Origin of the sequence: Arthrobacter sp. Edens01 (assembly GCF_001307035.1) — a bacterium.
GTDB lineage: Bacteria > Actinomycetota > Actinomycetes > Actinomycetales > Micrococcaceae > Arthrobacter_B.
Genome location: NZ_LKIU01000006.1, coordinates 26,813 through 248,387 on the forward strand (window position 1 = coordinate 26,813; position 221,575 = coordinate 248,387).

206 protein-coding genes, 2 tRNA genes, 1 pseudogene and 2 riboswitches are annotated in these 221,575 nt (G+C 65.3%); of the genes and pseudogenes, 116 read left to right on the forward strand and 93 right to left on the reverse strand.

What is annotated here, in order from left to right:
• Positions 1 to 111: 111 nt before the first annotated feature.
• The 9 genes from AO716_RS14660 (at position 112) to AO716_RS14700 (ending at position 8,540) form a co-directional block, all read left to right on the forward strand.
• On the forward strand, positions 112 to 1,005 hold the full coding sequence (locus AO716_RS14660; RefSeq protein ID WP_055242338.1) for an amidohydrolase family protein: 894 nt from the start codon (positions 112 to 114) through the stop codon (positions 1,003 to 1,005).
• Entirely contained in the window at positions 1,002 to 2,186 is a 1,185-nt protein-coding gene (locus AO716_RS14665; protein ID WP_055242340.1) for an acyl-CoA dehydrogenase family protein, read from the forward strand. The genes AO716_RS14660 and AO716_RS14665 overlap by 4 nt, the downstream gene beginning before the upstream one ends.
• 37 nt (positions 2,187 to 2,223) lie before the next feature.
• Entirely contained in the window at positions 2,224 to 2,679 is a 456-nt protein-coding gene (locus tag AO716_RS14670) for a MaoC family dehydratase (protein ID WP_055242342.1), read from the forward strand.
• A gap of 26 nt (positions 2,680 to 2,705) precedes the next feature.
• Positions 2,706 to 4,286: an acyl-CoA synthetase gene (locus tag AO716_RS14675; protein ID WP_055242344.1), complete on the forward strand. Its 1,581-nt coding sequence runs from the start codon at positions 2,706 to 2,708 to the stop codon at positions 4,284 to 4,286.
• 42 nt (positions 4,287 to 4,328) lie between these two features.
• Positions 4,329 to 5,777 carry an AAA family ATPase gene (locus AO716_RS14680; protein ID WP_055242347.1) on the forward strand — a complete coding sequence of 483 codons (1,449 nt, stop codon included), beginning with the start codon at positions 4,329 to 4,331 and terminating at the stop codon, positions 5,775 to 5,777.
• Positions 5,778 to 5,849: 72 nt separating this feature from the next.
• Complete coding sequence (locus AO716_RS14685; protein ID WP_055242349.1) at positions 5,850 to 6,320, forward strand: RNA polymerase sigma factor; 471 nt, start codon at positions 5,850 to 5,852, stop codon at positions 6,318 to 6,320.
• Complete coding sequence (locus tag AO716_RS14690; RefSeq protein ID WP_055242351.1) at positions 6,317 to 6,919, forward strand: methylated-DNA--[protein]-cysteine S-methyltransferase; 603 nt, start codon at positions 6,317 to 6,319, stop codon at positions 6,917 to 6,919. The genes AO716_RS14685 and AO716_RS14690 overlap by 4 nt, the downstream gene beginning before the upstream one ends.
• Positions 6,916 to 7,602 (forward strand): alpha-ketoglutarate-dependent dioxygenase AlkB family protein, encoded by a 687-nt coding sequence (locus AO716_RS14695; RefSeq protein WP_055242352.1) that lies wholly within the window; start codon positions 6,916 to 6,918, stop codon positions 7,600 to 7,602. Before AO716_RS14690 ends, AO716_RS14695 begins: the two co-directional genes overlap by 4 nt.
• Positions 7,599 to 8,540: a DNA-3-methyladenine glycosylase family protein gene (locus AO716_RS14700; RefSeq protein WP_235472116.1), complete on the forward strand. Its 942-nt coding sequence runs from the start codon at positions 7,599 to 7,601 to the stop codon at positions 8,538 to 8,540. The genes AO716_RS14695 and AO716_RS14700 overlap by 4 nt, the downstream gene beginning before the upstream one ends.
• Positions 8,541 to 8,592: 52 nt before the next feature.
• Here the strand turns inward: AO716_RS14700 and AO716_RS14705 are convergent, their stop codons facing one another.
• The gene (locus AO716_RS14705) at positions 8,593 to 8,976 is read right to left on the reverse strand and encodes a DUF1304 domain-containing protein (protein WP_055242355.1); all 384 of its coding nucleotides are present in this window, start codon (positions 8,974 to 8,976) and stop codon (positions 8,593 to 8,595) included.
• Positions 8,977 to 9,240: 264 nt separating this feature from the next.
• Between AO716_RS14705 and pstS the strand changes: the two genes are divergently transcribed.
• From pstS to AO716_RS14720, 3 genes are all read left to right on the forward strand, one after another.
• On the forward strand, positions 9,241 to 10,356 hold the full coding sequence (gene pstS, locus AO716_RS14710; RefSeq protein ID WP_055242357.1) for a phosphate ABC transporter substrate-binding protein PstS: 1,116 nt from the start codon (positions 9,241 to 9,243) through the stop codon (positions 10,354 to 10,356).
• Between the two features lie 168 nt (positions 10,357 to 10,524).
• Positions 10,525 to 10,725: a hypothetical protein gene (locus tag AO716_RS14715; RefSeq protein ID WP_152225282.1), complete on the forward strand. Its 201-nt coding sequence runs from the start codon at positions 10,525 to 10,527 to the stop codon at positions 10,723 to 10,725.
• Between the two features lie 97 nt (positions 10,726 to 10,822).
• Positions 10,823 to 12,319: a mannitol dehydrogenase family protein gene (locus AO716_RS14720; protein ID WP_055242359.1), complete on the forward strand. Its 1,497-nt coding sequence runs from the start codon at positions 10,823 to 10,825 to the stop codon at positions 12,317 to 12,319.
• Here the strand turns inward: AO716_RS14720 and AO716_RS14725 are convergent.
• The 3 genes from AO716_RS14725 to AO716_RS14735 form a co-directional block, all read right to left on the reverse strand.
• Positions 12,316 to 13,719: an APC family permease gene (locus AO716_RS14725; RefSeq protein WP_055242361.1), complete on the reverse strand. Its 1,404-nt coding sequence runs from the start codon at positions 13,717 to 13,719 to the stop codon at positions 12,316 to 12,318. The two genes, AO716_RS14720 and AO716_RS14725, sit on opposite strands and share 4 nt — an antisense overlap.
• A gap of 272 nt (positions 13,720 to 13,991) precedes the next feature.
• Positions 13,992 to 14,068, reverse strand: a tRNA-Met gene (locus AO716_RS14730).
• 55 nt (positions 14,069 to 14,123) lie between these two features.
• Positions 14,124 to 15,008 (reverse strand): sugar-binding transcriptional regulator, encoded by an 885-nt coding sequence (locus AO716_RS14735; RefSeq protein ID WP_235472117.1) that lies wholly within the window; start codon positions 15,006 to 15,008, stop codon positions 14,124 to 14,126.
• A gap of 195 nt (positions 15,009 to 15,203) precedes the next feature.
• Here AO716_RS14735 and AO716_RS14740 point away from each other — a divergent pair, with 195 nt between their 5' ends.
• From AO716_RS14740 to AO716_RS14770, 7 genes are all read left to right on the forward strand, one after another.
• On the forward strand, positions 15,204 to 16,586 hold the full coding sequence (locus AO716_RS14740; RefSeq protein WP_055242364.1) for an ABC transporter substrate-binding protein: 1,383 nt from the start codon (positions 15,204 to 15,206) through the stop codon (positions 16,584 to 16,586).
• Positions 16,583 to 17,527, forward strand: a complete 945-nt coding sequence (locus AO716_RS14745; protein ID WP_055242366.1) for a carbohydrate ABC transporter permease — start codon at positions 16,583 to 16,585, stop codon at positions 17,525 to 17,527. Before AO716_RS14740 ends, AO716_RS14745 begins: the two co-directional genes overlap by 4 nt.
• Positions 17,528 to 17,529: 2 nt before the next feature.
• Positions 17,530 to 18,420: a carbohydrate ABC transporter permease gene (locus AO716_RS14750; RefSeq protein ID WP_055242368.1), complete on the forward strand. Its 891-nt coding sequence runs from the start codon at positions 17,530 to 17,532 to the stop codon at positions 18,418 to 18,420.
• Complete coding sequence (locus AO716_RS14755) at positions 18,417 to 19,430, forward strand: NAD(P)-dependent alcohol dehydrogenase (RefSeq protein ID WP_321164375.1); 1,014 nt, start codon at positions 18,417 to 18,419, stop codon at positions 19,428 to 19,430. Before AO716_RS14750 ends, AO716_RS14755 begins: the two co-directional genes overlap by 4 nt.
• A gap of 71 nt (positions 19,431 to 19,501) precedes the next feature.
• Positions 19,502 to 20,458: a helix-turn-helix domain-containing protein gene (locus tag AO716_RS14760; protein WP_055242370.1), complete on the forward strand. Its 957-nt coding sequence runs from the start codon at positions 19,502 to 19,504 to the stop codon at positions 20,456 to 20,458.
• A gap of 110 nt (positions 20,459 to 20,568) precedes the next feature.
• Positions 20,569 to 21,993, forward strand: coding sequence for an aldehyde dehydrogenase family protein (locus tag AO716_RS14765; protein WP_055242372.1), 1,425 nt, complete (start codon positions 20,569 to 20,571; stop codon positions 21,991 to 21,993).
• 37 nt (positions 21,994 to 22,030) lie between these two features.
• On the forward strand, positions 22,031 to 23,548 hold the full coding sequence (locus AO716_RS14770; RefSeq protein WP_055242374.1) for a GMC family oxidoreductase: 1,518 nt from the start codon (positions 22,031 to 22,033) through the stop codon (positions 23,546 to 23,548).
• A gap of 97 nt (positions 23,549 to 23,645) precedes the next feature.
• On the opposite strand, the gene AO716_RS14775 is transcribed toward AO716_RS14770, so the two are convergent.
• The 5 genes from AO716_RS14775 to AO716_RS14795 all read right to left on the reverse strand — a co-directional run bounded on the left by AO716_RS14775 (position 23,646) and on the right by AO716_RS14795 (position 28,671).
• The gene (locus AO716_RS14775) at positions 23,646 to 24,257 is read right to left on the reverse strand and encodes a TetR/AcrR family transcriptional regulator (RefSeq protein ID WP_055242376.1); all 612 of its coding nucleotides are present in this window, start codon (positions 24,255 to 24,257) and stop codon (positions 23,646 to 23,648) included.
• A 129-nt stretch (positions 24,258 to 24,386) separates the two neighbouring features.
• Positions 24,387 to 25,553, reverse strand: a complete 1,167-nt coding sequence (locus AO716_RS14780; RefSeq protein WP_055242378.1) for an NAD(P)/FAD-dependent oxidoreductase — start codon at positions 25,551 to 25,553, stop codon at positions 24,387 to 24,389.
• Positions 25,550 to 25,741, reverse strand: a complete 192-nt coding sequence (locus tag AO716_RS14785) for a ferredoxin (protein ID WP_055242380.1) — start codon at positions 25,739 to 25,741, stop codon at positions 25,550 to 25,552. Before AO716_RS14785 ends, AO716_RS14780 begins: the two co-directional genes overlap by 4 nt.
• Positions 25,738 to 26,910 (reverse strand): cytochrome P450, encoded by a 1,173-nt coding sequence (locus AO716_RS14790; RefSeq protein WP_055242383.1) that lies wholly within the window; start codon positions 26,908 to 26,910, stop codon positions 25,738 to 25,740. Before AO716_RS14790 ends, AO716_RS14785 begins: the two co-directional genes overlap by 4 nt.
• Positions 26,911 to 26,946: 36 nt before the next feature.
• Positions 26,947 to 28,671: an MFS transporter gene (locus tag AO716_RS14795; RefSeq protein WP_055242385.1), complete on the reverse strand. Its 1,725-nt coding sequence runs from the start codon at positions 28,669 to 28,671 to the stop codon at positions 26,947 to 26,949.
• A gap of 241 nt (positions 28,672 to 28,912) precedes the next feature.
• Between AO716_RS14795 and AO716_RS14800 the strand changes: the two genes are divergently transcribed.
• From AO716_RS14800 to AO716_RS14825, 6 genes are read left to right on the forward strand one after another with little or no spacing between them, the layout of a single operon-like run.
• Positions 28,913 to 29,911: a phosphotriesterase gene (locus AO716_RS14800; protein WP_235472118.1), complete on the forward strand. Its 999-nt coding sequence runs from the start codon at positions 28,913 to 28,915 to the stop codon at positions 29,909 to 29,911.
• 43 nt (positions 29,912 to 29,954) lie between these two features.
• Positions 29,955 to 30,908 (forward strand): phosphotriesterase, encoded by a 954-nt coding sequence (locus AO716_RS14805; protein ID WP_055242387.1) that lies wholly within the window; start codon positions 29,955 to 29,957, stop codon positions 30,906 to 30,908.
• Between the two features lie 57 nt (positions 30,909 to 30,965).
• Entirely contained in the window at positions 30,966 to 32,087 is a 1,122-nt protein-coding gene (locus AO716_RS14810; protein WP_055242389.1) for an FAD-dependent oxidoreductase, read from the forward strand.
• 13 nt (positions 32,088 to 32,100) lie between these two features.
• Entirely contained in the window at positions 32,101 to 33,033 is a 933-nt protein-coding gene (locus AO716_RS14815) for an alpha/beta hydrolase (RefSeq protein ID WP_055242391.1), read from the forward strand.
• Positions 33,030 to 33,953 (forward strand): MBL fold metallo-hydrolase, encoded by a 924-nt coding sequence (locus tag AO716_RS14820; RefSeq protein WP_055242393.1) that lies wholly within the window; start codon positions 33,030 to 33,032, stop codon positions 33,951 to 33,953. The genes AO716_RS14815 and AO716_RS14820 overlap by 4 nt, the downstream gene beginning before the upstream one ends.
• Before the next feature lie 25 nt (positions 33,954 to 33,978).
• Positions 33,979 to 35,697, forward strand: a complete 1,719-nt coding sequence (locus tag AO716_RS14825; protein ID WP_055242394.1) for a CocE/NonD family hydrolase — start codon at positions 33,979 to 33,981, stop codon at positions 35,695 to 35,697.
• A gap of 78 nt (positions 35,698 to 35,775) precedes the next feature.
• On the opposite strand, the gene AO716_RS14830 is transcribed toward AO716_RS14825, so the two are convergent.
• The gene (locus AO716_RS14830; RefSeq protein ID WP_055242396.1) at positions 35,776 to 36,351 is read right to left on the reverse strand and encodes a TetR/AcrR family transcriptional regulator; all 576 of its coding nucleotides are present in this window, start codon (positions 36,349 to 36,351) and stop codon (positions 35,776 to 35,778) included.
• An 85-nt stretch (positions 36,352 to 36,436) separates the two neighbouring features.
• Here AO716_RS14830 and AO716_RS14835 point away from each other — a divergent pair, with 85 nt between their 5' ends.
• The gene (locus tag AO716_RS14835; RefSeq protein WP_235472119.1) at positions 36,437 to 37,600 is read left to right on the forward strand and encodes an MFS transporter; all 1,164 of its coding nucleotides are present in this window, start codon (positions 36,437 to 36,439) and stop codon (positions 37,598 to 37,600) included.
• Between the two features lie 137 nt (positions 37,601 to 37,737).
• Positions 37,738 to 38,970, forward strand: coding sequence for a CynX/NimT family MFS transporter (locus tag AO716_RS14840; protein WP_055242398.1), 1,233 nt, complete (start codon positions 37,738 to 37,740; stop codon positions 38,968 to 38,970).
• Between the two features lie 2 nt (positions 38,971 to 38,972).
• On the opposite strand, the gene AO716_RS14845 is transcribed toward AO716_RS14840, so the two are convergent.
• On the reverse strand, positions 38,973 to 39,785 hold the full coding sequence (locus tag AO716_RS14845) for an SMP-30/gluconolactonase/LRE family protein (RefSeq protein ID WP_055242400.1): 813 nt from the start codon (positions 39,783 to 39,785) through the stop codon (positions 38,973 to 38,975).
• Positions 39,786 to 39,953: 168 nt separating this feature from the next.
• Here AO716_RS14845 and AO716_RS14850 point away from each other — a divergent pair, with 168 nt between their 5' ends.
• Together AO716_RS14850 and AO716_RS14855 are read left to right on the forward strand one after the other, a co-directional pair.
• Complete coding sequence (locus AO716_RS14850) at positions 39,954 to 40,424, forward strand: nucleoside deaminase (protein ID WP_055242402.1); 471 nt, start codon at positions 39,954 to 39,956, stop codon at positions 40,422 to 40,424.
• Between the two features lie 74 nt (positions 40,425 to 40,498).
• Complete coding sequence (locus AO716_RS14855; protein WP_055242404.1) at positions 40,499 to 41,320, forward strand: DUF1295 domain-containing protein; 822 nt, start codon at positions 40,499 to 40,501, stop codon at positions 41,318 to 41,320.
• Between the two features lie 12 nt (positions 41,321 to 41,332).
• On the opposite strand, the gene AO716_RS14860 is transcribed toward AO716_RS14855, so the two are convergent.
• Positions 41,333 to 41,857, reverse strand: coding sequence for a GNAT family N-acetyltransferase (locus AO716_RS14860; protein WP_055242405.1), 525 nt, complete (start codon positions 41,855 to 41,857; stop codon positions 41,333 to 41,335).
• 130 nt (positions 41,858 to 41,987) lie between these two features.
• Here AO716_RS14860 and rlmN point away from each other — a divergent pair, with 130 nt between their 5' ends.
• On the forward strand, positions 41,988 to 43,214 hold the full coding sequence (gene rlmN, locus AO716_RS14865; protein WP_055242957.1) for a 23S rRNA (adenine(2503)-C(2))-methyltransferase RlmN: 1,227 nt from the start codon (positions 41,988 to 41,990) through the stop codon (positions 43,212 to 43,214).
• 148 nt (positions 43,215 to 43,362) lie between these two features.
• Here rlmN and purB read toward each other — a convergent pair whose 3' ends face one another.
• Complete coding sequence (gene purB, locus AO716_RS14870) at positions 43,363 to 44,787, reverse strand: adenylosuccinate lyase (RefSeq protein ID WP_055242407.1); 1,425 nt, start codon at positions 44,785 to 44,787, stop codon at positions 43,363 to 43,365.
• A 115-nt stretch (positions 44,788 to 44,902) separates the two neighbouring features.
• Positions 44,903 to 45,301, reverse strand: a complete 399-nt coding sequence (locus AO716_RS14875) for a phage holin family protein (RefSeq protein WP_055242409.1) — start codon at positions 45,299 to 45,301, stop codon at positions 44,903 to 44,905.
• A 113-nt stretch (positions 45,302 to 45,414) separates the two neighbouring features.
• On the opposite strand from AO716_RS14875, the gene AO716_RS14880 reads away from it, so the two are divergent.
• From AO716_RS14880 to AO716_RS14900, 5 genes are all read left to right on the forward strand, one after another.
• Positions 45,415 to 46,554 carry a histidinol-phosphate transaminase gene (locus AO716_RS14880; RefSeq protein ID WP_055242411.1) on the forward strand — a complete coding sequence of 380 codons (1,140 nt, stop codon included), beginning with the start codon at positions 45,415 to 45,417 and terminating at the stop codon, positions 46,552 to 46,554.
• 145 nt (positions 46,555 to 46,699) lie between these two features.
• Positions 46,700 to 47,923, forward strand: coding sequence for a pyruvate dehydrogenase (acetyl-transferring) E1 component subunit alpha (pdhA, locus tag AO716_RS14885; RefSeq protein ID WP_055242413.1), 1,224 nt, complete (start codon positions 46,700 to 46,702; stop codon positions 47,921 to 47,923).
• Complete coding sequence (locus AO716_RS14890; RefSeq protein WP_055242415.1) at positions 47,920 to 48,894, forward strand: alpha-ketoacid dehydrogenase subunit beta; 975 nt, start codon at positions 47,920 to 47,922, stop codon at positions 48,892 to 48,894. The genes pdhA and AO716_RS14890 overlap by 4 nt, the downstream gene beginning before the upstream one ends.
• Positions 48,895 to 48,952: 58 nt before the next feature.
• The gene (locus AO716_RS14895; protein WP_055242417.1) at positions 48,953 to 50,392 is read left to right on the forward strand and encodes a dihydrolipoamide acetyltransferase family protein; all 1,440 of its coding nucleotides are present in this window, start codon (positions 48,953 to 48,955) and stop codon (positions 50,390 to 50,392) included.
• Between the two features lie 31 nt (positions 50,393 to 50,423).
• Positions 50,424 to 50,630: a hypothetical protein gene (locus AO716_RS14900; RefSeq protein ID WP_152970003.1), complete on the forward strand. Its 207-nt coding sequence runs from the start codon at positions 50,424 to 50,426 to the stop codon at positions 50,628 to 50,630.
• A 12-nt stretch (positions 50,631 to 50,642) separates the two neighbouring features.
• Here the strand turns inward: AO716_RS14900 and AO716_RS14905 are convergent, their stop codons facing one another.
• Positions 50,643 to 51,956, reverse strand: coding sequence for a PLP-dependent aminotransferase family protein (locus AO716_RS14905; protein WP_055242421.1), 1,314 nt, complete (start codon positions 51,954 to 51,956; stop codon positions 50,643 to 50,645).
• A gap of 45 nt (positions 51,957 to 52,001) precedes the next feature.
• A complete protein-coding gene (locus tag AO716_RS14910) occupies positions 52,002 to 52,970 on the reverse strand; it encodes a helix-turn-helix transcriptional regulator (RefSeq protein WP_055242423.1) in 969 nt (322 codons plus the stop codon).
• 518 nt (positions 52,971 to 53,488) lie between these two features.
• On the opposite strand from AO716_RS14910, the gene AO716_RS14915 reads away from it, so the two are divergent.
• From AO716_RS14915 to AO716_RS14925, 3 genes are all read left to right on the forward strand, one after another.
• A complete protein-coding gene (locus AO716_RS14915; RefSeq protein WP_082413634.1) occupies positions 53,489 to 54,448 on the forward strand; it encodes a lantibiotic dehydratase C-terminal domain-containing protein in 960 nt (319 codons plus the stop codon).
• Positions 54,449 to 54,499: 51 nt separating this feature from the next.
• Positions 54,500 to 54,691, forward strand: a complete 192-nt coding sequence (locus AO716_RS14920; protein ID WP_152970004.1) for a hypothetical protein — start codon at positions 54,500 to 54,502, stop codon at positions 54,689 to 54,691.
• Between the two features lie 307 nt (positions 54,692 to 54,998).
• Positions 54,999 to 57,221, forward strand: coding sequence for a catalase (locus AO716_RS14925; RefSeq protein WP_055242429.1), 2,223 nt, complete (start codon positions 54,999 to 55,001; stop codon positions 57,219 to 57,221).
• 88 nt (positions 57,222 to 57,309) lie between these two features.
• Here the strand turns inward: AO716_RS14925 and AO716_RS14930 are convergent, their stop codons facing one another.
• On the reverse strand, positions 57,310 to 57,729 hold the full coding sequence (locus AO716_RS14930) for a hypothetical protein (RefSeq protein ID WP_152970005.1): 420 nt from the start codon (positions 57,727 to 57,729) through the stop codon (positions 57,310 to 57,312).
• A 314-nt stretch (positions 57,730 to 58,043) separates the two neighbouring features.
• On the opposite strand from AO716_RS14930, the gene AO716_RS14935 reads away from it, so the two are divergent.
• The 3 genes from AO716_RS14935 (at position 58,044) to AO716_RS14945 (ending at position 61,247) form a co-directional block, all read left to right on the forward strand.
• Positions 58,044 to 58,781 carry a GAF and ANTAR domain-containing protein gene (locus AO716_RS14935; protein WP_055242432.1) on the forward strand — a complete coding sequence of 246 codons (738 nt, stop codon included), beginning with the start codon at positions 58,044 to 58,046 and terminating at the stop codon, positions 58,779 to 58,781.
• Positions 58,778 to 59,830 carry a Gfo/Idh/MocA family oxidoreductase gene (locus tag AO716_RS14940; protein ID WP_055242434.1) on the forward strand — a complete coding sequence of 351 codons (1,053 nt, stop codon included), beginning with the start codon at positions 58,778 to 58,780 and terminating at the stop codon, positions 59,828 to 59,830. The genes AO716_RS14935 and AO716_RS14940 overlap by 4 nt, the downstream gene beginning before the upstream one ends.
• Before the next feature lie 85 nt (positions 59,831 to 59,915).
• Positions 59,916 to 61,247 (forward strand): MFS transporter, encoded by a 1,332-nt coding sequence (locus tag AO716_RS14945; protein ID WP_055242436.1) that lies wholly within the window; start codon positions 59,916 to 59,918, stop codon positions 61,245 to 61,247.
• Between the two features lie 64 nt (positions 61,248 to 61,311).
• On the opposite strand, the gene ald is transcribed toward AO716_RS14945, so the two are convergent.
• Both ald and AO716_RS14955 read right to left on the reverse strand, forming a co-directional pair.
• Complete coding sequence (gene ald / locus AO716_RS14950; RefSeq protein ID WP_055242437.1) at positions 61,312 to 62,430, reverse strand: alanine dehydrogenase; 1,119 nt, start codon at positions 62,428 to 62,430, stop codon at positions 61,312 to 61,314.
• A gap of 89 nt (positions 62,431 to 62,519) precedes the next feature.
• Positions 62,520 to 62,978: a helix-turn-helix domain-containing protein gene (locus AO716_RS14955; RefSeq protein ID WP_055242439.1), complete on the reverse strand. Its 459-nt coding sequence runs from the start codon at positions 62,976 to 62,978 to the stop codon at positions 62,520 to 62,522.
• A gap of 172 nt (positions 62,979 to 63,150) precedes the next feature.
• Here AO716_RS14955 and AO716_RS14960 point away from each other — a divergent pair, with 172 nt between their 5' ends.
• Positions 63,151 to 64,266, forward strand: a complete 1,116-nt coding sequence (locus tag AO716_RS14960; protein ID WP_055242441.1) for an alcohol dehydrogenase catalytic domain-containing protein — start codon at positions 63,151 to 63,153, stop codon at positions 64,264 to 64,266.
• A gap of 139 nt (positions 64,267 to 64,405) precedes the next feature.
• On the opposite strand, the gene aceB is transcribed toward AO716_RS14960, so the two are convergent.
• Entirely contained in the window at positions 64,406 to 66,004 is a 1,599-nt protein-coding gene (gene aceB, locus AO716_RS14965) for a malate synthase A (protein ID WP_055242443.1), read from the reverse strand.
• A 344-nt stretch (positions 66,005 to 66,348) separates the two neighbouring features.
• Between aceB and AO716_RS14970 the strand changes: the two genes are divergently transcribed.
• The 6 genes from AO716_RS14970 to AO716_RS14995 all read left to right on the forward strand — a co-directional run bounded on the left by AO716_RS14970 (position 66,349) and on the right by AO716_RS14995 (position 69,693).
• Complete coding sequence (locus AO716_RS14970) at positions 66,349 to 66,867, forward strand: Asp23/Gls24 family envelope stress response protein (protein ID WP_055242445.1); 519 nt, start codon at positions 66,349 to 66,351, stop codon at positions 66,865 to 66,867.
• 67 nt (positions 66,868 to 66,934) lie between these two features.
• Positions 66,935 to 67,114: a hypothetical protein gene (locus AO716_RS14975; RefSeq protein ID WP_055242447.1), complete on the forward strand. Its 180-nt coding sequence runs from the start codon at positions 66,935 to 66,937 to the stop codon at positions 67,112 to 67,114.
• A complete protein-coding gene (locus AO716_RS14980) occupies positions 67,111 to 67,515 on the forward strand; it encodes an Asp23/Gls24 family envelope stress response protein (protein WP_055242449.1) in 405 nt (134 codons plus the stop codon). The genes AO716_RS14975 and AO716_RS14980 overlap by 4 nt, the downstream gene beginning before the upstream one ends.
• The gene (locus AO716_RS14985; protein WP_152970006.1) at positions 67,512 to 68,096 is read left to right on the forward strand and encodes a DUF6286 domain-containing protein; all 585 of its coding nucleotides are present in this window, start codon (positions 67,512 to 67,514) and stop codon (positions 68,094 to 68,096) included. The genes AO716_RS14980 and AO716_RS14985 overlap by 4 nt, the downstream gene beginning before the upstream one ends.
• Before the next feature lie 25 nt (positions 68,097 to 68,121).
• Positions 68,122 to 68,739: an alkaline shock response membrane anchor protein AmaP gene (locus AO716_RS14990; protein WP_152970007.1), complete on the forward strand. Its 618-nt coding sequence runs from the start codon at positions 68,122 to 68,124 to the stop codon at positions 68,737 to 68,739.
• Between the two features lie 114 nt (positions 68,740 to 68,853).
• Positions 68,854 to 69,693 carry a hydrolase gene (locus tag AO716_RS14995; protein ID WP_235472120.1) on the forward strand — a complete coding sequence of 280 codons (840 nt, stop codon included), beginning with the start codon at positions 68,854 to 68,856 and terminating at the stop codon, positions 69,691 to 69,693.
• Here the strand turns inward: AO716_RS14995 and cycA are convergent.
• The gene (gene cycA, locus AO716_RS15000) at positions 69,680 to 71,170 is read right to left on the reverse strand and encodes a D-serine/D-alanine/glycine transporter (RefSeq protein ID WP_055242454.1); all 1,491 of its coding nucleotides are present in this window, start codon (positions 71,168 to 71,170) and stop codon (positions 69,680 to 69,682) included. The two genes, AO716_RS14995 and cycA, sit on opposite strands and share 14 nt — an antisense overlap.
• A gap of 274 nt (positions 71,171 to 71,444) precedes the next feature.
• Positions 71,445 to 71,545: riboswitch (glycine riboswitch) on the forward strand.
• A 143-nt stretch (positions 71,546 to 71,688) separates the two neighbouring features.
• Here cycA and gcvP point away from each other — a divergent pair.
• From gcvP to AO716_RS15045, 9 genes are all read left to right on the forward strand, one after another.
• Entirely contained in the window at positions 71,689 to 74,523 is a 2,835-nt protein-coding gene (gcvP, locus tag AO716_RS15005; RefSeq protein ID WP_055242456.1) for an aminomethyl-transferring glycine dehydrogenase, read from the forward strand.
• Between the two features lie 13 nt (positions 74,524 to 74,536).
• A complete protein-coding gene (gene gcvT, locus AO716_RS15010; protein ID WP_055242458.1) occupies positions 74,537 to 75,658 on the forward strand; it encodes a glycine cleavage system aminomethyltransferase GcvT in 1,122 nt (373 codons plus the stop codon).
• 307 nt (positions 75,659 to 75,965) lie between these two features.
• Positions 75,966 to 76,343, forward strand: a complete 378-nt coding sequence (gcvH, locus tag AO716_RS15015) for a glycine cleavage system protein GcvH (protein WP_055242460.1) — start codon at positions 75,966 to 75,968, stop codon at positions 76,341 to 76,343.
• Positions 76,340 to 77,641 (forward strand): serine hydroxymethyltransferase, encoded by a 1,302-nt coding sequence (gene glyA / locus AO716_RS15020; protein WP_055242463.1) that lies wholly within the window; start codon positions 76,340 to 76,342, stop codon positions 77,639 to 77,641. The genes gcvH and glyA overlap by 4 nt, the downstream gene beginning before the upstream one ends.
• Positions 77,642 to 77,665: 24 nt before the next feature.
• Positions 77,666 to 79,087 (forward strand): L-serine ammonia-lyase, encoded by a 1,422-nt coding sequence (locus tag AO716_RS15025; protein WP_055242466.1) that lies wholly within the window; start codon positions 77,666 to 77,668, stop codon positions 79,085 to 79,087.
• A 164-nt stretch (positions 79,088 to 79,251) separates the two neighbouring features.
• A complete protein-coding gene (locus AO716_RS15030; protein ID WP_152970008.1) occupies positions 79,252 to 79,719 on the forward strand; it encodes a DUF4383 domain-containing protein in 468 nt (155 codons plus the stop codon).
• 121 nt (positions 79,720 to 79,840) lie between these two features.
• Positions 79,841 to 80,059: a hypothetical protein gene (locus AO716_RS17615; RefSeq protein ID WP_055242469.1), complete on the forward strand. Its 219-nt coding sequence runs from the start codon at positions 79,841 to 79,843 to the stop codon at positions 80,057 to 80,059.
• Between the two features lie 2 nt (positions 80,060 to 80,061).
• The gene (locus AO716_RS15040) at positions 80,062 to 80,481 is read left to right on the forward strand and encodes a ChaB family protein (protein ID WP_055242472.1); all 420 of its coding nucleotides are present in this window, start codon (positions 80,062 to 80,064) and stop codon (positions 80,479 to 80,481) included.
• A gap of 144 nt (positions 80,482 to 80,625) precedes the next feature.
• Positions 80,626 to 82,194 carry an alanine/glycine:cation symporter family protein gene (locus tag AO716_RS15045; protein WP_055242474.1) on the forward strand — a complete coding sequence of 523 codons (1,569 nt, stop codon included), beginning with the start codon at positions 80,626 to 80,628 and terminating at the stop codon, positions 82,192 to 82,194.
• A gap of 107 nt (positions 82,195 to 82,301) precedes the next feature.
• On the opposite strand, the gene AO716_RS15050 is transcribed toward AO716_RS15045, so the two are convergent.
• Positions 82,302 to 83,072, reverse strand: a complete 771-nt coding sequence (locus tag AO716_RS15050; RefSeq protein WP_235472121.1) for an SDR family oxidoreductase — start codon at positions 83,070 to 83,072, stop codon at positions 82,302 to 82,304.
• A 173-nt stretch (positions 83,073 to 83,245) separates the two neighbouring features.
• Between AO716_RS15050 and AO716_RS15055 the strand changes: the two genes are divergently transcribed.
• Positions 83,246 to 85,069, forward strand: a complete 1,824-nt coding sequence (locus AO716_RS15055; protein ID WP_235472122.1) for an L-lactate permease — start codon at positions 83,246 to 83,248, stop codon at positions 85,067 to 85,069.
• Between the two features lie 22 nt (positions 85,070 to 85,091).
• The gene (locus AO716_RS15060; RefSeq protein ID WP_235472123.1) at positions 85,092 to 86,480 is read left to right on the forward strand and encodes an FAD-binding oxidoreductase; all 1,389 of its coding nucleotides are present in this window, start codon (positions 85,092 to 85,094) and stop codon (positions 86,478 to 86,480) included.
• Between the two features lie 11 nt (positions 86,481 to 86,491).
• Here the strand turns inward: AO716_RS15060 and AO716_RS15065 are convergent, their stop codons facing one another.
• The 6 genes from AO716_RS15065 to AO716_RS15090 form a co-directional block, all read right to left on the reverse strand.
• Positions 86,492 to 87,889: a collagen-like protein gene (locus AO716_RS15065; protein WP_055242476.1), complete on the reverse strand. Its 1,398-nt coding sequence runs from the start codon at positions 87,887 to 87,889 to the stop codon at positions 86,492 to 86,494.
• Between the two features lie 261 nt (positions 87,890 to 88,150).
• Positions 88,151 to 90,643 (reverse strand): MMPL family transporter, encoded by a 2,493-nt coding sequence (locus AO716_RS15070; protein WP_055242478.1) that lies wholly within the window; start codon positions 90,641 to 90,643, stop codon positions 88,151 to 88,153.
• 74 nt (positions 90,644 to 90,717) lie between these two features.
• The gene (locus AO716_RS15075; RefSeq protein ID WP_055242480.1) at positions 90,718 to 91,362 is read right to left on the reverse strand and encodes a TetR/AcrR family transcriptional regulator; all 645 of its coding nucleotides are present in this window, start codon (positions 91,360 to 91,362) and stop codon (positions 90,718 to 90,720) included.
• A gap of 36 nt (positions 91,363 to 91,398) precedes the next feature.
• Positions 91,399 to 91,680 (reverse strand): hypothetical protein, encoded by a 282-nt coding sequence (locus AO716_RS15080; RefSeq protein ID WP_055242482.1) that lies wholly within the window; start codon positions 91,678 to 91,680, stop codon positions 91,399 to 91,401.
• Positions 91,681 to 91,734: 54 nt separating this feature from the next.
• Positions 91,735 to 94,500, reverse strand: coding sequence for a molybdopterin-dependent oxidoreductase (locus AO716_RS15085; RefSeq protein WP_055242484.1), 2,766 nt, complete (start codon positions 94,498 to 94,500; stop codon positions 91,735 to 91,737).
• A gap of 5 nt (positions 94,501 to 94,505) precedes the next feature.
• Positions 94,506 to 95,339 carry an FAD binding domain-containing protein gene (locus AO716_RS15090; RefSeq protein ID WP_055242486.1) on the reverse strand — a complete coding sequence of 278 codons (834 nt, stop codon included), beginning with the start codon at positions 95,337 to 95,339 and terminating at the stop codon, positions 94,506 to 94,508.
• Between the two features lie 417 nt (positions 95,340 to 95,756).
• Here AO716_RS15090 and uraD point away from each other — a divergent pair, with 417 nt between their 5' ends.
• The 4 genes from uraD to AO716_RS15110 all read left to right on the forward strand — a co-directional run bounded on the left by uraD (position 95,757) and on the right by AO716_RS15110 (position 98,457).
• Complete coding sequence (uraD, locus tag AO716_RS15095; RefSeq protein ID WP_055242489.1) at positions 95,757 to 96,272, forward strand: 2-oxo-4-hydroxy-4-carboxy-5-ureidoimidazoline decarboxylase; 516 nt, start codon at positions 95,757 to 95,759, stop codon at positions 96,270 to 96,272.
• A complete protein-coding gene (uraH, locus tag AO716_RS15100) occupies positions 96,269 to 96,604 on the forward strand; it encodes a hydroxyisourate hydrolase (RefSeq protein WP_055242491.1) in 336 nt (111 codons plus the stop codon). The genes uraD and uraH overlap by 4 nt, the downstream gene beginning before the upstream one ends.
• 2 nt (positions 96,605 to 96,606) lie before the next feature.
• Positions 96,607 to 97,521: a factor-independent urate hydroxylase gene (gene pucL / locus AO716_RS15105; RefSeq protein WP_055242493.1), complete on the forward strand. Its 915-nt coding sequence runs from the start codon at positions 96,607 to 96,609 to the stop codon at positions 97,519 to 97,521.
• Positions 97,522 to 97,611: 90 nt separating this feature from the next.
• The gene (locus AO716_RS15110) at positions 97,612 to 98,457 is read left to right on the forward strand and encodes an HpcH/HpaI aldolase/citrate lyase family protein (protein WP_055242495.1); all 846 of its coding nucleotides are present in this window, start codon (positions 97,612 to 97,614) and stop codon (positions 98,455 to 98,457) included.
• Between the two features lie 21 nt (positions 98,458 to 98,478).
• Here AO716_RS15110 and rraA read toward each other — a convergent pair whose 3' ends face one another.
• On the reverse strand, positions 98,479 to 98,946 hold the full coding sequence (gene rraA, locus AO716_RS15115; protein WP_055242496.1) for a ribonuclease E activity regulator RraA: 468 nt from the start codon (positions 98,944 to 98,946) through the stop codon (positions 98,479 to 98,481).
• A 76-nt stretch (positions 98,947 to 99,022) separates the two neighbouring features.
• Positions 99,023 to 99,589 (reverse strand): TetR/AcrR family transcriptional regulator, encoded by a 567-nt coding sequence (locus AO716_RS15120; protein ID WP_055242499.1) that lies wholly within the window; start codon positions 99,587 to 99,589, stop codon positions 99,023 to 99,025.
• A 138-nt stretch (positions 99,590 to 99,727) separates the two neighbouring features.
• Here AO716_RS15120 and AO716_RS15125 point away from each other — a divergent pair, with 138 nt between their 5' ends.
• Positions 99,728 to 101,479: an MFS transporter gene (locus tag AO716_RS15125; protein WP_235472124.1), complete on the forward strand. Its 1,752-nt coding sequence runs from the start codon at positions 99,728 to 99,730 to the stop codon at positions 101,477 to 101,479.
• Positions 101,480 to 101,758: 279 nt separating this feature from the next.
• Here the strand turns inward: AO716_RS15125 and AO716_RS15130 are convergent, their stop codons facing one another.
• Positions 101,759 to 102,199, reverse strand: a complete 441-nt coding sequence (locus tag AO716_RS15130; protein WP_055242501.1) for a universal stress protein — start codon at positions 102,197 to 102,199, stop codon at positions 101,759 to 101,761.
• Between the two features lie 207 nt (positions 102,200 to 102,406).
• Between AO716_RS15130 and AO716_RS15135 the strand changes: the two genes are divergently transcribed.
• Both AO716_RS15135 and AO716_RS15140 read left to right on the forward strand, forming a co-directional pair.
• The gene (locus tag AO716_RS15135) at positions 102,407 to 103,609 is read left to right on the forward strand and encodes a multidrug effflux MFS transporter (protein ID WP_055242502.1); all 1,203 of its coding nucleotides are present in this window, start codon (positions 102,407 to 102,409) and stop codon (positions 103,607 to 103,609) included.
• A gap of 240 nt (positions 103,610 to 103,849) precedes the next feature.
• Positions 103,850 to 104,776, forward strand: a complete 927-nt coding sequence (locus tag AO716_RS15140) for an SDR family oxidoreductase (RefSeq protein ID WP_055242504.1) — start codon at positions 103,850 to 103,852, stop codon at positions 104,774 to 104,776.
• Positions 104,777 to 104,839: 63 nt separating this feature from the next.
• Here AO716_RS15140 and AO716_RS17775 read toward each other — a convergent pair whose 3' ends face one another.
• On the reverse strand, positions 104,840 to 105,871 hold the full coding sequence (locus AO716_RS17775; protein WP_055242506.1) for a hypothetical protein: 1,032 nt from the start codon (positions 105,869 to 105,871) through the stop codon (positions 104,840 to 104,842).
• A 138-nt stretch (positions 105,872 to 106,009) separates the two neighbouring features.
• On the opposite strand from AO716_RS17775, the gene AO716_RS15150 reads away from it, so the two are divergent.
• Complete coding sequence (locus AO716_RS15150; RefSeq protein WP_055242508.1) at positions 106,010 to 106,510, forward strand: DUF456 domain-containing protein; 501 nt, start codon at positions 106,010 to 106,012, stop codon at positions 106,508 to 106,510.
• Here the strand turns inward: AO716_RS15150 and AO716_RS17835 are convergent.
• Positions 106,492 to 106,614, reverse strand: coding sequence for a hypothetical protein (locus tag AO716_RS17835; RefSeq protein WP_268235024.1), 123 nt, complete (start codon positions 106,612 to 106,614; stop codon positions 106,492 to 106,494). The two genes, AO716_RS15150 and AO716_RS17835, sit on opposite strands and share 19 nt — an antisense overlap.
• Positions 106,615 to 106,714: 100 nt before the next feature.
• On the opposite strand from AO716_RS17835, the gene AO716_RS15160 reads away from it, so the two are divergent.
• Complete coding sequence (locus AO716_RS15160; protein WP_055242512.1) at positions 106,715 to 107,290, forward strand: YdeI/OmpD-associated family protein; 576 nt, start codon at positions 106,715 to 106,717, stop codon at positions 107,288 to 107,290.
• A gap of 85 nt (positions 107,291 to 107,375) precedes the next feature.
• Here AO716_RS15160 and AO716_RS15165 read toward each other — a convergent pair whose 3' ends face one another.
• Positions 107,376 to 108,902 (reverse strand): S10 family peptidase, encoded by a 1,527-nt coding sequence (locus AO716_RS15165; RefSeq protein WP_082413637.1) that lies wholly within the window; start codon positions 108,900 to 108,902, stop codon positions 107,376 to 107,378.
• Positions 108,903 to 109,246: 344 nt separating this feature from the next.
• Here AO716_RS15165 and AO716_RS15170 point away from each other — a divergent pair, with 344 nt between their 5' ends.
• Complete coding sequence (locus AO716_RS15170) at positions 109,247 to 110,593, forward strand: MFS transporter (RefSeq protein ID WP_055242514.1); 1,347 nt, start codon at positions 109,247 to 109,249, stop codon at positions 110,591 to 110,593.
• Between the two features lie 91 nt (positions 110,594 to 110,684).
• Here AO716_RS15170 and AO716_RS15175 read toward each other — a convergent pair whose 3' ends face one another.
• From AO716_RS15175 to AO716_RS15200, 6 genes are all read right to left on the reverse strand, one after another.
• Positions 110,685 to 111,125 carry an META domain-containing protein gene (locus AO716_RS15175; protein WP_235472125.1) on the reverse strand — a complete coding sequence of 147 codons (441 nt, stop codon included), beginning with the start codon at positions 111,123 to 111,125 and terminating at the stop codon, positions 110,685 to 110,687.
• 12 nt (positions 111,126 to 111,137) lie between these two features.
• Positions 111,138 to 112,133 (reverse strand): magnesium/cobalt transporter CorA, encoded by a 996-nt coding sequence (gene corA / locus AO716_RS15180; protein WP_055242515.1) that lies wholly within the window; start codon positions 112,131 to 112,133, stop codon positions 111,138 to 111,140.
• A 78-nt stretch (positions 112,134 to 112,211) separates the two neighbouring features.
• Positions 112,212 to 112,856, reverse strand: coding sequence for a M23 family metallopeptidase (locus tag AO716_RS15185; protein ID WP_055242517.1), 645 nt, complete (start codon positions 112,854 to 112,856; stop codon positions 112,212 to 112,214).
• Positions 112,857 to 112,865: 9 nt separating this feature from the next.
• Entirely contained in the window at positions 112,866 to 113,885 is a 1,020-nt protein-coding gene (locus AO716_RS15190; RefSeq protein ID WP_055242518.1) for a zinc-dependent alcohol dehydrogenase family protein, read from the reverse strand.
• 128 nt (positions 113,886 to 114,013) lie between these two features.
• On the reverse strand, positions 114,014 to 114,991 hold the full coding sequence (locus AO716_RS15195) for a sugar phosphate isomerase/epimerase family protein (protein WP_055242521.1): 978 nt from the start codon (positions 114,989 to 114,991) through the stop codon (positions 114,014 to 114,016).
• A 369-nt stretch (positions 114,992 to 115,360) separates the two neighbouring features.
• Positions 115,361 to 116,569, reverse strand: coding sequence for an ROK family transcriptional regulator (locus AO716_RS15200; protein WP_235472126.1), 1,209 nt, complete (start codon positions 116,567 to 116,569; stop codon positions 115,361 to 115,363).
• A gap of 410 nt (positions 116,570 to 116,979) precedes the next feature.
• On the opposite strand from AO716_RS15200, the gene AO716_RS15205 reads away from it, so the two are divergent.
• From AO716_RS15205 to AO716_RS15235, 7 genes are all read left to right on the forward strand, one after another.
• Complete coding sequence (locus tag AO716_RS15205) at positions 116,980 to 118,149, forward strand: inositol-3-phosphate synthase (protein ID WP_055242977.1); 1,170 nt, start codon at positions 116,980 to 116,982, stop codon at positions 118,147 to 118,149.
• Positions 118,146 to 119,027 (forward strand): SCO3242 family prenyltransferase, encoded by an 882-nt coding sequence (locus tag AO716_RS15210; protein WP_055242523.1) that lies wholly within the window; start codon positions 118,146 to 118,148, stop codon positions 119,025 to 119,027. Before AO716_RS15205 ends, AO716_RS15210 begins: the two co-directional genes overlap by 4 nt.
• Positions 119,024 to 120,511, forward strand: coding sequence for an EboA domain-containing protein (locus tag AO716_RS15215; protein ID WP_055242525.1), 1,488 nt, complete (start codon positions 119,024 to 119,026; stop codon positions 120,509 to 120,511). The genes AO716_RS15210 and AO716_RS15215 overlap by 4 nt, the downstream gene beginning before the upstream one ends.
• A gap of 12 nt (positions 120,512 to 120,523) precedes the next feature.
• Positions 120,524 to 121,402, forward strand: a complete 879-nt coding sequence (locus AO716_RS15220; RefSeq protein ID WP_055242527.1) for a TatD family hydrolase — start codon at positions 120,524 to 120,526, stop codon at positions 121,400 to 121,402.
• A complete protein-coding gene (eboE, locus tag AO716_RS15225) occupies positions 121,402 to 122,526 on the forward strand; it encodes a metabolite traffic protein EboE (protein ID WP_055242529.1) in 1,125 nt (374 codons plus the stop codon). The genes AO716_RS15220 and eboE overlap by 1 nt, the downstream gene beginning before the upstream one ends.
• 36 nt (positions 122,527 to 122,562) lie before the next feature.
• Complete coding sequence (locus tag AO716_RS15230; protein ID WP_055242539.1) at positions 122,563 to 123,963, forward strand: alkaline phosphatase family protein; 1,401 nt, start codon at positions 122,563 to 122,565, stop codon at positions 123,961 to 123,963.
• 308 nt (positions 123,964 to 124,271) lie between these two features.
• Positions 124,272 to 126,383 carry a PQQ-dependent sugar dehydrogenase gene (locus tag AO716_RS15235; protein ID WP_055242541.1) on the forward strand — a complete coding sequence of 704 codons (2,112 nt, stop codon included), beginning with the start codon at positions 124,272 to 124,274 and terminating at the stop codon, positions 126,381 to 126,383.
• Positions 126,384 to 126,466: 83 nt separating this feature from the next.
• Here the strand turns inward: AO716_RS15235 and AO716_RS15240 are convergent, their stop codons facing one another.
• The 4 genes from AO716_RS15240 to AO716_RS15255 form a co-directional block, all read right to left on the reverse strand.
• Positions 126,467 to 127,702, reverse strand: a complete 1,236-nt coding sequence (locus AO716_RS15240; RefSeq protein WP_055242543.1) for an ROK family protein — start codon at positions 127,700 to 127,702, stop codon at positions 126,467 to 126,469.
• A 182-nt stretch (positions 127,703 to 127,884) separates the two neighbouring features.
• On the reverse strand, positions 127,885 to 128,964 hold the full coding sequence (locus tag AO716_RS15245; RefSeq protein WP_235472128.1) for a polyprenyl synthetase family protein: 1,080 nt from the start codon (positions 128,962 to 128,964) through the stop codon (positions 127,885 to 127,887).
• 58 nt (positions 128,965 to 129,022) lie between these two features.
• Entirely contained in the window at positions 129,023 to 130,078 is a 1,056-nt protein-coding gene (locus AO716_RS15250; protein WP_055242544.1) for an ABC transporter permease, read from the reverse strand.
• Positions 130,075 to 131,592: a sugar ABC transporter ATP-binding protein gene (locus AO716_RS15255; protein ID WP_055242546.1), complete on the reverse strand. Its 1,518-nt coding sequence runs from the start codon at positions 131,590 to 131,592 to the stop codon at positions 130,075 to 130,077. The genes AO716_RS15250 and AO716_RS15255 overlap by 4 nt, the downstream gene beginning before the upstream one ends.
• A gap of 163 nt (positions 131,593 to 131,755) precedes the next feature.
• Here AO716_RS15255 and AO716_RS15260 point away from each other — a divergent pair, with 163 nt between their 5' ends.
• The 3 genes from AO716_RS15260 to AO716_RS15270 all read left to right on the forward strand — a co-directional run bounded on the left by AO716_RS15260 (position 131,756) and on the right by AO716_RS15270 (position 135,098).
• Positions 131,756 to 132,799: a substrate-binding domain-containing protein gene (locus AO716_RS15260; protein ID WP_055242548.1), complete on the forward strand. Its 1,044-nt coding sequence runs from the start codon at positions 131,756 to 131,758 to the stop codon at positions 132,797 to 132,799.
• A gap of 115 nt (positions 132,800 to 132,914) precedes the next feature.
• Complete coding sequence (locus AO716_RS15265; RefSeq protein ID WP_082413671.1) at positions 132,915 to 134,051, forward strand: Gfo/Idh/MocA family protein; 1,137 nt, start codon at positions 132,915 to 132,917, stop codon at positions 134,049 to 134,051.
• A 45-nt stretch (positions 134,052 to 134,096) separates the two neighbouring features.
• Positions 134,097 to 135,098: a sugar phosphate isomerase/epimerase family protein gene (locus AO716_RS15270; protein ID WP_055242552.1), complete on the forward strand. Its 1,002-nt coding sequence runs from the start codon at positions 134,097 to 134,099 to the stop codon at positions 135,096 to 135,098.
• A 16-nt stretch (positions 135,099 to 135,114) separates the two neighbouring features.
• On the opposite strand, the gene AO716_RS15275 is transcribed toward AO716_RS15270, so the two are convergent.
• Genes AO716_RS15275 through AO716_RS15295 form a run of 5 tightly spaced genes read right to left on the reverse strand, consistent with a single transcriptional unit; the run spans position 135,115 to position 140,193 of the window.
• Entirely contained in the window at positions 135,115 to 135,879 is a 765-nt protein-coding gene (locus AO716_RS15275) for a ThuA domain-containing protein (protein WP_055242554.1), read from the reverse strand.
• Positions 135,879 to 136,988, reverse strand: coding sequence for a Gfo/Idh/MocA family protein (locus AO716_RS15280; RefSeq protein ID WP_055242556.1), 1,110 nt, complete (start codon positions 136,986 to 136,988; stop codon positions 135,879 to 135,881). Before AO716_RS15280 ends, AO716_RS15275 begins: the two co-directional genes overlap by 1 nt.
• A gap of 27 nt (positions 136,989 to 137,015) precedes the next feature.
• A complete protein-coding gene (locus AO716_RS15285) occupies positions 137,016 to 137,915 on the reverse strand; it encodes a carbohydrate ABC transporter permease (RefSeq protein ID WP_055242558.1) in 900 nt (299 codons plus the stop codon).
• On the reverse strand, positions 137,912 to 138,892 hold the full coding sequence (locus AO716_RS15290; RefSeq protein ID WP_082413640.1) for a carbohydrate ABC transporter permease: 981 nt from the start codon (positions 138,890 to 138,892) through the stop codon (positions 137,912 to 137,914). Before AO716_RS15290 ends, AO716_RS15285 begins: the two co-directional genes overlap by 4 nt.
• A 2-nt stretch (positions 138,893 to 138,894) precedes the next feature.
• On the reverse strand, positions 138,895 to 140,193 hold the full coding sequence (locus AO716_RS15295) for an ABC transporter substrate-binding protein (protein ID WP_055242985.1): 1,299 nt from the start codon (positions 140,191 to 140,193) through the stop codon (positions 138,895 to 138,897).
• A 320-nt stretch (positions 140,194 to 140,513) separates the two neighbouring features.
• Here AO716_RS15295 and AO716_RS15300 point away from each other — a divergent pair, with 320 nt between their 5' ends.
• The 3 genes from AO716_RS15300 (at position 140,514) to AO716_RS15310 (ending at position 143,458) form a co-directional block, all read left to right on the forward strand.
• Entirely contained in the window at positions 140,514 to 141,515 is a 1,002-nt protein-coding gene (locus tag AO716_RS15300; protein WP_055242560.1) for an acetamidase/formamidase family protein, read from the forward strand.
• Positions 141,516 to 141,530: 15 nt separating this feature from the next.
• Positions 141,531 to 142,292 carry an SDR family NAD(P)-dependent oxidoreductase gene (locus AO716_RS15305; protein WP_055242562.1) on the forward strand — a complete coding sequence of 254 codons (762 nt, stop codon included), beginning with the start codon at positions 141,531 to 141,533 and terminating at the stop codon, positions 142,290 to 142,292.
• A 212-nt stretch (positions 142,293 to 142,504) separates the two neighbouring features.
• Positions 142,505 to 143,458 carry a hypothetical protein gene (locus AO716_RS15310; RefSeq protein ID WP_055242564.1) on the forward strand — a complete coding sequence of 318 codons (954 nt, stop codon included), beginning with the start codon at positions 142,505 to 142,507 and terminating at the stop codon, positions 143,456 to 143,458.
• A 196-nt stretch (positions 143,459 to 143,654) separates the two neighbouring features.
• On the opposite strand, the gene hpaD is transcribed toward AO716_RS15310, so the two are convergent.
• From hpaD to AO716_RS15330, 4 genes are read right to left on the reverse strand one after another with little or no spacing between them, the layout of a single operon-like run.
• Positions 143,655 to 144,725, reverse strand: coding sequence for a 3,4-dihydroxyphenylacetate 2,3-dioxygenase (gene hpaD / locus AO716_RS15315; protein WP_055242565.1), 1,071 nt, complete (start codon positions 144,723 to 144,725; stop codon positions 143,655 to 143,657).
• A 31-nt stretch (positions 144,726 to 144,756) separates the two neighbouring features.
• Entirely contained in the window at positions 144,757 to 146,274 is a 1,518-nt protein-coding gene (gene hpaE, locus AO716_RS15320; RefSeq protein WP_055242567.1) for a 5-carboxymethyl-2-hydroxymuconate semialdehyde dehydrogenase, read from the reverse strand.
• A gap of 42 nt (positions 146,275 to 146,316) precedes the next feature.
• A complete protein-coding gene (locus AO716_RS15325; RefSeq protein WP_055242569.1) occupies positions 146,317 to 146,991 on the reverse strand; it encodes a GntR family transcriptional regulator in 675 nt (224 codons plus the stop codon).
• Entirely contained in the window at positions 146,988 to 148,466 is a 1,479-nt protein-coding gene (locus AO716_RS15330) for a fumarylacetoacetate hydrolase family protein (RefSeq protein ID WP_055242571.1), read from the reverse strand. The genes AO716_RS15325 and AO716_RS15330 overlap by 4 nt, the downstream gene beginning before the upstream one ends.
• A 194-nt stretch (positions 148,467 to 148,660) precedes the next feature.
• Here AO716_RS15330 and AO716_RS15335 point away from each other — a divergent pair, with 194 nt between their 5' ends.
• Both AO716_RS15335 and AO716_RS17350 read left to right on the forward strand, forming a co-directional pair.
• Complete coding sequence (locus tag AO716_RS15335) at positions 148,661 to 149,236, forward strand: DUF6932 family protein (protein ID WP_055242572.1); 576 nt, start codon at positions 148,661 to 148,663, stop codon at positions 149,234 to 149,236.
• Entirely contained in the window at positions 149,229 to 150,155 is a 927-nt protein-coding gene (locus AO716_RS17350) for a hypothetical protein (RefSeq protein ID WP_152970009.1), read from the forward strand. Before AO716_RS15335 ends, AO716_RS17350 begins: the two co-directional genes overlap by 8 nt.
• Before the next feature lie 44 nt (positions 150,156 to 150,199).
• Here AO716_RS17350 and AO716_RS15340 read toward each other — a convergent pair whose 3' ends face one another.
• The 6 genes from AO716_RS15340 to AO716_RS15365 all read right to left on the reverse strand — a co-directional run bounded on the left by AO716_RS15340 (position 150,200) and on the right by AO716_RS15365 (position 156,239).
• Positions 150,200 to 151,816 carry a hypothetical protein gene (locus tag AO716_RS15340; protein ID WP_055242574.1) on the reverse strand — a complete coding sequence of 539 codons (1,617 nt, stop codon included), beginning with the start codon at positions 151,814 to 151,816 and terminating at the stop codon, positions 150,200 to 150,202.
• Between the two features lie 285 nt (positions 151,817 to 152,101).
• Positions 152,102 to 153,646 carry a DUF6297 family protein gene (locus AO716_RS15345; RefSeq protein ID WP_055242576.1) on the reverse strand — a complete coding sequence of 515 codons (1,545 nt, stop codon included), beginning with the start codon at positions 153,644 to 153,646 and terminating at the stop codon, positions 152,102 to 152,104.
• 3 nt (positions 153,647 to 153,649) lie between these two features.
• Entirely contained in the window at positions 153,650 to 154,336 is a 687-nt protein-coding gene (locus AO716_RS15350) for an ABC transporter ATP-binding protein (protein ID WP_055242578.1), read from the reverse strand.
• Positions 154,337 to 154,365: 29 nt separating this feature from the next.
• On the reverse strand, positions 154,366 to 154,950 hold the full coding sequence (locus tag AO716_RS17620; RefSeq protein ID WP_055242580.1) for a hypothetical protein: 585 nt from the start codon (positions 154,948 to 154,950) through the stop codon (positions 154,366 to 154,368).
• A gap of 30 nt (positions 154,951 to 154,980) precedes the next feature.
• A complete protein-coding gene (locus AO716_RS15360) occupies positions 154,981 to 155,598 on the reverse strand; it encodes an RES family NAD+ phosphorylase (protein ID WP_160317936.1) in 618 nt (205 codons plus the stop codon).
• Positions 155,595 to 156,239 (reverse strand): hypothetical protein, encoded by a 645-nt coding sequence (locus AO716_RS15365; protein WP_055242584.1) that lies wholly within the window; start codon positions 156,237 to 156,239, stop codon positions 155,595 to 155,597. Before AO716_RS15365 ends, AO716_RS15360 begins: the two co-directional genes overlap by 4 nt.
• Before the next feature lie 157 nt (positions 156,240 to 156,396).
• Here AO716_RS15365 and AO716_RS17360 point away from each other — a divergent pair, with 157 nt between their 5' ends.
• On the forward strand, positions 156,397 to 156,690 hold the full coding sequence (locus tag AO716_RS17360) for a hypothetical protein (RefSeq protein ID WP_152970010.1): 294 nt from the start codon (positions 156,397 to 156,399) through the stop codon (positions 156,688 to 156,690).
• Between the two features lie 42 nt (positions 156,691 to 156,732).
• Here the strand turns inward: AO716_RS17360 and AO716_RS15375 are convergent, their stop codons facing one another.
• From AO716_RS15375 to AO716_RS15385, 3 genes are all read right to left on the reverse strand, one after another.
• Positions 156,733 to 158,250, reverse strand: a complete 1,518-nt coding sequence (locus AO716_RS15375; RefSeq protein ID WP_055242588.1) for an SLC13 family permease — start codon at positions 158,248 to 158,250, stop codon at positions 156,733 to 156,735.
• Positions 158,251 to 158,505: 255 nt separating this feature from the next.
• Complete coding sequence (locus AO716_RS15380; protein ID WP_055242590.1) at positions 158,506 to 159,639, reverse strand: Vms1/Ankzf1 family peptidyl-tRNA hydrolase; 1,134 nt, start codon at positions 159,637 to 159,639, stop codon at positions 158,506 to 158,508.
• A 186-nt stretch (positions 159,640 to 159,825) separates the two neighbouring features.
• Positions 159,826 to 160,536 (reverse strand): TetR/AcrR family transcriptional regulator C-terminal domain-containing protein, encoded by a 711-nt coding sequence (locus AO716_RS15385; protein WP_235472130.1) that lies wholly within the window; start codon positions 160,534 to 160,536, stop codon positions 159,826 to 159,828.
• Positions 160,537 to 160,636: 100 nt separating this feature from the next.
• Between AO716_RS15385 and AO716_RS15390 the strand changes: the two genes are divergently transcribed.
• Both AO716_RS15390 and AO716_RS15395 read left to right on the forward strand, forming a co-directional pair.
• A complete protein-coding gene (locus tag AO716_RS15390) occupies positions 160,637 to 161,353 on the forward strand; it encodes a DUF4386 domain-containing protein (RefSeq protein ID WP_082413644.1) in 717 nt (238 codons plus the stop codon).
• A 36-nt stretch (positions 161,354 to 161,389) separates the two neighbouring features.
• On the forward strand, positions 161,390 to 161,617 hold the full coding sequence (locus AO716_RS15395) for a hypothetical protein (protein ID WP_055242592.1): 228 nt from the start codon (positions 161,390 to 161,392) through the stop codon (positions 161,615 to 161,617).
• Positions 161,618 to 161,638: 21 nt separating this feature from the next.
• On the opposite strand, the gene AO716_RS15400 is transcribed toward AO716_RS15395, so the two are convergent.
• Together AO716_RS15400 and AO716_RS15405 are read right to left on the reverse strand one after the other, a co-directional pair.
• Positions 161,639 to 162,889, reverse strand: coding sequence for a polymer-forming cytoskeletal protein (locus AO716_RS15400; protein ID WP_055242594.1), 1,251 nt, complete (start codon positions 162,887 to 162,889; stop codon positions 161,639 to 161,641).
• Between the two features lie 167 nt (positions 162,890 to 163,056).
• Positions 163,057 to 163,833, reverse strand: coding sequence for a carboxymuconolactone decarboxylase family protein (locus tag AO716_RS15405; RefSeq protein WP_235472131.1), 777 nt, complete (start codon positions 163,831 to 163,833; stop codon positions 163,057 to 163,059).
• 120 nt (positions 163,834 to 163,953) lie between these two features.
• On the opposite strand from AO716_RS15405, the gene AO716_RS15410 reads away from it, so the two are divergent.
• Positions 163,954 to 164,658 (forward strand): NADPH-dependent F420 reductase, encoded by a 705-nt coding sequence (locus tag AO716_RS15410; RefSeq protein WP_082413645.1) that lies wholly within the window; start codon positions 163,954 to 163,956, stop codon positions 164,656 to 164,658.
• A gap of 64 nt (positions 164,659 to 164,722) precedes the next feature.
• Here the strand turns inward: AO716_RS15410 and AO716_RS15415 are convergent, their stop codons facing one another.
• Positions 164,723 to 166,207, reverse strand: coding sequence for a DUF4041 domain-containing protein (locus AO716_RS15415; RefSeq protein WP_321164376.1), 1,485 nt, complete (start codon positions 166,205 to 166,207; stop codon positions 164,723 to 164,725).
• Between AO716_RS15415 and AO716_RS15420 the strand changes: the two genes are divergently transcribed.
• Positions 166,194 to 167,099, forward strand: coding sequence for an NADPH-dependent F420 reductase (locus tag AO716_RS15420; RefSeq protein ID WP_082413646.1), 906 nt, complete (start codon positions 166,194 to 166,196; stop codon positions 167,097 to 167,099). The genes AO716_RS15415 and AO716_RS15420 overlap by 14 nt on opposite strands.
• Before the next feature lie 7 nt (positions 167,100 to 167,106).
• On the opposite strand, the gene AO716_RS15425 is transcribed toward AO716_RS15420, so the two are convergent.
• Both AO716_RS15425 and AO716_RS15430 read right to left on the reverse strand, forming a co-directional pair.
• Positions 167,107 to 167,577, reverse strand: coding sequence for an HAAS signaling domain-containing protein (locus AO716_RS15425; RefSeq protein WP_055242601.1), 471 nt, complete (start codon positions 167,575 to 167,577; stop codon positions 167,107 to 167,109).
• Complete coding sequence (locus tag AO716_RS15430) at positions 167,574 to 167,915, reverse strand: PadR family transcriptional regulator (RefSeq protein ID WP_055242603.1); 342 nt, start codon at positions 167,913 to 167,915, stop codon at positions 167,574 to 167,576. The genes AO716_RS15425 and AO716_RS15430 overlap by 4 nt, the downstream gene beginning before the upstream one ends.
• 172 nt (positions 167,916 to 168,087) lie before the next feature.
• Here AO716_RS15430 and AO716_RS15435 point away from each other — a divergent pair, with 172 nt between their 5' ends.
• The gene (locus tag AO716_RS15435) at positions 168,088 to 168,942 is read left to right on the forward strand and encodes an aldo/keto reductase (RefSeq protein ID WP_055242605.1); all 855 of its coding nucleotides are present in this window, start codon (positions 168,088 to 168,090) and stop codon (positions 168,940 to 168,942) included.
• A gap of 13 nt (positions 168,943 to 168,955) precedes the next feature.
• Here AO716_RS15435 and AO716_RS15440 read toward each other — a convergent pair whose 3' ends face one another.
• Positions 168,956 to 169,327 (reverse strand): winged helix-turn-helix transcriptional regulator, encoded by a 372-nt coding sequence (locus AO716_RS15440; protein WP_235472132.1) that lies wholly within the window; start codon positions 169,325 to 169,327, stop codon positions 168,956 to 168,958.
• A 64-nt stretch (positions 169,328 to 169,391) separates the two neighbouring features.
• Here AO716_RS15440 and AO716_RS15445 point away from each other — a divergent pair, with 64 nt between their 5' ends.
• Positions 169,392 to 171,707, forward strand: coding sequence for an LLM class flavin-dependent oxidoreductase (locus AO716_RS15445; protein WP_082413674.1), 2,316 nt, complete (start codon positions 169,392 to 169,394; stop codon positions 171,705 to 171,707).
• A 109-nt stretch (positions 171,708 to 171,816) separates the two neighbouring features.
• On the forward strand, positions 171,817 to 172,893 hold the full coding sequence (locus AO716_RS15450; RefSeq protein WP_055242609.1) for an alkene reductase: 1,077 nt from the start codon (positions 171,817 to 171,819) through the stop codon (positions 172,891 to 172,893).
• 53 nt (positions 172,894 to 172,946) lie between these two features.
• On the opposite strand, the gene AO716_RS17915 is transcribed toward AO716_RS15450, so the two are convergent.
• The 11 genes and pseudogenes from AO716_RS17915 to AO716_RS15500 form a co-directional block, all read right to left on the reverse strand.
• Positions 172,947 to 173,492 (reverse strand): DUF2254 family protein, encoded by a 546-nt coding sequence (locus AO716_RS17915; protein ID WP_414826589.1) that lies wholly within the window; start codon positions 173,490 to 173,492, stop codon positions 172,947 to 172,949.
• Positions 173,420 to 174,271, reverse strand: a pseudogene (locus AO716_RS15455) (DUF2254 family protein); the annotation flags it as partial. The pseudogene AO716_RS15455 and the gene AO716_RS17915, both read right to left, overlap by 73 nt.
• Positions 174,272 to 174,407: 136 nt before the next feature.
• Positions 174,408 to 174,758 (reverse strand): nuclear transport factor 2 family protein, encoded by a 351-nt coding sequence (locus tag AO716_RS15460; protein WP_055242611.1) that lies wholly within the window; start codon positions 174,756 to 174,758, stop codon positions 174,408 to 174,410.
• 229 nt (positions 174,759 to 174,987) lie between these two features.
• Entirely contained in the window at positions 174,988 to 175,332 is a 345-nt protein-coding gene (locus tag AO716_RS15465) for a hypothetical protein (RefSeq protein WP_055242613.1), read from the reverse strand.
• Between the two features lie 5 nt (positions 175,333 to 175,337).
• Positions 175,338 to 178,262, reverse strand: coding sequence for an aminotransferase (locus AO716_RS15470; protein WP_055242615.1), 2,925 nt, complete (start codon positions 178,260 to 178,262; stop codon positions 175,338 to 175,340).
• Positions 178,263 to 178,554: 292 nt separating this feature from the next.
• Positions 178,555 to 180,498, reverse strand: coding sequence for a heavy metal translocating P-type ATPase (locus AO716_RS15475; RefSeq protein ID WP_055242617.1), 1,944 nt, complete (start codon positions 180,496 to 180,498; stop codon positions 178,555 to 178,557).
• A 161-nt stretch (positions 180,499 to 180,659) separates the two neighbouring features.
• Positions 180,660 to 181,373, reverse strand: a complete 714-nt coding sequence (locus AO716_RS15480) for an IclR family transcriptional regulator (protein WP_055242619.1) — start codon at positions 181,371 to 181,373, stop codon at positions 180,660 to 180,662.
• Positions 181,374 to 181,388: 15 nt separating this feature from the next.
• Positions 181,389 to 182,249 (reverse strand): metal ABC transporter permease, encoded by an 861-nt coding sequence (locus tag AO716_RS15485; protein ID WP_235472147.1) that lies wholly within the window; start codon positions 182,247 to 182,249, stop codon positions 181,389 to 181,391.
• Positions 182,249 to 183,037, reverse strand: a complete 789-nt coding sequence (locus tag AO716_RS15490; RefSeq protein WP_055242620.1) for a metal ABC transporter ATP-binding protein — start codon at positions 183,035 to 183,037, stop codon at positions 182,249 to 182,251. Before AO716_RS15490 ends, AO716_RS15485 begins: the two co-directional genes overlap by 1 nt.
• Positions 183,037 to 183,972 carry a metal ABC transporter substrate-binding protein gene (locus AO716_RS15495; RefSeq protein WP_055242996.1) on the reverse strand — a complete coding sequence of 312 codons (936 nt, stop codon included), beginning with the start codon at positions 183,970 to 183,972 and terminating at the stop codon, positions 183,037 to 183,039. The genes AO716_RS15490 and AO716_RS15495 overlap by 1 nt, the downstream gene beginning before the upstream one ends.
• 98 nt (positions 183,973 to 184,070) lie before the next feature.
• The gene (locus AO716_RS15500) at positions 184,071 to 184,295 is read right to left on the reverse strand and encodes a hypothetical protein (RefSeq protein WP_055242622.1); all 225 of its coding nucleotides are present in this window, start codon (positions 184,293 to 184,295) and stop codon (positions 184,071 to 184,073) included.
• Between the two features lie 163 nt (positions 184,296 to 184,458).
• Between AO716_RS15500 and AO716_RS15505 the strand changes: the two genes are divergently transcribed.
• Positions 184,459 to 184,977: a mycothiol transferase gene (locus AO716_RS15505; RefSeq protein ID WP_055242998.1), complete on the forward strand. Its 519-nt coding sequence runs from the start codon at positions 184,459 to 184,461 to the stop codon at positions 184,975 to 184,977.
• A gap of 5 nt (positions 184,978 to 184,982) precedes the next feature.
• Positions 184,983 to 185,279, forward strand: coding sequence for a hypothetical protein (locus AO716_RS15510; protein ID WP_235472133.1), 297 nt, complete (start codon positions 184,983 to 184,985; stop codon positions 185,277 to 185,279).
• 631 nt (positions 185,280 to 185,910) lie between these two features.
• On the opposite strand, the gene AO716_RS15515 is transcribed toward AO716_RS15510, so the two are convergent.
• Positions 185,911 to 186,318: a four-helix bundle copper-binding protein gene (locus tag AO716_RS15515; protein WP_055242626.1), complete on the reverse strand. Its 408-nt coding sequence runs from the start codon at positions 186,316 to 186,318 to the stop codon at positions 185,911 to 185,913.
• A 219-nt stretch (positions 186,319 to 186,537) separates the two neighbouring features.
• Here AO716_RS15515 and AO716_RS15520 point away from each other — a divergent pair.
• The 3 genes from AO716_RS15520 to AO716_RS15530 all read left to right on the forward strand — a co-directional run bounded on the left by AO716_RS15520 (position 186,538) and on the right by AO716_RS15530 (position 187,676).
• A tRNA-Ala gene (locus AO716_RS15520) sits at positions 186,538 to 186,610 on the forward strand.
• A 144-nt stretch (positions 186,611 to 186,754) separates the two neighbouring features.
• Positions 186,755 to 187,129, forward strand: coding sequence for a nuclear transport factor 2 family protein (locus AO716_RS15525; RefSeq protein ID WP_055242628.1), 375 nt, complete (start codon positions 186,755 to 186,757; stop codon positions 187,127 to 187,129).
• Between the two features lie 31 nt (positions 187,130 to 187,160).
• Complete coding sequence (locus AO716_RS15530) at positions 187,161 to 187,676, forward strand: GNAT family N-acetyltransferase (protein ID WP_055242631.1); 516 nt, start codon at positions 187,161 to 187,163, stop codon at positions 187,674 to 187,676.
• Between the two features lie 74 nt (positions 187,677 to 187,750).
• On the opposite strand, the gene AO716_RS15535 is transcribed toward AO716_RS15530, so the two are convergent.
• Entirely contained in the window at positions 187,751 to 188,335 is a 585-nt protein-coding gene (locus tag AO716_RS15535) for a hypothetical protein (RefSeq protein ID WP_152970012.1), read from the reverse strand.
• Entirely contained in the window at positions 188,332 to 188,919 is a 588-nt protein-coding gene (locus AO716_RS15540) for a hypothetical protein (protein WP_152970013.1), read from the reverse strand. Before AO716_RS15540 ends, AO716_RS15535 begins: the two co-directional genes overlap by 4 nt.
• 292 nt (positions 188,920 to 189,211) lie before the next feature.
• Between AO716_RS15540 and AO716_RS15545 the strand changes: the two genes are divergently transcribed.
• From AO716_RS15545 to AO716_RS15565, 5 genes are all read left to right on the forward strand, one after another.
• Positions 189,212 to 191,581 (forward strand): transglycosylase domain-containing protein, encoded by a 2,370-nt coding sequence (locus AO716_RS15545; RefSeq protein ID WP_082413647.1) that lies wholly within the window; start codon positions 189,212 to 189,214, stop codon positions 191,579 to 191,581.
• A 135-nt stretch (positions 191,582 to 191,716) separates the two neighbouring features.
• On the forward strand, positions 191,717 to 192,679 hold the full coding sequence (locus tag AO716_RS15550) for an ATP-binding cassette domain-containing protein (RefSeq protein ID WP_055242638.1): 963 nt from the start codon (positions 191,717 to 191,719) through the stop codon (positions 192,677 to 192,679).
• Positions 192,676 to 193,557 carry an ABC transporter permease gene (locus AO716_RS15555; RefSeq protein ID WP_055242639.1) on the forward strand — a complete coding sequence of 294 codons (882 nt, stop codon included), beginning with the start codon at positions 192,676 to 192,678 and terminating at the stop codon, positions 193,555 to 193,557. The genes AO716_RS15550 and AO716_RS15555 overlap by 4 nt, the downstream gene beginning before the upstream one ends.
• Before the next feature lie 140 nt (positions 193,558 to 193,697).
• Entirely contained in the window at positions 193,698 to 194,882 is a 1,185-nt protein-coding gene (locus tag AO716_RS15560) for an IS30 family transposase (RefSeq protein WP_195840719.1), read from the forward strand.
• Between the two features lie 166 nt (positions 194,883 to 195,048).
• Positions 195,049 to 196,842, forward strand: a complete 1,794-nt coding sequence (locus AO716_RS15565; protein WP_055242644.1) for an NAD(P)/FAD-dependent oxidoreductase — start codon at positions 195,049 to 195,051, stop codon at positions 196,840 to 196,842.
• Between the two features lie 2 nt (positions 196,843 to 196,844).
• On the opposite strand, the gene AO716_RS15570 is transcribed toward AO716_RS15565, so the two are convergent.
• A complete protein-coding gene (locus tag AO716_RS15570) occupies positions 196,845 to 197,072 on the reverse strand; it encodes a hexameric tyrosine-coordinated heme protein (protein WP_055242646.1) in 228 nt (75 codons plus the stop codon).
• A 150-nt stretch (positions 197,073 to 197,222) separates the two neighbouring features.
• Between AO716_RS15570 and AO716_RS15575 the strand changes: the two genes are divergently transcribed.
• Positions 197,223 to 197,843, forward strand: coding sequence for a flavin reductase family protein (locus tag AO716_RS15575; protein ID WP_055242648.1), 621 nt, complete (start codon positions 197,223 to 197,225; stop codon positions 197,841 to 197,843).
• A gap of 281 nt (positions 197,844 to 198,124) precedes the next feature.
• The gene (locus AO716_RS15580; protein WP_235472134.1) at positions 198,125 to 199,906 is read left to right on the forward strand and encodes a BCCT family transporter; all 1,782 of its coding nucleotides are present in this window, start codon (positions 198,125 to 198,127) and stop codon (positions 199,904 to 199,906) included.
• 75 nt (positions 199,907 to 199,981) lie between these two features.
• Here AO716_RS15580 and AO716_RS15585 read toward each other — a convergent pair whose 3' ends face one another.
• The 3 genes from AO716_RS15585 to AO716_RS15595 are packed head-to-tail and all read right to left on the reverse strand — an operon-like array spanning position 199,982 to position 203,310.
• Positions 199,982 to 200,911: a ribokinase gene (locus AO716_RS15585; protein ID WP_055242650.1), complete on the reverse strand. Its 930-nt coding sequence runs from the start codon at positions 200,909 to 200,911 to the stop codon at positions 199,982 to 199,984.
• A gap of 30 nt (positions 200,912 to 200,941) precedes the next feature.
• Complete coding sequence (locus AO716_RS15590; RefSeq protein WP_082413675.1) at positions 200,942 to 202,324, reverse strand: MFS transporter; 1,383 nt, start codon at positions 202,322 to 202,324, stop codon at positions 200,942 to 200,944.
• Positions 202,325 to 202,362: 38 nt separating this feature from the next.
• Positions 202,363 to 203,310, reverse strand: a complete 948-nt coding sequence (locus AO716_RS15595) for a nucleoside hydrolase (RefSeq protein ID WP_055242654.1) — start codon at positions 203,308 to 203,310, stop codon at positions 202,363 to 202,365.
• Positions 203,311 to 203,664: 354 nt separating this feature from the next.
• Positions 203,665 to 203,732: riboswitch (guanidine-III (ykkC-III) riboswitch) on the forward strand.
• Positions 203,733 to 203,742: 10 nt separating this feature from the next.
• On the opposite strand from AO716_RS15595, the gene AO716_RS15600 reads away from it, so the two are divergent.
• Both AO716_RS15600 and AO716_RS15605 read left to right on the forward strand, forming a co-directional pair.
• Positions 203,743 to 204,057 (forward strand): DMT family transporter, encoded by a 315-nt coding sequence (locus tag AO716_RS15600; protein ID WP_082413648.1) that lies wholly within the window; start codon positions 203,743 to 203,745, stop codon positions 204,055 to 204,057.
• Between the two features lie 2 nt (positions 204,058 to 204,059).
• Positions 204,060 to 204,419, forward strand: a complete 360-nt coding sequence (locus AO716_RS15605) for a DMT family transporter (RefSeq protein WP_055242658.1) — start codon at positions 204,060 to 204,062, stop codon at positions 204,417 to 204,419.
• Here the strand turns inward: AO716_RS15605 and AO716_RS15610 are convergent.
• Positions 204,405 to 204,686 (reverse strand): hypothetical protein, encoded by a 282-nt coding sequence (locus AO716_RS15610; RefSeq protein WP_055242660.1) that lies wholly within the window; start codon positions 204,684 to 204,686, stop codon positions 204,405 to 204,407. The two genes, AO716_RS15605 and AO716_RS15610, sit on opposite strands and share 15 nt — an antisense overlap.
• 583 nt (positions 204,687 to 205,269) lie before the next feature.
• Positions 205,270 to 206,796, reverse strand: a complete 1,527-nt coding sequence (locus tag AO716_RS15615) for an acetyl-CoA hydrolase/transferase family protein (RefSeq protein WP_055242662.1) — start codon at positions 206,794 to 206,796, stop codon at positions 205,270 to 205,272.
• A gap of 211 nt (positions 206,797 to 207,007) precedes the next feature.
• Here AO716_RS15615 and AO716_RS15620 point away from each other — a divergent pair, with 211 nt between their 5' ends.
• Positions 207,008 to 208,042 carry a M14 family zinc carboxypeptidase gene (locus AO716_RS15620; protein ID WP_055242664.1) on the forward strand — a complete coding sequence of 345 codons (1,035 nt, stop codon included), beginning with the start codon at positions 207,008 to 207,010 and terminating at the stop codon, positions 208,040 to 208,042.
• A gap of 201 nt (positions 208,043 to 208,243) precedes the next feature.
• Positions 208,244 to 209,734, forward strand: coding sequence for an amino acid permease (locus AO716_RS15625; protein WP_055242666.1), 1,491 nt, complete (start codon positions 208,244 to 208,246; stop codon positions 209,732 to 209,734).
• Here AO716_RS15625 and AO716_RS15630 read toward each other — a convergent pair.
• Positions 209,731 to 210,618 (reverse strand): MurR/RpiR family transcriptional regulator, encoded by an 888-nt coding sequence (locus tag AO716_RS15630; RefSeq protein WP_055242668.1) that lies wholly within the window; start codon positions 210,616 to 210,618, stop codon positions 209,731 to 209,733. The genes AO716_RS15625 and AO716_RS15630 overlap by 4 nt on opposite strands.
• A 124-nt stretch (positions 210,619 to 210,742) precedes the next feature.
• On the opposite strand from AO716_RS15630, the gene AO716_RS15640 reads away from it, so the two are divergent.
• From AO716_RS15640 to AO716_RS15655, 4 genes are read left to right on the forward strand one after another with little or no spacing between them, the layout of a single operon-like run.
• Positions 210,743 to 212,170 (forward strand): APC family permease, encoded by a 1,428-nt coding sequence (locus AO716_RS15640; protein ID WP_082413649.1) that lies wholly within the window; start codon positions 210,743 to 210,745, stop codon positions 212,168 to 212,170.
• A complete protein-coding gene (locus AO716_RS15645) occupies positions 212,163 to 213,485 on the forward strand; it encodes a glutamine synthetase family protein (protein WP_055242673.1) in 1,323 nt (440 codons plus the stop codon). The genes AO716_RS15640 and AO716_RS15645 overlap by 8 nt, the downstream gene beginning before the upstream one ends.
• On the forward strand, positions 213,475 to 214,617 hold the full coding sequence (locus AO716_RS15650) for an amidohydrolase family protein (protein ID WP_235472135.1): 1,143 nt from the start codon (positions 213,475 to 213,477) through the stop codon (positions 214,615 to 214,617). The genes AO716_RS15645 and AO716_RS15650 overlap by 11 nt, the downstream gene beginning before the upstream one ends.
• Positions 214,614 to 215,846, forward strand: a complete 1,233-nt coding sequence (locus tag AO716_RS15655) for a M20 metallopeptidase family protein (RefSeq protein ID WP_055242677.1) — start codon at positions 214,614 to 214,616, stop codon at positions 215,844 to 215,846. Before AO716_RS15650 ends, AO716_RS15655 begins: the two co-directional genes overlap by 4 nt.
• A gap of 98 nt (positions 215,847 to 215,944) precedes the next feature.
• Here the strand turns inward: AO716_RS15655 and AO716_RS15660 are convergent, their stop codons facing one another.
• On the reverse strand, positions 215,945 to 217,252 hold the full coding sequence (locus tag AO716_RS15660; protein ID WP_235472136.1) for an MFS transporter: 1,308 nt from the start codon (positions 217,250 to 217,252) through the stop codon (positions 215,945 to 215,947).
• A 125-nt stretch (positions 217,253 to 217,377) separates the two neighbouring features.
• On the opposite strand from AO716_RS15660, the gene AO716_RS15665 reads away from it, so the two are divergent.
• Entirely contained in the window at positions 217,378 to 217,818 is a 441-nt protein-coding gene (locus AO716_RS15665; protein WP_152970014.1) for a hypothetical protein, read from the forward strand.
• A gap of 83 nt (positions 217,819 to 217,901) precedes the next feature.
• Positions 217,902 to 218,213 carry a hypothetical protein gene (locus tag AO716_RS15670; protein WP_055242681.1) on the forward strand — a complete coding sequence of 104 codons (312 nt, stop codon included), beginning with the start codon at positions 217,902 to 217,904 and terminating at the stop codon, positions 218,211 to 218,213.
• Positions 218,214 to 218,215: 2 nt separating this feature from the next.
• On the opposite strand, the gene AO716_RS15675 is transcribed toward AO716_RS15670, so the two are convergent.
• The gene (locus AO716_RS15675) at positions 218,216 to 218,707 is read right to left on the reverse strand and encodes a hypothetical protein (protein ID WP_055242683.1); all 492 of its coding nucleotides are present in this window, start codon (positions 218,705 to 218,707) and stop codon (positions 218,216 to 218,218) included.
• Positions 218,708 to 218,914: 207 nt separating this feature from the next.
• Here AO716_RS15675 and AO716_RS15680 point away from each other — a divergent pair, with 207 nt between their 5' ends.
• Together AO716_RS15680 and AO716_RS15685 are read left to right on the forward strand one after the other, a co-directional pair.
• Positions 218,915 to 219,160, forward strand: coding sequence for a PLDc N-terminal domain-containing protein (locus tag AO716_RS15680; RefSeq protein ID WP_055242685.1), 246 nt, complete (start codon positions 218,915 to 218,917; stop codon positions 219,158 to 219,160).
• 100 nt (positions 219,161 to 219,260) lie between these two features.
• Positions 219,261 to 220,529 carry an Nramp family divalent metal transporter gene (locus AO716_RS15685; protein WP_055242687.1) on the forward strand — a complete coding sequence of 423 codons (1,269 nt, stop codon included), beginning with the start codon at positions 219,261 to 219,263 and terminating at the stop codon, positions 220,527 to 220,529.
• A gap of 22 nt (positions 220,530 to 220,551) precedes the next feature.
• On the opposite strand, the gene AO716_RS15690 is transcribed toward AO716_RS15685, so the two are convergent.
• Both AO716_RS15690 and AO716_RS15695 read right to left on the reverse strand, forming a co-directional pair.
• Complete coding sequence (locus AO716_RS15690) at positions 220,552 to 220,782, reverse strand: hypothetical protein (RefSeq protein WP_055242689.1); 231 nt, start codon at positions 220,780 to 220,782, stop codon at positions 220,552 to 220,554.
• A complete protein-coding gene (locus AO716_RS15695; RefSeq protein ID WP_055242691.1) occupies positions 220,779 to 221,375 on the reverse strand; it encodes an ArsR/SmtB family transcription factor in 597 nt (198 codons plus the stop codon). The genes AO716_RS15690 and AO716_RS15695 overlap by 4 nt, the downstream gene beginning before the upstream one ends.
• Positions 221,376 to 221,575 lie beyond the last annotated feature (200 nt).

The following is a 221,575-nucleotide window of genomic DNA, read 5'->3' on the forward strand; positions in this document are numbered from 1 at the left end:
CGAGGAGCTCGCCGCAGCTTTCCCGTTCGCCGGGAAGCAGCAGAGCGTGGGAGAGAAGTTCCCGCCCCTGCCCGAAGAACTCCAGCCCCAGACCGCCGGAGCCAAATAGTCATGGCACCCACCCGCTACGAGCTGGGCCTGGACGTTGCCTCCCTGACCGCGATCGACATGCATGTGCATATCGAAATCGACGGTCACGGCCACGTTTCGCTGCCCCAGGAACTGATGGACGCCTCGAGCAAGTACTTCAAGGCCGAGGAGCGGACGCCGTCGCTGGATGCGATCGCGGCGACCTACCGTGAGCTGAACATGGCCGCCGTGGTTTTCACGGTGGACGCCCGGACCCGGTTGAAGCACGAACCGAACAGCATCGAGGACATCGCGGAGGGCGCGGCCCGGAACAATGACGTGCTGATCCCGTTTGGATCTGTCGATCCCCTCACCGGCGCTGATGCCATCGACCGGGCGAAGGAGCTGGCCGAGGACTACGGGGTCCGTGGGTTTAAGTTCCACCCCAGCCTGCAGGGCTTCAATCCCTCGGACGAGCGCTATTACCCGCTGTGGGAGGCGTTGGAGCAGCTTGGCCTGCCGGCGGTCTTCCATACCGGCCAGAACGGTATGGGTGCCGGCACTCCCGGCGGATCCGGAATCAAGCTCGGGTACTCCAACCCGCTGCTGCTGGATGAAGTCGCCGCGGATTTCCCCGCATTCCAGATCATCATGGCGCACCCGTCCGTGCCGTGGCAGGACGAAGCCAACTCGATCGCCACCCATAAATCGAATGTTTTTATTGACCTGTCCGGCTGGTCACCCAAGTACTTCCCGGAGTCACTGGTTAAGCTGTCCAACTCCGTCCTGCAGGACAAGGTGCTCTTCGGCACCGACTACCCCTTGATCACTCCGCAGAAGTGGATGAGTGCGTTCGCGGACCTGCCGCTGAAGGACGAGGTGCGTCCCAAGATCATGAAGGAAAACGCCGTCCGCCTGCTGGGCCTGGGCTCATGAGCGCCGCAGAAACCCTGTACTCCGCCGACCGCTACGGCTACTCCGATCTGCTGAGCGGCGCCGAGCGGGAGGTCCTTGGCAAGCTGCGGGCCGTGCTGGACGCAGAGGTGGCACCCCTGCTGGCGGATTACTGGGAAGCCGGTGAGTTCCCGTACCAAATCCGGCAGCCCCTGGTGGACCTGAACCTGATGGCGCCCGACGGCGTCGCGGACAGCCAGGGGCGCACGTCCGGCCTGTACGGCGGATTTCGGAACTTTGAGCTGGCCCGAACGGATGCCTCTGTGGCGACGTTCTACAACGCGCAGTCCGGGCTGTTCCGGTCGACCGTGCTGCATGGCGGCAGCGCCGAGCAGGCAGCCGAACTGGATCCGCTGATCCGTTCCTTCGAGTTCACGGGCGTTTTCGCGCTGACTGAACCGGAGCACGGATCGGATATTGCCGGCGGCCTGGCGACCTCTGCCAGACGCGATGGGGACAGCTGGATCATCGACGGCGCCAAGCGCTGGATCGGCGGCGCCGCCACGGCGGACGTGCTCGCCGTCTTCGCCCGGGACGAAGCGGACGGCCAGGTAAAGGCGTTCCTCGTGCCGCGTGAGGCGGAGGGCGTGACCCTGACGAAGATCCTGCGCAAGACCTCCCTGCGGATGATGCAGAACGCCGACATTGAACTTCGCTCGGTCCGTGTCCCGGACTCGGCACGGCTCGCGAACATCAACTCGTTCAAGGACGTTGCGGCACTGATGCGGCGGCTGCGCTCCGACGTTGCCTGGATAGCCGCCGGCATGCAGGCGGGGGCCTATGAGGCTGCCGTCCGCTACACCCTGGAACGGGAACAGTTTGGCCGGCCGCTGGCGTCCTTCCAGCTCACGCAGCAGAAGCTCGCCACCATGCTGGCCAACCTGACGGCGTCCCTCGGGATGGTTGTCCGGCTGACCCAGCGCCAGGAAGAGGGCATCTTCCGCGACGAGGATTCCGCGCTGGCCAAGATGTTCACCTGTACTTCCCTCCGGGAGACCGTGGCCCTGGCACGCGAAGTCGTCGGAGGCAACGGGATCACGCTGGACACCGGCGTCGCCCGTTTCCATGCCGACGCCGAGGCCGTCTACTCCTACGAAGGCACCCACGACATCAACGCCCTGATAGTTGGGCGCTCGATCGCCGGCACCGGCGCCTTCCGCTAACCAATTCAGATCAACTGCAGACCTAAGGAAAAAGAACATGAGCGCTACCGTTGTCACCCTTGAAGAACTTCCCTCGCTGGTCGGCAAAGACCTCGGCTACACGGATTATGTCGAGATCACCCAGGACCAGATCAATACCTTTGCCGATGCCACTGATGACCACCAGTGGATCCACACCGATCCGGAAAAGGCCAAGGACGGTCCTTTCGGTGCGCCGATTGCCCACGGGTTCCTGACGCTGTCCCTGATCATTCCGCTGTGGAGCGCGCTCTTTGACGTGGACGGTGTGAAGACCAAGGTCAACTACGGCCTGGACCGGGTCCGCTTTACCAATCCGGTTAAGGTTGGCTCCAAGGTCCGGCTGCACTCGGTGATTGCCGAGGTCACCGAGGTCAAGGGCGGTGTGCAGATCAAGACGTCCAACACGATCGAGATCGAAGGCGAAGAGCGTCCCGCCGTCGTCGCCGAATTCCTGGCCCGCTTCTACGCCTAGCCTTCCCCGGAACGAGGAGCGAGCAGATGCGAAACGAGGGACTGGGATCCTGGATCCACCGCCGGCGGGTGAAATCCGCAGGGATGCCCGCGGTGGCCGGAGCCGGGATCGAGCTGACCTACGACCAGCTGGCCGAGCGGATAGAGCGCCTTGCAACTGCCCTGGCAGCCCGCGGCGTTACCCGCGGAAGCCGGGTCGCTTATCTGGGCAACAACCACCCGGCGTTCCTTGAGACGCTTTTTGCCGCTACTTCGCTGGGTGCTGTGTTCGTACCTCTCAACACCCGGCTCGCCCCGCCGGAAGTCAGGTTCGCCCTGCAGGACTCGGGCAGTACCGTACTGATCCACGCCGAGGAGCTGGACGGACTTGCCGTCCTCGGCTGTACCGAAAGTCCGGTGCAGCACCGGCTGATGGTCGCCGCGGAGCTAGGGCAGAAGGCCGGGGTGCACCAGGCAGAGACGGCTGCTCCAGCCGGAGGTCCGGCGGCTGAGCCGTACGAGGAGGTGTTGCAGGGCGCCGCCGGCGAATCAAGGGACGAACCGGTTTCGCTCGAGGATCCGGCGATCATCCTCTACACGTCCGGCACCACCGGGAATCCCAAGGGTGCACTGCTGACCCACGGGAACATGACGTGGAACAGCATCAACGTACTGGTCGACTATGACGTGAGCTCCGAGACGGCGGCCCTGATGATCGCTCCGATGTTCCACGTCGCCTCACTGGGGATGGGTGCGCTGCCGGTCCTGCTCAAGGGAGGAAAGCTGGTCCTCCACAGCAGGTTCGAGCCCGGAGCTACCCTCGCCGCCATTGAGGAACACCGGATCACCTCACTCTCCGGGGTGCCCACCACGTACCAGATGCTGGCAGAACACCCGGCCTGGGAATCGACGGACCTTTCCAGCCTCCGGATGCTCACCTGCGGCGGGTCACCTGTTCCAGCACGTGTGCTCGATGCGTACGAAGAGCGCGGGCTGTCCTTCTCCGGCGGCTATGGAATGACAGAGACGTCCCCAGGGGCAACTGCCCTGCCGGCGAGGTATTCAAGGGCCAAGGCGGGCTCCGCCGGACTGCCGCACTTCTTCACCAATGTCCGGATAGCCGGCAGCGGGGGAACGCAGGCAGCACCGGGGGAAGTGGGAGAGATCCAGATCCGCGGAGGGAACGTCATCCGCGAATACTGGAACCGTCCGGACGCCACCCTGACGGCGTTTTCCGACGGCGACTGGTTCAACTCCGGGGACATGGGCTACTTCGACCAGGACGGATTCCTCTACATCTCCGACCGGATCAAGGACATGATCATTTCCGGCGGGGAAAACATCTACCCGGCCCAGGTGGAACAGCTGATCATGGAGCTGCGGGAAGTCTCTGCCGTTGCCGTAATCGGAGTTCCGGACGAACGCTGGGGCGAGGTTCCGCATGCCGTAGTGGTTCGCGCAGAAGATGCCGAGCTCGATGAGGCGGCGGTGCTGGCGCACCTTGAGGGAAAGCTTGCCCGCTACAAGGTCCCGAAATCAGTTGAATTCCGGGATGCCCTGCCCACAACTGCCAGCGGGAAGATCCGCAAGGCAGACCTGCGGCAGGCGGCGCTGGGGACAGCCGGCTAAATATCCCGGAACCCGGCCGGTTCGCTGATAGTCTCGGCGCGCATGGAGAAGAATCTTGCGGAGTTCCTGGCCAGCTTCAGCACCGCCGTCGAGCTGGCCCAGCAGCAGGGTTCCCGGTCCTCGGACCGGGAACCGCTGCGGGAAGTCATCAGCCGCCATCTGGGGATGCCCGCCCACGACGTACCTATCGTGGCTGAGGTCATCCCGTTCCACCGTTTCGCCGACGTGGACATTGCGCTTGAGAAGCTCGCGGCCGCGGACCCGGACAGCACCCTAATTGGTCTGGGCGGAGGTCAGCAGCGCCAGCACCTGGGACTCGCCGACGTCGTTCAGGAGGAAGGCTACGGCTTTATCCCGGTGGGCCAGCCGGACTTCATCAATATTGCCGTCGGCCCGGAAGCTAGCCGTGAGGCCGTGGCCTGGGGAATCCTGCTCTTCCGCCACCGCGGCGTCCCCGTGGCGGTGATGCAGCGAAACGGAGACCAGCAGACCGGCAGCCCTGACGTGCAGCTGGCGGTAATGGCAGCCGAACGGCCTGCTGCTGCGGCTGTCCTCGCGGCGGTCCAGGAGGACCTCCGCGCTAACAGCATCCTGCGCGGACAGGTCATTTCGCTCGGTTTTGACCCCTACGGCCGTGGCGGTGCGGGCGTCACCTTCCTTCAGCGCCCGTCCCTTCCGCGGGACGAGGTGATCCTGCCCGACGGCGTGCTGGACCGCGTCCGCAGCCACGTCCTCGGCATCGCCGGACACCGCAGCCGGCTGCAGGCAGCCGGCCAGCACCTCAAACGCGGAGTCCTGCTCTATGGACCGCCCGGGACGGGGAAAACGCACACAGTCCGGCACCTGCTCAGCGAAAGCCCGGGAACGACGGCGGTACTGCTGACCGGTGCGGCCCTCGGTGCCATTGCGCAGGCAGCGAGCCTGGCCCGGGCAATGGCCCCGTCCCTGGTGGTGCTGGAGGACATCGACCTGGTGGCCGAAGACCGAAGTATGGGTCACGGACCCCAGCCGCTGCTGTTCTCCGTCCTCGATGCCCTGGACGGACTGGACGCCGACGCCGACATAGCCTTCATCATGACCACCAACCGCGTGGACGTCCTTGAGCGCGCCCTGGCCCAGCGGCCAGGCAGGGTGGACCTCGCCGTCGAAATCCCGCTGCCGGACTCCGCCGACCGCGTGAAGCTGATGCAGCTTTACTCCCCGCGGGGGGTCTTCTCTGCCGAGGCGCTCGCATCGGTGGCCGAGGACGCGAAGGGGGCAACGGCGTCGTTCGCCCGGGAGCTGGTGCGCCGGGCGATCCTGGCTGCAGCCGAGGCCGGTGAGGAACCGGCGGATGCGCATCTGCTGGCGGCCGCACAGGACCTTTCCGGACAGCGGGAAGCGATGACCCGCTCATTGCTGGGCGGAGCCGATCCGTCGGCCGGCTTCAGCGCGAACGGTGACGGGCCGCAGCCGGGAGCCGCGCCGGGGCCGTCTTTTGGATGGAGCTGAGCCTAAACCTGCTGCTGAAGCTCAGCGCCCGGCTCACAAAACGCCCCGGCCGCGCGTCTACAGTATGTGGAAGTGAAACCGTTCGAAGCGATCGTCAGGGAACACGGCGCAGTTGTGCTGCGTGTCTGCCGCGCCGTGCTGGGCCCTGACGACGCCGACGACGCGTGGTCGGACACGTTCCTGGCGGCACTGCGGGCCTACCCGTCGCTGGACCCGGACGCGAACGTGCAGGCCTGGCTGGTCACGATCGCAAAGCGCAAGGCAATCGACGTCCACCGCTCAGCAGCCCGGCGGCCGGTGCCGGTGCCGGACCTGCCCGAGCCCGCACGTGCAGAAGCCCCGCCAGGAGAGCATGACGGCCTGTGGGCGGCACTGCAGACGCTGCCGCAGCGCCAGCGCGAAGCCCTGGCGTATCACCACCTCGCCGGAATGCCCTTTGCGCAGGTGGCGGTGCTGCTGGAGAGCACTGAGACTGCTATCCGCCGGGCTGCGTCAGATGGCATGAAGAAACTTCGAACCCTGGACGCGGAGGACCTGCGATGACCACTGAAACCCTTGAAGCGGCGCTGGGCGCCGGTGAAGACGCAGCGCTCGCGGACCTGCACTCCCGGCTGGCCGCTGCTGCCGCCAAAGAAAACCTGCTGGATGTTGCCTACACCGTGACCGGATCGCCGGTGGGGGAGCTGCTGCTGGCTGCAACCCCTGAGGGGCTGGTCCGCGTGGCGTTCGGAGTCGAAGGGCACGACGCCGTGCTGGCCCGGCTGGCGGAGACGATCAGTCCGCGCATCCTTGAAGCGCCGGAACGCCTGGCCGATCCGGTCCGCCAGCTCCGGGAGTACTTCGCCGGAACCCGGAAGCGGTTCGACCTGCCGCTGGACCTTCGGCTGGCAACCGGTTTCCGGCGAACCGTCGTCGAGCACCTGAGGGATGTTGGCTACGGATCCACGGTCAGCTATGCGGGACTCGCTGCACTGTCGGGCAGCCCCGGGGCGGTCCGGGCCGCGGGCACGGCCTGTGCGCGAAACCCCCTGCCAGTGGTTGTGCCCTGCCACCGTGTGGTGCGTTCCGACGGGAAGATCGGCAACTACCTTGGCGGCAGCGGCGCCAAGGCAACGCTCCTGGAGATGGAGGCCGCGGCATGACCGGACAGCTCTTTCCCCGGGAGAGGTCAACGCCGTCAGCCGGGGCCGTGCACGTACCCGGCTGGCTGGATACCGGCCGCCAGCAGGAAATCGTTGAGGCCTGCAGGCGGTGGGCCGTCGGCCCGGTCCCCATGCGCTCTGCCGTGCTGCCCGGCGGGCACAGGATGTCCGTGCAGACAGTGTGCCTGGGCTGGCACTGGCAGCCGTACAAGTACACCCGCACCGCCGATGACGCCGGCGGCGGACGGGTGGCCGAGGTTCCGGAGTGGATGGTGGAACTGGGACGGGATGCCATCCGTGCCGCGTACTTCTCCCAGGGGGAAGCCGGCTACGCACCGGAGATCATCCAACCCGGCGAATACACACCGGACACGGCACTGATTAACTTCTATGCCCACGGAGCCCACATGGGCATGCACCAGGACAAGGATGAACGCTCCAGTGCGCCGGTGGTGTCCTTCAGCATCGGGGACACCTGTATATTCCGATTCGGGAATACACAAACGCGCACCAAGCCCTACACCGACCTGGAGCTGGCGACAGGGGATTTGTTTGTCTTTGGGGGACCGTCCCGCTTCGCTTACCACGGCGTTCCCCGGACCCTTGCGGGCACGGCGGACCCTGCGTCAGGGCTGGACTCCGGGCGGATAAACATCACGCTGCGCATGACCGGGCTCGAGTGACCGGGCTGTCCGTGGACAGGACCCACCGCGTTTCCGTGGCTGCTCCGTTCCCGTGGCTCCCGCTGGCGCGAAGCCTGGCCGCGCACGCGGTTCCGGGTCTGGAAACGCTGCAGCTGGACTCCTCCGGCGCCCGGCTGTCCCGGTTGCTGCCCGCTCCCGGCGGTCCCGTGCTGGCGAAAATCGGGTTTGGCCCTCCGGACAGTGTGGTCGTTGAACTAACCGGCGGGACCGGAGCGGACGACGCCGAGGTGCTGGCCCGGGTGCGGAGCTGGCTGGACCTCGATGCGCCGGCCGCCGCCGTCGACCGTTTCCTCTCCGGCTTTCCGCTGCTGGAACCACTGGTGCGTGCCCGCCCGGGACTCCGGATCCCCGGCTCCGTGAACGGCTTCGAGACGGCGGTCCTCACTGTTCTGGGACAGCAGGTTTCACTCGCCGCCGCCCGGACCTTCGGGGCCCGGCTGGTCGCTGCCTTCGGCATTCCCGGCCCCGGCGGATTTTTCCTTTTCCCGCCCGCGCAAACCCTTGCCGAGGTGGGGGCAGGGGACCTGCAGGCGGCCGTGCGGATTACCGGCTCACGGGCACGCACCATCACAGCCCTGGCCGCCGCGGTAGCTGAGGGCCTGGAGATCCGGCCCGGGCCCGGCTTCGATGCAGGGACCCGGGATGCGCTGCTGGCGCTGCCCGGCATTGGGCCGTGGACGGTGGACTATTTGGCGGTCCGGGCGGTCGGAGACCGGAACGCCTTTGTTCCCGGTGACCTGGTGCTGAGGCGGGCCCTCGGCGTCGGGACAGCACGGGAAGCCGCAGCCCTCGCCGATCCCTGGCAGCCATGGCGGGCCTACGCCCTGTTCCACCTGTGGACGGCAGCAGCCTACGACGCCGCCCCGCCCGCCCGTAGCGCCCGCCGAGAGGCCAGTTGCGGCTCTTTTCACGGCTGAAACGAGCCGTAACTGGCCTCTCGGAGGGGAGGGGGCAGGATGAAAGGGAGTTTCAGGAGCCCATAAGTGTCAGCACCAATGCCAGCAGGGCCGGGATTCCCCTGATCATTGCAATCCGTGCCATCGGCCACCTGCTGGCCAGCAGCGCCACAGCGGCGAGGACCATGCACGCTGTCGAAAAGCTGATCAGTGTTAGCCCGGCGACGGGATTGCCCAGGCCGAGCAGGAGCACGCCAAGCACAGCCCCCACGCCCAGGAACAGGTTGTAGAACCCGAGGATGTAGGCCAGCGGCTGGGTGGTGTCCGCGTCCTGCGGAGCTGTGATTCCGTACACTCCCATGGTTTCCGGGACGGTCCAGCGAAGGGATTCCAGCCCGAAGAAGTAGAAGTGGATGGCGGCGGAAACCAGGGTGAAGATTGCGGCAGCGACCAGCACGGAACCCCCTTTGGGGCGGGGACCGGACGTCCGGTGCCTGTTCGCCAGGCCGGTCCGCTGCGGTCCGCGGTCCGGCCAATCCTTCCACTCCGCCCACTGGCGGCCAAGGGTTGGGTACGCTCCCAGTTGGCGGTGGGGACTAATCGGCGGCTAGCCTTGAACTGGCGACGGGATTCGCTGTGCCCACAGGCACTGCCGCCCGGGCGCCCGAGGCCGTTAACGCCGGTTTGCCCCCAAGATCAGCCCCTAAAGGAGCACCCAAACGTGCGCACTTCCCGTCCCCTCCGTGCAGTGGCAGTCGCCGCCGCCGCAGCACTGGCGCTGACCGCCTGCGGTTCCGACTATCCCTTGGGCGACGAGCAGCGGGAAGCGGCGGAAAACAGCAATTCAACCCTCTCCGGCATCATCTCCGGGTCCGGTTCCACGGCGCAGGGGCCGGCCATGGATGCCTGGATTGGCGGATTCCGGGTGTTGCACCCCAAGGTCCAGGTCCAGTACTCCCCGGACGGCTCCGGTGCCGGCCGCAACGCCCTGCTGGCCGGGGCAGTGCAGTTTGCGGGCTCTGATGCCTATCTGCAGGATGAGGAACTGGCTGAGGCGCGGGAGGTCTGCGGTCCCGGCGGAGCACTGGACATTCCCTCCTACATCTCGCCGATCGCCGTCGCATTCAACCTGCCGGGCATCGACTCGCTGAACATGGACGCCGCTACCATTGCCCGCATTTTCCGCGGCGAGATCGACTTCTGGAACGACCCGGCCATTGCCGCACAGAACCCCGGTGTGGAGCTTCCGGAAATACGCATCACCGCAGTCAGCCGCGCAGACGATTCCGGCACCACTGAGAACTTCACCGAGTACCTCCACGAGGCGGCCCCGGAAGCCTGGCCGAACGATCCTTCCGGCTCCTGGCCCGGCGGCCTGGGCGGGGAAAACGCACAGGGCAGCGCCGGCGTGATCAGCACCGTCACCCGCACCGAAGGCTCCGTTGCCTACTCGGACGATTCCGTGGTTGACGACTCCCTCGGAACGGTCAACCTCAAGGTGGGGGAAGAGTACGTTCCAATCAGTGCCGACGCCGCCTCAATCGCCGTCGAACAGTCCACCCGCGTACCCGGACGCAGCGCCAATGACATTGCCCTGCACCTGGACCGCACCACCACCGCACCCGGCGCCTATCCGCTGGTCCTGATCTCCTACCAGATCTTCTGCAGCGGCTACGAAGACGCCAACACCGTAGAGCTGGTGAAGGCGTTCGGAGAGTACGTGATCAGCGATGAGGGCCAGCAGGCATCGGCCGACGCCGCCAAGAGCGCGCCGATTCCGAAGAGCCTTGCTGAAGACGCCCGCGCCGCGGTCGAGAGCATCACCACGCTGCCCTAGGCGCCCGCCTGTTAATCCCTCCCGGGCGCCGCTGCCGGTCTGGCCTGCGGTTTTTCAGTGACGGCCAAAACTGCCTGCAGCTGTGCCGCCGCGGTCTTCACGGCACCCCTTGCGCCCTTCCGGGACCGGTGGCACCGTGGACTCACCGCGACGGAAAGGGGGCAAACCATGCAACCCATCAGGATCGAAAGATGGTGGCCGTATCTCGACACCACCGCCAAGCAGTGGCTGCGGGAGAACCTGCGGCAGGACGGGATTCCGCCCAAGGTCCAGGACCGGATTGCCGAAGCGGGAGGCCCCGTCATAGACCCCATTCTGGGTGTTCAGGACTGGGACTTCATCGAAACACAGTCTGAGCTGGTGGATTAGCCCCGCGCTCCGGCCATGTTTGCTCATTTGAGTGGAACTGTGATGCTCACATGATAAATTGAGCCGCACCTATCCGCTCGTCCCACAGGTGTGACCCATGAGCAAACTGAAAACCGAGTCCCTGGCCGGCCTTGCCGGGTCCGTTGCCGTTCCGTCCTATGACCGCTCTGCCGTGCGCACCGGAATCGTCCACTTTGGAGTGGGCGGATTCCACCGCGCACACCAGGCCATGTACCTGGACCGGCTAATGAATGAGGGCAAGGCCCTGGACTGGGGCATCTGCGGGGTGGGGGTCCTGCCGGGAGATGCCGCAATGAAGTCGGTCATGGATGCCCAGGACTGCCTCTACACGCTGGTGCTCAAAAACCCCGACGGAACCCGTGAAGGCCGGGTTATCGGGTCCATCACTGAGTACCTGCTGGCTCCGGAAGCCCCCGAGGCCGTCATCGAGAAAATGGCGGCGGAGGACACCCGGATTGTGTCCCTGACCATCACTGAGGGCGGTTACAACTTCCATCACGTCACCGGGGAGTTCGATGCTGCCAATCCGGCCGTGGCAGCTGACCTGGAGCCCGGGGCGGTCCCGGCCACGGTCTTTGGGCTGGTGACTGAGGCACTGCTGCGGCGCAGGGAACGGGGCCTGGCGCCCTTCACGGTGATGTCCTGCGACAACATCCAGGGCAACGGAGACGTTGCCCGCCGGATGTTCACTGCATTCGCCGACCTCCGGGATCCGGAGCTGGGGGAATGGATGCGCGCGAACGTGGCGTTCCCCAATTCGATGGTGGACCGGATCACGCCCGTCACCACGGATGCCGACCGGGACATGGTTGCCGCGGACTTCGGCATTGAAGACGCCTGGCCAGTGGTCAGCGAGGACTTCGAGCAGTGGGTCCTGGAAGACGACTTTCCGCTGGGCCGCCCGCCCTTTGAGGACGCCGGCGTGCAGGTGGTGGACGACGTCGAGCCCTACGAGCTGATGAAACTGCGCCTGCTCAACGCCAGCCACCAGGGCCAGTGCTACTTCGGGTACCTCGCCGGTTACCGGTATGCCCACGAGGTCTGCCAGGACCCGCTCTTCGCCCGTTTCCTGATGGACTATATGGACCGCGAGGCCACTCCCACGCTCAAGCCGCTCCCCGGCGTCGACCTTGATGCCTACAAGCAGAAACTGATCGAGCGCTTCTCCAACGAACACGTGCGGGACACCCTGGCCCGGCTGTGTGCCGAAAGCTCGGACCGGATCCCCAAATGGCTGCTGCCGGTGATCCGGGAAAACCTGGATTCCGGCGGCGACATCCACCGCTCGGCAGCCATTGTGGCCAGCTGGGCCCGCTATGCCGAGGGAACGGACGAGCAGGGAGCAGCGATCGACGTCGTGGACCGGCTGCGCGAACGGCTGATGGCTGCCGCGGCGCGCAACGGCGAAGATCCGCTGGCGTTCATTTCCCAGCCCGAGCTGTTTGGCGACCTGGCCTCAAACGAGCGCTTCGTGCAGGCCTATACGCAGGCCCTGGAGTTCCTGCACGACGCCGGTGCCCGCGCCACGGTCGAACAACTCGTCCATGGGCACGGGAACCGGGAGGGCAGCTAGCGCCGGGAGGCGTCCGCAGGTTCCGTTGCGTCAGCCGGAGCCGGGCGGGTGCTGGCCGGCAGGGCAGCGGCCACCACGAACACGAGGACCAGGGCCGCGCCCCAGATGATGGCAGCGAGGTTGCCGCCCACCAGGAACGGGAAGTTCCAGAGGGAGAGTGCCAGCACACCGAGCAGGCCGATCCCCCCGGCCACAGCCGCGGCCCGCACCATTCCGGGAGCGGACACTCCGCCGCCGCGGGTACCGAAGCCTACGATCGCGAAGCTGGTCAGGGTCATCATGACGATCACGCCGATGGCCCCTGCGCCGGAGTACCAGGTGTAGATCTCCAGTACCGGATCCAGCTGGGCGACGGCGGAGACCACTACGACGGCGGCGGTCACGCCGGTAACCCAGAAGGAGGCACGCGAGGGTGCCCCGTGGGCGGGGTGGACAGCGGCCAGGCCGGCGGGCAGCACCCCGCGCTGGCCCAGGGTGAAGAGGTAACGCGAGACGATGTTGTGGAAGGCCAGCATGCAGGCGAACATGCTGGTCACCACCAGGACCTGGACGATGTCCGTCATGATCGGTGCCAGGATTTCCCCGGCAAAGCCGACCACCACGCTGTCAGGGCTGTCCGTGGCCAGGGCCACGGCGTTGCCCGCCCCAAGGCCGCTGATGATCAGCCAGGAAGAGAGAATGTACAGCGCGCCGATGGACAGCACAGCGATGTAGGTGGCCCGGGGGATGGTGCGCTCCGGATCCTTGGCCTCGTTGCGGAACACCGCCGTCGCCTCGAACCCGAAGAAGCCAAGGAAGGCGAACAGCAGGCCAAGTCCCGGTGCACCGGACATGGCTTCGGCCGGGCTGAACGGGAGGGAGGTGAGTTCCCGGCCGGAGAAGAGCACGCCGAGGTCGATGGCCAGGACAGCGGCAACCTCCAGGACCAGGACGGCGCCCAGCACCTTGGCGGAAAGGTTGATATCCCGGTAGCCCAGGAAGCCAACGACGGCGATCATGGCAGCCGAGATTGCCCACCAGGGGACCAGCACCCTGGTCCAGAGCTCAATCAGGTTTCCGGCCTGCACGCCCAGGTAGCAGGTCATCGAGACCGTGAGCAGGACGTAGGCGAAGAGCGCCAGCCCTGCGGTGCCGAGCCCGGCCCGGCGGCCGAACCCGCGGTCGACGTAGGAGTAGAAGGCGCCGGCATCCGGCACGTGGGGGGTCATCCAGGCGTAGCCGACCGAGAACAGCAGCAGGATGGCCGTGGCGGCCAGCACCATCAGGGGCATGCCGACCGATTCGGAGACGGTGAGGATGAGGGGGAAGTTGGCCGCGACAACGGTGATCGGGGCCGCAGCGGCGACCACCATCAGGACGATGCCGGGCACCCCCAGCCTGCGGGTCAGAGCGGTTTGCACAAGTTCTTCCTAACTATGGAATGTGGTGAAACGATCCACGTGCATGTAGGAGGTACTCCTGCACTGCTGGGCTGCCGCTTGGGCAGGCATGCCGTGGCTTCAGCCAACTTCCCGATATTAGCCAAGGGAAGAATCCGGCTATCAATGCCGGCGAATATCCGCGTCACATCGCGTCAGCTATGAGTTCTGCGTCACTTCCGCGTCACGGCTGCACACAAAGCTGCAAACAAAAAGGTCCTGATCCGGCGAACCGGATCAGGACCTTTTTATATTGGTTGCGGGGGCAAGATTTGAACTTGCGACCTCTGGGTTATGAGCCCAGCGAGCTACCGAACTGCTCCACCCCGCGGCGTGCTTAGAACTCTACCGTACGCTTTCCGAGGGGACTAATCGCGTGGTCCGCGTCACCTGTTTCCGGCCGCAGTTCCGGGTTCATCGCCGGAAAGGGCTACGGCCAGGTCCTCGTCGATGAGCAGTGTGGTGACGAACCCGGCGGCGAGGACTGCCCGCACGGCGTCCGCCCGTGCCGCGCCCTGCGCTACGGCAACCACGTTGGGTGTGTTCTCCAGCTGGGCCAGGCTGACCGCCAGCACCCGCTCATCCAGCTCTGAATTCACCGGCCTGCCGGCGGCGTCGAGGAGGCGCCCGGAGCATTCCGCCACGGCACCGGCCTTCGCTGCTTCCAGCTTCAGGTGGTTGTCCACGCGGTTCCAGACCGTGGACAGCCCGGGCATCCAGGCTCCCACCGCAACCACTGCGGCATCCAGGGACCCGGCCTTGGCGAGGGTCTCGGAGATTTCAGGCTGACGGCGCAGGCTCTGTGCCGTCTGGGCGTTTTCGACCACCAGGGGCGCCCACAGCGGCCAGGTGGCAACGCCGTCGTGCCTGCCCAGGTTCTGGATCAGTTCCAGCGAGTTACCGCTGCCCGGAACGGGCAGGGCGCCCGCCAGCTGGATGATGTTGCAGGGCGGCAGGTGCGTGACGTGCCCGGCTGCGAGGTCCAGTGTCCGGGACCAGGAGACGCCTATGTTGGCCCCAGGCGCCGCTGCATCCATGATCTCCGCGGCCGCTGCGGCTGCCATTGCCTCGCGGGTAGTCCTCTCGTCCGCGCCGGTAGGGCTGATGCGCACGCGCTGCACCCCAAGTGCTGCGGCGAGGCGGTCTGGTGCCAGTTCCGCTGCGGCTTCCGGAAAGCGGATGTCGATGCGGACGATTCCCAGGGCACGCGCTTCGTCGAGGTAACGCGCCACCTGGAACCGGGAAATCCCGTAATCCCTGGCAATGTCCACTTTGGAGCGGTTATTCAGGTAATAATCCCGGCCAATCCTGGCCAGAAGTTCCTCGTGGGAGGTCCCTGTTCCGGTGATGATTCCGCCCTCCCTGTTCCCGAATGAGCAATTAATTGTTGCTCATTTGAGTCTATATGGCTAGAGTTCCTCACCAAATGAGCGCAAGGAAAAATCTCAAATGAGCAAGGGTGACGTATGAGATCAGAACGCAGCCAGCCGGAGCGCCGGCGCGGGCGCGCGGCAAGGCAGTTCGCAGCAGCCGCCGCGGCAGCAGCAATGGTGCTTACCGGGTGCGGCAGCGGAAGCGCGGACGGCCGCCAGGAAATTGTGGTGGCCATTGTTTCCAACCCCCAGATGACGGATGCCATTTCGCTCCAGGACCGTTTCAAGGAAGAACACCCGAACGTTGACGTCCGGTTCGTGTCCCTTCCGGAGAACGAAGCCCGGGCCAAGATCACCGCCTCCGTCGCCACCGGCGGCGGAGAATTCGACGTCGTTATGGTCTCCAACTACGAGACCCCGATGTGGGCGGAAAACGGCTGGCTGACCAACCTGCAGGAGTATGCAGACGGCACCCAGGGGTACGACCCTGATGACTTCATTCCCAACATCCGCGAGGCGCTCAGCTACGAAGGCGACCTGTACTCGGTGCCGTTCTACGGCGAATCTGCGTTCCTGGCCTACCGGCAGGACCTCTTCGACGAAGCCGGGCTCACCATGCCGGAACAGCCCACCTGGGAAGACATTGCCGGGTTCGCCGAGACCCTGCACAACCCGGACGACGGATTCTCCGGCATCTGCCTGCGCGGACTGGCCGGCTGGGGCGAGGTCATGGCCCCGCTGACCACCATGATCAACACCTACGGCGGCAGCTGGTTCGACGAGGACTGGAATGCCACCCTGGACAGCCCCGAGGTTGAGGCTGCCGTGACCGACTATGTGGACCTGATCCGCAACTCCGGGCAGCCGGGCGCGGCAACCAGCGGCTACGGCGACTGCCTGACCCGCTACAGCCAGGGCAACGCGGCCATGTGGTTCGACGCGACCGCTATGGTCTCCACTGTTGAGGACCCCGATTCCTCCCTCGTGGTCGGCAAGACGAGCTACGCCCCCGCCCCGGTTCAGGAAACCGACTCCGCCGGCTGGCTGTACAGCTGGTCGCTGGCCATTCCCGCCACCAGCGAGGAAAAGGACGCAGCGTGGGACTTCGTGTCCTGGATGACGGACAAGGACTTCATCCAGCTTGTGGGCGAGGAAATCAGCTGGGAGCGGGTGCCGCCGGGGAGCCGGCTCTCCACCTATGAGATTCCCGAATATGCCGAAGTTGCCGAAGCCTACGCGGAGCCCACCCTCAGCGCGATGGCAGGTGCGGCCCAGGAAACCTCGTTCACCGGCAGCGTGCCGTATCCGGGCCTGCAGTTCGTGGGCATCCCGGAGTTCCAGGACCTTGGAACCCGCGTCGCCCAGCAGATCTCCGCCGCGATAGCCGGACAGAAAACCGTTCAGGAAGCCCTTGAACAGTCCCAGCGCTACGCGCAAACCGTCGCCGAGAGCTACCAGTCAGGAGATAACGGATGACCACGCTGGTAGAGCGGCACAACGCCAAGGCGCGCCGCGACGTCGAAAAGCGGCAGTCCGGCGGAATGTCCCGGGCCGAGGGCTGGCGCCGCCGCGGCCCGCTCCTGCCGGCACTGATCTTCACAATCATCGTCACGCAGGTCCCGTTCCTGTTCACCATCTGGTATTCGCTGCAGAACTGGAACCTGCTGAATCCCGAGGGTGACCGGTTCGTCTGGTTCTCCAACTACGTTGAGATCTTTGCCGACTCCACGTTCCGCCAGGCAGCACTGAACAGTGTGATCTTCACTCTGGGCTGTGTGTTCTTCGCAATGATCCTGGGCATCATCTTCGCGCTGCTCCTGGACCGCTCCTTCGCCGGGCGCGGCATTGTGCGGACCCTGCTCATTACGCCGTTCCTGATCATGCCGGTGGCCGGTTCACTGCTCTGGTCCGTCTCCATCCTCAACCCCAGCTACGGCCTGCTGAACTGGCTGATCGGCCTGGTGGGGATTTCCCCGGTTGACTGGACATCCGCGCACCCGATTGCGTCTATCCTCATGTCCCTGGTGTGGCAGTGGACACCGTTCATGATGCTGCTGGTCCTGGCCGGCCTGCAGGCGCAGCCGAAGGACGTGCTGGAAGCAGCCCAGGTGGATGGCGCCGGGTGGTGGCGCACGTTCTTCTCCGTCACCCTGCCGCAGCTGCGCCGCTACATTGAACTCGGTGTGCTGCTCGGAGCGATCTACGTAGTGAACACGTTCGACCAGATTTATCTGATGACGGCCGGCGGGCCCGGAACGGCCAGCGCCAACCTTCCCTTCTACATCTACCAGCGGGCCTTCCTCGGCTTCGACATCGGGCAGGCCGCAGCCATGGGTGTTGTCGTTGTGATTGCCACGATCATCGTCGCGACCTTCGCCCTCCGCCTGATCTTCCGCAGCTTCGACACAAAGGACTAGCCGTGGCCACCCAGACACCGCCGGCTCCGGCCGAACGCACCCCCACTGCCCCCGGCACGCCGCCGCAAAGGCGCAAACCCAAGCCGCGCGCCGGGGCGTCGCTGATTACCGTCTTCACCTGGATCATTGCCATCGGGTTCTTCTCGCCGGTGCTCTGGATGGTGCTGACCTCCTTCAAGCAGGAGTCGGCGGCCGCCTCCAACCCGCCGTCGTTCTTCTTCACTCCCACCCTGGACCAGTACCGGGCAGTGCTCGACGCCGGTGCCGGCAGCTACTTCGTGAACTCGGCGATTGCCACGGGGGTCTCCACCCTTCTGGTGATTATCCTGGCGGTCCCTGCGTCCTACGCCCTGAGCATCCGGCCGGTGAAGCGGACCCAGGACGTACTGTTCTTCTTCATCTCCACCAAGATGCTGCCCGTGGTGGCAGTGATCATGCCGATCTACGTGATCGCCGGCCAGCTGAAGGTCCTGGACAACGTCTGGACGCTGGTGGTGCTCTACACCTCCATGAACCTGCCCATTGCAGTGTGGATGATGCGCTCCTTCTTCCAGGAAGTGCCCTCGGAAGTGCTGGAGGCGGCGCAGATGGACGGCGCCGGCCTGCTGAAGACCCTGTGGCGGGTCCTCATGCCAATGGTTGCTCCGGGCCTCGCAGCAACGGCACTGATCTGCGTGATCTTCGCCTGGAACGAGTTCTTCTTCGCCCTGAACCTCACGGCGGCTAAATCGGCCACGGTGCCGGTCTTCCTGGTCTCCCAGATGACCAGTGAAGGGCTGTACCTGGCACAGCTCTCCGCGGCATCGGTGCTCGCCTCCCTTCCCGTGGTCCTGGCCGGCTGGGTTGCGCAGAAACAGCTGGTCCGCGGCCTGTCGATGGGAGCAGTCAAGTGAGCGGGTCGTCCACCATGCGCGTTTCGGTACTCGATGCCCCGGGCAAGCTCCGCCTCGAGGACAGGCCCGTGCCGGTCCCCGGCCCCGGTGGGGTACTCGTGCGGATCGTGGCCGTGGGTGTGTGCGGTTCGGATACGCACTATTACCGCGAGGGGAGGATCGGCAGTTTCGTCGTGGAATCCCCGCTGGTGCTGGGTCACGAAGCATCCGGCCGGATCGAAGCAGTGGGCGACGGCGTTGACCCGGCCCGGGTGGGGCAGCGGGTTTCACTTGAGCCCGGCATTCCGCAGCCGTACTCGCAACAGACACTGTCCGGGCATTACAACCTGGATCCCGACGTGCGCTTCTTCGCGACGCCTCCGGTGGACGGAACGTTCGCCGAGTACGTTGTCCATCCGGCCGCCTTTAGCCATCCCGTGCCGGAGCATGTGTCCGACGACGCAGCCGCCCTCCTCGAGCCGCTGAGTGTGGCGCTTGCTGCCCGGGCAGCCGGCCAGGTGCAGCTGGGCGACAAGGTGCTGGTTGCCGGAGCGGGGCCCATCGGGCTGCTGGTTTCTGCCGTCTGCGCGCTCGCCGGTGCTGACGTGACGGTGACGGATGTCCGTGCCGAACGCCTGGACGCGGCGGCCCGCTACGGAGCTGCACACGCCTTCACCTCGGCCGATGCGCCCGAACCTGCCCCGGAATATCAGGTCTTCGTCGATGCTACCGGCGCCGAACCCGCTGTGCTGTCCGGGATCCAGCGCCTGGCGCCGCGCGGCCGCTGCGTGCTGGTGGGCATGGGTGCGGACACCATCGCACTGCCGGTTCCGCTGGTCCAGGGCCGTGAACTCACCATCACCGGGACATTCCGGTACGCCAACACCTGGCCGCTGGCCGTGGATCTGGCCACCCGCGGGCTGGTCGATCTGGACGGGCTGGTCACCTCACGCCACGGGCTCGACGACGTCGAAGCGGCCCTGGTTGCCGGGGCCCGGGAAGGTGCGCTGAAGGCCGTCGTCACGCCGTAACCCTGCCGCCCGACCTCAGCCCATGGTGATAGGTTCAGCTGAAACAGGCCGGCTCAGTGCGGAGGACAGGCATGGTCAAATCAGCCGACACGGCACCGGACGTAGCCCACGCGTCGAGTTTCCCGGAGTGGAAGAGACTCGTCTCCGAATCGTTCGTGCCGCTCGAAGCCACTCCGGTGGAGCCGGGCGCTGCGGCGTTCTCCGGTCGTCTCACCGGCCGCCGGCTGCGTGAGCTGGCCATTGTCCAGGTGGACGCCATGCCGCACTGCGTCGAGCGGACACCGGAGCTGATCAACGGGGCCGACGGCGGGTTCTACAAACTCAGCCTGCAGCTCTCCGGAACCGGGATCCTGGTCCAAGACGGCCGTGAAGCCCTCCTCGAACCCGGAGACCTGGCCATCTATGACACGGGTGCGCCCTACACTCTGACCTTCCACGAGCAGTTCACCACCCTGGTGCTGATGTTCCCGAAGCAGCTGCTCGGGCTGGCACCCGAGGACATGGCGGAGATGACCGCCGTCCGGCTGGGCCGCGGGCACCGGCTGGGCCGCGCCGTCGTTCCCTTCCTGACGCAGATCGGGCGGATGCTGCCCGAACTGGACGGCCCGATCGGGCACCGGCTGGCTATGAACACCGTAGATTTGCTCTCCACTCTGCTGGCGGATGAGGCCCACGCCCTTCCGGACGCGGAAGCCGGCGGACAGGAGCGCCTGCTGCGCCGGGTGCAGCACTTCATCGACGGGCAGCTGGCGAACCCGGACCTGTCCCCGGGGTACATCGCGGCCGCGCACTTTATGTCCGTCCGCAGCCTGCACAAGCTCTTCGAGGACTCCGGCACCACCGCTGCTGCGTGGATCCGCGCCCGGCGCCTGGACGGTGCCCGCCGGGATCTCGCGGATCCGCTGCAGGCAGACGTTCCCGTCGGGGCTATCGGTGCGCGGTGGGGGCTTCCGGATCCGGCGCACTTCAGCCGGGTGTTCCGTGCGGCGTACGGGCAGTCGCCGTCGGCGTACCGGGCAGGCCGCTGAGAACCCGTGCACGGTTAGTCAACTGGCGCACGCGCAAAGCCAAGCAATAAAGCGTGACCTGGCACACAGTGGGATGAGCGATCCGTCCCGCCGTTTGCAAAGGAGCAATCATGCACACCACCGAATCCCTCACCAGCTTCCAGGACCTGCTGGGTGCCATTCCGGCAGCGCCGGAGTCCCGCGACATCCTGGACCCGGCTACCGGCGAGGTGGTCGCGGCCGCTCCCGTCCACACGCTTGCAGACCTTGAGGCTGCCGTGGCCTCCGCGCGCCTGGCCCAGCCGGAATGGGCCGCCCTCGGCCACGCCGAACGCTCCGCGTACCTGCTCAAGGCAGCCGACGCCGTCGACGCGGCCGCCGAAGGCCTGGCCGAACTGCTCTCCCGCGAACAGGGCAAGCCGCTGAACGGTCCCAACGCCCGCTTCGAAGTCGGTGCCTGCGCCGCCTGGCTGCGCGCCACGGCGTCGTTCGAACTCGAACCCGAGGTGCTGGTGGACGACAACAGCGGCCGCGCGGAACTGCACTACCGTCCGCTGGGCGTGGTGGGTGCGATCGGCCCCTGGAACTGGCCCATGATGATCAGCATCTGGCAGCTCGCCCCGGCCCTGCGGATGGGCAACACCGTGGTCATGAAGCCCTCCGAATACACCCCGCTCTCCGTCCTCGCCCTGGCCGCGGTCCTGAACCAGGCGCTGCCCGCGGGCGTGCTGCACGTGGTCTCCGGCGGCCGGGACGTGGGCGAGGCCCTGGCCGGACACGCGGACATCGACAAGGTCATGTTCACCGGCTCCACCGCCACCGGCAAGGCGATCATCCGCTCCTCCGCGGACACGGTGAAGCGCCTGACCCTCGAGCTCGGCGGCAACGACGCAGGCATTGTGCTGCCCGACGCCGATCCCGCCGCGATCGCCGAGGACCTGTTCTGGGGTGCCTTCATCAACACCGGCCAGACCTGCGCGGCGCTGAAGCGCCTGTACGTGCACGAGGACATTTACGACGCCGTCGTCGATGCCCTGGCCGGCGTCGCGAACGCCATGCCGATGGGTGTGGGGCTGGATGAAAACAACGTCCTGGGCCCGCTGCAGAACAAGGCACAGTTCCAGATCGTCGCGGACCTGGTCCAGGCCGCGAAGGACGCCGGTGCGCGGATTGTCACCGGCGGAAACCCGCAGACGGACCAGCCCGGCTACTTCTACCCCGCAACCCTCGTGGCGGACATCGACAACGACAATCCGCTGGTGGCGCAGGAACAGTTCGGTCCCGCCCTGCCGATCATCCGCTATTCCACTGTGGATGAGGCAGTAGAGATGGCCAACGCCCTGGACGTGGGCCTCGGGGCTTCCGTCTGGTCCTCGGACAAGGACGCGGCCCTGGCCGTCGCTGCCCGGATCGAAGCCGGAACCGTTTGGATCAACAAGCACGGCGCCGTGGATCCCCGGATGCCGTTCGGCGGCGCCAAGCAGTCCGGCTACGGCCTCGAATTCGGCGTCGAAGGCCTCAAGGCCCTCGGGGCCCCGCAGGTCCTCAGCTACTAACTCCACCGTCAGAACGAACGAAAGCAACGAAGCTTCCATGGAAACCGAATACCTTGTGATCGGCGCCGGTTCAGCCGGCAACGTCGTCGCCCGCCGCCTGCTCGACGCCGGCAAAAAAGTCACCGTCCTCGAAGCCGGAGACCAGGACACCAACCCGGACATCGCCCACCTGAACACCCTCGGCGCGCTCTGGCACAGCCCGCAGGACTGGAACTACTACACCACCGAGCAGGCCGGAGCCTCGGGCCGCCGCATCCATCTGCCCCGCGGCAAGGTGATGGGCGGATCCCACGCGCTCAACGCCTCCATCTGGGTTCGCGGAGACCGCTGGGACTACGACTCCTGGGCTGATGCGGGGTGCGAGGGCTGGTCCTGGGAGGATGTCCTGCCCGTGTTCAAGCAGATTGAAAACTACGACGGCGGTGCTTCCGAAACGCGCGGTACCGGCGGCCTGCTGGACGTGGTCCAGGACTTCCCGCGCAATCCCGTCCAGGAGGACATGCTGGCCGGTGCGCAGGAGATCGGCCTGGAGCTGAACCCTGATTACAACTCCGGCAGTGTCGAGGGTGTCTCGCGGATGCAGCTCAACGTCCGGGACGGGAAGCGGTTCAACACCTGGCATGCCTACCTGAAGCCGGTCATGGACCACCCGAACCTGACCCTGCTCACGGGTGCACACGTGCGCCGCCTGCTGGTGGAAGACGGCACGGTCACCGGCGTCGAATTCGAATACGACGGCGAGCTCCGCACCATCCATGCGGGGGAGACCATCCTGAGCGCCGGTGCCATCAACTCCGCGGAGCTGCTGCTGCGTTCCGGAATCGGCCCGGCCGCGGAACTGGCTGAAATCGGCGTCGAACCCGTCCTGGACCTGCCCGGAGTAGGCAAGAACCTGCAGGACCACCTGCTGGCCCCGGTCATCTTCTCCGCCGGTGCCCGCCCTGTGCCGGACGGCGAGGTTGCCCCTGCCGAAGTGCACATGTTCGCCAAATCCCGCCCGGACCTGCCCGTGCCGGACACCCAGCCCATCTTCTTCTCCGTGCCCATGTACTCCCAGGACTATGGGCTGGGCGAAATGACCGGCCCGGAAAACGGGTTCTCCATGCTCGGCGGGCTGGTCCGTCCGGCCAGCCGCGGCGAGATCACGCTGACCGGGCCGTCGCCGGAAGATCCGCTGCGAATCGACCTGGGTGCACTCAGCGAACAGGCTGATGTTGATGCGCTGGTGGCTTCGGTCCGGCAGTGCCGGGAAATCGGCCGGTCTGAGGCGCTCGCCAACTGGGAGCCAAAGGAACTGCATCCCGGCCCTGGAATCAGTGACGAAGACCTGGACCAGTACGTCCGCGATTCCGTGGTCACCTACCACCATCAGGTTGGCACCTGCCGGATGGGGATCGATGACCTTGCGGTCGTTGATCCCGCTGACCTGAAGGTGCGCGGGCTGTCCGGAATCCGAATCGCCGACGCCTCGGTCATGCCTCTTGTGACCACAGGAAACACCAACGCTCCCACGGTGATGATTGCCGAGCGTGCTGCGGGGATGATCCTGGGCTAACCCTTCCCCTCCGCCTCCCTCAGGGAGATCGCAGAAACTGCCCGTATGAGCGCTCATACGGGCAGTTTCTGTCATCTCGAGGGGGAGGGGACGCCAGCTATTCGTCACAAAGCAGGTGGTACCAGCTGTCCGCCAGCACCTCGATGGCGTGTTCGCGGTTAGGCTCCAGCTTGCGGCGGGTCCACAGTGTGGCGACGTAGTCCAGCTGCGTGTACGCGAGGGAGCCGCGGACGTGGTGCGTTTCTTCGGGGAAGCGTCCGGCCTGCTGCATCCCGGTGACGATGTCTGAAATGACTTCCTCGTGCCAGGCCTCCACCATGGTCCGGACCTCGGGATCCACGGCCGCGGCCTCGTCCAGGACATCGAGGTAGGGCCGGAACACCGGCCACAGGGCGGCGCGTGACTCCAGCCAGGCGCGAATGCCTGCAGGTTCACCTTCGCGGACCACGTCTACCAGGTCTGTGGCGGTGGAGGTGCTGTCCGGTCCGCTGGCGCGGTCCAGGAAAGAATTGACCCGGTCCATGAACTCACGCATGAGGTCCGTGCGCGAAGGGTAGTAGGCGTAAAAAGTCACCCGCGTGGTGCCTGCAGCGGACGCGATCTCGTCAATGGTGGTGGCGGCGTAGCCCTTGGTGGTGAACAGCTCCAGCGCACGCTCCACGATGGTGTCCCGCGTGAGTTGTTTCTGGGCTTCTCGCAGCGACGACATGGAACAACCCTAACTGACGGAAGCGCTTCCGGTGAGCCAAAACACAGTGGCCTGGGCGGGGTGGAAAGGCGGTGCCGGGCAGGGCAAAAGCCTGGATTTCCCTGCCCGGCACCGTCATTGTTCCAGCGGCTAGACCCGGACGGCCGGCCGCAGGGCGGAGGGGCCCAGATTGGCCAGCCGCCGCAGTTTCGGAACCGGGATCCGGTAGTTGAGGGCCGCGGCGGTGCCCCGTCCGTCGGCGTCCTCCCAGCGCAGCAGCATCGAGTCCGCTGAAGTGCCGGTTTCCGCAAAGGACGGTTTCCCGGTCATCGGAGCCGGCCCGGCAACCTTCAGGGAGAGCCCAAAGCCCTCAGTCCAGAAGTATGGCTGAAAGGAGAGCTCCGGCGCGGCGTCGCCCTGCAGCAGTCCCAGTGCAGCCGTTTTGGCCTGTTCGATGGCGCTGGTCCAGAGAGGTACCCGGCCGTGCCCGCCCGCTCCCGGGAAGGCAGCGACGTCCCCTGCGGCCACAATTCCCGGGCCCACACGCCCGCGGCTGTCGGCCAGCAGGCGTCCGCCGGTGAGCAGGCCCGAATCCTGGAGCCAGGCCGTGTTTGGCTCGTCACCGACAGTGCTGACCACTACATCAGCGCTCAGTACCACCCCGTCCTGAAGCGCGACGGCCGGGGCCTGGGCGGTCCCCGCGAGCCGGGCCTTCCCAGCCGTGACGAAACGCAGGCCGCTCCGCCGGGCGGCGTCGATAAAAACGCCGGAGAGATGGCTGCCCAGCTGGCGGCTCAGCGGCTGCACGTCGGAAACCAGCGTGACCCGGCATCCCTGCTGAAGAGCCCCGGAGGCTATTTCCATGCCCAGTGCGCCGCCGCCCACCACGATCACGGTTGGACTACCCGTGGCTACCCGGTTCTTCAGCGCGACCGCATCTTCTATTGTTCGCAGCGTGAGCTCGGGGGAGTCCGCGCCGCCCAGCCGCCGGGCAGAGGAACCTGATGCGATTACCAGTCCGTCGTATGGAAGTTCGGTCCCGTCGTCCAGACGCACGAGGTTTGCCACGGTGTCGAGTCCGGCGGCGGCAACACCCAGGATTTCTTCCGCGCCGTGCGACGGGTCCGGCAGCTGATGGGCGCTGAGCTGGTCCTCGCCGTGCAGCAGCGCCTTGGACAGCGCCGGCCGGCTGTAGGGCTGGTGCTTCTCCGCTCCAACAACGGTGAGCCTGCCGTCGAATCCGGCAGAGCGGAGCGCATCACAGGCGCTCAGGCCCGCAATGCCGTTGCCGACGACGACGACGCGACGCAGCGTCACGATGCCAGCCGAAGGGCCGCCACAGGGCAGATCCGCACGGCGGCATTTGCCGCTGCGAGGTCCGCCCCGTCGACCTCCGGGACATCGATGACCAGTTCGCCGTCGTCATCCAGGTGCATCAGCTCCGGTGCCGCTTCCTCACACAGTCCGTGGCCTTCGCAGCGCGGACGGTCCAGTTCGATCCTCATGCTGCCACCACCTTGATAACCGGGAGTTCCTCAATGCTGCGGGTGATGTTGCTGGGCACCCGCACCTCCTCGCCGAGCTGAATTTCCGCGACTTGGCGGCCCAGTGCGCTGATGATGGCGTGGCCCTCGAGCCGTGCCAGGCCCTGGCCGGCGCAGCCGTGGGGGCCGTAGCCGAAGGACAGGTGGTCCACCGGGTTGCGGGTGATGTCGAAGGTGTCGGGGTCCTCGTAATGGCGCGGATCGTGGTTTCCGGCGCCGAACAGGATGCCCAGCTGCGCGCCGGCCGGGATCAGCGTTCCGTCAACCTCGGTATCCCGGGTGGCTGTCCGCCCCCACACATGGATGGGCGGCCAGAACCGCAGCACCTCGGCGAATGCCGATGAGACCAGGTCCGGGTTCTCCCGGAGCAGTGCCAGCTGTTCGGGGTGCCGGCCGAAGAGCGCGACGGCGTTGCCGATCGCGGCGATCGTAGTGTCCACCCCGGCTCCGAGGTACTGGTGGATGATGTGCCCGGCCGTTCCCTCGGGAATGTCCCCGCGCGTTTCGGCGTCGAAGATTCCGCGGCCGATCGATCCCGGTGCCAGGTCTTCGGCCGTGACGGTGGAGCACCAGCCGTAAAGTTCGCCGGCAATCGGGAAGTTCTCCTGGGTGCGCTGGTTCAGCGGGCCGAGGACCTGCATGGCGGCCTGTCCCCAGCGGAGCATGTTCTCCTTCACCTGGCCGGTAAAGCCGATCAGGTCGGCCACGATCTCCAGCGGGAAGGCGCGCGCCAGGGCATCGATAGCTTCGAAGCTGCCGCCGGCTACCAGCCCGCCAACCAGATTCTCCGCCTTCTCATCGATGACGACTTTCAGTCCGCGCAGCGCCCGGGGAGTCAGGTTCTCGGAGAGCGCGGCACGCAGCTGTGTGTGGACGGGCGGATCTGATGCCAGTGAGGTTCCCTGCAGCGCCTCGTTGACCATGGGGTTGAAGCCGAGGGAGGTGGAGGAGAAGGTCTCCGGGTCATTCAGTGCATCCCGGATGACGTCGTAGCGGGTCAGGACGTAGAGGTCGTTTTTCGGCAGGTAAACCACGCCTGCCGTCTCGCGCAGCGTCGCGTAGGCCGGGTAAGGGTCCAGGAGGACGGCGTCGTCCCAGATGTCGAGGTCTGATTCAGCACGTGTTCTCACGGCGGAGTCTCCTTCTGTGGTGGTGGGAGGTGGTGGTTAGCTTCCGGCGGGCACAGTTGCCGCTGCGGCAGGGGCCCCGGTTCCTGCCGCAGGAGCGGAGGAGGACCGGCCTGGGACGAACAATGTGAGGACGGCGGAAACCGTCGCGGTAATTCCGGCAACCAGGTAGACGGACTGGAAGCCCTGGCCCAGCGAGGAGCCTGCTGCCCCCTGGATAGCGGGCTGTGCGGAATTGAGGGCCTGGACCATGCCGTCCACGGCGGCCTGCGGCGCACCGGATGCGGCAGCCTGTCCGGTGAATCCGGAAATGACATCCGGCCAGCCGGAGAGGAAAGCCAGCGGCGGAATCTGTCCGAGTCCCTCAGCTGCTTCAGCAGGCAGTCCGGCCCCGCCGAGGATGGATGCCAGGGGGGCGGCGAAGAGGGAGGCGCCGACGCTGAAGGCGATGGCCGAACCGATGACGGGTCCGAGCGCGAAGCCCAGATCCCGGAGCAGGTTGGTGGTGGCCGATGCCATGCCGATTTCCTGCGGTGCCACGGTGTTGATGGCGACGGCGGTGACGGATCCGACCGTCAGGGCAAATCCGGTTCCCAGCAGTGCCAGCGGGGGAATGAACGCGGTCCACGGGGTGCCGCCGAAGGCTTCGGGGGTGCCCAGGGAGAAACCGGAGAGCCAGTACCCCGCGGCGGCCATGAGAGCGAATCCTGCAGTGAGGACCCATCGAGGGGCTACATGGTGGATGAGCCAGCCAACCACGGGAATGAAGACGAAGGCAGGACCCTGGATGAAGACGAACAGCACGCCTACCTTCCACGTTTCAGTGAGGGCCAGGCCGCCGACGGCCACGGAGGTGCTGAAGCACACGGCGAGGAACGCGAACATGCCGATCACGGCCACGATCCCGGTGATCGAATAGGCGCGGTTCTTGAACAGCGAGAGATGGATCAGCGGCTGAGGCGTTCGGGATTCAATCAGGACGAACGCTGCCAGCAGCGCTGCACCGGCAACGTACGCGGCGATCACCACCGGGGAGCCGAAGCCTGAGTCCACGGCGGTGACCGTGGCGAACAGGGCGGCGATCAGCCCCAGGGCCAGGGTTGTCTGGCCGGGAAGGTCCAGTTTGCGGCCCTGCGGGGCCGCGGAGTCCTGCGCCTTCAGGGACAGCAGCAGCAGCGCGGCAGCCAGCCCGGCGGCCACGAAGTACGCCACGCGCCAGCCGCTGTAGACGTTGGGGTCTCCCGGGGCAGCGCCCGGGACGGTGAAGAGCTGTGAGGTCAGCCCGGCCAGGACGGGCGAGATCACCGCGCCGAGGGACAGGAATCCTGCCCAGGTCGCGATGACCTTGGCACGGGCCCGCGGATCCGGAGTGATCGCGGCGATCATCGAGAGCGAGATGGGGAAGAGGATGCCGGCACCGATGCCTCCTATGGCCTGAGCGGCAATCATGACCCCGGTAACCGGTGCCAGGGCGGCGAGAACGGATCCGCCGATCGTGAGTCCGGCACCGGCGATCAGCAGTTTCTTGCGGCCGAACAGGTCGCCGAGAACACCCCAGCTGAGTTCAAAAACCACGACGCCGATCATGAACACCCCGGCAATCCAGGTCAGTCCGGCTCCTGAGGTGTGGAACTCAGCGGCAAAAGTGCCGTTCAGTGCTCCGGGCAGGGCATTGGTCATCTGCGCAAGGGTGACGGCACTGTACGCGGCAAGGAACGTGGCGCGAACTGAGCCACCACCCGCCGTCGGCATGTTCTGGCTCATCGCTGAAACTCCTTCGTTCCTGTGAACAGGCGGGATTGGTTAGGTGACCGGCGTCACAGGAGCCAGTGTGGAGGGAATGTTTACAGGCTGTCAAGGAGGCCAACACGGTGATCGCGTCACAAACGCACCGAAAAGGTTTTGCTTGACATCGTGTAAAGAAAACTGTGAGGATAGCCACACAGCAGCGGGACATGGCGCAGGTCACACCCGTATCCGCACCGATCTTCCTAGGAGACGCCACGTGAGCGACTTCGCCGGCGACGACGCCAGCACCCCAGCCAATCCCATGGTCAACACTGTTCTGGGGCCGGTCCCCGCGGCGGAGCTTGGTGTCACGGCGGTGCATGAAGCACTGCTTTCGGTTGTTCCGGGCGCCGAATACGCCCCGGACATCACCATGGACCGGGCCGAGATCTTCGAGATTCTCGCCGGCAAGCTGAGGGACTTCGCCGAGGCCGGCGGCGGCACGGTGGTGGACAGCACCGGTATGTTCCACGGCCGGGACCTGCCGCTCTACGAAGCCCTCTCGCGTTCCACGGGCGTGCACATCGTTGCATCCACGGGTATGGGCCCGGAAGAGATGCTCGGCGGCTACTTCCTCACCCCGCAGACCAACCCGCCCACGCCGTGGCCCGCGGAAAAGTTCGCCGATCTCTTCTCCCGGGAGGTCGCCGAAGGCATGGTGATTCCGCGCCTGGAACGCCGCGCCGCCGCTGGCCTGGTGGCCACAGCGGCCGACCGCGCCGGCATCACTCCCACTGAGGAGAGCCTCTTCCAGGGCGCTGCCCGCACCGCACTGGCCACAGGCATTCCGGTTTCCGTGCGGTTCGGCAGCGACGCTGTCCGCGAACTCGAACTGGTACTGGCTGAAGGACTTCAGGCGGACCGCGTGGTGGTGGGCGGGCTGGACCGGAAAGACTCAGCAGGCACCGCCGTCGAAATCGCCCGCCGCGGAGCCTACGCAGCGATCGACCATGTGGGCCTGAACGACGACGGCAGCTATCTGGACGATTCCGAGCGCGCCGCGCTGGTCCTTGAGCTGGTGGCAGCAGGCTGCGCCGACCGCATCCTGCTTTCCTCGAACAGCATCGGGGCCGCGTTCGGACAGCCGGACTATGACCTTCCGTACGGCCACGTGCTGACCAGCTTCCTGCCGTTCCTGCTCACACAGGGCCTTACCGAGGCGGACGCCCGGCTCATCACGGCCGAGAACCCCCAGCGGCTTCTTTCAGTCCGCTAGGGCGGGCACCCACAGGTTTCAACTAATTTTTCGAGGTGTTGTTTTGTCGAAGGTAAACACAGTATTGGGAACGGTCCCGGCAGAAGAGCTGGGAATCGTGGCCGTCCATGAGCACATTGGCTACGGCATGCCGGGCAGCGAGCTGGACTCCAAATGGTGGAAGACGCCGGAGGAACGGTACGCGGAGACCGTGCCGAAGCTGCGGCAGTTCCACGAGTACGGCGGCGGCACCTTTGTAGACGCCACCGGCATCTGCAACGGACGTGACGTGGACTATTACAAGTCCCTGTCGAAGAAAACCGGCGTGCACATCATTGCCTGCACCGGCTTCGTTGGAGGCGACACGGCCCTGCCGCACTTCGCCCGGGCCTCAGTGGAGTACCTGGCCAAGGTCTTTGTCCATGAGATCACCGTGGGCATCGGGGACACCGGAGCCAAGGCCGGGGTCATCAAGGTAGGCGTGAGCCGCGGTGGTCGTATGACTGAACTCGACAAGCGCATCTACCGTGCCGCGGCCCGGGCTGCGGTGGCCACCGGTGTCCCGATCCTGACTCATCTGGCCATTGATCCGCAGCCGGCGATCGAGATTTTCAGCCAGGAAGGCCTGCCGCTGGACCGGGTGCTCTTCGGCCACGCCGACGACGGGCTGAACGCCCCGAACACGCCGAGCGAATGGATCATGAGCCAGGGCGGCCGGATAGGGTTCGACACCTTCGGCTATGAAACCGAGCTTCCGGACCCGCCGTTCTGGGCCCGCCCGCGCAAGGAACGGCTGGACCATTTTATGGACCTGGTGGAAAAGGGCCATCTGAACCAGCTGCTCGCTTCCGCTGACGCGAATTGCAGTCCGCTGGGCTGGCCCGGTGTAAAGGGACACACCGTCAATTACATCTTTGAGGACCTGATCCCGGACCTGCGCCGGGCCGGAATGGATGAAGCATCCATCAACGCCCTGCTCATCGAGAATCCAGCCGATTTCCTCTCCATCCACGCCTGAGACAGCATCCCTTCCCGCGGTGCAGCGACGCACCGCCTATCAGAAAGTGATCCAGCCATGAAGACCACCGAAATCAAGAACCTGTCCATCGCCGTCGTAGGCGGCGGCTACGGCGGTGCTGCCGCCGCGATCGCACTGCGGAACATCGGTGCGGAGAACGTCCACGTTTACGAGCAGGCACCGGCGCTGGGCCAGGTCGGCGCCGGCATTGGCCTGCGGCCCATCACCGTGGAGCTGTTCCGCCAGTGGGGCATCTTCGACGAGATCGCTGCAGTCAGCTCCCCAAGTGACTACCTGGAAATCCGGAGCGCGGACGGGCAGCAGGTCCTGGCCCAGGAAGTCTGGCCGCAGCTGAACGATTTCGATCAGCCGAACCACACCCGCATCATCCACCGCGGCGACTTCATTGAAGCCCTTCTGGGGGTGCTCCCCGAAGAAGTAGTCCACCTGGACCACAAACTCACCTCCATCGAGGACCTCGGCGGGCAGGCCAAGCTGACTTTCGAAAACGGCAGCACCGTTACCGCGGATGTGGTCATTGGTGCCGACGGCATACGGTCCCTGGTCCGCAAACAGCTGTTCAGTGACCAGGAGCCGGTCTTCGCCGGTGAGCACGCCTACCGTGCCGTCATTTCCATGGACGATGCCTTCGGCCTGGGTGCCGAGGACAACAACCCGCGCTTCTACATGGGCCAGAACGGCACCATTGCCTACAACCTGCCGCTGCCGCACCGCGGCCAGCTCTCCTACGACATCACCGCTCCGTCAGAAGATGGTTCCTGGGCGCCGGAGATCACCAACGACTACCTGATTTCCCTGCTGGAAGGGTTCGACGAGCGGATCGTGAAGATTGCCCGGAACCTGGACATCAGCCAGGTCACCAGCCGCTCCGTCTTCGACATCGATCCGGTGGCGAACTGGCATACCGACAGCGTCGCACTGATCGGCGACGCCGCGCACGCGATGCTGCACCACCAGGGCCAGGGCGCGAACTCGGCGATCCAGGACGCCGGCGGCCTGGCAGATGCCTTCCTGGAAGCCGGGTCCGTGAAGGAGGCGCTGGCGCTGTACCAGGCCACCCGGAAGCCGGTCACCGACGAACTGCAGCGGCTCTCCCGGCTGGGCTGGAACGCCAACGCCGTTGAGAATGCCTTCCCCGAACAGGCCGCGGCCAAGTAAGCGAAGATCAGAAATGCCTATTCATCCCGAAATTGCCAAGATCCTCGCCACCCTTCCGGCGCCTCCGGAGGGGCCGCTGAATCCCGTCGCCATGCGCGCCGGCGAACAGGCGCAGGTGCCTCCACTGGAAGACCGGACTCCGGTCCACCGGGTAGAGGACACCGTCGCAGCTACCCCGGCAGGCGATGTCCCGGTGCGGATCTACACGCCTGAGGAGGCCGGTTCCTACGGAGTGCTGGTCTACTTCCACGGCGGAGCGTTCTTCCTGGGCAGCCTGGATACCCACGACCACGTGGCCCGGGCACTGGCAAATGAAAGCGGCTTCAAGGTCATCTCGGTCGGTTACCGGCTGGCACCCGAAGCAGCCTTCCCGGCCGGTCTCCAGGACTGCTACGGCGTGCTGCAGTGGGTCACGGAGCAGTGGGCGGAACTGAACTGGAACGGTAAAGACCTCGCCGTTGCGGGCGACAGTTCCGGCGGAACCTTCGCCGCCGCCGTCACTGCCATGGCCAAGGACGACGGTTTCGACGCAGTCTCGCACCAGATCCTCTTCTACCCGTCCCTGGACCTGGACTTCGACTCCGACCGCTATGCCTCGATGCGGGAAAACGCCGTGGGCTACGGGCTGGAAACTGCAGGGCTGAAGCCCTTCAACGCGTTCTACCTGGACAGCGGAGCGGACCCGGCCGATCCGCTGGTTTCCCCGATCAAGCGGAAGGACCTCGCCGGTCTGCCGCCGGCCCTGGTCATCACTGCGGAGTTTGACCCGCTGCGCGATGAAGGCGAGCTGTATGCCGAACGCCTGCGCAGCGCCGGCGTCGAGACCGTGCTGAGCCGGTACGACGGCGCGAACCATGGGTTCGTAGCCAACTTTTCCTGGATCCCGGAGTTCTACGCGGCTCTGGAGGAAGCGGGCCGGTTCCTTCGCGGGAGGGAATCCAAGTGAGTGCCGCGGTCCATCCGCTGGTCTCGCCGTGGGGCCGGTTCGGGTTGTACAGCTACTTCATCGATGCACCGGAACCTGCCATCGTGGACACCGGCATCGCCTCCTCTCCTGCTGAAGGGCTGCTGCCGGCCCTGCAGCAGCTGGGACGCAGCATTGAGGACGTGCGCTGGATCCTGCTCACGCACGGGCACATCGACCACTTGGGCGGAGCGCAGGCACTGCATGACCTAACCGGCGGCAAGGCCAAAGTGGTGATCCACGAAGCTGACGCACCACTGCTGCGCTCGCGGCAGGCCCACGTCGATGAATACGTCCAGGGCCGCAGCCGGTACCTGAACGCCCCGGACGGGGCACAGCAGCAGGCGCAGACTGCCCAGGCCGTGATTTCCGGCGAGATGGAACCTGCCGTCCTGGTGCGCGGCGGGGAAACCCTGTCCCTGGGCGGGGATGTGCGCGTGAAGGTGCATGCGGTTCCCGGGCACACACCGGGGTCCGTGGCCTACCAGCTGGACGATGCGGTGTTCGCGGGAGACGCGGTGCAGATCCATGGGGCGGCGAACCGGTTCCCCGGCTACACCGATCCGGACGCCTACCGCTCGAGCCTCGCATACCTCCGGGACGAGGTCCGGCCGGAACGCCTGTACCTCGGACACCCGTACCGCGGGGCGGACGGTGAGCCCTACGGCGTCGAACTCGATGCCGCGCAGGCCCGCCGGGCGCTGGACGAGTCCCTAGCCCTCGAGGCGCGGATCCGGGGGAGCGTCACGCGCTGCCTGGAAGCCGGCCTGGCAGCGACGGACTCGGTCTACTCGCCCTTCGAGCCGGTCGCCGCTGAGCTGGGCTACACCTCTGATCCCACACTGGAACCCTCGCCGTTCTTCACCACCCTCGACGGCTACCGCAGCCGGTTCACCCAGTAGATTTCCACAAGGAGCCGCACCACAAATGGCCACTTTCCAGACGATTAATGCCGGCGGGATGCCGATCACGGTCCAGAAGGACCTGCGCGTTCCCATGCGCGACGGCGTCGAACTCGCTGCTGACGCCTATCAGGGGGCAGCGGACAAACCCCGTCCGGCGCTGGTGGCGCTGAGCCCGTACGGCAAGGAACTGCAGGCCATGGCGCTGACCATGCCGCCGCAGCGCCGCCCGAGCCCCATGTGGGACGGATGCATCGAGGCCGGGGACATAGCGCGGATCGTGAAGGAGGACTACGTCCACGTCATTGGTGACCTGCGCGGTTCCGGGGACTCGGGCGGCGAACACATCGGCAACTACAACGCCGGCGGAGTCTCCCTTGGGCAGGACGCCTACGACTTCATCGAATGGGTGGCTGCTCAGCCCTGGTGCGACGGCAACGTGGGCATGGTCGGCATTTCCTACTTCGGCTCCATGCAGGTGCTCGCCGCCGCTGAACGCCCGCCGCACCTGAAGGCCATCTTCGTCTCCGGCGGCCACTACGACTTCTACGAGACCACCTACCACGGCGGTGTCATGTGGTTTATGCCCCGTGCTGCCAGGGAAGGCCGCGGCGGCGACTCCGGCTGGGCGTTCACGGACAGGGTTAAGTCCCGGATGGTGGAGAAGCACTCACCAGAGGAACTGAAGAAGCTGGTCGCGGAGCGGCTCACTGATCCGGACATCGCGGCTTGGCCCAACCTGGTCCACGTCCTGAACTACCCCACGAACCACGAGGCCTGGTTCGACATTGTGATGAACGACGTCGACGGCGAGTGGTACGAGGAACGCAACCCGATCACGCTGGCCCCCAATATCGACATCCCGGTCTGGCTGCAGCTGGACCAGGGCCGCGGCTGGACGCTGGACGGCACGATTGAGCTGTTCAATGCGCTGAAGGGTCCGAAGAAACTGGACATTGGGCCGTACCCGCCGATGCAGTCCCGGCCTTTCGTCGAAGAGCACGACAAGATGTTCCGCTGGTACGACTACTGGATCAAGGGCATCGACAACGGGGTCATGGACGAGCCCGCCGTGAGCGTGTTTGTTGAAGGTTCCCGGGAGGTCGTCACGGCTGATGCCTGGCCGCCGAAGGACGTGGAGTACAAGCCGCTGTACCTGCGCACCCGCCGCAAGCTCTCCGCCGAACCCGAGCTGATGGGGACGGAGTACGCCGCGCCGGACGGTTTCTACCAGGCGCCGCTGACCGTGACGGACAAGGTGGAAATCCTGTCCTGGAGCACGGACGTGTTCGAGTCGCCGACGGAAATGATCGGAACCGGAGCAGCGCACCTGTTCGTGGAGATTGACCAGCCGGACACCAACTTCATTCTCCGGCTCTGGGATGCGGCGCCCAACGGCAAACGGCAGCTGATCACCACCGGTTACCTGAAGGCGTCCCACAGGGAGCTGGACGAAGAACGCACCAGCGAGGGCAATCCGTACCACCCGCACACCCGCGCCGTTCCCGTGGAACCGGGAACGGTCCAGGAGTACGTGGTGCGGCTCTACCCGTTCGCGAACACGTTCCTTCCGGGCCACAAACTCGTGGCCGAGCTCTCCAACAATGAGCCGCTGGCCGATGAGCACAACGCGCTGCTTCCCCCGGATGCTTTCCACCTGCCGGTCGGCCGTCCGGTGACGCACAAGGTCTACCGCGACGCCGGGCACCCTTCCCGGCTGCTGCTTCCGTTCACGGTGTCCTAACCGGCGACCCGTCCTCCTCCCTCGCCGAGATCGCAGAAACTGCCCGTATGAGCGCTCATACGGGCAGTTTCTGTCATCTCACGGGGAATAGGAGGCCGCAGCGGCCGTTGCCACGCGGCGCCCGGCAGCGATCGGGTCCGCCGGGTATCCGCGCAGGTAAGCGGTGAGGGCTCCGTTGTAGGCCAGTACGACGTCGTCAGCGAGCTCTGCGGCTCGGTTCCCAGCCAGCGGCTTGGCAAAGTGGCTCAGCCGTTCGGTCAGCAGCGCCGTGTCCGCGGCGAGGACGTCGGAGATTTCATCCCCGGCATCGGGCATTTCGGTGGCAGTGGCGAGGAATGCGCACCAGCGGGCCGCCGGCTGCCGGGCCCGGAATGCCCCCAGGGCATCGAAGACGGCCAGCAGGCGGTCCAGGTCGCTGCCGGCGTTGACCACGCACTCGTCCCAGACGGACTGCCATTCGGCGAGGCGGATGCGCAGGGCCTCTGCCACGAGTCCGTCCTTGCTGCCGAAGTGGGAATAGAGGCTGGCCGCGGACACCTTCGCGGTGCGCAGCACCTCGTCCACTCCGGTGGCGCGGATGCCGCGGTGGAAGAACACTTCTTCGGCAGCGGCGAGCAGCCGCCCGCGGGCCGGGAGTTTCGCTCCGGTGGTCATGGGCCAACTCTAGCCAGCCTTGATCCATAACGGTAGTTCTGCTCTACTGTAACGATCGTTCTGGTTGCGAAGGAGGGAGTCCGCCATGCAGGTGAAGCTGGTGGCCAGCGGACTGGCCCTGATCGCCGCGACCTACGGGCTGGCCCGGTTCGGCTACGGCCTGTTCCTGCCCCGTTTCGCCGAAGCCTTCGACATGGGTCCCGGCCTGTCCGGAGCGATCCAGGCGGGGAGTTTCCTCTCCTACTGCCTCACGGCGCTGCTGGCGGCCCGGCTGGGATCCAGACCGCGCCTGGTGGTCGGCCTCGCCGGTACTGCAGCAGCCCTGGGGTCTGCCGGAGTCGCCGCGGCTCCCAATGCCGGGCTCCTTGCTGCCGCCGTCGTTATGGCGGGCGCAGGCGCCGGATTTGCTACACCCGGCCTGGTCAGTCTGATCGAGCGCAATGTGAAGCCGGACCGGCAGGAGAATGCACAAACCATCGTTAATTCCGGCACGGGCGCCGGTCTCGTAGCCGCGGGGGTGCTGTTGGTCCTCGTCGCGGGCCAGTGGAGGCTCGGCTGGGCGGTAATTGCCGGCGTCGTGGTTCTGGCCACCGTCGCCACGCTGCGTTCCGACCGGCGCAGGGACGGGCAGAGTCCAGCCGGCACCAAACAGAACCCGGGCTGGAAAAACCTGGCAGCGCTGGCCCGGCCGCTGGCAGCCGCGGCCCTGGCAGGTGCGTCAAGTGGCGCAGTCTGGACCTTCGGCCGGACTGTTCTGGCGGAAGGAAGAGAGACTGAGCTTTACTCCATCGGTGCGTGGATGGTTCTCGGAGCCTTTGGGGTGCTCGGGGCAGGAGCAGGAAGAATCGTACAGGCGTGGAGCCTGCGCACGGCATGGACGGTGACCACCCTCCCGATGGCCGGAGCAACCATGCTGATGGGTGCATTTCCCGGGACAGCGGCGGCCGCCTACGCTGCCGCGGCGCTGTTCGGAGCCAGCTACATTGCGATGAGCGGGGTGCTGATCGTGTGGGCCGTCCGGATTGTGCCGGAGCAGGCCTCCGCCGGAACGGTTGCCCTCTTTATTGCGCTCGCCGTGGGCCAGGCCGCCGGATCAGTCGGCCTTGGGGCCGTGCTCGCGCCGGATGCGCCGGTGGGAGCCTTCAGCCTCGCCGCCGCCGTCGGGGTTCTTGCCGTCTTCCCCGCCTGGATCCGTGGACGCGCCGCTCCCAAACATTCGGACGACACCGTCTCCATTCCATCGAGATGACAGAAACTGTCCGATACCGCGCTGATACGGGCAGTTTCTGTCATCTCGATGAGGCGGTTTTGGTCCGGCCACAGCATTACTCGTAGCGTTGTCCTGCGGATACACGGGGCTGGTCCTCGGGAGAGGACACCGAAGATATGGGCAACACCGCCATCCAGCTTCAGGCACCGGAGCTCACAGCACCGCCGAAAGCACCAACCCGGCGCAGCGCCGGCATGCTGCTGGCCGTCTGCATTGTGCTGATCGGCCTGAACCTGCGCACCGTCTTTTCAAGCTTCTCTGCGATTCTCCCGGAGATCACCGACGCCTCCGGTATGCCGCCGGTCCTGGTGACCGTCCTGACCACGGGCCCGGTGCTGCTCCTGGGACTCGTAGCTCCGGCTGCGCCTGCCTTTGCCCGCAGAATCGGCATTGAACGCACGATCCTCGCGGCGATGGCCGTGCTCACCGCCGGACTCGCGGTCCGGGGAACCGGTGACTTTGCCGCCATGATTGCCGGGACTGTTGCTGCCGGGGCGGGGATCGGCGTCGTCAACGTCCTGCTGCCAACCCTCGTGAAGCGCGACTTCCAGCATCGCCTGGGCCTGATGAGCGGGCTCTATACGGGATCCATCTGCGCCGCGGCCGCACTCGGTGCGGGATTCACCCATCCGCTGCTGCAGGCGACCGGTTCCTGGCAGGAGGCCCTCGCTTTCTGGACCCTGCCGGCGGCACTGGTCGTCCTGCTCTTCGCGCCGCTGGCGCTGCGGCGCGGCCGGACTCCCGCGGACAGGAACGCCGACGCCGGCCCTTCGGTCTGGCGTTCGCCGCTGGCCTGGCAGATCACCGGTTTTATGGCCCTGCAGGCGATGATGTCCTTCAGCGTTTTCGCGTGGCTGGCACCGATTCTCCGCGACCGCGGGATTGACGGCGGAACCGCAGGCTATGTGGTCGCCGGATCGATTGTGGTGCAGGTCCTCGGGTCCTTCCTCGCCCCGCCGCTGGCGGCCCGGCTGCGCAGCCAGGGCTGGCTGAACGCATCAATCGCACTTCTCACGGGCGCCGGATTCGCACTCACCATCCTGGGCCCGCTGGACCTCGTCTGGCTCTGGGCCGTGATGCTCGGCGTGGGGCAGGGCAGCCTGACGGCCCTGGCACTGACGATGATCGTGCTGCGCACCCGCAACGCCGGAACCGCCGCCCGGGTCTCCGGGATGATGCAGTGCGTCGGCTACGGAGTCGGGTCTTCAGGCACCCTGCTCGTGGGCGTGCTGCACACGTCAACAGGTTCCTTCACTCCCGCAGCGGTGATGTTCCTGGTGATCGGAACCGCCGCGGCGGGAATGGGACTGCTGGCCGGCCGCGCCCGCTTTGTTGGCGATCCCCGCTGAGACTAGCCCAGCACCTCTGACAAGGGAGCGGTAAGGGTGTAACCGTCAAGCCGGCCGGGATCGGAAAGCCCCGTGGCGGCGCTGGTGACCAGTACCAGTTCCCCGGTCACCAGCACGCTGGTGGGCTGACGAACCGGCACCGGCACGGAGGTCAGCCGTTCGCCGTCTTCGGAGTACACGTCCAGCCGGGAGGCACCCCAGACCGCGCTCCAGATTCGTCCGTCAGGGTCCACGTGCATGCCGTCCGGGTTTTCTTCCGGCACCCGGGCGAACTCCTCCACTGACCCGGGGTCCGCCGTCGTCGTGCGGAGGATCCTGCCGCGGTCGGTGTCCGAAATCAGCACGCTGTGCCCGTCAGGCAGGAATACCGGCCCGTTGGGAATGGGAATGCCGCTCCGCAGGCGCACGACGCCGCCGCTCTCCGGGTCCCAGCGCCACACCGCGCCGTCGGGCTCCGAGCCGTCGTGCACCATGGTTCCGAACCACAACGAGCCGTCCGGTGCGAAGGCTCCGTCATTGATGCGGTAGCGCTCCGGGTCCAGGCCTGTGTCAGCCAGCTGAACCGCACCGCCGTCCGGCAGGAGTTCCACCACGCCGGTTCCGGCTGCGGCAATCAGACGGCCAGTGCGGTCCTCCTCGGCAAAGCCCAGGGGCCGGTCCAGGGAATGGGTGAGCGACGGACTTCGGCCGGGGAACCATACGTACATTTCGCCCCGGACAAGGTCAACCCACCGGGCGCCGTCCGCCGTTCGACGCAGCCCCTCACCGAGTTCGTGGGCGTGCGTACTGACCGGAGTCCAGTTTGCGTTCTTCATGCCTGCCTTCCAATGGGTGACCGTGGAAGTAATCTATCGGACGGCCTGTGCCGTCCGAGCCTCCGGGTGTTAGTCTCATCACTGCGAAGGCGGGCACCGCAGGTGCTAACTACCTGGCATTCTCCCGGCCGGAGAGACCGCCGGGACGTTGGACGCAGGGGCTTACCCATGAGCACAGATGCCGCATACCTTTCCCAGGCCGTTGAACTGGCCACCGCCAACGTAGCTGACAACGGGGGACCGTTCGGAGCGGTGATCGTTACTGCCGACGGCCAGGTGTTCGAGGGCGTCAACCGCGTCACGGCGAACAACGATCCCACCGCACACGCCGAAGTGACGGCAATCCGCAACGCCTGTGCCGCACTGGAAACCTTTGACCTCAGCGGTGCAGTTCTCTACAGCAGCTGCGAGCCCTGCCCCATGTGCCTGGCGTCCGCGCTCTGGGCGCGCATTGGCCGGGTGGTGTTCGCTGCAGACCGGCACGACGCCGCTGCGGCGGGATTCGACGACGCCGCCTTCTACGAGTACTTCGATACCCCCGTGGAAGAGCGGTTTATGCCGGTGGCTCAGCTGGCCGGCGATTCACGCAACGCACCGTTTGAAGCGTGGAACGCCTCGGTTTCCCGCATCGACTACTAGCCATCTGGGCTTTCCACGCACGGTCATGGGGGTAAGGGGTCCCGGCCGGACTGCGGCACCCGTATGCTCCGGGAATGGACCCGGTTCGTGTCTGTCTGTGGATTTTCGTGGCGACAACGGCCGCCACCTGGATCCTGTCCCTGATCACACGCGAGTACTCCTGGACTGACCGGATCTGGTCCGTCACCCCGGTGGCTTACGTGTGGGTTTTCGCCGCGGCGTCGGACTTCGAATCCCGGCTGGTGCTGATGGCCGTCCTGGTAACCCTCTGGGGCGCCCGGCTGACGTTCAACTTTGCCCGCAAGGGCGGCTACGCGCCCGGCGGGGAGGATTACCGGTGGGGGATCCTTCGCAAGCGGCTGCGGCCGTGGCAGTTCCAGGTTTTCAACTTTGCGTTTATCAGCCTCTACCAGAACCTGATCATCTGGCTCATCACTCTTCCCGCACTTACGGTGTTCCAGCACCCCCGGGCGCTGGGTCCCTTGGACTGGGTGCTCGCAGCCTTATTCCTGGCCGCGCTGGCCGGAGAGACTGCCGCGGACCAGCAGCAGTGGAACTACCAGGTGTGGAAGAAGATGCAGCGCATGGCCGGACAGGACACCGGGGCCGGTTTTGTGCAAACCGGGCTGTTCCGCTATTCCAGGCATCCGAACTTCTTCTTCGAGCAGGCCCAGTGGTGGCTCTTCTACGGTTTTGCAGTGGTGGCCTCGGGAACCTGGCTGCACTGGACGCTTGCGGGACCTTTGCTGCTGACCCTGCTTTTCGCCGGGTCCACAGTGTTCACGGAGAGTATTTCAGCTGGCCGGTATCCGGCCTACCGGCAGTACCAGCGCCGCACTTCGCCGGTCATACCGCTGCCGCAGCGGGGCCGCTCCCGTCCCCTTGAGGCAGGCTGAGGGAACTGTGGCCTAGGGGCCTTCCACTCTGAAGGAAGCGCTAAGCTCGGTCGCCCGCACTCCCGGCTCAATCACCTTGGCGAAACAGGTGGAGTGGGGAAGGTCTGTGTAGGGCCCGAAGTTCGGCACCTGGTTGTAGCCCGCCTGCGCGTAAAACCGCTTCCCGTCGGACTGGGCTGAGCCCGCCTCCGCGGTAACCGCGCCGTACCCTGCGGCGCGGGCCCGGAATTCCAGCGAAGAAAGGATCGCCGTGGCCACACCTGAGCCGCGGGCGTAGGGCAGCACGTAGATGCGTTTGATTTCGGCGGTGGAAGGGTCCAGCCGCCGCAGCCCCCCACAGCCCAGCGGCTGTCCCGAGCTGCGTTCATAGGCGATCACGAAGACAGCAGTGTCCGCTTCGGTAGGCGGAGAAGGGTCGTGGTCCGGGCGCCCGTAGCGGGAATCCAGTTCGGCCTGCTGGGCCCTCCGCAGATCAGCGCCCACCGGGTTGGACCAGGGCACCTCACGGATGGAAAGGTTCGGGGGAAGCGGGAACACATGAACCTCCTGGGCCTGCGGGACTGGTTCACCTCAATCTACGAAGGCCGGATTTCCGCCGTGTTTCCGCTGTGTGAGAACTGGGCTAAGCCAAATACACGATTCGCCAAGGCATGCAAAAATGGAAGAGATGACTTCCCCCAAAACTTCCCCAGCTGCCCTGAGCGTATCCGGCGACAAGCCGCAGGTACGTCCCGCAACCGAAGGCTGGGAGCAGGCCAAAGAGCCAGACGGCCGCCCCCTGCTGCAGTTCAAGTCCCCGCGTGTGTCACAGCCGCCGGAACACCTCGCTGACCTCACGCTTGCCCAGCGCCAGGAGAAGCTCAAGTCCCTGGGCCTGCCCGCGTTCCGCGCCAAGCAGCTCTCGGTGCACTACTTCCAGCACTACACCACGGACCCTGAGAAGATGAGCGACCTCCCCAAGGAGCGCCGCGACGAGCTGGTCAAGGAGATGTTCCCGACCCTGCTCACCGAGGTGAAGCGCCTGACCACGGACAAGGGGGACACCATCAAGTTCCTCTGGCGGCTGTTCGACGGCTCGCTCGTTGAATCGGTGCTGATGCGCTACCCCGGCAGGATCACGCTCTGTGTTTCCAGCCAGTGCGGCTGCGGCATGAACTGCCCGTTCTGCGCCACCGGGCAGGCAGGCCTGACCCGCAACATGTCTGCCGCGGAAATCCTGGACCAGATTGTCCAGGCCAACCGGGTCATCGCCGAAGGCGGGCTGGGCGGCAAGCGCCGCGACGGCGGGCACGACGCCGAGCGCGTCACCAACATCGTCTTTATGGGCATGGGCGAACCGCTGGCCAACTACAAGCGGGTCATGAACGCCGTGCACCGCATGGCCGCCGAAGCTCCCGAGGGCCTGGGCATGAGCGCCCGGAACATCACGGTCTCCACCGTGGGCCTGGTTCCGGCCATCAAGAAGCTGGCCGAGGAGAACATCCCGGTCACGTTCGCGCTGAGCCTGCACGCCCCGGATGATGAACTGCGTGATGACCTGATCCCGGTGAACAGCCGCTGGAAGGTGGACGAGGCGCTCGACGCCGCGTACAACTACTACCGCGTCACCGGCCGCCGCGTGTCCATCGAGTATGCGCTGATCAAGGACATGAACGACCACCCCTGGCGTGCAGCCCTGCTGGCGAAGAAGCTCAATTCGCGCGGCCGCGGCTGGGTCCACGTGAACCCGATTCCGCTGAACCCGACCCCGGGCTCTATCTGGACTTCCCCGGAGCCGGACGTCATCCAGGAGTTCATCGACACCCTGATCGACGCCGGTGTTCCCACCACGGTGCGCGATACCCGCGGCAAGGAAATCGACGGCGCCTGCGGCCAGCTGGCTGCGGCGGACTAACTCTCTGCTCCGGTTCCGCTCCGGTTTGTGACAAACGCTCCGCGGCGGACCGGAGCATGTTCCCAAAGCGGAGCAAGAACCAGACAACGACGGCGGGAGGCCGGGTTTTCGAACCCGGCCTCCCGCCGTCGTTGTTCTGTGTGGAGTCCTACTTCTGCAGGTGGTCCACCAGGTTCTCGGCGATGCCGATGTACTTGGCCGGGGTGAGCGCGAGCAGGCGTGCCTCGGCTTCGGCCGGCAGGCCCAGCCCGGAGACGAATTCCTTCATGCGCTCGGCATCCACGCGGTGTCCGCGGGTGAGATCCTTGAGCCGCTCGTACGGGTTTTCCATGCCCGGTGCGCCGGCGACAGCCTCTGCACGCATCACCATCTGGATGGCTTCACCCAGGACTTCCCAGTTGGTGTCCAGGTCTGCTGCCAGGACGTCCTCTGCAACGTTCAGCCGCTCCAGGCCCTTTGCCACGTTGGAGATGGCCAGCAGGGAGTGGCCGAACGCGACGCCGATGTTCCGCTGCGAGGAGGAGTCAGTGAGGTCGCGCTGCCAGCGGGAGGTCACCAGGGTGGACGCCAGGGTGTCCAGCAGCCCGTTGGAAATCTCCAGGTTGGCTTCGGCATTCTCGAAGCGGATCGGGTTGACCTTGTGCGGCATGGTGGAGGAACCGGTGGCACCGGCGACGGGAACCTGCGCGAAGTAGCCGATGGAGATGTAGCTCCACACATCGGTGCAGAAATTGTGCAGGATCCGGTTGAACCGGGCCATGTCGGCGTACAGCTCGGCCTGCCAGTCATGCGACTCGATCTGCGTGGTCAGCGGGTTCCAGGTCAGGCCCAGTCCCTCAACGAAGGACTTGGCGACCTGCTGCCAGTCGGCACCCGGAACGGACGCGTAGTGCGCGGCGTAGGTGCCGGTGGCGCCGTTGATCTTGCCGAGGAATTCAGTGCCCGCAACGCGGTCCAGCTGGCGGGTCAGGCGGTGCACGGTGACGGCCAGTTCCTTGCCGAGCGTGGTGGGCGTGGCGGGCTGGCCGTGGGTGCGGGAGAGCATCGGGACCGAGCGGGTCTCCTCAGCCATGGCGGCGATCTGTGCCACCATCTTTCGTGCGGCGGGCAGCCAGACGTTCTCCACGGCACCCTTGACGCCAAGTGCGTAGGAAAGGTTGTTGATGTCTTCCGAAGTGCAGCCAAAGTGAACGAGGGGGGTGAGGTTCTCGATCCCGATCGCGGCCAGCCGGCGGCCAATGTAGTACTCCACGGCCTTCACGTCATGGACAGTGACCTGTTCGATTTCGGCCAGCTCGTTCACGGAGTTGCCGTCGAATCCGGAGACGATTTCCCGCAGCGCCGCCTGCTGTTCCGCCGTCAGTGGCGCGGTGCCCGGCAGGACGGAGTTGGAGGTGAGGTGGATCAGCCACTCGACCTCAACGTGGGTGCGGTCGCGGTTCAGTGCGGCCTCGGAGAGGTAGTCCACCAGCGGGGCGGTGGCGGAGCGGTACCGGCCGTCCAGCGGCCCCAGCGCGATTGCAGGGGTTACGGAGGCAAGGGAGACGCGGGGTGCGGGAGAAGAATCGGCCATACGGCAATTCTTCCATGGTCCCGCGTCCGGGCCGATTCCGTGACGGCGCGGGGACGTCGAGCCGTGCGGGGGGGTGCAGCGCGCCAGCCCCGGAACGGGTTTCCGAACCCGGCTGCTAGCGGCGTGTGCCTGCCAGGGAACCGGCCAGCAGGGAGACCACGCTGATGATGATGGATGCCGCGATGGCCGTCCAGAAGAAGGAGTCGATCTCAAAGTGCACGGGCGTGAAGCTGGTCAGCCAGGCCGTGAGCATCAGCATGGCGGCGTTGATGATCACGGTGAACAGGCCAAGGGTCAGAACCGTGAGGGGCAGGGCCAGAAGTTTGACGATCGGACGCACCAAGGCGTTGACGACGCCGAAAACCAGGCCAATAAAGAGGTACGCCAGCACAATGTCCAGTGTTGGGTTCCCGGTGGCGGATGTCCCTGATTCTCCGACCGTGATTCCGGGCAGTGCCAGCCCCGCAACCCAGAGGGCCAAAGCATTAATGATGATTCTCAGCAGCAGGCGCATGCCCTAATGCTGGCACAGCGGCTCCCGCTGCCCAAGCGCCGGCCGGTACCGCTGAAGAAGGGGCTGTGCAGCAGGTCACATAAGCACCCTTAAAACCGGACTAGTCTTAAGCCATGACCACTACCGAGAATGACACCAACGCTGTGGCTGATCCGGCGCCCGGCATTAGTCCGCGCCCGGTGGTAGACCGGCTGCCGCGCTACGCTGCCGGGAAACCGCCTGTGGCTATCGAAGGGCTTCAGAGCTACAAGCTCTCCTCAAACGAGAACCCCTTCCCGCCGCTGCCTTCAGTCCTGGAAGCCATTGCTGCCCACCCGAACGTACACCGCTACCCCGATCCGCTGGCAACGGCGCTGCGGATGGAACTGGCGTCCTTCCTGGATGTCCCTGCTGAGGACATCGTCACGGGCGGCGGAAGCCTGGGGGCGCTGAACCAGCTGCTGGCCACCTTTGCCGGGCAGAATGAAGACGGCACCCCGGACGAGGTCATCTACCCCTGGCGTTCCTTCGAGGCGTATCCCATTTCCGTGGGGCTTTCCGGAGCCCGCAGCGTGCAGGTGCCGCTGCTCGCAGATGGGCGCCACGATCTGGACGCAATGGCCGCTGCGGTTAACGACCGCACCAAAATGGTCCTGCTGTGCACCCCGAACAACCCCACCGGGCCGGTGCTGAGCACGGAGGATGTCGAGTCTTTCCTGGCGAAGGTTCCCTCTGACGTGATCGTGGTGATCGACGAGGCCTATGAGGACTTCGTCCGGGATCCGGGCGCCGTCAACGGCGTGGATATCTACCGCCGGCACCAGAACGTGGTGGTGCTGCGCACCTTCTCCAAGGGGGCAGGCCTGGCCGGACTCCGCGTGGGCTACTCCATTTCCCATCCGCACCTGACCCAGTATCTGCGGGTCACTGCCGTGCCGTTCGCCGTCTCCCAGATCGCGGAGCAGGCAGCCATCGCTTCCCTGAAGTACCACGACGAACTTGTGGAAAGAATACAAGCGCTGGTTTCTGAACGGACCCGCGTCGTGACCGGGCTGCAGGAGCTTGGATGGGACATTCCCCAGGCTGAGGGCAACTTTGTCTGGCTGGCTCTGGGGGAGAATACCCCCGAGTTTGCAGTGCTTGCAGAGCAGCAGGCACTGGCAGTGCGGGCCTTCGGCACTGAGGGTATCCGGGTCACCATTGGAGAAGAGGAAGCCAACAGCCGTTTCCTAGCTTTATGTGCGACTTATACAAAAGGCCCCCGGGTTTCCTAGCGTGTCTTAGGTGCTGTCCGGGTCTCCGCCCTCGCTAGGCTGATGGAAAGTAACTTCCACACATATGCCGCACCGGGTACATATTCCCGGGAACGCATATTTCTAGCGGGGGCACGGCCTGGTGCCTACCCCGGCGAGGAGAGGTATGGCCCTGGAGCACTTGCCCGCCAGCGAATTCGATTCGTCGGCACTGAATGAGACGCTGGTGCCTGCCCCCGGCAGCGCTCCGGACGGCATGGTTCAGCTGCTGACCCCGGAAGGGGAGCGCACCGGACATGAGCTGTACGGCCGGTACGTCGAGGACATCGACGGCGAAGCGCTGCGCTCCTTCTACCGGGACATGTTCCTGATCCGGCGGTTCGACGTCGAAGCAACCGCCCTGCAGCGGCAGGGCGAACTGGTGATGTGGGTTCCGCTCACGGGCCAGGAAGGAGCCCAGATCGGCTCCGGCCGGGCACTGGCCGAACAGGACTACGTCTTCCCCACATACCGCGAGCACGGAGTAGCCCTGACGCGCGGGCTCCAGCTCTCCCACCTGCTTCGCCGCTTCCGCGGCATCTCGCACGGCGGCTGGGATCCCCGGGAATCCAACTTCCATCTCTACACACTGGTCCTGGCGGCCCAGGTTCCCCACGCCGTCGGCTACGCAATGGGCATGGCGCGTGACAATGCCGCGGATCCCTCCCAGCCCGCGGGAGCTACCGTTGCCTACTTCGGTGACGGAGCCAGCTCGGAAGGGGATATCCACGAGTCCATGGTCTTCGCTGCTTCCTACGATGCGCCGGTGGTGTTCTTCTGCCAGAACAACCACTGGGCAATCTCCGTGCCCACCGAAGTCCAGTCCCGCATACCGCTGGCGAACCGGGCCCAGGGCTATGGCTTCCCCGGTATCCGGGTAGACGGCAATGACGTCCTGGCTGTCCACGCTGTCACGCGGTGGGCCCTGGAGCATGCAAGGAGCGGAAGGGGGCCGGTGCTGATTGAGGCGTTCACCTACCGGATGAGTGCACACACCACAGCCGACGACCCCACCAAATACCGGCTCTCCGCTGACGAACAGGCCTGGGTCGGCCGTGACCCCCTTACCCGCCTGGAGAAGCACCTGCGTGCCAGCGGGGCCGGAGACGACGCGTTCTTCGCATCCCTTTCCACCGAAGCAGACGACCTTGCGGCGCAGCTGCGCGCCGATGTCCAGGCGATGGAGGCGCCGTCGTTCGCTGAATCCTTCGCTGACGTCTATGCCGAACCGCACCCGCTGATCGCTGAGGAACTGGAATTCCACCGGGCCTACGAGGCCGGTTTTGCCGACACGGACAGCGACGGCTCGGACCCTCAAGACACTGTTGACACGGAAGAGGTCGGCGCATGAGCACAATGACCATGGCCAAGGCCATCAACGCGGGCCTCCGTGCAGGGCTGGCCGCGGATCCCAAGACCCTGCTGATGGGTGAGGATATTGGTGCGCTTGGCGGCGTTTACCGCATTACCGAAGGTCTGCAGGCTGAGTTCGGCACGGACCGGGTGATGGACACGCCGCTGGCTGAGTCCGGAATCATCGGCACCGCCATCGGTCTGGCCCTGCGCGGCTACCGCCCGGTCTGCGAGATCCAGTTCGACGGCTTTGTGTTCCCCGGCTTCAACCAGATCACCACGCAGCTGGCCAAGATGCACTCGCGCAGCGAGGGGGCACTCAGTGCGCCCGTTGTCATCCGGATTCCCTACGGCGGCGGTATCGGCTCGATCGAGCACCACTCCGAATCGCCCGAAGCGCTGTTCGCGCACACTGCCGGGCTGCGGATCCTCGCCCCCTCGAGCCCGCAGGACGGGTACTGGATGATCCAGCAGGCCATGCAGGGCAAGGACCCCGTGATCGTCTTCGAACCCAAGCGCCGCTACTGGCTCAAGGGCGAAGTCGATACCTCGGCGCCGTCGGGCGACCCCTTTACCGCCCAGGTACTCCGCGCCGGGACCGACGCCACCATCGTGGCGTATGGACCGCTGGTGCCGGTGGCCCTGGCCGCTGCCGAAGCGGCTGCGGAAGACGGCCGGAGCATCGAGGTCATCGATCTCCGCTCCATCTCGCCGATCGACTTTGACACCGTCACCGAATCGGTTCGGCGCACGGGCCGCCTGATCGTGACCCATGAGGCCCCGACGTTCGGCGGCATCGGCGGGGAAATCGCGTCCCGAGTCGCTGAGCGAGCCTTCCTCCACCTTGAAGCCCCGGTGCTCCGGGTGGGCGGATTCCATATGCCCTACCCCGTAGCGGCCGTTGAGGAGCACTACCTGCCGGACATCGACCGGCTCCTGGATGCCCTGGACACCGTCTTCTCCTACTGACAGATCCACAGACAGCTTCCGCCGCCGGCCCTGCCGGCCCACGCCAGATCGAGATGCCATGACTGAGAAAACGTTCAAACTGCCCGACGTCGGAGAAGGACTCACCGAGGCCGAAATCGTCCAGTGGCGGGTCAAGGAAGGTGACACGGTCGCCATCAATGAAGTGATCGTGGAAATCGAAACCGCGAAGTCACTGGTGGAACTCCCGTCCCCTTACGCGGGAACGGTCACCGGCATCCTGGTCCCCGAAGGTGCCACAGTGGAGGTCGGCACGCCGATTTTCCAGGTGGCTGCAGGCGCGGCAAAGAAGGCCGCCGGCAAGTCCGGTACCGGCAAGGCAGCCAACCCCGCCACAACAGCCGCGACGCCGGCACCCGCGGCCGCAGACGGCCCGCCGTCCGCTTCGCTGACCGGCACGGGCCCCAAGGCCGACGCCGTCCGGCGGCGCCCGCGCCGAAACCGGCCTGCCGCCGCGCAGAAGGCAGCCCCGGCTGAGACAGCGCAGCGGGATGCAGCCGGGACAGAGCCGGCAGCGCGCCCTGCGTCCCGCCACGACCCGCGCGGTGCGGCTGTAGCGGCAGCAGGCGCGGCCGTGCAGGACCGCTTCAACCAGCTCCTTCTACGGGTCCTCGCCAAGCCCCCGGTCCGCAAGGCCGCGAAGGACCTCGGCATCAACCTCGCAGACGTCCCCGCCACCGGCGCGGGCGGAGAGGTCACCAAGCAGGACCTGATCAGCTACCAGGCCCAGCGCGAGTCCGAGGTGGATTCGGCAGGCACCTTCTGGTCGCCGTCGAGCGGGCCGCAGGACAGCCGCATTGAGCGCATCCCGGTCAAGGGCGTCCGCAAGGCCACCGCCAAGGCCATGGTGGACAGTGCCTTCAGTGCGCCGCACGTCAGCATCTTCGTTGACGTTGATGCCTCCCGGACCATGGAGTTCGTCAAACGGCTCAAGGCGTCCCGGGACTTCGAGGGCATCAAGGTGTCCCCGCTGCTGATCCTGGCGAAGGCGGTTATCTGGGCCGCAGCCCGGAACCCCTCAGTGAATGCCACCTGGGCCGGGGATGAGATCCATGTGAAGCACTTCATGAACCTCGGAATTGCCGCCGCCACGCCGCGCGGCCTGATGGTGCCGAACATCAAGGACGCACAGGATCTTTCCCTGAAGGAACTCGCGGTTGCCCTGAACGAACTCGCCACCACTGCCCGGGCGGGCAAGACGCCGCCCGCGGACATGCGCGGTGGAACGCTCACCATCACCAACATCGGCGCCCTGGGCATCGATACCGGCACGCCGATCATCAACCCCGGAGAAGTTGCCATCGTGGCGTTTGGCACGATCAAGCAGAAGCCCTGGGTCCTGGACGGCGAAGTGATCCCCCGCTGGATCACCACCCTCGGCGGCTCCTTCGACCACCGGGTGGTGGACGGCGACCTGTCAGCCCGCTTTATGGCCGATGTCGCTGCCATTCTGGAGGAACCCGCACTGCTTCTGGACTAGGCTCGAAAGGGCAACCAACGATCGGAGCAACATGGCAATGAATCCCGGACCCGGAAACCGCGGGGGAGGACCGCAGATTGACTGGAAGCGGACGGCCTGGATCCTGGTCGGTGCCTTCATTGTCTCCAGCCTGCTCATCATCCTGTTCCCGAACCTGGGAATGCTGTGGCGGCTGGCCATTATGGCCCTGCTCTTCGTGATCGTAGTGCCCCTGTTCGACAAGCGGCGCCGTAAATAGACGCCGTCGCGCCTACGCGCCGGCTGCCCCTGATGCGGCGTCTGCTCCTGATACGGCGCGGCGGATTACGGGGGCAAGCCTGCGCATGCCCTCGGCGATGTCGTCCGGCGAGACTGCGCTGAATGCGAGCCGAAGCTTAGAACTCGTCTCGTCTCCGGGGGTAAACGCTGTCCCCGGAATAAACACGGTTCCGGCATCAATGGCTTCGGCGAGCAGGGGGTACGTATCGATTCCCTCGGGCAGGCTCACCCAGATAAAGAAGCCGCCGTCCGGGACAGTCCAGCTCACGCCGTCGGGCATGTGCTCCTGAAGTGCCGCCAGCATGGCCGCACACCTCTGCGCATACAGCCGGCGTGAATCCCTGATTCGGCCCATCCAGTCGAAGTCCCGCAGGTACGCGGCAGTGATCATCTGCGTCAGCGGTGACGGGCACAGCACCACGGCTTCACAGGCCAGGTAGAAACGCCGGAAGAGATGACGGGGGACCAGTGCCCAGCCCAGGCGCATGCCGGGGGAAAATATCTTGGAGAAGGACCCGAGGTAAAGCACGTCCTCCGGGTGGGATGCCCGGAGGGGAGGCAGCGGTTCGCCGTCGAAGCGCAGCAGGCCGTAGGGGTTGTCTTCCAGGACCAGGATGTTGTTCTCGCGGCAGATCCGCACAATCTGGTCCCGGCGCTCTTCAGCGAGCGTGATGCCGCTGGGATTGTTGAAGCTGGGGATTGTGTAGAGCATCTTGATGCTCTTTCCGGCTGCGCGCAGCGCGGAGATCCGTTCCCGGAGGGCTTCGGGGATCAGGCCGTCCCCGTCCATAGCCACCGGCTGCAGGTCCACCTCGTAGGCCTCGAAGGCGTTGAGTGCACCCACATACGTGGGGTCCTCGCACAGCACAACGTCACCGGGATTGCAGAAGACCTTGGCTGCCACGTCCTGGCCGGACTGGGACCCGGTGGTGATAACGACGTCGGCGGGATCTGCGTCCAGGATGCCTTCGGCCGCCATCACTTCGCACGCAAGCTCGCGCAGCTCCTGCAGGCCCTGCCCGGGCCCGTACTGCAGTGCAGCCAGTCCCTGATTGCGGATAATCGACGCGGTCGCCTCAGCCAGTTCATCAAGCGGCAGTTCCTGCAGGTAGGGGCTGCCGCCGGCGAGGGAAATGAGGCCGGGCCGGATCGAGATATCAAAGACATCCCGAACGGCCGACTGCTTGATGTGGAACGCCCGGTTGGAAAGCAGTCCGTCGTGCCGGTGTGCGGATCCCGTAGCCCGGTCCAGTGCCACCTGTGCTTCCGGAGTCAGCACTGACCCCGTTGTTTCCTCAAACGTCATGCCACATCATGGCACTCAGGTTGACTGGGAAGCAACACAAGTTTTCTAGATCCAGCCTGCCTTGTGCGCCTTGATCCCGGCCTGGAAGCGGCTCTCCGCCTTGAGTTCCTCGAGCATCCAGGCGATGTGCCGCCGGCATGTCCGGACGCTGATGCCAACGCGGCGGGCAATGACCTCGTCCGAATGCCCGGCGGCGAGACCGGCCAGGACGGAGCGCTGTGTGCTGTTGAGGCCCGCCTTGCTCGGATCCTCCTCCATAAAGGGCTCCGCCAGGCTCCAGGCAAACTCGAAAAGCTTGGTAAACAGGCCAATGAGGTTCGGGTCCCTGATCACCAGGCCTGCCCGGTCGTAGGTATGCAGCTGGCGGGCCACCACTGCCACTTTGTCATCGAAGATGAGCGTGCGCAGCGGAACGTACGGCAGGGTGCGGAACTCTCCGCCCGCTTCGGTGATGCGTTCAACGGCCTTGCAGGTGGGGACGTGGTCCCGGGTGCTGGAATGGTAGAGGGTCTGCCGCCGGACTCCGGCCCTGAGCAGGTCCAGGTCCTTCTGTACGCTTTCTTCCTGGAAGTCGGCGTTTGAGCCCTGGCCCGGCCTGGCGATCAGCACGCTCTCCGACGCAGAGCGCCCGTACTCGATGAGGACCCGCTGAACCTGCTCGGGATCTTCAAGCACTTCGACAGACGCGTCCGCAGCCACCTGCCGCCGGGCCTCAGTGAATGTTGGTACCAGGCCCGCCAGCTCCCGCCGCTTCGCTCCGATGCGGGCGCGGAGCTCCAGCAGGGCGCGCTCGTCCGGGTCCACCAGTTCAGCAAGTGCGACGTCGGGGGAGACTGCCGTGTAGACGGGAGTTTCAGAGCCCTCCACGAAGAGTAGGCAGCGGGAACGCAGCTCATCCACTGCCCGGTCAATTGCGCGCGTGGTGTAGCCCAGTGCGTCCGACGCTTCGGCAGGGGTCCAACCCGGATGAGAGACCGCATAGCGGTACACCTCAACCGACACCTGATCGAGCAAGTTTCCTCCTCAAACTGCAAAGCTGGGCACAGCTGCCCGCGTGCTTGGCAGGCTACCGGCGTCCGGGTGCTGTCAGCCTCGGGGGCAAGGTGTTTCGGCCAAAAATTGGAACCCGAAGAGCATGACATGACAGGTTAATGCCATTCTCCACCTTAACCCGGTAGTTCGGTACCCGAACTGGCCAAATCCGCTCACCAGCGCGCCAGTAAGGCCCTCTTCCCAAGAACTAAGACGACGTCCGGGGCACTAAGCGGACATGACAGGAAGCTGAAATTGGGAACGGTGGACACGCCCGTTGGGCCCGGGGGAAGCTTTCGGAGTCAAACACGGCCGGCTGTGCAACCAGCCGAAACAAAAAGAGGGGATACGACCATGAAGAAGGTAACTGCACCGGTTTCCATCAAGAGCTGGGAATGGTTCTGATCTAGTCCCCTCACATGGGGGATGAACCAACCAGCAACACCCATATAGACCCGCCCCAGCGGTGGTAACCAGACTTAAACCGGAGGAAGAACGCCATGAGCCAGCTAACAGCAGTTCGAAACGCCTCGCGAACTAATGCAAGCACTCATTGGTGGACACTATCCATCTATACCGGTGGCTTCGATGTAGCGGACGGCATCATTGGAGAACTGGTTACCCCGCTGGCGGCGCAGGCACAGCTGTGGGGGGCGCAGCGGTGGTTCTACACCCGCTGCTCTGAGCCTGCGAATGCACATGTACGGATGAAGGTCCTTGCGTCACAGGAGACGCTGGACCGGCTTAAGTCCCTGCTGGTGGCTCTCCAGGAGCAGGCCAGCGGAGTTATCGGGCACCTGAGCGTGACGCACTCCTTTGGAGACCCGGCCTGTGACCGGCTCAGCCCGGGCGGCGCGGATCCGCAGGATCCGCGCGTAGAAGCCGACCTTGCCAAATACGGCGGCGTGGAAGGCCTCGCGCTTGCAGAGGAAGTCTTTGAGCTCTCCTCGGATCTGGGCACCTGGGCTACGGCGCGTTTCCCAAAGGTGCAAAACAGGTGGGCACTCGGCTCCCTGCTGCTCTTTGATTCGGCGCGCAGCATGATGAAGGGCCCGCGGGCCTCGAGCTGGCCCGACCGCCGCCGGCTCTCCTGGGATTACTACTGGGACAGCCACCTTCGCAGCTGCACCGCCGGCTTTGGCCCGCGTGCTGCCAGCGTTCGGCAGGCCATGACGGTCCAGGTGGGAGCAAAGGTTATGCCCACCCACCGCCTGATGGCTGCCACGGCAGCTGAGTCCGCAGTGGAAAACTGGCGCCGCCGCTGGTTCCGCACCATGGACACCTACCTCTATCGGGCAGACAAGGCCCGTGTCAGCCGCAGTGCACAGCACTTGACGGTTTACCAGGCGCACATGCTGCTCAACCGGCTGGGGCTCTCGCTGCGGGAAGAAGCAGCAATGGGTCTCTACGCCAGGACGTGGAGCACGGAGCGCGAAGCAATGCTCCTGGATAAGCACTAACGCTCCCGGATGGCCCGGGATGAAGTCTTCAAGAAGAAGGAGGCCGACGTAGTGTCACAAAGGAATGAAGTGGTTCTGGCCGCTGACGACAAAGACCTTGGAACGGTCCTCGGCTGCGACGAAGGAACGGTCGAGGATATGCGGGGCATGGGCTACGTTGAGTCCCGCGGGGAGCTTTGGAGTGTGGGGCCTGCCAGGGACTACCTTCGGGATGCGGCGTGGGCCGACTGTCTGTGGGAATAGCTTCCTGCCCGTGGCAGCAGCGCCGTTCGGCTGCGAAGGTGCGCCGGACCCCAATGCGCGATTGATGAGACTCCGCCCCGTGAACCGCTCCGCCCAAGGAGCCTGGCCGTCGGGACGGTAAGGGGAATTGACGTCCCCGCAAAGGACGGATCTGCCTGTGTCCCCCCTACAGGCAGATCCGTCCTTTGCCATGTCCGGCGGCACACCGGGCTGTGTCGATGTTAAGTACCCTTACTAATTTTTGGGTATGGTGTTGATGGAGCTGCGCTCCCGGCGCGGCAAGCAAGTTCCACCAGATGGAGGCCATATGTCAGATCAGAGCACATCAGCCAACGGACTTCCGATCCCCGGTGCCCCGGCACCGCAGCCACCTTCACTCTCCGAACCGACGGAACCGCACGATCCCCTTCCGCCCAAGCCGGACCAGGACGGTCCGGAAACCGTGTCCCCCACCGGGGTTCCCACCGGGGCGCCGAAGACGTCCAACGCCCAGTCCGGGCGTTACCTGACCACCGCCCAGGGTGCCCGCCTGCGGGATACGGACCATTCGCTCAAGGCCGGGCCCCGCGGACCCGTGCTGCTCCAGGACCATCACCTGCGCGAGAAAATCACCCACTTCGACCATGAGCGCATTCCCGAGCGGGTAGTCCATGCTCGCGGCGCAGCCGCCCATGGCGTGTTCGTGGCCAACGGCGCTGCGGAAGGCATCACCCGGGCAGGTTTCCTCGCCCGGGACGCCCAGACTCCGGTCTTTGTCCGCTTCTCCACTGTGCTGGGTTCGCGCGGGTCCGCTGACACCGTGCGCGATACGCGCGGCTTCGCCACCAAGTTCTACACGGATGAAGGAACCTTCGATCTGGTGGGCAACAACATCCCGGTGTTTTTCATCCAGGACGCCATCAAGTTCCCGGACGTCATTCATGCCGGCAAGCCGCATCCCGACCGTGAAATCCCGCAGGCGCAGAGCGCGCACGATACCTTCTGGGACTTCGTCTCGCTGCACACCGAGGCCCAGCATCATGCCATCTGGAACATGTCCGACCGCGGTATTCCGCGCTCCTACCGGACCATGGAGGGATTCGGCGTCCACACCTTCCGGCTTGTCAACGCCAAGGGCGAGACCTCGCTGGTGAAGTTCCACTGGAAGCCCCGGCTGGGAGTGCATTCCCTGGTCTGGGAAGAGGCGCAGATTATCAACGGCATGGATCCCGACTTCCACCGCCGCGATCTGGCAGACGCCATCGAAGCCGGTGCGTACCCCGAATGGGATCTTGGGGTGCAGGTCTTCCCGGATACAGAGGATGAGATGTTCGAGGGCATCGACCTGCTGGATCCGACCAAGATCGTCCCCGAGGAACTGGCCCCGGTGCAGATCATCGGCACCATGACGCTGAACCGGAACGTGACCAACTTCTTCGCCGAAACGGAGCAGGTAGCCTTCCACCCCGGACATCTGGTTCCCGGCATTGATGTGACGAACGATCCGCTGCTCCAGGGGCGCCTGTTTTCCTACATCGACACACAGCTCACCCGCCTTGGCGGACCGAACTTCGCGCAGATCCCCATCAACCGCCCGCACGCGCCGGTCAATGACATGCACAGGGACGGATTCCACCAGGATGCCGTGCACAGCGGAGTGGCCCCGTACCAGCCCAATTCACTGGATGGCGGCTGTCCGTTCCTTGCAGGAGCGGACATGGGTGCGTTCATCGACGTGCCTGCCCCGGTGGCAAAGTCCCGGAAGGTGCGGGAGAACCCGGCAACCTTTGATGACCACTACAGCCAGCCGCGTCAGTTCTTCCGCTCGCTGACTCCGGTGGAGCAGGACCACGTGATCCAGGCGTACACGTTTGAGCTTGGCAAGTGCTACGAGGAGAACATCAAGGTCCGGCAGCTGCAGGCGCTCGCTAACATCGACGAGCGGCTGTGTGCTGAGGTGGCGGCCGGACTCGGCCTGCCCGCGCCTGCGCCCACCGTGAAGGTGGAGGACACCGACCCCAGTCCGGCACTTCAGCAGGTCGGCGGAACCTGGCCGGTTGACGGCCGGATCATCGGGATCCTGGCCGACGACACCACGGACCTGGCCGCCCTGGCCCGGGTACGCGCCGCTGTGGACGCGGCGGACATGGTGCCACTGGTCATTGCGCCCCAGGGTGGAATGCTCGGCGGCCAGGTGCCCGTACAGCGCACGTACCTGACCGCGAGGTCTACTGAGTTCGACGCCGTGATCGTCGCCGGATCCGGTGAATACGGCACCGATGCGGTGGACAGCCTGGACGCCAAGGCAGGCAATCCCGCCGGGCACCCGGCCATCGATCCCCGGGTGGCCATTCTGCTGACTGAGGCCTACCGTCACTCCAAGGCCATAGGTGCCTGGGGCAGCGGAACCGGCGTCATCGGTGCCTCCGGAATCCCCGGCGATGCTCCCGGCGTCCTGGCGGAGTCCCCGGAGGACATTGTTCCCGGCCTGATCACCCTGCTGGGCCAGCACCGGGTGTGGGAGCGTTTCCCGCTCGCCGCGGCCTCCTAGGCGGATAGGTTCCGCCTGTAGGACAAAACAGCGGGCCTGGAGCAGTGAAAGCTGCTCCAGGCCCGCTGTTTTGTTGCCGGACGGGGTTTTAGGCCGGCTCGGGGCTGTCGGTACTTATGGACTGAATCAGCTTGTGGAGCCCCTTGCGCAGTTCGGTTTCCCCGGCCCGGGAATCGCACTGCTGCCTGACGCGTGCGAGTTCTTCCACCACCGCGGTCCCCGAGGCGGTTCGGGACCATCTGCCGGGACGGCGCGGGCGGGCGTAGCCGGCCTGATGCAGGGAGGCCAGAGCGAAGGAAGCCTCGTCGAGGCTCAAATGTGTCAGGGAGGCGGCTCTTGCGGCCGGCATTCCGGGAGCTGAGAGTACCTTCAGCACGCGGACTGAGTTTTCCGTGAGTGAGAGCTCGGCGAGAAACAGGCGCGTGGCTTCAGCAGACAGCTGGGCCGCTGCGCCAAGGAGCAACACGAGTCCCCCGGGAATGGGGGCCGGGGGAGAATCATTGGCCAACGCGCCACCCTGGGGGTGCCCAGCCAGCCGGAACCTCGTGGCCGGCGAACGTTTCACAGGCAGAACAGGTGTAACTTACAACACCGGGTCCGTCTTGGGTCGGGGCGGTGTAGAACTCGTAAATCAGGTAATCGTCAACGCCGCAATGGTGGCAGATCGGCAAATGCGCCGGTAGGCCCATCGATAACTCCATAGGGGTATGCAGAAGCCGTGGCCGCGTCTTGACCGTCTCCCGATATCGTAGTATCTAAGCTCAAACACGACAATCGTGGGCGCAGAGTGCGGTTCACTGGGCGGAAAAGGAACATTGCTCTATGGACGATCTAAGGTCTGCGACTGCTACCGCGGCGCAGCTGCAGGATCTGCTGATCCACCACGAAGACGTCTTGGAATTCCTCCAGCATCTGGCGCGGCTGAGTGCGTCGTCGCTGTCCACCCGCGGCACGGTTTACTGCGGAATCACCCTGCAGCGTTCGCGCGGGCACAGCTACACCGTTGCCAGCAGCGAGAGCGTTGCGCTTGAAATGGACGAGATGCAGTACGCGTTCGATGACGGTCCGTGCCTTCACGCGCTGCGGATCCACGAAGCCATCTACGTCCCGGACACGGCGGCCGACGAGCGCTGGCCCGACTACATGAAGCACGTGGTTTCACAGGGTGTGCGGTCCATGTACGCCGTCCCGCTGGCCCTGGAAGGCCACGCCAGGGCGGCGCTGAACCTCTACTCCCGCTCCGCCAATACCTTTGATGAGGATTTCCAGCGGGTCGCCCGTGCCTACGCATCGGAAGCTTCCCAGGCCCTCCGGCTTGCGGTGCGGATGTCACAGCGGGCGTCAACCGTGGAGGATCTGCAGGCTGTCCTCCAGTCCCGCACGGACATTGACCTGGCCATCGGGATCATCATGGGGCAGAACCGCTGTTCCCAAAGCGAGGCGTTCGAGACCCTTAAGCGCGCCTCCAACAGCAGGAACCTGAAGCTCAAGGTGCTGGCGGGGGAGATCGTGGCCAAGCTCAACGGGGCCCCTTCCCAGACACATTTCCAGCCCTCATGATCATTCCCGCCGACGCGGCTGGCCGCGCACCCCTGCGTACCGTTCTCTTCGGTTTTGGGCTGGGCGGACGGGTCTTCCATGCGCCCCTGCTTGAACAGGACGCCCGGTTCTCGCTGGATGTGATCGTCACTTCGGATCCCGGGCGCGCGCGTGCCGCTTCCGCCGCGTATCCGGGCGCCGTCGTAGTCCCCTCTGCTGACGCGGCGCTCGCGCTGGCAGGAGGTCTTGACCTTGCCGTCATCAGCACGCCGCCTGCCACACATGCACCCCTCGCGCTCGCGGCACTGGATGCGGGCCTCAACGTGGTGGTGGACAAGCCGTTCGCCCATTCCCCCGAGGCCGCGGCAGAGATGATGGCCGCTGCAGCCGCCGGAGGGAAACTTCTCTCCGTGTTTCAGAACCGGCGCTGGGACGGTGATTTCCTGACCCTGAAGGCACTGGTGGAACGTGGTGACCTGGGATCAGTGACCCGGTTTGAATCCCGGATGGAGTCCCATAAACCCGCCGTCACCAAGGCATGGAAAAAGCAGGCCGGAGCAGCCGAGGGAGGCGGGATCCTCTTTGACCTTGGACCGCACCTGATCGACCAGGCGCTCCAGCTCTTCGGGCCGGCCGAGCCGGTCTGGGCCGAAGTGCATGCGCGGCGGGAAGCCGGTGGACCTGACGACGACGTCTTTGTGGTCCTCCGGCATGACTCCGGCGTGCTCTCACATCTGTGGATGAATTCCCTGGCACCGCAGGCGGGGGAGCGGTTCCGCGTCACTGGAAGCAAAGCCGCCTGGACCAAGCGCGGAGTGGATCCGCAGGAAGCCCAGCTCGACGCCGGACTGCGTCCCGGAGACGCAGGCTACGGTTCCGAGGACCCGGCGGCGTGGGGGCGGCTGGGGGTGGACGGCAGCACCGTTGCAGTGCCGACGGAACCCGGCCGCTACCAGGACTACTACGCCGCAGTGGCCGCTGCGGTACAAGACGGAAAGCCAAACCCCGTGGACCCGGCGGATTCGCTGCGGGGGTTGGAAATGATACGGCAAATCCACGCAGGACTGTGATTCGCCAGTGGCCTGACGCGTAACGCCCCGGCATCAACGCGAGCGAAATCACGGTGTGGCAATCGTCTCGTTTAGCATTCTAGGAATGCACCTCAAAGACCGGATCGAAGACTCCGCCCTGAGCCGGCGGCAAGTCGGTATCATCGCAATTTGTACAGCTCTCTACATGATCGACGGCTTCGACGTCCTCGTCATGGCCTTCAGCGCCTCGGCAGTCTCTGCTGAATGGGACCTCAACGGCGCGGAACTCGGGTTCCTGCTCAGCGCTGCCCTGGTGGGCATGGCCGTGGGATCCATTTTTGTTTCCACCGTCGCAGACATCATCGGACGCCAGAAGACCCTGCTGATCGGGGTGTGCGTGGTCGCGGCGGGAATGTTCGCTTCGGTCTTTGCACCCTCCTATGAGGTATTGCTTCTGCTGCGCCTGATCACCGGCGTAGCTATTGGCACCCTGCAGGCAACCATCAACGTCTTTGCCTCCGAATTCTCCAACGCCAAGCGCCGCTCCACCGCGCTGGCGATTGTCAGCATTGGCCAGCCTGTGGGCGGTGTGCTCGGCGGACTCGTTACCGGTGCCCTGATCGCGTCCTTCGGCTGGCGCTCAGCCTTCCTGTTCGGAGCCCTGGCTACTCTCGTCATGATTCCCCTGGTACTGAAAGTGCTGCCGGAATCCATCGACTACCTGTCGGTGCGCCGCCCGGCCAACGCTCTGGAACGCATCAACAAGACCCTGCGCAGCATTGGCCAGGCCCCCGTGGATGAGCTGCCGGAGGCGGCGCCCCGCGGCGAGAAGAAGTCCCGCTTCGCGGACGTGCTCACCGGCGTGAATGCCCGCCGCACCATCCTGCTCTCACTGGCCTACTTCATCCTTATGGCCAGCTTCTACTTCGCGAACTCCTGGACACCCAAGCTCATCACCGCCAGCGGGTTCAGCGCCCAGGACGGCATCAACGCCGGTGTGCTTTTCAGCGTCGGTGCCATCACCGGTGCCGTGGTGCTTGGCGTCTTCGGCTCGCGCTTCGAGATGCGGCGCGTCCTGGCCGTCTTCTTCGTAGTCGGTGCCGCCACCTTCGTGGTCTTCGCCAACTCCACGGAAGGATCCCTGCCGCTGGCGCTCTTCGCTGCAGCGCTGGTGGGCTTCGGATCCAACGCCCCGATCGCCGGCATGCTGGCGATTAGTCCTACGTATTACGACTCCGAGGTCCGCGGCACCGCTCTGGGCCTGGTCATCGGCATGGGCCGTGTGGGCGCGATTGTCTCGCCGATCCTGGCCGGCAGCCTGATCGACGGCGGCTGGACGCCCGGGGATCTGTACTTCCTGTTCGTGATCCCCATGGGACTTGGCGCCGTCGTCATCTCGATGCTGGGCGCTCCGGTCCTCCGCGGCGCAGCAGCCAAGGTTCCGGTTTCCCACTAGTCCATCAACCACGAAGGCCGGCAGTCCCATACGGGGCTGCCGGCCTTCGTGGTTAACGGGGCCGCTAGGGAGCAACCAGCTCTCTCCAGCCTTCGGTCAGCTCAAGTCCGTGGGCGTCAGAGACGGAGTGGTGGGTCACTGCGCCGTTGGCGATGTTCAGGCCGCGGGAAAGCGCCGGGGATGCCTCGAACGCATCATGCACGCCCTTGTCCGCCAGTGCGGCGGCGTAGGGCAGGGTGACGTTGGTGAGCGCATAGGTGGAGGTGTTGGGCACCGCACCGGGCATGTTGGCCACGCAGTAGAACAGGGAACCGTGGACACGGAACGTCGGGTCCTCGTGCGTGGTTGGCCGGCTGTCTTCGAAGCAGCCGCCCTGGTCCACGGCGATGTCAACCAGCACCGAGCCCGGCTTCATCCTGGCCACCATGTCATTGGTGACAAGCTTCGGGGCACGGGCTCCGGGAACCAGTACCGAACCAATTACCAGGTCCGCGTCCAGCAGGGCACGCTCAATCTCAAACGCGTTGGAGGCCACGGTCTTGATCCGGCCGGCATACAGGGCATCGAGTTCCCGCAGCCGGTTGATGTTGATGTCCAGGACGGTGACGTCCGCGTGCGCGCCAACGGCGACGGCAACGGCGTTGGTTCCGGCAACGCCGGCACCCAGCACCACCACCTTGGCGGGGCGGACGCCGGGCACCCCGCCCAGCAGCAGGCCGGGGCCACCTGCAGGCGCCATCATGCACTGCGCGCCTACCTGAACGGCCAGGCGGCCGGCCACTTCGGACATGGGAGCCAGCAGCGGCAGGGCGCGTCCCTCCTGGACTGTCTCATAGGCAATGGCGGTGACGCCTGAATCCATCAGCGCGCGGGTCAGCTCCGGAGCAGCGGCCAGGTGCAGGTAGGTGAAGAGGATCAGCCCGGGGCGGAAGTACTGGTACTCCGAGGCGATGGGTTCCTTGACCTTCAGGATCATGTCCGAACGCTTCCAGACATCTCCGGCAGATGCCGTCAGTTCAGCCCCTGCCGTTGAATATTCCTCATCGGTAATATTCGATCCGGCACCTGCCCCGGCCTCTACCAGGACTGTGTGGCCGCGCGTGGTCAGTTCATGAACACCCGAGGCGGTGATGGCCACGCGGTATTCGTTGTTCTTGATTTCTTTGGGGATACCGATAATCACTTTTTGCTCCGTTAAATGGAAGTACGAGTGGAACCAAACCAATACATAGCTAGCGAGCAGGTGTGCGGAGCCGCCCTGCGGCGGTACTCCTAGGTATCAGTCCCCCCTGGTTTTCCGTCCCCGCCCCGGGCGGCCTTCGCGGCGCGCTGCTCGCGCTGCGACTGGAGCCAGGCCTCGACGTCGGACATCCGGATCCGGCGGTGGGTCCCGCGGTACTCAACGGGTATCACCCCGGCGTCGGTGAGGTTGCGCAGGTAGGTGTGGGAGATCCCGGCAGCGGCAGCTGCCTGGGAGGTGGTGAGCAGCGGATTGTGCCCGCGGGCTTCACCGTCACGCTCAACCGCCGCCTCGGCGGTTGAGGAGACGGTGACTGCTTTGCCCGTGGCGAGCCGGCCGAGCAGGTCCAGGACCGCGTCCCGGGCTGCAGGCGGCAGCCGCAGTGCAGTGCCGTCAACGAACACCGTGACATCGCCGGCGGAAAGCGCCCGGTCCAGTGCCTTGGCGTCCTTGCCGGTCAGTGCGGGGGTGGTCCTGCTCTGTTGGCTCATGCATCACATCTTGCCAAATGAAACGGGCCGGAAACATGAACCCGCGTCACAGAAGTGCACGCCGCGTCGCCGGAGTGTGTCCTTGGCTGCCGGCCCGCACCGTGCTGGAATGGTTGCCAGCCGGTGCCGGCGCTGACTCGCCAGGCATCATCCGCCGATTCAAAGGGGAATCATGAGCAGCCGAACCATTCGCGGGGCAGTCCTTGAACGCACCGGAGCGGAGCGGCCATATGCCCGAAGCCGTCCGCTGACCGTGACGGAACTGCAGCTGGACGGCCCCGGCCCCGGAGAAGTGCTGGTCCGAATCGAAGCCGCCGGCGTTTGCCACTCGGATCTCTCCGTGGTTAACGGAAGCCGGATCCGTCCGCTGCCGATGCTGCTGGGGCACGAAGCCGCGGGGAGGATTGAGGAGCTTGGCCCCGATGTTCCGGGCCTGGCTGTGGGACAGCGGGTGGTGATGGCGTTCCTGCCGCGGTGCGGCGAGTGTGCGGCCTGCCGGACCAACGGCAAGATGCCCTGCACTCCCGGCAGCGCCGCTAACAATGCCGGTACCCTGCTTGGCGGCGGCATTCGGCTCGCCAGGAACGGCGAACCGGTGCTGCATCACCTCGGTGTCTCTGCCTTCGCCACCCATTCCGTCGTCAACTATCGGTCGCTGGTGGCCGTGGAGGACGATGTTCCGCCGGCAGTTGCTGCCCTGCTCGGCTGCGCAGTGCTCACCGGAGGGGGAGCAGTGATGAACGCTGTGCGGCCGGGCCCGGAAGACGACGTCGCCGTGGTTGGACTGGGCGGCGTGGGCATGGCGGCGCTGCTGGCCGCCAGGGCAGCGGGAGTGCGCCGCGTGATTGGCGTGGATGCCCTGCCTGAAAAACTGAAGCGTGCCCTGGAACTGGGTGCAGATGCCGTGTACTTCCCGGAGGAAGCAGCCGCAGAGGGAATCCGTGCCGCGCTCACCGTGGAGGCCGCAGGCCATCCCCGCGCCTTCGAGACTGCCGTGAACCTCACGGCCCCGGGCGGCACCACAGTCACGGTTGGGCTCCCTGCCCCGGACCAGCGCTCCGAAATAACGCCGCTGACCCTCACAGCGGAGGCCCGGACAATCATCGGCAGCTATCTGGGGTCGGCGGTGCCGTCCCGCGATATCCCGGTTTACGCGGACCTCTGGCGCCAGGGAAAGCTGCCCGTCGAAGAGCTGGTTTCCTCCGAGGTCGCGCTGGAGGACATCAATGAAGCCATGGACACCCTGGCGGACGGGCAGGCCATCCGCCAGGTAATCCACTTCGAGTGACCGGCGCCCGCCGGACCGGAACATCATAGTGCCGGACGGACCGGGTTAGGCGGCTTTAATACTCCGAAGCGAGCCCTGCGAGCGAAGGAGTTTCGTTGCCGCCGTTCCGGTCCGCCCGGCGCTGCCGGGCCCGGCGAACCTAGTCCACCAGCTCGTACGCCGGCAGAGTAAGGAACTCGGCGTAATCCTCCGCGAGGCTGATCCGGCCGATCAGCTCGCTGGCCGGCGCGTAGTAGCGGTTGAACTTCTCCTCATCCACCTCACCCCTGAGCCGCTCCGTTTCCTCAGCGAGCAGCCGCTTGACCAGTTCCGGAGTGACGGTTTCGCCGGTGTCCTCCAGGGTCACCGCGTTGCGGACCTGCTGCCAGACCTGGGAACGGGAGATTTCGGCAGTTGCGGCATCTTCCATGAGGTTGTGGATGGCCACCGCGCCGTTGCCCGAAAGCCAGACCGCGCTGTAGGCCACTGCCACGTAGAGGTTGGAGCGCAGGCCTGCCTCGGTGATCGAGCCCTCGGCAGTGGTGACGTCCAGCAGGTCCCTGGCTGTGACCTGGACGTCCTCGCGAAGCTTGTCCACCTGGTTGGGCTTCTCGCCCAGCACGGAGTCGAAGACCTCCCGGCAGGTATCCACCATGTCCGGGTGCGCCACCCAGGAACCATCGAAGCCGTCATTGGCTTCACGGGTCTTGTCTGCGGTGACCTTTTCAAACGCCTTGGCGGTCGTTTCAGGCTCGCGCCGGTTGGGGATGAAGGCTGCCATGCCGCCCATTGCGAAGGCTCCGCGGCGGTGGCAGGTCTTGACCAGCAGCTCCGTGTAGGCGCGCATGAACGGTGCGGTCATCGCGACGTCGGCCCGGTCGGGGAGCAGGAAGTCCTTCCCGGAGTCTCGGAACACCTTGATCATGCTGAAGAGATAGTCCCACCGTCCGGCGTTCAGCCCTGCCGCGTGGTCGCGCAGCTCGTACAGGATTTCCTCCATCTCGAAGGCGGCCGGAATAGTCTCGACCAGCACGGTGGCCCGCACCGATCCCTGGGGCACGCCCACGTAGTCCTGGGCGAACACGAAGACGTCGTTCCAGAGCCTGGCTTCGAGGTGGCTCTCCATCTTGGGCAGGTAGTAGTAGGGGCCCTGGCCGTTTTCCAGCAGCTGCTTGGCGTTGTGGAAGAAGTGCAGGCCAAAGTCCACGAGCGCCCCCACCGCGGGTTCGCCGTCAATCATCACGTGCTTCTCCGGCAGGTGCCAGCCGCGCGGGCGCATGACAACGACGGCGAGGGGTGCGTCCGTGCGGAGCACATATTCCTTGCCCTCGGGAGAGGCGAAGGCAAGCTCCCCGCGGGCTGCGCGGTAAAGGTTGTATTCGGCGTCGACCACGTTGTGCCAGGTGGGGGTGGACGCGTCCTCGAGGTCCGCGAGCCAGACCTTGGCACCGGAATTCAAGGCGTTGATGGCCATCTTTGCGGGGGACGCAGGCCCGGTCATCTCCACGCGGCGGTCCTGGAGCGCCGGCGGTGCCGGTGCCACCTGCCAGTCGCCGTCCCGGATCTGCGCGGTCTCGGGGAGGAAATCGAGGGGCTCCCCTGCGGCGATGGCTTCGCGGCGTGCGGTGCGCGCGGCAAGCAGATCGTTACGGGTGGGTGCGAAGCGGTGGTGGAGTTCTTCGATGAACGCCAGGGCTTCCGGAGTCAGGATCGTTCCGGCACCTTCAGCGGGGTTGAGGTCGGTTACTTCGATGGCCATGGTTTCTCCTCTCGCGAGTCGGCGTAGTCCTGCCTGACCGCGTCGTCGAAATGCAGCTGTGCCCCTGAAAGTACGGGGCCAGGCGCAGGGTGTAAACCCGTCTTTTTGATCCGTTCGGACTCAAAAATGAAAACTTGTTTCCGTATCGTGAATATACGGGCCCACAACTGGCTGGGGCAAGGTCACCCGGGTCCCGGGTCTGTTTGGTTTTCCGGCGGTGGATTGAAATCGCGCTCCGGACCCGGGAAATATTCCGGCGGGCGTGACGTTCGGGCACCGGTGCGCCCTTAATGGAAGGTACGGCGATCCCTCTCCGGGATCCCCCTCTTCAGGAGATGAGTGCCATGGCAGAATCCTCCCAAAGTCCTGGACAATCCACCGCATCATCGGCGACGGCCAGGGAAAGTACTGAGAGGGACAGCGACCTCTCGCAGCACCGGCCCTCTGGTCCGCTGCACACTCCCCGCGGAGACACCACGATCGAAGAAACCGTGGTGCAGAAACTGGCAGGCATAGCCACCCGCGAAGTCCCCGGCGTCTTCGCCATGGGAAATGCCGCCCGGCGCGCATTCAGTGCCGTCACCGAACGTATCCCCGGATCCCAGACCAACTACGGCAACGGCGTGAGCGTGGAGAAGGGCGAGCGGCAGGCGGCGGTGGATGTCAGCGTGATCGTCGAGTACGGCTATTCAATCGTTGAAGTCAGCCAGGCTATCCGCACCAATGTGATCCGCTCTGTGGAGAACGCCACCGGACTTGAAGTCCTGGAAGTCAACGTGAACGTCACCGACGTCCATCTCCCGGACGACGACAGCGACGATGACAGCCAGCCGCAGAAGAAACAGCCGGGGCGGCTGGAGTAAGGGCAGGGGTCCGTATTCGGGGCGGGCCGAATCCATAACGTACTAATACGTCCAAAGGAGAGCACCGATGAATGCAACAAGATGGTGCCTGGTAATCGGATTGGTCTTGGGTATTGTGCTGGCCTTCGGGGGGTGGTTCGCGTTCCTCGTGACCGTTCTCTTCGGCCTGATAGGTCTTGTGGTTGGTCTCGTGGCTGACGGCAAACTGGACATGGCCGGCATGTTTGGCCGTGCCGCAAGCCGATGACCACGATGCAGGTGGAGACAGCACGCCGTCCACGGCGGGCCGTGGAAGACCGGGGCAGCACGTCAATGTCCCGCAAGGTCCTGGAGAAGATCGCCAGCCAGGTGGCCCGTGACGAAACCGATGCGGGCGGAACCACTGGCGGGTTTCTGGGCATCGGGTCGAGGGCAGACTTTTCCGCCCGCCCGGAGGCATCCGTGGAATTGGCGGGAAACATCGCCAGCCTTCGGGTGACTGTCGGCCTGCCTTATCCCGTGCCGCTGCGCCAGGCCACGCATGAACTGCGCGAGCGGATCGCCGGCCGGGTCACGGAGCTGACCGGTGTGCAGGTGCGGCAGGTGGACATCACCGTGGCGTGGCTGCGGCCACGGCCGGCATCCTCCGGACGGCGGAACCTGCTGTGAGCGCCGAGTCGCCTCCGGTGGCCCTGCGCCGGCGGCCCAGCCGTTCGGTTGCCGCAACCATTTGCGCCGTCGTGCTTCTGGCGCTCGGCGTCGCCGCTGTGGTGGCGGCGCTGCTTCGGCTAACCTCCGGAACGTGGCCGGAAGCGGTGACGGCACCGCTGGACTGGCTGGCCGAATCAGCGTGGAACAGTCCGGGAGTCTGGGCTGCGGGCATTGCGCTCGCTGCCGCCGGGCTGGTGCTGCTGCTGGCAGGAATTGTGCCCGGACGCTTTCACGACCTGCCGGTTCGGCTGCCGGCGGGGGACCGGTCTGCCGAGCAGGCAACGTCCGGCGGGCCGAGCGCGGTAATGTCCCGCCGGGCGGTCGCACAGCTGGCAGCCGCCACCTGTGAACACATCGACGGCGTTTCCTCCGCCTCGGCCACGGCTACGGACCGGGATGTGCGGGTCACGGTGACGACGGCGCTGCATGACACCCAGGACTTGCAGCGGTGGGTCAGTGACGGGGTGCATTCGCGGCTGGAAGCCTCAGGCCTGGATCCCGTGCCGCGGGTCCGGGTGTCCATCCGTTCACGGGAGTGACACGGCGTACCTGGAAGGACGCAGCATGCGACACCATGCAGGAGCCATGAACCGGACCTGGCTGATCATCCTTGGGATTGTTCTGCTGGCTGCCGGGGCAGCATCCATCCTCTTTTCATCGGGGCTTATGGCGCAAATGACCGGCGGGAACCTGGCCGGCGCAGACGACCCGGTCCTCTCCGACGGGCCCGGCGTGCTGGAAACGCTTCCGGCTTCGGCTGTGCTGATCGGCGGCATCATTCTGGGGCTGCTGGGGCTGTGGTGGATCCTTGCCGAGGTTCCCCGGCGGCGCGCCGCATCCAGTTACCGGCTCCACGAGGACCCGGCCCGCGGGATCACCCGGTGCGACCCCGCGGTGCTGGCCGCGGCCGTGGAGGATGATGCCTCGTCCCTGCCGGGTGTGGTCAGCAGCTGGGCACTGCTGCGCGGCACCGCCGAGTCACCGGATCTCGCCCTCCGCCTGACGCTGAACGAACGGGCCGATGTGCAGGAGGCACTGCGTCGCGTGCGCAGCGACGTGCTGCCGAACCTCAGCCGTGCACTGGAAGTTCCCCTCCACACGGCGGGCATTGCCTTGGAAGTCAGCGGACGTCCCGCCCAGCTGGGAAGCACGGTGGAATCCACCGGCACCGTTGTGTACTGAGTTGCCAAATCGTTATCGGCGCAGGTCCGCGATCTGGCCGGCAACGGTTTTGCCTCGCGGCTGCGCGCGGTAGCCTGAACCGCACTTCGGCCATTCCTGGTGACGGACGGGTTCATGACCATGGTGCAGCATTACCGGGAGGCACTGCCTCCAAACGACTATCCGATCTGCGTCACGTGCGGGACCCAGTATGGCGGGCCCCGGGCGGACTGTCCGGTGTGCCTGGATGAACGGCAGTACGTTCCGCTTTCCGGCCAGGCCTGGACCACGCTCTCCAAGCTGCGTTCCGGTGCCCGCCGCGCCAGCATCCATCCGCAGGGCCCCGGGGTGCTTGGAATCGGCTCCGAACCCAAGTTCGCCATTGGGCAGCGCGCCCTGCTGGTGAAGGCACTGGACGGCAACGTCCTCTGGGACTGCGTCCCGTACCTGGATGAGGAGATGATCGACCTCATCAACGCGGAAGGCGGCCTGACGGCCATTGCCATCAGCCACCCCCACTACTACGCCATCATGGTGGACTGGGCGCGGGAATTCGGGGTCCCCGTGTATCTGCACAGCGCGGACCGGGAATGGGTGGGCCGCACTGACCCCGCCCTGCAGTTCTGGGACGGAGACCGGCTGGAGCTGGCTGAAGGACTGGTTCTTTACCGCCCCGGCGTCCACTTTCCCGGCGGCACGGTGATGCACTGGGCGGACGATCCGGACGGTCTGGGAGCACTGTTCAGCGGAGATATCATCCAGGTGATCCCGGACTTCACCCATGTGGCATTCATGTACAGCTACCCGAACCTGATTCCGGAACGCCCGGACGTGGTGGAGGCAGCTGCTGAGCTGCTGGCGCCGCTGTCCTATGAACGCCTGTATGGCGCATGGTGGGACTACATCCTGCCCAACGGAGCAGACCGGATCGTGCAGGACTCAGCCCGCCGCTACCTCAAGTTCACACGCGGCTGAGCTGCTCCACAGCCTTCCGCTCAGCTTCGGCCATGGCCTTGTACTCAGCGACCCGCGCCTGATGCAGCGGCGTGCGGCGCAGCAGGGCGTAGGCCCCGCCCAGCAGGGCAAACCAGATGGGCGTAACCAGCAGCGCGGTCAGGGTGTCCGGCTGGGTAGTGAGCGCCCAGACGATGAACACGAAGAAGGCTAGCACCACGTACACCATTACGCGGCCGCCGGGGAGCTTGAACTTCGACTCCGCATGCAGCTGCGGGCGGCGCCGGCGGTAGGTGAGGTAGCTGAAGAGGATGATGGTCCACACGAACATAAAGCAGAGCGCGGAAATGGTGGTCACCAAGGTGAAGGCGGCGCTGACGGAGTCGCCCGCATACAGCAGCACAACACCGGCCAGCAGGAAGGTGCAGGAGAAGAACAGGGCGTTCTGCGGCACCTTGCGGCGGGACAGCCGCCCGAACGCCTCGGGGGCATCGCCGTCGTGCGCCAGGCCGAAGACCATCCGGGACGTGGAGTAAATGCCCGAGTTCGCCGACGACGCAGCGGAGGTCAGCACCACGAAATTCACGACGGCGGCTGCCGTTCCCAGCCCCGCCAGGGCGAACATGCCCACGAAGGGGCTTTCCTCGGCGTTGAAGTCGGTCCAGGGGATCACTGACATCAGGACCACCAGGGCACCTACGTAGAAGAGCATGATGCGCAGCGGAATGGAGTTGATTGCCTTCGGGAGGTTCTTCTCCGGGTCCTTGGTCTCCGCGGCGGCGGTGCCGACCAGTTCAATGCCGACAAAAGCGAACACTGCGATCTGGAATCCGGCCACGAAGCCCATGGGGCCGGTGGGGAAGAATCCGCCGTTCTCCCACAGGTTCTCGAACCCGGCAGTGGTTCCGGGCTCCGACTCGAAGCGCGTAAGGATCATGACCAGGCCCACGACGATCAGCGTCAGAATGGCGATGATCTTGATCAGGGCGAACCAGAACTCGGTCTCGCCGAAGGCCTTCACCGTGGGAAGGTTCAGTGCAAGCAGCAGGATGATGCACGCAAGGGCAGGAATCCAGAGCGGTATTTGGGCCCACCAGAAGGTTACGTAGTGGGCGATTGCCACGACGTCGGCGATTCCCGTGACCACCCAGCAGAACCAGTAGGTCCACCCGGTGAAGAATCCGGCCCAGGGGCCGAGCAGGTCAGCCGCGAAGTCGCTGAACGACTTGTAGCGGAGGTTGGAAAGCAGCAGTTCGCCCATCGCCCGCATCACGAAATACAGCATGAAGCCGATGATCATGTAGACGAAGATGACTGAGGGACCGGCGACGGAGATGGTCTTGCCTGACCCCATAAACAGGCCGGTGCCAATAGCTCCGCCAATGGCGAGGAGCTGGATGTGGCGGCTGGACATCGAACGCGCAAGGCCCGGGTCTTTGGAGCTGGAAACTGCAGCTGAATGGTCCGTGGCTGAAGCGGGGGTGGAGCTACCTGGCATGGAGTTCTTTCTCGTTGGCGCCGAGTCGGCGCACCGCCGCCACGACACGCGGCTGGCATCAATATGCACAGATATTTAATGAAGCCTCATGAGAGGTGGCGGAACCGCCGACCAATTCAGTTTCGGCAGTGCTTTGGGGCATGTCAATTTGGCCGTCCGGCCCTCCGGGCCTTCCAGCGCCGTGCCGGGCAGGACATGCGGCCAAAGTCATACCTTGATGGGGGCTGTCCGGCGGGCTAAAGTCAGGGTGCAGCCACAATTCAATATGCCTTTACCAGCCGTGGCGGGAGAGTCCCGCGCATCAATGCAGACGCGGGCGCCGTAGGAGCAAACCCTCCCCGGGAATCTCTCAGGCCCCTGTACCGCCATGGCGAGGCAACTCTGGAAAGCAGGACCGGCATGCCGGTTCTCACCGACGGTGCAAGCGGATAACACCCGCGGAATCTCTCAGGTCCAATACAGAGCGGGGAGGAAGCCCGTCGCATTGGCGTACCCTCGCCCGCCCCCTGGAGCCTCCCATGACAGCAGTCCCGTCCACCGCAGCCTTCGTTGACCGCCATATCGGCGCCCGCGCCACTGAAACCGATGCCATGCTCAAGGCCGTCGGCTACGACAGCCTTGAGAACCTGGTGGACAGTGCGGTTCCCGCCGCCATCCGCCAGGACGCCCCGCTGGTGCTGAACGCCGCCCGGACCGAGCAGGAAACCCTCGCCGAGCTCCGCCGCATCGCCGCGAAGAACAAGACCGCCGTGCAGATGATCGGCCAGGGGTACTTCGACACCCACACTCCGCCGGTGATCCTGCGCAACGTCGTGGAAGACCCGGCCTGGTACACCGCCTACACCCCGTACCAGCCGGAAATCTCGCAGGGCCGGCTCGAAGCGCTGCTGAACTTCCAGACCATGGTCCAGGACCTCACCGCCCTGCCGGTGGCCAATGCCTCCCTGCTGGATGAAGCCACGGCCGTCGCCGAGGCCGTCCTGCTGATGCGCCGCTCCAACAAGGCCAAGTCCGAAGGCAAGATCGTTCTGGATGCCGACGCGCTGCCCCAGACCATCGCAATCGTCCGCGGCCGGGCCAAGGCCCTGGGCTTCGACGTCGAGGTTGTTGACTTTGCTGCCGGCCTGCCCGACGGCGAGATCACCGGCGTCGTGCTCCAGCAGCCCGGCGTTTCCGGCGCTGTCCGCGACTTCTCCGGCATCATTGCCGATGCCAAGGAGCGCGGCGCGCTGGTCACCGTCGCAGCTGACCTCCTGGCCCTCACCCTGCTGACCCCTCCGGGAGAACAGGGCGCGGACATCGCCGTGGGCTCCGTTCAGCGCTTTGGTGTTCCCCTGTTCTTCGGCGGACCGCACGCTGCCTACATGGCGGTGCGCAAGGGCCTGGAGCGCTCGCTGCCCGGCCGCCTGGTCGGCGTCTCCAAGGACTCCGCCGGAACTCCGGCCTACCGCCTGGCACTGCAGACCCGTGAGCAGCACATCCGCCGCGAGAAGGCGACGTCCAACATCTGCACCGCGCAGGCACTGCTGGCCATCGTGGCCTCCATGTACGCCGTCTACCACGGTCCTGAAGGACTGAAGGCTATCGCCCTGCGTGCCAACGGCCACGCCCGTGCCCTGGCCACCGCGCTCACGAACGCCGGAATCGAACTGGCTTCGGACACCTTCTTCGACACCGTCACCGCCCGGGTTCCCGGCCGTGCCGCGGAGGTCGTGGCTGCCGCTGAAGCCAAGGGCATCAACCTGCGGCTGATCGACGCGGACACCGTGGGTGTCTCCGCAGACGAGACCACCACGGATGCAGTAATTGCCGACGTCGCGGCCGCCTTTGGTGCTGAGGCTGCTGAGGCAGCCGGGTTCGAGCTGCCCGCCGAACTGCTGCGCACCTCTGACTTCATGACCCACCCGGTCTTCTCCTCCTACCGCTCCGAAACCCAGATGCTGCGCTACCTGCGCCGCCTCTCGGACCGCGACCTGGCGCTGGACCGGACCATGATCCCGCTGGGCTCGTGCACCATGAAACTCAACGCCACCGCTGAAATGCAGGCCATGACCTGGCCCGAGTTCGCCTCGATCCACCCCTTCGCCCCGGATTCCCAGACCGAGGGCTGGCGCGAACTGATCGCGGACCTCGAAGCCCAGCTGGCCACGATCACCGGGTACGACCAGGTGTCCATCCAGCCCAACGCCGGATCCCAGGGTGAGCTGGCCGGCCTGCTCGCCATCCGCGGTTACCACCACTCCCGCGGCGACGAGCAGCGCAACATCTGCCTGATCCCCGCCTCCGCGCACGGCACCAACGCCGCCTCGGCCGTTCTGGCCGGCATGAAGGTTGTAGTCGTCGGAACTGCCGGCGACGGCGCGATCGACCACGCGGACCTGCGCGCCAAGATTGACGCGCACCGGGAGAACCTGGCCGCGATCATGATCACCTACCCCTCCACGCACGGTGTGTACGACGACGACGTCCGCGACGTCTGCGAAGCGGTGCACGAGGCAGGCGGCCAGGTCTACATCGACGGCGCCAACCTCAACGCCCTGGTGGGCCTCGCCCAGCCCGGCGAGTTCGGCGGCGACGTCTCCCACCTGAACCTGCACAAGACGTTCTGCATCCCGCACGGCGGCGGCGGCCCCGGCGTCGGTCCGGTTGCAGCAAAGGCGCACCTGGCACCGTTTATGCCCGGCAACGCCGCAGCCTGGGACGGCGGGGACGACATCCCGATTTCCGCATCCCGCTTCGGTTCAGCCGGTGTCCTGCCCATCTCCTGGGCCTACGTCCGCCTGATGGGCGGCGAGGGCCTCACCGCCGCCACCAAGAGCGCCCTGCTGGCCGCCAACTATGTGGCAGCCCGCCTGAACGACTACTTCCCGGTGCTGTACACCGGCAAGGGCGGACTGGTGGCGCATGAGTGCATCCTGGACCTGCGCGAGCTCACAGCGAAGACCGGCGTCACCGCCGAGGACGTGGCCAAGCGCCTGGTGGACTACGGCTTCCACGCTCCGACCCTGTCCTTCCCGGTGGCAGGCACGCTTATGGTGGAGCCCACCGAATCCGAGGACCAGGGCGAGATTGACCGGTTCATCGACGCGATGATCGCCATCCGCGGCGAGATCGACCAGGTCGCAGCCGGCGACTTCCCGGTACAGGAAAGCCCGCTGCGCCACGCCCCGCACACCGCGACCGTAGTGGCCGGCAACGAGTGGAACCGCCCCTACCCGCGAGAGCAGGCTGCCTTCCCGCTGAAGACCCTGCGCATGGACAAGTACTTCCCGCCGGTCGGCCGCATTGACGGCGCAGCGGGGGACCGCAACCTGGTGTGCTCCTGCCCGCCGATCGAAGACTTCGAAAACTAAGGGGACAGACGCAATGACCGAGCAGTACACAGCGCTCTACGAAGAGCACAAACGCCTGGGTGCCTCCTTCACTGACTTCGGCGGCTGGCAGATGCCCCTGAAATACAGCTCCGAACTGGCCGAGCACCACGCCGTCCGCAAGGCTGCGGGACTCTTCGACCTCTCCCACATGGGCGAAGTCGAAGTCACCGGACCGGACGCCGCGGCGTTCCTGGACTACGCGCTGACCGGCAGGCTCTCCGCCGTGGCGGTTGGCCGCGCCAAGTACTCGCTGATCACGAACGCTGACGGCGGAATCATCGATGACCTGATCAGCTACCGGCTGGGTGAAGACGAATACCTGGTGGTGCCCAACGCGGGCAACGCCGCCGTCGTCGCCGCTGAGCTGGCTGCCCGCGCCGAAGGCTTCGACGTCGCGGTGCAGGACAAGACGGCCGAGACTTCCCTCGTGGCGGTTCAGGGCCCCGAGGCCGAGGCCATCCTGCTGGACCTGGTGCCTGCCGATTTCCGGGACGCGGTGACCGGCATGAAGTACTACGCCGCAGCTCCCGTTGAGCTGACTATCGGCGGCAGCTCGCACACTCTGCTGGTGGCACGCACCGGCTACACCGGCGAAGACGGTTTCGAGATCTACGTCCCGAATGACGACGCCGCTGCCCTGTGGCAGGCGCTTCTTGCCGCCGGCGAAGGCCACGGACTCGTTCCGGCGGGCCTGGCCTGCCGTGACTCGCTGCGTCTGGAAGCCGGTATGCCCCTCTACGGCAACGAACTCTCCCTTGAGGTGGATCCGTACGCTGCCGGCCTGGGCGGCGTCGTCGCCCTCTCCAAGGACAGCGACTTTGTGGGCCGCGAAGCCCTCGCAGCCAAAAAGCAGCAGACTCCGGCACGCAAGCTGGTTGGCCTCAAGGGCTCCGGCCGCCGTTCGGCCCGTTCCCACTACCCGGTCCTTAAGGACGGCGAGACCATCGGCGAAGTCACCTCCGGCGCTCCGAGCCCAACCCTCGGCTACCCGGTCGCCCTGGCCTATGTCGATGCCTCCCACGCCGAACTCGGCACCACCCTCGACGTCGATCTCCGTGGCAAGCCCGAACCCTTCGAAGTAGTCCAGCTCCCCTTCTACAAGCGCGACAAGTAAGACACCACTCTCCGTCGAGAGGCCACTTACGACTCTTTTCAGCCCTGAAACGAGCCGTAACTGCCCTCTCGATGGGGGAACATGGCACCTCAGCCGGACTGGACTCGGTGGTGGCGGGGCTTTTCGTGTAGCCCCGCATCGCCGAGCGAGGAACGAGCGAGACAGTGAAAGATCCAGGGCCCCTCTCCGAGCTTGCGAGGAGGAGGGCGGGATCTGGAACGCTAAGGGGCGGCGAAAGGCTCTGCCTCCGCCGCCCCGGACCTAGACTTTGAACCAGTTGTTCACACCACTTGAAAGGCACATCCCAATGAGCAAAGTTGACTCTTCCCTCCGCTACTCCGCCGAACACGAGTGGGTGGACGCTTCCAGCCCGGTAAAGGTTGGCATCTCCGCCGTTGCCGCTGACGCCCTGGGCGACGTCGTCTACGTCGACCTTCCCGCCGTCGGCGACACCGTCACTGCAGGCGAGACCTGCGGCGAAGTTGAATCCACCAAGTCCGTTTCGGACCTGTACGCCCCGGTTTCCGGCACCATCGTGGAAATCAACCAGGAAGCCGTGGACAACCCGGCCATCCTGAACGAGGACCCGTACGGCGCCGGCTGGCTGTTCACCGTTGAAGTCACGGAGGAGGGTGCGCTGCTGAGCGCCGCAGAGTACGCGGAGAAGAACGGCGGCGAGCTGTGACCGATTACCTGAACTCCCACCTCGCGGAGATCGATCCCGAGGTTGCCGAGCAGATCGACAACGAGCGTCGCCGCCAGCAGGAGGGGCTGGAGATGATCGCCTCCGAGAACCATACTGCGGTGTCGATCATGGAAGCCCAGGGCTCCGTGCTCACCAACAAGTACGCCGAGGGCTACCCCGGGCGCCGCTACTACGGCGGCTGCGAATACGTGGACGTCATTGAGCAGCTGGCAATCGACCGGGCCAAGGAACTCTTCGGCGCAGGTTTCGCTAACGTCCAGCCGCACTCCGGTGCACAGGCCAACGCCTCGGTGATGCATGCGCTGATCCGTCCGGGTGACACCGTGCTGGGGCTTTCCCTGGCTGACGGCGGCCACCTGACGCACGGCATGAAGATCAATTTCTCCGGCCGGCTGTACAACATCGTTCCCTATGGTGTGGACGAAACCACCCACACCGTGAACATGGACGACGTCGCGCGCCTGGCCCGTGAGCACAAGCCGAAACTGATTGTCGCCGGCTGGTCCGCGTACGCCCGCCAGCTGGACTTTGAGGCATTCCGCGCCATCGCGGACGAGGTGGGTGCCTACCTCATGGTGGACATGGCGCACTTTGCCGGACTGGTCGCGGCCGGACTGCACCCCAGCCCGGTTCCGCACGCCCACGTGGTTACCTCCACGACGCACAAGACCCTTGCCGGTCCGCGCGGCGGCATCATCCTGTCCAACGACGCGGACATTGCCAAGAAGATCAACTCCGCCGTCTTCCCGGGCCAGCAGGGCGGGCCGCTGGAGCACGTGATTGCAGGCAAGGCGACCGCACTGAAGATCGCCGGCACCCCCGAGTTCCGCGAACGCCAGGAACGCACCCTGGCCGGTTCACGGATCCTGGCCGAACGGCTGCTCTCCGAAGACGTCGCTGCCAAGGGAATCTCCGTGGTTTCCGGGGGCACTGACGTGCACCTGGTCCTGGTGGACCTGCGCAACGCTGAACTGGACGGCCAGCAGGCCGAGGACCGCCTCGCGCAGATCGACATCACGGTCAACCGCAACGCCGTACCGTTCGATCCGCGGCCGCCGATGGTTACCTCGGGTCTTCGCATCGGCACCCCGGCCCTGGCCACCCGCGGGTTTGGCGAGGAAGCGTTCGGTGAAGTCGCGGACATCATCGCACTGGCCCTCACCGCCGGGAACGGCGAGGATCTCAGCGCGCTCAGGGACCGCGTCCATACCCTGGCCGCGGCCCACCCGCTCTACCCGCAGGTCGCCGACCTGGCCGGAGCACCCGCCCGCGCCTGATCGGCGCGAACCAAAGGACACCGCATGGCTGTAGGCGTTTTCGACCTCTTCACCGTAGGCATCGGCCCTTCGAGTTCCCACACCGTGGGGCCGATGAGGGCAGGCGCGGCCTTCGCCGCGGAGCTCGCCGACGCCGGTGTCCTTCCCTCCGTGGCCGGTCTCCGCGTGGATCTTTACGGATCCCTCGCGGCGACCGGCCGCGGGCACGGCACCTTTCCTGCCGTCCTCCTGGGGCTGGAAGGCTTTGCGCCGGAGGAAATCCTCCCGGAGCAGATGGAGGAACGGCTCGCGGAGATAGAAGCGAGCGGCAAGATCCAGCTGGGCAGCGAGCTTGAGGCCGCCGGCGGCGTCGGAGTGGTCCTTGAATACGGGATCGAGGACATGGTGCTCCATCCGCTCACCGTCCTGCCGCGCCACACCAACGGCATCCGGTTCGCCGTCAGCGGCGCCGACGGCGAAGTCCTCCATGAAGCCACGTTCTTCAGCGTGGGTGGCGGGTTCATCGTGCGCGACGGCGAGGAGGAGACAGCCGCCGTCGAACTCGAAGCCTCCAAACAGGCCCTGCCGTATCCCTTCCGCACCGCCGTTCAGCTGCTGGAACACTGCACCGCCAACGGACTCTCCATCAGCCAGGTGATGCTGGCCAACGAACTGGTGTCCCGGTCCGAAGAGGAGATTCGAGCCGGACTGCTGCACATCCGCGACGTGATGGACCAATGCAAGGATTCCGCGATCGCCCGCTACGGCCTGCTGCCCGGAGGACTCAAGGTCCGGCGTCGGGCGCCCCAGTGGCACACGCGGCTGCGCGAAGAAGACCCTAACCGTGACCCTCGCTTCTGGCAGGAGTGGGTGAACCTGGTGGCGTTGGCCGTGAACGAGGAGAACGCGTCCGGCGGCCGCGTCGTCACCGCACCGACCAACGGTGCTGCAGGCATCATCCCCGCCGTGCTCTTCTACGCGACGCACTACGGCCCCGGCATGGACACTGCCGGTCCGGAACAGAAGGACGACGCCGTTGTCCGGTTCCTGCTCGCAGCCGGCGCGATCGGGGTGCTCTACAAGGAGCAGGCCTCGATTTCCGGCGCGGAGGTGGGCTGCCAGGGCGAGGTGGGGTCGGCGTCGTCCATGGCCGCCGCTGGCCTGGCCGAAATCCTGGGCGGCTCGCCGGAACAGGTGGAGAATGCCGCGGAAATTGCGATGGAGCACAACCTTGGGCTGACCTGCGATCCAATCGGCGGGCTGGTGCAGGTGCCGTGCATCGAGCGGAACGCCATCGGCGCCGGCAAAGCGGTCAACGCCGCCAAGATGGCGCTGTGGGGCGACGGCGAGCACCGGGTCTCCCTCGACGAGGTTATTGTGACCATGCGCGAAACCGGCCGGGACATGAGCTCGAAGTACAAGGAGACCGCCATGGGCGGCCTCGCCGTGAACGTTGTGGAGTGCTGAACCGGCACTCCCGACGCCGTTCCGGCCGGTATGGCAGATGCGCGGACACGCCCGGCCCCATGCGACACGGCTGAGCGTGCAACTCATTGCTAAGTCTGCTTACCATATTGGCTCACGCGGCGGCCTCTGAGCTGCCGAAGCACTCTGAGGGAACGGAGGACTGTATGACTGAGACCAATACTGGTTCTGCGCAGAACCGCGGACGCACGAATATCCAGAAAGCTTCCCTGGCTTACGGGGTGGTTTTCCTCCTGGTGGGCGTCATGGGATTCATCCCGGGCATCACCACTAACTATGAGTCACTCGCCGGCGCCGGGCACCACTCCGAGGCGCTCCTGCTGGGTATCTTCCAGGTGTCCATTCTGCATAACGTTGTTCACCTGCTCTATGGTGTTGCCGGTCTGCTGCTGGCGCGCAGTGCCGGCGGTGCGCGTGCCTTCATGCTCTGGGGAGGCGTGGTCTACCTTGTGCTGTGGATCTACGGCCTGGTGATCGACGGCGAATCGACGGCCAACTTTGTCCCGCTGAACAATGCGGACAACTGGCTGCACCTCTTCCTTGGTGTCACCATGATTGGCCTCGCCCTTCTGCTCACACGCAGCCGGGACCGCGCCGCCGCGCACCCGGCCTAGGGCCCGGACCCGGCGGCGGCAGCCGGCCTGCGGGCCGGCTGCCGCCCGGGGTTGAGCACACGTCCGCCCGATGGTAGACAGTAAGGACGCTTAGTAAGTCGCCGACCGGAAGGAACGCATCATGGCCGAACGCGGAAACAGCACCCACGGGCGCCGCATGGATGAGGAAATGAAGCAGGAGACGCAGAACCTGACTCGAAATGCCGTCCCGGACCACGTGGAGGAATGGCGCCAGCCGGAGCCGGTGGCCGATGAAACCGACAGTGTCGAAGTGCAGGATGTGATGGGGGTTGCCCAGGAAGCGGAAGCTTCCGTCATTCAGCCGGAGGGGGATGACTAAGAATGCCCAAGACCACCAAAACCGGCAAGGCCAAAAAGAGCGAGCTGCCATCAACCCTTGAGCGCTCAGATAAGAAGGCGCAGGACACTTTCGCGAAGACCTATGACTCCGCGCTGGAGGAGTATGGCGACGAGCAGCGGGCGGCGCAGACTGCCTACGCCTCGCTGAAGCGCACGCATGAGAAGGTGGGTGACCACTGGGAACCCAAGGATTCCAGTGGACCGTCGGACAAAAAGGCCGAACAGGGCCGGAAATCCGATGCCCGGACAGCCGGGGGAGTGGATGCCAATGCTTCGAAGGAGCATCTGTACGACGTTGCGTCCAAGCTGGACATTAGCGGCCGCTCGAAGATGAACAAGGACGAGCTGGTGGATGCCATCCAGAAGGCCAACCAGAAAGAGACGCGGAAGTCCCGCTCCTAGTCCTGGCGTGCAGGTGATGCCTGCCGCGCGTCACCCGTCCGCCGGTCCAAAACGCCCCTCCTGTGATTTGAATTACAGGAAAAGGTAGGGCAAGCTGAACAGCACAATTCGTCAGCTGGCTTACTAATCCGGGGGTATTGTCCAATGGGCCGCAGCGTAATCGTGCCGACCGAGTCGGAACCCAGCGGCCTGCTGGGGCAGGTGGACAGCTCCGTGAACGAGTTCATGGAGCCCATAGCCACGGCCTTCAACGACATAGTTTTCTTTCCGCTGACGATCGGGGACTTTAGTTTCCCCATAGTGGTGGCTTGGCTGATCATTGCCGGGGTGGTCATCACCATCTACTTCGGATTTATCCAGTTCCGCGGGCTGAAGGTGTCCGGGCAGGTAATCCGCGGAAAGTTCTCCACTAAACAGGACCCGGGAGAAGTCCCCCATTTCCAGGCCCTCACCTCAGCCCTTTCCGGCACGGTGGGCCTGGGCAACATCGCCGGCGTCGGCGCCGCCATGGCACTCGGCGGACCCGGAGCCACGTTCTGGATGATCCTGGCGGGACTTCTGGGCATGGCCACCAAATTCGCGGAATGCACGCTGGGCGTCAAATACCGCCAGGTCCATGAAGACGGCACAGTCAGCGGCGGACCGTTCAAATATCTTCCCGTGGCGTTCAAACGGTTCGGCTCGCTGCCGGCCAAAGTGCTGACCGGCGTGTTTGCCGTCGCGATCCTGCTCTTCGGCGTGGCCGGCGGCAACATGTTCCAGGCCAACCAGACCTTCGCACAGGTGCGCAACGCCACGGGCGGTGACGAAGGGTTCCTGGGATCCGACGGCGCGGCGCTGATCTTCGGAGCGATTCTCGCTGCCCTCGTGGCCATCGTGATCCTCGGCGGAATCAAGTCCATCGGCGCAACCACCTCCAAACTGGTCCCCGCAATGGCCGCCGTGTACCTCGTCGCCTGCGTAGCTGTCATCGCCGCCAATTTCGAAAACATTCCGTCCGCCGTCGGCGCCATCATCGAAGGAGCGTTCCGGCCGGAGGGCTTCGCCGGCGGAATCCTCGGCGTCATGATCATCGGCTTCCAGCGGGCCTCCTTCTCCAACGAGGCCGGCGTGGGTTCCGCCGCGATCGCACACTCGGCCGTCAAGACCCGCCGCCCGGTCAGCGAAGGCTTTGTGGCGATGCTCGAACCGCTCGTGGACACGGTGCTGATCTGTACCATGACGGCTCTGGCCATCATCATGGCCGGCGCACCGAGCCTGCAGGCCGGCATCGACCAGGTGCAGGGCGGGGGAGGGGCGCCCGACGGCGTCATCCTCACCTCCGATGCCTTCGCCACGGTGCTGCCGTGGTTCCCGATCGTGCTCTCGGTCGCCGTCGCGCTCTTTGCCTACTCAACCCTGATCACGTGGTCCTACTACGGACTGAAAGCCTGGGAATACCTCTTCGGCCGCGGACGCATGCGGGAGATCATCTACAAGGTCATCTTCCTGACGTTCACCGTCGCCGGGTGCGTTCTCTCCTTCAGCCAGGTCATCAGCTTCACCGACGCGGCGCTGTTCATCTGCGCTTTCGTGAACCTGCTCGGGGTGTACCTGCTCCTGCCGGTGATCAAGCGGGAAATGAAGAAGTACCTCGCCGACCGGAAGAGCGGGAAGCTGGACATCCTGGGCATCGAGGACGAGGAGATTGAGGACGCCGCGCCGGCGCGCTAGCGGGTTCCTTTCCTTCAAACCGATCGAGAGGCCAGTTACGGCTCTTTTCAGCCTCGAAAACAGCCGTAACTGGCCTCTCGGCGGAAGGGAGGGGGCGGGGCGAGGAACTAGCCGCGGCCGAGGAACGGCATGCCCGCAGCGGTCAGCACCACTGATCCGGGATTGGCCGAGGCGGGCAGCTCCGCCATGAACAGCACAGTGCGTGCCGCTTCTTCCGCGGGGAAGGTCGGCTCCACCTTGCGGCTGCCGTCCGGCTGGAGGGCGCCGCCGGTAGTGATCCCGGCCAGCAGCTCGGTGGCTGCGTTGCCGATGTCGATCTGCGCGCAGCTGATCCCGTATGCGCGCCCGTCCAGATCGATCGACTTGGTGAGTCCGGTAACCGCGTGCTTCGTGGCGGTGTAGGCGGCGGCCAGCGGCCGGGGCGCGATTGCGGAGAGTGAGCCGTTGTTGATGATCCTGCCGCCGGGCGGGTCCTGCGCCTTCATCTGCCGGACTGCCGCTGCCGCACAGAGCATGGTGCCGGTCAGGTTCACGGCGACCGTCTCATTCCAGTCGGCAAGGCTGATCTGGTCCACTGACCCGGACGGACCGAAGCTGCCGGCATTGTTGAACAGCACATCCACCCGGCCGAACCTGTCCGCGGCCTCGCGGAAAAGGCGGTCGACGTCGCCGGGCTGCGTAACGTCCGCCGGGACCACCAGGGCCCGGGCATCGCCGTCGGCCGTTTCCTGCAGTGCCTCCTCGCGGCGGCCGGCCAGAACAACCTGCCAGCCTGCGTCCAGGAACTCCCTGGCGGTGGCCCGCCCAATCCCCGATCCGGCTCCGGTAATGACCGCCGTCCGCAACCCCTCAAAACCCATGACCATATCCTGCCCCATTCACCGAGATGGCAGAAACTGCACGTTTCAGCGCTGAAACGTGCACTTCCTGCTATCTCGGGGGAAAGAAGCCCAAGGGCGTTGACCGCCGGGAACTGCGCGCCTAGTGTCGACGCAACTTGTGAACGGGCAGGACCGGAACCAACCGGCCCAGCAAAAACAAAGGGGTTTTTGTGCATATTCCGGCTGCGCAGTATGAACAGGTCCTCGATCCAATCGGCGACTCCCTGGTGCTCTCCGCCATCCTCGCCGCTCTTCCTCTGCTGCTGCTGTTCGTGATGCTCGGCGTCTTCCGGCTCAAGGCCTACCAGGCGGGGATCATCTCCCTGGTGCTGTCCATCCTCCTGGCGCTCTTTGGCTGGGGCATGCCGCTGGACCAAACCCTCTCCGCCACCGCCCTGGGCGCGTTCTACGCCATCTTCCCGATCCTCTGGATCCTCATCAACGCACTGTGGATCTACAACCTCACGGTGGCCACACCATGGTTCGACGTTCTGGGCCGCACTATCCGCTCAATCTCCGACGACCTGCGCATCCTGTCGATCCTGATTGCCTTCTGCTTCGGTGCGCTGCTCGAATCGCTCGCCGGTTTTGGTGCCCCCGTGGCGATCGCTGCGGCCATGCTGATGGCTGCCGGGATGAAACCGCTGAAGTCGGCGATCGTGGCGCTGCTGGCCAACACCGCGCCGGTGGCTTTCGGTGCCATGGCCGCTCCGATCATTGCGCTGAACGGCGTCACCGGCATTCCGCTGCAGGAATTGTCTTCCATGACCGGACGGCAGACGCCGTTCATTGCACTCGTGGTCCCGTTGATCCTGGTCTTCCTGGTGGACGGCAAGCGCGGCGTCCGCCAGACCTGGCCGGTGGCTCTCGTGGCCGGAGTCGTATTTGGGCTGGCACAGTTCGTGGCCTCGAACTTCTTCGTGGTGGAACTGACCGACGTGGTCGCAGCAGTGGCCACGGTCATTGCCGTTCTGCTGATGCTGCGGGTCTGGCAGCCAAAGGAACTGATTGGCATGTCCGGGGAATCAATGAACGACGACGCCGGTGCGGCGCGCGGTGCAGGTGCCGGAGAACTCGCTGCCGAAGAGGGCACTGACACCCTCACCCGCACAGGCGGCGACGGCAGCACGGCTCCGGGCCACGGAGGTGCGGGCAGCAGCGCTGCAGGCGGAGACGAAACTGGATCAGCCGGAGTGGACAGCGGAGCAAGCGGGTCCGCAGGAGACAGCGACCGTGACAACACCCGGCCGCCGGCGCGCAGCGTCTGGCTCTCCGTTGCCCCGTACCTGATCATCATCGTGGTCTTTTCCCTGGCACAGATTCCTCCGATTAAGGCCTGGCTGACCCAGGTGGGCGGCGTGACCTTCCACTGGCCGGGCCTGGACGTGGTGAATTCCTCCGGTGATCCCGTAGGCGCGCAGAACCTCCGTTTCGACCACCTCAAGGCCACCGGCACGCTGCTGCTGATCTCCGGCATCCTGACGATGATCCTGTACCGCATTGCACCGGCCAAGGGCGTCCGGATCTACGGGGAGACCCTGAAGACCCTGCGCTGGACCATCGTCACGGTGTGTTCGGTGCTCGCACTCTCCTTCGTCATGAACCTGTCCGGCCAGACCACCACCCTGGGAGTCGCGCTTGCCTCTGCCGGCGGCTTCTTCGCCTTGCTCTCGCCTCTGCTCGGGTGGATCGGTGTGGCCCTCACCGGCTCCGACACGTCGTCGAACTCCCTCTTCGGCCAGCTGCAGGTTGCTGCTGCCGAGGAGACCGGCCTCTCACCCACCCTGATGGCCGCGGCGAACTCCTCCGCCGGTGTGCTGGGCAAGATGCTCTCGCTGCAGAACCTGGCCATTGCTGCAGCCGCCGTTGGGCTCAATGGCGTGGAGGGCACCCTGCTGCGCAAACTGATCGGCTGGTCGCTGGGCCTGCTGGTCCTGATGACCCTGCTGATCTGGCTGCAGTCCACGCCGGTGCTCGGCTGGATGGTGCCGTAAGTTGCCAATGCAAGGAGAACCTGTGAGCACTGAGTCCCTGAACGCTCCCGGCATTCCTGTCGCGGAAGGGGCCGCAGCAGTGCTCAGCGCAGCAGCCCGGTCTTCCGTGGAGCACGAGCACCGGTTGAAAGCGAGTACGGACCGATCCGGCTTCGTGGCTGACAGCCTTCCGGAGGGCGTGGTCTTCGCCCAGGACGCCGGGGAAGTGGCGGACGTCCTGCGCATGGCGACCAGGCACGGCGTCCCCGTGGTTCCCCGCGGAGCCGGAACCGGGCTGGCCGGAGCCTCTTCGGCCAGGCAGGGCGAGGTGGTGCTGGACGTGTCCGGCATGAACCGGATCCTGCGGATCGACCCCGAAGAGCAGCTGGCAGTGGTGCAGCCCGGAGTGTTGAACGCTGAACTGAACGCCGCTGCCGCCGAGTACGGGCTCTTCTACGCACCGGACCCGGCCAGCACCGCGATCTGCTCCATCGGCGGGAACATCGCCACGAACGCCGGGGGGATGCGCTGCGCCAAGTACGGTGTCACCAGGGAAGCTGTCCTGGCCCTGCGCGTCATCCTCGCAGACGGACGCGAACTGCGCACCGGACGGGAAACCATCAAGGGAGTTAGCGGCTACGACCTCAACGCCCTGATGATCGGGTCCGAAGGCACACTCGGCGTCGTCGTCGAGGCAACCCTGCGGCTGCGCCCGCTGCCCGTACAGACCGCCACGGTTGCAGCCTTCTTCCCGAACGTTGAACAGGCCGCCCGGGCGGCGTCGGCCGTTGTTGCGGCCCGGATCCAGCCGTCCATGATGGAGCTGATGGACGGGCAGACCCTGGAAGCAGTGGACGCTGCACTGGGCACGGACTACCGCTCCCGCGGCGCGTCGTTCCTGCTGGTGCAGACAGACGGCCATGGCGCGTTCCTGGAACAGGACGTGGTCATGGACGCCGTGTCACCGTTCGGGATCTGCGAGCGGGCCGTCGACGACGAGCAGGCTGCCGCACTGGTAACCGCCCGTCGGGAGGCCATCCCCTCCCTCGAAAAGCTCGGCCGGGTCTCGATTGGGGACATTGGGGTGCCGCGCGGGAAGCTGGCCGAAGTCGTCGCGGGGCTGGAAGACATCGCCGAACGCACCGGGGTGCGCATCTTCACCATCGCCCACGCGTCGGACGGAAACCTGCACCCGATGATTGTGATGGAGCCGGAGGACTCCGTGACCGAGGGGCCGCCAAAGGCAGCGCTGGGCGAGATGTTCCACCTGGCCAAGTCCCTGGGCGGCACACTGACCGGAGAGCACGGCATTGGCCTGCTGAAGCGTGACTGGCTCCAGGAGGAGCTCGGTGACGTTTCGCTCGAAGTCATGCACACCATTCGGCAGGCACTGGACCCGCTGGGCATCCTCAATCCGGGGAAGGCGATCTAGGAGCCGGTGGCTCACTCGAAGAGCAGTGAGACGCGCAGGTTCTCAATGGGGGCGGGCCCCACGCCGCGAACCCACAGGACGAGCTTCTGGTTCTGCGCCACGGCCAGTGATCCAGTGCGCCCACATTGGGAGGTAGTAGTGCAGGACATGGCGGGTTGGAACAGGCCGTCACGGACGAGGTACACGTCGATGCTGCTGCTCCGTTCCGTCATCTCGACTCTCATCTCCGTGATGGTCCCGGCGCGCGGCATTCGAATTTCGTTAGCGGCTCGCGAGCTGGAGGGAGCCACCGAGCCGGAGATCGGGAAGTAAGCCGCAGCGTCGGCGAAAGCTGCGGGATCTATGGTGCCGGGCAGGAAGCTGACGAAGACCGTCCCGGCCCCGGCCGGACCCTGTGGACCCTGGGGCCCCTGCGGCCCGACCGGCCCTGCAGCACCTTCGGGTCCCTGTGGTCCGACCGGCCCTGCAGCACCTTCGGGTCCCTGTGGTCCGGCTGGCCCGATGGGTCCGGTATCGCCGGTGTCGCCCTTGTCGCCCTGCGGTCCGGCTGGCCCCTGCGGGCCAGTTTTTCCCTGAGGCCCAACAGATCCTGCCGCACCTGTTGGACCCGCAGCGCCAGTTGACCCCGCGGGTCCCTGCGCACCGGGATCGCCCTGCACACCTTGGGGACCCATGGGTCCCTGCGGGCCGATCAGGCTCTGTGCACCGACCGGCCACGTGCCCGCCGTCTTGGGGCCGTAGATGGCGAAGGTTGTGGTGTCCAAATAGAAGTCGCCGTCGGCCCCCAGGGAGCTGGCCGGACTTCCGGAACCGTTGTGGATGCTGTTGCCGTCCCGGCCGGGCAGGCCGGCCGGCCCGGGCTCTCCAGCCGGCCCGGCAGGCCCTGGTGCCCCACTGGGCCCAGCAGCGCCCGGTGCTCCGGCTGGACCGGTTGCGCCCTGTTCGCCGGAGGGGCCGGTTGCACCCTGCTCGCCCGCTGGTCCGTTAGCACCAGTTGAACCGGCGGGTCCTGCGGCTCCCGCCTGGCCGGCGGCCCCAGCCAGACCGGCGGGTCCCGCTGCGCCCGCCTGTCCCGGAGCCCCGGCAGGTCCGGATGCTCCCGGCTTCCCGTCTGTTCCGGGTTCTCCCGTGTCGCCCTTGGGTCCCTTGGCATCGGCTGAAGCCGTGGCGGCGATGGGGGGGACTGCACTGTCAGCTCCGGCAGCCAGCCAGGAAACCGGGACTCCGTCGGGGCCGCAGTTCAGATCCCCCGCGGACGTGGCGATGCTGGTGAACTGCAGTGTGCTCTCGTCCAGACATGCGTGATAGGAAGCCGCGTCGGACGACGCCGGGGTGCAGGCAGTGAGCACCAGGGCTACAGCCGCCGCAGCAGCGATAGCCGATAGAGGGGAGGAAACGGAGCGGTTCAAAGAGATCTCCTGAGTCAGCTTTCGGGACAATGCAGGGAGATCGGCCGCAGAACCTGCGCTTGGTGCGGTCCTCCCCCAGCGGGAACCGCAAGCCGTACTCAAATAGACGAAGGCCAAGTTTAGACAACGTCCAGATCAGTTATATTCCATCATTTGGATTGAGTCCAGAAATTTACGCGTGTCTGGCAGGAATGACGTGCCGCAGAAAAAAACAGCAGCCGCCCCAAAAGGGGGCAGCTGCTGTTTTTGCGGGAACGGAGGCTAGCTCCGGTTCGCGGGTTCGGGTTCCCGATGGTCAACATGCGGGTGCCGGCGCTCCAGCGAGGCGCCTTCGACGTCGACATCCGGCAGGATCTTGTCCAGCCACTTCGGCAGCCACCAGGCCTTGTCCCCGGCGAGGTGCATCAGTGCCGGGATCAGGAGCATGCGGACCACAAAGGCATCCAGCAGCACGCCGAAGGCCAGGGCGAAGCCGATCGGCCGGATCATGGCGCTGTGCGAGAAGACGAACCCGCCGAAGACCGAGACCATGATGATCGCGGCGGCGGTGACCACGGCGCGTCCGGCACGGACGCCCTGCACAACGGCGACGCGCGACGGCGCGCCGTGGGCGTACGCCTCCCGCATGCCGGAGCCGATGAAGAGCATGTAGTCCATCGCCAGGCCGAACAGGATGCCCACCAGGATGGTCGGCAGGAAGTTCAGGATCGGGCCGGGAGTCTCCACATTGAAGACCGGCGCAAACCAGCCCCACTGGTAGATCGCGACGACGCCGCCCAGGGCACCGAAGTAGGAGAGCACAAAGCCGAGCGTGGCGATGATCGGCACATAGATGGACCGGAACACCAGGATCAGGATCAGCAGGGACAGGCCCACCACCACGCCGAGGTAGATCGGCAGGGCGTCGGAGAGTTTGTCCGAGATGTCGATGTTGCCGCTGGCGGTGCCGGCGACGCCGATCTCGTACTCGCCATTCAGCGGGGACATGTCCCGCAGCGTGTGTACCAGGTTCTCGGTGGACTCGCTGGTGGGGCCTTCCTCGGGAACCACCTGGAACGCCACGGTGCTGCCGTCCTCGGAGGAACCGACGGGGGCAACTGCGGACACGCCGTCCTGGTCGAACAGGATTCCGGCAATCTCGGCCTGGATCTCGGTCGCTTCGGCTTCCGTCGGCTCACCCGGGAGTTCCGCGACCACCAGCAGGGTGCCGTTCTGGCCCTCGCCGAACTTCTCCGAGAGCGCCGAGTAGGCCCGGTACTGCGTGGAGTCGTGGGCTTCGGAGGAACCGTCCGGAAGGCCGGTGCGCAGGTCCAGTGACGGAACCGCAATGAACAGCAGCGCCGCGATGGACACCAGTGCGGTGAGCACGGCGGTCAGCGTGGACATCGGCTTCACCGGGGCCGCGGCAGGCTTGGGCGCTTCCGCTGCCGCGGAGATGGAGGCACGTTCCTTCTTGCTGAGAATCCGGATGCCCACGAGCTTCAGCATGGCCGGAGTCAGAGTCACCGCAATCATCACGGCGATCGCGATGCAGGCCGCGCCGACCGTACCCATCAGGCCCAGGAACGGAATGCCGGTGATGTTCAGCGCCAGCAGCGCGATCAGCACGGTGGCACCGGCGAAAACAACCGCGTTGCCGGAGGTGCCGTTGGCCAGGGCAATGGATTCCTCGACGTCGTAGCCCTGCTTGAGCTGGCGGCGGTGGCGGTTGACGATGAACAGCGTGTAGTCGATGCCGACGGCCAGACCGAGCATGAGGCCCAGCACCGGGGTTACGGAGATCATTTCGACGACGCCGGAGAACGCCAGCGCGCCGAGCGCACCGATTCCGACGCCGATCAGGGCGGAGAGCAACGGCAGGCCGGCACCGATCAGCGTGCCCAGCATGATGATCAGCACCACGGCAGCGACGATCAGGCCGATGACTTCGCCTATGCCGACAATGCTGGGGATGCCCTGGGCAATATCGGTGGAAAAGTCGGTGCTCACGCCCTCGACCGGCGCATCCTCAAAGACGGCAACCAAGTCGTCCTTGGTTTCCTGCGTGATCTCCATCTGCGGGTCTTCGAAGACAACCGTGAGGATCGCGGTGCTGCCGTCCTCGGAAACCATCCGGATGTTGGCAGACATTTCCAGCAGGGCAGCACCCTGCTCCAGCTGCGGGGCCTGTTCCTCAGCGGTGGCCGCCGATGATTCGAGTTCTGCCCGGCCGGCGTCGATCTGGGCCTGCTGGGCATCGAGCTGCGGAGCTGCCATCGGCAGCATCCCGGCGGCTTCAGCCTGGGCGCGCGCCGCGTCCAGCTGGGCCTGTCCGGCGTCGAGCTCTGCCCGGGCTGCTTCGAGCTGGGCGCGGCCGGCATCGAGCTGGGCCTGGCCCTCTTCGAGCTGGCGGGCCTGCTCTTCGCGCTGTGCCTCGGTGGCGAACGGGTCAACGGCATTCTCGACGCCGTCCACCTCCTTCGCATCTTCCGCCAATGCGGCAATGGCTTCCCGCTGTTCGGCGGTGAACTCCGAGCCGTCTTCGGTCTGGAAGACCACGGAACCGGTTCCGCCGGAAGCTTCGGGCAGTTCCTGCTGCAGCCGGTCGGTAACCTGTGTCGTCGGCGTGTTCGGAATGGAGATTGCCGTGGAAAGCGTGCCGCCGAACAGTGCGAAGGCGGCTCCGCAAATGACAAGCACCCCGATCCACAGTGCTAGGACGGAGCGGGCACGCTTGGCGGCGGCCCGTCCGAGGCGGTAAAGGAATTCAGCCATTGGTGGTCCTTATCGAAATCATGGGTTCTGCTGCGGACGGGGCGGCGGGGGTGAACCGCCGCGAGCGAAAACTTTTAAGACCGGCTCGGGGGTGTGCCCGCACCGGTGCCGGTGCGCAGAGCTGCGACGAGCCGCTGGATCAGCTCAATCCAGGCGGTGCGGGAGTCAGGGGTATCTATGGCTCCGGTCTGGGCGCACCAGCGTTCATAAAGCACGCTGATTCCCCCTGCAAAGGTGCCGACCAAAAGCTGGATGTCTTCCGGATCCGCTTCGGGATGCCGGGATACGAGGGCAGCCATCACCTGGTCCCCGGCCATGGTGACCGAGCGGAAAGCCATAATGGCCTGCTGTGGTGAGGAGCGTGAGTCCGCGCGGCCAAGGACCTGGGTCAGGTAGGAGACCGCTTCGATGAACCGCGGTGAGCTCACCAGATCGACGAGGTCGTCGAGGGGTGAGTAGCCCGCCGGTGCAGTGCCTTCCGGCAGCATCAGGGACGAAGCGACGACGTCGGTGCCCACCTCGGTGACAACATCATCCAGGGAGGCAAAGTGGTTGAAGACGGTGCGCCGGGAGACGTCGGCCCGCTGTGCGAGCTCATCCACGGAAAAGTCGGTTCCACGGCGTTCGGACAGCAGGGCGGCGCAGGCGTTCACTATTGCCTGGCGGTGCCGGCTTTTGATGGCGGACCTGCGGTCGGGGGCGGAACTGGCTGGAAGCACACTCCTACACTAAGTGCATCGTTGCACCGGGTGCAACTACTCCCGTTCGGGTTCTGATGCCTCCGATGCACGGCTGGCGGCAGCGGGCTTCCGCGATCCCAGGAAATGCACCAGCACACCTGCGCCGATCAGGGTAACCGCCGCGCCTCCGTAGACGGTGGCCAGCGAGTACACACCGTCAGGGGCTCCTGAAAACAACCTGCTGAGAAGCCCGGGAATCTGCGGACCGGCGAACAGGAGCACCGTCAGCAGCGGCCCCCCGGTTAACCAGCCGCGGCGGCCGGGCTGCGTGTTCTTCCCGCTGCTCTGCTCACTCATGGCTTAAGTCTTCCAGATTTCAGGCCCGTCCGTTTCCACAGCTGCCGGCTGTGCTCACTGAACTGTGAGCGGGCGGGCTGGAACACCGGCGCCCCGCAGCGCCAGGTATACCCGGTCGCGGGCAAACGGCGGCCGGGTGAACCGCAGCCCGGTGGCATCACGCAGGGCGTTGGCCAGTGCCGGGACCACGGGGTTGAACGGACTTTCGCTCATCGATTTGGCGCCGAGGGGACCCAGGGAATCACTGGTGGAGGCGAAGAGAACTTCAGTGCGCGGCACATCGGCGAAGGCAGGCACGTGGTACTGGCGCAGAACCCGTGTCTGGACCTCACCGGAACGGTCCACCAGCACTTCCTCGAAGAGGGCAGCGCCGATCGCCTGCGCCACACCGCCTTCGATCTGTCCGCGGCACTGCAGCGGGTTGACCACCACTCCGGCGTCGGCGGCCTGCACACTCTGCAGGATCCGAATCTCCCCGGTGGACGGGTCCACGGCCACGCGGAAACCCTGGACATTGAACGCCACGGAGCGCGGTGTGCCGCCCCAGCGCCCCTCCGCCGCCAGCTCGACGCCGGCCTCCGCGGCCCGCAGGTAAACTTCCGCCAGCGGCACGCGTTCGTCCCCGCAGGCCACCGCGTCCGCCTCAAGACTGACCTGTGCAGAGGTGTTCCGGAACAGCGACGCCGCGAACCCCTGCAGTTTCGTTGCCAGTTCAGCAGCTGCGGCGAGCGTTGCCTTGCCGGCGACAACGGTGCCGGTGGAGCCGTAGGCGCCCGTGTCGTGGTCCACGAGGTCCGTGTCCGACTGCCGGATGACAACGTTCTGCGGCAGCGTGGCCAGGGCAGTGCAGGCCAGCTGGGTATGGACGGTGGTGGTGCCGTTGCCGAATTCCGCTGTGCCGACGTCGAGCCCGTACCTTCCATCCGGCCGGAGGGCGATCCGGGTGTGGGCAACGTGTCCGCGCGGCGGCACGGTGTCGATCATGGCGACGGCGGTGCCCTCGCCCACCAGCCAGCCCGGACCCAGGTCCCCGCCGGAACGCAGGGGATCCTTGGCGCCGTCCTTGAGCGCGCCGCGGACCAGGTCCACGCATTCGTCCAGACCGTAGCTGCCGTAGAGCACGTCCCCGGCAGCTTCCGGCGAAGTGGAAAGCATTGGGTCGCCCTCAACCACCAAATTCCGGCGTTTGAACTCGAGCGGATCAAGGTCCAGCGTCCGGGCCAGTTCGTCCAGCGCCGACTCGATCGCGAAGATCATCTGGCTCAGCCCGTAGCCGCGGAAGGCGCCCGCCGGAACTGTGTTGGTATAGACGGCGCGGGCGTCCACTTTCTTGTTCGCACACCGGTAGACCGCCACGGACTCACCGCAGCCGTGGAACATCACGCCCGGCCCGTGGTTGCCGTAGGCACCGGTGTTGGTGGTTACGTCCACGGCCAGTGCGGTCAGCATGCCCTGCGCGTCAGCCCCGGCTTTGACCCGGACCCGGAAGGGATGCCGGGTGGTGGAGGCGGTGAACTGCTCCTCACGGCTCAGCTCAATCTGCACCTGCCTGCCCAGCCGAAGGGCAGCCAGCACCGCAACGTCCTCCACCAGGACTTCCTGCTTTCCTCCAAAGCCGCCGCCCACCCGACCGGAAACCACCCGGACCTTCTCCAGCTGCAGGTCGAACACCCGGCAGAGGGTGCGCCGAACCAGGAACGGCACCTGGGTGGACGTCCGCACAACCAGCCGTCCGTGCTCATCGAAGGAAGCGATTGCCGCATGGGTCTCCAAAGCCACGTGCTGCAGGCGCTGGCTGTAGTAGGTCCCCTCATGCACTGCCACGGCCGCGGCGAACCCGGCCTCGGGATTGCCCAGTTCAGCATGCAGTTCGGCGACGATGTTGCTGGGTGCCGGAGTGCCGACGCCGGGTTCTGCCGCCGCGGCCTCATGCAGCAGCGGCGCCCCGGGCGCCAGAGCTTCGTCCGGTTCGAACACTGCGGGCAGGATTTCGTAGTCGATCCGCAGTGCCCGGACCCCGGCCTCGGCAGCGGCCACCGAGGCTGCCGCCACCACAGCCACGCGCTGCCCCTTGAACCGCACGACGTCGTCGAGCACCCGGGTGTCAGCCGGGTCATCCGTGTGCAGTTCATGCTGGGCAGAGGAGAACCGGAGTGCGGGGGCATCCTCGTGGGTAAACACGGCCTCGACGCCCGGGACAGCCAGGGCGGCTGCGGCATCGATCGAAACGATCCTCGCATGGGCATGCGGTGACCTTGCCAGTGCCAGATGCAGCAGGTCCGGATAGGTGCCGGGAGGAACGTCCAGGGTGTAGCGGGCGGCACCGGTGACGATTGCGGGCCCCGCCGGCGCCGGAACGCTTTCACCCACGCCGCTTCCGCCGTCGTCAACGCGCTGCGTGCCGGCTACGGCGTCTTCCACAGCCCGGTAACCCGTGCAGCGGCAGAGGTTTCCTTTCAGCGCACGGGGAAGATCGGCCCGATCGGCCGGGCCGAATGCTGCAGCGGTCATGATCATCCCTGCGGTGCAGAAGCCGCATTGGAAGCCCTGGGCGGCCAGGAACTGCTGCTGCATCGGGTGCAGGATTCCGCCGTCGGCCAGTCCCTCGATAGTCGTCACGTCCCGGCCGTCGGCGCGGCGGGCGGGGTAGATGCAGCTGTGGACCGGCATCCCGTCAACGTGCACTGTGCATGCTCCGCAGTCGCCGGCGTCGCAGCCCTTCTTCACACCGGTGTTGCCCAGTTCCCGCAGGAACGTGCGCAGACACTGGCCCGGCGCCGGTTCGGCGTCTGTTGGCCTGCCGTTGACGGTGTAGCTCATGGAACTTACCCCTTTGGCTCTCCGGCCAGCTCGGACCGGATCTCCTCACTGAACTGTTCGGTCATGAACCGGCGCCATTCCGGCAGGCCGTGCACGTCGTCGTGATAGATCGAAAACGGAATGGCGGCCTCCAGCGCCCGGCACAGCTCCGGCGCGTCAGGAACCAGGTCAAACCGCAGCTGGACCGGGCGGATGGTGGCGGCCGTGACGGTGAGGACAAACGCACCGTCCGGATCCACCCGGCCAATAAGCAGCACGGCGGAACGTCCCAGGTTGGTCAGCGACTGGCGGCGCATTGCGGTACGTGATGCCAGGGCGTGCGCAGGAAGGGTGATGCTGCGCAGCAGCTCGCCGGGAGTGAGTGCAGTCTGCCCGTCGCCGGTGACGAGTTCGGCCACGGGAAGAGTCCGCCGGGTCCCGGCGGGGGAGAGGAGGAGCGCCTGGCCGTCCAGTGCTGCCGTGATGGCGGTCATTGGTCCGGCAGGCAGTGCAGTGCAGAGGTTGCCGCCTACGGTGGAAACGTTCCAGACCTTGTGGGAGGCGACGAACGCGTTGCAGCAGGGATGAATCAGGTCCAGGGCCGGCCAGCCGGCAGCGGCCGGGGGCAGGTCTGAAGCGAAGCCGTGAAGTTCGGCAATGGTGCAGGTGGCGGCGATCTCCAGGCCGGCTTCGCGCACCGTCAAAGGTTCCCAGCCGGCACCGCTAAGGTCCAGCAGCCGGCGCAGGGTTGAACTGCCGTTGGAAAAGAGCACCGTGCCGCCGGCCAGCCAGGCGTCGCCGGGGCGGTACTCAGCAGGATCGGCAGTGGGAATCAGTTCATCGACCGTGTTCAGATCCACTCCAGCTCGCTTTCCTTGCTTCCGGCCCTGCCGTACGGTTTTCCCACTTATATTCCGGGAACAACGGCAACCGTCAAATTGCCGGCGGGTAGGAGACTCGCCGGAGTAAACGATTCATAAAATCCCTGCATTCTGCTTTGTCCGGACCCGTAAATTGGATGGAGCCTACCACGCCTGAACACAGCCGTAACGGGTTTGCGCCAAGCCGTCTGAGCTGCAGGGGGAAACGGGTTGGACACCGGGGAATGAACCCATGCCGCAGCCTTGACACTGCCTTCACGGGAACTGAACAATGGGCGGACCATAAATGCGGCAGAGCACAACTTTCCTCGGAAACACCAAAACAAAAACCGCGCCTCAACCGTTGCCGGAAAAGCCGGTAACGGCGGTGAACGGCCTATTGAAAGACGGACATCCATGGACGCAGTTTCCCGGCTGGATTTTCTTGCCGAGTTCAACCAGGCGTCCTTTGACCGTGCCGAAGAAATGCTCCGGCCCTGCGTGGACCTGCCGCGCTGGACCTCGGAGATCTCCTTCGCCCGGCCGTTTGGCACCGGAGCGGAACTGGTCTCCTTTGCTGAACTTGCGGCTCCGGACTGGACTGAAACCGAAATAGACGCCGCACTCTCCCACCACCCCCGCATCGGCGAGCGGGCCTCAGGAGCCGGGCGCGAGGTGGAATTGTCCCGGGGTGAACAGGCCGGGATTGCGCTTTCCGCCGGCATTCGGGAGCAGCTGGTGGAAGGCAACCGGCGCTACGAAGAGCGGTTCGGGCGGGTCTTCCTGATCCGTGCTGCCGGGCGCAGCGCGGAGGAAATTCTGGCCGTCCTTTCCGAACGGCTGGAGAACACCGACGAAGCCGAACTCGCTGCCACGGCGGCCGCCCTGCGTGAAATTGCGATCCTTCGGCTGGAAGGACTGCTGAACGCATGACAAGCCGAATCACCACCCACGTACTGGACACCTCCACCGGGCGCCCGGCGCCCGGCATTCCGGTTTCCCTCCAGATCCGCGGAGACCTGGACTGGGAGGAGCTGGGCACCGGCACCACCGACGCCGACGGCCGGATTCCGGACCTGGGGCCGCAGGACCTGCCCTCCGGGTCCTATCGGCTTGAGTTCGCAACCGAAACGTACTTCGCCGCGGCGGGCACGCCGTCGTTCTTCCCATCCGTCACCGTGACGTTTACTGTCGCGGAGCAGGAGCACTACCACGTGCCCCTCTTGATCAGCCCGTTCGCCTACTCCACCTACCGGGGAAGCTGAGCATGGAATCCACCGAAAGCGCTGCCGTTGCGTCCCCGCGAATCATCCTGGGGTCGAACCAGTACGGGAAGGCTGAAGTCCGCCTGGTCAAAACCACCCGGGACACCGCGCGGCACAGCCTGGAGGACCTCAGCATCACCTCCCAGCTGCACGGTGATTTTGCTGCCGCGCACACCGAGGGGGACAACGCCCACGTCGTGGCGACTGATACGCAGAAGAACACCATCTACGCGTTCGCCCGGGTCGGGGTTGGTTCCCCGGAGGCGTTCCTGCTCCGCCTGGCGGATCACTTCACCTCGAGCTTCGACTGGGTCAGCGGCGGGCGCTGGGCCGCCGAGCAGTACTTCTGGAACCGGATTCACGGACACGACCACGCCTTCAGCAAGGACAAATCCGAGGTCCGTACCGCGGGGCTGCTTGTGGACGGAGCCGGCCGGCACCTGGTGGCGGGCATCAGCGGCCTCACCGTGCTGAAGACCACCGGCTCGGAGTTCCACGGTTTTCCGCGGGACCGCTACACCACCCTTGCCGAAACCACGGACCGGATCCTGGCCACGGACGTCACCGCCAAGTGGCGGTACTCGGATGTGGACGTACCGGATTTCAATGCCGCCTATGCCTCCGTGCGGTCCGCGCTGCTGGACGCGTTTGCGGATACACATTCCCTGGCCCTGCAGCAGAGTATGTTCCAGATGGGCCGTGCCGTGCTCGAAGCCCATCCGGGCATCGCCGAAGTGCGGCTCTCGCTGCCCAACAACCACCATTTCCTGGTCGATCTGGAACCTTTTGGACTGGATAACCCCGGCGAGGTCTTTTTCGCCGCCGACCGGCCCTATGGGCTGATCGAGGCTGCTGTGCTGCGGGAAGGCGCTGAAGAAAGCAACCCGGTGTGGAATACCATCGCGGGATTCTGCTGAGCAAACCAGGGGACTTTAGGGAAGTAACGGTGGTCACACCTTGGGTCCCTGCATTGGGGTATAGCCGGGCCGGAAAGTAGGCTCGACCGTATGGCTCCCTTCCGAAACAGCCGCGCTGCGGCGCTGCCCGCGAAACTGTCCCGTTCCTGGCTGCTGGCTTCTGCCGCGGACGAAGCGAATTTTGCTCCCGCGCTGGCCTCGGAAGCGGACTCTGTCGTGTTCGACATGGAGGATGCAGTACCCGCCGAAGGCAAGGCTGAAGCACGTGAGCGCGTGGTGGAGGCACTCTCCACCGGCATGACCGCCTGGGTGCGCGTCAACGGCATCGAAACCGACTACTGGGCCGATGACCTGGCCGCCCTTTCGAAGGCTCCCGGCCTGCGCGGCGTCATGCTGGCCATGACCGAGAAGCCGGAGCAGGTCACGCACACCGCCATGCGGCTGCAGGCCGGCACACCGGTGCTGGCGCTGGTCGAATCCGCGCTGGGCATCGAAAATGCGACGGCGATTGCCAGTGCGCCGGGCACGTTCCGGCTGGCATTCGGCGTCGGCGACTTCCGCCGTGACACCGGCGCCTCGGATGACCCCATGGCCCTGGCCTACGCGCGCTCCAAGCTGGTGGTTGCCTCCCGTGTTGGGCAGCTGCCCGGTCCGATCGACGGCCCGACGCCGGGAACGCTGGGTGAGAAGCTGCTCGATGCCTGCAAGGTGACAGCCTCGATGGGCATGACCGGCAAGCTTTGCCTGATGCCCGAAGCAGCGGACACCATTAACAAGGGCCTCTCGCCGAGTGAATCCGAGATCGTCTGGGCACACGAGCTGCTCGAAGCTCATGCTGCCGGAGCAGTGGTGGGTGACGGTTCCTACCTGCCCCGCCTGGCCCGTGCCCAGAAGATTTCTTCCCTCGCGGACTCCTACGGTCTCTGGAACGCCTAGCTCCGGACTGCACCGGCCGGGCTAGCGTTCGACCAGGATTCCGTCCTCGTCGGCGTAGAGCACGGCACCCGGGCGGAATGTCACGCCTCCGAACTCCACCGGCACGTCCACCTCGCCGACTGAGTCCTTGGCACTCTTGCGCGGGTTGGAACCCAGTGCCTTCACGCCCAGCGGCAGCTTTGCGACGGCGGCACGGTCACGGATCGGTCCGTGAATGACGACGCCGGCCCAGCCGTTGGCGACGGCGGACTCCGCAATCATGTCCCCCATCAGGGCGGTGTTCAGTGAGCCTCCGCCGTCGACCACCAGCACGGAGCCGTTGCCCGGTGAATTCAGGGTGGACTTCACCAGGCCGTTGTCCTCATGGCAGCGGATGGTGCGCACGGGGCCGGTGAAGCGGGTGCGGCCGCCCAGGTCCTGGAACTGGAGGGAGACCGAGGCCAGCGCTTCGCCGTGTTCGTCATAGAGGTCTGCTGTGCTCTTTTCCATGGCACATACTGTGCCACAGCCCACATTTTGTTACGGGGACGGCGCCGGCACCGGCACCGGCCACGGTGCCCGCTGGTTAGGCGTGCTTCGCCGCAGCCTGGGCCTTGAGCAGGTCCACAACCTGCAGCAGTTCCTCCACTGACCCCGAGGTGGGGGAATTCTCGTCCTGCGGCCAGCCTCCGGGAAGGCCTTCGTTGTAATACAGGCCGTCGCCCAGCAGCATGATCGCTCTGGCAATGGCGCGGTCGCCGACTTCCACGAGCACCAGGTCGAACCAGTCGCGGTGGATCTGCTGCAGCAGCTCGGAGGCAGCGGCGTCGTTGGCCTGCGCCAGGCGGACCGCCGCAATCAGGGCGCGGTCCAGGCCGCTGTCCACATAGACGGAGGTGCGGACCAGGAAGCGCGCCGGACCTTCGGGGTCTGTGCGCATCCGTTCCAGATCGGCCGCGGCCAGGACCCGCAGCCGGTCCAGGAGGCCCGCCGCCAGGGCTTCCTTGTTCTTGAAGTGGTACAGCAGCCCACCCTTTGAGACCCCGGCCAGTGCGGTCACGGCGTCGAGAGTGGCACCGCGAGGGCCTTCATTTATGAGCAGTTCCTCATAGGCGGAGAGGACGCGCTCGCGGGCGGGGATCTGTTCAGGCATGGCTTTACGCTACGCCATCCGATGCTGTACAGTCTAGACGGTACAGTAACGTACGGGTTGGCCCCGGCGGTTGCTGGCATGTCTTTTTAACCCATCAGTTTTCGGCAGGCGGAGCCCTGCCAAGTCCAAGGAGGAATTGTGCCTGCGGTACAGGAACGGCCCGTGCTTCAGCGGGCCGGAAAGCGTGAATGGCTGGGACTGGCGGTGCTGATGCTCGCCGTCCTGCTGGTAGCGGTAGACAACACCGTGCTCAGCTTTGCCGTCCCGTCCCTGTCCCGTGCCCTGGCGCCGACCGGGACGGAACTGCTCTGGATCATCGACATCTATGCGTTGATCCTGGCTGGCCTGCTGGTCCCGATGGGCAGCCTGGGGGACAGGCTTGGACGGCGGAAGCTGCTCATGATCGGTACAGCCGGGTTTGGGCTGGTCTCCGTCGCGGCGGCGTTCGCACCCACGGCCGGCGCCCTGATTGGCGCCCGTGCCCTGCTCGGCTTCTTCGGCGCCATGCTGATGCCGGCCACGCTCTCCATCATCCGAAACATGTTCGTGGTGCCCGGCCAGCGCCGCATCGCGATCGCCGTCTGGGCAGCCGGTTTCTCCGGCGGCGCAGCGCTTGGCCCGATCGTGGGCGGAACCCTGCTGGAGCACTTCTGGTGGGGCTCGGTTTTCCTTCTCGCCGTGCCGGTGCTGATTCCGCTGCTGGTCTTCGGTCCGCGGCTGCTGCCCGAATCCCGTGACCCCAAGCCGGGCAAGGTGGATCCGATCAGCATCCTGCTGGTCATGGCCACCATGTTCCCGCTGGTCTACGGCATTAAGTCCATCTCCACGCACGGACTCGACGCGTACGCCCTGGTTCCGATGGCTGCCGGCCTGCTGTTCGGCGTGGCTTTCGTGCGGCGCCAGCTCAGCCGTTCTGAGCCCATGCTGGATGTGCGGCTGTTCCGTAATCCGGTCTTTACCGGTTCCATCTCCGCGAACCTGCTCAGCGTCTTCGCACAGGTTGGCTTCATCCTCTTCCTCTCCCAGCACCTGCAGCTGGTCCTTGGGCAGACGCCGCGCGAAGCCGGTCTGATGATGCTCCCCGGCCTGATGCTGACCGTAGTCGCAGGCCTCGCCGTCGTCCGCATGGTCCGGTACGTGCGCCCGGCCTATGCCGTTGCCGGTGGTCTCGCGTTCAGTGCCGTCGGCTACACCGTAGTGCTGATGACCGGACACGACGACAGCCCGCTGGGGCTGGTGATCGCGTTTATGATCCTCGGCATCGGCGTCGGTTCCGCTGAGACCATCTCCAATGACCTGATCCTGGGCAGTGTTCCGCCGGCCAAGGCAGGTGCGGCGTCGGCCATTTCGGAAACCGCCTATGAGGTCGGTGCCGTCCTTGGCACCGCAGTGCTGGGCAGCATCCTCACTGCGGGTTACCGCAACGGGATCTCCCTGCCGGACGGCATGGATCCGGCCGCTGCGTCGGCCGCCTCGGAAACACTGGGCGGCGCCGTCGAGGCGGCGAAGACCCTTCCCGGCCCGCAGGCCGCAGAACTGCTGTCCTCCGCGCAGTCCGCCTTTGACTCGGGTGTGGTTGCGACCTCCCTCATCGGCATTGTGCTGATGGTGGCTGCTGCCGTCGGCGCCGTCTTCACGCTGCGCCGGGTGGCCGCGGACCAGGACTCGGCAATTGATGATGATGCTGCCGGTTCCGTCGTCGACGGGTCCGAAGCCGTGCATGCTGCGCCGGCGGCCTCCGCGTCGGCTCCGGCTGCCGTGTCTTCCAGCGGGGAGGACTCCAGTGGGGAAGCTTCCAGTGGGGGTGACTCCAGCGGGGAAGACCCTAGCGGGGACGACAGCGCGAAGGTCGACGAGCAGGCTGAGTGTGCGGCAGGGCAGCGCCGCTAGTTTCGCGGAGGAACCGGATCGGCCTGCCGGGCAATATCGTGTTGCCGGCGTGGGCTGGAGCTAGTTGGCATCCCGGCGGGTTCCCGTAGGCCCGGCTGAGCTCTCGTAGACCCGCGGGGATGTAACCGGATGTAACGGTGGCGGCGCGGGTTCTGCTCCGGTTCGGGACAGTCCTTCCGTTCCGGGACTTTCCTGCCGCTGCGCCGCGCAGGAAAGTCCCAAGCTGGCAGGGAAGTCCCAAAGCGGAGGGAAAAGGTGCCCTGAAGGAGCCCGAAGTGGTCAGTCCCGCTCGGTCGGGTGGACGATCAACACCGGACAGTGGGCGTGGGCTGCGGCGGCGGAGCTGACCGAGCCAAGCAGCAATCCGGCGAATCCGCCCCTGCCGCGGCTGCCAAGCACCAGCATCTCTGCGTCATTGCTGGCTTCGACCAGCACCGGAACAGGCTGCCCGGACACCACCGTCTTCTGCAGTCCTTCGGGAAGGTCTTCGCCGAAAGCTTCCTGTACGGTGTCGTCCAAGATGCTTTCCGCCTCCACCCGGGGCGACCATTCAGAGGATGCGATCGGAACGGCCAGCGCAACGGGATAGGACCAAACCGTCACCGCCTCGATCCGGCACTGCAGCAGGTCTGCCAGCCGCCGGGCTGTCCGCAGTGCCACCAGTGAGAGCGCCGAGCCGTCCACGCCGACCACGATTGGTTTACGGATGTCCTGTGCCATGGTTCCGATCCTGTCTGTTGGTCTGTTCCTTTTGCTGCCGCTCCTGCCAAAGAGTCTGCCGCCACACGGGTGTTTGCACTAGGTCCGGAGCCAATCCCCGCCCCGGGAGTTGGTGCATGTTCGCAGAGGCATGCCTCCGGCTGCCGGGTCAGGGCATTTCGACGTAACCGATTCAGCCGGGGCGAGGGCATTTCGTAGTATCAACAGATGCCTGATCCCCAGTCCGAGCGCCGGAATGCGGCCCCGATAGGCGCCGGCCTGCTGCTGGTGCTGGCGTTCCTTGCCGCTACGGGACCGTTCACGACGGACCTCTATCTGCCGTCTTTCCCTGGCATCGCCAGTGACCTTGAGGTGACGGCGTCGGGCGTGCAGCTGACCCTGACCGCCTTCCTCATCGGCATGGCAGCCGGACAGCTCGGGTTCGGGCCCATCTCCGACCGGTTCGGCCGGAGGCGGCCACTGCTGCTGGGCTCTGCTGCGTTTGTCCTCGCGTCCGTGGCATGCGCCGCGGCGCCGAATCTGGGAGTGCTGATCGCTGCCCGTTTTGTCCAGGGCCTGTGTGCTGCAGCCGGCCCGGTGATAGCGCGGGCGGTAGCCGCGGACCTGACCTCGGGTGCTTCCGCCGCGCGGACCTTCAGCCTCCTCATGACCATCGGGGGCGTCGCGCCGGTGGTGGCCCCTGTCCTTGGCGGTGCGCTCACCGGGCTTCTGGGCTGGCGGGGTGTTCTGTGGACGCTCGCCGGTATTGCGGCGCTGATGTTCATCTGCGCCGCCGCAGCCGTCCGGGAGAGCCTGCCTGCCGGGAACCGTGCAACCGGACCTGCGTTTGGCGGCCTCGCGGTGGTGCTGCGGAAGAGCCGGTTCCTCGGGTACGTGCTGTTGTTTGCCAGTGCCTTTGGCGTGCTGATGGGCTACATCTCCGCGTCCCCGTTCGTCTACCAGAGCATTATGGGCCTGAGCCCGGAAGCCTACGGCCTGATGTTCGGCCTGAACGCCGCAGGGATGGTCACCTCAGGGTTCATTGCCGCCCGGCTCAGCCGCCGGGTGCCGCCCCGGAGCACCGTCCGGCGGGCTGTGGCCGTGTTGGTGGGGTTCGCCGTCGTGCTGCTGGTCCTGGTGCTCGCCGCCGTTCCTCCACTGCTGCTGGCTATCCCCATCTTCGCCATGGTGTCCTCGCTGGGGTTCGTCATGGGAAACACGACGGCGCTGGCACTCGCCGAGGTTGAAGGCTCGACCGGCAGTGGCAGTGCCGTGCTCGGCGGAGCGCAGTTCCTGATGGGTGCGGCCGTCTCGCCGCTGACTGGCCTGGGCGGGGAGTTCACGGCCTTGCCGCTTGCACTGGTGATGGTGGGTTCGGCCCTGCTGGCGGCCACCGCACTCTTCCTCACCCGCCAGCGGCAACCCGCGTAGACTGATCGGACCATGCGACACATGAACAAGTACCGCACGCCCATTGTCTGGCTTCTGATTATCGGCCTGGTTGGCAGCATCAGCGTCGGCTTCCTCGGCCTCTTTTTCTAGGCCCCACAGCATCCTTTTTCCTGCCCGGCCCCGGCCCGGGTTTGCTCGGCGTGGCCATTCCGCCATAGGATACTAAGCATGCTTACCTAAAGTAGGCGGCCGCCAGTTGCGGCTCCATATCCATGAACAATGGGAAGTGGGGAACTTATGGCCAACGAAAACACCTCGGACCAGTACACATTCCAGGATCCGGTCAACCGGTATCCCTCCGTCAGCCCGCCTAAGCAGGATCAGCCCGAACCCGGCCTCGACGCCGACCTCGAGCCCAAGACGGACCGCGGCGAGGATTCCTACCGCGGAACCGGGCGGCTTAAGGGCCGCAAAGCGCTGATCACCGGTGCAGACTCCGGAATCGGTGCGGCGGTGGCCATTGCCTTCGCCCGGGAAGGCGCCGACGTCGCGCTCTCCTACCTGCCGGAGGAAGAGGAAGACGCCGCAAAGGTCATGGAGCTGATCAGGGATGCCGGCCGCACCGCCGTCGGGCTTCCCGGTGACCTCAAGGACCGCGACTACTGCATCCAGCTGGTGCAGGACGCCGTTGACGGCCTGGGCGGCCTGGACATTCTGGTCAACAACGCCGGCAAGCAGGTTGCAGTGGAGAACCTTGAGGACCTCAGCGACGAACAGCTTGATGACACCTTCAAGACCAACATCTACTCCTTCTTCCGGGTGACCAAGGCTGCGCTTCCGCACCTTCCGGCCGGGTCGAGCATCATCAACTCGACGTCGATCCAGGCCTACAGCCCTTCCCCGCACCTGCTGGACTACGCCAGCACCAAGGCGGCGATCAACAACTTCACCAAGGGTCTGTCCCAGCAGCTGGCCCCCAAGGGCATCCGAGTGAATGCTGTGGCTCCGGGCCCGTTCTGGACCCCGCTGCAGGTATCCGACGGCCAGCCCAAGGACGCCCTGCCGGAGTTCGGCAAGGACACTCCGCTGGGCCGCGCCGGCCAGCCCACCGAACTTGCCCCGGCTTACGTCTTCCTGGCGTCCCCGGAATCAAGCTACGTGGTCGGAGAGACCCTGAACGTCAACGGCGGTATGCCTTCGCCGTAAGCTCTGCGCAACACAAAGAAGCCGGCTCCGCACTTTCGCGGGGCCGGCTTCTTGCTGTTAGGACTAGGCCGTTGCGGGCGTGAACTTGGCGCGGTCCACGCGGCGGTGGAAGCGCATGCCGGCGAGTCCGCCCAGAATTGCGCCAACCAGGCTGACCACCACGGTGGCCAGCAGCGCCAGCCAGGATCCGGCGCTCGCCTGGCTGAGATCCTGCTGCAGGGGCGCCACGGAGTTCAGCTGGGTGAGGCTGCGGATGTCGTCATTGAAGATCAGGCCAAGGACAATAACGACGGCGGCGGCCACCAGTGCCCACAGCCAGACCGCAACACCCTGCTTGGCTCCGTTGAAGCGGGCCATTCGTCCGGCGACGTAGCCGCCGGCATAGTAGGCGAGCAGCAGGACAATCAGGGTGACGATCGCGCCGATCAGCCCGGAGGACTGGTTCGCTGCGGCTTGGTCCAGTGCCGCGCCCAGGTCTGTGTCCGTAGAGACGCCGACGGCGGCACCAATGGCGGCAGCAAGTGCGGAGAGCAGCACCACCATTCCGGTGGCGGTCAGCCAGCCGAAGAAGGCGGCGCCAAACTTGATGCCGCCAAAACGTTCCCGTTCTGCGGCCAGGAGTGCCTCCCGGTTCGGCATGACGGGCTCGTCGGCCGTGCGGGGAGAGCCGGTGTGCCCGGCAGCGACCGCGCCGCGTACGTCGCCGTCTTCGCGGTGCGTGGCACGCCGGGTGGTCCCTGCGGGCGCATCCTCACTCGTGTAGTCGGCGTCGTTCGGGTCCCTGGTGCCCGTGACACTGGTGTTGAGTACTTCCGTTTCATGCTGGCGGCTGCTTGTCCGCTCGGGAGCGGTGTCCATGCGGCGGGTGACGTCCGGCTCGGTGCCGGAGGGTCCTGCCGTGGTCTCATGTGAGGATCCGGCGGACTGGCGTGTGTGTCCGCCCGGGTCTTCCGTGCCGCGGGTGTCCATGCGGCGGGTGACGTCCGGCTCGCTGGTCGAAGTGCCTGAGGCGTCCGGGCCGTTGGGGGCGGGGAGGTCGTCTGCGGCCCGGCGTCGGGGTTCGCCTGCCGCGGTGCTGCCTGATTCGGTACTCATCTGCTTCTCCTATTGCCGTTGGGGGTGCCGGACTGAAGGTGATGACTTCATAAGTAACCTTACTGTAGCGTCAGCGGTCCGGGTTCTGCCGGATTCGCCGGTCCTGCGCCCGGCACAACGCGTGGAAGACTTGGCTGCATGGATACGGACCTGATCATCACCATCGTCGCCGGCCTGCTGATCGCGGTGGGTGTGGCCGGCATCGTGGTGCCTGTGCTGCCTGGCAGCATCCTGATCCTGCTGGCCTTCCTGGGGTGGGCCATCGGCGTCAGCAGTGGCGCGGGCTGGTGGTCCTTCGCTTTCGGTGCGCTGTTCGCCCTGAGCGGGCTTTCTGCCAGCGCCGTCCTGACTGGCAGGAAACTCAAGCAGCGGCAGATACCCAACCGGTCCGTCCTCATTGGCCTGGCGGCAGGAATCGCCGGAATGTTCTTTATCCCGGTGGTGGGGCTGATCGTTGGCTTCGCCGGCGGTCTGCTGCTCAGCGAGTTCGCGCGGCAGCGCAGTTTCCCGGCAGCTGCGTCCTCGTCCTGGGCGGCGCTGAAGGCCACCGGGCTGGGCATGCTGGTGGAGCTCGGGCTCGCGCTCGCGGCCGGAACCGCGTGGATTATCGGCGTCTGGGTTCACTTCGCGTCCCGCTGAAGGGATTCAGGACCGCTTCGGCCGGAGATGATCACGCCCACCGCCTTGGCCATTCGCCCGGTGAGCGCCGGCGGCAGTGGTTCCAGTGCGTCGAACCACGCCATGTGGATAACCGCCCGACCTGCGGACAAAAGCTGTCCCCAATCTGGGGAATACTCAAGAGATGCCGACCCGGCCAGCTTCCCCGCCTCAAGGACATCACCCATGACTGAACGAGCCGTTCCGCCCGAACTGGTCGTTGCCGACGCCGCGGCCTGGCGGGCCTGGCTCCAGGAGAACGATGCAGTGAGCGACGGCGTTTGGCTGATCCTGGCGAAAAAGGGGACCCGGATTCCTACATCGCTCACGTATGCCGAAGCGCTGGGGGAGGCACTGTGCAGCGGCTGGATCGACGGCCGCAGGAACACCGTGGACTCCGCAACGTTCCGGCAGCACTTCACGCCCAGACGGGTGCGGTCCCTGTGGTCAAAACGGAACGTGGAACTGGTCGCCGGACTGATCGAGTCCGGCCGCATGCGGGAGCGGGGGCAGGCCGAAATTGGCCGGGCCAAAGCAGACGGCCGATGGGACCGGGCCTACAGAGGACCCGCGACGCTTGAAGTCCCGGCTGACCTGGAAGCTGCACTGGCGGCTGTGCCGGACGCGGCTGCGGCTTTCGCAGGGCTGGGCCGCTCAGCCCGCTATCCCATCCTCCACCAGGTGGTCACGGCGCCCAACGACACGGTACGGGCAGCCCGAATCGCCAGGCAAGTGGCCTCGCTGGCCGACGGCCTTGCCTGAGGGGTCAAGCTTGGCCGCTGGGTTGCTCCGGTCCAACCCGGCCCCGCCGCGCCCCGAGCCGGCCGACGGCATTCTCTAAAGCGGATTAGTCCGCGGGCGGTGCTACGAACTCGGCCAGGGCGGCAAGCTGCCCCGAGCGCGCTTCGGGCTGCAGGTACATCATGTGCCCCGCCTCGTAATAGTGGTGCGTGAACCGTGCGCGGGCTGCGTCGGACAAACGCAGGTGCGCCCAGACGTACTCGGCCGCGAAATGGGGTGTAGCGCCGTCGTAATAGCCGTAGTCAACGTGCACCCGCAGGCTCGGGTTGTGCGCCATCAGCCGTTCAAGGGTCTTTGTGACGTCGATGGGTACGCCCTCGAACTCCTTGTAGCTCCACGGCTGGACCCTGCCGGTGAGGACTTCGTAAGGCAGGTCGTTCTCGTAGCCGAGCTCGGCACGGACGTAGTGGTTGATTGCCGCGGCGTAGGGGCCGTTGATTGCGGCGAGGCTGGGATCGTCCCAGTTGACCGAGGCCTGCGGGTCCTCCGCGGGAGCGGTGAAGCGCCCGTCGATCCGCCCTACAGCCAGTCCCTGGTCCCGGAGCAGCTCGGCGGAGAACTGGGCATAGTCCCAGCGCAGGTTGGTGCGGCGGATAAACCCGGGGTCAAGGGTGGTGAGTTCGGCAAGGCGCTGGACAGCGGCGTCGTACTCCTCCGTGGTGAGCCGGGAGCCCTGGCTGAGGGCATATCCGTAGTCCTTCGCCGCATACTCCTCCGCCTCACGCACCACATCGGCCAGCTCCCGGCCCGGATGCCGCCCGTGGAAATGCGCGATCGCGGCGTAGGTGGGCAGGTGAAGGGCATAAGGCGTGTCCACACCCGGTGCGAACATGACGGTGCCCAGGTTCAAGACGGTGGAGATCAAGCCAAGCCCGTTGACGGACATTCCGTACGCATCAAAGAGGCGCCCGGCGACGGCGACGGCACGCAGGGTGCCGTAGGACTCGCCCACCAGGTACTTCGGGCTCAGCCAGCGGTTGTTGCGGGTGGTCCACAGGCGGATCACTTCCGCCACCAGGTCCCGGTCCTGCTCGAACGCGTGGAACTCGTCCGCGGTGTTGCCGTCCACAACCCGGGAGAAGCCGGTATTCACGGGATCGATCATCACCAGGTCGGCATGTTCCAGCAGCGTCTGCGGGTTGTCGACCAGGCCGTACGGGGGAGGGGTGAGGCTGCCGGCATCGCCGGAATCGACCAGCCGGGGACCGAGCAGCCCCAGGTGCAGCCACACGGAGGATGAGCCGGGCCCGCCGTTGAAGGCGAAAACCACCGGACGGGGGTTCGGGGTTTCTTCCGCGGCGAGGTTGGCCGTGTAAGCGGACAGGAAGATCTCTGCCTTGGGCTTGAACCCTTCGGACTTGCCGTCGGAAGTTTCCTCCCGCCTGAACACCACCCGGCCAGTGGTGGTCGTGTACTCCAGACCGGAGGGCAGCCGGTGGCTGCGCTGCACCAGATCGTCAGCTACGTCGGTGGTGCCGCCGGTGTCCGACGCCGATGGTGCGGACGCTGCCCCGGCCGGCGATTTCTCGGTGGGTCCCGGAGCAGGGCTGGTCTCTGCGGACTGTGAAGGCATTCGTTCAGCCTAGCGGGCAAAACTCTGGCTTGTGTGCTGTATCACACGTCATCTATAGTTCCACTAGTTCGCTATAAGAAACACATGTTCAAATATCGAACACATCGTTTTGAACAGGAAGTGACGGAGAAGTGCGGGTGCGATCCATTCCGCCAGTCCGCCGCCGCCCGGCTCGGATCGCCTCATTGCTGGCTGTGTGCCAGGGCAGCGACATCTTCCAGAGGCCGGCTGTCATAAATGGAACATAGTGTGTCCCCGGTCACAGATCAGGGTATCTTGATGCGACAGGTTACCGACCGTTCTTTCAGTAATGTTTCCCCAGTCAAAAAAATAATGGAGTTTCAATGACTACTAAAAGCGCGTCTGCTGCGCCGTCCCAGCGGATGAGCCGGGAGGAACGCAAGGTACTTGCGGGCACCCTGGTTGGTACCACCATCGAGTGGTACGACTTCTTCATCTACGCCCAGGCCGCAGGCTTCGTCCTGGCCACCCTTTACTTCGCGCCCGTCGGTGAAGGCACTGCCCTGGCACAGATCGTTTCCTTCGCCTCCATCGGCATCAGCTTCCTGTTCCGTCCGCTGGGCGCCATCGTCGCCGGCCACCTGGGCGACAAGCTTGGCCGCAAGCAGATGCTCGTGTTCACCCTGATCATGATGGGTGCCGCCACTGCCCTGATCGGCGTGCTGCCCACCTACGCACAGATCGGCGTCGCAGCACCGATCCTGCTGCTGGTCCTGCGTATCCTGCAGGGCTTCTCCGCCGGTGGCGAATGGGGCGGTGCTGCCCTGCTCTCCGTTGAGCACGCACCCGTGAACAAGCGCGGCTTCTTCGGTGCCTACCCGCAGATCGGCGTTCCCGTCGGCATGATCCTGGCGACGTTCGTCATGTTTGTCATCTCCAGCACCCTCAGCGAAGAGGCCTTCCTGGAGTGGGGCTGGCGCCTTCCGTTCCTCTTCTCCGTGGTCCTGATCTTCGTGGGCTACTTCATCCGCCGCTCGGTGGATGAGAGCCCGGTCTTCAAGGAGATGCAGCAGCGCAAGAAGGAATCCTCCGCACCGCTGGGGCAGCTCTTCAAGTACAACTCCCGCGAGGTCATCCTTGCCGCCCTGATCTTCATCGCCAACAACGCAGCCGGCTACCTGGTTATCGCGTTCTTCGCCTCCTATGCCGGCAAGGCGCTGGGGATGGAACGTCCGGCCGTGCTGCTGGCCACCACCGTAGGCTCCTTCGGCTGGCTGATCTTCACGATGTACGGCGGCATGCTCTCTGACAAGATCGGCCGTGTTCGCACCTTCCAGATCGGCTACGCCTGGGTGTTCCTGTGGGCTATTCCGATGTTCCTGCTGATCGACACCGCCAACGTGTTCCTGTTCGGCCTGTCCATCTTTGTGCTGACCATCGGCCTGGGCCTCTCCTACGGACCGCAGTCGGCGCTGTATGCCGAGATGTTCCCGGCCCGTGTCCGCTACTCCGGTGTTTCCATCGGCTACGCGCTCGGTGCCATCCTGGGCGGCGCATTTGCGCCCATGATTGCCGAGATGCTGCTGAACGCGACCGGCTGGTCCGGCTCGATCGGCATCTACATCATGGTCCTCTGCGTCATCTCCTTCGTGGCAGTGACCATGGTCAAGGAAACCAAGGGCGCCGATCTTGGCGTCGAGGAGTCGCACCGGGCTCCGCAGCCCAAGTAGTCCTTTCCGACACCCCCAAACGAGATAGCAGAAACTGCCCGTATGAAGCTTCATACGGGCAGTTTCTGTCATTTCGGTGAAGGGGAGGAGGCTACCGGGTGAGGGTGCCGATTTCGTTGCCGGCGCCGTCGTACACCAACAGGGTGTCCTCGCTGGGAACCGCGCTGGCGGCCGAAGCCAGCCACTGGTCCACGTCCGGGCAGGCCATCATGGTCATGGCCACTTCCTGGAAGCGGACCGTCCCGTCCTCCAGGACCCAGTGGCCCATCAGCCGGTTGCAGCCGTCGGTTCCGGTAAGACGGCCGTCCTCATGCAGCTCCAGGGAAGGCTCGCGGGTGTTCTCCGGGTTGCCCCAGATGCCTTCGGGTGCGGACGCGTCAGCTGAGGCATCGGGAGAACCGGACGACGACGGCGACGCCCCGCCGCTGCTGCCCGTCACGTCAGGGGTTCCACCGTCGCTGCCGGGGTCCATGGCGCAGGCGGAAGCGCCCAGCAGCAGGGCCAGGGCCAGGAAGGTGAACCGGGTGCGCATGTTTTGGGCCTCCTAGAGCCAGTTATTCCGTTTGAACGCTGCATAGAGCAGTATCCCAAGCACCACCATAAGCGCCAGTGCCATGGGGTAACCCAAAGCCCAGTCCAGCTCGGGCATGTGTTCGAAGTTCATGCCGTAGACGGTCCCCACCAGGGTGGGTGCAAAGAGGATGGCTGCCCAGGAGGAGATCTTCTTGGTCTGCTCATTCTGCGCCACTGATGTCTCCGCGAGGCGGTTCGAGGCCAGGGTTGAGCTGAGCGAGAGGGCGTTGTCCAGCAGTGAACGGTAGGCCGTGATCCGGTCGATCAGGCGGAGCACGTGGTCCAGTACATCGCCCAGATTGTCTTTGAGCTGGGGCGGCACACCATACTTTTCCGGATTCCGCTGCAGTTCGCCCACCACCGTTTCCAGGGGACTGATGGCGCGCTGGCAGCCGATGACTTCGCGTGAGAGTTCGTAGATGCGGCGGGAGACTTCGGCATCGCCGCCGAAGAGCTGGTCTTCAATCTCATCGATATCGTTTTCAAGACCGGCTGAAACCGGCGCGTACTCATCGACCACCTGGTCCAGGATGGCGTACAGCACTGCCTGCGGGCCCAGGGAGAGCAAGTCGACTTCGTGTTCCAGTCGCTTCCGTACCCGCGCCAGGTCCGGAGACTCGGCGTGGCGGACGGTAACTACAAAGTTGGGGCCCACAAACAGGTGCAGCTCGCCTATTTCAACGCGTTCGACGTCGTCCAGGTAGCGGGCGGGGCGCAGCACCACAAACAGCTGGTCACCGTACTGTTCCAGCTTGGAGCGCTGGTGACCGGCCAAAGCGTCCTCAACAATCAGCAGGTTTAGACCGAACTCCTCGGAAACGGCCAGCAGCTCAATGTCATCCGGACGGTAGAGCCCTATCCAGGCCATGCCCCCGGTTTCGCGGGTGAGGTCAAAGGTCTCCTCGAGGGTCTGCGGACTATGGACCCGCTCGCCGTCCACATAGACCGCATTGTCGACCAGGGTCACTGCTGCTCCTTTACGCCCTAAGTATGCTTACCTTGATGAGCCTACTTCCCCCGGTGGCCCCGGGCTGGACAAAGGCCCTCAGCTGACCTCAAAGACGTCGGCATTGCGCGGCAGCCACGGCTGGCCGGTGGCTGGATGAGCAAACACCAGCGGCAGTCCGGCAGCCCGTTCCCAGTCCATTGAATCGGCGACCTGGACGTGGACGTGAGGCTCGGTGCTGTTGCCGGAGTTCCCGCATGCACCCACGGGTGTTCCCGCGGACACGGAATCTCCCACGGAGACGGCAATCGATCCGCGCCGCAGATGGGCCAGCAGCACATAGGAGAGGTCCCTGCCGGTTCCGACGGCCAGGACCACATGGTTTCCCGCTATCCCGGCCGGACCCCTGCGGACACGTTCGCGCTGGGTGAGGGCATAGCCGGCCAGGGACAGCGGTGAGCGCCGCGCCTCATGGTCCGGTTCGCCGTCGTGCACTGCCGCGACCGTCCCCGCCGCCGGAGCCAGCACCGGAGAACCGAATCCGGTGAATGCTTCCGGCGGCTCGGTGCCGAAAAAGCTCCTGAACGACGGCGGTGCGGAGCGCCCGTGCCCGTCCACCGCGACGAAGTCGATGGCGTACGCGGTGCCGAAGAGATGCGTGCCGTGGCTTGGGACCCGGTTGGCGGGACTGTTCTGCACTGTCCAGCGGCCGGTGAACGGAAAACTCAGGAGCAGCGGTTCCACAGGGTAAGGCTATGGGGTGAGCAGCACTTTGACGGCACGCCGCTGGTCCATGGCGCGGTAGCCTTCCGCGGCATCCTCCAGCGGCAGAGTCAGGTCAAATACCCGTCCGGGGTCGATTCTTCGGTCCCAGATGCGCTGGATGAGGTCCGGGAGGAACCGGCGGACAGGGGCGGGACCGCCAAGCATGTTGATCTCCGCGAAGAAGAGTTCCATGCCGGGGAGCGCCACCTCGTAGGTGACACCCACAAAGCCCATGTGGCCGCCGGGACGGGTGGAGCGGATGGCCTGCAGCATCGATTCCTGTGTGCCGACCGCTTCCACTACAGATTCTGCGCCGACGCCGCCGGTCAGTTCCCTCACTGCCTCAACGCCTTCGTCGCCGCGCTGCGGCAGGATGTCCGTGGCACCGTAAAAGCGGGCCAGCTGCTGCCGTTCAGGATTCCGGCTCATGGCAATGATCTGCTCGGCCCCAAGTTCTTTGGCAGCCAGGACCGCCATCAGCCCGACGGCGCCGTCGCCCACCACTACCGTGGTTTTCCCAGGCCCCGCCTGTGCCGCCGTCGCACCAAACCAGCCGGTGCCCAGCACATCGGAAGCTGCCATCAGTGAAGGAATAAGTTCCGGCGGGGGAGTGCCTGGCGTGGCTACGAGGGTTCCGTCGGCCAGCGGGATGCGGGCGCGCTGGGCCTGGGTTCCGATGGCACCCATGGGGAACGCGTTGACGCAGCGGCTCTGGAAGCCCGCCCGGCAGATCACGCAGGTGTTGTCCGATGCCCAGAAGGAACCGACGACGAAGTCTCCGGGCTTGACGGTCCGTACATCAGCGCCGATCTCCTCGACCACCCCGATGTATTCGTGGCCCATTGGTGAGTCCTGGACTTCTTCCACGCCCCGGTAGGGCCACAGATCCGATCCGCAGATGCAGGTGGCTGCCAGCCGGATGACGGCATCTGTTGGTTCTTCAACAGCCGGATCTGCCCGATCTTCCACCCGGACATCGCCGGGGCCGTGCATTATTACGCCGCGCATGGCGCCTCCTTGCGGGTTGGCGTTCCACCAAGGAGAGCACTTTTGCCGCTGCCGGAACAGCCCCAACAGGCGAAGGGCCATCCCGGTGGTCCGGGATGGCCCCTCGCCTGGCCTGTCAGGGGGCTGCGTTAGAAGCGCACGTTCCGGAGGTACCGGTAGCCCACCTCGGCGGTCTGCAGGGGAGTGACATCCGGCTGGTCATTCTCCACGATGTACTCCTTGGGCTGGTGCGCCCGGAAGATGCGCGGGAAATCGATGGTTCCGGTTCCCAGGTCGGCGAAATCTCCCGACGCTTCGCGGTCCTTTACGTGGTATTGCAGGGTCTCCTGCGGGGCCTCCCTGATCGTGTCGATGGCGAACTGGACCGGATCTGCAGCACCGACGCCGACGCCGCCGGTGACTGCCCAGTACAGGTCGACTTCCAGGTGGATCAGCTTCGGGTCAAGGCGGCTGGTGAAGATGTCCCAGGGGGTGAGTCCGCCGCCCAGGTCCGTCGTGAACTCGTGGGCGTGGTTGTGGTAGCCGTATTTGATGCCCGCGCGTCGCACGACGGCTGCTTCCGCGTTCATCTGGTCTGCCCACCGGTACCAGTCGTCCGCCTTGGTCGAGGCGAGGTAGGGAACCACCATGTAGGTCTGGCCCAGCGTCCGGGCGTTGGAGATCTTTGTCTGCAGATCCGCCGGGGTGGCACTGATTCCCTCGTGGCTGGACGAGGCGCGAATTCCCAGACGGTCCAGGGTCCGCTTCATTTCCTTGGCCGTGCGTCCGTACAGTCCGGCCAGTTCCACCCGGTTGTATCCGTACCGGGCAAGCCTCGCGAAATTCTTATCGATCTCGTCGCCGTTCATGATGGAGCGCAGGGTGTACATCTGGATGCTGATCTGTCCCGGGGGAACGGGCCTGCGGCCCTTGTGTCCGGGCTTGTCGTGATGCCCCGGCTTGCCGTTGTGGCCGGGTCCCTTGGCGACGGCGGGAGCCGCGCCAAGACCCGCCAGCCCGACGCCGACGCCCGCGGCAAATGCTCCGCGGATGAAATTGCGACGGTCAACCCCCTTTTTCTCAAGAGAACGATTCAGTGCACCTGTTGCGTCAAATCCAAAGCACATACTGTTGCCTTTCTGACAGAAGAACGCACTTTCGCCGCCTTCATTGGCAATGGCGAGAATACGCGCGGGGCTTACTGGGGATCACCGGGCCGAAAAGAAAAAGGCTGCCGTCTCCGGCTAGTCGTCCGAAACGGTCCGGTACCAGCACTAGGGGGTCAAACGTCCGATTTTGTTGTCTGAAACCACTACCAGCGCGCGCGGATGTACCCAATGTCAGAAAGCGGAAAGACATGCCTGCTTTCCCGCTCTGATCCTTTCAGGGTGCGAGTTGAAGCAGCGGCGGTGGCTGGAAATGAGTCCGTCGCATGAGGCTAAGTCGGACTTTTGGTGCCTGTCAAGCAAAAGTCGTCGCCACGCCGCTGAAAATCTTTAACCGGCGCTGGTTTCCGAAAGGCTGGAGACCATTGCGTCGATGCGCTGGGGAGACATGGCGTGGTGGATTGCCAGAATGCTGGCACCCAGCACGCCGGCGTCGAGCCCTGAGCTGGAATGCACGATCTGCAGATGCTGGGTGGCCAGCGGAATAGTGCGCGAATAGACCGTTTCCCGGATACCGGCGATGAAGTGTTCACCCGTGAGCGACATGGATCCGCCAATGACGATCACCGAAGGATTGATCAGGCTGATGCAGGCTGAGAGAACATCTCCCACGTCCCGCCCAGCCTGCCGGACGGCGTGAATGGCCTCCGTGCTTCCGCCGCGAACCAGCTCCACGACGTCTTCACTGCCGGTGGCGTCCAGTCCCAATTCGCGCAGCTTGGATGCAACCGCAGGTCCGGAAGCTATTGCTTCCAGGCAGTCCGTGTTCCCGCAGTGGCACGGAACTCCGCCGCCGCCGTGCACCCGGATATGGCCGATGTCCCCGGCAACTCCGTCCGCACCCCGCTGCAGCATGCCGCTGGAGACGATGCCGGAACCGATTCCGGTTGCGACCTTGACGAAGAGCAGGTTGTCCACCTGCGGCCAGGCCATGTTCCGCTCGCCCAGCGCCATGATGTTGACGTCGTTGTCCACCAGGACGGGTACGTGGAACCGTGCCTGCAGGTAGCCCGGCACGTCATAGCCGTTCCATCCGGGCATGATGGGCGGATTGATGGGACGTCCGGTGCGGTGTTCCACGGGGCCGGGCAGGCCGATGCCGACGGCCAGGAGATCGGATGTGGAGCGTCCCGTGCTGCTGAGGAGTTCCGTGCCGATCTCAACAACTGCACCCAGGACGGCCTCGGGACCCTGGGTGATTTCCAGTGCGCGGGCAGACTGGGCGAGCAGGTGCCCGGTGAGATCCGTGACCGCGACCTGGAGGTGGGAAGCGCCGATGTCCACGCCGAGCACCACCCGGCTGCCTGCCTTCAGCGCGATGCGGGATGAAGGGCGCCCCCCGGTGGACACCGCGTCCTGCACGAAGCCCACGAGACCCAGGTCCATAAGCGCTTCGATCCGGAGAGTGACTGTTGAACGTGCCAGCCCCATTAGCTCAGCCAGCTCTGACCGGGTCCGTGGTTTGCCGTCGCGGAGGATCTGGAAGAGCTCGCTTGCTCCGGAGGATGCTAGACCGCTGACGTTACTTATGTCACTCACCGACTAATTACAGCACAAAAGGCGACAGAACTCTTGACTTGGTTATCTTCGCGTGGGATGGGAGAACCCCTCTCCTATTGAGGTGCAGAAAACTGCTGGGAGGCATCAGATAACCACAAATACTCAGAACCTGAGATGGATTCTGCAAGCCGTCGACTGAAGAACGCCATATCAGGGCGCAGATATATCGGAATAACCCATAAGTCCGTTGTTCCCTGACATTAGCTATGTTAGGTTCCCTGTGACGGGCGTCTCACCGGCAGTTCATCAGGCCGGCCGTGAGGGCGTTTGCGTGACGGCTTCGAGGAGGAAGTTTGATCAGGGACACCCATAGGGGAATGCCGGCTGACGGGGAGGACCGTGCTGCAACGGCCGCCGCTCAGGAGAGCTGGAGCTACGGCAGAACAGGCATCTGGCTCATCGGAGCACGTGGATCAGTGGCAACAACTGCCGCAGCAGGGCTGGCGGCGATCGCATCGGGGCTCGTGAAGCCGCAGGGATGCGTCACTGAACACGAAGCATTCCAGGACGTGATTCTCCCCGGCTACTCAGACCTAGTGGTGGGCGGCCACGACATCAGCGGAGTTGGCATGGCCAAGCAGGCTGAGAGGCTTGTTGAGGCCGGAATGGTCCCCGGACATCTTCTTGAATCGGTTCGGGCACAGCTGCTTGAGGCCGATCTTCGGGTACGGCCCGGGTACCACCCGGCTGGCACACCGGAGACGCAGGCTGATGCAGTAAAACGCCTATGCGGCGACATCCTCTCCTTCAAGGAGGCAAACGGGCTGCAGCGGGTTATCGTCCTGGACGTGGCCTCAACGGAAGCCCCGCCGGAACAGCTCGACGAGTTCTGCGACGCCGGGCTTTTGGAAACCGCGCTCCAGGATCCGGCACGGCACGTCCTGCCCGCAAGCTCAGTAGCTGCCTACGCGGCCGTCATGGCCGGTTCCCCCTATATCTGCTTTACCCCCTCCACTGCCCTGAATATCCCTGCCCTTTATGAACTGGCCGGAGCCGGCCGGGTTCCGACGGCAGGCCAGGACGGTAAAACAGGCCAGACCTGGCTGCGCTCGGTACTGGCCCCGGCACTCACAGCGCGAGGGCTGCGGGTGCTTTCATGGGCCGGGACGAACCTCCTTGGCGGCGGTGACGGGGCGACACTCGCAGACAGCAGGGCGGTCTCCGGGAAACTGCTCTCGAAGAACCGGGGGCTGAGGGATCTCACCGGGGGAGCGGTGACCCCCCTGCACATCGACAACGTGCCGGACCTGGGCGAGACCAAGGTTGCGTGGGACCACATCCACGTCGAAGGTTTCCTTGGTTCCCGCCTGACGATCCAGACAACGTGGAGCGCCTATGACTCCATGCTCGCGGCTCCAATGGTGCTGGACCTGACGCGCCTTATGGCTCTGGCTGACGCAGCCGGGGAAACCGGGCCGATCGGTGCACTCGGGTTCTTCTTCAAGGACCCATGGGGCAGCGCGGAACATTCCTTCTCCCAGCAGACCACCAACCTGGTGCAGTGGGCACTCGATGCCTCGGCCCGGCTTTCTTCGGCTGCGGGAGGTGACCGGTTGTGAGCACCTTCGGCGACTACGTGGAGCTGGTCCGTGCTCCCGCCATCCTCACGGTTCTGGGCGATACCGCCGCCGGGGCTGCTGCGTCCGGCCGCCTGCTGCGCGGCCGGAGGCTGGGCCTGCCCCTGGCCAGCGCCTGCCTTTATGCCGGCGGAATGGCCCTGAATGATTACGCGGACCGCGACGTCGATGCCCGCGAACGCCCGGAACGCCCCATCCCCTCCGGGAGGATAAGTGCCCGCCGTGCCCTTGGGACAGCATCCGCGCTGACCGCAGCTGGGCTCGGACTGTGTGCCCTGGCCGGCGGCCGGGGCGCGCTGGCAATTGGCATTCCGCTGGCGGCTTCCATCTGGACCTATGACCTGGCCGCAAAAAAGCACGCCCTCATAGGCGCTGCCTCCATGGGCAGCTGCCGGGCCCTCGATGTGCTGATGGGTGCGGGGGCCGGCCATGTCCGGCAGGCACTCGGAGCCGCGGGCATCATGGGTGGACACACGGTCGCTGTGACGCTCCTTTCGCAGGGCGAAGTCGAGGGAACAGACGCGGCAACAGCGTCCGGCGTCGCGGCCACCACCGGTCTGCTCACCGCTGCATTAATGGCGGGCTCAGCGGGGCCGCCGGCCAGGATGCTCCCGATGCTCGCGGCCACAGCTGCCTACGCGGTGCGGTGTGCGCCCGCCCAGTTGAGGGCAGCGCGAAATCCGGTGGCACACAACGCGCTCGAAGCGACCAAAGCGGGCATCCGCGCCATGGTTCCGCTCCAGACAGCGCTCGCGCTCCGTTACGGACACCCCGCCGCCGCCGGCGCACTGGTGGCTGTCGACGTCGTAGGCAGAGTCCTTCGGTCCAGGCCCGGGGGCAGGAAGGTGAGTGAATCATGAGTACCCCATCGCCGCTTCCCTTCAGCATTGGATACGGCACCAACGGTTTTACGGACCACCCCCTGCCGGATGTGCTGGAGCTGCTGCACGAGCTTGGTTACGGCGCGGTTGCCCTGACACTCGGCCACCCGCACCTGGACCCGTATGCCCCGGATCTGGACGCCCGGCTGGGTTCCCTGCGCAGCCGTCTGGACGAGCTGGATCTCCGGGTGGTCATCGAGACGGGAACGCGGTTCCTCCTGAACCGAAAGGAGAAGCACCGCCCCGCCCTTGTTGATGAAGAGGCTGCAGCGCGCGTCGATTTCCTGCTCCGGGCGGTGGACATCGCGGCGGCGCTGAACGCCGAGTGTGTCTCCTTCTTCTCCGGGATCCTGCCTCCCGGTGCCAGTCCGGAGTCCGGGTGGCAGCGGCTGGAAACCAGGGTTGCCGAGGTTCTCCGGCATGCTGCCGGCAAGGGGGTCCTGCTCGCCATTGAACCGGAACCCGGAATGTTCGTGGAGACCGTCGCCGACGCGCTCGCGCTGCGAACCCGGCTGGGCAACCCCGATGGCCTTGGCCTGACGGTGGACATCGGACACTGCGTGGTGGTTGAACCAGACGGCGTGCGCGGTGCGCTGCTCGAGGCCGGGCCGCTGCTCGCCAACGTCCAGCTCGATGACATGCGGTCCGCCGCACACGAGCACCTTCCCTTCGGTGAAGGCGAGGTCGACGTTTCGCTGGCGCTGGCAACACTCGCTGAACTGAACTACCGCGGGGTTGCCGCCGTCGAACTTCCCCGGCACTCCTTCGACGCGCCGAACCTGGCCGCCCGAAGCATGGCTGTGCTGCAAGCGGCCTGGCGGGAGGTCCAGGCCGGCAAGGCCGCGGAACAGTGGCTGCAGGAGGGCAAAGCCCGGCTGGCCGCAGACCCCGGAGCCCTGCCCGGACTCTTCGCTACAGCCGGCCGCAGCGTCGGCCGCACCCCGCTCCGCCCGGATGCCGATCCGACGGGAGTCCTCCACGGCAGCGTGGGTGATCACGTCCGCGGCCAGCTTGTCCGGCACCTGTTGGACCTCATGCCACCGCAGGAACTGGCCGAGACAGTCCTGTCGCTCTATGACAGGGGAGACTCCTCCGAACGGCGCGGAGTCCTGAGAGGACTCGGCGCCCTGGCAGAGGCCCAGCCGGACCTTCCGGCGCCCGTGGTTGCAGCCGGCGTGCAGATCACGGCCGACGCACTGCGGACGAATGAAACCGGTCTTGTCGCTGCCGCAGCCGGTCCCTTCGCCGCTGCCTACCTGGACCAGCACAACTGGCGGCACGCGGTCCTCAAACTCGTGTTCATGGGGGTCAGCCTTACCGCCGTCACGGATCTGCAGGACCGCGCTGATGACGAACTGGCGCGCATGGCCGCTGACTTCGCCGCCGAAAGGGAAGCAGCCGGGCGCACCGTACCGGATGACGTTCACCTGCTGCTGAACCGGGCAGCCACCAACCTTCCGTAAGGAGCACCAGACATGCGCATCTTCGATCCGCACATCCACATGACAAGCCGCACCACCGATGACTACGCCGCGCTCTACGCCAGCGGCGTCCGGGCACTCGTCGAACCGGCCTTTTGGCTTGGACAGCCCAGGACAAATGTCGGATCCTTCATCGACTATTTTGATTCGCTCCTGGGCTGGGAGCGGTTCCGCGCCTCGCAGTTCGGCATCCGCCACCACGCCACGATTGCGCTGAATCCCAAGGAAGCCAACGACCCCAGATGTGTTCCCGTCCTGGAGGAGATCCCCAGGTACCTGGCGAAGGAAGGCGTCGTTGCCGTCGGGGAGATCGGCTTCGATTCAATGACCCCGGCGGAGGACAAGGCGTTCATCCGCCAGCTGGAACTCGCCGCAGAGTTCTCCCTGCCTGCGCTGGTGCATACCCCGCACCGGGAGAAACTCCTGGGCACCCGGCGAACGCTGGACATCATCCGTGATTCCCCGCTTGCTCCTTCCATGGTGGTGGTTGACCACCTGAACGAAACGAACGCCGGAATCGTGAAGGACGCCGGAGCCTGGATGGGATTCTCCATCTACCCGGACACGAAGATGGACGAGAAACGCCTGGTCGCGATCCTCCACGAGTACGGAACCGAGAAGGCGCTGGTGAACTCGGCGGCCGACTGGGGGAAGTCCGACCCGCTCAAGACGGCGAGCACAGCGAAAGCGATGCTTGCCGGCGGGTTCTCGGAGAGCGACGTCGACCGTGTCCTGTGGCAGAACCCGGTGGACTTCTACGGCCAAAGCGGGCAGCTGATCCTGGATCCAATCCCGGGATTCGATGAAGCTGAGTCCGGCGGAGCGGCCGCGACGTTCGAAGGCAATTCCCTCCTTCGGGGGGCCCGCGCCTGATGGAGCTTTCCTACTGCACCAACGTGCACCCGGCCGAGGACCTGGACGGCGTCATCCGGCAGCTGCGCGAATACGCCGGCCCGATTCGGCGGCGGGCAGGACTGGACGTTCTCGGCGTCGGGCTCTGGCTGCCGGCCGGGCTCGCCCGCCGCCTGGCGGAGAATCCGGGGGATAGGGAGCTGCTTCGCGGGGTCCTCTCCGAGCAGGGCCTGCAGATACATACCCTCAACGCGTTTCCCTACGGCGGGTTCCACAACGAGGTTGTGAAGACTGACGTCTACCTGCCCACGTGGGCCCAGCCGGAGCGGCTGCGTTACACGCTTGAGTGTGCTGAAGTCCTGGCTGCCCTCCTTCCCGAAGGCACAGCGGGGTCCATCTCTACGCTGCCGCTTGGCTGGCGTGAGCCGTGGACCGCGGAGGACGACGCCGCTGCCACCACCGCATTCGCCCTGCTGTGCGAAGGCCTGAAGGCGCTCAGGGAGCGGACCGGAAAGATAGTCCGCGTAGCCGTGGAACCGGAACCGGGGTGTGCGCTGGATAATGTCTCGGACGTTGTCGATTGGCTGGCTGCCCGGATCTCCAGGGGGATCGATCCCGACTGCGTCGGCCTGTGCCTGGACACCTGTCACCTGGCGGTGTCCTTCGCGGACCCTCTCGACGCCGTGCGCAGCGTCGGAGATGCAGGCCTGCGCATCGTAAAAGTCCAGGCCTCTGCCGCCCTGCACGTGGACGAGCCTTCTACGAAGGCAGCGCGCCGGGCGCTGGAGAGGTTCGCAGAACCGCGCTACCTGCACCAGGTACGGGAACTGGACCTCGACGGGACCATTCTGACGGCGGATGACCTGCCGCAGGCACTCGGTGAGCTCCCGGGCAGGGGTCCCTGGCGGATCCACTTCCATATGCCGCTGCACCTGGTGCCCGTACCTCCCCTGGACACGACGGTTGAAGTGCTGGAAAGGACCGTGGCGGAAGTGGGCTCCCTCCCGTACGGGGAGGAGGTGCACCTGGACATCGAGACCTACACCTGGAGTGTCCTGCCCGGGAAAACAGCTGACCTGGTCGAAGGAATAGCCGGAGAAATCGCCTGGGCGCAGTCCCGCCTGCTGGCCCCTGCAGCGTCCTGACCCCAGCCCCGCCCTGCGCCAACCCAAGGAGAGAAGTTGAAACCGGTACTGCTGCTCGACGTCGTAGGGCTCACCGCCCAGTCGCTCCGCGACATGCCCCGCCTGTCCAGGCTCGCTGGAACGGGCTGGTCCTCGGAACTGGCCACGGTACTTCCTGCCGTGACCTGCACCGTCCAGTCCACGATGCTCACCGGCCTCCCGCCGGCTGAACACGGGATTGTTGGCAACGGCTGGTATTTCCGCGAACTGGGGGACGTGTTCCTGTGGCGCCAGCACAACAAGCTGGTTGGCGGCGAAAAGATTTGGGAAAGCGCCCGCCGCAAGGAACCCGACTACCGGGCGGGCAACGTCTGCTGGTGGTACGCCATGGGAATGTCCACGGACATGACAGTGACGCCCCGGCCGATTTATCACGCCGACGGCCGCAAATCGCCGGATGCCTATATCCGGCCCCCGGCCCTGCACGACGATCTGGTGTCCCGGTACGGCGAGTTTCCGCTGTTTCAGTACTGGGGTCCGGGGGCGGGCATCCAGTCTTCCCAGTGGATCATTGAATCGACCAGGCACCTGATGCGGACCCAGTCGCCGGAGCTGCTTATGGCCTACGTTCCGCACCTGGACTACGACCTTCAGCGGTTTGGCCCCAGCCACCCCCAGGCTGCCCGCGCAGCCGCCGATCTTGATGCTGCGCTGGCTCCGTTGCTGGATGAAGCCGAAGCGAGAGGGTACGCAGTCATCGCCGTATCGGAGTACGGCATCGAAGACGCGCACCTGCCCGTGGACATCAACCGCGTCCTGCGCAGGGAGGGCCTGCTGGAAGTCTACGTTCAGGACGGGAAAGAGCAGCTGGATACCTGGACCTCCCGTGCCTTTGCCGTCGCAGACCATCAGGTGGCCCACGTTTACGTTCAGGACGCCGGGGACGTTGCCCGGACCGCGGAGATCCTCAGGGCAACAAGCGGAATCGATGAAGTCCTGGACCGCCGGGCCCAGGCTAAGTACGGGCTGGACCACGAGCGGTCCGGTGAACTCGTTGTCATCGCGGAGCCGGGCGCCTGGTTCACGTACTACTTCTGGCTCGATGATGCCCGTGCGCCCGAATACGCACGCGGCGTGGATATCCACCGGAAGCCGGGGTACGACCCGAGCGAACTCATTTTTAATCCCGCGGACAAACTGGCGAAGGCAAAAGCAGGCCTGAACCTGGTCAGGAAAAAGGCCGGGCTGCGGTATGCCATGAGCACCGTGTCCCTGGATCCCGGCCATATCCGGGGAACCCATGGGCGGCTTCCCGGATCCCGGGACAGCACGCCGCTGGTGATCTCCTCCGAGGACAGAATGCCGCCGTTTGCCGAGGAACTGATTCGGCTGGGGAAACCCATCCCCGCTGCCTCGGTGAAATCGCTGGTCCTGCAGACCCAGGGACTGCCTGAATGACCCGCCCCTAATTTGTTTCCTAAACAACAAAAGATGCCTCCGCGTCGAATACCGGCGCGGCTGATGGTTGCTGTGCGCTCACAGGTCAAGCGGAAAAAGGAATTTTTAGTAAGGGAGGCTTTGTTTTTTCAAACCACTAGCGCATCCGATGAGCCTCAACTAGCGTTCAATCACCTGATTCCGGCTGGTCCGGATCCTCAATGGCGAGAAGAGAGAGAACGATGACAGTCACAAGACGCGGGTTATCTCAATCACCCGGGCATCAGAGGGATGCCAGCACCTCAGCCAAACGGGCACGGCGCGGCAGCATGGCGCTGGCGCTCGCCGCCCTGATGGCAGTGTCCATTGCGGCAGCTCCGGCACAGGCCAAGCCCAAGCCCGGAGCACCTGTAGCCCCGCCGCCGGACTCGGCGTTCCAAAAAGTAACCCTCAATGACACTCCGGGCGAGCCTGTGGACCTCGCTGTGCTGCCCAACAGCGACGTCCTTCATACCACCCGCCAGGGCGAGGTATGGCTGAATGACTCCGAGACCGGCCTGAACACCCTCGCGGGAACGCTGGATGTCTATGAGCATGACGAAGAGGGCCTGCAGAGCATTGCCATCGATCCGAATTTCGGAAAGAAGGGCAACAACTGGGTCTACATGTACTACTCCCCGCCCCTTGATACCCCGGTGGATGATCCTGCAACGCCGGGCATCAACGAAGGTGACGCTCCGGCCACGGGCACGGCGGAAGATTTCGAACGGTTCAAGGGATACCTCCAGCTCTCGCGGTTCAAGTTCGACGGCAAGACCGTCGACGTGGCCAGCGAGCAGCGGATGCTCGAGGTGCCCGTAGACCGCGGCATCTGCTGCCACGTTGGCGGCGACATCGTTTTCGATGCCAAGGGAAACCTGTACCTCTCTACGGGTGACGACACCAATCCGTTCTCCTCGGGCGGTTACAGCCCCCTCGATGAACGACCGGAGAGCAACCCGGCATACGACGCCCAGCGGACGTCCTCAAACACCAACGATCTTCGCGGAAAGGTGCTGCGGATAACCCCGACGAAGGACGGCGGCTACACCATTCCCAAGGGGAACCTCTTCACGCCCGGGACTCCGCTGACCCGTCCGGAAATCTACGTGATGGGGCTGCGCAATCCGTTCCGCATCGAATTGAACCAGAAGACCGGAGAGCTCTACATCGGTGACTACTCGCCGGACGCCGGCAGCCCTGACCCGCTCCGGGGCCCGGCAGGAACCGGCAAATGGGCAGTAGTGACGGAGCCGTCCAACTACGGCTGGCCCTACTGCGCCACGGCTGAACTTCCCTACGTGGACTACGACTTCGCCACCAACACCTCCGGTGAGACCTTCAACTGTGCAGCACTCGTCAATGAGTCGCCCAACAACACCGGACTGCGCGAGTTGCCCCCGGTAGCCCAGCCTGAAGTCTGGTACTCCTACGGTGCTTCCCCGCTCTTCCCGGAGCTGGGGACCGGCGGAATCGGCCCGATGGCCGGCCCGGTCTACGACTTCGACAAGAAGGCCAGCAAGGGGCGGGCACCCATCGCCTGGCCGGAATACTACGACGGCAAGTCATTCTTCTACGAGTGGACCCGTGACTACATCAAGGCAATGACCATGAAGAAGGGTGAGCTCGTTTCGATCGAAGACGTGGTCAGCTCGATCGTGGTGGACAACCCCATGGATATGGAGTTTGGTCCTGACGGAGCCCTGTATGTGCTGGAGTACGGTGACGGTTACTTCGGTGAGAACCCGGACGCCCAGCTCTCCCGCATCGACTACATCGGTGAGGGCGGAAACCACACGCCGGTAGCCGCGGCTTCCGGCACCCCGACTGTGGGCATGTCTCCGCTGACGGTTCAGTTCTCCAGTGCCGGCACCACGGACGCCGACGGCGACAGGCTGCGTTACGCCTGGGACTTCAACTCGGACGGTGTGGTGGACTCGCGCGAGGCGAATCCGAGTTACACATATGAGGAGATCGGAACCTACCGGGCCAGCCTCCAGGTCACCGACCAGGGCGGTAAGCACCGGGGCAAGTCCTCGTCTGCAGAGGTTGTCATTGAAGTAGGCAACCAGGCTCCTGTGGTTGAGTTCGTGACCCCCGTGGCGGGCCAGAGTTTCCAGTTCGGCGACACCATCAGCTACGAAGTCCGTGTGACCGATGACCAGCCCGTGGATTGCTCACGCGTTCAGGTGACCTACATCCTGGGCCATGACAACCACGGCCACCCGCAGACCACCACCTCGGGCTGCACCGGCACCATCACCACCACCGTGCCTGAAGGACATGATCCCGCCACCGACAACCTGTCGGGCGTCTTCAGCGCTTCCTACACGGATGCCGGTGACGGCGGAACGGGTCCGCTGACCGGAACCGCAGAAGTTGTCCTGCGTCCCACGAACTGAGCCTGATGAGATCCAGATAGGAGCTTAAACCGGAAAGGACCCTGTACCGGGAAGACCGGCACAGGGTCCTTTTCGCTGTTCCCCTAACTCCCGGACTGCTTTTGCAGGAACCCTGCCGGGTCTGCCAGCAGCGGTTCGAAAACCAGTTCCGCGGCACCGATCAGGATCGGGTCCTCCCCAAGCGGGGCCAGCTCGATCTTCACGTTTTCCCACGGTCCGTGATTCCGGAACCCTGCCAGTGCTTTCTCCAGGGCACCCGGTGCTGCGCGGACCAGGATGCGGAGGAACCCTCCCAGCACCACCACAGAGGGATTGACCAGGCTGGTCACGGTTTTCAGTCCCACGGCCAGCAGGCTGACCTGTTCCTGGATTACTGCACGCACTTCATCGCCCGCGGATCCGTCCTCGAGTTTCTCCAGGAGGATTTCCTCCAGGTTCTCGGTCTCCCCGGCAGGCAGGCCGATCGCCTGGATGAGTGCTTCCCGGGTCACCTCCGCCTCCAGGCAGCCCCGGGAACCGCAGGAACAGGGAGCGCCGCCTGTCCGGACGTGTGTGTGGCCCAGCTGGCCGGCGAACCCGGTTGCGCCTTTCACCAGGTGCCCGCCGCTGATAATTCCGCCGCCGATCCCGCTTGCCCCGCCGTAGAGGTACACGAGGTCCGGAACACCCTGTCCTGCGCCGAAGGCCGCCTGTGCCCTCGCCCCAACCACGGCGTCGTTGGCGGTGACCGTATTCAGGTGGAGGGCATCGCCGAGCAGGGCGGGGAGGGGCTCGTCCCGCCAGTCGAGGTGCGGAGCCTCTATGACCTTTCCGCCGCCGGGTTCCACCAGTCCGGGGATGGCAAGCCCGGCCCCTACGACGCGGTGGTCCGGGGGAAGTGCAGTGCGCATGCCTGCGTAGACGGCCGAGACAATGTTGACTACTTCGACGACGGACGGTGCCCGTACGGTGTGGAAGCGGACGGCGTTGACGATTCGGCCGCCCAGGGAAACCAGTGCCACGCTGACGACGTCGACGTCCGGGTTGACGGCCAGGGCCAGGATGGCGGGTCCCGGCTCAATCATGATGCTCGGGCGGCCATGCTGCTGGGCCGGGTCGATGTCACTTTCGACCACCAGGCCCAGCTGTGAAAGCTCCGCTACGAGGGCCGCAATCGTGGAACGGTTGAGTCCGGTTGTGCGTGTGAGCTGGGCCCGGGAGATGCCGGCGGTGGAGTGCACCAGCTGCAGGACGGTAGAAAGATTGTGCTGGCGGTTCGAGTCACGGTTGCTGCCGAGATACGTTCGCGCAGTGCTGCTGCCCTGTGCCGCGGCAGTCATAGGACAGGTACTCGTCCGGCACCACTGTGAGGAGTGCGCCTGGCCGTTGACTCGTTAAAGGGTGGAGTAGCAATCCACGCCTGCATATTGATCCCCCGTTTAGCTCCCTCTGGCGGACGGCGCCAGAACCGGACTAGCTTCCCATAGTATTCCTGCTTGCGGGGATCAGCCCACGAGTGGAATCAGAGCGAATGAAGTCCGGAAACAAAGGAGAGAGTGAGCCTTTCCAAACTGTCTCCCAGCGCGCCCGGCACATCATCGTCCAGGTGCTTCAGGGCTGCCTGTGCATGTTCGGATGCCAGTTGGACGGCGTGTTCCCGCGCACCGCACTCCGTGAGCAGGGCACGGACGGAATCTGCTTCTGCGGCCGTCAGCCGGTCCGATCCCATCAGCGTGGAAATCTGTTCCCACTGGGGCTTTGCTGCGGCGTAGGAGAGCATGGCTGTCCGTTTGCCTTCCCGCAGGTCTCCCGATTCCGCCTTTCCCGTGTGCTGCTCAGCCCCGAAAACCCCGCGAACATCATCAGCAATCTGGTAGGCAATGCCGGCCTCGCGTCCGAAGTCCGCAAGGGTTTGCACAAGGGACGCAGGCGCTCCCGCCAGCACTGCCCCGGCCTGCAGCGGAGCTTCAAACGAATACACGGCGGTCTTTCGGCGGGCCACCGTTTTTATCTCCTCCGGGGAGGGCATTCCTTCAAGCCGGGCGAACTCAACGTCCAGGAGTTCGCCGCCGATCGAAGAAAAGACCGCGTAGTCCAGGATGCTGTTTAGTTTCGTCCGGGTCGCTTCGCACGCTTCAACGCTCTCGTGGAGGCGGTAGGCGCCGGCAAGGACCAGGTCTCCGGCCAGGATTCCGGCAGCCATACCCGCATGCTGGGCCGCTTCCCGGGAGGCGCCGGTACGCCGGGCCTTGTTGGTGTAGTGCCCCGAGACGTTGGGAACGCCGTGCCTGATGTCATCCCTGTCGATCACGTCGTCATGGATGAGGAACGCATTGTGGAGGAGTTCATAGGCGGCACCGAGCCTGGCCGCTGCCGGGGGTTCCGTACCGCCGAGCATTCGGTAGGCCAGCATAAGCAGGCGCGGGCGGAAGCGTTTTCCGTTGGCAGCGCTCCGTTCGATTGCTTCCCACAGGCTGAGGTAGGCCGGATGGACGGAGACCGCCCGCAGCTTGGCGTCCGTGAAGAACCGGTCCAGCTCGTCCTCTACGAGAGCCAGGTCAGCATCCGTTTCCAATGCGTACTCTGCATTCAGGGAATTCACTGGTTCGCCCTCTGCTCTCTTTGCTGCCTGCCGGTGCCATCGAGTGCGGGGATGGCGGCTACCCGCCCCGTTTGGACGGCCGCTGGGTAGCGAAGCGCTGCTGCAGCAGGACCGCGACGACGATGATCGTGCCCTTGACGATGGCCTGGACCGAAGTGTCCAGGTTGTTCTGCGTAAAGATGTTGGTGAGGGTGGCGAAGATCAGCACGCCCAGGACGGTGCCCATGATGGTGCCGCGTCCGCCGATTAGCAGGGTTCCACCCACAACGACGGCGGCAATCGCGTCGAGTTCCAGGAGCGTGCCGTGGGTCGAGGTGCCGGCCGTTGTTCGTCCAAGCATCATGACTGCGCCGATGCCGGCGAAGAGTCCGGACAGGACGTACAGCGCCACCAGGTGCCGCTTGACCTTAATGCCGGCCAGCCGGGCGGCTTCGCGGTTTCCGCCAATGGCAACGGTCCTTCGCCCAAACGTGGTGCGGTTCAGCAGGAACCAGCCGACTGCGGCGGCCAGGATGAAGATCCACACGAGGACCGGAATGCCGAGGAATTCACCGCGCATGGCCTTGGAGAAGTCCCGATTGGTGACGATCTGCGTGCTGCGGCCGGAGATAAGTTCCGCGAGTCCCCGTGCCCCCACCAGCGTCGCGAGCGTCGCGATGAAGGCAACCACGTTTCCGTAGGCGATTACCACGCCGTTTAACAGTCCGACTCCAGCGCCGACTGCAAGAGCCACCAAAACCATCAGCAGCCACGATGACTGCGTTGCTGCGAGCTGCACACTCGTGAGGCTGGCGACCACGGTAGCCAGCCCCAGGACCGACCCCACGGAAAGGTCGATGCCCCCGGCCGTGATGACAAAAGTGACGCCAATGCTAACGACGCCAAGGATGGACGCGTACCGCAGGATGGTGAGCCAGTTCTCCACGTTCAGGAACCGGTCACCGCTGGTGATGGCACCGACGGCGACGAGCAGGCCCAGTGCGACGACCAGCCCAAGGCTGCGTCCGGCTGAACCGCCCAGGGCATTCTTCAGCGGGTTGGTCCCGGAGGAACTGCTGCTGCTGCCCGGAGGGGTGTCGGTCGGATCAGCGACCGTGGTGTTTGGCTCGCTCACGCGGCACTTCCCTTCATAATGAGATCGAGCACGCCATGCTCGTCAATGTCGCTTGGATTTTTTTCGGCCAGGACGTTGCCGTCGTCGATGATGAGCACCTTGTCCGCAAGCCCCAGAACTTCTTCGATTTCGCTGGAGACGACGATGATGGCTGTCCCGTCGGCTGCGAGCCTGCGGATCAGGTTGTAGATTTCCGCACGTGCGCCGACGTCGACGCCCCGGGTGGGTTCATCGAGCAGCAGCACCGGTGTTCCGTGGACAACCCAGCGGGCCAGGAGGATCTTTTGCTGGTTGCCGCCGGAAAGCGTGCGGGTGGGCCGGTCCGGATCCGCCGGGCGCAGTTCCAGCGCGGTGATCTGCTCCCGTGCTGCTTCCCGCTCCGCCTTTTCATTGAGGTAGCCGGCGCGTGCGAACCGTTCGAACGTTGAAAGCGTGACGTTCTTGAACAGGGGCTCGTCCAGGATGAGTCCCTGGCTTTTCCGTTCTTCAGGTGAGAGTCCGATTCCTGCGTTGACGGCAGCGGGCACTGAACCCGGGCGGAGGCGTTTGCCGTTGACCGAGATCCTGCCCGAGGTAGGTTTGCGGACGCCGCAGATGGTCTCCAGGATCTCTGAGCGCTTGGACCCCACCAGTCCGGCGAATCCCAGGATCTCTCCCGCCCGCAGCTGGAAACTGACCTTGCTGAACTCTCCCCGCAGCTGGAGGTCCTCCACGTCCAGGATCACCGGGGCATCCGGAGAAACTGGATGCCGAGGCGGAAAGACGTTTTCGACGTCCCGTCCCGTCATAAGCCGAACAAGTTCCGACCTTGAAGTCTCCGTGACCTTGAGGCCGCTGGCGGTGCTCTTGCCGTCCTTGAGGACCGAAATCCGGTCACCGATCTGGCGGATTTCCTCCAGGCGGTGGGAGATATACACCACCGCGATTCCCTGCGCAGTGAGCTCCCGGATCACGCGGAAGAGGTTCGCCACCTCACCGGAATCGAGGATGGCACTGGGTTCATCCATGATGATGAGCTTCGTGTCGCGGGACAGGGCACGGGCCAGGCTGACGATCTGCTTGTTGGCAGCAGACAGTGTTCCCACCTCAGCCGCCGGCGAGAGCCTGCTGTGCCCGAGCCGCTTCAGCAGCTCACGGGTCAGTCCGCGGGTCTTCCTTACGTTGAGGACCCCGCCCCTCGCCTTTTCATGGCCCAGGAAAATGTTCTCCGCCACGGTGAGTCCGTCCACGACGTCAAGTTCCTGGTACATGGTGGCAATGCCCAGGTCCAGGGCTTCCGTCGGGTGGCGGAGCGAGACTTCCCTGCCCTCCCACAGGATTGCCCCGCCGTCCGGTTCATGCACGCCGGAGAGGGTCTTGATCAGGGTGGACTTGCCGGCTCCGTTTTGGCCCATCACGCAGTGGACCTCTCCGGGAAGCACCTGGAGGTCCACGCCCTTGAGTACCTGTACGGCTCCGAAGTGCTTCGAGAGGCCGCGCACCTCGAGCAAAGGGGGCTGATCTTCATCGAACATGTGAGGAACCTAACACATTATGTCGGCAGTCGGTATAAGGTCGTCGATTATTTTCAATCTTCTGTTATTGTGATGCGAGTCACGCAAAGTTGCGGCTCTTCCGGGTGGCCGTGTCCTTGCCGAAGACGCAGCGATGACGCACCTACTCAATGAGGAGACACAGATGCCTGCAGTTCTTAAGAAACGGAAAATGCTCATCCACGCCGGTGCCTTCCTGGCAGTAGGCGCACTGGTCGCCGGGTGTTCATCAGGAGATGACGGCGGAGACACCCAGCCTTCAAACGCCTCGGTCGAGGGCAACGAGGCCGAAGGCGACACCGTCGTCATTGGCTTCTCGGGCCCGGCAGCAGACCACGGCTGGCTGGGCGCGATCAACAGCGCGGCCCTCGCCGCCGCAGAGGACCTCCCGGACGTTGAGCTCCGGGTCGCGGAAGGCACCAACGACGCCAACCTCCAGATCAGCCAGGTGGAACAGTTCATCAACGACGGCGTTGACGCCATTGTTCTGCTGCCCACGGACGGCGCTGCACTGACCCAGGTCGCCACCCAGGCCACCGAGGCCGGTATTCCCGTCATCAACGTTGACCGTGAGTTCTCCAGTCCGACCGCAGCCCGTGCCACCGTGCTGGGAGACAACTACGGCATGGGAGTGAGCGCCGGCAACTACATCTGCGAGAGGCTCGAGGGCCAGAACGACGCCGTCGTCGCGGAAATCGCCGGAATCGACTCACTGCCGCTGACGCAGGACCGCAGCCAGGGATTCGCTGACGCCCTCGAGTCCTGCGGACTGGAAGTAAGCAACCGGGTGGCCGCAGACTTCACCGTCCAGGGCGGGGAGGCAACGACGTCGCAGCTGCTCTCTGCAGCCCCGGAGATTGACGCCATTTGGAACCACGACGACGATCAGGGCATCGGTGTGCTGGCAGCGATCGACAACGCCGGCCGGGATGAGTTCTTTATGGTCGGCGGCGCCGGATCGGCCAACGCCATGCGGGAGATCCAGTCCGGTGAAAGCGTCCTGGAAGCCACGGTGATCTACCCGTCCACCCAGGCAGCTGACGGAATCCGCCTGGCCCGGCTGATCGCGCAGGAAAAGGCAATGAGCGACCTGGTTGAAGTTGAGGTCCCGAAGCGCATTGTCCTGAACGCGCCGGTCGTCACCAAGGAGAACGTCGAGCAGTACCTGCCGACTGCCTTCGAATCCTAGGACCGAAGGGCGGGGTGCCCGAACAGGCGACGGGCGCCCCGCCGCTGCCGCTGAGCTTTTCAACCGCCGGATAAGAGGAAACATGCTGAACGATGTCTCACCCCTGAGAGTTGCCATGATCGGGCACGGGTTCATGGGCGCTGCCCATTCACAGGGATGGCGGGTTGCTCCCCGCTTCTTTGACCTGCCTGCAGCTCCCGAAATGGCCCTGCTTGTGGGGCGCGACGCCGCACGGGCGGAAGTGGCAGCACGCAAATGGGGCTGGGAGCAGACGGAGACCGACTGGCGGGCAGCGGTGGCCCGCGATGACATCGACGTCATAGACATCGTTACCCCCGGCGCGTCCCACGCCGAGATAGCCGTCGCAGCTCTCGAAGCCGGCAAGCACGTGCTGTGCGAGAAACCCCTCGCCAACACCCTCGAGGAAGCAGAGGCCATGGCTGCAGCTGCCGAGAGGGCCGACGGCAGGGCCATGGTTGGCTTCACCTACCGCAGGGTGCCGGCGGCATCCTTTGCCCGGGACCTGGTGCAGTCCGGTGCCGTTGGCGAGATCCGGCAGGTGCGCGCCGTCTACCTTCAGGACTGGCTGGTGGACCCCGAGGCCCCGCTGACGTGGCGGCTGCAGAAGGACGCCGCCGGTTCCGGGGCGCTGGGCGATCTGGGCGCCCACGCCGTCGACTTGGCGCAGTTCATCACCGGCCAGAAGATCACCGCGGTCAGCGGCACCCTTAATACCTTTGTCCACGAGCGGCCGCTGCTGGGTGAGGCCTCCGGGCTGGCCGGGACGGGAACAGAGGAGCGGGGCCCGGTCACCGTGGACGACCTCGCACTGTTTAACAGCCGGTTCGACGGCGGTGCCATGGGTTCCTTCGAAGCGACCCGAATGTCCACCGGCCGGAAGAACGCCCTGCGGGTCGAGGTGGCAGGCTCGCGCGGTGCCGTCAGCTTCGACCTGGAAAAGATGAACTCCCTGGGCTTCTACGATGCGACGGCGCCGGCCACCCGCCAGGGATTCACCGACATCATGGTCACCGAACCCGAACACCCCTACATGTCAGCATGGTGGCCCACGGGACACATGCTGGGCTACGAGCACGGATTCACGCACCAGGTGAGGGACTTTGTGGAAGCCATCGCCGCAGGCCGCCAGCCCGAACCGTCCTTCGCGGATGGACTGCAGGTGCAGACGGTCCTCAGCGGCGTCGAACGCAGCGCGGCAAACGAGAGTACCTGGACCAAAACCGAAAGCTGATGAGCTCCGGACGCAGCTGTCCGGCCAACACCGAGGAGAAATTCAATGGCACGTAATTTCACCCTTTTCACCGGACAATGGGCGGACCTTCCATTCGAGGAAGTTGCCCGGCTGGCCTCGTCCTGGGGATACGACGGCCTGGAGATCACGGTTGCCGGCGACCACCTGGACGCCTGGCGCTGGGACGACGAGGACTACATCGGCGAAAAGCTTGAGCTGCTGGAGAAGTACAACCTCAAGGTCTGGACCATCTCCAACCACCTCAAGGGCCAGGCCGTCTGCGACGATCCCATCGACTTCCGCCACAAGGCCATAGTCGGCCCGCGTGTTTGGGGCGACGGCGACCCGGAAGGCGTGCGTCAGCGTGCAGCGGAGGAAATGAAGAACACGGCCCGGCTGGCGCGTGCCCTGGGAGTGAACACAGTCGTGGGCTTCACCGGTTCCTCTATCTGGCAGTACGTGGCAATGTTCCCGCCTGTCCCGCAGAGCGTGATTGACGCCGGCTACCAGGACTTCGCGGACCGCTGGAATCCCATCCTGGACGTTTTCGATGAGTGCGGTGTCCGGTTCGCACACGAGGTCCACCCCTCGGAAATCGCCTACGACTACTGGACCACCAAGCGCACCCTGGAAGCCGTGAACCACCGGCCGGCCTTCGGGCTCAACTGGGACCCCAGCCACTTTATGTGGCAGGGCATCGACCCCGTGGGCTTCATTTATGACTTCAAGGACCGGATCTACCACGTGGACTGCAAGGACACGCTCCTGAACCTCAGCGGACAGCGGACCGTGCTTGGTTCCCACATGCCCTGGGGCGACCCGCGGCGCGGCTGGGACTTCGTCTCCGCGGGGCGGGGGAGCGTCCCCTGGGAAGCGAGCTTCCGCGCCCTGGCAGCCATCGGCTACGACGGCCCGATCTCAGTGGAGTGGGAAGACGCCTCGATGGACCGCCTGCACGGCGCACCCGAAGCGCTGGAGAGGCTGCGCGCCTATGACTACCCGGCGCCGTCGGCCTCCTTCGACGCCGCGTTCGGCACCGGGGACTAGCGGAACCGGCGCTGGTTCAGGACCAGCGCCGCTCCGGGTTGCCGACTTCCGGCTGGGACCGCGCAGCTTCAGGCTGCGCGGCCCAGCGGACCCCGTTGGCAATGACCCGCTGGATCCCGGGGGAGTGGTAGATCGGATAGTCCTGGTCGCCGGGGCTGAAGTAGAAGATCCGTCCCTTGCCGCGGGTGAAGGTCAGGCCGGAGCGGAACACTTCGCCGCCTTCGAAGTTGCTGATGAACAGCAGGTCATCCGGTTCCGGAACGTCGAACAGCTCCCCGTACATCTCGCTGCGCGGCAGATGGATGGGGTTGGGCACGCCCTCGGTGATCGGGTGTGACGGCTTGACCGTCCACACGAGTTCGCGCTCGCCGTCGTTCCGCCACTGGAGCGAGCAGGTGGTGCCCAACAGCCGGGTGAAGATCTTCGAGAAGTGGCCCGAGTGCAGGACCAGCAGGCCCATTCCGCCCAGGACGTGCCGGTGGACCCGGTCCACAACCTCGTCCGAGACTTCGTCATGGGCTTTGTGTCCCCACCAGAGCAGGACGTCCGTGGCGGCGAGCCGCTCCTCATCCAGGCCGTGCCCGGGGTCGGAGAGCAGTGCGGTTGAGATGCCGGCTCCGGGGAAGAAGCTGCGAAGCGAGTCGGCCAGCGCTCCGTGGATTCCGGCGGGGTAGTCATCGGCCATTGAAGCGGGCTGATTGCGCGCTTCGTGCACACCTTCGTTCCAGACCAGCACCCGCAGCTTGTCCTCGAACTGGACCTGGTTTTCCGGAGCGTCCATCAGACGTCCACCTCCCTCTGCTGCTCGGCTGAGCGGTAGCAGGCATCGATGACACGGGCGCGGGTCAGTGCAAGGGAGCCGTCATGCGCACCCCACACATCAGGACCGCCGCGCACCGCAGCCAGGAAATCATCGATGACCGCCTGGTGGCCGGCACCGGGCTTCACTTCCGGTGACCAGTCGGCATTGCGGCCGTCCTTCTCGGCAAACACACGCAGGTCAGCCGTGGGATTCTTTGAGGCTCCCAGCGCATGCAGCCGTGCACCGCCCTCTGTCCCGTAGACCTGGAAGTCCAGCAGATCATCCTGTTCCCGGTAGGCTGCCCAGCCTGCTTCGAGGACCAGGGTCCCGCCGCCTTCCAGCCGGACGAACGCGCTGGCAAAGTCCTCCACTTCGAAGGCCGACTGGGTGGCCATGGCCGAATAGCGTTCATCGCCGCCGCGGCCGTGGCGCCCCAGCTCCGAATAGGTGGCTGCCGAGACGGACAGGACCTTGGGCTCCCCGAGCAGGTGGAGCGCGTAGTCCAGGACGTGGACGCCAAGGTCTACCAGCGGGCCGCCGCCGGACATTTCCCGGTTGGTGAACCAGCTGCCGAGCATGGGAATCCCGGCGCGGCGCAGCCAGGATGCCTTCGCGTAGTACGGCCGCCCCAGGTCTCCGGCTTCGATGATGCGGCGCAGCGTCATGATGTCTCCGCGCCGGCGGTGATTGAACGCGACGTCGAGCACCCGCCCTGCCCGCCGGGCGGCGTCGACCATGTCCTGTCCTTCGACGGCGTTCCGCGCCAGCGGTTTCTCGCTCAGGACATGCAGCCCCCGGTCCAGGGCCGCGACGGCGATCGGAGCGTGGAGGAAGGTGGGCACGGCGACGCTGACCGCATCCAGTTCCTCGAGCGCTACCAGGTCCTGCCAGTCTGCGAAGGCGTGGGGGATGCCGTGCTGTTCCTGGAGTTCGCCGCGGAGTTCTTCTTCCAGCCCGGCCAGGGCAATGAGCTCTACGCCGGGAGCCCGGGAGTATGCGTCGAGGTGCTGCTGGCCTGCCCAGCCGAGCCCGATCACCCCGACCTTCAGGGGCTGTTCAGGGGTGCCGTTGGTTGGCGGGTGGCTCACTGGTTGTCCTCCTGTGTTGTTGATGTTCTATCCCTTGACCGCGCCGGCAGTAAGCCCGGAGACGATCCGTTTCTGGCACACCAGCACCAGGATCACGAGGGGGATTGTGATGATGATCGAAGCAGCGCTGATGGTGCCCAGCGGCTGGTCGAACTCGCTGGTTCCGCTGAAGAACGCAATTGCAACCGGAACCGGGCGGGCCTCCGGAGAGGACGTCAGGGTGACCGGGAGCAGGAACTCGTTCCACACCGAGATGAAGACCAGGATCGCCGTCGTCGCCAGCCCTGGAACCGCAAGCGGCAGGATCACCCGGTAGAACGCCTGGAAGGGCGACGCCCCGTCCATGTAGGCGGACTCCTCCAGCTCCCGCGGGATCTCGCGGAAGAAGGAGGTCAGGGTGTAAATGGCCAGGGGCAGGGCGAAGGTCAGCTTGGGGATGATGACGCCAAGCAGGGTGTCGTACAGGCCGATCTGGGTCCAGATTGAGAACAGCGGAGCCGCAATCGCGATGGCCGGAAACGTGGTCACGGAGAGGATCAGCGCCAGCAGGAAAGCCTTGCGCCGCATGCGCAGCCGGGCCAGGGCGTACGCGGCGAAGGACGCGAACACCATGGCGATGGCCGTCGCGCTCACGGCGATGATCACCGAGTTCCGGATGGAGAGCAGGAAGTCGCCGTCCTGGAAAACGGTCACGTAATTGGCCAGGGTAGGGGCGCTGGGGAAGAGTTCCCCGGAGCTGAGGGCGCTGCCTGCCTTGAGGGAGGTGTTGAGCAGCCAGTAGAAGGGAACCAGGGAGAAGGCCATTACGGCCACGATGATCAGCCAGAGGAAAGGACCGGGGCCTGCGTTGCGTGGCCTGCGGACTTTCCTTGCCGGCCGCGGTGCTGCGGCGGGCAGTGCCGCCACGGTTCCCTGTGCGGTGCTCATTCCTTCTCCTCGGCTACTGCCCGGATGTTTCCTCCGGCGAATCGGATATAGATCAGCGAGACCACCATGACCGTGATGAACGTAAGGATGGACAGGGCCGAGCCTTCACCGACCAACCTGTTTTCCCTCAGCTCGCGGTAGGCCAGCATAGACATGGATTCAGTGCCGTTGGCGCCGCGGGTCAGGACGAACGGCAGGTCAAAGACCCGCAGCGCGTCCAGGGTGCGGAAGATGGCGGCCAGGACGATCGCAGGCTTCAGCAGGGGCAGGGTGATGTTCAGGAAGGTCTTCCATTTCCCGGCCCCGTCCAGCTCAGCTGCTTCGTAGACATCAGTGGGAATGACCTGCAGCCCGGCCAGGACCAGCAGGGCCACAAACGGCGCGGTCTTCCAGACATCCGCCAGCACGATCACGGCCATGGCGTACCCGGGTTCACCGAGCCACACCACGTCCCCGCCCGGCAGGCCAAGGGCATTCAGGACGGTGGTGACCAGCCCCAGGTTCGGTTCGAACATGGTGCGCCAGGTGATGGCCGAGACCACGGTCAGGACCGCGTAGGGGACCAAAACCACAGTCCGCAGCAGGCCCCGCCCGCGGAAAGCCATGTTCAGCAGCAGGGCCAGACCAATCCCCAGGACGATCTCCAGGCTCACCGAGAACGCGGTGAAAATGAAGGTCTGGCCCATCGCCGTCCACCATTCCCCACTGGTGAGCGCGCTGATGTAGTTATTCAGGCCCACGAACCGGGAGAGCCCGGACTGGCGCAGGCTGTACTGGTTCATCGAGAGCCAGACCGCGTAGGCAATCGGGAACGCAGCAACCAGTGCCATGACCGTCAGCGCCGGGGCCACCATCTTCCGGGCCAGCCGGCGCTCGGCCTGTGTCCGGCCGGAGGGAGTGGCCCTGCCTGGCCTCGCGGAGGTGCGTCTGCCGGGGCCGGTGTGCCGCCCGGGCGCCTGGTCGATCCCCGCGGCCATGGCTAGAACGTCTCCTGGGCGGCCTCGATCTGCTCAGCCATCCGGGTCACGGCCTCGTCAGCGCTCGCATCGCCGGAAATCACGGCGTAGGCGTTCTCGTAGATGGCCTGGGAGATCTGCGGATATACCGGGGACTTGGGGCGGGGCTTGGCGCCTTCCACGGATTCACGCAGCTGCTGGGCGAACGGCATCTTCTCCTGGACTGCGGGATCGTCATAGGCGGCCTCGCTGACCGGGGCCTGTGAGTAGTCCGCGGCGACGCGCTTCTGCCAGTCGGGGTTGGTGGCGAAGTTGATGAGGGCGACGGCGGCTTCCGGATTGTCGGAGAAGGCGTTGATTGCCAGGTTCCATCCGCCCAGGACGCCGCTGGGGGTGCCGTCCTCGCCAAAGGCCGGCAGCGGTGCCACCTCGAACGTTCCGGCGAGTGCACTTTCGTTCAGCAGCCGGTACACGTGCGGCCAGTTGCGCTGGTACCCGTAATCGCCGCTTTCAAAGGCCAGGCGGGTGGCGTCCTCGTCATACGTGAGCACGGATCGTGGGGCAGCGCCGGCTTCGAGGCCCTGGGCCATGAACTCCAGTACTTCCCGGGCCTCAGGGGAATCAATGGTGACGTTCCCGTCCTTGTCCAGAACCTCGCCGCCGGCGCTGTAGAGCAGTTCCAGGAAGTTCACGGTCAGGCCCTCATACTGCTGGGCCTGGTAGACGAACGCGTTTTCCGGGGCTGCGCCGGCTTCTTCGTAGAGCTGCTGCCAGGATTCTGGGGCGCTGACCTTGTCCGGCATGTAGTAGATGAGGCTGGCGTTGGTATAGAAGGGTGCGGCCCAGTACTTGTCCTCATACAGTGCGGTTTCGAGGGTGGAGGGGATGGTGCCTTCCTCGTAGCCGCTGACCAGCTCGGTCTGGTCCATGACCCAGTTCTGGCTGGCGAACTCACTGACCCAGGTCACGTCCATCAGGAACAGGTCGCACTCCGCCGACTGGCCTTCCAGCCGCTGGACCATCTGGGTGCGTGACTGGTCCGAGTTGGCACCAATCTCCACGTACTCGGCCTGGATATCCGGGTTTTCCTTAGTGAATTCGGCGACGGTTCCGCGGTTGATGCCGCTGGCGTCCTTGTGCCCGCAGAGCTTCACTTCACCGCTGGCGCCGTCTGCCATTCCGGGATTTACGGACTGTGTTTCCGTTGTGCCGGTGTCGCCTCCACCGCCGCAGGCGGCAAGCATGACGGCGGCGGCGACGGCGGTCAGCAGCTGGCCTGCGCGCCGCGGTGCTTTTCCTCGGGGAATTGTTTCCACGTTCATTCCTTCCATGCCGTCGACACTGGCGGCTGGCTTGGCGGGTGCTTTGGCCGGCATCCCGGAATTGCGCTCTGGCTAGTGCTTTCACTGGATTTTGAGCAGTGAAGTGACAGACAGGTTTCCGCGCTGGCGAGGCAGGTGTCAACGCTTTCGGCCGGAAATCCAGTTAGTCACGGCAAAATCACGCGGCCCATTGACAACAGCAGGCACAAAGGGTGGTCCGGGCGGGTTTTCTTGCCCGGTGGTGCCGGGGCTGCTGTGCCCGGTCCCCGGCCGCCGGTCCCCGTATCCAGAAGCCAAAACTTTCGCTAGGCTCGCGGCGCATGGAGATCATTGAGTATCGCCCCCGCCCGGACCAGCTGGTTTACACCTTCGGCGGCGCTGAGCCGGTTCTGCGGATCAACCCGGGCACTGCATTGAAGCTGTGGTCGGAGGACGCCTTCAACAACGCGCTCACCTCTGTGGAGGACCTGTCCAGCGAGAAGGTCAACCTGAACTTCGTGAATCCGCAGACCGGCCCGTTTTACGTGGAAGGTGCCGAACCCGGAGACACCCTGGCCCTGCACATCGTGGAGCTCACCCCGGCCCGGGACTACGGCGCTTCGGCCACCATCCCGTTCTTCGGCGGGCTGACCAGCACCGACCGCACCGCGTTCCTGCAGGCTCCGCTGCCGGATACCACCTGGATCTACCACGTCGATTCCGCCCGGCAGACGGTCGGCTTCTCGGCCCGGTTCGGGGACTTCGAGGTCGCGCTGCCGCTGGAACCCATGCTCGGTACCGTTGGCGTGGCTCCGCCGGGCGGTGAGGTGCGGTCTTCGCTGGTGCCCGAGCGTTTCGGCGGGAACATGGACGCCCCCGAGGTGAAAGCCGGAACCACCGTGTACCTCGGCGTAAACCAGCCCGGTGCACTCTTCTCGATTGGCGACGGGCACTACCGGCAGGGCGAGGGCGAAGCGTGCGGCACCGCCGTCGAAGGCGCCATGCACTCAACGATCCTGGTGGAACTGATCAAGGGCGGCGCACCGGCCTGGCCACGGCTGGAGACCGACGCAGAGTGGATGGCCGTGGGATCGTCCCGGCCCATGGAGGATTCCTGGCGGATCGGGCAGGTGGAGATGGTGCGCTGGTTCGGCGAATTGTTCGGGCTGCACCAGATGGACGCCTACCAGCTGCTCACCCAAACCGCGCAGGCACCGATCGCGAATGCGGTGGATGCCAACTATTCAGTGGTGGTCAAAGCCCGGAAGTCCCTGTTCCCCGCGGCCGAAGCCTACGACGGCCTGCACGCCGACCTGCGCCGGCGCAGCGCAGAACTTCTCTAGCCACAAGGAGCAGTCATGGACCTGCAGTTGAACGGCAAGACGGCGCTGGTCACCGGCGGAACACGGGGGATCGGGCGGGCCATCGTGGAGGCGTTCGCCACTGAGGGAGCGAACGTTGCTTTCTGCGCCCGCGATGCTGCGGAAATCGCGGACACCGAGGCTGCCCTCGCTGACAGCGGGGTCAAGGTGGAGGGCGCCATCCTGGACGTGGGCGACGGCGACGGCGTGGCCGCCTGGGTGGACGACGTCGCCGGCCGCTTCGGCGGACTGGACGCCGTGGTGAGCAACGTCAGCGCCCTGGCGATCCCGGAGTCGCCCGAATCCTGGGAAGCGAGCCTGCGGGTGGACCTGATGGGAACCGTGCGCCTGATGCAGGCGGCCATCCCGCAGGTGCGCCGCAGCGAGTCGGGCTCGCTGCTGGCGATCTCGAGTGTTTCCGGACGGGAAGTGGATTTCGCCTCGGGTCCGTACGGCACGGTGAAGACGGCACTGATTGGCTACATGGCCGGGCTGGCGTTCCAGCTGGCCGATACCGGGATCCGGGCCAACACGGTCTCGCCCGGCAATACCTATTTCGACGGCGGTGTGTGGCAAGGTCTGGAGGCGAATGCTCCGGAGATGTTTGGGGAGTCCCTGGCCCTGAACCCCACCGGCCGGATGGGCACGCCGCAGGAGGTGGCCGACGTCGTCGTCTTCGTCTCCAGTCCGCGTGCCTCGCGGATGACGGGTGCGAATGTGCTGGTGGACGGCGGTCTGTCGCGGGGGATCCAGTTCTAGGGGGTCCGGGCTGCGCACGCCGCGGTGCCCCCGGTTTTGCTCCGGTTTGTGCCATCCGCTCCGCGGCGTACCGGAGCGATCAGCACAAAAAGGAGCGGAATGCCGGGGATCGGGCATGAAAACCCCCGTTTCGATGGGCGGGTCGGCTCGGGCGAGTCCGGGGCAGTGCGGCAGGATCGGACAATCATCCGTCTCAACAAGGGGGAGCTCGAATGGGGATTTTTGGAAAGAAGCGCTCATCAGGGAAGGAACCGGCACAGGAGGAGGGGCCAGACCCGTACCTGACGGTGTTTTCAGCCTCGGAAGCCAACGACTTCCGCGCCCTGTCGCGTGAGGTTTTCGCCGAGATGGGGTTCGAGGTCGGGATCCATCCGGACCATGCGGTGGACAGCGAGGGACGGAAGTACGGGTTCTGGAATATCGCCGCGCTCTGCAGCGGGTTGCCGCGGACGGAGTGGAGGCCGGCGATCGCCGGTCACCTGAGGAACGTGCTGACAGGTTTCGACCAGGATCCTTTCGCCGCCCTTACGCCCAAGGACGCCGCCCAGCAGACTTATTCCCGGCTCTATGAGGAATCGGCGTTTCCCAGCCTGGAGGGGTATCCCCACCGCGAGTTCGCCCCGGGGATCGTCGAGCTGCTGGCCTTGGACCTCCCGGATTCTGTTGCCATGTTTGATCATCAGAAGGCCCAGCAGTTCGGCGGGTGGGAGGCACTCAGGAACCAGGGGATTGCCAACCTGCAGGGCCTGGATGTCGAGCGGCTTGAAACCATCCCGGCTTATGGCTCAACCTTCAGCTGCCTCTCCGGCAACTCCTTCTACACGGGCAGCCGGGCAGTGCTGCTTCCCGGACTTGCCACGCAGGTCACCGGCAAGCGCGTGCATGAGGACTTCGGATGGCTTCTGTGTGTGCCCAGCCGGCACCAGGTTGCCTGGCACATCATTGAGGACTCATCAGTCATGGGAGCCATCCAGGGAATGGCCGGCTTCGGAATCGATGCATACGGCAGCGTTCCCGGTCCGGTAAGTCCGCACGTCTACTGGTGGAACGGCAGCGGCTACGAACAGCTCACGCACAGGAAGGACGACGGCGCGCTGGCAGTCCGCGTCAGCCCGGGCTTCCAGCGGGTCCTCGCATCGGTCGCCGCTGTCATACCCGAATCCTGAGCCGCCCTCCGCTGCACCCGGCTAGCGTGCCCGCCGTTCCCACTCTTCGTGACGGTTGGTACCAGGAGTGGTCACACTCGGTGACAGCAGTAACAGAACGTGGGAAGGGCGGGCAGCCCACGAACCCGGCCCCAACGAAAACGGGAGGGACAGCCAAAGCTGTCCCTCCCGCCGTCGTACGCGATACGCCCGAAAACTAGAGCTGTGAACCGACCTTGAAATCGGTCTCGTCGCCGCGCGTGTAGGAGAAGCCGTCAGCGCCGATGGTCACTTCCATTTCGGAGGACTCGGTGCGGGCAATGACTTCCTGCGGGTTGCCGTCCAGGTCCAGGACCAGGGAGGCCTCGGTGTACCAGGATGGGACAACCGGGTTGCCCCACCAGTCGCGGCGCTGGTTGTCATGCACATCCCAGGTGATGGTGGGGTTGTCCGGGTCGCCGGTGTAGTAGTCCTGGGTGTAGATCTCGATGCGGTGGTCGTCCGGATCCAGGATGTAGAGGTAGAACGCGTTGGAGACGCCGTGGCGTCCGGGGCCGCGCTCGATCCGGTCGGAGATGCGCAGGGCGCCCATCTTGTCGCAGATCTGGATGATGTTGTGCTTCTCGTGGGTCGCGAAGGCAACGTGGTGCATGCGGGGGCCGTCGCCGCCGGTGAGGGCGGTGTCATGCACGGTGTGCTTGCGGTGCATCCACGCAGCGTAGGTGACGCCGTCGGAATCCTTGATGTCCTCGGAGACGCGGAAGCCCAGGTTCTCCAGGTAGGTGCGGCCGCGGGGAACGTCCGGGGTGACCTGGTTGAAGTGGTCCAGGCGCACCAGCTCGCCGGCGGAGTACAGGTCGTAGCGCTGGGTCAGGCGCTCCACGTGGTCAACGTGGTAGAAGAACTCGTACGGGAAGCCCAGCGGATCCTCCACGCGGACGGAGTCGCCCACGCCCTTGGTGAAGCCGTTGGCGCGGCGCTCCGTGCGGCAGCCCATTTCCTTGTAGTACGCCTCGGCAATATCCACGTCTTCCGGGGTGCGCACGCGGTAGGCGAAGGACGCGACGGCGGCGACGGGTCCCTTGCGCAGCACCAGGTTGTGGTGGATGAACTCCTCGAGGGAGCGCAGGTAGATGGCATTCTCATCTTCCTCGGTCACGTGCAGGCCCAGGACGTCCACGTAGAACTCGCGGGACTTGGCCAGATCGGTGACCACCAGTTCCATGTAGGCGCAGCGGACAATATCCGGCGGGTTGATGGACGGCTTGGGAATCGGGTTGGCGTTCATGGTTCTCCTTTGAACAGAGTGCGGGGGGGATCTAGGCGTCGATCTTGGCGGCGTCGTCTGCGCCGAAGCGCGGCGAGTGGGCCTCGTTGAGGGTGATCTGGATCGACTGCTGCGTGGTGTAGAAGTCAACAGAGCGGTAGCCGCCCTCGCGTCCGAGGCCGGAGGCTTTGACGCCGCCGAACGGGGTGCGGAGGTCGCGCACGTTGTTGGAGTTCAGCCACACCATGCCGGAGTCGATCGCGTGTGCGAAGTTGTGTGCGCGCTTCAGGTTCGAGGTCCAGACGTAGGCGGCGAGCCCGTACTTGGTGTCGTTCGCGAGCTGAAGCGCCTCTTCGTCGGTGTCGAAGGGGGTGATCGCCACGACGGGGCCGAAGATTTCCTCCTGGAAGATCCGCGCGTCCGGCTTCACATCGGCGAAGACGGTCGGTGCCACGTAGTTGCCGGTGGGGAAGCCCTCGGCCCGGCCGCCGCCGGCCAGGAGACGGCCTTCGGTCTTGCCGATCTCGATGTAGCTCATGACCTTGTCAAAGTGGTTCGGGTGCACGAGTGAGCCAACCTCGGTGGCGGGGTCGCTCGGAAGCCCCACCCGGATGTTCTTCGCGCGCTCGGCGAAGGCGGCCACGAAGTCGTCGTAGATCTCACGCTGTACGAGCACGCGGCTGCCGGCGGTGCAGCGCTCGCCGTTGAGGCTGAACACCCCGAAGACGGTGGCATCAAGGGCAGCCTCGAGGTCCGCGTCGGCGAAGACGACGGCCGGGCTCTTGCCGCCGAGCTCGAGCGAGAGGCTCTTGAACTGCGGCGCGGCTGCGGTGGAGATGGTGGCGCCGGTGGAGCTGTCGCCGGTGAAGGAAATGATCGGCACATCGGGGTGCTTCACGAGGTAGTCGCCGGCGACGCTGCCGGACCCGAAGATCAGGTTGAAGACGCCGTCCGGCAGGCCTGCTTCACGGAAGATCTCGGGCCACAGCACAGCGGAGAGCGGGGTGTAGCTGGCCGGCTTCATGACTACGGTGTTGCCGGTGGCGATTGCCGGGGCAAGCTTCCAGGATTCCTGCATAAACGGAACGTTCCAGGGGGTGATCAGGCCGGCGACGCCGATCGGCTTGCGGTTCACGTAGTTGATCTGGCGTCCCGGCACCTTGAACGCGTTGTCTTCCTGCGAAACGATGAGGTCTGCGAAGAAGCGGAAGTTCTCGGCTGCACGGCGGGCCTGGCCCTTGGCCTGGGTGATGGGCAGGCCGGAGTCGTAGCTCTCGAGGAGGGCGAGTTCTTCATCTCGTGATTCGACGATGTCGGCGATCTTGTGCAGCACCCGGGACCGCTCCCGCGGCAGCATGGTGGACCACGGGCCGTTCTTGAAGGCGTCCTTGGCGGAGGCCACCGCGCGGTCGACGTCTTCCGGCTGCGCTGAAGCAACCGTGGCGTAGTTTTCGTTCGATACCGGTTCCTGCACGTCGAACGTGGCGCCGTTGAGAGAATCCACGAACTCACCGTTGATGAAGTGCTGGAGGTGCGTGGGCAGGTTTTCCGGAATGTTGTGCTCAGCCATTTGCTTCTCCTTTGATGCTGCGGACATTGAGGGGGTTTGGGTTTAGCTGGTGGTGCTGGGGGTGTGCTTCAGGTAGGCCTCGAGCGTGGCGACCCGGTGGGCGCGGGCAGCGGCCTCGATGGTGCCGGCGTCGGCCTTTGCCTCGATCAGTTCGAGCAGTCGCTCGTGCTCGGCAACGGAGTCCTGGGCCCGGCCGGGAACGTAGCTGAAGGTGGAGGAGCGCAGCGCGCCCAGCCGGTTCCAGCCGCGGTGGACCAGGTCCAGGAGGTGCGGGTTGGGGCAGTTGGTGAACAGGGCGGAGTGGAAGTCCCGGTTCAGGGCGGTGAAGCGGACCGGATCGAAGTGCTCCAGGCAGTCGCGCATTTCTGCGTTGATTTCCTTGGCCTGAGCCAGGTCCTCTGCCGTGACGAGCGGTGCGGAGAGCGCCGTCGCGTACCCTTCCACCAGGCTCAGGGTCTGCATGGTGTAGAGGTATTCGGTGGGGTCGATGCCGGTGACGGTGGCGCCGACGTTCCGCTCGAACCGGACCAGCCCTTCGGCCTCCAGCCGGCGGATCGCCTCACGGACCGGGACCGCCGAGCAGCCCAGCTCCGCGGCGATCCGGCCGAGCACCAGGCGGTACCCGGGACCGTATTCACCGGAGGAGATCTTCGACTGGACGGTCTGGTAGGCCTGTTCGGCCTTGCTCACCGTGCCAGCGTTGGACGAGGTGCTCACGCCTGTTCCGCCGCCCAGGCCTCGTACTTTTCCTTCCACGCCGCGTTCATCGGGTAGAGGCCGTCGACGCCGTGGCCGGCCTTGACCATTTCGGCGATGAACTCTTCCTGGTGTTCCTGCTTGATGCAGGCGTCCACCAGTTCCTCGGCGATGGCCGGCGGGATGACCAGGATGCCGTCGTCGTCGGCCACGATGATGTCACCGGGCTGGACGGTGGAGCCGCCGCAGGCGATGGTGATGTCCGTGTCCCAGGGGATGTGCCGGCGGCCAAGCACCGCGGGGTGCGGGTTCGCGCAGTAGACGGGCAGGTCGAAGCTGGCAACGGTGGAGTAGTCGCGGACGCCACCGTCGGTAATGATGGCTGCGGCGCCGTTGTGCATGGCGCGCAGGGCGAGGATGTCGCCCAGGGTGCCGGTGCCCTTTTCGCCGCGGGCTTCCATGACCAGGACTTCGCCTTCGCGGACGGAGTCGATGGCGCGCTTCTGCGCGTTGTAGCCGCCGCCGTGGGTCTTGAAGAGGTCCTCGCGGTTGGGGACGTAGCGCAGGGTGCGGGCGGTGCCGACTACCTTGCGGCCGGTCTTGGTGCCGGTGAGGCCGTCGATGGAGACGTTGTTCAGGCCGCGGGCGCGCATCTGCGAGCTGAGCGTGGCGGTGGCGACGGATTCAAGCTTGGCCTTCAGCTCCGGGGTGAGGGCCGACGTCGGTTCCTCCGAGGGTGCGAGGCCCGCCTTCTCGGCGGAGCCCCAGGCTTCTTCGCGCTGCTTGTCGTCGATCTTGGGCTGCGCGCCGAAAGGGGCCAGCGGCGTCGTGCCTTCGGTGACGGTGGTGCTCAGGCGTCCGGTGGTCTGGCCTGTGGAGGGGGAGTCAACTTCAATTTCGACGACGTCGCCCGGGACTGCCACGGAGGCGCCGGCGGGGGTGCCGGTGAGGATCATGTCCCCGGGTTCGAGGGTCAGGAGCTGGGATAGGTCGGCGACCAGCTGGGCGAAGGGGAAGAGCAGGTCTTCGGTGGTGTCATCCTGGGCGAGCTCGCCGTTGACCCAGGTGCGCACGCGCAGGGCTGCAGGGTCCACGGAGGCGGCGTCGAGGATGGCCGGGCCCACGGGGGTGAAGCCGTCGCCGCCCTTGGAGCGGAGGTTGGAGCCTTTGTCTGCCCAGCGGAGGTCGTACACGCCGAGGTCGTTGCTGGCGGTGACGCCGCCGACGTAGCTCCAGGCGTCTTCGATGCTCACGCGGCGGGCGGTTTTGCCGATGATCAGGGCGATTTCGCCTTCGAAGCCGAGCAGTTCGCAGCCGGCCGGGCGCTCGACGGTGCCGCCGGTGAGGGCGAGGGAGGAGCTGGGCTTCAGGAAGTAGGAGGGCATCTCCGGGGTGCGTCCGCGTTCGGCTGCCCGGCTGGGGTAGTTGATGTGGACGGCGATGACCTTGCCGGCCCGTGCCAGTGTCTCCGGTGTGGCGGTGCTGCTCGTGGACATCTCACTCCTGGATCAAGTACGAAATCGTATATGATCCATAGTGCCTTGTGCGGTGGGTCACGTCAAGGGGCTGTTGGCGCTGTCAAGACAAGCCGACACCAAACTGTGAGGTGTCAACTTGTCACCCACATGGGTTACCCTGCACAAACGTGAATTTGTGAGAAGGAGCATGTGGTGAAGTTGGGGGAGCTGGGATGATCCCGGTCTTTAATCAGGACGGGCATCTACCTTTGGGGCGCTACAGCACGAGCCCCGACCAGGCGAGAGCTGTTCTAGTCGATGATCCGCAATTTGCCTCTTCAGCAACACGTCCGGGCCTGTGGGAAAACTTGGAAACTTACTTGGCGGAATTCTTGTACCTCGAGGAGAAGTACGCCCATCTTCTCCCCGGTCCTTTGCTTGACCGTATCTGGCTTGGTGGTAGCTTCGTCAGCACAAAGTTGGACCCACGCAACGTAGATGTGACACTCATCATCAACAAGGAGGCGAAGGACGTGCTGAAAGGTCGCCAAGGCGCAGGACTCTTCACGCGCAGCCGCGCTTCCGTTCTCTCGAAGTATGGTGTGTCGCCTCTGTATCTCAATTACAAGCCAGTCGTCAGCGTCTTCAAACTCGATGAGCTTGAGGATGATGAAAGGACCTACCTGGCAGCCCGTGGAGCATGGGATGATTGGTGGCAGCGTCGGCGTCAAAGCGGACTGCAGCAGGAGCCTACTCTCGAAAGCTGTGTCCCTCGTCGAGGCTACTTGGAGGTGGTCCTAAGTGACTGAGCTTTCAGCATGGCGTGAGCGCGTTCTTACGCGTAACCGGAAAAAGCTCGATTCTGAGATCGAGCCGTCTGAAGAGCTGGATTCTGTCGGGTGGGATCGCCTGGAACGATCACAATGGTTAGAGGCTGCGCAATCGTTCGATCCGACGGCGAGCTTGCGCGAGGAACTTTTACTCCGGTTGGTTGGTAGTACCGCGACAAGTTCAGGTTTGCGTTTGGAGTGGGAAGGATTGTTGAAGCCTCTGCAGGAAGCTATAGCGGCCGGTACGGATGAGACCGCCATGGAACTTGCGGGTTTTTCCCGAGGTAGTAGCGTCCTCCATTTCCGTGCAGTCCGTAAGGCGCCAGTTGAACGCCTAGGAGGGGATTCTGGCGCTGTCCTCCATGAAACACCGCTGGCTGCACCCGCTCGTAAATTAATAGAGATCGTCTCGGCTGTTGAGGACGAACGAGACATACGGAAATGGTCTGCTTCTACCCAGTTCGAAGGGCTTGAGAGGTTAGTGGAGCAACTGCGGCGCTTGGAATTGGAGGCAGAGTTCCGTTACTACGCACGTAGCGGCGACGTAAGGGCTGCACGATTGTCTGAACGGGGAATGGGATACATAGACGCGCTTTCCCAGCCCGAGGAAAGCCACGACACTGTATCAATAAGCGGAAGAGTGACGGAACTGCGCCAATCAGGGCACGCTAAGGTGAAAGCTGGTCCGAACAGAAACGCAACTGCTTACGATGTGCAATTCGACACCAGTCAATTGACGGGAATGCGCCTGGTTCTTGGCCAGAGTGTTCATTGGGAGGTTCGGACTGTTTCTGTCAAGGACAAACTGGGGCGGCTTCAGTCTCTGAGATACGAGTTTGAGCGCGACTTGGGACTATCAGTGCAACAGGAGATAGATCCCAAGGGGAGCAATCGATAGTGTAAGTAGGGGGATAATGCTAATCAGGATGCCCGCCCAGGACTTTACTTGTACGTTTTGATGCCAACGTGCTGGACCACAAGCCGGTATTTTTCCTGCTCGAGAGCGAAATGAATACGACCACATTCATTAAGTTTTACCGCGTCTTTGACCTTGACGTGAGGTGTCGCATCTAATCCCGTGCGTCCATCAAACTCAAATGAGTTTAGCCAGCGCATTTGTTTTCCGTTCCATTTACTAATGGTCTGGTCTGTCAAGGCGACTGTAAGGTTGTGTTCATTCTTGAACCATGCGTCAAGTTTTGGCATATTTTGCTCGGTGCCACTGTAGAGCGCGACTGCCGCCTGGGCAAGGCGCACGAGTTTTACAGTCATGTCGTCAGGTTCCGGATAATCGATATCTTGCCAAGATTTGTGCGCGCGGTCAGTGAAAACAATGTGGTCCATCGCTGCATCGGTAATGGCAGTAAAGGTCTCTTCCGGGTTATGGCGGGGTGTGAGGGTGGGGATTTGGGTCCATGGATCGACTAGGATCGTGCCGGTATTATTTGTGACGACCCCCTCATATGACTCGCGCCATGTCTTAGCTTCGAGGAGGGCTTTCTCTAGGTCGGCATCACGCGCCGTTAACTGGGCACTTATGGAGTCGAGACTTTGCATGGCGTCCTCGCCTATTTCCACAAGTTCGGCATTGGATGCTTGGAGAACGGCAACTTGACGTTTCAACGCATCGATTTCACCCCTGTGATCGCTCCGATCCCGAGCAGTCTCGGCCTGCAGGAGAAGTTCACGCATGTGAGCTTCTGAATCGGCCTGTTTTACGGTGGCCCAGATTTTGTCCCTGCCATGGGACAGGGCAGCAATCGAACCCAGCCTTCGCGTGAGGGAACGCAGAATCTCATCCCTTCCTAGGTCGCGAATCTCGGCGGCGCCGATAACCATGGGATTCGCTGCTAAGGCTGGCCAAACGAGGGTGAGTCCTCCGAAGGGCACGGCCGCTCCGGAATGAGCCGCTGCGATGGCTTGCGATGTGGCGAAATTGAGGGTTAGCGTGCGGGCAAGGCCGAGCAACTTCTTGGACAGGGTTCGTGCCACATCCCAGGACTCGGGCGACCGGACATGAACCAGCACAGTCGGGAGCCGATTGGGGAGTGGAAGAACCTCGGACACCGCCTGCGCTTCAGCGAGGGTTTTTATCTGCAGATATCGACCCTCGACACGCTGCCCCGCGGAGTAGAGGGCCAAAGCTGGATCCTGGTCCAACCGTCGCAGGATATCTGGCTGGTAGACATCTGTAGACGATACGGGCATCAAGCTGGTGTGGGTGGCCGCACGCCCGATTCCGATCCGGAACCGTGTCCTTTCTCCAGCCGTTCCGACGGTCACCCTGGTTGTGAGATTTAGGCCAGTTTCCGCGGTCTGTTGGACCACCAGCTTGAGCGCGCGTGTTTGGTCGTTCGAAACAACTTGCCATTCTCCGCGCCGCGACACGGTGCGCCCGTTTATGTGTGCCGGTGCCAGCTCCTGCTGACCTGATTCGTCTAGCGCCTCGGCGAGTAGCGTTTTCGATGAGTTAGAAAGCCATCCTGCCAAGTGACGAAGTACCCGGTTATAGTTGTCATCCCCTTGGACCTCGAGTTCCACTACATAGAGCAGCTCCATCTGTGCTTGCCTCTCCCCGCGCGAGTCAATATTCGGAAGCCGCTGACGCCCACACCGTTTTCCTGTTGTTAGTTTGGTTAGATGAGATGGAACAGGAGAATGGGGTGCCCGCTGCAGCTGCAGTCTATGCTAAGTCTTTTTACCCGGTCACTTACTCCGGCGTGACAATTATTCTTGCTGCGCGCTGTCGCTTGAGAGCTTGCGATCACTAAAGGCCACATGGCCGGAGCGAGTATGGAATACGGGAATGACGTTGACCGGTCGTCATGCTGCGCACGAATTGCCCTATTTCTGATCCGAGTACATCACCACAAGAACGCACACCGCCGAAAAACCAGCCTGCGCCAGCAGCAGCACCCCGGGCACATAACCCAGGAACAGCCCGAGCAGCAGCGGAACCAGCGCCAGCAGCGTCGTGTCGAAACCGCGGATCATCGACCCGGCCTGCGCGCTGGGCATCGGACCGAACGGCGTGTCCTTGGGCGGAAGGCTCCAGTCAGGCTGGACACGGTAGGCCCCCCGCACCACCGACGCACCAAAACCGACACCAGCCAGCGCGCCGAGGGCGATCAGCGAAGGATCGCCTGCGCCGAGCAGCACCAGCACCGCACACAACATTGCCGTCCACAGCGCCAGAGCGGCGGCAGGCAGAGCCATCCGGCTCAACCGCACGACGGACACCGACAACGGCAGCAGCATGTCCAGACCCGGCATGATCGCCGTCCGACGTGCCACCGCGCCCAGCCCCGGGGCCGCCGCAAACACGGCAACCGCAATTATCCCCAGCTGCACCAGCGGAGGCTGCGCGCCGCCGGCCAGCAACACGACCGCGAACACCGCCAGCACCAGCACCGGACGAATCCACAGGCCGCGGGTCCGCAGGAACGCCGCGGTATCCGCACGCAGCAGAGCACCAAACGGCGTCCGCCCGCCCCGCGCATACCAGCGCGCCGCACGGCCGGAGGCAACGCCGTCGGGCACTGCCGACAGCGCACGGCCCACCTCATTGAGATCCATCAGGAACACTGCGGCACCCGTGTGGCCGGACACCGCGCCGCCGCGGATCAGCTCCCGGCCCGGAACCCGATCCAGCCGGGCGAACACGAGCAGTCCGAGGGCAACGGTGACAGCTAGGCCGCCGACCGCGAGCACCGAGGCCCCCGCAGCAACCCGCACCGTGAACAGGCTCAGAAGCGCCAGCACCAGCAGGCCGGGAAGCATGCCGCGGCGCCGCTCAGCCGCCGACGGCGGATCCCGCCGGGCCTGCTGCAAACCCGCGAGCAGCACGGCAGAGACCGCAGCCACCCCAAACGTTGCAGCCGCCAGGACCTGTCCCCGAACACTGGTCTCCAGGTCCATCACAAACCCGAACGGCAGATACAGCACGGCGGTGCCCGCCCACACGAGCAGCAGGCGCCGGACCAGCCGGCCGGCCAGCATCGGCCGCCGCTCCAGCGGCAGGCTCAGCCACCAGTACCCTTCGGGACCGCTGACCGCCGCGGGACCCAGTTTCCGGGCGATCACCATCACCGCAGCCAGCGCCGCGAACACCAGCACAGCCGCTGCCGCGCCGTCGGGCAGGGCGAACGACGGCGGCGCCACCAGGGTGCGCCCGGAACCGACGTTCCAGGCCTGGGCGACCTGCTCGCGCAGGGCCAGGACGAGTCCCACAGCCAGGGCTGCAATGGTTCCGAGCGCCAGCACAGCGGTGTAGACGTCGACGAAGACATCCCGGAACCGGGTCCGGCCGCGGGAAAACGCCCGCGAGGCCTGCCGGGTGTAACGGACCGGGTCGAACGGGGGAGGTGCCTGGACGGTGTCGGCGGTCATAAGTCAGCGTCCGGCGATTTCCGCGGCGGCGCGCTCGGGCGCGATCTCCCGGACGTCGTCGTCAATCAGCAGGCACCGCTGCGCGGTGGCCAGCAGCAGCGCCGGATCGTGGGTCACCAGCAGGACCGTGCCGCCGCCGTCGGCATAGGCCTGGATGCGTTCTCCCACCCGTTCGCGCATGGCGGGGTCCAGGCGCTGCTCCGGTTCATCGAGGATCAGCAGCGACGACGGGCGGATCAGGGCCGACGCCAGCAGCAGCCGGCGGCGCTGGCCGGAGGAGACGGAGGCGGGAACGGCGTCGGCCCTCTCCTGCAGGGCGAAGAACTCCAGTTCGGCGTCGACGGCGGCATCCGGATCCGGCACCGAGTGGCCGCGGGCGACCAGCTGCAGGTGCTCGCGCAGCGAGAGGGACGGGAAGAACGCGTCCTCGTCGAACAGGGCCGCGACCGAGCGGCGGAACGGGATCGCGTCCTCGTTGACCGGCAGCCCGTAGACCCGGACCTCGCCGTCGAGCATCTGCTGCTTCCCGGCAATGGTGCGGGCGGCCGTGGACTTGCCGGCACCGTTGAAGCCGACGACGCCGAGGATCTCGCCTGCGTCGGCGCGTGCCGTGATTGACCCGCACACAGGCATGCCGCCGTAGCCTACGGACAGGTTGGAAATATCGAGCACGGCCCCCGGGAAAGTCATGGGGTTAATCTAACCGGGCTGGGCAGGCGTCATTTCGTGCGCGGCGAATTACTACGAGCCGCCGCATCCGCGGGCGGCAGATGGGCGGAATCAACCGGCATGGGCCAGCGACCCGTAGCCCGGTGGAAATCGATGGCCTGCATCATCGGCGCCACATTAAAAGCACCGACGTTCAGACTGTATTTGACGCCATTGGCGAATCTGACCCACAGAAACGGCTGTCCTCGCATTCGCTGCATCCGGTAGTCGACAATGTCGCTGTAGGGGAGGACATGTTCCGGTCCAAAGATCTTGCGGAAGGCCAGCTCATACTGGCGCGGTGCCACATAGACCTTCCGGTAGATCCAGAGGAACATCAACCCGCCAGCAAAGATGGCCACGGAACTGATGACCATCCCAATCTCCGGGTTTTCAATGGACAGGGCGGCCAGACCCATCAGGAGCCCGACGGCGATGAAGAGCCACCCGACTCCCGGCACCACCTTGGGCGGGCGGATTCGTTCCGGATGGTCCTTGGAGCGGTTGGGGTGTTTTCGTGCCCACCAGGAAATAAGGGCGATGGACAGAGTTATGCCGGTCGTGATCGCGATCTCCAGGATCGTCCCTGTTGACATGCTTCCCCCAATTACGTTTGTCTGCAGTATCTACCTGCGCACCTCAATCCTCAGCGGCGCGCAGAGCTGCGTCAGCCAGTCAGCGTCACTCGGCAGCGCGAACGCCCGCCCGTAGGCCGGGTCCACTTCGAAATCATCCTCACGCACGCGGTCACCGAAGAACACGTAAGCCTTCTCCGTGTCGCACTGGCGGCTCATCCAGGCAATGCCCTCAAAGCCCGCTGCGTGAGCAGCTTCCGCCCACAGGACAGTCTCGCCATATCGGCTGGCCGGCGTCCGGGTGACGTCCTCAGCGGCGGCACCCATGGTCCTGAATCCTGTCCCCATGAATGATGCCAGGCGCAGCGGGCGCAGGGCTGTCAGCCGGCCCATCACTTTGTTTTGATAGTCGCCCGGCAGCAGTGCCCCGCCACTGGCCGGAATGTCATGCAGCAGGGTCTCGGAGATCGCTGCGATCTCCGACTCGCCCGCATAGAGGACCGGCATGGGCGGGTCCCCGAAAAACGCAAAGCGGGTCCGGGTGCCGAGGCCGGGATTGAAGGTGTCCGCATGCCTGTCCGGGCTATTGGTGAACAGCCGGTACAGGTGCGTTCCTTCATCCAGTACGTGTGTATCGGCGGTGAGCGGTCCGGGCGGGCCAGGGGTCACCACTCGACCCCGAAGTGCCCCTGCGCAGCCGCCAATACTGCGTCAGCATCCTCCAGCCGGTCCACGGGCCGGTCATCATCGAGGTAGCCGGACGGCAGGCAAATCCACTGGGCAAGATCCTCCTCGCTGCGGCGGGCCTGGCGGCCCAGCTGAATCAATGCGGGGATGACCTGATGGACGTTCCCGTTCCGGTCGAACTGGAATCCGGGGTAGAGGACGGCATTGCCGCGTCGGACGCCGAGCAGCTGCCCGCTCTCACGACGGTCGTGGGCCAGCGTGCTGCGGCCCTTGGCGCGGGACCCCAGGGTCTTGGACGCCTCTTGGGCACTGAGCATCCCGAACTCCCGCTCCATGGAGCGCCACGCGTTCTCCGTGGCCATGGCGCCCTGGGCCAGTTCAGGCGTGACCGCGGGAGGGAGGGACGCCAATGCGGGACGGAGGGCATCGAGGCTGCGCTGCGCGTTCACGACGGCGTCCAGTGCAGGCGCCAGGGTCTGTGACCGGCGCGCGAGCGCTTCGACCAGCAGCTCGACGCCGTCGTCCTGCGCGTCGATCAGCTGGAGGGCCTTATCCAGTGCGTCCTGACGGTCATCCGGGTGGTTGTGGGATTGGTTCCGAGCGTGCGGGGGATGGAGTGTCATGGGGCCCTCTCGCGGCAGGTTCCGACATTTCCTACGTTTTATTCTAGCGTTGGGACTGTTGGATGGGGAGTCTACAGGACAGGCCAGCGCCCGGGGGAATATACCCGACCCATCCGTCCTCGGGCTTCCACTATCTGCCGGTTGCTACTCTGGGCCGATGCCCAAAGACACCGCAGATCCCGTCGCCGTCTGCCGCCAGCTGGACCAGATAAACCGCCGGATCGCGAAGCACCCGCTGAACTCGGAGAAGTTCACCCGGGCTCGGGCCCTCATGCGGGAGGCGCCCGCCGAGGAGCGCGGGACGGTCAGCGCTGCCCTCCGAGAGCAGGACCTGCCCAGCGTTCCCACACAAATGAGGATGATGCTGTTCGGGCTGACCTCGCTGGCGCGGTTGAACCGGCGTCGCATCAAGCTGGAAGAGCAACTCGCCGATGCCGAGGGACGGGGCTAGGGGAACAGGCCTGACCGACGTGCCAGAAAAGCCCTCGTTCTCCTAGTACACGATTCCAAAGACCCAGACGGCCAGCGTGAACGTAACCAGGGTGGTCAGCACCAGGGCGATGAGGTTCAGCCAGACGCCTGCCTTGACCATGTCAGCTATTTGGACGTGGCCGGAGGAGAAGGCGATGGCGTTGGGCGGAGTCGCCACCGGCAGCATAAACGCGCAGGTGGCGACAATGGCCACAGGAATGACGAGCAGCAGCGGATCAACACCCAGGCCAAGCGCCACGCCGCCGATCAACGGAAGGAAGGTTGCCGCCGTCGCGGTGTTGCTGGTCAGTTCAGTCAGCCCCAGCACCAGGGCAGCGATCAGCAGCACGATCAAGATCAGCGGGAGGGCCTCCAGCCCGGACACCTTGGTGCCGATCCATTCGCTGAGCCCGCTGGCGGTGAAGCGCGAAGACAGGGCGAGGCCGCCGCCGAAGAGGATCAGGATGTCCCACGGCAGATCCTTGGCGCTGGACCAGTCCAGCAGGGGCACACCCTTTTTCACGTTTGCGGGGATGACAAAGAGCAGAATGGCCACGCCCATGGCGATCACGGCGTCGGCGAAGTTGGAATCCGGCCAAAGCAGCGGAACGGTTATCCAGGACGCGGCGGCGAGGACGAAGATGGCAAGCACCTGCTTTTCGCCGCCTGACATCCGGCCCAGGCGCTTGTATTCGCCGCGGATCATTTCCTTGCCGCCGGGTATCTCCGTGATCTCCGGCTTGAAGATGACAAAGGTCAGGAGATACCAGGCGAGAGCCATAAAGATGACGGCCAGCGGCACGCCCACCAGCATCCACTGGGCAAAGCCGATGTTCACGTCATGGGCGTCCGCCATGTACCCGACCATCAGGGCATTTGGCGGGGTTCCAATGATGGTGCCCAGGGAGCCGATCGACGCCGAGTATGCAATGCCGAGCATCAGCGCAATGCTGAAATTCCGCGGAGCTTTCTTCTCTTCGTTGAGATTGGCTACCAGGGTGAGCACGGAAATTCCGATGGGCAGCATCATGACTGCCGTTGCTGTGTTGGAGACCCACATGCTGAGGAAGCCGGTGGCGATCATAAAGCCGGCAATCAGCTGTTTGGGTTTGGTTCCCACCAGGAGCACCGTGGCCAGCGCTATCCGGCGGTGAAGGTTCCAGCGCTGCAGTGCCAGGGCCAGGAAGAAGCCGCCCATGAACAGGAAAATGATCGGATCGGCATACGGCGGAGCTGTCTCCTTGATGGTGGACACGCCCAGGGCCGGAAAAAGCAGCAGCGGAAGAAGCGCCGTCGCGGCCAGCGGAATTGCCTCGGTCATCCACCAGACCGCCATCAGCACGGCAATGGCAGCTGTTGCGCGGGCAGGCTGGGCGACATCCTGCGGCATGATCAGGTAGACCAGCGCTGCCAGCACCACGCCGAGCGCCAGCCCTGTGCGTTTTCGCAGCAGCACCCGCCGGTCTTCGGCCGGAGCGAGCAGCCCCGGGGCGGTATCTTCCTCAGTCTCAGTACTTGATGCAGTGCTGGGCTGTGTCACGGGTGCTGTCCTCCGGTCAGGCGGGCGGGCGTTCCGACCATACAACCGCAGCTCCGCAGTGGTTGCAAATGCCGGACGCCCATGTCAGAGCCATAAGGAGGTACTTCCAGAGGGCGTCCCCATGCCTGTTTAAAGGACGTGCCGAGCCTTCAAAAAGCACGCCGCCGACCATCTCCAACAGCGTCCACCCCTTTGAGGACCAGGCTGATCCTGAAGGTGACGGTAAGGAGCCGCCGGCCATTCCGGGCGGCCGTTTCAGCTCCCCGGCGCCTCAGGGCCGGTGGGCCAGCGCAGCAGTGCAGCCGCATCGACGCCGCGCGGGAGGACGCCGTCGGGCACCAGCAGAAGACTGGCATCGGTCAGGGAAGCCGCACGGACCAAGGCCGCCGGGGCAGGGACCTGACCCAGGACCTCAGCGCCGAGGGAATGCTCCGGGGCACTGGCCACCCAGGGTTCGGCTCCGAGTGCCAGCAGGTGGTGGCCTGCCAGCGCGGTGTCGTTCAGGATCATGAGCTCCACCTGCGCCTGCTGCAGGGCAGTCAGCACCCCGCCGAAACCGGTGACGGACTCCGGGTTGGCCTGCCCCTGCTGCTGAGCCAGCCGATCCATGATCTGTTCCTGCTCTGCAGCCCACAGCAGGGCAATGCGTTCCTGGACTTTGTCCTCGAAGGCCCTGCGGCCAGTCCTGGACTCCGGCATGTGGGAATCGATCATGCTGACCAGCGGCTTGTGGGCTTCGGCTAGCTGGTCCCGCACCAGTCCCCGCGCCCGGACGTCACCGGCAAGCACGATCAGCCTGGCTCCGCTGCTGTCCACGACCCGGTCGATCTGCTCCGCGACCTGGTCCGCGTTGCGCCGCCAGACCTGCTCGGTCTGCCGCTGGAACTTGTCCTGTGACCAGCCGCCGGCGGGGAGCTTGGTGATGTCTTCCTTCTCGCCCTTCACATCCTCGACGGAGGACTCTTCACGGCCGACGAAAAGCAGGCGGATCTCCGCGTCCTCCCGCGAGACTTCCGCAACAATGTAGGGCAGTTCCTCGGGGCGGTGTTTGAGCAGCGGCAGCAGATCGGGAATCGGATCCACCGAGACCCGCTCCGGCAGTACCAGCTCTCCGGGCAGGAGTTCGTTCAACGCCACCGTGCCCTGCTGGACGAGGAGGTAGCGGGACGCCGGGGACGGAACTCCTTCGGCGGGAAGTACCGCGGTCTCCGCGGCTTCCTGGTCCTCCGGTGGTGCACCCTGTTTAGCCAGCGCCCTCCTGACGTCGACCGGGCGGACCTCGGCGGCCTCCAGGCTGTCCACGTTCCCTGCGGAAGCGTCTATGTAGGCGACGCACCAGGGGCCCCTGCGCCGGTAAAGGTCAGCAAATTCGTGGAGTTTCCGGGTCATGACGATCTCCTTCCGCAAGGCCTGCGGCCCCACAGCGAATCAATCCGTGCCCCACGCTAGCACCGGCGTCGGCAGCATTTACAGGTGCAGCGAAGCTGCTGCCCACCTTGCCGCGGACTCTCTTCGGGATAGGTGCTGGCGGCCGCAATCTGCCTAGGCCCCGACTCAGCCGGGCGCCAGGCGCGGTTAGGACTCCACCACGCGCCAGGAACCCCGCAGCTTTTCCACTCCGTCGAGCAGCACATCGAGCCCCACGATGAACTCGGCATCGTAGTCGTACCCGCTCCGGGCCAGTTCGGACACGACTTCAATCAGATAGGGATACCGCTCGGCCGCCTCAGCGGTTTCGCCTGCGTGGGTGTCGGCCGCGGCCTTGGCGGACTCCTCCGGCGTCTCGAAGGACAGCGTCTTCTGCTGCAGTGCAAAGCCGTAGACGTACGCGTCCAGCAGGGACATCACGTGAACGGTGCTGCGGAAGCTGAAGCCGCTTTCCCGCAGACAGCCCAGCATCGCGTTGTGCTGCTTCAGGTTCTCCGGCCCGGGCTTGCCGGCAGCCTCCATCAGGCCCACCGCCCAGCGGTGCCGGAGCATGGCGTTCCGCAGCGAGGCCGCGCGCTCGCGCATCGCCGGCTTCCAGCCATCGCGGGCGCGCGGCTCCGCAACCTCAGACCAGACGAGGTCCACCATCCCCTCCAGCAGCTCCTGCTTGTTGGCCACGTGCTTGTACAGCGCCATGGGCACCACGCCGAGTTCCTGCGCCAGCGTCCGCATGGTGAATCCGTCAATGCCCACCTGGTCAGCCAGTACGACGCCGGTGCGGAGCACCGTTTCGCGGTTCAGGCGCGGCCGGCGCGCGCCGGGTACAACCTCGCCCTGCTTCTTTGCGTCGATGTTCATCAGCCTTTCCTGGAAATTGCCTCTTGACGGAGTGTACGCCATACACCTACGGTCGGTACCACTTGGTGTACGTGGTACACCTTTCGCCGACAGGAGCTTCATGAACCCGCTGGATAGAACCGCCCGGACCGCCGGGATCCTGTTCCTTCTCACCTTTGTCTCGGCCATTACAGGCGCTGCCCTGTATGCGCCGCTGCTCTCCGACCCCGGCTACGTCACCGGCCCGGGCGCTGACACGCGGATCCTCTTCGGCGCCGTCTGTGAACTGGTGCTGATCATCGCGAACATTGGCACCGCCGTCGTGCTTTATCCCGTCCTGCGCCGCTACAGCCCGGCAGCGGCCGTGGGCTATATTGCCGCCCGGATCATGGAGTGCGCACTGATTGCAGTGGGCATTCTGTGTGTCCTTACGGTGGTGAGCCTGCGCCAAACAGGCGACGCCGCCACTTACCTTCCCGTTGCGCAGGCTATCGTCGCCCTGCACGGCTGGACTTTCCTGCTCGGGCCGGGGTTCGTCGTCGGTATTGGGAACGGGTTGCTGCTCGGGTTTCTGATGTACCGATCCCGGCTGGTGCCTCGGCCCATGGCACTGTTCGGGCTGGTGGGCGGTCCGTTGATGTCCCTCTCCGGCATTGCCGTTCTCCTCGGTGCCTACGGGCAGATGTCGGTTCCCTCCGCGCTCGCGACGATGCCGGAGATCATCTGGGAAGTCTTCCTGGGGGTCTACCTGACGGCCATCGGCTTCCGGATCAAACGGGGCGTGGGCGCGCGGGCAGCGGCACCGGTGCCGCCGTCCATGACGCACCGATCTGGTTGAAGGGGGAAAAGAACCGGGGTGTGATTGGGTAGCCCGATGGACAACTACGTAAGCTCCAGCACCTTTTGGTTCACCCTGGCCGTGATCAACGCGGGCCTGGCCGAACAGAAGAACCGCTCACGCTGGGTCTGGTTCCTTGTTTCCATCCTGCTGGGTCCAATCGCGACCCTGCTGATAGTGGTCTGGCGGGCACCGGAGCCGGCCCCGCCGTCCATGACCCGCCGCGGAGGCTGGCAGGAACCCGCGCCCGAGCAGCCGCGTTGACGCGACAGCTCCGGCCGGGAATTACTGCGCCGGGGGCGGCGGCTGCACCGGAGGAGGCTGGACCGGGGGAGGGGTCTGCGCCGGGGGCGGCGGAGGCTGTCCGCCGTCGTACCGGGGACCGCCCGCCGGACCCGTGCCCGGGGCACCGCCGGCCGGGCCCGCGCCCGGATCCAAGCCAGCGCCAGCCGGCAGCTCGCGGCGCCACGGCCGCTTCTCGTAGATGGCCAGCAGCTGCGCGCCGAGGCCGAAGAACACCATGGCGAACCAGACCAGGACGTTCAGCCACGGGATCTGCAGCGCCACGATGAGGATAAGCCCGCCCACAAGGGCCATGACCACGGGATGCCGGCGGTCGCGGAAGATGAGCCGGCCGAGGTAGTACGCGCTGAATACGAACGTAGCCAGCATCAGCGTGAGCCACACCAGCAGGGCAGTCAGCGCCAGGGGAGCTCCAATGACCGTGGCCAGCAGCAGGAGCAGCACCAGAGGAACGGCGATGAATGCCACGAACCCCACGAGCAGGGCCTTCCAGGGCCGGGGGATGAGCTGGTTGGTCACCCGGTGCAGCAGGCGGGGAAGGAGCCACCCGGCCGCCAGCGTGATGAGGCTGAGGGCAACCAGTGCGTAAAGCAGGCCGAGCAGCCAGCCGACGAACTTTTCCCCGGCGGTTGGTTCCTCGTTGGGCTCCGGAACGATCTGCTCAATGGTGCCGGTGACCGCGCCGTCGGAGATGTCTGCTTCGTTCGCGGAGTTGTAGGTAACGTTGCCGCCCACTGTTCCGTCAATGGTGAGGTCCCCGACACCAACCTCTACGTCCCGGCCAATCGCACCGGCAATGTCGATGTCGCCCGCGGCACCCACCAGGTCATCACCAAACGAGCCGGTGTCCGTGAGGTCTATGGTCGAAGCGAAGATGGTGCCGCTGCGGGAGACTTCCCCGCTGATGGTCACATCCTGCCCGGCGAGACGCAGGTTGCCGTCAACGTCTCCGGTGATGTTGATTGTCTGGCCGGCCGCAATGACGTCGCCCGTCACGTTGCCGGAGATGGTGATGCTCTGTCCGGACACGTAGATGTCGCCGGACACGTCATCCCGGACATCGACGTTCAGCCCGCTGTAGAACTGCGGGCCCGAGCCGTCGTTGTCCCCGTAGGGTGCAGCAGGCACCGACTGCGGGGTGGAGGCGAAGGCGCCGGTTCCCGCGCCAAGCACCAGAATGACGGCGGCCAGGACTATGGAGAACGCCCGCCGCGGAGCTGGGGGAAGTCTCATTGCGTTGCCTTTCAGCTATCTGCATTGAACGCATCTACGACGCTTTTGATCCTGACTCGGGCGAGGTCCGTTGATTACGTCAGGGTTCACGGCAGCGGAGTCCCTGCGCTCATGATCGCCCCGGCGAAAGCAGCTGTAAAGGCACCGCCGGCAGCTGCGGCAAACCCCTACAGATCCCGCACCGCGCGGATCGCAGCCGCGGCTCGGGGAAAACCGACGTACGGAAAGCACTGGACCAGGGCCGCGATGACCACCGTTTTGGAGCTGCCCGTCTGCAGGCAGGCCCTGCCGTGCGGGCCAAGCTGGGCCGCGGTATCTCCGATTGCTGCCAGCGCGCACAGCACCAGCAGTTCCCGCTGCGCCAGGGTGAGCCCGCCGCGGGTGTAGAAATCGCCGAAACAGAACTCGGTCAGGAACCGGGGGATCGCTTCGTTGAACGGCTCCGGCAGATCCGAGAGGTCGTCCTTGATTTCCGTTCCGTACAGCGGAGTCTGCAGGGCCAGGCCGCGCTGGTACCTGGCGGCGTCGTCGACCGTTCCCTGCTCCGGCAACGGCAGCGCGATGCCGTGCTCCGTGAACACCACATTGATGGTGGAAACAGCGTTGAGGGTCCGCGGAAAGCCGATAAAAGGCGCCAGCTGGTACACCGCTTCCCGAAGCTGCACCGGCGTGACACCCGTGGCAAGCGCGCCGGCGGCATGGGCGCGGAGCTGCGGCAGGGTCTGCAGGCAGGTCAGCACTGTGACAGTAATCAGCTCACGGGTCTGGTCATCCAGCACCCCGGTACCGAAAACGTCGCCAAAGATGAAGCGGCGCAGGATTTCCATCAGCTCGGGATCATCCTCGTGGGCACCCTGGTCCCGCGGTCCGAATAGCCGGGCATACGTCGCTTCAGCCTGCTCACGCCGGGATGAAGGCTCCAGGGGACGGTCCTCTGTGGTCACGATGCGCTCCTTCGGCCGGGTTCTGCGCGGCTGGACCCCTTTCCCATGCAAGCACGCCGGTGCGGGGTCTGCCAGAGACCCCTGGGGAATGAGCGCAGCCGGGGCCGCGTTGTCCCATGCATGAGCAGCACACCGCCCAGCGCCCTGCACGTTCCCTCCTCCACGGCTGACGACGCCCCGGACACGCTCCACGTCGCCGTGGTCGGCGCCGGCAAGGCCGGCACCGCCATTGCCCGCTCACTCCTCGACGCCGGCTACCGGGTTTCCATCTCCGCCTCCGGTGACCCCTCCCGGCTGGAGCTGATGATCGACTTCGTGACCCCCGGAGCAGAGCCGAAGTGGACGCGCGACGCCGTTGCTGACGCAGACCTGGTGGTCCTGGCCCTGCCGCTGCACCGATTGAAGACCATCGATCCTGCCCTGCTGGCCGGGCGGGTGGTCGTTGACACCATGAACTACTGGCCTCCGGTGGACGGCGAAATCCCCGCCTTCGCCGCAGGGGACCGGCCTTCCTCCGAAGTGGTGCAGGAAATGTTCCCGGGTGCCGCCGTCGTCAAGACCTTCAGCCACACCGGCTACCACCACCTGGAACCGGACCGCCGTCCGGCCGGTCACCCGGAGCGGCGGGGCCTGGCCGTAGCCGGCAACGAGCACGACGCCGTTGCCCTGGTCTCCGCAGTAGTGGACCGGATCGGCTACGATCCGGTCCCCGTGGACTCGCTGGCAGGCACCGGTTTCCTGCAGCCCGGCGGACCCGCTTTCGGCGCCCGGCTGACCGCGGCGGAGCTGCGCGGACTCGCCGCCGTTACCGCCCCCGTTGCCTAGGTCCGAGGCTGATGGAGCGCCCGCGTTAGATCAGAGGCGCGGGGTGCTCGAGGCGAAAGCCTTCTCACATTTTGGCTTCCAAATTGCCACGGCTGAGCTGAAACTCTTCCGCCACGTAATCCGTCCGGAACTCCACTACTTCGACGCGGTGCTGCTTGAGCGCCTCCAAGACCTGGGTGGGGTTGACGTAGAAGAACTCTCGCCGGGTATTGATTTTGTTGACGCGCTGTTCTGCGAAAGTGCGGTGGAGCATGGCCTCCACGCCCACTGCATCCTCGGCGAAGAAGAGTGCATGGACATCGAAGGTGAACGGCACCGACGCGTCGCCCAGTTCACGGACCCGGTCCATCGGCTCAAGCCGCCGTGTCATGCCAATCTTGACCATGTTTTCTCCGAAGGCGCCCACATTTGATATGACGTAGACGTACCCGGCACGGATATTGGCCGCACGGTAATCCACGTCGGCAATTGCCCGTTCGGCGTCCAGGACGAGTTCCCTCATACGAGCTGCCCCGTCAGCATCTCCCTTGGCTTCAAGCGCCGCCAAGGTTGTCTGGTAGTGATTGAGTTCTTTCTCCAGTTTCTCTTTTGCCTGTGCCAGTTCCTGTTCGACGCGGCGCTGTTCCCTAAGCTCTGCTTTCCGTTCTCGTTCTGCTTCCTTTTCTGCTTGGAGAGCCTGCAGATGGCGGGAGGCTAGGGACAATTCGATCAATCTAAGACGGTGATACTCAGGGCTCACTGCCAGATCGATCATGGTGCCCTGCCTCATGATCTGTTCCCGGGCTTTTGAAAGCCGTGCCTGGGCGGTCTGAAGGTTCCCGGCTTTGACTGTCTTGACGCAATTCTCCGCTTCCGCGTTGTAAGCACGAAGCATGATTTGCGACATCTGGGCGACGAATTTCTGCCCTTGCTTCGCCGAATTATTGAAGGTGAAGTTGCTGGTCGCTGTGATAGCAGCCTTCGACCGAACCATGTCCTTGATCTGAGACCGCACGACTTCCAGCTCCGCAGCCAGTTCGGCGGAGCTTTCGGCGGGGTGCGAGTATGCGAACAAACCGGCGTCCTGGAGTCCCGCTTGGTCATGGATGGAAACGATCTCTCTCCGTGCCACCGCGAGTTCTTGCTGGATTGCTTCCCGCTCTCGCCCAGCAGCTGCCATCTCGGCCTGGAATTCTGAGCGGAGTCGACGGAGCTGTTCTTCGGCTTCCTCTCTCAGCCGTGATATCTCTGCGAGGTCTTGGAGCCCGTGTGCGTCAATCAGGCGCTGCAGCCGTTCGTTCTCGGCGAGCTGCTCCTGAGCCACCTGGCGGGCGTTGAACAGTCCCACCTTTTTTCTACCCGGTCCCGTCCGTGTCCGGTCTGTGCTCTCTGGGGTTCCCACAGTTTCCTGGGAGGTCGACGGTGGCACCGAAGAACCTGTATCAGGAACCCCCGGATGCTGGATGGGCTGGGTGTGTTGAGTCCATTGCTGGCCGTCCCACCAACGCACAATCTGTGGGTTCTGGCCGTCCGGGTACCATCCTGCGGGTGTCTGCATGTCACTTCCCATCGTGTGCGTCTTCGCTGGTCCACGTTCTTCAGTCGTACTTATTCTTTACCACCCGTCTCCGACACCGAACTCGCCGCCGTCACTGCCCCCGTGGCCTAGGTCCGAGGCTGGGACCCGGGAATTATCCCCGGCCGACGTTGCTTGCACACACCACAACCACCGAAGGGATGCAGACATGGCGACACTGGGAATCATCGGAAGCGGAAACATTGGATCGGCTGTGGCACGGCTGGCCGTGGCAGCGGACATAAACGTGGTCATCGCGAATTCACGCGGTCCGGAATCCCTGCAGGATCTGGTCGCTGAGCTGGGCCCGCTGGCCAAGGCCGGAACGGTGGAAGAGGCAGTCAACGCCGGCGACGCCGTCGTGCTCTCAATCCCGCTTATGGCGGTGAAGAACCTTCCCGAGGGACTGCTGGCCGGCAAGCTGGTGCTGGATACAAGCAACTACTACCCCTCCCGGGACGGACGCATCCAGGAACTGGATGACAGCACCGTGACCACAAGCGAAATGGTGAGGGACCAGCTGGGCGGGGCCCGCTACGTCAAGGCGTTCAACAATATTCTTGCGGCGCATATCCCAGCCCTGGCCCGCCCCGCCGGAACGGACGACCGCACTGCGCTGCCGATCGCAGGTGATGACGCCGCTGCCAAGTCGGAGGCCGCAGCCATCATCGGACAGCTTGGCTTTGACACGGTCGACGCCGGAACGCTGGCAGAGAGCTGGCGGTTCGAGCCGGACACCCCGGCTTATGGGCGGATCTATTTCTCGGACCCCAACGCCTCCGATCAGCAGCTTGCGAGCACCCCTCCCGGCGTGACGCCCTCGGAACAGGTCCGGTCAGCGCTCGACGCCGCCACCCGGGTGAACGTGGCGGAGCGCCGGTTCTAGACGCGCATCAGAGGACACGGATCAGGCGAAGGGTGAACAGTCCCACGGAGATCACGACCGCAGCGACGGACACCCACAGGGCAGCCCGCTGCAGGGACCGGTTTCCGGCATGCTGGCGCAGCCTCAGGACCGCCCACGTGAGCATGGCGATGGAGAGCAGCGGAAACACGTAGAACACCAGGCCTGCGACCGAGCCGGCAAGCAACCAGACGTCCGCCCAGGACCTGGCTGCTGCCGGCGCCGGGACGGCGGGTGCGGCGGTGCTCGCGGCGGCCACGTCCTCCACCGGACCAAAATCGGCGATGACGCGCTCAGCGGTCTGCTCGGAGTTCCCGTGCAGGCTGAGCATCTCCGCCGCGTGCTCACGCATGGCCTGGACCGTCTCGGCGTGTTCCCGCGGGTCCGAGCCCGTCAGCGCCCGGTCCAGGTCGGCGAAGTATGCCTCCAGCAGTTCCGGCATTCTTTCGGTGGTGCTCATGAAGTCTCCTTAATAGCGGCTGTGACATCCGCGGCGAACACGTTCCAGGTGTGGGTAAAGATCTTCAACGCGGCCTCGCCCTCGCCGGTGAGGTGGTAATAACGCCTGGGTGGTCCGACCGGCGACGGCTCCAGCGTGGTGGTGACCCATCCCTGCTGCCGCAGCCGTGAAAGCAGCGGATACAGGGTGCCTCCACTGGCGAACAGGATCTTTCCTTCCCCGAGGCGCTCGGCAATCTCCAGGCCATAGGCGGGTCCGGAACGCAGGCAGGCAAGAACGCAGTAGTCCACAGTGCCTTTGCGGAGCTGCGTCAAAACCGACTCACGGGATGGTGTCATGCACTGCACGCTACTGGTAGCTTGCATTGCATGCAACCCCTCGGGTGCATTCATCCAGTGGCACGGTACCGCCCGGTGCGTGCCACGAAACCACGACGCCCATTCCGCTGGCCGGACGCACGCGGGACCATGGCAGGGGAAGAACGATCCGCCAATCCGGAGGAGCCGGACCATGATCCTGAACGAAACCTATACCCTCGCCAACGGCGCCCCCATTCCCAAACTGGGGTTCGGCACCTGGTTCATTGAGGACGGAGCCGCTGCGCAGGCGGTGCAGGACGCGATTGGAATCGGCTACCGCAACATCGACACTGCGCAGGCCTACGGCAATGAACGCGGCGTCGGTGAGGGTGTGCGCTCCAGCGGTGTCCCGCGGGACGAGCTGTATGTCTCCAGCAAGCTGGCCGCGGAAATCAAGGATTACGACGGCGCTGTGTCAGCGATCGACGGATCGCTGACACTGATGGGCCTGGAGTATCTGGATCTGATGATGATCCACAGTCCGCAGCACTGGAACGACTGGCGCGGCGGATCCTATGCCGAGGGAAACCGGGCAGCGTGGCGGGCGCTGGAGGAAGCGCACGACGCCGGGAAGCTGCGGTCCATCGGCGTCTCCAACTTTGAGCAGGCGGACCTTCAGAACATCTTCGCCGCGTGCACCGTTCCTCCACAGGTCAACCAGGTGCTGCTCCACGTGGGAAACACGCCCACGGAACTGCTCGACTTCTGTACGGAGAACAACATGCTTGTGGAGGCATATTCACCGATCGCGCACGGGGAGATCCTGGGCAACGCTGAGGTGGGCGTTATGGCGGAGCGGTACTCGGTCTCCGTGCCGCAGCTGTGCATCCGGTACGCCCTGCAGCTGGGCACCGTGCCGCTGCCGAAAACCACAAACCCCGAGCACATGCGCACCAACGCGGACGTTGACTTCGTCATCTCCGATGCGGACATGGAAGCCCTGCACGGGATGAGCGTGACCGACTACGGAAAGTCCGGCAAGTTCCCGGTGTTCAGCGGGAAGTAGCTGTCTTCGGCGGCTAGGAAGCTGCCGCTTCTTCGCCGGGCGTCTCTTCCCAGCGGCGCGAGTACTGGCCGATTGGCTGCAGGGCGCGCAGCAGATCAATGCCGCGGCCGGTGAGGTGGTAGCGGATGCTTACCGGCACGGTGGGTTCCACGATGCGTTCCACGAGTCCGTAGCCCTCAAGTTCACGGAGCCGGAGGGTGAGCATCCGTGCGGACAATCCCTGGACCCGGTTCTGAATCTCCGTAAACCGCTCGGCGCCGGTGCCCAGGGCCAGCAGGATGCCGCCCACCCAGCGCCGCCCAACAATCTCCATGACAGTGGTTAGCCGCATGCATTGCTCATCATCGATGGTGAACGGCGGGGCTGGTCTGTTTTTTGACGTCACTTACGAAAAGTAAGTCGCTTATGCGGTGGTTGTCAATGGTCCGGGGCGGGCAGATGCTGAAGGCATGCCTGATTACCTGCACCCGCTTCGTTTTGGCAGCTTCATCACCCCGCTGGCTTCCGCGCCGCAGGTTCCAGTCGACCTGGCCCTGCTCAGCGAGGAGCTGGGCCTGGACCTGGTGACCTTCCAGGATCACCCGTACCAGCCGAAGTTCCTGGACACCTGGACCCTGCTCTCCTGGGTAGCTGCCAGGACCTCGCGCATCCATGTCTCGGGGAACGTGCTCAACCTGCCGCTGCGGCAGCCCGCGGTGCTGGCCCGCTCCCTGGCAAGCCTTGACCTGCTCAGCGGCGGACGGGTGGAACTCGGCATCGGTGCCGGGGGCTACCTCGACGCTATCGCAGCAATGGGAGCACCGAAGCTGACCGTGGGAAATGCAGTCAGCGGACTGGAAGAGGCGCTGGATATCATCCGCGGAATCTGGGACTCCGAGAACCCTGAGCCCTTACGCGTGGAGGGCCAGTTCCACCGGGTGGACGGCGCCGCGCGGGGGCCGGCACCGGCTCATGACATCCCCATCTGGCTGGGGGCATACAAACCCAGGATGCAGCGAATCATCGGCCGGAAGGGCGACGGCTGGCTGCCCAGCCTGCCGTGGATGAAACCCGGCGACGTCGACCGCGGCAACCAGGTCATCGACGAATCCGCCCGCAAGGCAGGGCGGGACCCGCGGCAGATTACCCGTTTGCTGAACGTGACGCCGCAGTCCTCCGCGGAAGACCTGGCAGAACTGGCCACCGGGCACGGCATGAGCGTGTTCATCCTTGCCTCAGACGACCCGGCGGAGCTGCGGCGGTTTGCCGAAGTCACCGCGCCCCGGGTCCGTGACCGGGTGGCGCAGGCGCGGACGGCCCGAGCCCGTGCCGGCAGCGCAGTTCCGGAGTCAATCCCGAATACGGTGCCGGGTTCCACCCCTGCTGAACCGGCACCGGCACGGACGTTCCATGGTGACCCGATCCCGGAAGCACTGGCTGCCCGGACAATGTTCCCGGGCGATCCGGGGTACGCCCGCTACACGTCCAGCTACTTCCGCGGCGCCCGGCCCGGCGTCGTCGTCCGCCCCGAAAATCCAGCCGAGGTGCAGGAAGCGGTGCGCTTCGCCGCCCGCCACCGGGATGTTCCGTTCGGAATCTTCAGTGCCGGGCACGGGCTCTCAGGCAGGTCGCTGAACACCGGTGGAATCGTGCTGGCGCTCGATGCGCTGAACTCCGTCACCGTCAGCGGCGGCAACAGGATTCAGGTGGGGCCGGGCGCTCGCTGGGGCGAAGTGGCCCAGGCGCTGGCACCCAAGGGACTGGCGGTCACCTCCGGGGACTACGGCGGAGTCGGCGTCGGAGGCCTGGCCACAACGGCCGGGTTCGGCTGGTTCGCCCGCGAACGCGGCCTGACCATCGACTACCTGCGGTCCGTGGACGTTGTCACCGCAGACGGGGCCCTGGTGCACGCCAGCGCGGACGAAAACAGCGACCTGTTCTGGGCTGTACGCGGTGCGGGAGCGAACTTCGGTGCCGTCGTCTCCTTCGAATTCGAGGCGCACCCGGTAGCCGCTCAGGTGGGTTTCGCGATGCTCGTGTTCACACCCGATGACGTCGCCGCGTTCCTGCAGGCGTGGGGAACCACCGTTGAGGCAGCGGATCCCATCGTCACCGGATCACTCATGGTGGGACTCGCCGGGGCCGGCAGGCCGTCCGCGGTCCAGGCGGTGATCGTGGTGGACTCCAGTGATCCGGACACCGTACTTGAGCAGCTGCAGCCCTTCGCCGGGCTGGCGCCGCTGGCCGACCAGCTGGTTCAGATGATGCCTTACACGGCCTTGATGGAGGTGCCGCTGACAGGCGAAGGGCAGTCCGGCAGAGGCGAGCCGCACGGCCATTCCGGCCTGGTCCGCCACCTGGACGCCGACGTTGCGCGCGGCCTGGCGGAAATCATGGCCACTGACCGGCCCTTCTTCCTCAGTGTCCGTTCGGCCGGGGGAGCCGTGGGCAGTTATCCGGCCGACTCGACGGCGTTCGGCTGGCGGGATGCCAACTTCCTGATCTCCCTCCTGGGCGGCCGGTCCGACGACGTGCAGCAGCGCTGGCGCGACCTGCTTCCGCTGATGGAAGGCATGTACCTCAGCTTCGAAACGGACACCGGGCCCGACGTCGTTGCCCGCGCCTTCCCGCCCGGCTACCTGCTGCGGCTGCAGGCGCTCAAGGCAACCTGGGATCCGTCCGGACTGTTCCGCGACAACTTCTTCATCACCCCTGAACCGCAGCCGGCAGGCTCAGGTACCGGGCCCGGATCGGTCACGGCCGGCTCCACCTCGCGGGCGGTGTGATCTTGCCGCGCTGACGGAATATCCGCGGCCGGGCTGCGGGTTGTTGCTGGGTGTACGAACGTCGGGACAACCCCTGCCCTGATGCGATCGAGAGAAAGCACCCGTCCTAGTGAACCTGTTTACCCCGCTGACCGTCGGCACCATGGAACTGCCCAACCGGCTTGTCATGGCCCCGCTGACCCGCATGCGCGCCAACCTCGACGGCGTCCCCACCGACATCATGGTGGACTACTACCGCCAGCGCGCCTCGCTCGGCCTCATTGTCAGTGAAGGCATTTACCCGTCCTTCACCGGCCAGGGCAACACCCGGATGCCCGGCCTGGTCACCGAAGAACACGTCGCCGGCTGGAAGCGCGTCACCGACGCCGTGCACGAAGCCGGCGGGCGGATCGTCGCCCAGCTGATGCACTCCGGCCGCGTCGGCCACGAGAACGTCAGCGGCCGCCAGCCGGTAGCTCCCAGCGCCATCGCGCTCTCCGGTGAGGCACACACGTACGACGGAAAGCAGCCCTACCCGGTGCCGCACGCCCTGACCGAAGCCGAGCTTCCCGGCGTCGCACAGGAATTCGCTGCCGCCGCCGCGAACGCCATCAAGGCAGGGTTCGACGGCGTTGAGCTGCACGGTGCCAATGGCTACCTTCTGCAGGAATTCCTCTCACCCGTCTCCAACACCCGCACTGATAACTACGGCGGATCCCCGGAGAACCGTGCCCGCTTTGTCCTGGAAGCCTTCCGGGCCGTAGTCGAGGCCGTCGGCGCAGAGCGCACCGGCATTCGGATCTCCCCGGAGCACAACATCCAGGACGTGCTGGAAACCGACCGCGACGACGTGCTGGCCACCTACACGGCACTGGTGGACGGCATCGCACCGCTGAAGCCGGCCTACCTCAGCATCCTGCACAAGGACCCGGCAGACGATTTGGTCCAGGAACTGCGCCGCCGCTTCGCCGGACCGGTCCTGCTGAACACCGGCTTCGGTGTGGAGACCACCCGTGAGTCCGCCCTCGGGCTGCTGGATGAGGACCTGGCTGACGCCGTCGTCGTCGGCCGCCCGGCCCTCGCCAACCCGGACCTGGCCCGCCGCTGGCAGGAAGGCGCGGACCTGAATGCACCGGACTACTCCACGTTCTACACGGACGGCGCTGCCGGCTACACGGACTACCCGGAGCTGGCTCCGGTTTCCTAGCCAGCCTGGTTCCGGCCGGCTGCAGCCGTGTGTTCTCCTGCAAATGGGAGGAACTAGCGGCTGTGGTCGGCCGGGTCTGTCTCATCTGCGGACAGCGATTCCAGCCGGCGGAGGTCCTCAGGGTGCAGCCCCGGGTGCTTCCGCAGTGAGTCAAGGAGCAGGTTCATTTGCCGGTGCAGCGGTGCTGAACGTTCGGGACATCCTTCCTCGTTGACGTGGGTGATGAGCATGCGCAGCACCCGGAGCAGCGCGGCGGCAACCTCGGGCTGGTCCAGGCAGGCCTGGCGCAGCTGGTCAAATGCGTGGTCGACGTACTCCTCATGATCCAGGTTCCATGGCTGCACCAGGACTCGTCCTGCGCTGTCCCGGAGGGCTTCCGGAGCCAGCGGGGCAGTGAGGATGCCGCGAAGGAGGCTTCCAAGGCGGAGCGTGATTTCCACAGCAGTGGTGGGGTCGTTGATGGCCGAGCTGAGCGCACGCAGGCCGATGTCCACGAGCTGGCGGATCGCGAATCCGCGTCCTGCAGCATAGTGCGCGCATCGGCCACTTCGATGGCTCCCGCGAGTTCCTGCCGGCTCTCCCTCGAAGGCGCAGGCCATACGGACAGCAGGGGCTCATCCGCATGGACATACGCGCCGATGCGGCTTTCCAGCCGAACCGTAGTGCCAGGCGGAACTGCAGACAGAAGACGGGTACTGTCCACCTGGCTAACCCATCCGCTGACGGGACAGCAGATCACGGCGGCATCTGCCGGCGGGTGGAAATCCCGCGGGTCCGCGGCCTGCAAACCCGCTGGTGCCTTGTCCAGCTCCGCGGCCACGCGACCGCCTTCCGCGGCGATTGCGCGGGCCAGGTTGCCGACCTGAAGCCCACGGGAGAGATGGTCCAGGTGGGCGATGATGCCCACCACGGTGACCAGGGTGAGGACGACGGCTAGTGTCAGCGAAATCCGGGGTGCGTCAGCGGCAGGGTTTCCGCTGAGGCTGGGCAGGATCAGGATGCAATAGAAGAACGTTCCCACCAGCAGGCCGATCACGCCCTGGCTCAGGCGGTCCCGAATGAAGGACCGCATCACGCGCGGAGAGAACTGGCCGCTGGCCAACTGCAGGCTGACCACGGTTAGGGAGAAGACGACGCCGACGGTGGTGATCATTGCGCCCGCCACCGTGGCCAGCAGCCATGTGGCGGCATTGCTGCTCATGGCCAGGGTCAGCGGGATCGGGGCATCGTGGCCCAGGGCTCGGTCAAGGGCAGCAGCGCTGACCGCAAGGGCAATGCCCGCGAGCATCAACAGCGCCGGCAAAAGGAACAGTGACTCGGCGAAGCGGTAACGCATCGCTGCGGCGCGCATCCGCAAAGACTTTCCCCCACGTGACATTCGGCTCGAGACCTCCTTGACAGGTTTCGCCGTCGCCCGGCGGGGACCGGCGTCGAGTTTTTGAACCAGCCCGGACAGCAGGATATCCAGTCCTTCATAACGCCCCGCGACGGCGTCCAACTCCGTAGGCCGGCGTCTAGGCTATCGGCACGATGTAAGAGTCCACTTCGCTGATCAGGCCGTCGCGGAACGTGATCACGTCGCAGTAGTTGAAGAAGACCGGGCCGATGGTCCGGTGCACGCCGTGGCCGGCTCCGGTGATGGCGGTTGTGTTGCCTTCGGTGACCATGCGCTCCAAGCTGAGGTCCGGGGAGCCCTCGAAGCCCGGCTCGCCAATCTCCGCGTCGAACTCTGCCTTGCCGCGGGCGGTACGTGACCCGTGGATGCGCCAGACGACGTCGTCCGTCAGGCAGGCGAGGATCGCCGGGTGGTCACTGCGGCGGAAACCGTCCAGGTACTTGTTCACCAGTTCCTGCTGCGTGCTCATGGCTGGACCTTCCTTCACCTGGCATCCGGGGCGCGGGGACCACCGCGGGTGCCGAATGCTGGCTACGCTAGCGGTTTTTGCCCGTAACAGGAACAGGGTGGGAGCTCCTGACCTCCGCCGCTGCCAGGCTTACCTGCCGCCGGTTCCACCCGCCGGTGCAGCGAATGCCGCCACCAGGCCGGCCAGCGGTTCCGGTCGTCGCACGCATGCCTCCAGTATTACGGCCGGACTATTTCCCGGCGTCGGTGAGGACCAGTCCCAAAATGAGTCCATCCGATTCAACGTCGACGGAGATCCGGTCCTGCTGGGAAGGCACAGCGAAAAGCTGGCGGGTCGATTCCTCCTTGGTGCCGCAGGGGATTGTCACGGGTGTCCCGTTGGCGACGATCACCGACACGTCACCCTCGGATTGGCAGGCGAGATAAACCGCGACAGCGGAAGTGCCGGTACCGGCAAACTCACTCGAGAACGAACCCGATCCGTTCATGGAACCCAGAACCGGCTCATTGGCGGGGGTGGCGGGCAGGCCGGGAGTGTCCCCGAGGCCTACCGGAGCTTTCGGTGCCGGATCCACGGTCGTTACCAGCCCTCGGACAGCACCCGGTCCAGCGTGGCCAGGAAGAACCGGGCACTTTCCGCCGTGAAGCACAGCGGCGGTTTGACCTTGAGGATGTTCTGCCGGTCGCCGGTGGGCAGGACGATCACGCCGAGTTCGAGCATCCGGTCACAGATCGCACGGGTTTCTTCGGTGGCCGGCTCCAGCGTCTCCCGGTCCCGGACAAACTCCACCCCCTGGTACAGGCCCATGCCGTGCACCGCGCCGATCAGCGGATGCCGGTCCATCAGCTCACGGAACCCCTCAGACAGAACCTGACCTACGGCGTCGGCGTTCTGCTGCAGCTGCTCCTTCTCGATCACGTCCAGCACGGTGACCCCGATCCGGCTGCTGAGCGTGCTGCCGCCGCTGGAGGAGAAGAAGGAGCCTTCGGGCGCCAGCGCCGCCGCGATCGCCTTTCGCGTGATCACTGCTCCGAGCGGATGCCCGTTGCCCATCGCCTTGGCCATGGTGACGATGTCCGGCACCACGCCGTGCTCCTCGAAGCCCCAGAAATGCCGGCCGAGCCGGCCGTAGCCCATCTGCACCTCGTCGCAGATGTTCACACCGCCGTGCGCACGGACCGCGGCGTACACCTGTTCCAGGTACCCCGTCGGGGTGCCGACCGCGCCGGCGTTGCCGTTGCGCGGTTCGGCGATGAAGGTGCCCACCGGGGTGCCGGCGTCGTGCAGCTGCTGCAGCTGGCGCGCGACGTCGGCGGCGTAGGCAGCGCCCGCGCCCTCGCCGCGGTGCCGGCCGCGGTAGGCGTTCGGTGCATCCGCCACGTGCACCCAGCCGGGCCGGGTCTCCAACGCCCGCGGGTTGTCCGAGACCGAGGTGGAGACGGCATCGGCACCCAGCGACCAGCCGTGATAGGACTCGTGCACACACAGCACGTCCTCGCGGCCGGTGAACGCCTTGGCCAGCCGCAGGGCCAGCTCCACCGCCTCGGAACCGCTGTTGACCAGCAGCACCGTCTCGAAAGAGTCCGGCACCTTGGCCAGCAGCCGTTCGGACAGCTCAGCCACAGAGGCGTAGTGGAACCGCGAATTGGTGTTCAGCCTCCGCCACTGGCGTGCCGCAGTCTCCGCGACCTCGGGGTGGCCGTGCCCAAGAGCGGTGACGTTGTTGACCATGTCCAGATAGTGCCGCCCGGTGGTACTGATCAGGTGTTCTTTCCAGCCGCGCTCGATCCGCGGCGGGGCGTCGTAGTAGTGCGTCTGCAGGGCGTCATAGGCGCACGTTCGGCGCCGCAGCAGGGTTTCGTCTGCGGCGTCGGCCGCCGGAAGGCCGAACAGCGGTGCCGGATCCGCGAAGCCGGCGGCGTATCCGGGGAACTCGGACGCCTTGACGAAACGCGGCGGCGTCCCGGACGCAGGATAGGCGCCTGACAGCTGCACCCAGACGGTCAGCCGGTCGGCAAGCCCCAGCCGGGCTCCTGCATCAACCGGCCCGGCGCCCGCGTCCGGCTGGAGACCGGAGAGCACGACGGCGGCGTCCCCGCCGTCCAGCCGGACGGTCCCGTTTCCGTCCGCGGACAGTGTTCCGGCAAATGGGGCATGCACTGCCGTCGGTTCAGTGGCCCGGAGCTCGACGGCGAGGGCTGTGTTCGCTGGTTCCTCGGCACTGTTTGCGGCCGCCCGGGTGAGACGGGCTTCCCCGAACCGGGTCAGCACAGCGCCGGCAACACCGGCGGCGGAATCGGACCCGATAGCCGCAGCCAGAATCCGCTGCTCCTCCGCTTCTCCAGCCAGCCATGAGCCGTTGTGGAAGTCTTCGCTGTCCCAGCCGAAGTCCACGCGGACGGGCGCGGCCAGCGCCGGGACCAACGGCAGCCAGGCTGCCATGTCCTGTCCGGCTTGCACCGGCATCCCGAGAGCTGCCCGGATGGAGGCTTCAGCGGCGTTCCAGTCACAGCGGGCAGGAACCTCGAACATGGTCCACTCGCGGTCCAGGGCGTCGGAGGCGTAGTCGTTGCCGGCGTCGACAGTGACCTGGTGCTCACCGCTGACTGCCAGCACGGCTCCGCGCAGGACGATTAGCGGCCACAGTGCCCGCACCTCGGCGTCGGACAGCGGTGCCTGGGCGTGGAACGCCTGGATCATGGGCAGCACCGTGAGCGGATTCGCCGGATCGTGGTGGAACAGCGCTGAGCAGCCGACCGCCAGCTCAGCCACACGCCAGCTGTACATTGCATCGCTGAAGTCGATGATGCCGGCCAGCTCCACACCGCCGCCGGTGCCGGGCGTGCAGACCACGTTGTCGTCGGTCATGTCTCCATGGACGGCCTGGACCGGCAACTGGTCCTTCAGCGCTTCCAAGACAGCACTAATGCGCTCAAGAGTCTGCAGCAGCAGGGCCCGCTTCCAGTCCTTGCGGACGAAGGGCACCAGCGCGGCGACCACGTCTTCACCGTTCCGCAGGTCCCACTGGAGTGCCCGTTCCAGGCCCGGATGTTCAAAGTCCGCGAACGCTGCACTGGTCCGGCCCAGCCAGTCGCCCAGAGCCGTCCGCAGCGCACCGCCTAGATACGGCCGGTCAATGACCGGGGTTCCTTCCACGAAGGTCAGCAGGCGCAGGCAGTGGATCCGTCCGTCCAGATCCGTGGTCTCCACCAGTTCTCCGCCGGCCGAGCGCAGCGGCAGCGGAGTGGCGAAGCCGGCCGCGGTGAGCCGCTCCATGGCGGCGTTCTGCGCCTCGATCTCCGTACGGCTGAATACCGGATTGCTGATCTTCAGCAGCCGCCGGGTGCCGTCTTCGTCGGTGACGAGGAAGTTCCGGTCCTGCTGGCTGCCCAGTTCCTTGATGCCGGACACCTCCAGCCCATAGAACTCCGCGGCCAGCTGCACGGCGTCGTTGGCGGAAACGGCGGGGCGGGGCAGGCCCTCAGGGGCGATCAATGCAGACATGTTCAGTTCCCGGATCCATGGCGGTGTTCAAACGGTGCCCCGATCGTATTCGGCCCCTGAACAGGCCTTCAATGAATTGGGAGATTATGACGCCGGAACGGCCTGGCGCGGGCTGGTGAATCGTTCCCGGGCTGCCGGGCCGGGCCGCGCTTCCCACGTTCCGTGACACCTGTTGACTGATGTGACCTCATCCGTCCCGTCAGCCACAGATCGTGGGAAGGGTGGGCGCGCGCGGAGGGATCCCGCCAGCCGGGCGCCGGGTTTGCGGCATAACTGGGCCGCGGAAGCCCGGCTAGACGGAGCCCGGGACCGGCGCCGAAGCCACCGCAGCCGGTTTGCCTGCCCGCCGGAACAGGGTCTTGCCGTGCAGGGCACGCAGCGCGTTCAGAATGGTGGCCAGGTCCACGAGTTCCTGGGTGAGCGCCCCGGCCACGGCCGGAATGTACCCGAAAGCTGCCACCAGCATCAGGACCAGGCTCAGGGCGATGCCAAGCAAAATGCTGCCCAGCGCCACCTGCATGGTCCGCTTGCTGATGTCCATGGCGGTGGCAACCTTGGAGATGTCGTCCGCGACGATCACGGCGTCGGCGGACTCGCTGGCCGCCGTCGAGCCGCGGGCACCCATGGCGATTCCGACGTCGGCAGCCGCCAGCACCGGCGCGTCATTGACGCCGTCGCCCACCATGATCACCGGCCGCAGGGGCAGTGCCGCCACGGCCTTCACCTTGTCTTCGGGAAGCAGCTCGGCGCGCACATCGGTAATGCCGACGGTCTGGCCCATGCTTTCGGCGGTGGCCAGGCCGTCGCCGGTGAGCATCACCGTCTCGCGGATCCCCAGCCCGCGCAGCCGTTCCAGGGTAGCGGCGGCGTTTTCGCGGGCCGTATCGCTGAGGATCAGGGTGCCGGCGAAGCGTCCGTCCACACTGAGGTAAACCACCATCTGCCCGGGCGCGAGGTCCGCCGCCTGCGTCGCCGGGTCCACTTCCTCAACGAACCGGCGCTTTCCTACCCGCACGGTTCGCCCGTCAATGAAGGCCTCGACGCCGTTGGTCGCCACCTCCTGGGCTGTTTCCGCAGGATGGACCGGCAGTCCGCGCTCCTCGGCGGAAGCCAGCACCGACGCGGCCAGTACATGGGAGGAGTACTGCTCCGCGGACGCCGCAAGGATGAGCAGTTCATCGGCGTCGAAACCGTTGACCGGATTAACCGAGACCAGCTCGGGACGGCCGTAGGTGAGGGTGCCGGTCTTGTCGAAGGCGGCGCTTTTCGCGGCGGAAAGCTGCTCCAGCACCGCGCCGCCCTTGACGATGATGCCGTGCCGGGCGGAGCGGCTCATGCCGCCCATAAACGCCACGGGTGCCGCGATCAGCAGCGGGCACGGGGTGGCCAGCACCAGCACTTCGGCGAAGCGGACGGGGTCGCCGGATACTGCCCAGGCAATGCCGGCAATCAGCAGGGAAACGATCGTGAAGGGCACCGCGAAGCGGTCCGCGAGCCGCACCACGGGAGCCTTGGATTCGCTGGCCTCCTGCACCAGGGCGACGATGCGCTGGTACTGGCTGTTCGCCGTCGTCGCTGTGGCCTGGATGCGTACCGCGTGTGTGCCGTTAACCGAACCGCTCATCACGGCGTCACCAGCTGAGCGGGAGACCGGAATCGATTCGCCGGTCAGGGACGACTCATCGAAGGAGGCGGCGGGCGAGAGCAGCACGCCGTCAACGGGGACCACTTCGGAGGGTTTGACGAGCAGGATGTCGCCCACCGCCACCTCGGTGGCCGGAATGTCTTCGGCCAGCTCGGCGGCGGGTTTACCGGAGACCGGATTCCCGCCGGTATCCGCCTCGGCCGGCAGCCGGTGGGCGATCTGAGGGGCCCGGTCCAGCAGGGCATCGAGTTCGCCCTTGGCCCGGCCGGCGGCGTAATCCTCGAGTGCCTCGCCGCCGGATAGCATCAGCACGATGATCAGCGAGGCGATGTACTCGCCCACGGCTACGGTGGCCAGCATGGCGATGACGGCCAGGATATCCAGTCCGTAGTGCCCACGCTTGATGTCACGGACCATACCCGCGCCGGTGATGGCCACAATACCGAGGGTGTACAGGCTGGCGATCCACTGCGCCGGCCCGCCTGCGCCGGCTCCCCACAGGACCAGGACGACGGCGAGCACAACTACCGTCGCAGCGACTACTGGGTAGTGCCGGACTGCCTTCTGGAAGGACACACGGTTAAGGGCCATGCTTTGGTTTTAGGCTCCTTTGCCCCACGTTTCCAGCAAGAGAAAGCTTGCCTAACCCGGATGGGCCCGGAATTGCCCCGTTGTGGGTCAACGGCCCGCCGCGCAGCGGAGCAAGGCCACAAAGCGGAGCGAGGCGGACCAACCGGAGCGGAAGCCGGTTTCTAGGTCAGCTGCGCTTCGATCTGCCGGACGCTTTCAATAAGCCGCGCGCCGATGCCGGCATCGTCCTTCCCGGTACCGAAGTACACCACGGACAGGGATGCCGGCAGCTGGCCGGGTACCTGTACCGGAACGGCCACGGAGCCGACGCCGTCGATCACCTCGCTGTGGCTGGTGGCGTAGCCGCGGCGGCGGGCCAGCCGAGCCTCGTCGCGGTACGGCTGTCCGGGGGCGAGCCGGTTCCAGTGCTCCTCGGAGACCGCTGACTGGATCGCGATGCCCGGTGCGCCCGCGGTGAAGGAATGCCGGGTGCCCGGCCGCTGGATCAGCGCGGTGCGGCTGTGCCGGGGCTCAACGGTGACCAGGGTGACGCAGTCGTGCTGGTCCCACACGGCGATGAAGGCGGTCATGGACAGTTCGTTCGCCAGGACGGTCAGCTCCGGCAGTGCGGCGGACTGCAGGTCGCGGGAGACACCCCGCGCCAGAGCGGCAAGTCCCGGTGCCGCGGAAACCCGCCCCGCGTCGTCGCGCATCACCAGCGAATGCGCCTCCAGGGTGCGCAGGATCCGGTATGCGATGGAGCGGTGCACCCCAAGCCCGGCGGAAAGTTCGGCGATGCTCAGGGGTGTCTCCGATTCCGCCAGCAGTTCCAGCGCCTGGATCCCGCGGGACAGGGTCTGGGACTGGGATCCGGAACCGTTGGAGGCAGAAGTCATGCGCCCATCATAGGCTCAGACGGCCTGCGTGCGGCGCCGCCGGCGGGCAGCGATTCCGCGGCCGACAACGCCCTGACGTGGGCTGAAAAGATATGCGAGCGTGAAAACGGCGCCCTGGGCCAGTACCACCATGGGGCCGGTGGCGGTGTCCAGGTAGTAGCTGGCGTAGATGCCGGCCACCGCGCAGCCCGCCGCCATAAGGGGTGCGATCAGCAGCATGCGGCTGAACCGGTCGGTGAGCAGGTAGGCGGTGGAGCCCGGGATGATCAGCATCGCGACCACCAGCACCACCCCGACCGCCTGCAGGGCGACGACGGCGGTCAGCGCCAGCAGCCCCAGCAGCGCAGCACCGAGCAGCCGCGGATTAAGCCCGACGGCGTGGGCCTGGGTGGGGTCGAACGCGTACAGGGTGAAGTCGCGGCGTTTGAACAGGAGCACCGCCAGGGTCAGCGCGGCCAGGACGGCGACCTGCGCCAAGTCCGCGGAGCTCACGCCCAGCAGGTTGCCGAAGATGATGTGGTTAAGGTCGGTCTGGCTCGGTGTCACGGAGATCAGCACCAGTCCGGCGGCGAACAACGTGGTGAAGACGATCCCGATCGCTGCGTCCTCCTTGATTCGGCTGGTATCGCGCACCAGGCCGATCAGGCCGACGGCCAGGAACCCGAAGATCACTGCTCCCAGCGCGAACGGCGCGCCCACCACATAGGCCAGTACAACACCAGGCAGCACGGCGTGGGAGACGGCGTCGCCCATCAGCGACCAGCCGATAAGCACCAGCCAGCAGGAGAGCACGCCGCAGACCACCGAGGCAATGACGGCGGTGGCCAGTGCACGGACCATGAAGTCATAGGAGAGGGGGTCGGTGAGCAGCTCGATCACGGCTTGCCTGCTTTCAGTGTTCCCGCATTCAGTGTCCCCGCCGGAACCGGGGTGCCGTCATCCAGCACATTGAGTCCGAACGCGCGGGCCAGCTGTTCCGGACGGAGCACTTCTTCCGGGGAACCGTGTGCCAGCACCCGGCGCATCAGCAGCACGGCCTCGTCAGCCAGCTGGGGGAGGGCATGCAGGTCATGGGTGGAGACGAGGATAGTCCGGCCGTCCGCTGCGAGTTCCCGCAGCAGAGCGGTGATGGTTGCCTCCGACCGCTTGTCGACGCCGGCAAACGGCTCGTCGAGCAGCAGCACCGAGGCGCCCTGGGCAATGCCGCGGGCCACGAAGGCGCGCTTTTTCTGCCCGCCGGAAAGCCGGCCGATCTGGCGCTCCGCCAGGCCGGTCAGCTCCACCCGTGCCAGGGCCTCCGCCACCGCGGCCCGGTCTGCAGCGCGCGGCCGGCGGGTGGGGCCCATGTGCCCGTAGCGTCCGGTCATGACGATGTCCCGGACGCTGAGCGGGAAGGACCAGTCCACGTCCTCGCTTTGCGGAACGTAGGCGACAAGGCCGGATTTACGTGCCTTCGCCGGGGCCATGCCGCTGAGCCTGACCGTTCCGGCGGCCGGCTTCACCAGGCCCATGAGGGACTTGAACAGGGTGGACTTGCCCGAACCGTTCATCCCGACCAGCCCGCAGACGCGGCCCGGCTGGACGGTGAGGCTGACGCCGTCCAGCGCCGTGACGTCGTCGTACTTCACCGTCACGGAGTCCAGTTCCAGCGCCGGGGCGGCCATCAGGAACCGGCTCCGGTCAGTGCTGTGATGATGGTTTCCGTGTCGTGGCGGATCAGGTCGAGGTAGGTGGGCACCGGGCCGCCTTCCTCGGAAAGCGAGTCGACGTACAGAACTCCGCCGAACTGTGTGCCCGCGGCCTCGACGACCTGCTGCATGGGGGCGTCCGAAACGGTGGACTCGCAGAAAACGGCAGGGACCTGGTTGTCCTTAACGAACTCGATGGTGGCCGCGATCTGCTGCGGGGTGGCCTGCTGTTCAGCGTTCACAGCCCAGATGTAGCGCTCGGTGAGACCGGCATCGCGTGCCAGGTAGGAGAACGCGCCTTCGCAGGTGACCAGCGCCCGCTGGGTTTCCGGCAGGGCACCGAGCTCCGTGACCAGCTGGTCCTGGACCTCCCGCAGTTCCTGCTTGTATGCGTCGGCGTTGGCGCGGAAGGACTCCGCGTTTTCCGGATCGAGCTCGGCGAACGCCTCCGCCATGTTGTCCACGTAGATCTGCGCGTTCAGCGGAGACATCCACGCGTGCGGGTTGGGCAGGCCTTTATAAGCGTCCTCGGCGATGTTGACCGGCTCCACGCCTTCGCTGACCGTTACCCGGGGGACGTCCAGGTCTGCGGTGAACTGTTCAAACCAGGCCTCGAGGTTCATCCCGTTGTCCAGGATCAGGTCCGCCTTCGAGGCACGGCGGATGTCTCCCGGGGTGGGCTCGTAGCCGTGGATCTCCGCACCGGCCTTGGTGATCGACTCGATCTGCAGGTGTTCACCGGCCACGTTCTCGGCCATGTCAGCGAGCACGGTAAAAGTGGTCAGGACTACGGGTTTGTCCCCGGCGCCGTCTGCGTCGGCGGATCCTGAACAGGCGGACAGGGCGAAGAGCGCGGCAGCAGCGGGCAGCACGGCCAGGCGGCGCAGGCGGGAAGTCAACGTCGTCGTCATGCGGAAAACAATAAGTTCGGCAAGCTGGTTAAACAAGTTCGGTATGCCGAACTTTGTCACATCATGCTGATTAGCTGGTCAGCAGGGGGTCAGGGTAGTCACGGGAGCCGGCGGCGGCTCAGGAGGCCCGATCCGAGCAGGAGCAGCCCGCCCGCGAGCGGCCACCACAGGTACATGGAAATGGTTCCGCCGACGAAGGCAGTCACCAGCACAACGATCATCACGGCGGTAACCAACAGCATCCCGGCCACAATCCGCGCCCGTCCGCGGTGGGGCGGCGGGATGGGCGGAAGCCAGGTGGGACGTTCGTCGATCCACTCCATCCGGCAAGTGTAGGAGCGTGCAGGGCGTCTGCAACCCCGCCCGCACAATTTCTCCGGCCACGCTGCCCCAACCCGGCCCGCCGCCGTCGTCCGTCCCTTTTGCCGGGGCCCCGGAACTGGCACAGTGGCGTTCAACCTGTTCAAGTTCTTCCGAGGAGACCTGATGGATTCCAGTGACCTGTTAATTGATGCGTTCGGACGGCTGCCCCAGACCGTGAGTCGAGTGCTCAATGGTTTGAGCGCCAAGGACCTGAACCACCGCCCATACCCGGACGGGAACTCGATTTCCTGGCTGATCTGGCACCTGGCGCGGGTGGAGGATGCGCAAGTGGCCGACGTCGCCGGACACCAGCAGGTCTGGACCGCTGAGGGCTGGGCGGACCGGGTGGGGCTCCCCCTTGCCGTGGAGGACACCGGGTACGGGCATACTTCCGAGGAGGTTGCCAAGGTGCAGGTGCAGTCCGCCGAGGTGCTTCAGGAGTATTACGACGCCGTCAGTGCCCGGACCATCGCCTTCGTCTCCGGGCTGTCTGCCTCGGATCTGGACCGCGTGGTGGACACCTCCTGGGATCCGCCCGTCACTTTGGGTGTGCGGCTGGTCAGTTCCCTGGCTGACTGCCTGGAGCACGTGGGTCAGGCTGCCTATGTGCGCGGGATGCTTACCTCGGGCGGGGCATCGTGAACATCGTGGCCACCCTGTCTGAGTCCTTCAAGTCTCTGGCTGTCACCCGGGTCTACGGTGACCCGGTGAAGGTCGGCTCCGAAACGCTGGTGCCGGTAGCGCTGGTACAGGCCGGGTTTGGCGGCGGGGGAGACGCCGACGGCGACGGCGGTGGCGGCGGAGGAGGGCTGGTGCTGCCGCTAGGGGTCTACGCGGCGGCCGATGGAAACCCTGCGGTGTTCCGGCCTAATCCTGTGGCGCTGATCGCTGTTATGACGCCGCTGGCCTGGATCCTCATGCGGGGGATGCGCTCGCGGACGTAGGCTGCGCTGGAGCGGGGCTTGGTGGCTGGTTTCCCTCCGTGTGGGGACGGGCCTGCCGGTGGGGATTTCCCTCCGTGTGGGGACGTGCCTGCCGGCGGGGATTCCCCTCCGTTTGGGGACTTCCCTGCCGCTTGGGGACTTTCCTGACGCTGCGCCGCGCAGGATTGTCCCAATCTGGAAGGGATGTCCCAAACCGGACGGAAAACGCTCCGGGAAGTTGTCCCAAACCGGAGGGGAGTCCCAGGCAAGAGGGAAACGTCCAGGAACGGCCTGACAAATCGGACAAATCGGAGCCATGTCCCAAATCGGAGGGATTCGGGTGCGGCCAGGCACCAATTCTCAGTCCTTGTTACAGCTGCGCCGTCTGAGGTCCCTCCAGATGACACCAGTAACGGCGGGTGGGAACCTGCGTGTTCGGATGTCTCATCCCAGCCGCCGGCCGCACGCTTGGCCGGCCCGCCGCAGCTAGGCCACCCCAGGCCCGCCGCACGCTCGACCACCCCAACCCGGCCTGCCCAGCGGCCGGCCGCACGCTCGACCACCCCAACCCGGCCTGCCCAGCCTTGCCCCAGCCTCGGCCGCACGCTGGGTGCGCCGGAGATCGACCCAGGCAGATGGACCGACAGCCGGCCTAGGAACCGATCGTCAGAAGCAGCGCATCGCAGGCAGCAGCACAGCGGTGGCAGGCCTCGGCGCAGATGCGGCAGTGGTCGTGCGCGGAGGCGTGCTGCTCACATTCCTCCGCACACCGGCGGCACGCGGCGGCACAGGCACGGATCAGGTCGACGGCGGATGCATGGTCCTTCCCCGCCCGGGCCAGCACCTTTCCGGTAGCTCCGCAGATCTCCGCGCAGTCCAGGTCGGTGCGGATGCAGGTGACCATATCGCCAAGCATGTCCTCACTGAGGCACGCATCAGCGCAGGCCGTGCACGTCTGGACGCACTCGAAACACGCTTCGATGCAGGCGGCCAGCGCATCCATGTCCACATTGGAGTTGCCCGCGGGATGCGAGGTCAGCATGTCCTTGATCAAACTCATGGTCTGCTCCTTGTCGGTGGATCCTCGTGTGAGCAGGCAACGGAAAGCATCCGGGAAACCATGCTCCCGGGCGCAGCTGGGACCGCCGCCCGCGCAGTTGCCGCGAGCCTAGCCAAGAGCCCGCCGGGGGCTCAAGCCGGAACCGGGATTTTGCCCGCAGCCTAGGCGGGTGCATAGAATCGGCGTAGCCTGACAAGGCCGGTTATCCGGAACAGGCATGGGGCTTTAGCTCAGTTGGTAGAGCGTTTCGTTCGCAATGAAAAGGTCAGGGGTTCGATTCCCCTAAGCTCCACAAGTTCGGTCCCGTTCTCTTCGCCCAGCGGAGAGGGCGGGACTTTTTGTTGCCCGAATGTGAAGTCCCCTTTAGGTAGCCGCCCGTCCCCCCGGCTTATATTGGCCGCATCCATGTAACGCGCATCACATACGCAGGGGAAGCATGAACAACAAGGAACTGGTCCTGGACTTCTACGAGAAGTACAACAACCGCGACGTCGAGGGCGCCATGGCCTACCTCGGGGACACCTACATCCAGCACAACCCGTGGGTGGCCGACGGCCCGGAGGCATTTCGCCGGTTCGTGACCTACCTCCGTGAGAATTACCCGGACGGCCGCAACGAAGTGAAGCGGGCGATTGCCGACGGCGACCTGGTGGCCCTGCACGTGCATTCCCGCCGGGTGCCGGGGGAGGAGGGCCGGGCCATCGTGGACATCTTCCGGGTCGAAGACGGCAAGGTTGTTGAACACTGGGACGTTATTCAGCCGATTCCCAAAGAGATTTACCCGCCCATCAATGACAATGGGTACTTCTAGCCAACCCCCCACCCCCGCCTAAGCTAGGGGAATGCTGCCAAAAGACACAGCCCGTCTGCGTTTCCGCGAAATGACCCCGGATGACCTGGATCAGATGGCGGCGCTGCTGGGCGACCCGGAGGTCATGGCGTATTACCCGGCACCGAAGAGCCGGGACGAGGCAGCAAAGTGGATTGCCTGGAATGAAGCGAACTACGCGAAGTACGGGCACGGTCTCTGGATTGTGGAAACGCACGACGGCGAGTTCCTGGGAGACTGCGGCCTCACCTGGCAGAAGGTAAACGAGTCTGAGACTGAGCTGGAAGTCGGCTATCACGTCCGGACAGCCAGTCAGGGACTTGGCTACGCCACCGAAGCCGCAGCCGCTTGCCGGGACTTTGCCCGCGACACTTTGCAGGCACGAAAGCTGATCGCCCTCATCCATCCTGAGAACACAGCATCACGCAGGGTGGCGGAGAAACTCGGGATGAAACCCGTCGCTGAAGACCACGGCGGGCCGATCCCCGTCCGCACGGTTATGGGTATGGACCTGCGCCCGGAGCCCTAAGCGGACGGACCCGCGGCCGGCCGGCAGCCCCGGTGCGCTAAGCCAGCGTACAGCGGGCCCGGCAGCCCGGACCCTTAAGCGGACTCGCGGCCGTGCCGATAGCCCCGGCGGACTTCCGCGATTGCCCGGGCAATGTTCGGATCCCGGCCTGATGCAGTCATCACCGTGTCAAAATCGGTCAGCCCCACGTCGCCGTAGCGGCGGGTTACTTCAATTTCCGTGCGCTTGGCCGAGCGCGGCCGTACGGGCTGCCCGGCGATTGCAGAGTGGCCGGCCAGGGCAGCGCGCCCGGTGCGGACCACCCGCATCTCACCGCCGAGGTCGTCACGGAAACGGAACGTTTTGCCCTTGCGGCTGGTCATCAGGGCGCTCCACTGCTCGCGCTGAATTTTCGGCGCTCCGGGAAAGAACTGTTCGACGGCGCGGTTCAGGGCTGCGGTCTCTGCCTCCTCCCGCCGGGGGCGAAGAACAAGCCGTTCCCGGGCGATAAGGAGCGGGTACACCACCAGCAGGATGGCCAGTGCCACCGCAATGACGTTGAACCCGCCAAAAATGATGAACGCGGCGGCCGTGAAAATCAGCCGGCTCACGGCTTTCTCCGAATAGGAACGCGGCGGTGTATACGGAACACCGAGACGCACGCTGGACTCTTCACTCATGCCCATCCGCCTTTCAGCTCTGCCAGGGCTTCTGCTTCCCGCGCCAGCCGGGTGGCCTCGCGCAGCTCTTCATCGAACGGGTTTTCGGCGCCGGCGGGAACGGAGGCGGACGCGCCGCCCAGCCCGTCCAGCCGCGCCCGGCTCTGCTCCACGGTGACGGCCAGCCGGAGTTCGGCCTGGGCCTTGACCAGATCTGCAACCAGCCGGTGGACTTTTTCCCTCCGTGAGCGGATCTCAGTGAGGTGCGCGGCGGCGATGTCCCCGCGCTCGGAGGCCAGATCATGCATCCTCCGTGCTGTCCCTGCCAGGGTCAGGATGGCGGAGGAAGGACCGGAAGGCATTACGCCCTCAACGGCCTCGCGGCGCAGGCGGTAGGCCTCGGTGACGGACGCGTAATGTGCCGCTGCTTCTCCGGCCACGCGCTCCTGTTCCTCCAGTGTCCGTCCCGCGGCCCTGGCAGCAGCCATGGCGGTGTCCAGCCGGGCATGGATTTCTTCATGGTTTGCACGCGGGGGCGGGAGCTTTCCCCGCCTCGCCTCAACGCTCCTGCGCAGGCGGCGTAAATCGTGGAGTAATCGAGCCATGATTCTCCTCGGCCGGTGTGGTTCCGGGACTTCCAACACCGCCCAGAACGGGGCCTGGGACTGCCTGGCATCAGAAGGAAGTGTGCAGGAGTCTAGCAGTGGCGAAGCGCCGCCGGGATGGGGTTGCGGAGATTACTTCCCGGGGTGGCCGGAGTTGTGCAGGCACGTGAGTCCTGCCACGTCGGAGGTGCCGTAATTATCGTCATCTGCCGCCCGGATGCAACGGTGCCGCCGGGTATTGGGTGCTCAACCAAACCAGTAATCCCATTTTCCTGCGTTATGCTCCCATATCATGGCTGCGCGTAAATCTCCCGTGTTCACCACGGCAACCACATTCGGACGCCTGCTCTCCTTTCTAGGGGTCAGTGTGCTCTGCGGAGTGCTCACTGCGGGGCTGTTCGTTCCCATGGCCGCCGGGGCAGGATCCGCGGCGTCGGCTTCCATCACTTTCTTCGACGGGCTCCCCGCGGACCTGGAGCGTGCCACGCTGGCCACGCCAACCCGGATCGTGGCGGCTGATGACTCGCTGATTGCCACTCTGTACGAGGAGAACCGCCAGCCAGTCACCTTCGACCAGATCTCACCGCACATGGTGGACGCGCTGCTGTCCGTGGAGGACTACCGCTATTACGAGCACGGCGGCGTGGACGTCCAGGGCATTTTCGGTGCGATCGCCAGCAACGTTTCCAATGGAACGAGCCGCGGCGCCTCAACCATCACCCAGCAGTTCGTCACGAACGTGCTCATCAACTCCGCCAACGAACGCGGCGAAGAAGCAACCTACAGCGGCAGCAAGGGTGTCTCCGACAAGGTCCGGGAAATCCGGCTGGCCATCGCCGTCGAGAACGAGATGACCAAGGACGAGATCCTTGAGGGTTACTTCAACATTGTCCCGTTCACCGGCAACACATACGGTGTGCAGGCTGCGTCCAAGTACTTCTTCAACAAGGACGCCATAGATCTGAACATCCAGGAAAGTGCGCTGCTAGCCGGCCTGGTGAACGGCCCGGGCTACTACGATCCGCAGGTCTACCCGGAACGGGCAATCGAACGCCGCAACCTGGTGCTGGGCACCATGCTTGAACACGGGAAGATCGACCAGGCACAGTACGACGCCGCTGTCGCCACCGGCCTGGATCTCACCATCACGCCCACCAAGCAGGGCTGCGTGGCCGCCGAACAGGCCCCATACTTCTGCTCCTACGTGGAACATCTGGTCCTGAACAGCGAGGAGTTCGGTGCAACCGCGGCCGAGCGCAGGTCCGTGCTGTACCGGTCCGGCCTCACGATTAAGACCACGCTGGATCCCGCCGTCCAGGAGGCCGCCCAGACGGCCGTCAATGAGACTGCGAACCCGGACACGACCGCCGGGCAGGTGGGCCACTCCATGATCAGCCTGCAGCCGGGTACCGGAAACATCCTCTCCATGGCGCAGAACACCCGTTTCACCCCGGGTGAGAACCCCGGGGACTCCATGCTGAACTTCAACGTGGACCAGTACCAGGACGGGGACCCGGAGAAGAGCCTGGGCGGCATCGGCGGGTTCCAGCCCGGTTCTACGTTCAAGCCCTTCACCGTGGCCGCATGGGTGGATGCAGGCAAGTCCCTGAACACCCAGCTGGACGGCCGCAAGAAGACCTATCCGCAGGGCGACCGCTGGACCGCCAGCTGCCTGGACGGCGGGGCCTTCCCGATCGGCGAGCCGGAAGGCTGGACCCCGCAGAACTACGGTGACACCAACTACGGCGACGCCACCGTGCTGCACGGGCTTGCCCAGTCCCTCAACACCATCACCTTCTCCACGGCCAGGCAGCTTGATCTGTGCCGCATCATGGAAATCGCCGAAGATATGGGCATCCATGACGGCAAGAGCGACTCCGGCGAAAAGGAGCCGCTGGACATCAAACCGTCGGCCCTGATCGGCGGTGTCCAGGACGTGTCCCCGATGGTCATGGCCCAGGCCTTTGCCGGCTTCGCCGCTGAAGGCAATGTGTGCGAGCCCCGTGCCCTGCTGGAGGTCACTGCCGCCAATGGCAAGACCTACGATGTGCCGGAACCCGAATGCGAACAGGTCATCTCCAAGGAGACGGCCCGCGGCGTGAATTACGCGACGCAGGAAGTCATGAAGTCCGGCTCCGGTTCGCTGCTGAACTACGGCTACCAGCCCATGGCCGGAAAGACCGGTACCAATGACTCCCGGTCCCAGACCTGGTTCATCGGCTACAACTCCGGCATGGCCACCGCCAGCTGGATCGGCAACTGGAAGGCCGGAACCGAGTCCCTCTCCGGACTGGAGATCGGCGGGCGCATCTATCCCGAAATCGACGGCTCGCTGATCGCCGCCCCGTCCTGGGCGAAGTTCATGCAGCAGGCAGGCGACCTCTACCCGGGCGAGGCCTTCGCCAACCCGCCCGGCAACCTGCTGATGAATCCGAACCCCAGCCCCAGCCCTTCGGAGTCTGAGGAAGCCGATAAGGACAAGGAAAAAGACAAGCCAAAGCCCTCGGCCACCCCGGCCCCGCGCCCGACCACGGCTCCCGCGCCGAAGCCCGAGCCGGAGCCCACGACGGAGGAGCCCAGCGAGCCGGCCGCCTCGCCGCCAGCCGCGGGACCGGTGCCGGGTCCGGAAAATCCGGAAGCACCAGAAGCCAGCGTTCCGTAGCCCGGCGAACAGCCAGGGACCAAAAACCAGCAGGTCAGGACGAAGAGCCCCCGAGTCGGATAGTGTTTCCGCTCGGGGGCTCTTCGCTGTCCCGCCGCTGGCAGGACCAGTCGGACCATTCTTCTGGAGGATGCAGTGACGGAGAACCAGCCTGCCATTTCGGTGCGCGGCCTGACCAAGAAGTACGGTGCCAAGACCGCCGTCGATGACATCTCCTTCGATGTGGAGGCAGGCAGCGTCTTCGCCTTCCTGGGCACCAACGGTGCCGGCAAATCCACAACCATCGGCTGCCTCACCACGGTTGTCCCCTTTGAGGCCGGAACCGCCGAGGTCAGCGGCTACGACGTCCGCTCTGGCGGAGAGGGCGTACGGAGCAGCATCGGCGTCGTCTTCCAGGAATCAGTGCTGGACCCGCTCCTGACCGGACGCGAAAACCTGCGTGTCCGCGCCCGCTTCTATTCGCCGGACAAAGCGCAGAATGAGGAACGGATCGAAGAACTCGCGGAACTGGTCCAGCTGGGCGAGTTCATCGACCGGCGGTACGGTACCTATTCCGGCGGCCAGCGCCGCCGCGTGGACATTGCACGAGCCCTGCTCCACGCACCGCCGATCATCTTCCTTGACGAACCCACAGCGGGCCTCGACCCCGCCAGCCGTGCCATCGTCTGGAAGACGATCCACGACCTGCGGGACCGGCACGGGCTTACCGTCTTCCTCACGACTCACTACATGGAGGAAACGGAGGAAGCCGACCGGGTCTGCATCATTGACGCCGGACGGATCATTGCCGACGGCACTCCGGCCCAGCTGCGTGCCAAGTACTCCAGCAGCATCCTTACCGTGACCACCCGGAACCGTCCCGGGCTTGAAGCACTTGTCCTGGAAGTTGGCGGGCATATCCGGCCCGGCGACAGCGAGGCGGTGCGAATCGGCGTCGACACGGCGGAAGCCGCCCGCCTAATCCTTGCGCGGCACGGCGAAGACATCCTGGACTTCGAGTTCCGCCACGGAACCATGGATGACGTGTTCCTTGCGCTGACCGGCAGGGAAGCGCCGGAGAACGAAACACATGCTGCAGCGGAAGGAAGCGGGAAATGAACGTCGTCCTGGACATCACCACCCGGAACCTGAGGCTCTTCTTCCGTGACCGGCTGGGTGTCTTCTTCTCACTCGTTTCGGCGCTGGTGGTCTTCCTGCTCTACACACTCTTCCTGGGCAACCTGCAGACCGAAGGTCTGGGGGAGTCCTTTCCGCAGGCCACCACGGAGGAGATCGGTGGTTTTGTGGACAGCTGGATGTTCGCCGGGATCCTGGGCATCACCACCATCACCACGGCGCTGGGGGCCATGGTCGTTTTTGTGGAGGACTCCGGCTCGGGACGGTTCCAGGACTTCCTGGTCTCGCCCATCCGGCGGGAAAAGCTGATCCTGGGCTACCTGCTCTCCGCGGTGCTGATCTCCATGATCATGACCGCCCTGGTCCTGGTGGTGAGCCTGGTGTACCTCTTCGTGGTCAGCGGGGTCACTTTGGGTGCCGTACAGCTGCTGCGGATCTGCGGCTACCTGGCGCTGTCATGCTTCGCATTCTCGGCCCTGAGCGCGTTTGCCGTGTCCTTCATCCGGACCGCAGGCGCCTACTCAGCCCTGTCAACGATCGTCGGCACGGTGCTGGGCTTCATTGCCGGCTCCTACATTCCGGTGGGCAACTTCCCTGAAGGGGTGCGTGAGTTCGTGAGTGCCCTGCCCTTCCTTCAGTCCTCCATGCTCGTCCGCCAGGAAATGACGTCCGAGACCCTTCCCGCCATGACCGGGGACCAGCCGGCAGCCATTGAAGAGATGCAGAGCGTCTTCGGAATCACGGCGCAGGTAGGGGACTGGCAGGTTGGTACCGGGTACGTGCTGTTTGTACTGGTGGCCATGACCGTAGTGTTCACCGTCATCGCTGCCCTGCGGATCCGCGGACGCGTACGGGCCTAGCGCCGCCCTGCCGCCCCTGGGTGGTGCCTGTTCACCGCGGGAACCCGAGGCCCTGAGCCAGCAACGAGAGGCCAGTTACGGCTCTTTTCGGCGGGTGAAGTCATATGGTCGTTGCAACGCTCTGATTGATGGAGTGTTTGATGGTCAAGGTATTTCCCGCCCGCGTGCGGGCTGATTTCGTGGATTTGGTGTGCTCGGGGGTCCCTCTTGGCGAGGCGGCGCGCCGGCTGGGTGTGTCGCGAACCGGCGGTCGGAGGTGGTGGGCCCAGTCTGGGCAGATGGAATTACATGACGGGCGGATCGGCGGGCTTGCCGATCCGCCACCAGGGGCCCAAGGACCCGGACGGGCACTGAGCCTAGCGGAGCGGGGAATGATTCAGATGGGCCGGCGTTCAGGGTTCTCTTATGCCCGGATCGCAGAGATGACCGGGCGGGATAAATCGGTGATCTGGCGGGAAGTGAAACGCAACAGCGGTGCTGACGGGGTGTATTACGCCTCCGCGGCCCACGCGAAGGCGCATCAGTCCCGGCGCCGTCCGAAGGCACTGAAACTTCTTCAGGTCCAGGGGCTGGGCGAGCTGATCGCACTGTTCATGGACGAGGGATGGAGCCCGCGTCTGATCTCGTCCATGCTGGCGTTCTATTTCCCGGATGATCAGACTATGCAGGTGAGCCACGAAACCATCTACCGGGCCCTTTACGTCCAGACCCGCGGCACCCTGCGCGCGGATCTGGCGCGGAACCTGAGCCTGAAACGCAAAGCCCGCGTCCCGCACACCGCTGACCGGCACCGCAACAGTCCGTACAAGGACGCGTTCAAGATCAGTGAGCGCCCTGCACAGGTGCAGGACCGGGCGGTGCCCGGGCACTGGGAAGGAGACCTGATCATCGGTGCGAACTCCACCGCGATCGGGACTCTGGTCGAGCGCAGCACACGGTTCACGATTCTGCTGCACCTGCCCGGGGACCACAGTGCGGAGACCGTGGCCTGCGCGATGATCGCGCAGATGGGAAAGCTCCCGGAACACCTGCGGCTGTCGATCACCTGGGACCGCGGAACGGAACTTGCGCACTACACCCGGATCCAGACCGCACTGGATACGAAGGTTTACTTCTGTGATCCGCACTCACCCTGGCAGCGCGGAACGAACGAGAACACCAACCGGCTGCTGAGGTTCTGGTTCGAGAAAGGCACTGACCTCTCCGCGCACACCCAGAACGATCTGGACCGCATCGCCGCAAAGCTCAACCGCAGACCCAGACCAACCCTGGACATGGATACCCCAGCCAACCGGCTGAACATGCTGCTGCAACCGGCAGCCTAACCCCCCAGCGTTGCACCCACCACTTGACTTAGCCCCCCTCAAAACAGCCGTAACTGGCCTCTCGGCCGATGTGGGAAGGCGGAGCAGATTCCGTTCGGACCCCTACCTATCTGCGGCACCGCGGCGTTTACTGGAACCTCCAAAACGCAACCACAAAGGAGTGGAGATGGCTGATTCTGCACTGGAGACCGGCGTCGAAACCTGGCTGAACGCCTTCAACACTGCGCTGACCGGCAGGAACACCACGGCCGCCGCGGAACTGTTCGAAGAAGACGGGCTCTGGCGGGACTTCGTGTCCTTCACCTGGAACCTGAAAACGTTGGAGGGCCACCGGGAAATCTCGGACATGCTGGATACGGTCCTCGATGACGTCCAGCCCGCCAACTGGCAGCTCACCGAGCAGCCGACCGAGGCAGACGGCGTCACTGAGGCCTGGATCAGCTTCGAAACGGCTGCCTCCCGGGGATGGGGCCATCTGCGCCTGCGGGACGGGAAGGCGTGGACGCTGCTGACCACCATGCAGGAACTGAAGGGTTTCGAAGAAGCCAAGGGCACCAACCGGCCCAAGGGTGTGGAACACACCGTTGAACGCGGGCGGAAATCCTGGCTCGAGCAGAAGCAGGAACACCAGACCCGGCTGGGCTACGAGGAGCAGCCGTACTGCGTAATCGTCGGCGGCGGTCAGGGCGGCATTGGGCTCGCGGCACGGCTGCGGCGGCTGAACGTTCCCACGATCGTGATCGAGCGGAATGAGAACGCCGGCGACTCCTGGCGCAAACGGTACAAGTCCCTCGCCCTTCATGACCCGGTCTGGTACGACCATCTGCCCTACCTGAAGTTCCCCGATGACTGGCCGGTTTTCGCACCGAAGGACAAAATCGGCGACTGGCTGGAGCACTACACAGCGCTCATGGAGCTGGACTACTGGTCAGGCACCGAGTGCCTGGGCGCGCGGTACGAAGACGACGCCGGCACCTGGGAACTGCGCGTCCGCCGCGGTGGGGAGGACATCACGCTGCACCCGCAGCAGCTCGTCTTCGCACTCGGTGTCTCCGGCTACCCCAACGTCCCGGAGTTCGAAGGTGCTAATGCGTTCCTCGGCGAGCAGTACCACTCGTCCAAATACCCCGGCGGCGGTGACCAGACCGGGAAGAAGGCCCTAATCATCGGGTCGAACAACTCTGCCCATGACATCGCTGCGGATCTCTGGGAACACGGCGCGGACGTGACCATGCTCCAGCGTTCCTCCACCCATATTGTCCGCAGCGACTCCCTGATGGAATACGCGCTGGGCGACCTCTACTCCGAACGCGCCCTGGCCGCCGGCACCACCACCGAGAAAGCGGACATGCTCTTCGCGTCCCTCCCCTACCGGATCCTGCCCGACGCCCAGATCCCCATCTACGAGAGAATCGCCGAACACGACGCCGATTTCTACGACCAGCTCCGCGACGCCGGGTTCAGCCTGGACTTCGGTGAAGACGGTTCCGGCCTGTTCCTGAAGTACCTCCGCCGCGGGTCCGGCTACTACATCGACGTTGGTGCTTCCCAGCTCATCATCGACGGACGGGTGAAGCTGAAGCAGGGCCAGGTTTCCAAGCTCACCGGCAACGGTGCAGTGCTCGACGACGGCACGGAGCTGGACGCGGACGTCATCATCTACGCCACCGGCTACGGATCCATGAACAACTGGCTCGCGGACCTAATCTCACCGGAAGTCGCCGACCAGGTGGGCAAGTGCTGGGGCTACGGTTCGGGAACTACCAAGGACCCGGGACCGTGGGAGGGCGAACTGCGGAACATGTGGAAGCCCACCAACGTAGACAACCTCTGGATCCACGGCGGGAACCTGCACCAGAGCCGGCACTACTCGATCTTCCTGGCCCTGCAGCTCAAGGCGCGGATGGAAGGAGTGCCGACGCCGGTGTACGGGCTGCAGGAGGTGCATCACCGCCGGTAGCGTCAGCGCCAGTAGTTGTTGGCCGCGGCGATAGTTGCGAACTCTATGGCGACCACGTGCGAGGATGCGATCAGCTCCTCGGGGTCCGTCGTATACACGTCACGCCCCGCCCTGAGGACCTTCTCGTCGGGCTGGATTGCGTAGATACTGTGCAGCGCCAGTTCCAGGGCCAGTTTGCGGCCTTCCTCCGGCGTCGCGGTGATGAGGGTGTTTCCCGGAACGAGTTCCATGCTGCACCTGGTTTCTTGTAGGTCCGCCAACAAACCCCTCTTCCACGATTCCAGTCCGGCAGGCATTTGGGAACGCCGGCCCGGCGATTCGATGATCCCCTCAGGCCGGCCGTGCCCGGGCCTAGTGTGCGCCCGGCTAAGCTCAACAGCATGAGAACGGATTTCGACCCCGCCGAAATGGGCGGCCGCAGCTTCTACCGCCTGCTGACTTCCGTGGTGGTGCCGCGCCCCATCGCCTGGGTGTCCACCATCTCCTCCAGCGGTGTGGACAACCTTGCTCCGCACTCGTTCTTCACCATCGCCTCGGTCAATCCGCCGGTCGTGTCATTTACCTCCGTGGGTGAGAAGGACTCTCTGCGCAACATCCGGGAAACCGGCGAGTTTGTTATCAGCCTGACCCCGGAGGACCTCTTTGAAGCCGTCAACGCCACCGGCACGGGTTTCGCGGCGGATGTCAGCGAATTCGACGCCGCCGGGATAGCCCGCGAGCCCAGCGCCACCGTGCGCCCGGCCAGAGTGGCCGGTTCTCCTGTGGCCCTGGAATGCCGGCTGCATGAGATCCATCCGGTGGGTGACTGCTTTGTGGTCTACGGCGAAATCACCCGGGCCGCCATCCGCACGGACACGCTCGACGGCGACTCGCACCCGCGCATCGAGGCGCTGCGCCCGCTGTCCCGGCTGGGCCTGAATGAGTGGGGAACCATCGGTGATGTGCGGGAAATCACCCGGATTCCGGCCGACGAATGGCCTGGACACTACCGCAGGGTCTAGGACCTTCCAGCGTGTCCGGCGGCTGCCAGCCGGAGTGAGAAGTCTGACGTTCGGCCCTGGTCCGGAACCCCTGCAGGGTGCCCTCCGTTGGTGGCAATAGCCTGTCCTGCCGCTATCGGCGCGGAGCCGGCCGCAAGTGGCGCCCCGGGACAGCTTTGTCCCCGATGAGGCCGCGCGCCCGTAAATCAGTAGACTTATAGACGGTGTAAGTCGCCGCAGCAAGAGCATCCGCCAGAAAAAGTCTGAGCGCTTTGAATAAAGCGCAGGAGGAGAAACTGGGAATGACCGCCACACATGGCGCTGGTACCGAGGAAAACACCAAAGCGAAAATGACGGGAAGCCAACCACCTGCTGAGGTGGACCGGGAACCCCCTGCTGGCCCTGTCCGGGCCGGCAACGGAATCGCCCGCTGGGTGTTCTGGCCGGCTGCCACCATCATCGTGGTCTTCGCAGTCTTTGCCATCGCATTCCCCGGAACGGCCACGGAGATGTTCAACTCCGTGCAGACCAACGTCATCCGCTGGTTCGGCTGGTACTACGTCGCCGCCATCGCCATTTTCGTGGTGTTCGCCCTGTGGATAGGGCTGAGCCGCTACGGGGACATCAAGCTGGGCAAGGATGACGACGAACCGGAGTTCTCGATACGGTCCTGGTTCTCGCTGCTCTTCGCTGCTGGGATGGGCATTGGCCTGGTGTTCTTCGGCGTCGCCGAACCCCTGAACCATTTCGCCGCACCCCGTCCGGGTGTTGAAGGCACCCCAATCCAGCTGGCACAGCAGGCACTGACCCAGACCTATCTGCACTGGGGACTGCATGCCTGGGCGATCTACGTCGTAGTCGGCGTCTCCATTGCCTACGCGGTCCACCGCCGCGGCCGTCCGATCTCAATCCGCTGGACGCTGGAGCCCCTCCTGGGCAAGCGCCGCGTCTCCGGCGGCTGGGGCAACCTGATCGACGTCGTCGCCCTGGTGGGAACCCTCTTCGGTGTGGCAACGTCACTTGGCCTCGGTGTGCTGCAGATTTCCGCCGGGCTTGAAGAAGCCAACATCATGCAGGCCACGCAGATGACACAGGTTGGGCTGATCCTGGGCATCACCACCCTCACCATCGCCTCCCTGATTTCCGGTGTGGGCAAGGGCATGAAGTGGCTCTCCAACATCAACCTGGCTCTGGCCGGCCTGCTGCTGATGTTCGTGCTGTTCGCCGGCCCCACCCTGTTCCTGCTGCGCGAATTCGTGCAGTCGATCGGCAACTACCTGCAGAACGTCATTGGCCTGACCTTCAACACGCTGGCGTTCTCCGGTGCTGAAGGTGAGGCCTGGCAGGCAGCCTGGACCACGTTCTACTGGGGCTGGTGGATCTCCTGGGCACCGTTCGTCGGCATCTTCATTGCCCGCGTCTCCAAGGGACGCACCGTCCGGCAGTTCGTTGCCGGCGTCCTGCTCGTTCCCAGCATCATCGGATTCCTCTGGTTCTCTGTCCTCGGCGGCACTGCCATGTACCGTGAGCTCTTCGGCAACGGCGGCCTGGTCGGCGCCGACGGCTCCGTGGACACCGAAGGTTCGCTCTTCGGCATGCTGGGCGGCCTGCCCGGCGGCACAGCCCTGACGATCGGTGCGGTACTGCTGATCACGATCTTCTTCATCACCTCCGCTGACTCCGGCGCCCTCGTCACGGGCATGCTCTCCACCGGCGGCGACGTTGAACCGAAGAACTGGATCCGCATTTTCTGGGCCCTGTCCGCCGCCGCAGTGGCCATTGCACTGCTGCTCGCCAACGGCCTGGAAGCGATCCAGACTGCGGCCATCCTCACCGCCGTTCCGTTCAGCGTGGTGATTCTGCTGATGTGCGTTGCCACCGCGAAGGCGTTCCATCAGGAACACGAGACCCTGATGCGGGCACAGCGGAAGATCGCGCGTGACGAGCTGACCGCCCACGTGACTGAGCACGTTCAGGACAGCATGCAGGAACAGTACGAAGACCAGATGGCTGACCAGGTGGATGCAGCCGTGAAGAAACAGTTCGGCCGAAGGACAGCAGCCCAGAAGGACCGAAGGCTCTAGCTGCTCCCCCGAGCATGAAGGAGGCCCCGCACCGGTTGGTGTGGGGCCTCCTTCATGCCTGTGACGCTGCTGGGCCTAGGCTGGTGCGTCCTGCTCCAGCAGGTCCCGCAGGACCGGGTAGGAGGACTGCGCACCCTCGCGGGTGGCAGCCAGTGCCCCGGCGCGGGCAGCGAACCGGGCGGCGTCCGCCAGCGGTTCGCCGGCGGCCAGGCGGGCGGCAGTTGCAGCCGTGAAGGCGTCACCGCAGCCCGTTGTGTCCACGGCAGTAACCCGGGTAGGTTCCACGGTGGCCACACGCTGGTCACCGGCGGTGGTTCCATCCAGTACGACGGCGCCGTCCCCGCCCAGGGTGATGATGGTCCGGCGCACGCCCAGGGCGTCCAGGGCAGCGATGACCGCTTCCCAGTCCGCTGCCGGATCAGCCAGACCCGTCACCAGCGCAGCCTCATGCGCATTCAGCAGCAGCACATCGGTCAGCTCCAGCAGCTCCGCCGGGACCTCACGGTAAGGCGAGAGATTCAGCAGCACCTGGGCTCCGGCGTCGTGCCCTGCCCGTGCCGCAGCGGTGACCGCTTCGAGCGGAACCTCCAGGCTCAGGGTAAGGACGGCAGCGCCGTCGAACAGGTCCGCCGGCAGTTCCTCGCCGGTGACAGTTCCGTTGGCTCCGGGGGAAACGATGATCGTGTTTTCGCCGGAAGCGTCCACAACGATCATGGCCGTGCCGGTGGCGGTGCCGGTGCGGCGCAGCACGCGGGATGCGTCCACTCCGGCGGCGGCAGCGGCCTCGAGCAGAAGATCCCCGTTCCCGTCGGCGCCCACGGCACCGAACAGGCGAACGTCCGCTCCGAGAATCGCAGCGGCGGCGGCCTGGTTGGCGCTCTTGCCGCCCGGGACGATCACCAGTTCCGACCCGTTGAGGGTCTCCCCCGGAGAGGGGAAACGGTCAGTGCGGACGGTCAGGTCTGCGTTGAGCGACCCTACAACTACGACTTTTCCTGCAGACATGCGGGGATTCTCCTTGGGGACGAGCGGGTGTCAGCGATCGGCCGGTGCGTCTGCTGACACCTCGGCGGCGACCGGCTTGGGGATAAGGAAGGACGCAGCAAGGGCCAGCACCAGGATGACCAGACCGGCAACGATACCGCCGTAGTAGCCTCCGGCACCGCCGTCGGCCGGCGTGGTGGCCGTCTTGACCGCGTAGATCACGGCGAAGCTCAGGCCGGCACCCAGGTTGAACGCGCCCGCGTTCAGGCCCGGCAGGAAGCCGGGGTTCTCCTTGGGCGAGAGCACAATGCCCAGACCGTTGAGCATGATGTTGCCAATGCCGGCGTAGGTGATGCCGATCAGCAGGGAGACGCCCAGCAGGCCAAGCTTCGAATCGCTGCCAACAACCAGCAGCACCAGGGTCAGTCCGATCACGGAGCCGATCATGCCGATCCGCAGCACCTTGCCGTAGCCCCAGGTTGCAGCCAGGCGGCCGGCGATGGGGCCGACAATGAGGCCGGCGAGGGCGTATGGGGTGAGGGTCCACCAGGCGGATTCCTCGGCGCCCATGCCGAAGCCGATCACGCCGTCCTGCGCCAGGGCCGGGATGATGCCGTTCATAACGGCGAAGACGCCGGTCATGGTCAGCAGCGTGGTCAGCAGCAGGGCCCAGGTGGAGCGCTGCTTGAGCAGGTAGGTGGCCACCAGCGGCTGTTCAGTGCGGTTCTCCACCTTCCAGAAGACGGCGAACGCAACAGCAGCCACCACGATAAGCCCGACCACCAGCGGCCAGTTGGCGTCCGCCAGCTTGCCGGCTTCGTTGAAGGCAGTGAGCAGGGTGCCCACGGAAATGACCAGCGGCACTACGCCAACCCAGTCCATCTTTTCCTTCTTCTCGGCGGTGGATTCCGGTGCCAGGAAGAGCAGCAGGACGGTGGCGAGGGCGCCCACGGCGGCCATTGCCCAGAAGACGGACGCGAAGCCGTGGTTCTGTGCCAGGTACCCGCCGGCGACGGCGTCGATGCCGGCGATGCCGCCGTTGACTGCGGTGATGACACCCATCAGGGTGCCGTAGAGCTTGGCGTCGCGGATTTCCACGCGCAGCATGATCAGGGTCAGCGGAACTACGGGTCCGGAGACACCCTGGATCAGGCGGGCAACAAAGAGGACCTCGATGCTCGGGGCAAGGGCAGCCACCACGGAACCGATGGTCAGGACGATGAGCATCCCGGCGAGGACCTTCTTGCGGCCGATGATGTCACCGAGGCGGGGCAGGAAGAGGGAGAACAGTGCGGCGGCCGTGAAGAACGCGGTCTGCGTCAGGCCAACGGCGGCAGAGGTGGTGTTGAGTTCCTCTTCGATGGTGACGAGGGCGGGGGAAAGCATGGAGGCATTGAGCTGGAACGCCACGCAGGCGGCCAGCAGGGCTGCCATGAGGGCGCCGACATTGACGCGGCGCTGGGTTGAGGCGCTCACAGGTCCACCTCGCCAATGCGCTCGAGGGCGTCAACAACCAGGCCCCAGAACTTGTCCTGGTCCAGCTCCATGGCAACGGAGGTGTTGCAGTCTTCGGGAGCAGGAGCCCGGAAGTCAGCCACGGTCATGCCCAGGGTGAGGGAACCGGTCAGCTCCACGTCCAGCGGCACGCGCCGGGTGGTCATGACGGACGGGTCAATGACGTAGGCGACGGCACAGGGATCGTGCACCGGCGGGAAGTCGAAGCCCTGGGCGTCCTTGTAGGTGTGGCCGAAGAATTCGAGCAGTTCGCCAACGAACTTGGCCGGCTTGGTGCCGACGGCGGCGATGCGGTCAGCTACTTCGTCCGTGGCCAGCGCCTGGTGGGTCAGGTCCAGGCCGACCATGGTCAGCGGCCACTTTTCGTTGAAGACGATGTGCGCTGCTTCGGGATCGATCTTGATGTTGAATTCGGCCACTGCGGACCAGTTGCCCACGTGGTAGCCGCCGCCCATCAGGACGACTTCCTTCACCCGCTCAGCCAGGCGCGGTTCCTTGCGTACGGCCATGGCGATGTTGGTCAGCCCGCCGGTCGGGACCAGCGTGACGGTGCCCGGTTCGTGTGCCATGACCGTGTCGATGATCAGGTCCACAGCGTGGCGGCTGTCCAGTTCCACGGTGGGTTCGGGGAGGACGGGCCCGTCCATACCGGAATCGCCGTGGATGTCCGGAGCGTTTTCGATGGTGCGCACCAGGGGCCGGTCGCAGCCGGCGGCGAAGGGAACGCCTGTGATATTTGCGACACGGGCAATCGCCAGCGCGTTGCGGGTTACCTTCTCCAGAGTCTGGTTTCCGACGACGGTGGTAACCGCCAGGAGCTCGATCTCCGGGCTGCCGTGTGCCAGCAGCAGGGCGACCGCATCATCGTGGCCGGGATCGCAGTCCAGGATGATTTTGTGGGGCATTGCTTCTCCGCTTCGTTGAGGTTCCAGACGACGGGGCCGAAATCCCGGCGTCGCAGTGCCCCGCTCCGGCACACCGGACGCGCGCCGGTAGGCGGACATAACGGATGTGCATGAGTGTCTTGGCTGCTGTTGGGCCGGCTCTGTGGGAGGGGGCTGGACAGCACCTAAGGCCCATATTGGGCGGGCACATCTTAACGATATCGGCGTGGGAGGACTGTAATTGCCGCCGCCCGAATCCGGACGCCGATGGGCGGCGGGCTGATTTGGCCCGCCGCGGGGAGGTGCTTATCCTTTGCCCGTCGCCGCCGTGACTCAGGCCGCGGCACCGGATTTCCAAATTTGCTACCTTGGGGTGCAGGGCCGTGAATTCTCCGGCCCCCGGACGACGGTTCAGTACCCGGAACGCGACAAGACTGGCCAAAGGAGCTAGCCATGTCATGGGTTGTCCTCATTGCCTCCGGAATGCTCGAAGCCGTATGGGCTACAGCGCTGGGGAAGTCGAACAACTTCAAGAAACCCGTTGCCACCGTTGTGTTTGCCGTGGCGCTGGCGGCCAGTATGGCCGGCCTTGCCTGGGCGATGCTCAGCATCCCGGTTGGCACGGCCTATGCCGTCTGGGTGGGGATCGGTGCCGTGCTCACAGCGGGTTATGCCATGCTCTTCGGCGGCGAGAAGGCCACTGTGATCAAGGTGGTGCTGCTGATGGGAATCGTCGGCTGCGTTGTTGGCCTGAAGCTGGTGGCATAGCCATGGCTTGGATCATTCTTCTGCTCAGCGCTGTCCTTGAGGCTGTCTGGGCCACGGCGCTGGAGGCTTCCAACGGGTTCACTGTCCTCGCGCCGTCGATCATCTTTGCGGTGGCGGCAGCGCTGTCCATGGCGGGCCTCGGCTACGCCATGAAGCACATTCCGATCAGCACCGCCTATGCCGTCTGGACCGGGCTGGGGGCCGTGCTTACCGTCGCCTGGGCCATGTTCACCGGCACCGAGGAACCCGGTGTGCTGAAGGTCCTGTTCCTGGCCGGGATCATCGGCTGCGTAATCGGGCTGAAGTTTGTGGACAACCCTGCTCCCGTTTCCGCTCAGGCTGGCGGGTCACCGGAGTCCTGAGGCGGACTCTGCCCGGGCGTTGTCCAGGTGGCGCATGACCAGGGCTGCGGCAATCAGCGCCGCTGAGAAGCAGAGGCAGGCTTCCGGCGCCAGCAGGTACAGCTGGGTCACTGCCACGAAGAGCCCGTTCTCGCCGTTGTAGTTGAGCGCCCCGAAGTTCTGCAGGAACAGGTTCGTGGAAAGCGCGAACACCAGTCCGGCTATGCCCAGGACGATTCCCGCGTTCATGGTCTTCCGGTACATGCCGGTTACGGCGGTTGATGCCATGTTTCCCCCTCAGTAGTTGGACTCGTTGGGGTTCACCCAAACAGTCATCTGCCCGTGGGGCAAGCATTGCGCTTGTGTGGGCTCTGGGCTGGAATGCTGCTGGCGGGGGTCGAAGGAGGTACCGGCGGCAGCAGCGGCGTCGTGCCGGCGGTGCGGTGAAGGCTGGGATGACTCTGCGCGGGGATCAGCCAGTTCGGGACATTCCTCCGATGCGGGCAGTCATCCACCGGCATTCCCCCGCGCTTCGGGACATTCCTGCGATGCGGGACACTGATCCCCGGCCCTTTCCCTGCACTTGGGGACATGCCTTCGGGTTTGGGACATTCCTGCGCGGCGCCGCGGCAGGATTGTCCCAAACTGGCAGGGATGTCCCCACGCGGAGGGAATCGCGCCCTGCCAAACCGATCCACCGGGAACCGGCCCCAAGCGGGAGCTGAGTCCGGACGGATTCCCAGCCATCTTTACTGCTGTGAAGGGTGCGTCCTGCGCAGGCAGCACCTTTCGCAGCGGATGGGAAACCGCGCACGGGACCTGAGCCCGAACGCAGAATGCCGGCACAGGAAACGAAAACGACGGCGCAGCCCTAGCTGAGCGCGGCCTCAGGCAGGCTGGTGCCGGTCTCCACGAAGCGCTGGTGGAAGGCCAGCGACTCATCGAGCAGGTGCGGGGTGTGCTTGCCGACCGAGTCCCGGCTGGCGCGGTCGAAGTAGTCCTGCAGCAGCGGCTGGAAGTCCGGGTGGGCGCACTTCTCGATGATCATCCGGGCCCGCTGCTTGGGCGAGAGTCCGCGCAGGTCCGCCAGGCCGCGTTCGGTGATGATGAGCATGGTGTCGTGCTCCGTGTGGTCCACATGGCTGGCCATCGGCACAATCCCGGAGATCTTTCCGCCCTTGGCCGTGCTCGGGGACATAAACGCGGAGAGGAACCCGTTGCGGGCAAAGTCGCCGGAACCGCCGATGCCGTTCATCATGGACGTGCCGCCCACGTGGGTGGAGTTCACGTTGCCGTAGATATCCGCCTCGATCATGCCGTTCATGGCGATGCAGCCCAGCCGGCGGATCAGCTCCGGATGGTTGGAGATTTCCTGGGTCCGCAGGATGATCCGCTTGCGGTAGAAGTCGATGTTGGAGTTGAACTCCTCAATCCCCGCCGGGCTGAGCGAGAACGAGGTAGCCGACGCCACCCGGATCACGCCGTCGCGGATCAGTTCCAGCATCCCGTCCTGGATCACCTCGGTGAACGCTGTGAGTCCGGTGTAGCCGGCGCCGGAGAGACCGGCCAGCACGGCGTTGGCGATGTTGCCGACGCCGGACTGCAGGGGCAGCAGCTTGTCGGTGAGGCGCCCGGCCTTGATTTCGGATTCGAAGAAGTCCAGCAGGTGCCCGGCGATCATCTGTGAGGTTTCATCCGGTGCCGCGAAGGGGGTCATCCGGTCCGGGGCGTCCGTCTCGACGACGGCGATGACCTTCTCCGGGTCCAGCCGCAGGTAGGGTTCGCCGATCCGGTCGTCCGGGTTGACCAGCATGATCGGTTTGCGGTGCGGGGGCAGGGCGGTGCCGTAGTAGACGTCATGCATGCCGTCCATCGCTGCCGGCTGCTGCCGGTTCACCTCGAGGATGATCTTGTCTGCCTGCTCGATCCACGTCTTGTTGTTTCCCACCGAGGAGGAAGGGATCAGGCTGCCGTCCTCGTTGATGCCCACTACTTCGATTACGGCGAGGTCAATGTGGCCGTAGAACCCAAACCAGGCGTACTGGGCCACGTGCCCAAGGTGGATGTCGATGTACTCGAGTTCGCCGTCGTTGATCCGCTTCCGCAGCGTGGGATCCGACTGGTACGGCAGGCGCAGCTCCATGCCGCGGGCCTTGGCCAGGACACCGTCGAGCTCCGGGGCGGTGGAGGCGCCGGTGAGCACCTTGATCTGGAAATCCTCGCCGCGCGTGTGTGCCTGTTCGATCTGTTCGGCCAGCGCCTGCGGCACGGCCTTGGGGTAGCCGGCTCCGGTGAAGCCGCTCATCGCGACCGTCATTCCCGGTTTGATCATCGATGCTGCCTGCTCGGCGCTCATCACAAGATTGGAGAGTCCGGGGTGGGAGATACGGTCTTGCATAACTGGCCTTTCACAGAACGAATCAATCAACCCTAACCGCCTGTGAGCCGGAGCTCACATTCGGCCGTACCGGCGGAGCTGCAAAGAGGGCTCTGACCTGCGCTTATAAACGACAGGCCCCTAAAAAGCCATAGTGCGGTCCCTTTGATTGACACATCCGAACCGGTCGTCTTCACTGCTGGGACCACTCACATCACTCAGGAGATCCAACATGAGACTTTCCAAAACTGCCGCTGCCCTTTCGCTCGCAGCGCTGCTGGCATCCGGCACGGCAGCTGCCCCGGCATTCGCCGTCGGTGAGGGTCCGAACTACAACGGCAACGAGACCATCAACACCTCCATCCTGCACACCTATGACGAGATGGTGGCGGAGCTGAAGAAGCAGGACGCCAAGCAGCCGGCAATGGAGCTGGAAGTAATTGGGCAGTCGGTCAAGGGCCGGGATCTGTACCTGGCGAAGTACATCAGCAACCCCAACAACCCCACCATCCTGTACCTGACGCAGCAGCACGGCAACGAGCAGCTCACCACCGAGGGCGCCCTCGAATTCGTCAAGCACCTGGGCACCGGCAAGACCAAGGGAGTGCTCGACGGCGTCAACATCCTGATCGTCCCGATGCTCAACCCGGACGGGGCCATGGGCGACGTCGACTTCCCGCTGGACGGCTATATCGCGAAGGGCCGCACGCTCACCCGGGCCAACGCCACCGGCACGGACCTGAACCGTGACCACGTCGCGAAGATCCAGCCCGAGACCCAGGCCCTGCACAACAACGTGATGCGTGCCTACGACATCGACTACATGATCGACCTGCACCACCAGGGCACGCAGAGCGAGCGTGACGGCCAGCTGGTCTCGGGTTCGATCCTCTACCCCACCACCCCGAATGCCTCCCCCGACGTTGTTGAAGGCTCCAAGCAGCTTGGTGCCGTGGTCTTCAACGCAATTGACCCCACCGGCTGGGGCCACCTGGGCCGCTACGTGGGCGGATCCGCCGAGACGATCAGCCGAAACGGTATTGCCGTCGAATACGGCATTTCCACCCTGCTGTTCGAAATGCGCGGCATGTCGGACCATTCCAACCCCTCCGCTGTGCTGGGCCAGAAGAGCAACGGCTATCTGATCAAGCAGACCGTCACCACCCTGGATGCGACTGCCCGCGCCATCGCGGACCGGTCGATCGAAAGCACCGATACCTCCATCTGGGACACCCTCGCCGAGCAGACCACCCGCCCGAGCGAATAAGGCCCTAGGGAGAACGGCTCCCGCTGATTGTCAGCACTGGAAAAGGCGTGTTCCTTGGGGAGCACGCCTTTTCCAGTGCTGGGAGGCCCTCGGTGTTGAGAGACCGATCGGCAGTGAAAACCGGCCGGGGTCTTCCGGCCGGGACGTGCGGGGAAGATACTTCCTCTGAGAATCACCTTCCATGGTGTCGAAGGAGTCAGCATGTCCACGGCAAACAAGGGAACGTCCGTTTTCCGGCGCAAGCCGATTGAGCTGACCGAAGACGAAGCCTCCGGTTCCAAACTCTTCAAAAGCCTGGGGCTCTGGCAGCTGACTGCCATCGGCGTCGGCGGCATCATCGGCATCGGTATTTTCACGCTGGCAGGACTGGTTGCCAACGGGGGGCCTGACGCCGAGGGCGTGGGACCGGCGGTTTTGATTTCCTTCCTGATCGCTGGGCTCGCGAGCGCCGCGGCTGCACTGTCCTACGCCGAGTTCGCCGGGATGGTTCCGCGCGCCGGGTCCGCGTACACCTACGGGTACGTAGCCCTTGGGGAGATCATCGGCTGGTTCATTGGCTGGGACCTGCTGCTGGAGTACACGGCGATCGTCGCCGTCGTCGCCATTGGCATTTCCGGCTACTTCACCGAGTTCATGGCCGGAATCGGCCTGGACGTACCGGTGTGGATGCAGGGCACCGGGGACGTGATTGAAGGCGGGCTGGTCAACCTGCCGGCCCTCGTGGTGTGCCTGTTCATCACGTTTATCCTCAGCCGCGGCACCAAGACGTTCGGCCGCTTCGAACTGGTGGCGGTGGGCCTGAAGGTCCTGCTGATCCTGTTCATCATTGGGCTGGGCATTTTCTTCGTCAACACGTCCAACTACACGCCGTTCCTGCCCAACGGATTCGGCGCCGTGTTCACCGGAGCCGCCACGGTGTTCTTTGCCGTGTTCGGCTACGACGCCATGAGCACGGCCGCGGAAGAGGCCAAGGACGGTAAAAAACACATGCCCAAGGCCATCCTGCTCTCGCTGGGAATTGCGATGGTGCTCTACATCCTGGCCACCCTGGTCCTGACCGGCATGCAGAACTACACCGAAATCAGTCCGACGGCGGGGTTCGCCTCAGCGTTCCAGAACGTGGGCCTGCCTGTGATTGCCACGGTGATCTCCGCGTTCGCCGTGCTGTCTATCCTGACCGTGATGCTGACCTTCCTGCTGGGTGTGACCCGTGTGTGGTTCTCCATGAGCCGGGACGGACTGCTTCCCCGGTGGTTTTCCGCCACCGATTCCAACGGCACCCCGCAGCGGGTGACCTGGATAGCCGGCGGCGTCTCCGCCCTGCTCGCCGGGTTCTTCCCGATCCGGGCGGTCGCGGACCTGACCAACATCGGCATCCTGGCCGCCTTTGTGGTGGTCTGTATTGCGGTGATCGTGCTGCGGCGGACCCAGCCGGATGCGCCGCGGGAGTTCCGTGTACCGCTGATGCCGTGGGTACCGGCGTTCGGCGTCCTGGCCTCCGCCTTCCTGATCGCGCAGCTGCACTGGGAGACCTGGCTGCGGTTCGGCGTCTGGCTGCTAATCGGGATGGCGGTGTACTGGTTCTACAGCCGGAAGCACTCCCTGCTGAATCCCTCCAGCCCCCGCCACAGCCCGTCCGGAGACGCGGGATCGCCGCCTTCGCCGTCTCCGGAGCCCGACGCCGCGGGCTAGATTGCGCGGTTTTCCTCCGCGCCGGGACTGATTGGGTATGCCTCCTCGGCAGCTGCCAGACGGTCCCTGGCTGCCGTGCCCAGAGCTGCGGCGAGCGCGGCGATGAGCGCCTCCGTTACTGCCATGGCAGGTGTCAGCGAATCGAAGGGAACCGTTGATTCCACCGGGCAGGGCAGCGTGACTGCGGCATCGGATGCCAGGGGAGAAAGCCACTGGTCCGTGATCAGGATGAGCGTGGCGCCCTGCTTCGCCGCACGCCGGCCGAAGTTCACTGTTTCTTCCTCGTATCGGCGGAAGTCGAATACCACCAGGACATCTGCGGCTCCCAGGTCCAGCACGCGCGCTGCCCGCGAGAGGCTCCCGTCAGGGACGGCGTCCACTCCCGGCCGCATGAGTCCCAGGTGGACGGCCAGGTATCCGGCAAGGAAGCCGCTGAACCGTCCGCCAATCACTGAGACCTTCCGGTCCGTACGGGCGAGCAAGGCTACGGCATCCTCAAATGCCCCCACCGGAAGGACGTCGAATCCGTCCTGCACCGACCGGGAAAGTACCCGGCCGGCGTCGCGGAGGGATCCGCTCCCCTGCCCGGTGCTGTGGCTGCCGCCGAATTGTTCGAGCGCTGACACGTGGCGGTGTGCCAGCTCGGAGCGCAGCCGGTCCTGGAATTCGGGATACCCGGCGTAGCCAAGGGAAGACACGAAGCGAATGACGCTGGGGGCGCTGACCCCCGCCCTGCCCGCCAGCCGTGCAGCACTTTCGAGTCCGGCCCGCGGATAGTCGTTGAGGAGTTCACGCGCGATGCGGCGCCCGGAGGGAGTGGAGGCTGACAGAGCCTCGGAGATCCTGCGTGCAACCGGTGTCTCATCCTCGCCCTCGAGTTTCATGACATGAACATTACATAGGGACCCTTGACCGTGCAATCATGAAATGCCTATAACAGTACGCACCTGCTGGTCGGCGTAGAGCTCCATGGCCCCGGCTGATTCCTCACCATCGAAAAGGATCATCATGCCCCAAGCGACGCAACAGAAACCCGTGCGGAAACTACGCTCCTGGGAAGCAGCCGCTCTCTCCGTCGGCTTTATGGCACCGCTGCTGGCCATGTCCCTGAACGGCATTGGGGTAGCGGGGCTGGTTGGCACCTCGGTCAGCTTCGTCTTTCTCGTAGCGTTCGCGGGCACCGCTTTCATCGCCTACGGCTTTGTGCGCCTGACACGCCGCTTCAACCATGCCGGTTCGGTGTACGCGCTTGCCGGACGCACGATCGGTCCACGTGCAGGTTTCTTTGGCGGATTCGCCCTCTTGGGCACCTACGTCACCTTTGCCGCGTGCACACTCGCTGCCTGCGCCGTCTTCCTCGAAGCCTGGATGACAGCGTGGAACCCGGACGCCGCGTCCTTGCCCTGGATACTCGCTTCCCTTGCGGCAGCGGTCTTGGCCCTAGCCGCCAACTTCCGTGAATCCCGGTTCACGGCACGGCTGCTGACCGCCATCGGAGGGTTCGGTGTCCTGCTCATGCTCATCCTCGGCGGCGTCATCCTGGTCAAGGCGGCCACCGGGGCCGCACCCGTGGAAACAGCCGTGGACCTTTCCCTTCTGCTGCCCGGCGAGGTTCCGCTTTCCACCCTGCTCACGGCCTCAGTCTTCGCGTTCCTGTCCTGGGCAGGCTTTGAATCGTGCGCTTCACTTGGCGAAGAAACAGCCAATCCCCGCAAAGCCATCCCGCTTGCCCTCGGCGGATCCGTGGTGGGCTGCGGCCTGATCTATGTCTTTATGATGTTCAGCCAGCAGGTCGGATTTGGTTCCAGCGAGGAAGGAGCTGCAGCGTTCGCGGCGTCGTCCTCTTCGCTGACGGAACTGGCCGGCATGTACATCAGCCGTGAATACGCCCTCCTGCTGGCGTTTGCCGCGTTTATGGTCGCGTTCGCCTCGACGCTGAGTTCAACCGCTGCCGCCTCGCGCCTGGTCTTTGCACTTGCCCGTGACGGCTTCGGCCCCCGGTCGCTCTCCGTCATTCATCCGGGCAGCGGCATTCCGCGCCGGGCGGTGGCAGCGGTAACCGCGACGGCGGCTGTGCTCGCCGTACTGCTCTGGGCCGGCGGGGTCGGTGCATTCGATGCGTACTACTGGTACGCGACCATCGCCGTCCTGTGCCTGCTTGTGGCCTATGCGACCACCACGGCGGGCGTGGCTGTCCATATCCTCTCCGGCAAGGGATCGATTCCGCGCTGGGAACTGGTTCTTCCCGTCATCGGCATCGCCTACCTGGTCTTCGTCTTTGTGGTCCAGTCCGTCGACCAGCCGGCGCCGTATTCCTACTTCCCCGCTGTCGCTGCAGCCTGGTGCCTCGTCGGTGCCGGAATTGTCATCGCGGCGCCTGCCATGGCGAGGCGAATAGGCGAACGCCTTATCGAGGAGGACGCCTCCCATGCGTGAATCGAAGAACCGCGACGACGAACTGGTCTTCGTGGCAACGAATGACATTAGCGCCATCACGCGCGGACGGGCCATGCGGCTGGGTGACCTGGATTTCGCGACCGGATGCGGCTGGGTCCCGGCGAACATCGGGATCGGACCGTTTGGACACATTGTTGACGGGATCGCCTTCGGATCAATCGGCGACCTGCGCCTGATTCCCGACGCCGGCACGCTGACCCGGATCGACGGCATTCCCGGCAAACCACCGGTGAACGTGGTCCTGGCGGATATCACCCACACGGACGGAACCGCCTGGGAATGCTGCCCCCGGACGTTCCTGCGGCGTGCAATTGAGGACCTCGAGTCTGAGACCGGACTGAGCGTCCACGCGGCCTTCGAACATGAGTTCATGCTGCTGTCCGACGCTGTCCCGGACGCACCGTTCTCCTACCAGGCCATGCGTAGCGTGGAACCAATGGGAACGGAACTGCTGCAGATCCTGGCCGACGCGGGACTCGATCCGGAGAACTGGCTCCCTGAATACGGTGCCCACCAGTGGGAGCTAACCGTTGGGGCAACCGGGGCCCTGGCTGCCGCTGACCGCGCGGTACTGCTGCGGGACATTGTCCGCGACTACGCCGTGGCTACCGGGCGCCGGGCGTCCTTCTCACCGCTGGTCGATGCCGAGGGATCGGGCAACGGAGCACACGTGCACCTGAGCCTGCGGGATGCCGCCGGAGCACCGGCGACCTACGATCCGGACCTTCCCGGACGGCTGTCAAAAGCCGCGGGCTCCTTCGCCGCAGGCATCCTGCGGCACACCGCGGCACTGGTGGCGCTCACCTCGCCGAGCGACATTTCCTATCTTCGTCTGTCCCCTCATCGGTGGTCGGCTGCCCAGGCGTTCCTGGGTGAACGCAACCGGGAAGCCATGCTTCGTGTGTGTCCGACGATCGATATGGCCGGGAAGGAGATCGGGCCCCAGTTCAACCTCGAGTTCCGGGCAGGAGACGCCGCAGGCAACCCCTGGCTCACGATGGGTGCCCTCATCCGTGCCGGACTCGAAGGCATCCGCGACGGGCTTCCGACCCCGGTGGTGGTGGACCGGCAGGTCGAGGAACTCAGCCCCGAGGAACGCGGAGCAGCCGGTGTCAGCGATCTGCCCGGTTCACTGGCCGAGGCGCTTGACGCCCTGCAGGCGGACGAAGTCGTTCGGGGATGGTTCGCGCCCGACCTTATCGACATCCACCGCGCCATCAAACGCGACGAAATAAACCAACTCGTCGGCCTTTCCGAGGCCGAAAAATGCAGGAGGTACACCGGTGTCTACTAGGACATCCAGTCAGGACGGAATGTTCGGCGCACCGCTGATCGACCACCATTGTCACGGTGTTATGGCACGGCCGCTGCAGCGCGCAGAATTTGAGGACCTCGCCACGGAATCCAGCTGGCCGGGGCCCGCCGGGACAACCTTCTTCGACACCCAGCTTGGCTTCGCTATCCGGCGCTGGTGTGCGCCGGTGCTGGGCCTGGAGGCACATGTTTCGCCGGAGGACTATTTGGCTCGGCGTGCCGAGCTCGGTGCGGACGCCGTCAATTCACTGCTGCTGAGTGCGGCAAACCTGGACACGGTGCTGGTGGAAACCGGTTACCGCGGTGAGGAGATCACGTCCCCGGAGCAAACCGGGCTGCTGGCGTCCGCCGGGTTCCGTGAAGTCGTGAGGCTGGAACGAATCGCCGAAGAGGTTGCCGCAGCCGGGACCACGCCGGGAACTTTCGCCGCCGACTTCGCTGCAGCCCTGGAGGAACGCTCCCGGAACGCTGTAGGGGTGAAGTCCATCATGGCCTACCGCTACGGTCTGGACTTCAACCCGGACCGCCCGTCCGACCAGGAGGTTCAAACCGCGGCAGCGCAGTGGCTCGCCGCTGCCGGAAACGAACCCCGCATGGACCACCCCGTCCTTCTGCGGCATCTGCTGTGGGCTGCAGTGGATCTGGGCAAGCCTATCCAGTTCCATGTTGGTTACGGCGACGCCGACGTAGACCTGCACCGCTGCAATCCCCTGAACATGACTGCCTGGCTCCGTGCAGTACGCAGCCGCAATGTTCCCGTCATGCTCCTGCACTGCTACCCGTTCCAGCGGGAAGCGGGCTATCTGGCCCATGTGTTCCCTCATGTGTACGCCGACGTCGGACTGGCTGTGAACTACACCGGCAGCCGGTCCGACGCAGTGATCGCCGAGTCCCTGGAACTCACTCCGTTCCACAAGGCTGTCTTCTCCACGGACGCTTTTGGCCTGCCCGAGCTGTACTTCCTGGGCGCTCACCTGTTCCGCCGCGGCTTCGACCGCGTGGTGGGACGGTGGGTCGAGGACGGCGAGTGGTCTCCGGCGGATGCGGAACGCGTTGCCCACCTGATAGGCCACGTGAATTCCGAGCGTGCCTACGGGCTGGAACCGCGGTGACAGGGGCAGCCGTTGTCCGGCAGGGATCCGGGACGGAGACTTCCGCCGCACTCTTCGCCGAGCTCAATGCGGCGCTGGACCTCGAGCTGGGCGGTGCGGTGGAACTGCGTCACCGGCTGCATGCGGCACCATGCCTTTCCGGCGCTGAACAACCGGCGGCAGACCAGCTGGCAGGGTTCATCGGCCGTCCGGTTCAGCCTGTGGCGTCCACGGGTTTCTACCTGCGGACAGGCCCGGAGGACGGGCCCTCGGTTGCGGTGCGGACCGAACTGGACGGCCTGCCCCTGGTCGAAGAAAACGATGTCTCTTTCGCTTCTGCCAACGGCGCCATGCACGCCTGCGGCCACGACGTGCACCAGGCCGCCTTCGCGGCATTCGTTCGGGCGGCAGCCGCCGTCGAACTGCCCTTCGCACTGACGGCAATTGCCCAGCCGCGGGAGGAAACCTATCCTTCCGGCGCCCTGGACATCATCAATGACGGGCTGCTGGCCCGCGAACAGGTGGCATCCGTCCTGGCTGTCCACGTTCACCCGGGCATCCCGGAAGGGTCTGTGGCGACGGGCAGCGGAGCCATCAACGCCGCTGCCGACGAGTTCGAAATCGTAGTCCGCGGGCGCGGCGGCCACGGAGCGTATCCCCATTCGAGCGTCGACCCGGTCCCCGTTGCGGCGAGAATCTGCCTGGCGGCGTACGACCTGATCCGCAGCACGGTCAGCCCGGTTAGCCCGGCCGCACTGACCGTCGGCGAGCTCAAGACAGGAACGGCGTCGAACGTCATTCCCGATCAGGCGCTGATCCGCGGCACCCTGCGGACCATGGACAAGCATGAGCAGTCCCTGCTGCACACGGCCCTGCGCCGCTGTGCGGAGCATACTGCTCAGGCAGCCGGCGCCACGGCGGAAGTCAGCATCACCGTTGGTGAACCGGTCCTGCGGAATGATGCCGTTCTCTCATCCCGCGCAGAGCGTTGGCTGGCACAGCAGGGACTGGGAAGTGCCGAGCCGTTGCGCAGCTGCGGCGCGGATGACTTCTCGTTCTTCACCGAAGCCGTCCCGGGGGTTATGGCCTTCCTGGGAGTGCGCAGTCCTTCCCCTGCACCGCAGAGCCCGCTGCACTCGGCTACTTTCCTGCCTCCGGACACAGCCGTTGGGGAATGCGCCCGGACGCTGGTGGCACTGTATGTCGGTGCGGTCGAGGAGCTGCTCGCCCAGCAGCCCGCTGGCGGGTAGGCCCCGGCGCGCCGTCCCCAAGCACCCCTGCTGCTGGCAAGACAGCCAGCCGCGCTCTGCCCGGACTACCTCAGGCAACCAGCCCAGCCAGCGGGCAGCTACTGGGGCCGGGCAGTGCGCGGAGATGCTCCCCCGCCGCCGGATTCTTCCTCGCCCTCACTGCTTTCGCGGGACTGATCCGCAGCTGTGTGCACGCTGTGACTGCCTCCTTCGCCGGCGTGATCCACCTTGCGCCGGCCCACACGGCGATACGCCAGTCCCACCAGCACACACGCCAGATAAGCAGTTCCAATGAAGATCCAGCCGTCCAGGAAACCGCCGGAGAATTCAAGCAGAAGACCCATGATGAGCGGTCCCGACGCGAACCCTGCGTACATTCCCAGGGACACTGCTCCTGATGCAGCTCCCACGCGTTCCTTTGGCACCTCGCGCAGGACCCCTGCCATGACCACAACGTTGACGCCGAGCACCGATGCACCGTGGAAAAGCACGCCCGCCCACAGCAGCGCGGGGATGCCGGTCTCCCCTGCCGCCAGCAGCAGCCCGGCACCGCAGATGGCACCTGCGGCCAGAATGAGAAGCAGCGTGGAGGCCCGCACCCCTTCGGCCATACGACGGCCCCACAGCACGCGGGAAGCCACCCCGACGACGCCGGCTGCGGCCGCGGTTGCCCCTCCCATCAGGAGCGAGAAGCCGAGTTCCCGCTGCGCAAACAGCGGCAGGTAGACGTTGGTGGCCTGCATTCCCGCGCCGGAGAAGAGCGCGAACGCGGCGAGCAGCCAGACCGCGGCGGGGAACCTGCGCTCGGCCGAGGCACGTTCAGCACGGTTGGGGGTTTTGATCCGGGGTTCGGGCGGCAGCCGGTGCCATGAGTATGCAAGCAGCAGCCCCAGTACCAGTGCGGCGCCGACCGCAGCGCCCCGCCACCCTGCGAACAGGGCTGCCGCCGGGAAGAACAGACTGGAGAAAAGCTGGCTGGCCTGCACTCCCGACTGCTTGATGCCCATCCACCCCGGACGCTTGCCCGGCTGCACTGCATGAATGATGATCCGGTTGGTAGTGGGGTTGGAGATGGCCTGCGCGGGGCCGGACAACAACACGGCTGCCAGCAGCCACAGGTAGTTGCCGGACAGCGCCATAAAGACAAGCGAGAGAGCAGTGCCCCCGAAGATAATCAGCATCTGGGTCCGCGCACGGATCCGGTCGCTAAGCCGCCCCAGGGACATCGAGGACAGCGCCGCACTGGCGAAGCAGGTGGCTGCGAGCAGGCCGAACTGCGATTCGCTGATACCCAGATCCGAGATGATGAGCGTGCTGGTGGCGGAGATTCCGTAGTTCATCACAGGGCCGGCGCCCATGGCGCAGACCAGCACGAACAGCAGACCGGGACCGGGGGTGGAGCGCAAGTTTTTCCTCTCTTGGAACGACACAGACCATTGTTGCCTGTGTATGCCAGAGTTACGGAACAAAACGGGCTAATATCACCCGTAGGGTTCGTCGTCTTGGACCCATGTAGCTGGGGGAGAACCAAATGGGCAGTGAGTCTCAGGCAAGCGTGCCTTCAGCACGCCGTCGCTCCGTAATGCTCTTCCGCCGTGCACGCACCGCCCTCGCACTGGTGGGCGTCTTCTGGCTCTGGCTGCTCCTGGGCAGTGCCGGGTTTGTCGCTTCCCTGTTCGACCGGCCCTTTTACGCCATGCTCGCCCTGTACGCGCTGGGCACGCTCACGCTGATTTCCCTCCTGATTGCACCGGTTGCCCTCGCGTACCTGCTGATGAACCGTCCGGACCGGAACGGCCAGGCAGCAGTAGCCCGGCCCGCATCCCGGCCTGAGTCCGCGCCTGCCGACGCCCACCGCTCAGTACGCAGCGATTTGGCTCCGGTGATCCGGATGATCCCGCGGAAGGTCAAGGACAGCGGCACTTCACTGGGCACCAAGGCTGCAGCGAAGTGGCGGGACCTGGCTTCCTAGCCGCCTGAGCCTTCCGCTCCGCAGAGCCACCTGGACCCGGAGCGTGTCAGCCCAGTGTCAGTGGCGGCAGCAAGAGTAGGCGCATGACTTCCTCTGCTCCTCCTGCTTCCACACTCCACCCGGCAACAGCCCGGCCCCTCGTTAGCCACGCGCGCTACCGGCAGGAACCCTATGTCCGCTGCCTCCTGCTGGAAGTGGACGGTAAGGCTGTGGCCTGGACACGCACCCAGGTGCTGGTGCACTGGATCGACGACGACGGCCGCGCCCACAACCGCTGGGTACCTGCGTCCGCCGTCACCCGCATATCCCGGGATTCCTCCGCCTGGCAGGACCCCTACGATGACTTCGGCTTCTACTACCCGGCCCAGAGCCCGCTGAGCGCTCCCGTGCGTTGACACTAGCGGCGGATGACGCCGATGCTGCGGGAACGCGAGGCGTCCCGGAACGCCCTCACCAGAACCACCACGGTGATGAACAGGGTGGCTATCCCGAACGGATTGGCCAGGGCAGCCGAGTATCCGAGCACCTCCGGCCCGGCCAGGGACGAGAAGACCGATCCTGCCTGCGGTGTACCGAAATCCGGAACAAAGAAGCCGAAGATCCCGCCCAGAAACCAGTTCGCAAGCAGCAGCACTGACGTCTTCATGGGTGCACCAAAGGGAGTGCGTGCAGCTGCACCGGCCGTGATCTTTACCGCCGCGGTCAGCATCAGCACCGCCAGCAGCGGTCCGGCAGTGAGCGCGAAAACCGTCACCAGCCGGCCGTCTGCACCCACCAGGATCCGGCCTGCGGTGATCCACGCGGGAATGATCAGGGCCATCGGAATGCTGGCACCGGCAATAACGGCAGTGAAGACACGGGAAACAGCGGATGGCGAAGCGGCGGACATTCTTCAACTCTATTCTCTGGCCACGCCCGCCCTCGGCATGCTGGGATGAGCACCGGCACCAAAAAGTCATCTCCAGGGATGATGCCGCGCTCTGCACCCGGACCCTAGGCTGGGAGTGCACTGGCCGAACAACGCGTTCCGGTTGCCGGTGACCCCCGCACTTCTGCCCCAACCCCGTACACGCCTGCCCGAAAGTGCCTAAACACCATGCCCGTCGAGTACCTCATGTGGATACCAGCCGCCGCCCTGGCGCTGCTGCTCACAGTTACGCTGACTACCGGTGCCGTGATTAGCCTGTTCCGGACCGAGGAGACCACCGGCGCCGCGCGTGCCCTGTGGCTTGCTGCAGTGCTGCTGCTGCCCGTTGCCGGCGCCCTTGCCTGGCTCGCCGTGCTCCAGCACAGCACCCGGTCCCGTCCCGCAGAGGAAACAAACACCGAAAGCCTAATGTAGCGGCACCTGAGGTGTGTGCCGGACAACTGATGCCGGCGTTGTTGAGCACACCTGCGCTTAACTGTTAGGCGGCCCGAAGTCCTGGTGCTACGTTGGCCATATGCTCCACAAGGCAGCCCCCGCGGGTTCACATCCCCGCATCGGCCGGCCCAGGGCGGGTACCCGTCTGCCCTGGCTCCTCGGCCCCGCCCTGGTAGCCGGAGTCGCCTACCTGGATCCGGGCAACGTGGCCAGCAACATGACCGCCGGCGCGCGTTTCGGGTATCTCCTGGTCTGGGTAGTTGTGGCCGGCAACGTCATGGCGTGGCTGGTTCAGTACCTGTCCGCCAAACTCGGTCTGGCAACCGGACGCAGCCTGCCGGAACTGGTCGGCCTGCGGATGCGCAGTACCACCGGACGGCGGCTCTACTGGCTGCAGGCAGAGCTGGTGGCCATGGCCACGGATATCGCCGAAGTAATCGGCGGTGCCGTTGCCCTGTGGCTGCTCTTTGATCTCCCGCTGCCGGTCGGCGGCCTGATTACCGGCGCCGTTTCCATGGCAGTCCTGGCGATTCAGGGCAGTGGACGGCACCGGAGCTTCGAGTACGCGATCGTCTCCATGATGGCCATCATCGCCATCGGATTCACCGCCGGTGTATTCATTGCGCCGCCGGACCCTGCCGGAGTGGCGGCGGGCCTGGTGCCCCGGTTCGACGGCGCCGGTTCGGTCCTGCTCGCTGCTTCGATTCTGGGGGCGACCGTTATGCCCCACGCCATCTATGCCCATTCAGCACTGACCCGGGACCGGTTCCCGGAGCGGGCGCAGAGCCTCACAACCTCCATGCTGATCCGCGCCACCCGCTGGGACGTCACTATTGCCCTTGCCGTCGCAGGGACGGTCAACCTCGCCATCCTCCTGCTGGCTGCCACCTCGCTGCAGGGTGTGGACGGCACCGACACACTGGAGGGCGCCCATGCCGCGATTGGCGGGGCCCTGGGCAGCGGCGTCGCGCTTCTTTTTGCTCTGGGGCTCCTGGCGTCGGGTCTGGCATCAACCTCCGTGGGTGCCTACGCGGGGGCGGAGATCATGCAGGGGCTGCTGAAGGTGCGCATCCCCATGCTGCTGCGGCGGCTGATCACCCTGCTGCCGGCGCTGGCCATCCTCGCCGCGGGAGTGGATCCCACCTGGGCACTGGTGCTGAGCCAGGTGGTGCTTTCCTTCGGCATCCCCTTCGCGCTTGTGCCTCTGCTCTGGCTGACATCCCGCCGGGACCTGATGGGCGAGCACCGCAACCGCTGGTGGACAACAGCCCTGGGGGTGCTCGTGGCCGGACTGCTCATCACCCTGAACGTTGTCCTGCTGTACCTGACCTTTACGGGCGGCGGCTAGTTCCTTAGCTTTTGCAGCCGGACTAGGGCCACAGTGCTGAGTGGGCGCGTCCCTCCAGGTCCCTGCGCAGCTCGGCATGGGCGGCGAGGCGGAACACGTCCGGCTGGGGCCGCTGGGCCGCACGCTCCCCGAGCCTGATCAGCAGTTCTCCGGCGGCCACAAACACGCGGCCGACGCCGGTGGGCCGGACTGGCGAGTGGGCGGCTGGACGCGCATGCAGGGGCAGGGACGCGTAGGTCATTACGACATTCATGACTGGGCTCCGGGATCGATAAGCGGGAAGAAGTTGAAGTGCAGTTCCACGGGGCGCGTGCCGTCGGCGTCTTCGCGCCCGCGGAACGGAGAAAGCAGTTTCTCAAGTTGCTCGGAAGCCTGGCGGGAAACCTCCTGCGCTTCCTCCAGCGTCAGCCGGAGGCTGGTGCCCAGAAGGATCGAAGTTTCCACCCATTCATCCGGGAGGGATTCACCGTGGTCAACAAAGTCCCCCAGGGCTTTGGCATTGCTGTTGGTCACGGTCTTGGCAAGGATTCGGGTGGCATCGCGGGCGGCCGGGGACTTGGCCATCTCCGCGGAGGTCTGGATTGGTTCCGGGACCCGCTCCCACCAGCGTTCGCGGGCGGTTCCTCGCCCCTCCACCTCGCGGACAAATCCGTGCTTGGCCAGCTGGCGCAGGTGGTAGCTGGTGGATCCGCTGGACTCCCCAAGGCGTTCAGCCACGGAACACGCGGTCTGCGCGCCGTAGCGGGAAAGGCTTTCCAGCAGCGCTATGCGGATCGGGTGGGCCAGTGCCTTCAGGCGGGTTACATCGAGGACCTGTGCATCATGCGGGGGCGACTGCTGTTCCATGCACCCAAAGTACCGTTGCAAAGATCTCTTTGCAAGCATTTCTTTGCAACGACTTCTTTGCATCCCCTCATCCGCCGAGAGGCCAGTTACGGCTCGTTTCAGCGCGGCTAAGTCAAGTGGTGGGTGCAACGCTGGGGGGTTAGGCTGCCGGTTGCAGCAGCATGTTCAGCCGGTTGGCTGGGGTATCCATGTCCAGGGTT

Excerpts from the sequence above, each read along its gene's own strand:
- AO716_RS14660 (WP_055242338.1), top strand. The coding sequence starts at position 112 with ATGGCACCCACCCGCTACGAGCTGGGCCTGGACGTTGCCTCCCTGACC.
- AO716_RS14665 (WP_055242340.1), top strand. The coding sequence starts at position 1,002 with ATGAGCGCCGCAGAAACCCTGTACTCCGCCGACCGCTACGGCTACTCC.
- AO716_RS14670 (WP_055242342.1), top strand. The coding sequence starts at position 2,224 with ATGAGCGCTACCGTTGTCACCCTTGAAGAACTTCCCTCGCTGGTCGGC.
- AO716_RS14675 (WP_055242344.1), top strand. The coding sequence starts at position 2,706 with ATGCGAAACGAGGGACTGGGATCCTGGATCCACCGCCGGCGGGTGAAA.
- AO716_RS14680 (WP_055242347.1), top strand. The coding sequence starts at position 4,329 with ATGGAGAAGAATCTTGCGGAGTTCCTGGCCAGCTTCAGCACCGCCGTC.
- AO716_RS14690 (WP_055242351.1), top strand. The coding sequence starts at position 6,317 with ATGACCACTGAAACCCTTGAAGCGGCGCTGGGCGCCGGTGAAGACGCA.
- AO716_RS14695 (WP_055242352.1), top strand. The coding sequence starts at position 6,916 with ATGACCGGACAGCTCTTTCCCCGGGAGAGGTCAACGCCGTCAGCCGGG.
- AO716_RS14715 (WP_152225282.1), top strand. The coding sequence starts at position 10,525 with ATGCAACCCATCAGGATCGAAAGATGGTGGCCGTATCTCGACACCACC.
- AO716_RS14720 (WP_055242359.1), top strand. The coding sequence starts at position 10,823 with ATGAGCAAACTGAAAACCGAGTCCCTGGCCGGCCTTGCCGGGTCCGTT.
- AO716_RS14740 (WP_055242364.1), top strand. The coding sequence starts at position 15,204 with ATGAGATCAGAACGCAGCCAGCCGGAGCGCCGGCGCGGGCGCGCGGCA.
- AO716_RS14745 (WP_055242366.1), top strand. The coding sequence starts at position 16,583 with ATGACCACGCTGGTAGAGCGGCACAACGCCAAGGCGCGCCGCGACGTC.
- AO716_RS14760 (WP_055242370.1), top strand. The coding sequence starts at position 19,502 with ATGGTCAAATCAGCCGACACGGCACCGGACGTAGCCCACGCGTCGAGT.
- AO716_RS14765 (WP_055242372.1), top strand. The coding sequence starts at position 20,569 with ATGCACACCACCGAATCCCTCACCAGCTTCCAGGACCTGCTGGGTGCC.
- AO716_RS14770 (WP_055242374.1), top strand. The coding sequence starts at position 22,031 with ATGGAAACCGAATACCTTGTGATCGGCGCCGGTTCAGCCGGCAACGTC.
- AO716_RS14775 (WP_055242376.1), bottom strand. The coding sequence starts at position 24,257 with ATGTCGTCGCTGCGAGAAGCCCAGAAACAACTCACGCGGGACACCATC.
- AO716_RS14785 (WP_055242380.1), bottom strand. The coding sequence starts at position 25,741 with ATGAGGATCGAACTGGACCGTCCGCGCTGCGAAGGCCACGGACTGTGT.
- AO716_RS14795 (WP_055242385.1), bottom strand. The coding sequence starts at position 28,671 with ATGAGCCAGAACATGCCGACGGCGGGTGGTGGCTCAGTTCGCGCCACG.
- AO716_RS14810 (WP_055242389.1), top strand. The coding sequence starts at position 30,966 with ATGAAGACCACCGAAATCAAGAACCTGTCCATCGCCGTCGTAGGCGGC.
- AO716_RS14815 (WP_055242391.1), top strand. The coding sequence starts at position 32,101 with ATGCCTATTCATCCCGAAATTGCCAAGATCCTCGCCACCCTTCCGGCG.
- AO716_RS14825 (WP_055242394.1), top strand. The coding sequence starts at position 33,979 with ATGGCCACTTTCCAGACGATTAATGCCGGCGGGATGCCGATCACGGTC.
- AO716_RS14830 (WP_055242396.1), bottom strand. The coding sequence starts at position 36,351 with ATGACCACCGGAGCGAAACTCCCGGCCCGCGGGCGGCTGCTCGCCGCT.
- AO716_RS14835 (WP_235472119.1), top strand. The coding sequence starts at position 36,437 with ATGCAGGTGAAGCTGGTGGCCAGCGGACTGGCCCTGATCGCCGCGACC.
- AO716_RS14840 (WP_055242398.1), top strand. The coding sequence starts at position 37,738 with ATGGGCAACACCGCCATCCAGCTTCAGGCACCGGAGCTCACAGCACCG.
- AO716_RS14845 (WP_055242400.1), bottom strand. The coding sequence starts at position 39,785 with ATGAAGAACGCAAACTGGACTCCGGTCAGTACGCACGCCCACGAACTC.
- AO716_RS14850 (WP_055242402.1), top strand. The coding sequence starts at position 39,954 with ATGAGCACAGATGCCGCATACCTTTCCCAGGCCGTTGAACTGGCCACC.
- AO716_RS14855 (WP_055242404.1), top strand. The coding sequence starts at position 40,499 with ATGGACCCGGTTCGTGTCTGTCTGTGGATTTTCGTGGCGACAACGGCC.
- rlmN (WP_055242957.1), top strand. The coding sequence starts at position 41,988 with ATGACTTCCCCCAAAACTTCCCCAGCTGCCCTGAGCGTATCCGGCGAC.
- purB (WP_055242407.1), bottom strand. The coding sequence starts at position 44,787 with ATGGCCGATTCTTCTCCCGCACCCCGCGTCTCCCTTGCCTCCGTAACC.
- AO716_RS14875 (WP_055242409.1), bottom strand. The coding sequence starts at position 45,301 with ATGCGCCTGCTGCTGAGAATCATCATTAATGCTTTGGCCCTCTGGGTT.
- AO716_RS14880 (WP_055242411.1), top strand. The coding sequence starts at position 45,415 with ATGACCACTACCGAGAATGACACCAACGCTGTGGCTGATCCGGCGCCC.
- pdhA (WP_055242413.1), top strand. The coding sequence starts at position 46,700 with ATGGCCCTGGAGCACTTGCCCGCCAGCGAATTCGATTCGTCGGCACTG.
- AO716_RS14890 (WP_055242415.1), top strand. The coding sequence starts at position 47,920 with ATGAGCACAATGACCATGGCCAAGGCCATCAACGCGGGCCTCCGTGCA.
- AO716_RS14895 (WP_055242417.1), top strand. The coding sequence starts at position 48,953 with ATGACTGAGAAAACGTTCAAACTGCCCGACGTCGGAGAAGGACTCACC.
- AO716_RS14900 (WP_152970003.1), top strand. The coding sequence starts at position 50,424 with ATGGCAATGAATCCCGGACCCGGAAACCGCGGGGGAGGACCGCAGATT.
- AO716_RS14905 (WP_055242421.1), bottom strand. The coding sequence starts at position 51,956 with ATGACGTTTGAGGAAACAACGGGGTCAGTGCTGACTCCGGAAGCACAG.
- AO716_RS14915 (WP_082413634.1), top strand. The coding sequence starts at position 53,489 with ATGAGCCAGCTAACAGCAGTTCGAAACGCCTCGCGAACTAATGCAAGC.
- AO716_RS14925 (WP_055242429.1), top strand. The coding sequence starts at position 54,999 with ATGTCAGATCAGAGCACATCAGCCAACGGACTTCCGATCCCCGGTGCC.
- AO716_RS14935 (WP_055242432.1), top strand. The coding sequence starts at position 58,044 with ATGGACGATCTAAGGTCTGCGACTGCTACCGCGGCGCAGCTGCAGGAT.
- AO716_RS14940 (WP_055242434.1), top strand. The coding sequence starts at position 58,778 with ATGATCATTCCCGCCGACGCGGCTGGCCGCGCACCCCTGCGTACCGTT.
- AO716_RS14945 (WP_055242436.1), top strand. The coding sequence starts at position 59,916 with ATGCACCTCAAAGACCGGATCGAAGACTCCGCCCTGAGCCGGCGGCAA.
- AO716_RS14955 (WP_055242439.1), bottom strand. The coding sequence starts at position 62,978 with ATGAGCCAACAGAGCAGGACCACCCCCGCACTGACCGGCAAGGACGCC.
- AO716_RS14960 (WP_055242441.1), top strand. The coding sequence starts at position 63,151 with ATGAGCAGCCGAACCATTCGCGGGGCAGTCCTTGAACGCACCGGAGCG.
- aceB (WP_055242443.1), bottom strand. The coding sequence starts at position 66,004 with ATGGCCATCGAAGTAACCGACCTCAACCCCGCTGAAGGTGCCGGAACG.
- AO716_RS14970 (WP_055242445.1), top strand. The coding sequence starts at position 66,349 with ATGGCAGAATCCTCCCAAAGTCCTGGACAATCCACCGCATCATCGGCG.
- AO716_RS14975 (WP_055242447.1), top strand. The coding sequence starts at position 66,935 with ATGAATGCAACAAGATGGTGCCTGGTAATCGGATTGGTCTTGGGTATT.
- AO716_RS14980 (WP_055242449.1), top strand. The coding sequence starts at position 67,111 with ATGACCACGATGCAGGTGGAGACAGCACGCCGTCCACGGCGGGCCGTG.
- AO716_RS14990 (WP_152970007.1), top strand. The coding sequence starts at position 68,122 with ATGCGACACCATGCAGGAGCCATGAACCGGACCTGGCTGATCATCCTT.
- AO716_RS14995 (WP_235472120.1), top strand. The coding sequence starts at position 68,854 with ATGACCATGGTGCAGCATTACCGGGAGGCACTGCCTCCAAACGACTAT.
- cycA (WP_055242454.1), bottom strand. The coding sequence starts at position 71,170 with ATGCCAGGTAGCTCCACCCCCGCTTCAGCCACGGACCATTCAGCTGCA.
- gcvP (WP_055242456.1), top strand. The coding sequence starts at position 71,689 with ATGACAGCAGTCCCGTCCACCGCAGCCTTCGTTGACCGCCATATCGGC.
- gcvT (WP_055242458.1), top strand. The coding sequence starts at position 74,537 with ATGACCGAGCAGTACACAGCGCTCTACGAAGAGCACAAACGCCTGGGT.
- gcvH (WP_055242460.1), top strand. The coding sequence starts at position 75,966 with ATGAGCAAAGTTGACTCTTCCCTCCGCTACTCCGCCGAACACGAGTGG.
- AO716_RS15025 (WP_055242466.1), top strand. The coding sequence starts at position 77,666 with ATGGCTGTAGGCGTTTTCGACCTCTTCACCGTAGGCATCGGCCCTTCG.
- AO716_RS15030 (WP_152970008.1), top strand. The coding sequence starts at position 79,252 with ATGACTGAGACCAATACTGGTTCTGCGCAGAACCGCGGACGCACGAAT.
- AO716_RS17615 (WP_055242469.1), top strand. The coding sequence starts at position 79,841 with ATGGCCGAACGCGGAAACAGCACCCACGGGCGCCGCATGGATGAGGAA.
- AO716_RS15040 (WP_055242472.1), top strand. The coding sequence starts at position 80,062 with ATGCCCAAGACCACCAAAACCGGCAAGGCCAAAAAGAGCGAGCTGCCA.
- AO716_RS15045 (WP_055242474.1), top strand. The coding sequence starts at position 80,626 with ATGGGCCGCAGCGTAATCGTGCCGACCGAGTCGGAACCCAGCGGCCTG.
- AO716_RS15050 (WP_235472121.1), bottom strand. The coding sequence starts at position 83,072 with ATGGGGCAGGATATGGTCATGGGTTTTGAGGGGTTGCGGACGGCGGTC.
- AO716_RS15070 (WP_055242478.1), bottom strand. The coding sequence starts at position 90,643 with ATGGCTGAATTCCTTTACCGCCTCGGACGGGCCGCCGCCAAGCGTGCC.
- AO716_RS15080 (WP_055242482.1), bottom strand. The coding sequence starts at position 91,680 with ATGAGTGAGCAGAGCAGCGGGAAGAACACGCAGCCCGGCCGCCGCGGC.
- AO716_RS15085 (WP_055242484.1), bottom strand. The coding sequence starts at position 94,500 with ATGAGCTACACCGTCAACGGCAGGCCAACAGACGCCGAACCGGCGCCG.
- uraD (WP_055242489.1), top strand. The coding sequence starts at position 95,757 with ATGGACGCAGTTTCCCGGCTGGATTTTCTTGCCGAGTTCAACCAGGCG.
- uraH (WP_055242491.1), top strand. The coding sequence starts at position 96,269 with ATGACAAGCCGAATCACCACCCACGTACTGGACACCTCCACCGGGCGC.
- pucL (WP_055242493.1), top strand. The coding sequence starts at position 96,607 with ATGGAATCCACCGAAAGCGCTGCCGTTGCGTCCCCGCGAATCATCCTG.
- AO716_RS15110 (WP_055242495.1), top strand. The coding sequence starts at position 97,612 with ATGGCTCCCTTCCGAAACAGCCGCGCTGCGGCGCTGCCCGCGAAACTG.
- rraA (WP_055242496.1), bottom strand. The coding sequence starts at position 98,946 with ATGGAAAAGAGCACAGCAGACCTCTATGACGAACACGGCGAAGCGCTG.
- AO716_RS15120 (WP_055242499.1), bottom strand. The coding sequence starts at position 99,589 with ATGCCTGAACAGATCCCCGCCCGCGAGCGCGTCCTCTCCGCCTATGAG.
- AO716_RS15130 (WP_055242501.1), bottom strand. The coding sequence starts at position 102,199 with ATGGCACAGGACATCCGTAAACCAATCGTGGTCGGCGTGGACGGCTCG.
- AO716_RS15135 (WP_055242502.1), top strand. The coding sequence starts at position 102,407 with ATGCCTGATCCCCAGTCCGAGCGCCGGAATGCGGCCCCGATAGGCGCC.
- AO716_RS15140 (WP_055242504.1), top strand. The coding sequence starts at position 103,850 with ATGGGAAGTGGGGAACTTATGGCCAACGAAAACACCTCGGACCAGTAC.
- AO716_RS17775 (WP_055242506.1), bottom strand. The coding sequence starts at position 105,871 with ATGAGTACCGAATCAGGCAGCACCGCGGCAGGCGAACCCCGACGCCGG.
- AO716_RS15150 (WP_055242508.1), top strand. The coding sequence starts at position 106,010 with ATGGATACGGACCTGATCATCACCATCGTCGCCGGCCTGCTGATCGCG.
- AO716_RS17835 (WP_268235024.1), bottom strand. The coding sequence starts at position 106,614 with ATGGCGTGGTTCGACGCACTGGAACCACTGCCGCCGGCGCTCACCGGG.
- AO716_RS15160 (WP_055242512.1), top strand. The coding sequence starts at position 106,715 with ATGACTGAACGAGCCGTTCCGCCCGAACTGGTCGTTGCCGACGCCGCG.
- AO716_RS15165 (WP_082413637.1), bottom strand. The coding sequence starts at position 108,902 with ATGCCTTCACAGTCCGCAGAGACCAGCCCTGCTCCGGGACCCACCGAG.
- AO716_RS15170 (WP_055242514.1), top strand. The coding sequence starts at position 109,247 with ATGACTACTAAAAGCGCGTCTGCTGCGCCGTCCCAGCGGATGAGCCGG.
- AO716_RS15175 (WP_235472125.1), bottom strand. The coding sequence starts at position 111,125 with ATGCGCACCCGGTTCACCTTCCTGGCCCTGGCCCTGCTGCTGGGCGCT.
- AO716_RS15190 (WP_055242518.1), bottom strand. The coding sequence starts at position 113,885 with ATGCGCGGCGTAATAATGCACGGCCCCGGCGATGTCCGGGTGGAAGAT.
- AO716_RS15195 (WP_055242521.1), bottom strand. The coding sequence starts at position 114,991 with ATGTGCTTTGGATTTGACGCAACAGGTGCACTGAATCGTTCTCTTGAG.
- AO716_RS15215 (WP_055242525.1), top strand. The coding sequence starts at position 119,024 with ATGAGTACCCCATCGCCGCTTCCCTTCAGCATTGGATACGGCACCAAC.
- AO716_RS15220 (WP_055242527.1), top strand. The coding sequence starts at position 120,524 with ATGCGCATCTTCGATCCGCACATCCACATGACAAGCCGCACCACCGAT.
- eboE (WP_055242529.1), top strand. The coding sequence starts at position 121,402 with ATGGAGCTTTCCTACTGCACCAACGTGCACCCGGCCGAGGACCTGGAC.
- AO716_RS15235 (WP_055242541.1), top strand. The coding sequence starts at position 124,272 with ATGGCGCTGGCGCTCGCCGCCCTGATGGCAGTGTCCATTGCGGCAGCT.
- AO716_RS15240 (WP_055242543.1), bottom strand. The coding sequence starts at position 127,702 with ATGACTGCCGCGGCACAGGGCAGCAGCACTGCGCGAACGTATCTCGGC.
- AO716_RS15255 (WP_055242546.1), bottom strand. The coding sequence starts at position 131,592 with ATGTTCGATGAAGATCAGCCCCCTTTGCTCGAGGTGCGCGGCCTCTCG.
- AO716_RS15260 (WP_055242548.1), top strand. The coding sequence starts at position 131,756 with ATGCCTGCAGTTCTTAAGAAACGGAAAATGCTCATCCACGCCGGTGCC.
- AO716_RS15265 (WP_082413671.1), top strand. The coding sequence starts at position 132,915 with ATGATCGGGCACGGGTTCATGGGCGCTGCCCATTCACAGGGATGGCGG.
- AO716_RS15270 (WP_055242552.1), top strand. The coding sequence starts at position 134,097 with ATGGCACGTAATTTCACCCTTTTCACCGGACAATGGGCGGACCTTCCA.
- AO716_RS15275 (WP_055242554.1), bottom strand. The coding sequence starts at position 135,879 with ATGGACGCTCCGGAAAACCAGGTCCAGTTCGAGGACAAGCTGCGGGTG.
- AO716_RS15285 (WP_055242558.1), bottom strand. The coding sequence starts at position 137,915 with ATGAGCACCGCACAGGGAACCGTGGCGGCACTGCCCGCCGCAGCACCG.
- AO716_RS15290 (WP_082413640.1), bottom strand. The coding sequence starts at position 138,892 with ATGGCCGCGGGGATCGACCAGGCGCCCGGGCGGCACACCGGCCCCGGC.
- AO716_RS15295 (WP_055242985.1), bottom strand. The coding sequence starts at position 140,193 with ATGAACGTGGAAACAATTCCCCGAGGAAAAGCACCGCGGCGCGCAGGC.
- AO716_RS15300 (WP_055242560.1), top strand. The coding sequence starts at position 140,514 with ATGGAGATCATTGAGTATCGCCCCCGCCCGGACCAGCTGGTTTACACC.
- AO716_RS15305 (WP_055242562.1), top strand. The coding sequence starts at position 141,531 with ATGGACCTGCAGTTGAACGGCAAGACGGCGCTGGTCACCGGCGGAACA.
- AO716_RS15310 (WP_055242564.1), top strand. The coding sequence starts at position 142,505 with ATGGGGATTTTTGGAAAGAAGCGCTCATCAGGGAAGGAACCGGCACAG.
- hpaD (WP_055242565.1), bottom strand. The coding sequence starts at position 144,725 with ATGAACGCCAACCCGATTCCCAAGCCGTCCATCAACCCGCCGGATATT.
- hpaE (WP_055242567.1), bottom strand. The coding sequence starts at position 146,274 with ATGGCTGAGCACAACATTCCGGAAAACCTGCCCACGCACCTCCAGCAC.
- AO716_RS15330 (WP_055242571.1), bottom strand. The coding sequence starts at position 148,466 with ATGTCCACGAGCAGCACCGCCACACCGGAGACACTGGCACGGGCCGGC.
- AO716_RS15335 (WP_055242572.1), top strand. The coding sequence starts at position 148,661 with ATGATCCCGGTCTTTAATCAGGACGGGCATCTACCTTTGGGGCGCTAC.
- AO716_RS15340 (WP_055242574.1), bottom strand. The coding sequence starts at position 151,816 with ATGGAGCTGCTCTATGTAGTGGAACTCGAGGTCCAAGGGGATGACAAC.
- AO716_RS15345 (WP_055242576.1), bottom strand. The coding sequence starts at position 153,646 with ATGACCGCCGACACCGTCCAGGCACCTCCCCCGTTCGACCCGGTCCGT.
- AO716_RS15350 (WP_055242578.1), bottom strand. The coding sequence starts at position 154,336 with ATGACTTTCCCGGGGGCCGTGCTCGATATTTCCAACCTGTCCGTAGGC.
- AO716_RS17620 (WP_055242580.1), bottom strand. The coding sequence starts at position 154,950 with ATGTCAACAGGGACGATCCTGGAGATCGCGATCACGACCGGCATAACT.
- AO716_RS15365 (WP_055242584.1), bottom strand. The coding sequence starts at position 156,239 with ATGACACTCCATCCCCCGCACGCTCGGAACCAATCCCACAACCACCCG.
- AO716_RS17360 (WP_152970010.1), top strand. The coding sequence starts at position 156,397 with ATGCCCAAAGACACCGCAGATCCCGTCGCCGTCTGCCGCCAGCTGGAC.
- AO716_RS15380 (WP_055242590.1), bottom strand. The coding sequence starts at position 159,639 with ATGACCCGGAAACTCCACGAATTTGCTGACCTTTACCGGCGCAGGGGC.
- AO716_RS15385 (WP_235472130.1), bottom strand. The coding sequence starts at position 160,536 with ATGAACATCGACGCAAAGAAGCAGGGCGAGGTTGTACCCGGCGCGCGC.
- AO716_RS15390 (WP_082413644.1), top strand. The coding sequence starts at position 160,637 with ATGAACCCGCTGGATAGAACCGCCCGGACCGCCGGGATCCTGTTCCTT.
- AO716_RS15395 (WP_055242592.1), top strand. The coding sequence starts at position 161,390 with ATGGACAACTACGTAAGCTCCAGCACCTTTTGGTTCACCCTGGCCGTG.
- AO716_RS15400 (WP_055242594.1), bottom strand. The coding sequence starts at position 162,889 with ATGAGACTTCCCCCAGCTCCGCGGCGGGCGTTCTCCATAGTCCTGGCC.
- AO716_RS15410 (WP_082413645.1), top strand. The coding sequence starts at position 163,954 with ATGAGCAGCACACCGCCCAGCGCCCTGCACGTTCCCTCCTCCACGGCT.
- AO716_RS15420 (WP_082413646.1), top strand. The coding sequence starts at position 166,194 with ATGTCACTTCCCATCGTGTGCGTCTTCGCTGGTCCACGTTCTTCAGTC.
- AO716_RS15415 (WP_321164376.1), bottom strand. The coding sequence starts at position 166,207 with ATGGGAAGTGACATGCAGACACCCGCAGGATGGTACCCGGACGGCCAG.
- AO716_RS15425 (WP_055242601.1), bottom strand. The coding sequence starts at position 167,577 with ATGAGCACCACCGAAAGAATGCCGGAACTGCTGGAGGCATACTTCGCC.
- AO716_RS15430 (WP_055242603.1), bottom strand. The coding sequence starts at position 167,915 with ATGACACCATCCCGTGAGTCGGTTTTGACGCAGCTCCGCAAAGGCACT.
- AO716_RS15435 (WP_055242605.1), top strand. The coding sequence starts at position 168,088 with ATGATCCTGAACGAAACCTATACCCTCGCCAACGGCGCCCCCATTCCC.
- AO716_RS15445 (WP_082413674.1), top strand. The coding sequence starts at position 169,392 with ATGCCTGATTACCTGCACCCGCTTCGTTTTGGCAGCTTCATCACCCCG.
- AO716_RS17915 (WP_414826589.1), bottom strand. The coding sequence starts at position 173,492 with ATGGCCTGCGCCTTCGAGGGAGAGCCGGCAGGAACTCGCGGGAGCCAT.
- AO716_RS15460 (WP_055242611.1), bottom strand. The coding sequence starts at position 174,758 with ATGAGCACGCAGCAGGAACTGGTGAACAAGTACCTGGACGGTTTCCGC.
- AO716_RS15470 (WP_055242615.1), bottom strand. The coding sequence starts at position 178,262 with ATGTCTGCATTGATCGCCCCTGAGGGCCTGCCCCGCCCCGCCGTTTCC.
- AO716_RS15475 (WP_055242617.1), bottom strand. The coding sequence starts at position 180,498 with ATGGCCCTTAACCGTGTGTCCTTCCAGAAGGCAGTCCGGCACTACCCA.
- AO716_RS15480 (WP_055242619.1), bottom strand. The coding sequence starts at position 181,373 with ATGACTTCTGCCTCCAACGGTTCCGGATCCCAGTCCCAGACCCTGTCC.
- AO716_RS15490 (WP_055242620.1), bottom strand. The coding sequence starts at position 183,037 with ATGGCCGCCCCGGCGCTGGAACTGGACTCCGTGACGGTGAAGTACGAC.
- AO716_RS15495 (WP_055242996.1), bottom strand. The coding sequence starts at position 183,972 with ATGACGACGACGTTGACTTCCCGCCTGCGCCGCCTGGCCGTGCTGCCC.
- AO716_RS15500 (WP_055242622.1), bottom strand. The coding sequence starts at position 184,295 with ATGGAGTGGATCGACGAACGTCCCACCTGGCTTCCGCCCATCCCGCCG.
- AO716_RS15505 (WP_055242998.1), top strand. The coding sequence starts at position 184,459 with ATGGATTCCAGTGACCTGTTAATTGATGCGTTCGGACGGCTGCCCCAG.
- AO716_RS15515 (WP_055242626.1), bottom strand. The coding sequence starts at position 186,318 with ATGAGTTTGATCAAGGACATGCTGACCTCGCATCCCGCGGGCAACTCC.
- AO716_RS15525 (WP_055242628.1), top strand. The coding sequence starts at position 186,755 with ATGAACAACAAGGAACTGGTCCTGGACTTCTACGAGAAGTACAACAAC.
- AO716_RS15530 (WP_055242631.1), top strand. The coding sequence starts at position 187,161 with ATGCTGCCAAAAGACACAGCCCGTCTGCGTTTCCGCGAAATGACCCCG.
- AO716_RS15535 (WP_152970012.1), bottom strand. The coding sequence starts at position 188,335 with ATGAGTGAAGAGTCCAGCGTGCGTCTCGGTGTTCCGTATACACCGCCG.
- AO716_RS15540 (WP_152970013.1), bottom strand. The coding sequence starts at position 188,919 with ATGGCTCGATTACTCCACGATTTACGCCGCCTGCGCAGGAGCGTTGAG.
- AO716_RS15545 (WP_082413647.1), top strand. The coding sequence starts at position 189,212 with ATGGCTGCGCGTAAATCTCCCGTGTTCACCACGGCAACCACATTCGGA.
- AO716_RS15555 (WP_055242639.1), top strand. The coding sequence starts at position 192,676 with ATGAACGTCGTCCTGGACATCACCACCCGGAACCTGAGGCTCTTCTTC.
- AO716_RS15560 (WP_195840719.1), top strand. The coding sequence starts at position 193,698 with ATGGTCAAGGTATTTCCCGCCCGCGTGCGGGCTGATTTCGTGGATTTG.
- AO716_RS15565 (WP_055242644.1), top strand. The coding sequence starts at position 195,049 with ATGGCTGATTCTGCACTGGAGACCGGCGTCGAAACCTGGCTGAACGCC.
- AO716_RS15570 (WP_055242646.1), bottom strand. The coding sequence starts at position 197,072 with ATGGAACTCGTTCCGGGAAACACCCTCATCACCGCGACGCCGGAGGAA.
- AO716_RS15575 (WP_055242648.1), top strand. The coding sequence starts at position 197,223 with ATGAGAACGGATTTCGACCCCGCCGAAATGGGCGGCCGCAGCTTCTAC.
- AO716_RS15580 (WP_235472134.1), top strand. The coding sequence starts at position 198,125 with ATGACCGCCACACATGGCGCTGGTACCGAGGAAAACACCAAAGCGAAA.
- AO716_RS15585 (WP_055242650.1), bottom strand. The coding sequence starts at position 200,911 with ATGTCTGCAGGAAAAGTCGTAGTTGTAGGGTCGCTCAACGCAGACCTG.
- AO716_RS15590 (WP_082413675.1), bottom strand. The coding sequence starts at position 202,324 with ATGGCAGCCCTGCTGGCCGCCTGCGTGGCGTTCCAGCTCAATGCCTCC.
- AO716_RS15595 (WP_055242654.1), bottom strand. The coding sequence starts at position 203,310 with ATGCCCCACAAAATCATCCTGGACTGCGATCCCGGCCACGATGATGCG.
- AO716_RS15600 (WP_082413648.1), top strand. The coding sequence starts at position 203,743 with ATGTCATGGGTTGTCCTCATTGCCTCCGGAATGCTCGAAGCCGTATGG.
- AO716_RS15605 (WP_055242658.1), top strand. The coding sequence starts at position 204,060 with ATGGCTTGGATCATTCTTCTGCTCAGCGCTGTCCTTGAGGCTGTCTGG.
- AO716_RS15610 (WP_055242660.1), bottom strand. The coding sequence starts at position 204,686 with ATGGCATCAACCGCCGTAACCGGCATGTACCGGAAGACCATGAACGCG.
- AO716_RS15615 (WP_055242662.1), bottom strand. The coding sequence starts at position 206,796 with ATGCAAGACCGTATCTCCCACCCCGGACTCTCCAATCTTGTGATGAGC.
- AO716_RS15620 (WP_055242664.1), top strand. The coding sequence starts at position 207,008 with ATGAGACTTTCCAAAACTGCCGCTGCCCTTTCGCTCGCAGCGCTGCTG.
- AO716_RS15625 (WP_055242666.1), top strand. The coding sequence starts at position 208,244 with ATGTCCACGGCAAACAAGGGAACGTCCGTTTTCCGGCGCAAGCCGATT.
- AO716_RS15630 (WP_055242668.1), bottom strand. The coding sequence starts at position 210,618 with ATGAAACTCGAGGGCGAGGATGAGACACCGGTTGCACGCAGGATCTCC.
- AO716_RS15640 (WP_082413649.1), top strand. The coding sequence starts at position 210,743 with ATGCCCCAAGCGACGCAACAGAAACCCGTGCGGAAACTACGCTCCTGG.
- AO716_RS15645 (WP_055242673.1), top strand. The coding sequence starts at position 212,163 with ATGCGTGAATCGAAGAACCGCGACGACGAACTGGTCTTCGTGGCAACG.
- AO716_RS15665 (WP_152970014.1), top strand. The coding sequence starts at position 217,378 with ATGGGCAGTGAGTCTCAGGCAAGCGTGCCTTCAGCACGCCGTCGCTCC.
- AO716_RS15670 (WP_055242681.1), top strand. The coding sequence starts at position 217,902 with ATGACTTCCTCTGCTCCTCCTGCTTCCACACTCCACCCGGCAACAGCC.
- AO716_RS15675 (WP_055242683.1), bottom strand. The coding sequence starts at position 218,707 with ATGTCCGCCGCTTCGCCATCCGCTGTTTCCCGTGTCTTCACTGCCGTT.
- AO716_RS15680 (WP_055242685.1), top strand. The coding sequence starts at position 218,915 with ATGCCCGTCGAGTACCTCATGTGGATACCAGCCGCCGCCCTGGCGCTG.
- AO716_RS15685 (WP_055242687.1), top strand. The coding sequence starts at position 219,261 with ATGCTCCACAAGGCAGCCCCCGCGGGTTCACATCCCCGCATCGGCCGG.
- AO716_RS15690 (WP_055242689.1), bottom strand. The coding sequence starts at position 220,782 with ATGAATGTCGTAATGACCTACGCGTCCCTGCCCCTGCATGCGCGTCCA.
- AO716_RS15695 (WP_055242691.1), bottom strand. The coding sequence starts at position 221,375 with ATGGAACAGCAGTCGCCCCCGCATGATGCACAGGTCCTCGATGTAACC.